Genomic DNA, 230,686 nt, shown 5'->3' on the forward strand with positions numbered 1-230,686 from the left:
AGTGAATTTACGTCGTGTCGTGCTCACAAGAACACCTTTCCGCAGAATCCAAGGATCCCGCTACTTCAGGTGTCCACCAACAGAGGTTAACCCCACCTGGTCATGACCGGTACTCGTTTCGGGGAGGCCACGGCGCTGACCGTCGCGGACGTTGATCTGCTGTCCAAGTCGCCCACCGCTCGGATAAACAAGGCATGGAAACGAGACGGCCAGAACCAGTACTACATCGGGGCGACGAAGACAGGTGCCGGGAAGCGCACCATCGGACTCGACCCTGCTCTTGTGGAGCTGCTGATCCCGCTGGTGGCAAGCAGGCCGGGCAAGGAACTGGTGTTCACGACGCCCAAGGGCGGGCGGATCATCCACAAGCTTTACTGGCACCACTACTGGGTTCCTGCCGTTCGCGCGGCCGAGGCAATCGGCCTGACCAAAACCCGCGCATTCACGACCTCCGCCACACTCACGCATCCTGGCTGATCCAGGACGAAGTGCCCTTGTTTACCATCTCGCGCCGGCTAGGGCACGCCTCTACGAGGACGACTGAACAGGTGTACGAGCACTTGAGGCCGGAGGCCCTGCAGTCTGGCGCTGCGCTACTGAGCGTTCCGTCACGGCTTTTCTGCGGTAGCGGTCTGACTAGTCGGCATGGCGGAATTTCTGTCCCCAGGGGTTTGCCTGCCCGGCGCGCAGCCCCGGTCATGTCGGTCGGGTTCCAAGCCGTCATGAAAGTGGAAAGCAACGCCTTACTTTTGGAGATCCCGTGGAGATCGCTTTGAACCCGCAGAAGCAGCCGCGCTGTTGCGCTGCACCGAATCATGGCTTCGCGATGGCGCCACCGGCGGACGCTTCCCGCACGCGTGCTGGCGGCCACCCGGCCGACGCATTCGACCCTAGAATACTTGCCGGTCTTCCAGGCTTGGACCAGTGCGGAGACGCCGGCGATGGCGTCTTCCCGGCTCATCAACGTCGTGCTGTCGGCCTCGAATAAGGCGCCTGCATCAAGTGTGGTGACGACTGGCTGGTTGGGCTGTGGTGGCGAGGGCGGGGCCCCAAAGCAACAATCCACGGTTCCCGTGGAAGCCCTCCGTGCCACGCTAGCTAACAGGCTTACAAACGGCACCAAGTACTGACCGGCGTCGACCGTGGCAGACACCTCCATGATCTGCCCGCCCGCACACGCTCTACCCACCAGAGACAAAAGTGACGCGAGGACAACTTTCTCCCACCACGGCGCGTCAGCGACGCTGGTTCGTTAGCTAGAGCCCTCGTCACCGCGCGCGGCGAAGGCCAAGAGCGTGTGCCAGCTCTCGATACGACTCGACGGTGGGCGCTCCATCCGCAAGGAGCTGGATTGCAACGTGGTCGGCCCCGGCGGCGTGGTGGCCGCCCTCCAGCCGTTCGGCTACCCGGGCGGCGGTGCCCTGTAAGACAAGGTCGTCGATCAGCCGGTCGCTTCCGCCATTGATCATCTCGTCCTCGCTGTAACCGAGGGACAGGAGGTTGTTGCGGTAGTTGACCCGCTGGAGGTAGGGGTCATCAACGAATGCGCGTCCGACCGCGCGGGTGATGCTGGGGTCGGAGCCCAGGACGACCTTCTGCTCGGGAGCGAGGAGGGGGAGCGGTCCCAGGAGATCCCGCGCCTTCTTCGTATGCTCCGGAATGGTGAGGTAGGGATGGGCTCCCAGTGACCGACGGCCGGATAGGCGCACCATGTCGGGGCCCAGTGCGGCAAGAACGCGTCGATCGCACGGCACGTCGCCAACGTCGAGACGGTCGAGGTAGTGCTTCACTGCCGTGTACGGCTTGTCGTAGACGCTCTGGTTGGACTCGCGATGGCCGGCACCAATGCCCAGAACGAACCTGCCAGGAAAGCGCTGCTCGATGCGATGGAACGCTGGGCCAACGATGTCTGCATCCGTGGACCACACGTTGATGATTCCCGTGGCAATGACGATGTTCTCTGTCGCCTGCAACAGTTGCTCTACGACGTGCAGTTCGCTGTCCTTCGAGCCGCCGATCCACAGAGCCCCGAAACCCAACGTCTCCAGCTCCTTTGCCAGGGCCGGTGTCCAGGTGTCTGCTACCTTCCACACCCCGTAGCGCTGAAGTTGATCCTTCATGAGTCTCCTTTGTTGATCACCAGGCGTGGGAATCCGAAACCGCGCAACAGCGCCTGAGCCTGACGCGCGGGCCTGCCGAGGGCTCGTTCAGAAAGCCATGAAGAGGATCTCTTCGCGCGAATACTCCCGCCCAGGGTGCTCGACGCGAAGGTGCTCATTCGCCTTGGCTACAAGGTCATCTTCATCCGTCCCGTGAATGGTCTGACCGCACGGGCACTCCAGGGTCTTCTTCACAGTGAATACTCCTTCTGATCCGTCATTCAGGTCAGGGCATTGGTTAGAGACCTCGGCCAAACGCTGCGAGCGCCTCGTAGGCGAGGCCCATCCCTTGTAGCTCGAGTGTCTGCTTCTTGATCGGCTGAACCATGAGGGAGCGCGTGAAGCGGAGCGTCGAATCCGATTTTTCGGCGATCCTGCGAGCGAGCTCCCAGGCACGCTCAAGGACGCGCTGCTGTGGCAGGACTTCCTTGACGAGCCCCCAGCGAAGCGCCTCCTCAGCGGTGATGACCTCCCCGGTGAGCATGTACGCGCGGGCGCGGTTTATACCCAGCAGCATGGTCATCCAGATGTGACTACCATCGCCCGGTACCAAATCCTGAAGATCGAAGTGGGCGGAATCCTCGAAGGAGGCGGTCTCGGATGCGAGCACGATGTCCGAATACAACGGCAGTTCGCAGTGGCGACGGACGGGACCGTTGACCGCCGCGATCACGGGCACGGGGATGTCAAGCAGCGCATTGTTCATCTCGCGCTGATTGGTCCAGGCAAGTTCTTCCCACACTGCGTACTCGTCGGCGAGGTTGCTCTGGCGGGTCAGGGTTCGGCCTCCGGGAGCGTCGGCTCGCGGGCCGATGAAGTCGGTACCGGTGCCGGTGATGATCACCACCCGATTCGCGCGGTCCAGAGCGATCTGCCGGAACGCGGCGGTGAGATCCCGGTGAGTCGTTTCTCCCATGCGAAGGAAGTCGTTGTCCGAATGTAGCTGCACCAGGAGGATTCCATCCTCACCCCTAGTCAGTTTTATGTGCCGATAACTGTGTTGGTAATCGACGAACTCCGTCACGGCGAGCGACTCCTTCGTTGCTGTATATGGCACAGAAAACTGTGACGCGGAAACAGTCCTTCGATTGTCCCCGAGTCCGTAGCGACGAACCCGGCTTACACAATAGCGTGACGAGACACCGCCCTGAATACGAATCTACCGTATCATGGATCCGATTCCACTCAATGGCCCCTCCTCGGGTGTTCGACCACATTGTCGTAGGCAGACCGGAGGGGGCCGCCCCTAGGATTGCAGAAGGCCAGGTTGTGCGCTGGTTGGCGTGACAATCGTGGTGGGATGCTGTTAGCATCCGTTGAATACGATTCTAGATTCGGGGCTCATCGGCGTTACTCACGGCATCCACGCGAACGACGGCAGAACGTTACCGCGATGAGCGCATCGAGAGGGGACCACTGATGCCATCCAGCCAACTCACGTTGAGCGATGTCGAGCAACTGCAGGCGATCGCGGCCATCACACGGATCAAGAGCAAGTATGCAAACAGCATCGATCACCGCCGCTGGGATGAGTTCGAGTCGCTCTTCGCTCCTGATGCGCAGCTGGATGAGAGCGACTTCCCGACTGCCCGCAAACCAGGTTCAAATGAACCAGCCTCTAAGGCTGCGTTCGAGTATCTTGAGGCGGTTGCGAGCCAGGGCGCTGTATGGCCGGTCGTGGGCCGAGCCGCCATCCGTGCCACGGTCTCATCGACCCGGGAGGACCACGGCATGGTCCATCACATTTTCAACCCTGACATCGAGCTCACGTCCGATACCACTGCCACCGCAGTTTTCCGCTACGAGAGCCACCACTGGCTCCCCACGGGCGAGCCGGTGGCCTACATGCACAACTTCGGCACGTATCACGAGAGCTACGTTCGACTTGCCGACGGACGCTGGTACATCAAAACACTTCGACTTGCCCGCCTGCGCGTGGAGTGCAGTTAGGCGCCAGCCGAAGGCTCTCTGGCGCGAACATCGCGTCGACCACTCACATGTGGTGCGCAAACATGCAACATCGCCTCGCCTCTTGTCGATGCGAAACACACGGGAAAAACTGGCTGAAAGGGTAGTGAAGTGGGTAACAGGCTGGATGGCAAGGTCGCCATCATCACGGGCGGAGCACGAGGACAGGGCGAGGCTGAAGCACGACTCTTCGTCGCTGAGGGAGCGAAGGTCGTCATCGCGGACGTGCTCGACGATCCTGGCCAGGCGCTGGCGTCAGACCTCGGCGAAAACGCCCTCTACGTCCACCTGGACGTCACCAGCGAGGACGACTGGAATGCTGCGGTCGCTACAACCATCGAGCGATTCGGACCTCCTACGGTTCTCGTGAACAACGCCGGGATAACGCAGCACCGAACGATCGATCAGATGGTGAAGGAAGATCTGCTCAACATTCTATCGGTCAACGTTGTGGGCCCCTGGCTTGGCACCAAGGCGGTGTTTGATCCGATGCGGCATGCAGGTGGCGGATCGATCATCAATATCGGGTCGACGAACAGTGGCCGTGGAGAAGCCGGAGGCACCGGGTACACCACCTCTAAGCACGCCCTGGCCGGTCTCACCAAGAGCAGCTCGATCGAGTTCGGGCCTTTCGGCATTCGCGTCAATCTTGTGCTTCCCGGTGGCATCAAGACTCCGATGTCGGCGACCTCCGGATCCTGGTACGGCGCTGGCGTGCTGGATACCAACCCCACAGAGTGGGCCTTGCCTTTGCGGCGTTGGGGCCGGCCGGAAGAGATCGCCTACTTGGTCCTTTTCCTCGCCTCCGACGAGTCCAGCTACTCCACCGGATCCGAGTTCACAGCTGACGGCGGAATGACCGTCGATCATCCGGGCAGGCCCGCCCGGGCGTGGGTTGAACACCGCGAAGCACTCTTGGCGGAGCAAAATGCCGCGGTCGCGCTTTCAGGACCGCCCTCAGAATAGATTCGGGACGAATCCTCGCCCTGCTTGAACACCACGTCCTCGATGGCCCTCTGCTCGCCAAGATTATCGAGGATGTGGTGTTTGCCGTTGGTTGCGATGACGACATGGACACTCCGCCGTCGACCGGGAGCACGACCCCCCTTATGTAGGCCGCCTCGTCTGAAGCGAGGAAGCCGACTCCGATGGCGATCTCGTGTGGATCGGCGAACCGCCGAAGGGGGATCGTCTCAGTGAGCTCGGCAAGCCTCGCTTCGGGAATGGAGGAGATCATCCTGGTCTGCGCGTTCGGCGAGACCGTCTTCACGGTGATGCCAAAGTTCGAGAGCTCCTTCGCCGCGGCCTGGGTGAATCCGATGATCCCTGCCTTTGCCGCGGCGTAGTTGGCCTGGAAGCCGACCTGAGGCATGACCAATAGTGCAGCGTCGGTTTGGCCTCCGCCATAAGTCTGGGTAAAGGAGTTCAGACCCGTGTCGAACCCCTCACGCATGATCTCCGTCCGCAACCCATCAGGAGATGTTCCCAATGATCAGCAGCCCCGACAATCCGTGGTCACGTGCAGCCCGTATACCGCAGTCGAAAGCGGCCCACATCATCACCCGGGAATGCGTGAAGTACTGTGCATCTCGGCGCATTTCCCAAAGGCCGAAGTCCCGGTCCTCGATGTGGTTCTCGACAAATGTCAGCAGAAGACGCTGGAGGGCCCACGAGAAGTGGTCTTCCTTGCCTCCTGCCAGACGTAGCCTTTCCATCGCCACCGTGACCTCACCCACGACGTCGGCCTGGAACTGAGCGATGGCGGCGTTTCCAACACGCACAGGCCTCGAATTCCAGTATCCGGGCAGATAACCAAGCACCCTCTCAGGCAAATCCCGTTCTCCGCCAACGCCCTACATGATCTGCAGACTTTCGGGATCGCCAGCGAGAGACCGAAGCAGCCAATTCCGCCACTGCAGCGCCTTCGTTTCATAGCCGTGGGTCAGCATGGATTCCAATGTCAGCGCGGCATCGCGCAACAGCGGTAACGGTAGTCCCAGTTCCGGGGGCCGCCGAAGTCCTCGGGCAAGGGTGTCGTCGGCGCCGCAACGATGACACCCGTTTCGTAATGCGTAAGGGCTCGGAGTACTAACAACGAACGCTTCACCGCATGCCCCGTCCTGGCGACAATGGCTACCCACAGGGTCCAGTACTGAACGGCTTGATCCAGTGCCTCGTCGACATCAAGGGCTGCCGGAACCTGGCGGTGGGAAGGGAACCGTGTCAATTCGAAATCGACGGTTTTCGCCTCCTCCTCCTCCTGAAATTGCGAAATTTCCCTCATGCCCGTGCGAATAAGCCAGTGGAATGTGCGGTCCCCTCAATGCGATCGCATCCGGACCCGCCGTGGCCACCAGGACCGTTGCCCCGGGATCTGCATGGTCGTGGCCACGACTAACCCATGGCATAACCAGGCCATAGCTGGGCCGGATAGTGAGTTCTGGGTGCATCTCGACGGTTCCATACAGCCCCATGATTCGGCGCAGGAGTGAGGAGCGGTCCAAGCCCACCGGCATGAAGTCTCTAATCAAGACCCGGACGGTGATGGTTTCCCAGGTTGTTTGAAGCACAAACGCCGAATCTAGGTAGCGCCGATCAACGACGGCTGCGCCTCCATGACTGGGAGCCAACAGCCACCGACCGTGATCGGCGGTTCCCACGAGTGCACAAAATAACCACGGAGAGTCAAAACGCGGGAAATAGAGCCAGTCGACGCTGCCGTTTCGTGAGACGAGCGGCCCGGTTTGGAGGTCCGCAAGCAGCGCATAATCCTCTATGGGAGCAGCCATGGCTTCACTCAATCACAACTCAACCATATGGGTTAGGCCTCGAGGAATAGAAATTGTCCAGCCTAAGCCCAAGGGCATGGATGGTAGAGGCAAGGGGAAATGGCCGCCCAGCGCCCCCAAGCTTGAAGAGGACGAGGCGAGAAAGAACCAATGCCTTAGCCAGGCATTCCGGCTTCATGTTTCAGGGTTGAGAGCGCGTTTTGAACCATCTTCACGCACTTGTCGGTGGATATGCCTTCCTCCGAGTTGTCGAACGACAACCACTGCAGCACCAGACCATTAGTCACTCCAACCAGGAGCCCCGAAAGATTCTCAATATCGACATCCAGTTCCTCCTCGGTTCTAACTTCACGAAGGAGCTGGGCGCAATTATCCAGGTACCGGCGGTAAACCCGCCTAGCCAAATGTTGGGAGTCTGAACTTCGCAAAGACCACATTGTGAGCTCGTAACTGGCGAGCTGCATGTCGCGACTGCTCTGAAACCACTTCATGAATGAACGCAATATATCTGCGACGCCCTGGTGAAGCCCCACTTCTTGCTGTATCCGTTCACCGACTCCAGCAAAACGGGCAGCTGTGATGGCTTCATAGACTGCATGGAAGAGATCTTCCTTCGTCGCGAAACAATAGTGGAGGCTGGCAGTTGGTAGCTCGGCCACTTCGGCGATGCGGCGAGTTGTCGCCCTGGCCACACCTTCCCGGCTGATCACAGTAATGGCGGCCTCCACAAACTGCCTACGGCGGAAACTGACAGGCTGATGATCCTGCGGCATGCTGCCTCCTCGCTCACGCTTCTCCGAATTGCGGGATTCTGGAAATGCTCTAATTTCTTCCCAGCTTACTTGGACGCTTGGCCAATTTGATATGGAGATCTCCCTCAACTGGCAACAGGACAAAGTTTGGACAGCCCGGCGGCGGTCTCCCTAGCTGTTCCCTTCTTCAGGAGAAACAACGGAGCGCCAGATGCTGCGGCCCAGCTTCGTCCCGGCCGCCCCGATCCGGCGGCTCCGAAATCTGGCCCGGTACCGGATCGATCTGATCGGGACACGGACGGCGGAGAAGAACCGGGTTAAGAAACTTCTGGAGGACGCAGGGAGCAAACTTTCCGTGGTCGCCTCGGACATTTTCGGCGTCTCCGGCCGGGCGATGATGGCAGCGCTCATCGGCGCTGAACGGAACCCGAAAGTCCTCGCGCAGCTGGCGCGGTCGAGCATGCGGAACAAGATCACCGAACTTGAGGAGGCCTTCACCGGCCGCTTTGACGAGCACCCCCGCTTCCTTCTAGCCAGGATGCTGGCGCGGATCGATGGGATCGACGCGGACATCACCGCGCTTGATGTCCAGGTTCCCGACCGCGGGGCACCTTGTTCCTGGGCGAAGTTTTCCCCGGGTATCAATTCCGCCGCGGGAAAGACCAAAGGCAACGGCTCGACCGGACGCGAACCGCTATATCGCCCGTACGTTGGGCGAAGCCGCCGTCGGTGCCGGCAGAACGGATACCTTCCTGGGTGAACGTTACCGAAGGATCGCCCGGCGGCAGGGCAAGAAACGCGCCATCGGCGCCGACCACTTCACCCGCCACACCGACCCGGACACCAAAAAGGCGGCCACGTCTGCGACCCGAAGGCCTCGGCTACACCGTCTCCCCGACCCCTGCCGCCTGACTCCCATTTTCAAGACCACCGGAAGCCCTGTTTCGCCTCCGGATGCCCACGCACCCACCGACCAGAGGCAGGTCATCTCATCTTCGGACTAGACGGCGGCTCGATGACAAACTCTTAATCGCTTGATCAACCGTGCAGTGCTGCCGGCGCTGGGGTGAGGAGCTGATTCCTGAGAAGCCGGTGACCTAGGGCATGAACCGCCGAAGAGTTTTTGGTAAGAGTTCTTGATCACATGACCGAGTTGGTACTAGACTTGGTGGTGTGATCAAGATTACAACCGGGGCTGAAAGAAATTCGTCAGCATGACACGAGAACAGGCCTATGCAGATTGTCCTTCGGACTCTTATGTGGAGTTCTATGGGGCGACTGGCTGGTCATCCCGTTTGCCCGGTTGAGCAAGCATCCTTTTTCACCTGCATGCCTGGCGGAACCCGGAATGCGCGTCGCTGACTTAGCCTTGATCCACCGATCCGCGGTTGGTCCTGATTGATTTTGGGCCGCCTTGAATGCGCTTCACAAACACGACCGATGCGGCACTCGCCGTCCGCGAACTTCCGTGAGAGGTGGTGCGCCGATGCGCATAAGGGCGGTTGATGGCGGCTGATCGACCCGCCGAACACAAAACTAGAGAAGGAGCGACCGGATGATCGACTGGAAAACGATCGATAATGGCCTACTAGACCCGAATTTCTATGTTGGAACCGACTATCATGCCGCGTTCACGCAGATGCGGGACGAGGACCCGGTCCGCTGGGTTCGGGACGAGCGCTACGGCAAGGATTACTGGGCGATCACGCGGCACGAAGATGTGAGCGAGGTCCTGAAAAATGCACACGACTTCAGCTCCCGCTGGAACAGCCGGATACCGCTCACCCCGAAGCGGGTTACCCCTGAAGAGCGACACAAACGGGGGGTCGACGTGCGGATCACCGAATTGGATTTTCCCATGCATGACCTTTACCGTCGGCCGATCAACAAGCATTTCACTGTGCCGCAGATCGAAAAGATGCGGCAAGGGATCGAGCAGATGGTCGATGACATTATCGACTCGATTGCAGCGAAGGGGGAGTGTGATCTCGTCGAGGACATTGCCGCGGCGCTCCCGACGAGGGTCACCCTTGAAATGGTGGGGGTGCCGAAGGAGGACTGGGATTACATTACCGAGGCGTCATGGCAGTTTATGTCATCTGGTCACCCGCGTTGGATGATCGACAATGACCCTGTAAAAACTTACGACCTCGGTCAGCAAAAGCTACTGGATTACTGCACGAAACTTGCTCTGGATCGCCGAGAGAATCCGAAGGACGATTTCGCAACCATAATCGGTGAGCTAGAGATTGATGGTGAAAAGCTCAGCATTCATGAGATGAAGAGCTGGTTTGTCGCACTCATTGGGGGTGGGCTGGAGACCACGCGTAACGCCGTAGCGGTTGGCATGTGGGAGCTCATGAGGCAGCCTGAGCAGCGTAAAATGCTCGCCGAAAATCCTAATCTGACTAGTAGTACCGTCGAGGAGATTCTTCGTTGGGTTACACCGACCAAGAACAAGTTGCGCATCGCGAGCCGAGACTTCGAGTTCCGGGGCAAGCGGATCAAGCGCGGGGATTGGGTTGGGTGTTTTTTGGTTTCGGCTAACAGGGACGATCGAGTGTTCGACAACGCCCAGGAGTTCGATATCCGAAGAGACCCGAACCCTCACCTGGCGTTTGGTCACGGGCCGCATGTGTGTCTTGGCCGTCCGCTGGCGCGCATGGAGCTCGCGACGCTCGTCCCACGCGTGCTGAAGGCGTTTCCCGACATGCATACCACTGTCACAGGGCCGGCTTGGTTGGCCGACACCAGCGTCACAGGGTTCACCGAACTGCCCGTAGCCTACACACCCGTGCGTGTTCCGGCGCGCACAAGAGCCTGAGGAGGCCAAGTGACCAGCATCATCCAGTTCCGTATTCCGACCGGTGAGGTTCGCAAGGTCGACGCGGCCGACGGGGAGACCGTCATGCGGGCCGCCCTGTCCCAGGACATCCCCGGCATCGTCGGTGAATGCGGAGGCGAGTTGACGTGCGCGACCTGTCACGTCCACGTCACCCCCGAATGGTTCGATCAACTGGAACCGGCCTCGGGAGATGAGGAGGACATGCTCGAGGTGCTGGACGACCGCACCGAACACAGCAGATTGTGCTGCCAGATCCGGATCACCCCTGACTTGGACGGAATTGAGGTCGCAGTGCCGGAGCACTGATCTCTGAAAGCCCATCCACACAGTCGTCAACGACGTGCCGGTTGCCTCCAACTGTTCGCGAGTCGTTGGTGAGGCTCCGGGCAGCCCCGGGAAGACAAGGGCTGCGAGAGTCTCTTAGCCTTGATCCACCGGAACGGGCTATCGGCCAGTGCCGAAGAGGCGCGACGGGGCCCTGTCCACCTCGGCACCCTGCACCGTCGCGACTGCGGCGACGGCGCCCTCGGCAGGAGTTTGCCTAACCTATTATTCTCCCACTTTTCGGAGGTTTTCCATGTCAGCACACCACGATGTCCTGGTTGTCGGGGCGGGCCCGGCGGGGACCCAGGTCGCGGTCGGGCTCGTCACCGCAGGCATCACTGGGTCGATCGCCGTCCTCGGGTCCGAGCCCGGGCTTCCCTACGAGCGCCCTCCGCTGTCGAAGGCGTACCTCGTCGGCGAGGTTCCGGAGGACACCCTGCCGCTGCGCTCGGCCGCTTACTGGCTCAAGTCACCGATTGAGTTGCATTCGTCGACGACCGTCGAGTGGCTCGACCCGGCCCTTCACGCCATCCGCACCACCGACGGCCGCGAGTTCACTTACGGGAGCTTAGTGTGGGCCGCGGGCTGTCGCCCGCGCGTGTTGCCTGTCCCTGGGGCGGACCTGAGCGGAGTGCTCGGGCTGCGCACCCTGGACGACGCCCGGTGGTTGCGCGGCAAGCTCGGTCCGGACAGCCAGGTGGTGGTGATCGGCGGCGGATACATAGGCCTGGAGGTCGCTGCCTCAGCCACAAAGCTCGGTGCCTCGGTCACCGTGCTGGAGGCCCAGGACCGCGTGCTCGCCCGGGTCGCCGGTGCCGAACTGTCGACATTCGTCACCGATCGGCATCGAGCCGCCGGCGTACGGATCGAGCTGAACGCCACCGTGACCGAGATCGTGGGGGATGGCAAGCGTTGCACGGGAGTGCGGCTGGCGAACGGCGAGACGCTACCTGCGGATGTCGTGGTCGTCGGAATCGGCGTGGTCCCCAATGTGGAGCCCGTCGCCGCGGCGGGGGCGGACGCCCCCAACGGTCTGCTCGTCGATGTCCACGGACGCACCACTCTGCCCGACGTGCTGGCAGCCGGCGACTGCGCTCTGATGGGCACGGACGGGCTGCGCCTCGAGTCGATCCCGAACGCCGCCGCCCATGCCAAAGCCGTCATCGCGACGCTCACCGGCGAACCTCGTCCCGGCGCCGAGGTACCGTGGTTCTGGTCCAATCAGTACGACCTTCGGCTGAAGACCGCGGGCGTCCTCGCGGGCTACGACGCCACCGTCGTCCGGGGGGACCCCGCGACGGGCCGGTTCGCGGTCGTGTACCTGGCAGGCAACGTGGTCGTCGCCGTCGACACCGTAAACTCCCCCAAGGATTTTACGCAGGCCAAGCAGTTGATCGGCCTGGACGTCCGAGGCATGATCGAGGCTCTGACAGATCCAACCGTCGACCTGAAGGAAGTGGCGCGGCAGGGGGTAACGGTCTAGATGTACCCGGCCAGGAGGTTGGCGGCAGTGGTTGGGTTGCGGAAGGGGAGAACCTCCGGGCTCAGTGGAGATATCTGACGTCTTCACAATCACGGAGGTTCTCGTGTCCCGTACTGCCGGCCTAACTGTTAATGGCCGTCGGTTGATTGTCGAGCGGGCCCGTCAAGGGTGACCGCAAGCACATATCGCTGCCGCGATGGGGATGTCCCGCCGGTGTGTGCAGCAGTGGATCCGCAGATACCGGCCCGAGGGCGATGCGGGATGCGCATTGGAGGTGGAAGTATTGTCTTGGGTCAGTCCCTCAGATCCTGATGCTCCAGCAATTCGTGCCTGTAGTGGAGCAGGAACTCATGCTTGAAAGGCCAATCCAAGGGGAACGCGATCAAGGCCGCGATTGGCCATGGGTAGACGCGCCGTGATCCGATCAGCAGGGCAACGACGATGGCAAGCTTCACGATCCCGTGCACTAGCAGGTAGGCCGCGACGAACGCCGAACCGATAGGAGGGCCATCAGGCGAGGATCGCTCTTAACCACCAGGCCCTTGAGTCCAGCCGACTCGCCCCACCCGTGACTATTTCAGCAGTCTCCTAGACCAGCCGTCCTTTCGTCGTCTGCCGTGGACGGAGCCTAGAGGTGTCCTCCCGGGTAAGCCCCTTTATGTGTGTGGTCAACAATGCAGATGTTAATGAAGTCCCCAGGTCTGTCGGACTTGCGATACCGGGACACGAATCGGCCTGAAAAATTTCCCTTCACCCTTGTGTTGCTGTGTTTTCTGTGGTCGTTGGTTGTGGGCGTCGTTCTGGTAGGGGACCACCCGCTGGGCTGAGGGGCGGGAGTGCAACTTGGAGAACCGGCGCCGGGACGAAAACTTCGTCCGAAGCGATACCACTCCGCTCTGGGAAGTTTTCGTTCCCGGGGTCGGCGCGGTAGCACCTGGTTGCGCGGAGGACCCGCCCAGCGATCATGGGACATATCAGAATGACAAGCAGTTCGTACTTCTGCTTGTCCACCGACGCCAAGGTATCGGCGGCATGATTTAGCACGATAAGGCCGGGGGAAAACTCGGCGCCATGAGTGGTTCGGCGTGAGAGTCGTTCCACAAGGTGGGTCGTTGGTAGATTCCAGTACCGCAAAAGCCTGTTGAGGTGCGAGCCACTGCTGTCAGGACAAAGAAGACCACAGCCCTTCGTTTGGGGTGCGGTCTTCGGTTGAACGCTTACGGCGGGGCCAAAACGGGGTGTGGACGTTGTCCACATTCTTGCCCTCGGATCAGGTAATACTGTCCTCGGACTGCTTCGAATTCCGCATGCTTCCTCGGGCTCCCTGTGTTTGCAAGGCTTTGAATGCAGTTCGAGTCCCACCCCCGGCACGGCATATCCCCTCGTCACAGGGGTTTTTGCTTTAACGTGTTGACATGGCTTGTGGTGGCGTCCCTCTGACGCTAGTTGCGCGGGCTATGGCCTGGCGGCCGCGGAGCCTATTCAGGTGTGTGGGGTGGCGGGTTCAAGTCCCTGGCTGGTGGGCCTTCCGCCTGCTGTGGTGGGGTCAGATGCTTCCTCCTTCCGGTGCTGTCGGGTCGGTACGTGGTGGCCGGCACCTATTCATGGTCATAGGGGGAGGAAACAACATGACGTCGCCGACTTTGGTACAAGGTTCTTCTTGGAGGGCTCCTCCAAGACGTTAAAGAGTTGCGGCTGGACGCTTTGTCCTGCCAAAGGGGGTGTGGACACTGTCCACACTTACGTCTGCTTTATGGAGTCCCTTTAGTGGGGTGGGCGTGGAAGAGAATCTCGGATTGCCAGTGGAATGTAGCCGTGTTGGCGCTCACCGAACCCGCCATGGACCGTGAAGTTCGATGTGCCTGTTAGCTAACTGCCTCTACTTCTGGTCTTTCCATCGATCCAGAGGCTTCTTAGCCTGATGTCAGAAAGGACCCCAGGTACCGGCTTGACGTCAGGTTTGGGTGTGCGCCCAACAAGACAGCTCCTGGTCGAATTGCGAATACAGAGGCACCCGCCCGCGTTACCCCGGGCGGGTGTTTCTGCTTCCCGCAGTAAGTGCAGTTCAGCTACAGGAGCTTTGTTCCGACTTCTTTGCCGATCTGTCGGAGCAGGGTGGCTGAGAGCCCCGGGATTCTTGGAGTAGTTCAGATCGGTGTAGTCGGCCAGTGTGTATACCCGGGTGAGGGACATTTCGAACCATCGCTCTTTGGGAAGCAGGGAGCGGCCGGCGACGGCGATGATGGGGCGGGTGCCTGACCGTCGCGCAACATCGGCGGGCAGTTTTCCTGCCAGGGTTTGTTCGGATGCTGCCTTCGCCGGTGATGACCACATCGCAGCTGTCCTTGGGGGTGTTGAAGTCCAGTAGGTCCAGAAAGTAGTCGGCTCCCGATACCTGTTTGGCGCCGAGCAGCAGGCAGGCGTAGCCGATGCCGCCGGCGCTTCCGGCGCCTTCATATGCTGCAAATGACTCCGCTTCGGTCAATCCGGCTTCTGCCATTTTGATCACGTGCCCCAGGCTCTCATCGTGGAAGGCGATGTCCTCCGCATTGGCGCGTTTTTGGGGTCCGAAGACCGCCGGTGCGCCATGGGGGCCGCGGAGGGGGTTGTGGACGTCGCTTGCGACGACGAGTTCGGTGTCCTGCAGTTCCGGGAGTGCAGTGCGGAGAACGGACTGGATCTGTCCCAACGGTCACCGCTTCCATAGAGCTGGCGCCCATGGGAGTCGTGGAAGCTGTAGCCGATGGCTGTCAGCAATCCCATTCCGCCGTCGGTGCTGGTGCTGCCGCGCAGTGCCAGGACGATCCTGGGTTGCGACCGGGAAGACGTTCTTCCTCGAAGCCCTCGGCCAGCAGGCCGTCGAAGCCGGCATGCGGGTCGCCTGGTTCAGGCTCGAGGACCTCGGCGTCCTCGTCCGCGCCCACCGGACCGATGACAGTGTCACCCGGGCCTTCGCCCGGATCCTCCGAGCCGAGCTCGTGGTCATTGACGACATTGGCCTGCTGCTCGTGGCCACCGACGCCGCCGAAGGCCTCTACCGAGTCGTGGACGCAGCCTATGAAAAACGCTCCGTCGCTATCAGTTCCAACCTCCACCCCGCCGGATTCGACGAGCTCATGCCCAAAACCCTCGCCACTGCCGCCGTCACAATGGCTCACTTTTCGACCGTCACCGACAAGCGGGAGGTTCTCACGACGCTCGGCCCGCAGCCAGATGAGTCCACCATGGCCCGCCTGATGGATCTCGACGCGAGTACTTGCCTTCAGTAGCCTCGACGAGAAGACACCGTTCATCGAAACCGAGGAGCGCGAGGAGCTATTCGCCGCACTCGACGAAGTTGTAACGGAGCAAGAGCAGGAACTGAGCGGTTCTCTCGCGGCCGAGCGATCGGCCCATCTCTCCGGAGTGACAGCGCGCGGAACTGGTGACGAGCATATGCCTACCCCAGGCGGTCGGCGCGCCCAGGGCTTAACTGCGGCTGATTTGGGGGGTCGACGCAAATTCCGCAAGCATGTCGTGAGTCAGCCGCGAAGCTAAGGGTGGCGTTGGAGATTGGCGTATCGCGCCCACGGCTCTGCTGCCGCGTTGGCATTGGCATTCATTGCCGTTGACTCGTACCCAGATCCGAAAGACTCTGGCCGGGAGCTGGTGTGGCACAAGCGTGTAGTGGACCAAACCGGTGCCGGCATTCTGGCACCATTCGACTTGCCGGCTGGGGACGCTCGGTGTCCGTGTGCGATCGTATTCAAAAAGCCGCCTTAACCGGTTGCGATCGTATTCAACATCCCTGTATGGTGGTCTAGATCACGCCAGAGGCCGCCTTTGGCGCGAAGCCCGATCCCCGAAGCCGTGGGTCCAATGTGAGGAATTGAGGAATTGCTGTGAGAAAGCGAAGGAGCATGATGGCGCGCGGATCCTTGGTTGTCGCATGCGGGTTGCTTGCGTTGACAGGATGCGCGTCCGGAGGAGCCGGTTCAGCAGTAAGCGAGCCGAGTGCGAACGCGAGTGACGCGTCCGCCGAGGTCATGGACCAGGCGGAATGGTCGAAGATTGAGGACGCCGCCAACAAGGAAGGCGAGGTGACCGTTTACGGAGTCGTGAACGCGAAGACCGTCGACGCGATAACTAGTGGGTTTGCGAAGGACTACCCGAACATCAAGCTGACGTACGTGCGTCTGAGCCCATCAGATATCAGGGCCAGGCTGGATGCCGAGATCGCGTCCGGGAACGCCGGTGCGGATGCCGTCGATAATCTGGATCACGCGTCGTTCGACGGCTATGCGGCCAAGGGTGCTTTGCTGCCGCTCACTGTTCCGTCGCTGGGCGATCCGGAATTCGACCGCACCAAGTACGAGCGCACTCCCTATGTAGCACAGTTCGTCGATGGGCCGTATGCGTGGGCTTGGAACACCAAGTTGCTGCCGCAGGGCATCAGCTCCTGGCAGGATTACTTGAACCTCGACGTGTCGCAGCTCGCAGCGACAGATCCCTCGATCGGTCCGAGCGTCGCCGCGATGTACGAAACGTTCGAGGGCTCTGACGCCGGGGGCTCTGGATTCCTCGACAAGTTGACGGCTAAGGGCAAGCCCCGCATCTATGCGGGTTCGAACCCCCAAGTCGCGGCGCTGGCTGCTGGGGAAGTGGCTGCCTCGCTGCCAGTTCCTGTTGCCGTCGCGGCGACCATCAAAGCGACCGGTGCGCCAATTGACTACAGACTTCCTCCGACTACGCAGAGCATCACCAGTGAGCTGGCGGTCGTGAAGTCGGCCAAGCACCTGAATGCGGCGCAGGTATTCGCAAACTGGCTGCTGGGTAAGGCAGGTCAGGGTGCGGTGGCTCAAGGTGGATTCGTCGCAGTACGCGGTGGCACACCCCAGACCATCGACACCAAGGGAGCCACACTTGTCGAGCTCCCGCAAATCACGACCGACCAGTTCAAAGCGTTCCTGCAGCGCTGGAACCAACTGCTGGCCCAATAATTATTTGCTGCCTCGGACGCCAGCTCGCCGCTGGCGTCTGAAGCGCTTAGTACTGAAGCTATTTAGGTGGGAGAGATTTGAGCAAGCTAGAGATTCAGGGATTGCGTAAGGAGTTCGCTGGTCGTCGCAATCACGTTGCGGTCAACGATCTGACCTTCACTGTGGACGAGGGTGAGCTGCTGGTCTTGCTCGGATCGAGCGGATGTGGCAAGACGACCACGCTGCGTATGGTCGCAGGGCTTGAACAAGCCTCCGCTGGCCGGATCAGTATCGGCAACAAAGTTGTCTGCGACACGACGCGGCGCGTTGATCTCAGTCCCAACCGCCGCGACGTGGGGATGGTTTTCCAGTCGTTCGCCTTATGGCCGCATATGACGGTTCGCCGTAATATCGGTTACCCCCTTCGAGCCCGCGGGTTGAAGCAGGGCTTCAAAGAGGGCTGGATTGACGAGGCCGCCCGGATGGTGGATTGTACCGAGCTCCTCGACCGGTATCCCGGCCAGTTGAGCGGTGGTCAGCAACAGCGGGTGGCTGTGGCGCGTGCGCTGGTTGCCCGCCCGTCCCTGCTGTTGTTCGATGAACCGTTGTCCAACCTCGATGCCCGTTTGCGTGATCAGCTGCGTAACGAGATCCACCAGTTGCACCAACGGGTCGGATTCACGGGACTCTATGTCACTCATGATCAGTCCGAGGCGCTGGCGTTGGGGGATCGGTTGGCGATCATGCGTGCGGGCCAGATTGAACAGCTGGGCCGCCCTCGTGAGGTGTATGAGAACCCGGCGACAGAGTTCGTCGCCGAGTTCATCGGCATGGGAAACTCCATCTCCTTGTACAAAACGCCCTCGGGATGGGCAAGCAAGAGTGGACAGCTTGTTGGCCGTGTTCCCGATGTGTCGGCGGAGACTGCGAACCTGCGCGTGCGCCAACAGGCCATCCGGTTGGGCACTATCGACTCACTTGCGCCTGGAGAGATGGGTGTTGAAGGAGGCACGATTGCCGATGTCGAGTATGGGGGCGCCTCCGTCGATGTCGTGGTCAAGTTCGTCGATGGTCGGTCTGTCTCGAGCCGTATCCCACTCACGGGGGAGGGTGAGCACCGTTTCGAACTTGGTTCTCGAACCACGGTGATCTTCTCGGCGCGGGATGCGAAGCTCTTCCCCACCAGTCCGGCCGGCTCGGCGGGAACCGGCCAGCCCGCGCACAACGATGTCGCGCCTGAGCAGAAAGCTGGGGTGAGCTGATGAGTGTTTCGGACATCCAGGTTCCAGATCGCGGAACGGCTGGGTCCCGTCCAGGCGTTCCGTCCGCGCCGGGTGCGTCGCAGAAGCCGCGGTTCCGGGTTCGACCCGTCCATCTTTGGACCCTCGGCGTGGTGTTGTTCATTGTCTTCGTCGGACTTCTGGTTCTGCGGCCGATCTACTTCATTATCGACCGATCGACGCTGAACAACGGTTTCACCACAGCGTTCACGGATCCGTTTATCTGGCAGGCGATCGGGACCACGATCGTGCTCACGGTCGGGGCCGTGGTGCTGGCGCTGGTCGTCGGCACTGCCCTGGCCTGGTTCTCTCTGCGTCTTCCGCGAGGCCTGGGCTGGATGTCGGCGTTGCCGGTCATGTCCATCCTGATGCCTTCCGTAGCGAGCATCACAGGCTGGATCTTCCTGTTCTCTCCACGGGTCGGGTTCGCCAACACGGTGCTTCGCACCCTGCCCTGGTGGTCGGACCAGACGTCCGGGCCGATCGATGTCTACACCACCCCGTGGATCATCTTGTGCACCGGCCTTCAAATCGCGGCCTTTGTGTACCTGTTCATGAGCTCCGGCTTCACCGGAGTCAACTCCGACCTGATCGAGGCGGCTGAGGTCGCCGGATCCTCAAAACTCGGAGTGTTCTTCCGCGTCACCCTCCCCCTTGTCCGGCCCTCGCTCGTCTACGCCACGGCGACCGCGATCCTGTTGGCTCTGGGACAGTTCACCGCACCGCTCCTGCTCGGACGCAACTCCAACATTCAGGTCCTCACGACCCGAATATTCACGTACCTGAACAGCTCGCCGGTCGACTTCAACGCGGCCGCCGCGCTAGGCGTTCCGCTGGTAGTCATCGGCATGATCATTGTCTTCGGACAACGGGCGCTACTGGGAAACCAGAGCCGGTTCGTCACCCACGGCGGCAAGGGCTTCAAAGCGGTCGGGCGGCCCTCATGGTCCGGCGTGGTCTGGATCGGTGCTTATGCCCTCTTGACGGCCGTGTTGCCTCTGCTTGCCATCATCATTGTCGCGGTCTCGCCGCGATGGTCAGCAGACATCGTGCCCTCGACATTCACGCTCGAGCATTTCACTTCGGCGTTGAACTCGCCAGAGATTCTGAGTTCAGTGAAAAACAGTGTGCTGTTCTCGCTCACCTCGATCCTGATCGTCATCCCCATCGGCTTCCTGTGCTCGGCGATCCTGGTCTACGGACGCCGATTCAAACTGTGCCAAATCATCCTGGACTTCGTGGTCGCCATGCCCCTGGGCATGCCCGCGCTCATCTTCGGTCTGGGCTTTCTTTTGGCCTACAGCGGACCCCCCATCAACCTCTACGGCACAAGCTCGGTGGTGATCGCTGTCTACGTGACACTGATGATCCCGTTCTCGGTCAGACTTCAATCAGCCGCAATGCTGTCCCTGGGAAAGCAGTACATCGAAGCATCTCAGGTGGCCGGTGCCAACCTCTGGCGAACCATGCTCAGCGTCCTGCTACCGCTCATGCGATCTGCCTTCGGAGCCGCCGCTGCACTGATCTTCCTCCTCCTCAGCCACGAATTCGCCGCGTCAATGCTCGTCCGCGCACCCACCACCCAAGTCATGGGAACAACCCTCTACGACCTACTCGAATTCGGATCATATTCCGCCGTTGCGGTGCTTGCCCTGATAATGGCCGCGGTTTCGCTGGTCGGGCTCGGTCTTGCCTTCCTGCTAGGCGGCCGGGGCGCCCTGAAGGGCCTCTAGACGGAGACTGAGTAGTAATTGGATGGAAATTCCAAAGAAAGGGGACTTCGCAACGGAGTGGAACGAGATAGACAACGGCCTCTTGGATCCGAACTTCTACCGCGGAACGGGGTATCACGCGGCGTTCACGAAACTTCGAGATGAGGATCCGGTCCGGCAGCGCGGCCGAGCCGGGCTCTGTACCGGGCGTCCGCAAAGGTCACGCAGGATGCCGGCGACGATGGGAAGGTCGGTTTCGTCGGCGACCAGCAGCGTCCAGTCCGACGGGACCGGCCGGAGGCCGCGGCCCTGGTCGATGAACGCAACTTAGGCACCGGGCTGGACGGACAGCATCCAGAGTGCCGCGACGCCACCAATGCCGTGTACGACGAAGTCGATATAAAGCTCGACCAGATCGGGGCGATAAGAGCGAACGGTGTAGTTGGGGATCACCGGACATGCCCTCGGGCAAGGTGACGTGTCGCAGTTATCCGCGGATACGGAACCGCTCGGGCAGATTGTCGAGCCGGTCTTCATCATGGGCGGGGGATGGCGAGACGTAACCACTGGTCGAACCCCTGGAACTCAAACGGCCAAGTCCTCGCCGCCGAGAGTGATCCACACCATATGCGGGATCGCCCGCTCCCGGCGCACCACGTTAGCGCGAATCAGACCGTAACCCGCGACCTCTCGCCCCTGGACGCGCTCGAGTTCGTCCGAGCCATCCTCAAGGCGGCGAACGTGGACCGGGCCCACGAGGCACAGCCGGTCATGCCGCTCGCGACCATCTCGGTCCCCGAGGACATGTCCACCTCAACGCGCCTGCACGCGTCCGGGTCGAAGATACACCCCCTCAGCCTGGACTTCTTCGCCCGGTTCGTGCCGTTTATGGCGCGGTCGCCTTGTCCAGGGTCTGGTGGGGGCGGAGGCGGTTGTAGGCATGGACCCACTCGCTGATCGCGGCCTGGGCCGCTGCGAGGGAGGCGAACGGTCCGCAGCCGTCCAGCAGCTCCCTGCGCAGGGTACGATGCCAGCGCTCGTTCTTCCCGGTGGTCGTGGGCGAGTACGTCTTGGTCAGCTTCGCCTCGATGCTGTTCTCCCAGACCCGCTCGAACAGGACCTCTGCCGGCATGGCCCGCACGTACGCGTCGGCCACCGCCCTGCCGGAGGGCGCGGCGAGCACCTCGGCGATGACGACGAAGCGGGAGTGGCCATCGATCCCTGTGAGCAACTTGCACTCGCGCCCGTCCGCGAGGTAGATTCCGCCGACCAGGTCCAGTTGCCATAGGCGCATCGGCGCCTCGCGCTGCCACCGCTTGTACTTACGCCGGTGCTGGTGCTCCTGGGCACGCAGGAGGCCGTTGGGGGTCAGGACGCGGTGGACTGTAGCCCGCGACGGGGCCGGCTCGGTCCTGGTCCGCCGGATCTCATAGGCGATCCGGCTGGCTCCCCATCGGGGATGGGCCCGCCGCATCTCACAGACCAATGCCTCCACCACGGCCGGGAGCCTGCCCGGACTCGTGCGCGGCCGCCGCGGTCCTTCCCGCAGTCCATCGAAGCCACCAACCGCATCTTGGCCTTCCAGCCGTAGACGGACTGCCGGGACACCCCGTGGCGCCGGGCCACCTCGGCCACCGGGGAGCCGTCCAGTCCCTCGAGCACCGCCCGCTACCTCTGCTCGACCAGCCAGTCGCCGCCCTGCTACTGATTCGAAATCCGTCGCGACACGACGCTCTTGCGGGCAGTCAGCGTGTCCGGCGCAACTTTCTTGACATCGTATTCAAGCGTGATAGCGTCAGTCGTTGTCACGCGAGTGAGTTGCAGCCGCGATTCCTCGCGCACTGGATGGGCGCCCGCTTCGACGTGCGTCAAACTCGGAGAGGGCGGCAATCGCATGGGGCGTCTGGCTAACAAGGTGGCGATCATCACCGGCGGCTCTGGTGGCATCGGGGAAGCCCTAGTGAAGCTCTTCGCCCAGGAGGGCGCGAGAGTCCTCGCGACCGGACGTAACGAAGCACGCCTCACTGAGTTGGTGTCGGACCTTAATCGACAGTTGAACAGCAAGCAAGTGTTCGGCGTCACGCATGACATTACAAGCGAAAGCGACTGGGCCAACGTAGTTGCCACGGCAGTTGAGGTCTTTGGCCAATTAGACATTCTCGTGAACAACGCGGCGATCCCTGGCCGCGCGAGCGAGGAGCCGTGGGACGTCGACGCTGAAAACGCCACGACGGTTCTGACGACCAACATCATGGGTGCAATTCTCGGCATCAAGGCGGCCATGCCCGAGCTGAAGAAGTCCGGGGCGGGATCGATAGTCAACGTGTCTTCTGCTGCCGCATTCGTGGGCGGGGTCAGTGGTGGATCGGCGGCCTATGCGTCGTCGAAAGCGGCGGTAGGTGCACTCTCTCGAGAGATTGCTCTTGGCGTTGCCAAGGACGGCGTTCGAGTCAACACCGTGTATCCCGGCCTCGTTCGCACGCCTATCCTCGAGAACTTCCCACAAGAGAGAATCGCTCGCACGTTGTCGAAGATCCCCATGGGATTCGCTGCGGATCCCATCGACATCGCGTATGGCGTGCTTTACCTTGCCTCGGACGAATCGCGGTTTATGACGGGCGCGGACCTCGTCATTGATGGTGGGCACACCGCTCAATAGCGGGGCGGTGACCGATCCCCGATCGGTCACCGAGCCGCCACTTCCGGTGCTGATCAAAGACGGTCAACGTGATCCGGATCCTCCGGGCGGTTCTGATGCGGCGCGTAAACCGCTCTCTCGACGCCGGCCCTCAGTAAACGGCCGGTAGATATGCGAAAGTTCTCCCCCTTAAATAACATGCGCTGCTTCTGGCTGGTCGTCGAAGTAAGTCTCGCCCGCGAACTCCAGTTCCATAATCGCCGGCTGCACCCGCTGCACGAAGGGTTTCATCTCCGGCTGACTGTCCCCGGCGAACACGAGCCAGCAGCCCTGCAATCTCGTCGAAGAGCCCTTCGCCTCAGACCTGGAAAGCCCGTCATGAGCGAACTGCTTCTCGCTGTCGGTGACGAACGTAACTTCGAGGACGACGGTGCCATCCGCGGCGAGGTAATCGACTCCGCCGTGGCTGTTCGCGTGCTCGAGCTGAATCCCCAGCACCCGCTCAACGATCTGCTTCGCAATCGCCTCGTTCGGACGTTCCTGGTTCATGGGTCTCTTTCGCTCGCAAATGCCGTACGTGTGTACTTGGATTAATTGTGCCCAAACTTCTTCATCGCCACGAGTATTAGGTGCCCGCTGAGGGGGTGTATTGGGCGTAGTTGTCGTGGTCAAACGGCATGCGCGGGTCTTCATAAGACTGGAGTAGCTGGTGTTCACCGAGAACTTCACTTCGTCGGTAGCGGCGCTGGGCTGGGCGATGGAGTTAAGCATTCTGGAGTCGGTGGTTTTCGTTGAAAACGTCGGATGCTTGCTTTTCTCTACAATTGTTGACTACGATTCCAACCAGGCAGGGATCGAAGCCCAAACGCAGTACAGTTCACAGGCGCCTTTTGGGCGCCGTGTTCCGTCAGCAAGGGCCGAGCATTCGCGTCACACCCCGAGTGAGCAAAATGGCAGCGTCGCCGGAGTTCGCTCCAGCGTTATCTCTCCAATGGAGGAGCAGAAATGAACAAGAAACTACTTGGCCAATGGCGATTTGGAGCAACAGCGGCGGTTGCCGCTTCGGCTCTATTGATGGCTGGATGCGCCAACGGTCCAGCGTCGAGCGACCAGACAGGCTCGGCGAGCGGCGGCGCGGGCGCTTTTGCGGCATCACAAGCCGTCTATGACGAGCTCCTGAGCAACCCTCCGCTCAAAGTCGAGCCGCTACCGAAGCCAGCCGAGAAGGGGGTTACGGTCGCCGTCGTCAACTGCACTCTGCCCGCCTGCCTGCCCGGTGGCGGTGCGGAGCCAGGGGCCGCGCTGGGATGGAATGTAAAAGACTTCCCGTATGACCTCGCAAAAGGTCCGTCGGATGTTGTTGCGGCCATGGACGCCGCCATCGGATCGAAGCCGGATGTACTGATCGTGGCTCAGAACAATGCGGCATCGCTAGTTCAAAATCAGATTGACGCAGCGGTAGCAACAGGCATCAAAGTGATCAATATCGGCTCGCTGGAGGACCCGCCTGGCTATTTGGCCTGCATTCAATGCGCGCCGGCCGCGGACGCGCAGGGTGCCGCACTTGCAGACGTCGCGTTGGCTGACGCAGGCTCCAAGACATCGATTGGATTCGTCACCGACAAGAACATTTCGGCGTTGGTCGCGATTGCAAAGGGGGGCCAGTCGACGGTCGAAAAGAACGGCGGAGGGAGCACGGCCAAGCTGCTCGAACTGAGTGTCGTCGACAATCCCGCGGCCAACGCCGCCCGCACGGTGAGTTTTCTGCAGCGCAACCCGGACGTGAAGTATCTCGTCTTCACGTCACCCGCCTTCTTGCCTGGCACCAGCAGCGCTTTGAAAGCTGCCGGGCTTGACGTCAAGAAGATTGTCCTCAACCCCTCAAACGATGGTGACGTCGAAATGGTCAAGACCGGCGACGTGGACTTGTGGGTGGCAGGCGAGAGCGGCGATAAGGCCTATATCTGGCGAGTATTCGATGCAGCGGCCCGAGCCGTCCAGGATGCTCCGATCGACCCGAAGCAGCCGATCACCGCGATGCGTCTCATCACACCGGACAACGCCAATCCTTCCCTGCAAGCGCCGGCGGACTTCAAGAAGGTCTACAAGACCGCCTGGGGTGTGAACTGACCGTTTACTGAAAGGGATTCAGAGATCGGGGGTGAGTTTTAACCCCCGATCTCTCGTGTAGCATCGCCTCACCCTCCCGATTCCAGCAATCGGTTGGGTGTTGGCGCAGATGGTATTCACTTCGGTCATCTCTCCAAGAGGAACAGGTATGGAAATAACCCAACAGACCGGCCGGATCATTGCGCGCAAAGGGGACGCCGGTGGTTTCTGACTTGAACCGCACGTCCGGTGCCCGGGACGCAAAATTGTCGCTGACGGGTCTGACCAAGATCTTTCAGGGTCAGCGTGCCCTTGATGATGTTTCTCTCGAGCTTCGAGCGGGAGAAATACACTGCCTTCTCGGCCAGAACGGTTCGGGTAAATCGACTCTGATTAAGACGTTGGCTGGCTATCACTCGCCGGAAGCCGGGGCGACCGCGTTCGTCGATGGTGAGGAATTGGAACTCGGATCGTCCGCGGCTGCTCATAGTCGAGGCATACGGTTCATTCACCAGGATCTAGCGTTGATCGACAGCCTTTCCGTTTATGAAAACCTTGCCCTGGGCAACCAGTACACAGGCCGTTTCTGGCTCTCGGAATCGCGGGAGCGGCGGCATGCAAAGGATGTCTTTACCAAGTACGGCATCGATATCGACGCCGGTGCTTCTCTCGGTGCGCTTGGAGCGGCCAGTCGTACGATGACCGCGATTGTTCGCGCGCTGCACCACGGCGACGCGGTCAACGGCATTCTCGTTCTCGACGAGCCCACCGCATCGCTCTCCGAGGTCGAGAAGGACCATCTCTTCGCGATGTTGCGTGATGTAAAGGCGCAGGGCGGAACGATGCTCTACGTTACGCATCGGTTGCACGAGGTGTTCGAGCTAGCTGATCGCGTGACTGTGCTTCGCGACGGACGCAGTGTTGCGACTCGCGATGTTGTGGACCTGAATCACGACAGTCTGGTGGAGTTGATTCTTGGTCGTCCGGTTGATGCGTTCTACCCGGAGCCTTCAGTTCCCGGAAAAGATGCCGTGCTTGAGATTGCTGGCCTGCAGGGCGGTGCCGTCAAAGACTTCTCCTGCACCGTAATGGCAAATGAGATCGTCGGAATCGTCGGACTCGACGGATCCGGAGCTGGGGATATTCCCCACCTGATCTTCGGGGCTACTAAAAGAGATGCCGGTGACATCAAGCTTGACGGCAAGTCCTGCAACCCGAGCTCGCCCTGGGATGCCATCCGAAAAGGATTTGCGTTTGTGCCGGGTGATCGCAAACGGCTCGGTGGCGTAGCCGACTGGACCCTGCGTGAGAACCTGACCTTACCGAAGATCATTGGCAGGGGCCCGCTCCGCTGGTTGTCCGAGCGGTGGGAGGGCAAGCAGGTGGCTTCGTTCCTAAGCGATCTCGAGGTCAAGCCGAACGATACCGAAGCGGGCTTTTCTTCGCTCAGCGGCGGAAATCAACAGAAGGTTATGATCGCGCGGTGGCTGCGATGCCAGGCTCGCGCCTACTTGCTGGATGAACCGACCGCCGGAGTGGATGTCGGGGCAAAGTCCGCCATCTACAACGCGCTGACTCAGTTGGCAGCGGACGGAGCGGCCGTGCTGATGACCACATCCGATCTGGAAGAGGCCTGCGCCGTCTGCGATCGCGTATACGTCGTTCACGAAGGCCGAATTACTGGCGAACTGCGAGGCGCCCGCCTCACAGTCGACAACCTGCTGGGGGAGATGCTTCGGCCCAACACTTCATCTAGGGAGAACCTGACTCATGCTTGACACTACTCGATCTTCGAAGACGCGAGAGCGCACTTCGGAAGCGCCCGGATTCGGCGCACGTCTGGCGCACGTGCAGCTTGGGAGGTACTCCGGAATTTTCATCCTCATTGCGATCATCGCCATCTTCGCGGCGTGGATGCCCCAGTCCTTTCTCACTGAAGCGACGTTTCGCACCATCCTTCAGGGCCAAGCGATCACCGCCATCTTGGCGATCATGTTGCTCTTCCCCCTCGCGACCGGTGGCTTCGACCTTTCTGCCGCACAGATCATGGGCTTCTGTGCCCTCGTCTGTGGGGCACTGATTACGCGCGAGCCACGTCTCGATCCCGGTACGGCGATCCTGCTGGTGATGGTTTTGGGCGCGTTGATTGGAGCGGTCAACGGTTTGCTGGTGACCCTGTTCAAGCTAGGGAGTTTCATCGCGACTCTCGGGACGACGTCGTTACTTGTCGGGGCCGCAGCGCTCGTCGGGAACGGCGAGTACCTTGGGCCATTTCCGGATTCCTTTCGAGGGCTGACGGCTGGCAACGTGTTCGGTATTCCAGTTCTGACCATCTATTTACTATTGATCGCCCTCGTGTTCTGGTACATCCTGGAGCACACTCCCTGGGGGCGTCGAGTGTATGCGACCGGCGCCAATCCTGATGCGTCTCGGCTAGCGGGAATCCGTACGGACCGATTCATCTTTTGGAGTTTCGTCATTAGTGGCACCGGTGCGAGTGTCGCAGGCGTACTCCTGGCGTCGAACTTGAACTCAGTGAACCAGTCGCTCGGTCCGCAGTATCTGCTTCCCGCTTTCGCCGCGGCCTTCCTCGGTATGACGCAGTTGAAACCCGGGCGATTCAATATTTGGGGAACGGTGCTTGCGATCTACCTGCTCGGAACCGGCGTCCAGGGACTCCGGCTGGCTGGCGCCGACCTCTGGGTGACCGACGTGTTCAACGGCCTCGCCCTGATTATTGCGGTTGCTATCACAGTCTTCATGCAGCAGCGTAGACGCCGGCGCGAGGTCAAGGCTAAGGCGGCGGAGGCGGAAGGGACTAATGCCACCTCACAAGCGAAGGATGCCACCTCCCCAGCAACCGCTGATGTGACTGCAGCGGAGCCGGCCAAGAGCTGAACAACGCAACGCGATATTAAAGTATCCCCTCGCTGACGGTGCAACCACGCTGACGGCGAGGGGATACTCGTCCGCGGTAAGGCGAGTTTTCGCGCGCAAACCCTTGACATGACTCGATCTCTTCAGGGATCTCGGCCAGCCGCTCGGCCTGCCAGGAAGCCGAACTGAGCCCGGCGCCGCAGGACCGGCCCGGCGACAATGGCCGCCCGGACGGACGGGAAACCTAACCGCCCCGTTCACCTCATATCGTCTAGTGGGCCAGTTGTACCGGCATTGTGTTTTCGCGCGCACAACTGGGCGCCACAGCGGAATCAAATTGTTAGCGGCTGAGGCTTTCCTTCAGGTACTCAAGCTGACGGACCCAGTGGTGTTCCTGTCCTCCCTCATGGCCGTTGAAATGGTAGACCTCAATGGACTTGGCGGGCCCTTGTCCCGACTGACGCGGGCTTCCGGTTCCGTAGCTGTTGTAGGACGCGAAGACGGTGGACGGCGGGCAGACGTCGTCGAGCAGTGCGACGGAAAACAGAGCCGGAATGGTTGCCCTTCGAGCCAGGTGGACTCCGTCGAAGTAGTTCAGGACCTCCAACGTGTGCTCATAGCGGTCCCGGTGGCGGGAGAGGAACCCGACGATTTCAGGGTATGGGCCCCGTTGTGCCAGATTCATTGCCCGGGGAAAGTCCTGAAGGAAGGGTACGTCCGCCAGGACACCTCGAATTCCGTCCAGTCTCCCGGCAGCAAGCCCAGCGGCTGCGAGGGCCAGGCCTCCACCCTGGCTTATCCCGGCAAGGACCACGTTGTCTGCGTCCACCTGAGGGAAGCTTTGGACGGTCTCCACCGCCCGGAACGCGTCCACATACAGCCTGCGGTAGTAGTAGTCCTCCTTCGAGGCCAGGCCGCGTGTCATGAGCCCCGGGTGTGCCACGCCTCCCGCTGAGGGGTGCGGATCTGGAGTGTCGCCGGTGATCCCGCCGTAGCCTTGGCCTCGGGTGTCCATGATGAAGTGCGCGTAGCCCGCCTGGGCCCATTTCGTGTCCTCTTGGACCAGGCCACGGCCGCCGGAGTATCCGATGTACTGCACCACTGCCGGCAGGCGGTGGCCGGGGGACCGGTGTGCTGGAAGGTGGAGCCAGCCCCGGATCCGGGCTCCGCCGTAACCCGCAAAGGAAACGTCGTAGCTGTCAATGAGTGGCAGAAGGTTTTCGACGGGAGTGTAGGCCGGTGCAAGCGGGATGGAAGTGACTTCGGCCAAAGTTGCTTCCCAAAACGCATCAAAATCGTGAGGCTCTTTTGTCACCGACGTGTAATTTCGCAACTCTTGCAGTGGCATGTCAACGCTAGGCATTCTCGTTCTCCATCATCTGGTGCTCGCGTGATCCCCCCACCCAGCCCTGCGGGTTGTAGGATTCTCGAAATTAGTGAACAGAAAGAAGACAGAGGACGTCCCATCTCCTGTATCATGAGTTTAGACGAATTGCCGCTCCCGAGTGCGGCTGAAGGAGATGACGTGACAGTAGCACCCGCCTCGGTGTCGCCGGCAAGGTTCAGCGCCCAAATCCGTTCCCAGGCCCTGCAGACACGGATCATGGAACTCATCCTGGAGCGGGGCCTGGATGTTGGTGATGCCCTTCCCACTGAGAGTGAGCTCTCCGCGGAGCTTGGCGTGGGGCGCAACACTGTCCGGGAATCCCTGAAGGTGCTCCAGGCCCTTGGCGTCATTGAGATCCGGCACGGGTTCGGCATGTTTGTCGCTCCGAACAACTTCAGCGCACTGGTGTCCGGGCTGACGTTCCGGGGCAGGCTTTCGCTCCGGCACAAAGGCGAGGAAGCGATGGAGCTTATCGACGTCCGGCAGGCTTTGGAATCGGGCCTTATTGGCTCGGCCATCGACCTCCTCACGGAGGATCATTTGGCTGATCTTCGTGCCACGATGGAAGCGATGCAGGACGCCGCCGGTAAGGGTGAACTCCTTGTTCAACACGATGCGGAATTTCACCGCCGTCTCTATGCGCCCCTGAACAACGAACTGCTCATTAACCTGATGGACGTGTTCTGGCAGGTCTACCGGCAGATCCATGAGGCGTTGGGCTCCGGGCCGGTCAACCTCGACGAACAGGTCCAGATGCATTGGGACATTTACGATGCAGTGGCAAACCGGGACAAAGCTCTGGCTTCTGAACGCCTGCAACGCCACTTTGACGGTATCCGCCGCAAATTGAAGGACGTCGCGTCAGCCTAACGCGCGCAGCCGAGGACCGGGACGAGGCACCGTACCCCGGCCGGATCGTCACTTAAAGCCCCCGCCTCCGTGCGTCCAGATGACCAGCGGAACACGCGGTGAGGCACCCATCTTATGAGAGAGCGCCCTTTTGCCATGGAGATTTTTGTTGTGCCCGACGCCTCGGGCACCGGAGCTGTTGCCGCCGGCATTCTTGCCGCCGTCATCCGAAGCAAGCCGGACGCTGTCCTTGGGGTCGCTACGGGCAGCTCCCCACTGCCCGTCTACGCGGCGCTGGCCGAGCACCAGCTGGACATGTCCCGCGTCCAGGCGTTCGCCCTCGATGAGTACGTGGGCCTGGCTGCAGGGCACCCGCAAAGCTACGCCGAAGTGGTCCGCAGTGAAGTGACCGAACGCCTGGGATTGGACCCGGCCCTTGTTTCAGTTCCCGACGGCGTCGCCGAAGATCCTCACCACGCAGCAGCCCTGTACGACGCCGCCATCCGCGCCGCCGGGGGCGTGGACGTGCAGATCCTGGGGATAGGCCACAACGGACACATCGCCTTCAATGAACCCGGCTCCGGGCTCGATTCCCGGACCCGGGTTGAATTCTTGGCCGGGCGGACCCGCCAGGCCAATGCGCGCTACTTCCGGTCTATTGACGACGTGCCGACCCAGTGCATCACCCAGGGCCTCGGTACCATTCGCGAGGCCAGGCACCTGCTGATGGTGGTCAACGGGGCGGATAAGGCTGAAATTCTAGCGGCAGCGCTGCACGGCCCGGTGTCACCTGAGTGTCCCGCTTCGGTGCTGCAGTTGCACCCGCACGTGACAGTAGTGGCAGATGAAGCGGCAGCGGGCCTCCTTGGTGTCAAGCTCGGCCAAGTGGCCGTCCGGGTCGCAACGCCGAGCGCCTGAACCGCCGTCTGAACCGAGAGCCTCAAATAGCGGGAGCCGTGGTCCTAGGACGCAGCCGTGATGGTCGCGGCCGGCCGGAGTAGTGGCATGCCGCGACGGAACACCCTGATCGGGCGGAAATCGGGGTCCACCGCCAGGATGTCCGCCCTTAACCCTGAGCGAAGGCTTCCTACCTCTTGCTGGAGGCCAAGGATCCCTGCCGGAACCGCCGTGGCTGACAAGACCGCGCTTGCCGCGTCCACCCCGGCCTCGACCGTCCGCCGTACAACGTCCAGCAGCGTCGCCGTTCCGCCCGCGAGGGCACCATCGCTTCGCAGCCTGGCCTCGCCGTCGCTAACGCGCACCCCTTGCGGGCCAAGGTCGTAGTCGCCGTCCGGCAGTCCCGTCGCGGCCATCGAGTCGGTCACCAGAATGACGTTGTCCCCGCCAACGAGCGCGAAGACCATTCGGACGGTGTCCGGGTGCAGGTGGACGCCGTCGGCAACAAGCTCCACCGCAATCGTGCCCGCTGCTGCAAGTCGCAGACAGGCCGCTACGGGCCCGGGATCGCGGTGATGCAGCGGCGGCATGCCGTTAAACAGGTGGGTGACCGTGGGCCGGGCGGTGCTGCCCTGCGCGGAGGCTAGCAGGGTCGCTGCTTGGGTGAGGGAGGCCGCCGTCGTTGGGGCATCGGCGTTGGTGTGTCCCAGGGACGGGGTCACGCCGAGATCAACCATCGCCTGCACCAAAGCTACGGCTCCGGGCAGTTCGGGAGCATAGGTCATGGTGCGCAGGTACGCGCCCGAGCTCTCCACGAGGTCTCTGAGCAGGTGCAGGTCAGGTTCCAGGAGGAACCGCGGATCCTGGGCTCCGCAGCGCGCGTGGGAAAGGAACGGTCCTTCGGCATGGATTCCCGCGATCAGCCCCTCCTTCGAAAGGGGGCCCAGGGCCTCGGCGCCGCGCAGCAGGTCCTCGCGGGAAGCAGTGACCAGGCTTGCCAGGAGTGTGGTGGTGCCGCTGGCGTGGAGGAAGTCCACCGCGGAGCGGGCTGACGGTAGATGCCCGCCGGGGAAGTCCCCGCCTGCCGCCCCATGGCAGTGCAGGTCCACCAGGCCGGGCAGGAGCAGGGTTCCTGGCGGCAGTCCCACTTCCTCCAGCCCTGGAAGGGAACGGGTATCGAAGCCTGTCCTGGGGCCGGCATACGTTATGCGTTCACCGGAAACGGCGACCACCGCGTCCTCAACGACAGTTCCGTCGGTGACGATGGTGCCGGGCAGCAGGAAGGCGGGCGGCATCCGGGTGGTCATTTCAGGGCGTCCGCAAACCAGCCCGTGATGGTGGCCGGGTGCGTGATGGCAGTTCCCACCACCACGGCGAAGGCCCCGGCATCAAGTGCCTGCCTCGCCTGGGCAGGGGTGTGCAGCCGGCCCTCTGCGATAAGGGGCACTCCAAATCCGGCCGCCGCGATCTGTTCCAGCAGTTCAAGGTCGGGGCCTTGGGTTTTGGGGCGTTCGCCGGAGTAGCCGGCAAGTGTTGTGCCGATCAGGTCTGCGCCGGCTTCGACGGCGGCCGCTGCGTCCTGGAGGGACCCGCAGTCGGCCATGACCAGCGCAGGGGATCCGGTGTGGATTCCGGTAATTGTCTGCGCGAGGGTCAGGTTGTCCGGGCGGGCGCGCCGGGTGCCGTCGACGGCCACGATGTGGGCGCCGGCGTTCGTTACCGCGAGGGCATGCCGAAGGGTGGGGGTGATGAAGACGCCGTCGCGCCCGTCTTTCCAGAGCCCGATGACTGGGACCTCAACGGCGGCCCGGGTGTGTTGGACGTCCGCCAGGCCCTGTACACGGACTGCTGCGGCGCCGCCGGCGACTGCTGACGCGGCGAATTGGGCGGTGGTGCGGGGATCGCGCATGGGCTCACCGGGATAGGCCTGGCAGGAGACGATGAGCCTGCCCCGCAAGGATTCAAGCCGGTCGGGGGACAGGATCATGGTCAGTTCCTTTGGAAAGTGAGCGAATCGGTGAACACCAGCTTCGCTGCACCAATGATGGCTGCAGCGTTGCCCAGCGAGGCGGGCAGCACGGGAATGTTTGCCAGGGCCGGGAGGAGTTCGGCCCGGACGGCCCGTTCCATCGGCCGCCACCACGGTGCTCCTGCATCCGAGAGCCCGCCTGAGACGACGACGACCTCCGGGTCCAGGATGTTGGCCAGCCCGCCCACGGCCTGCCCGGCCGCAGCGGCGGCGCCGCCGATGGTCTTGATGGCGATGGCATCACCATGCGCGGCGAGGGAGAAGACACCGCGGGCATCCGGTGAACCGGCCTTCCCACCCAGCCGCTGGTAGGCTTCGGCGATGGCAGGTCCGGAGGCAATGGCTTCAACATGGCCTGCTCCGCCGCAGACACAGGGCAGTGGCTGGCCGTCCTGGTAGGCGTAGGGGGAGGCGAAGTGGCCGACGTGTCCGCCCACGTAGCGATGCCCCAGGACCGGTGTGCCGTCAAGAACGTAACTGCCGCCGACGCCGGTGCCGAAGGCCACCAGGAGTGAACTGGCGGTCCCTGCGGCGGCACCGGTCCAGGCCTCGCCAAGGGCGTGGGCGTGGACATCGTTCACCACCCGGATGGAGGCTTGCGGCAGGTGCAGCCGCGCTGCCAGGCCGGCGCTGATGGCAGTACCGGCCCACCCGAGGATCGCATCGGTTGCTGAAACCACTTCGCCTTTACGGGCATCAATAGCACCGGCCGAACCGACGCCGACATGACCGACAATGATTCCATCAGCAGCGGCGCGTCCAATGAGCCCCGCGACCAGGCTGGCAGTGGCGTCGAGGATTGCCTCACCGCCATCACGGTTAAGGGTGGGAATGGTCTCGGAAAACAGCACTTCACCCGTGCCTGAGACCACCCCGGCAGCAGTTTTAGTGCCACCGAGGTCAACACCAACGGCGTACATCAGCTTCGGGACCCGTCCCTAGACCAGGCTGTTGCGTTCGAGGATGACCTTGATCGCAGTGGTTTCCTCTTCGTTCAGCGCGGGCATCGGGATGCTCATGGTGTTGGATTCGATGATGCCCATGATTTGCAGCGCCGTCTTGAAGGCGCCCAGGCCCGCTGCCCCGCCGGAGACGCGCCCGTTGGGGGTGTAGACGATCTCGAAGAGGTCGGCCAGCCGGTCCTGCTCGGCGGCGGCTTTAGCCCAGTCCCCGGCAACGGCGGCGTCGACGAGGTTGCGGTAGCCGCGGGGATCCACGTTGCCAAGGCCCGGCACTACGCCCTGCGCGCCGCCGAGCAGGGCGCCGTCGACCACTACTTCGTGGCCGGTGAAGATGTCGAAGTTCTCGATTTCCCGGGCCGCGAGCAGGAGCTGGCGGAAGGCGACGTCGTCGCCGGAGGAGTCTTTGACGCCGGCGATGACGCCGTCGCGGCCCAGCCGGACCAGCAGGTCCGTGGGGAGCTTGAAGTGGGTACGGACCGGGACGTCGTAGGCGAAGATCGGCGTGTCGACGGCGGCGTGGATGCTGCGGAAGTGGGTCTCTGTTTCGTCTGCGTTGCCGATGGCGTAGTACATGGAGGTGACCACGATGGCGTCAGCCCCGAGGTCGATGACGCGTTTGGCTTCTTCGATGACGCGGTTGGTGGTCTGTTCGTTGGCCCCCACGATCAGGGGCACGGCCCCCGCGTTGGCCGTGGCGATGGTGCTGACCACGAGTTCGCGCTCGGCGTTGGTCATGTACGGGACCTCCGCGGAGGAGCCCAGCACGAAAAGTCCGGAGACGCCGCCGTCGAGCAGGTGCTTGGTGAGGTTCTGCAAAGAGGCGGTGTCGATGCTGCCGTCAGCATGGCGGGGAGTGACGAGGGGCGGGATGACGCCGGAGAACTGGGAAGACACGGAAAAACTCCAATGGTGGTTGTAGAGGTGGGGTTTGAGGATCTAGGTGTGCAGCAGGCTGGGGGCTGCTCCGAGGAGCTTTTTGGTGTAGTCGTTCCGGGGGTTGTCGAAGACCTGGGCGGCGGGCCCTTCCTCGACGATTTCGCCGAAGTACATGACGCAGATCCGGTCGGAGACGTAGCGGACGGTCTGGATGTCGTGGGAGATGAAGACCATGCCCAGATTCAGCTGGGTCTTCAGGTCCGAGAGCAGGTTCAGGACCTGCGCCCGGACCGAGACGTCCAGGGCCGATGTTGGTTCGTCGGCGACGATGATGTCCGGGTCCAGTGCCAGTGCCCTGGCGATGGCTACGCGCTGGCGCTGGCCGCCGGAGACCTGCGATGGCGTGACTTCGGCCGCGGAGGCTGGCAGGCCTACCAGGGCGAGGAGTTCCTTGACCTTGGCCGCACGGGACGCGGCGTTGCCGATTCCGTGTATTTGGAGGGGGTCGGTGAGGATGTCCTGGATGGTCATGCGCGGATTCAGCGCCGTTGCCGGGTCCTGGAATACTACCGAGACGGCCCGGCCGAATTCCTTGCGCATGGCCGCGTTCCGTTTGATGGCGGGTTTGCCGTGGAAGAGGACCTGCCCGGATGTCGGTGTTTGGAGGCCCACCAGGACGGAGGCCAGGGTCGATTTGCCGCAGCCGGATTCTCCCACGATGCCCACTGTTTCGCCGCGGCTGATGGTGAAGTCCACGCCGTTGACGGCTTTGACGATGTTGGGGCGGAACAGGCCGCCGCTCCGTGCCCGGTGGTGGACCTTGACGTCTTTGAGTTCAATAACGGGTTTGCCGGTGGACAGGCTCATTTTGCGTCCTCCTTTCGGTGGCTGGCCCAGTAGTGGTCCGAATCCCCGCCCACGGCGGTGAGGACCAGCTGCTGGTTCGGATCGGCGTCACGGCGCAGGGAGCGGGGTGCGAAGCGGTCGCCGGGGGCGAAGTCCTGGGGTGAGGGCACGGTGCCGGGGATCTGGTGCAGGCGGGCGGCGTCGGCTTCGATGGAGAGCACGGCGCCCAGGAGCCCGCGGGTGTATTCGTGCCTGGGGTTTTGCAGCAGCTCGGACGCCTGGGCGGATTCAACCACCTGGCCGGCGTACATCACGGTGATCCGGTGGGCCAAGGAGGCGACCAGAGCAAGGTCGTGGCTGACGAACACCATGGCGAAACCAAGCTGTTCACGGAGCTCGTTGAGGAGGTCCACCACCTGTTTCTGGACGGTCACATCGAGGGCCGTGGTTGGCTCATCTGCCACCACGATCTTGGGGGAACGCGAGAGCGCCATGGCGATCAGCACGCGCTGGCGTTGCCCGCCGGAGAGCTCATGCGGGTAACTGGCAAGGGTCCGTACCGGGTCGAGTTTGACCATTTCCAGCAGCTCGGCCGGGGTCTTTCGCCCGCCGCGCCGGGTCAGCTGGCTCATCTGGTCCTTGATCTTCATGGACGGGTTCAGCGAGCTGAGCGCGTCCTGGTAAACCATGGCGATCTGTTCCCCCCGGAGTCCCTGGTAGGCCTTGGGGTCGCTGTGACTGGTCTGTGGGTCCAGCAGTTCCTTGCCGTCGAACTTTATGGAGCCGCTGATCCGTGCCGTCTTGGGCAACAGGCCCATCACGGCGAGGGAGGTGATGGACTTGCCGCAGCCGGATTCGCCCACCAGGCCCATGGTTTCGCCCTCGCGAACACTGAAGGAGACGTTGTCCACGATGGCGGTGTCACCGAACCTGCCGGGGAACCGAATGGAAAGGTTTTTCACCTCCAGGACCGTGCGGGCGTCTGCAGGGACCTGCGGCAAACGGTCCGTCCGCGTGGCTTCAACGGCAGCCAGCAGTTCCAGTTCGCGGTCGAGCAGGAGGTGCGGATTGGCCGCTGCCACCTTCACATCGGTGAGGACCGCTGACCTGTTGTAGATCTCCTCGTCGACGATTCCTCCGGAAGCGGTACGGACGCCGTCGAGCTCGTGCTCCTCCACGACGGATGGCTGCGCCACAGAGGTGGCAACCTCAGTGTCCACGGCAGCGCCGGCAACTACGGCTGCCGACCCGTCGTCGTCCTTTACAGCGGGCGCCTTGCGCAGCCTGGGGTTCACCATGGCGTCGGTCAGACCTTCGGCGAGGATATTCAGTGCCAGCACCGTGAGCAGGATGGTCACGCCGGCGAAGGTGGTGGCCCACCAGCCGCCGGACAGGACCAGGTTTCGGCCGTAGGAGATCACGTTGCCCCAGGACGGGGCGGGGTCCTGGACGCCGGCGCCCAGGAAGGACAGGGACGCTTCGAGGATGATGGCGTCGGCGACCATCACGGTGGCGAACACCAGCACCGGGGCCGCGGTATTGCGGACGATGTGCTTGAGGAGGATGTAGAAGCGGCCGGCGCCGATGACCCGCTCTGCCCGGACGTAGTCCTCACCGTACTGGGCCAGAACGTTGGCGCGGACCACCCTGGCCAGCTGCGGGGTGTAGATGATGGCGATGGCAACGATGATGGTTGGCACCGAATTGCCGAAGGCTGCCAGCAGCACCGCGGCCAAAGCGATGCCGGGGAAGGCCATCAGGATGTCCATGAGGCGCATGATGAGCTCGTTGACGGCCTTGCTGGACGTGGCAGCGAGCGAGCCCAGCAGGGCGCCCGCCAACACGGCCAGGCCCACCGCGCCGAGGCCGATCATCAGCGAGGACTGCGAGCCGTAGAGCAGGCGGGAGAAGATGTCGCGGCCCAGCCGGTCGGTGCCGAAGAAGTGCTCGGCGCCGGGTGGCGTTGCCGGGAAGAAGGTTTCCAGCGGGTCGTGCGGTGCCAGGACCGGGGCGAAGATGGCGGCGAGGACAATCACCACCAGGAAGGCCAGGGCCAGTCGGGAGCTCCAGGGCAGGGCCTTGAAGCGGAGTCCGGGGGCGCTCAGACGTTCAGCGAGTTTGCTGCGCATGGGTCACACGGTCCTGATTCGGGGGTTGATGAGCAGGTAGAGAAGGTCCACGGCGATGTTCACCAGGACGAAGGTGACGGAGATGGTAAGGACCACGCCCTGTACCAGGTTGACGTCCAGGTTGGTGATGCCGTTGAGGATCAGCTGGCCCATGCCGGGCAGCGCGAAGATCATTTCAATGACGACGGCGCCGCCCAGCAGGTAGCCGACCCGCAGTCCCAGCACGGTCACCGGCGTGACCAGTGCGTTGCGGAGCACGTTTTTGGACACGACTTCCCGGTAGGGGACTCCGTTGCCGATGGCGGTCCGGACGTAGTCCCGGTCCAGCTCCTCCACCATGGAGGTGCGCACGACCCTGATGAGGGAAGCCGATACCGGGATGCCCAGGGCCAGTGCGGGCAGGGCCATGGAGTTGAGCCAGCCGCCCAAGCCGGACTCCGGGGTGGCGATGCCGCCGGACGGGAACATCGGCGCCGGCCCCAGGGCGAACCACTGGATCAGCAGGATGCCCAGCCAGAACGACGGTGTTGCCACCGCGGCGATGGAGAAGACGCGTACCAGTTGGTCCTGCCACTTGTCCCGGTACAGGGCACCGATGATGCCGAAGACCAGGGAGACCACGACGGCGATGATCACGCCCAGGAAGGTCAGCTGCAGCGTCAGGGGGAACGCTGAGCCGATCATGCTCGCCACGGATTTCGCCGGGGGAGTGGTGACCCCCAGGTCGAACTGCAGGAGCTTGGCGAGGAAGTGGACGTACTGCAGCAGCAGTGGATCGTTCAGGCCGTTGGCCTGGCGGTACTGCTCTTTGGCTTCCTCGCTTGCCCCTTCGCCCAGGGCGCTGCTGGCCTGGTCGCCGGGCGCGGCCTGCAGGACGAGGAACACCAGCAGGGTGATGCCCAGGACCATCAGCGGCAGGGCCGCGAGCCTTCGGCCGAGCAGGCGCAATATCGTGGTCAATGTATTCTCCGGTTTGGGCTAGGCGGTGCGGCCCACACCAACGAAGGAAACTCCGGTGGTGGGAAGGGGCTTGAAGCCGCTGAGCTTTTTTGCATCCCAGGCGCTGGGAAGCTGGCGGTGGAACAGCGGGTAGAGCGGGACCTCATCGGAGACCAGGTCCACGATTTCGCCGGTGAGTTTCTTGGCGTCTTCCTTGGAGGCCTGGCCGGCCTTGGACATCAGGTTCACGAGCTGGGCGCGTTCGGGGGCATCGCCCCAGAAGGCACGGTTCTTCATCCAGGTATCGCCGGCGTAGAACCAGCTCAGCAGCAGGTCCGCGTCGTTGCCGAAAACTGAGGGGTCGCCGGGCGCTGCGACCACGGTGTAGTCACCCTTGGCAACGCGGTCCGTGTACAGGGCGCCGGACTGGAGGTTCTTCAGGGTGACCTTGACGCCCGGGATCTTATTCCAGGATTCCAGCATCAGCGGTGCCACGTCCTTGACCCAGGCGGTGTCTGTGGTGAGCAGTTCGAATTCGAGGCTGGTGACGCCGGCTTCCTTGAGCAGTTCCTCGGCCTTCTTCGCGTCGTAGCCGTAGACGTTCTTGGCCTTGACATAGTCCGGGTGGCCCTCCTGGAAGTAGGAACTGGCCGGTTTGGCGTTGCCGAAAAGTGCCTTCTTGATGATGGAGTCCTTGTCCAGGCCGTAGTGGAGGGCCTGGCGGACGAGCTTGTTGTTGAAGGGTGCTGCGTTGCAGTTGAACATCATGAAGAGCAGCCCGAAGGACTGGACGGATTCAACGGTGGCCTTGGACTTCAGGCCTTCCATGTCCAGGTAGGGGACGTCCTCGATGGCCTGGACGCGGCCGGACTGCATGGCGGTGACGCGGGCCGCGGCATCGGAGAGCAGCAGCCAGGTCATCCCCTTGGCCAGGGCGGGCATGGGGCCGTTGTAGGCCTGGTTGGCCTCGAAGACGATCTTGTCGTCCTTGGCCGCGGAGATGAGCTTGTAGGGTCCGGTACCCACAGGCTTGGCGTCGAAGGACTTCAGCTGCTCGGAGCCGGCGGGGAAGTTGGTGAGCGCCTTGGGGACGATCTTCACCACGGAAATACGGGGCCCGAAACCGGGGAACGCGTATTTGAGGCTGAATTGCACGGTCTTGGCATCGAGTGCCTTGACCTCCTGGATGAACGGTATGAACTGCGAGAACAGCGACTTGTTGGCCGGATCCATCACGCGGGTGAAGGAGAACACCACGTCTTCGGCGGTAACCGGCGTGCCGTCATGGAAGACCGCGCCGTCGCGGATGGCCACCTGGTAGGTGGTCTCGTTGACCATCTTGGGGTCGGCGGCGGCCAGCGCGTTGTACGGCTCCCGGGTTGCCGGGTGGAGCTCGATCAGGCCCTCGAAGATGTGCAGGTTCGCTGCCATCGGAGTGGCGCCGGAGGAGGAGATGGGGTCGAAGCCGGTGGAGAGGGCGTAGGAGATTCCGGCCTCAATGGTGAGGTCCTTGTTGATCGGCGAGGTGTTGGTGGTGGCGCCCGTAGTGGTGGTGGCCGGCCCGCCGCAGGCAGCAAGGGTGGTGGTGAAGGCTGCGGCGACACCCATGGCGCCGGTCAGTTTGAGGAAGTTCCGGCGGCTGGCGTCTTTGACCAGCGGCAGGTTCTTGGAGGAGATGTTCATAAAAGCCTCGCCATTCCAGAAGGTTTATCGGATGTAGGACATCCGAGCTCGTGATAAAACTGTAAGTGCCATCACAGCCGGGGGTCAAGTGCCGGTGCATCACATGCCGCGGCTATTGAAGAAAGCGCCCTCGCTTTTCTCCCGGCGCCGCCTTCGTGCGCCCGGTATCGCAGCCGGCCGTCTTCAAAGGAGTTCAACAATGTCCCTGATCGTGGGTGCGTATCCCGCCGTGCCGGAAGCGCCGCAGCAACAGCAGTTTTACGCAGGGCTCGGGCGCATCGCCTCCATCCGGGGCCTGGAACTCCCTTACGGGCAGTCCGGCGGCAGTGCCTGGCCCGCCGGCGCCCCGGAAGACTGGTCCGCGGTGGTGACCGCCATTCCTGGAACCATGCAGCGCCTCAACCAGGACAAGACGTTCGGCCTTGCTTCCACCGACAGCCAGGGCCGGTGGAGGGCGCTGAACTTTGTCTCAGGACTGCGCGATTACGTCCTTCAACTGGCGGGGGAGGGGCACCCTGTGGAGGCGGTGGAACTGCACTCCGCCCCGCACGGGAGCGCCTCCGCCAAGGCCCTCGAGGAGTCCTTCAAGGAACTGCTCGACTGGGATTGGGGCGGTACCCCTCTGCTGATCGAGCATTGCGATGCTCCCCGCCCGGGAAGCAAACCCGAGAAGGGATTCCTGACCTTCACCGAGGAAGTGGATGTTATCCGTTCCGTCCGGGAGCAGGGGTGGGAACAGACCGGAATCATTGTGAACTGGGCCCGGTCCGTCATTGAAACGCGGAACCCGGACACCGCGGTTGACCACCTGTGCCAGGCCCGGGACGCCGGCGTCCTGGCCGGATTGATGTTCTCCGGCTGCTCACCCACGGACACCGAGTTTGGGTACCCATGGATCGACGCCCACCTTCCCGCCACTGAGGTGGCCGGAGCCCCACCGAGCTCACTGCTGAACGTCGGCGAAATCCAACGCTGCCTCCACGCCGCTGGCCCGGTTTCCCTGACCGGCTTCAAGATTGGGCTATCCCGGCACGGGCTCTCTGCCGAGGAGCGTGTCGCCCGGCTGCAGCAGATGTGCGGCCTGATCGAGTAGGCACTGGCGCCCGGCCTGCCAAGGCTCTGTCGCAGCAGCCGGTTTCGGCCATCCCTCGGCCATTTATGGTGAGGACGCGTCCTGGACGCTGACCGCTCCCGTGGCGACGTCGAAGCTGAAGACCCGGGACCATTGGTGGAAGGACCCGTTCTGCCTTGCCTCGACGGTGTAGGTGACGTCGAATACGGTTCGCTCTGCGTCCTCTTCGGTAACTGTGTAGGCGGGCGTGAAGTAAAGGGCCTGCGCACCCGGGGAAAGGTCGGTTGCGGGGAAGGCGCCGGCGCCTGGGCCGGTAAGCCGTACCCCGGAAACAGGATTGGCCCCGTCGTTCCGTGCCCGTCCGGTGAAAGCAATGATGTCCCCGGCTTTGTAGCCTGCCAGGACTGGGCCGTAATTCAGGTCCTGGGCCTCGCGGGTGCCAAGGACCTGGACTTTGTCCGCTGAGTAGCCCTGGCCAATCTCCTTCCAGGTCCCGGCGCCCCAGCCGCTCCCGTCCGCGGCCAGGACATGGGACTCGCCGGCGTCCTGCCACACTTCGGGCAGGCCCGGCGTTATCGACCGGATCTCCATGTCAAAGGCAAGACCGTGCCCCGCCGGAGCCACCGGATGCGCCCCACCGTCACCTGCCGCCGGTGTCCGCACGGCAAGCTGATCGCTCAGCTGGCCAGCAGGGACGGAGACAAAAACGATCTCCCGGTATCCCTGCCGCTCGTAAAGGACGCCAATGTTGCCGTCCGGCAGGCGCGTGGCGGTCGAATACGCGGAACTGTCCGGGCACAGGACCAGCTTCGCCGGCCACGTCGCCCCATTGTCGGGGGAGAGGCTCAGCACCGTGTTCCGCCGCAGATTGGTGTCGTGGTTGTTCGTGGCCAGGAGCCACGTATCTGTGGCAGGCGTGGCCAGCTGCGGGACGGAGGGCAGTCCGTCGAACCGGGCAAGGGAGCCGTTGTCGCTGGGGTCCGGCAGGTCCTCGACGGGAACCAGTGAGCTCCAGCTGTGCCCGCCGTCGTTCGAGAAGGCGGCGAGCCGCCGCGGAGTGGCGCGGCTGTGCAGGAGCAGGCGCCCGTCAGCCAGCGCGGCCACTTTGTTCTCGTTGGGCGCGGCGCCGCCGGGCGCCGCATCAATAAGTTCTCCCAGGGTCCAGTTGTCCCCGTGGTCATGACTGTAGGCCGAAGCCGCCATGATCCTGCCGCCGCGGAGCACAACGAACTGCTGGACCAGGCGGCCCCGGTAGGGTCCCGTGTGGATCTGGATACCCTGCCCGGCGGCTGCGAAAATTCCGTAATCTCCCGGGCGGCCGACCTGCTGCCCTTCAATTGGGCCGTGATCCGCCGGTGCTGCCAGGTCGCGCCGTCGTCGTCGGAAAAGCTGAGGTCGCAGTGCTGGATGAAGTCGTCGTCCGGGTCCAGCCCGGTAGTTGATTCAAAGAAGCCGGCCCGTGTCCCCGCGGCGTGGAAGAGGAAGATCCGGCCCGTTTCTGCATCCACCAGCAGGCTTGGATCCCCGTAACCGTCCAACCCGGACCCAGTCCGCACCACTTGCTGCGCGCCCCAGGTCTTCCCGTTGTCGAGGCTCCGGCGCACCAGCAGATCGATGGGGCTGGGCAGGTCGTCGAGGTTCGGCCGGCCATCGTATGCCGCCAACAGCGTACCCCGACCGGTAACCGCCAGGGCCGGGATGCGGTACTGCCGGTACCCTGCATATCCCCGGACGGCCAGGACCCGCTCAATAGAAGGGTCGGCGGCTGCAATCGAAGCAGTTACGTAGGATGTCACATCTTCACTCTACCCAGCTCTGGCTTTGTAACAGCCGATGGTGCAAGCACAGTGTCGAAACCCAAGGGACAGATAGGCGCAGGGCTACTTGCAGTTTCCCGGCAGTAGTGTTCCTCGCTCTCCAGTATTGGTCCCATGACGAGGGAAAAACTCATCGGTACTGGGCCCAAAGTCAGATTGGCTACGGCGCGTTGAGTAAGCGTGGCGTTTCCCGTGAGGGCCATGGTTTGAACAGTGAGCAGCCAATGGCACCTACGCGGCCTTCCGCAGAGTACTAAAAGGACGCGGACGTGTGGCAGGCACCACGTACTGAGTTACCTATGGCAGGTGGTGGTCGAAGCTAGCGTGGAACAACGCCCTATAACCAGAAGGACCATGAAGACCACCTGTTCTCCCGCCAAATTCCTGACCGTTGCCACCGCGATGATGCTGGCGGGGTCATTAGTAGGTTGCGACGCCGCAGCTAACGCCCTTGAGGATATCGACCGTGCTCCAGGCATCGGCGCCTCGAGCACGGTAGATCCGGCAACTGCCGCCAACGCCCTCGGCCAGCTCAACAGCATTCCGGTTAAGGGTCGCGCGCCAAAGACCGGTTACACGCGCGATGAGTTTGGACCGGCTTGGGCAGACACGGACCGCAACGGCTGCGACACCCGCAACGACATCCTCACCCGAGACTTGACCGACGAGACGTTCAAGCCCGGCACCAACAACTGCGTAGTCATGACTGGAACCCTGGCCGATAAGTACACCGGCACCACGATTACCTTCACGCGCGGGCAGGACACCAGCTCAGACGTCCAGATCGACCACATCGTCGCCCTTAGCGATGCCTGGCAAAAGGGCGCCCAGCAGCTCAACACTGACCAGCGCAAGGAACTCGCCAACGACCCGCTGAATCTCATGGCCGCCGACGGCCCCACCAACAGCGCCAAAGGCGATAAAGACGCGGCAACGTGGCTTCCGCCGAACAAAGCATTCCGATGCGAATACGTCGCCCGCCAAACTGCCGTTAAGGCCAAATACGGTCTATGGGTCACTCAAGCCGAGCACGACGCCATCGCGACAATACTGCAGGGCTGCGATTGATTGCTGCCGGCACTCCCAGCCGCCTAAACCGGTTTATACGCACGGCGCTGGCCGCACTGTTGCAGCCAGTGCTCCACTGACCTCTCCCACAGTCCGGGGTCGGTGTTCCATTCCTGGGTGTGCCGGCCGGCAGGGAACCGGACAAGTGTCACGTTGTCCGGGTGGAGTGCGGCGTACTTGGCGCTGACGCTGATCGGTGTGCTCGTGTCGGCGTTGCTGTGCAGGACGAGAACCGGGACTTCGGGCTTCATGGAGGTGAAGTCGAGGTCATTGAGTTTCAGGGGTTGGTTCAGCCCGGCCAGCCAGTACAGGGGGCCGCGGAGGATCCACAATGCCGTTCCGGACAGAAATACGGGAAGTCGTGCCGCCGCCGTGTTGAAGGACAGAGTGCTGTTCCAGTCCAGGACGGGAGCGGTGAGGACAAGTCCGTCGATGCGATCCTTCTGCGGTGACGTGTGCGCCGCAGCCAGGGCCATGGCGGCCCCCATTGACCAGCCGGAAAGGATGATGGAGTCCGCTCCGTGACTGGCGGCGTAGTCGATGGCTGCATGGACGTCGTCGACCTCAGTGTGACCGAGGTGGTGTTTGCCGTCGGTAGTGGCCGGAGCATCACCGTCACCGGCAAAGGAGATCAGCAGTTGGGTGTATCCGAGTCGGTGGAATAGCGGGGCGGTCCGAACGCCGGTGGCGCGTCGGCCGCCCAGACCATGGATGTGGATGACCCATCGCCGCGAGTCATCGCCAGGGACAAGCCATGCCGGCGCCGGCCCCGGTAGCCAAACTTCACTGCTGGGCAATCCTGCCTCCTCAGGTGTCGGGTACGTGTACCCGGACCAGTAACCTGAGGTGCCTGGCTCCAGAACACCGGAGTAGACCTTCTCCAGAGCACGGGTGACCGTGCCTGCCGCCGGTTGACGGGAGAGGATGCGGCCGATCCTCGCATGGCCTGCCCGGTTCTCCCAGTAGAGGCTGAAAACGCCGGGGGAGAGGGTGTCCTCGTCTGCGTGCAAGGTCACTGTTGCGTCGTCTGCTGCCAGGATGCGGATCCGCTCGGGCCGTTCACCTGCAGGGGTGATGAGAGCGCGTGCGATATGGAGGGAAGCGCCCGCTGCAGCAGAAACGATGACTGCCGCGGCGGTGCCGGCCAGGAGAAGTGCAGCTTTGGTCACGCTGACACTGTAGCGGCGGGGCGGGCACGGGTGTGTGTAGTCAGCAGTATGCCGACCATGTAGCTTGCTCGTATGAAGCCGATCATCCTTCTCGACATCGACGGAGTGCTGAACCCGAAGGTCCGCCCCAGTGACAGCGACAGCCGGGGCCCGCAACTGTCGGATGGGAAAGTGGCGCTCGTGCGGCGGCTCGCTACCAAGGGCCGGCTCGCCTGGGTATCGACCTCACCCACTGATGTCGTGGCCGGGCTGGAGGAGCAGCTGCAGCTCGAAGTGGAGCCGCTGCGCGTGCCCCTGGCGATGAAGGAGAGTGACGTTGACGAGCCAACTCCGAAGCTCCGGTCCGTCGCACGGTGGCTGGACCGGATGGACGCCGCGGGGGAGGCCGACTGGGACGCGGTCGTATGGATTGACGACGTCCTCGGGCCGGACGTGCACGAATGGGCCCACAACTACGCCAAGCCAGTCCTTCTGGAGAAGCCGAGCCCTGACCAGGGGCTGGTGGAGGCGCATGTCGTGGCAGTCCAGGTCTTCATTGATGACCAAGGGGGTTGGAGGTCAGGACGCCGTGCGCTGACATAGGCGTGGGGCGAGGTACTCCGCCACCATTCGCCTGACAGCCGCCGCGGATCCGTCAGACCAGCCAGCGCCACCAGCGTGGCTGCTCCGGTTCCGGCGTCGGTTCTGGTTCCGGCTCCTCGCCCAAGGCCAGCGCCGCCTCGACAATGTCGTCGGCGGTGAGCGTCATGACGGCCTCACGATCGAGCGCATCGAGACTTTGGTCCTTGTCGAGGGACAGCCGCAGCGCCTGGCGGTTGAGCGCCTGCTCGAACAGCGTGCGCGCGAACCGTGCGTTGCCGGAGTCCTCGCCTGCGTGGAGACCGGTGAAGATGCGGCGCAGCACCTGGTCGGCACCCGGCTCCAGTATGTACTCGTGCTGAGCCAGCATCTGCTGGAAGATCGTCTGGAGTGCGTCGACGGAGTAGTCGGGGAATGTAATCTCGCGGGCGAACCGGGAGCGCAGCCCGGGGTTCGAAAGCAAGAAGGACTCCATCAGCCGCGGGTACCCGGCCACGATCACGACCAGGCGGTGACGGTGGTCCTCCATCCGCTTGAGCAGAACCTCGATCGCCTCGGGGCCGAAGTCCATCCGGCCGTCCTCCGGGGACAGCGCGTAGGCCTCGTCGATGAACAGGACGCCGTCCAGCGCTCGCCGGATCACCCGGTCCGTCTTGATGGCGGTCGCTCCGACGTACTGCCCCACCAGGCCCGAGCGGTCGACTTCGACCAGATGGCCTTTCTGCAGCAGACCAACCGCGCGGTACATCTCGGCCAGGAGCCGCGCCACGGTGGTCTTGCCCGTGCCCGGGTTTCCGAGGAACACCAGATGCTGTGATGTGGCCACCTCAGGCAGGCCGTGCGCCTTACGGCGGGCCTGGACCTGGAGCAGTGCAACGAGGGCCCGCACCTGTTCCTTCACGGTCTCCAGTCCGACCAGCGCATCGAGGTCGGCCTGCACTTCGGACAGCGGCCGGGCCGGCCCGGGCCGCGCGCCGATGAGATCGCCGACCAGGTCGTCGACACGCTCCGATGTGGGCAGCTTGAGCTGATCGGCCAGGTGTCCGATTGTTTCGCGCAGGTCATCGAGCGGATGACGGCTGGGAGCCATGCATCCACTGTAGTACTCGATTCCCAGCCCGGGGTGGGGTTGGCCTCACCAGTATCAACTCCCTCCTGGCCCTAGGCCAGGGCACGCACTCCCTCGCCGCGATCCTGTCAGCGCCCGGGAACGGCATGGAGGGATGACGGCTCCTGGATCTCGCCTGGAGTCTTCTATAGGTCCTGCTCGAGAAACGGGGCCTGCCCGATGATGACCAGGCCTGGACCAGATGGCACCCAGTTATGTCTAAGCCGCCCTTTCATCCGAGCTCTGGACCTCCACACTCTGGACTGCGCGTCTGACTTCGGCTGGCGGACGGCTTCGGGCTTTGACCAGAACAATCAGCATTGTCAGGATAGTAACCGTCCAGGCAATCGCGGCGAGGAACACCAGGCCGATTGCTACTAAGGGGTGCATGCCGAAAGTCTAGGACCGTGCCGCTTTGATTCCCGGACACAACTCGCATCATCAGAGCCGGAATTTGCCCAAGCAGGGACCAATGCTGGTGGAAAGGCGTGAGGGCACGAAAAAGGTGCGCCCCGTTCGCTGAGCGCACCCTTTTCGATTCCCCTCGCAGCCAAATCCCCATCCGACTGCATCCATAATAAGCATGCTTAGGATTGAATTGGCAAGCCCCGAGTACCCGGGTAAAAGCATGCCAGGGGACGTAGGCGACCGTCCCGTGGCCGAGAGTCAGCCGGGGAGATCGGCGAACGTCCACGGGGAGCAGTCCTGGCACATCGGGAGACCCCTACCCTGCGGCGTCGAGAGGCCGCCCGCCTTCATCAAGGGGTACGCCCCGCTCGTCGACCAGGAAGTCCTCGATGACCATGCCAGTCGTGGTGTCGATGATAACGATGGAGTTGGCTGGCCAACCCGGGTCGGGGACGAGGTTGTAGTCAGCATCCGAAATGAGCGTGCTGTTCTTCGCCCTGTTGAAAGCATCAACAATTTTGCCGGTACGGGTGTTCACGGTCACCGTTTCTTCCGGAAGGCCTTCTGCGCTTCCGTGAACAGGGGTGGAGTTCCACCAACCTTCGTAGCCGCCTATTGGACGATCTGCCACAGGCGTTCGAGCCACCGGCGTCTCATTGGAGTAGCCAGTTTGAAGGCCGACGACGGCGCCGCCGGCCAGGATCGCAGCCGCACCGGCCATGCCCAGTACTCGTTTCATGTTTTCCCCCTTTTTGATGTGCGACAGCAGCATGCCGCCGCGATGAAGCCACTCGTAGGTCCTTGCCGTTGCCGATGAGCACAGAGCTCCGAAAAGCAGCGAACCCGCGGAGATGCCAATGACCGGCCCGTCACGCAGGTCGGCCCGCCACTGTTCCTCGCGAACTTCTCTGAACCGAACCGGGGTCAAGGCCACGGACACAGCGAGGACCGTTTCAGTGAACCTCATGCCCCTTGCCACTTGCCCTCGAGCGTTGCGGGCGAGGGCTTGGCCGCAGTCGTCCGGACCTTGGCCCGATGCGTGTTCACGTAGACCTGTGCCAGTGGGCGGGCTTCAGCCAGCAGCCGGTAGTAGCGCCGGCGCGGCCCCTTGCGATCCTGGGTGGAGTCCCATTCACCCTGGATCCACCCGGCAACTTCGAGTCGATCCAAAATCGGGTAGACAGTGCCGGGTTTCTTGCCGACGTCCTTCACGATCTGCAGCCCCCACACAGTGTCGGCTGACAGCAGGGCATCCAGGACCAGCGCGGTGGCGGGCGTGACACGCCCTAAGTTCTCCATGTGCTAAATCTAGCTATATAGATTTAGAAGTCAGCTGATGTCTCACGGCGGGGAAGCGAGGATGTCGTGCGGCCACTCCAGGGTGAGCACGTCGTTCAGCTCCTGATCCGAGCTGGAGACGCAGTAGGGGGTGTGGTCCGGGTTTAGCACGGCGAGGTTCACGGGGACCTTGTAGAGGCCCCAGGGCTCAATTTTGTTCGCAAGGTAGCCGGTCAGCTTCAGGTCGCTGTACTCGGGCGCATTCCAAACCCTGCAAGCATTCTGGAGGTCTTCGGGGTGAATCGCGATCCAGACTCCGAAGCGTAGTTCGTGCCCGCCCTCAAGCTTGACGGGGAGCAGAGCCCGGACGAACGGGCTGATGTAGGGGATCTGCATAAGTGTGGCCTGGTTGGGGTCCGGGTCGCTCAGCCAGCTGTCCCCGGCGCGGTGTTGTTCGGGGCTATTCAGGACCGGGTCCGGGAGCTGGAAGCGGACGTCCCTGTCGTGCGCAGTTGTAGCCCGCCCGCACATGGCACACGTGTGCTTGTTCTCAATCATTAATCCCCCAAGTCCCAGTTTTAAAGGCGCGTCTACGTGGAGTCGGAACCGGGCGTCCCGCCGTCGGACAGGGAGCAGCGGCACGATAACCCAGCTTCCTCCGCGAGTGAATCTACGGTGACGTCGGCGCGGACTCGACCGCCGTCGTCGTTCGTTGCAGCACCCAAAGGTGGCTTGTAGATGTTTACAGCCCGGCCTGTTTGATCAGCTCTGTCAGCCAGGGGCGGTGGTCGCGATGGAATGCTATGCCTTCGGGCAGCCCCTGCACGGAGGGTTCGGACCCTTTGATATCGATGGTGATCCGGCCTCCGGCCATGGGCGCATTGGTGATGTGGAGGTCGCCGTATGATTCGGGAAGTGCCGGATCCATCCAGAGGCCGCCGCGGGAGATATGGGCGTCGTACCTCATCAGGCTCGTCACGAGCATGATCGGGGTGGTCGCTGCCCAGGCCTGTGGCGAGCAGGCAGTGGGATAGGGGACGGGCTCGGCGACCTGGTCACGGCTGAACCCGCAGAAGAGTTCGGGGAGGCGGCCATCGGTGTAGTCGGCCGCCTCGAACAGGGCGGTGGCGATCCGCTGCGCCTCCTCCACAAAGCCGTAGCGCATGAGCCCGGCGGCAATGATGGCGTTGTCGTGCGGCCAGACCGAGCCGTTGTGGTAGCTGGCGGGATTGTAGGCCCCCATGTCGCTGGAGAGGGTTCGAACGCCCCAGCCGCTGAACATCTCGGGGGACATCAGCCGTTCCGCTACCTGCGGTACCTTGTCCTCGTCCACGATGCCGTGCCACAGGCACTGTCCCATGTTCGATGCGCACGCGTCGACCTGCCGTTTTTCGCCGTCGAGGGCGATGGCGTAGTAGCCGCGCTCAGGCATCCAGAACTCTTCGTTGAACCTCTTCTTCAACTGGGCTGCTTCACCCGTGAGCTGGGCAGCCAAGGCCTCGTCCCCGGCGTCGAACGCCATCCAGGCCCGCGACAAAAAAGCGCTGTAGGCCAGTGCCTGGGCTTCGCAGAGGGCGATGGGGGGTTCGGCAAGCCGGCCGTCCGCGAAGTTGATGCCGTCCCAGGAGTCCTTCCAGCCCTGGTTGATAAGGCCGGAATCGTTGAGTCGCTTGTATTCGACGAACCCGTCGCCGTCTTTGTCGCCATATGACCTGATCCAGTCCAGTGCACGGTCTGCGTGGGGCAGCAGCGCGGCGATGGTGTCCTTGGCAAAGCCCCAACGGCTCACTGAGGCCACGGCCATCACGAACTGGGGAGTGGCGTCGACGCTGCCGTAATAGGCGGATTTTCCACCCAATGCCAGCCCGCCGGACACGCCGAGCCTGACCTCGTGCAGGATTTTCCCGGGTTCCTCCTCGCTCATCGGATCCACCACCGTGCCTTGGCGGTCGGCCAGCGTCTGCAAAGTGCCAAGAGCCAGGGAAGGGTCCACGGGCAGCGCCATTTCGGATGCCCACAGCGCGTCCCGGCCGAAAAGGGTCATGAACCACGGCGCTCCGGCGGCCACGACAATCCGCTCCGGATGTGCAGGATCCTCGATGCGAAGCGCGCCGAGGTCGTCGTAGCTGCGCCGGAGGGTCCGCTCGATGGAGCGGTTTCCGATATGCAGTTTGGGAATCTTTGCCACCCATTCCTGGCGGCGGCGGTCGCTGGGGGACAGCTCACCGCTCAGCGGACGGACGAACGACGCCGGTCGCGCGCCGTTCGTGGTCGGCACCACCGTCAGAAGGGTGCTCCACTGACCGTGCGCTGGGATGACCGCCCGGTACGTCACGCCCTCGGTGGTCACCTCGGCGCCGCCAGCGTTGACGACGACGGCCTTCCGGACGTCCTGCCACGCGCCCCTGATGGTCAGGGAGTCACCCTCCAGGCGGCGGGATTGTGCCCAGTGCCGTTCGACGCGCGCCTCTTTCACTTCAAAAAGATCCGCAAAGTCCGATTCGACAGTGAGCGAGACTCTGCAGTCAGCGGCCTCCGAAGAGTAGTTCCGGATGGTGATTTCCTCACGGATGCCGGCACCAACCTCCCTCAGTCTTTCCACAATCATGGGACTGTCCGCGTAACCGTCCGAACGGGGAACGCGGCCAATGAACAGGGCCCGGTAGGGTTCCTGAGTTGATGCTGTCAACGGCTCCAGGACCTGCCCGTTGACTGCCAGGTTCCAGCGCGACAGGATGCGGGTGTCCTCATGGAAAACGCCGTGCGGATGCTCCGGGTGGATGTCTCCATTCGCGGACGAAATGCAGAAGGAAGGCCCCTCCACCAAAGTGACCGTGCCGGCCCCCACCGGCCCGGCAGCCGTATCGGCATTCCATCCAGCCATCCCGGTCTCCTTTTTGACGGCCAAAGGCAGGGGCGGTGCCCTCCGACTCTGGGCCCGCCGTCGACCGCTGCCTTACTCCAATGCAAACGACGCTACGCCTGCAGGCCTTTGGACGGTAGGAGGCAATAGCGACAGCTGCCTACGGTTTTCGTGTTGGAGTGAGATTGGGATGGCGGTGTGCGTCGACGAGGTTCAGGGGTAGCGGGTGGCTACCGTGTCCTGTCTGAAGGGTCAGGCGTCAATCGAGGCCATGTTGGCGTCGTCGTGCCGGGCTCCGGCTGCGGGTTGGAGTGCGTTGAGGCGTTCGAGTTGGTCTGCGGTGAGTTCGACGCCGTCGGCTGCTGTATTTTCCTCCACACGGGAGACGCGGCGGGTGCCGGGGATGGGGGCGATGTCCTCGCCGCGGGTCAGTAGCCAGGCGAGGGCGGTTTGGGCTGGGGTGGCACCGATTTCCGCGCCGATGCTCTGGACTTCGTCGACGATGCGCAGGTTGCGGGCGAAGTTGTCACCGGTGAAGCGGGGGTTGGTTTTGCGCCAGTCGTCGTCGGCGAAGTCCTCCACTGTGCGGATCTGCCCGGTGAGCAGTCCGTGCCCGAGGGGGGAGTAGGGGACGAAGCCGATGCCCAGTTCGCGCAGCAGCGGCAGGATATCGTCTTCGACGTCGCGGGTCCACAGGGAGTACTCGGTTTGCAGGGCCGTGACGGGCTGCACGGCGTGGGCCCGGCGGATGGTGTCCGGGGAGGCTTCGGACAGGCCGAAGTGCAGTACCTTACCTTCGGTGATCAGGTCCGCGACGGCCCCGGCGGTCTCTTCGATGGGGGTGTTCCGGTCGACCCGGTGCTGGTAGTAGAGGTCGATATGGTCGGTGCCCAGTCGTTTCAGGGACCCCTCGACGGCGGTGCGGATGTTCGCTGCGCTGCTGTCGATCACGCCGGGTCCTCCGCCTGAGTGGGAGACGAGGCCGAACTTCGTGGCGATCTTCACGTGGTCACGGCGTCCCTTGATTGCCTGGCCCACGATTTCCTCGCTCAGGAATGGCCCATAGATCTCCGCTGTGTCGATGTGGGTGACACCGAGTTCGAGTGCACGGTGGATGGTGCGGATCGATTCGGTGTTATCCAGGGCGCCTTCGCTGGTATAAATTCCGGCCATGGTCATGGCGCCGAGGCCGATGCGGGAGACTTCCAGATCCCGGAGGCGTGCGTTTTTCATGCTGTATTTCCCTTCGGTAAATTCTCAGGCTTGGGAGGTGGGCATAGCCCACAGTTCGGCGATGGAGGAGCGGCGGTGACGGGTCACCATGTACGCGACGCTCTCGGCGATATCCTCGGGTTGCAGCTTCTCGGGGATGTTCTTCGCGTCGGAGACGGCGAGGTCGCTTTTGATGGTGTCGTTGTTGTGTGAGATCAGTTCTGTTTCGACGGCGCCGGGCTCGAGTAGGCCGACCCGGACGTGCTTCTTCGTGATCTCCTGGCGGAGCGCTTCGGTGAAGCCGTTCACCCCGAACTTCGTCATGTTGTACGTGGCGAAGTTCGCCCACGCCTGCCGGCCGGCGATCGAGGAGATGTTGACGATGTCCGCGACGCCGCGCAGTTCGTCGTCCGCTGCAGCGAGCAGGTGCGGCAGCGCCGCCTTCGTCATATAGAGCAGACCGTTCTGGTTGACGGCCATCATCCGCTCCCACTCGTCGACCTCCTGATCAACGACCGTTCCGAGCAGCATCAGCCCGGCGTTATTGATCAGGATGTCCAGCCGGCCGAACTGGTTTACCACCTCCGCAACGGCCTGTTCGGCCTGGCTTCGGTCCGTGATGTCGGCCGGAACGGCGTAGGCGGTGCCGCCGGCAGCCTCGATCTCGGCCACGAGTGTGTCCAGGCGGTCCTTCCGGCGGGCGACGACGGCGACCGACGCCCCCTGCTCGGCGAGGGCACGGGCCGTGGCGTCACCGATGCCGCTGCTCGCACCGGTTACCAGGGCAACAGTTCCGATCAGTTTTGCTGTCATTGGTTGCTCTCTTTTCATTGGGGTTTTGGCTGGATTTGGGCAGGCGTCAGCAGAGCCCGTACAACGTGGGTTGCCTGGCTTGCGGGGTTTGTAGTTGCTCTTATGGCGAAGGCGCTGGCATTTTTAGTCAGGTTCCTGTTCGGCCTTTTCCAAGGCCTGGATGGAGGGGCTGTGCCTGGGAGCGGGCGCTTTGGCGGCTTCCTCTTCTGCGTCCGTAGTGCTGGACGGTGCCGCCCAGCTGGCGAGGAATGCCAGCGCGGAGGCGGAGGCGGAGCCGGGCTCGGCGGTGAAGGTGAACAGGGTCTGGCCTTCATCGCCGAGCAGGTGGAGCGTCTCGAACTGCAGGGAAAGGTCCCCTGCCACCTTGTGGTGGAAGCGCTTGGTGCCCGTGGTGTGGATCCGGACGTCGTGACCGGCCCAGAGGGCGGCGAACTGTCCACTGCCGGTGGTGAGCTCGCCGATCAGTTCGTTCAGTGCCCGGTCGTGCGGGTTCCGGCCTGATTCCGAGCGGAGCATGGCTACCGTGGTGGCGGCCACCGCGTTCCAGTCGGGGTACAGGTCGCCGGCGCCCGGATCGAGGAAGAGGTAGCGCGCTTGGTTCGGCAGCCTGCCTGGAAGGCCCGGGCCGAAGGACACGGTGGAGGTGAAAACGTCCGCGTACAGTGCCCGGCCCAGCAGGTTGGTGCGAGCACGTCCGAGCGGCCGTTCTGCACCAGCGCTGCCACCCCGGTCATGCAGTCCAGCAGGCGCAGCACCCCGGAGCGTACCCGTTGCTGGGCTGGTTTCCGCGGGGTCCGGCGGGTGGGGGAGTTGGCGGTCCGGGCCAGGTCCATCAGGTGGGCGTGCTCGGCCTCGTCCAGCTGAAGGGCCGAGGACACGGCTTCGAGGACTGAGTCGGAGGCGCCGCGGAGGCTGCCGCGTTCCAGCCTGGTGTAGTAGTCGGTGCTCACCCCGGCCAGTTGCGCCACTTCCTCACGCCGCAGGCCCGGAACCCGGCGCAGTTCCCCATAGCTGGGGATGCCGGCCTGGTCCGGACTGATCTTCGCGCGGCGCGAGATCAGGAATTCACGGATGTCGTCTTTTCTGTCCACAACCATCACGCTACGCACCCAGGCCAGCCGGTGGCAGTGTCCATCAGACACCCCCACAAGAGGCCTATGTCTGCAGGCATACCGCCGCGGCTGACAAAGGAGCCGCCGTCCCGAAAAGATGTTGCGCTAAGCAGGGCGATTCTCGAAACTCGAGACCAGGCAGCTTTGGGCGCATCCAATATTGGGGGTTGAGTTATCAATGGATATTGAACCGGAAGCCGGCGAACCCGAGGCGGGACCTTGGCAAGCCGAGTCGCTGGAGGGCTTGGTGCGGAGACTGTTGCCGGCAGCACGGCACCGTCCGAACCGGCCCTGGATTGTGGCGGTAGATGGACGGAGCGGGTCAGGCAAGACCACCCTGGTTGAGCGCCTTCTGGCTCAAGTTCCGGATTCAGCCGCCGTCCACACGGACGATGTAGCGTGGCATCTCGCGTTTTTTGACTGGGCTGATGAACTCCGTGACGGCGTCCTCGAACCTCTGGTTAAAGGTGAGGCAGTCCATTATCGTCCGCCGGGCTGGGTGGCCCGAGAACGTCCGGGTGCCATAGCTGTGCCCGCCGGGCGTTCGGTGGTGTGGGTGGAGGGGAGCGGATCATCACGCCGAGCGCTGTCCCACCTCATCGACGCTTCTATCCGGGTGCAGTGTGACAATCTTGAAGCCCGACGGCGCCTCAGGGCTCGAGATGGGCAGGAAGAGGAAGAGCTGCACAGGGAGTGGGAAGAAGAAGAAATTCCCTTCCTACTTGAAGACCGGCCATGGGAGCGGGCTGCAGTGATCGTGGCCGGAAGGCCCGCTTTGCACCACGATCCGAAAACGCAGGTAGTAACCGCGAGGGGCCCGCTAAACCTGGTGTCAACGGTGGGGGTCGTTTGAATGGTTTGATTAGTCGGTGCTCGGTCTCAGACGCCTCGTGGTTCTTGTCCTGTTTGCGGTTTGTGTCACTAGCGCCGCCTTGTTCTGGTTGCTTGGGCAGCGTGGAGCGGACACACGCCATGTCATGTCTCCACCACCGCGAGCCGGCGCTGAGCTCGAAATGCTTTCCTCCGGCATGACCACGGCCGTGAACGTCACCAGAAATCCGGATGCCGGTTGGGTTGTCCGCGCTGCAGGGCAAACCGGGATCCCCGAACGCGCGCTGCGGGCGTACGTTGCCGCGGCGGAGACAGTAGATGCTGCTGCTCCGATGTGCGGGATCGGTTGGAACACCGTGGCGGCCCTCGGTTTCGTTGAGACAGCACATGGGACGTACGGTGGCGGCGGCCTGAACGCTGCGGGGCAGGTGAGTCGTCCGGTGGTGGGACCGGCTCTTGACGGTGCCGGATTCGCCGCGATCGCGGACACGGACGCGGGTGCCCTGGACGGGGATGCCAGCTGGGACCGTGCTGTGGGGCCGATGCAGTTCATTCCTTCCACCTGGCAGCTCGTAGGGCGGGACGGGAACGGGGACGGAACGGCGGATCCCTTTAATATCGACGATGCGGCCCTCAGCGCGGCGACCTATCTGTGTGCCCGCGGCGGTGACCTCACAACCGCGGAAGGGTGGACCGCGGCGATCTATGCCTACAACCAATCTGACGCCTACATTCAACAAGTTCGTGACCAGGCCACGGAATATGCTGCGATGACAGGCGAAATCACGGTGCGGTAAGCGCCGAGGCCACCGCTTTGCCCAGTTCTTCGGTGGTGGCGTTGCCTCCCATGTCGGGTGTGAGGGTTTCGGGTCCGCGGGCGAGCACTGCCTCCATGGCGGTGGTGATGGCGGCGGCTGCTTCGGCTTCGCCCAGGTGATCCAGCATCATCGCGGCGCACCAGATTTGCCCGATGGGGTTGGCGATTCCTTTGCCGGCGATATCGGGGGCGGAGCCGTGGACCGGTTCGAAAAGGCTGGGGAACTTTCGTTCGGGATTGATATTGCCGCTGGGGGCGATGCCGATGGTTCCGGTGCAAGCTGGTCCGAGGTCGGAGAGGATGTCACCAAAGAGGTTGCTGGCCACGACGACGTCGAACCAGTCCGGGTGCATAACGAAGTTCGCCGCGAGGATATCGATGTGGTACTTGTCCACATCGACCTCGGGGTAGGCAGCGGACATGGCCTGCACGCGTTCGTCCCAGTAGGGCATGGTGATGGAGATGCCGTTGCTCTTGGTGGCTGAGGTCAGGTGCTTCCTGGGGCGGCTTTGCGCCAGGTCGAAGGCGTATTTGAGGATGCGGTCCACGCCGGTGCGGGTCATGACGGTTTCCTGGACCACGGTTTCGCGGTCGGTGCCTTCGAAGATTTTCCCGCCAATGCTGGAGTATTCGCCTTCGGTGTTTTCGCGCACGACGTAGAAGTCGACGTCGCCCGGGGCACGGCCGGCCAGGGGGCTGGGCACGCCGGGGAGGAGTTTGACCGGGCGGAGGCTGACGTACTGGTCAAAGTGACGGCGGAACTGCAGGAGACTGCCCCACAACGAGATGTGGTCGGGGACGACGTCAGGCCACCCGACTGCGCCGAAGAAGATGGAGTCGAACTGGTTCAACTGGTCGAACCATCCGTCGGGGAGCATTTTGCCGTGCCGGGTGTAGTAGTCCGCGGAGGCGTAGTCGAAGTTCTCGTATTTGAGGTTGAGGTCAAAGGCTGAGGCTGCGGCGTCCAGGACGCGCAGTCCTTCGGGCACGACTTCGGTGCCGATTCCGTCGCCGGGAATGACTGCGATGCGGTGGGATTTCGACATCAGAGATCCTTCTTTATCTGTTCGCGGTTTTCGGGTCAGCGGTCGGCCGGATGTGCCGGTGCGCGGTTTTCGAGGACATCTATGACCGCCTGCGCGGCTGCCAGGCCGGCCCGGGTCCGAGCCTGAATGGTTTGTCCGGCGAGGTGGGAGGTGATGAGTATGTTGTCCAGGCCTCGAAGCGGGCTGTCGCTGGGGAGGGGTTCGCTTTGGAGCACGTCCAGCGCAGCCCCGGCGATGGTGCCGTCCCGAAGTGCCTTGGCCAAGGCACTCTCGTCCACGAGTGAGCCCCGGGCCGTGTTGATGAGGACGGCGGTGGGCTTCATCGCTTCCAGCCGGGTGGCGTCGATGAGCGGGCCGGTGTGCTGGCCTGCCCGCGTGTGCAAGGAGAGGTAGTCAGCGCCGCGGATGACGGTGTCGAGATCGGCGAACTGTATGGCGGTGTTGTCGGGGTCGGGGTGGCGGGTGCTGACCAGGACATTCATGCCCAGTGCGACACCCAGGTTTGCGGTAGCGCGCCCGCTCGGGCCGTAGCCGATGATGCCGAGGGTGGAGCCCCGCAGTTCGTGGCCGGCTTCGCGGGGCCAGTCCCCTTGGCGAACGGCGGTGGTGACCTCGGAGAGGCGGCGCGCCGCCATGATGATCAGTCCGATGGTGAATTCGGCGACTGAGTGGTGGTTGGTCCCGGGAGCGTTGCAGACCCGGATTTCCTGTGCGGTCGCGGCCTGGATGTCGATGGAGTCGTACCCGACCCCGCTGCGGGCGATGACTTTGAGCGTCGCGGCATGTGCGAGCATGTCGGCAGTGACCGGTTCGCTGGCGAGGATGGCGCCGGAGACGCCGTCGAACAGTGCGCGGCGTTCCTCCGGAGTCCGTGGCCCCTGCGAGGGTGAGTAGACCGGTTCCAGACCATGGTCGCGCAGTAACTGGTCCACGGCATCTCCTTCGTGGAGGTAATCAGTGGTGATCAGTATGCGGAGGGCCATGGTGTTGTTCCTCGTCAGGTGGGATGCGGGTAGTTTTTGCGGACGGTGGTCCACGCGGGTCAGGGCCGCCGCGGATTGCGCAGCGGCCCTGACGGTTGTTAGTGGGCGTCGACTTTGTCGGCTTCCACGGGTTCCGGAGTGCGGACCTGATTTTCGTTCTTCTTATTTCCTGCGGCATGCAGGGCCTTCCGGGCCTGCTCGGGGTCGAAGTCCTTTTCCCATTTACCGATGACGACGGCGGCCATCGCGTTTCCGAGGACGTTGATGAACACCCGGCCTTCGTTCAGGAGGCGGTCGATGCCGACGATGAGGGCGAGGGCTGCGAGCGGGATGCCGCCGACGGAGCTGAGGGTGCTGGCCAGGACAATGAACGCGCCGCCGGCGATACCGGCCGTGCCCTTGCTGGTGAGCATCATGACGCCGACCATGACCAGTTGCTGTTCCCAGGAGAGGTCCATGCCGACGGCCTGGGCCAGGAACACTGAGGCCATGGTGAGGTAGACGGCGGATCCATCAAGGTTAAAGGAGAACCCGGAGGGGATGACGATGCCGACGGTGGACTTGCCCACGCCCATGTTTTCGAGTTTCTTGATCAGCTGCGGCAGGACGGCCTCGCTGGAGCAGGTGCTCAGCGCGATCAGGAGTTCGGCCTTGAAGTAGCGCATGACCGTGAAAATGTTCATTCCGCAGGCACGGGCGATCGTGCCGAGGACAACGAGGACATAGACGATGCAGGTGGCGGTGAACAGCAGGACGAGGATGCCCAGTTGCTGCAGGCTTTGGGTGCCGTAGTTCGCCACGACGGCGGCCAGGGCACCGAAGGTGCCGATAGGGGCGAGGCGCATGACCCAGCCGACGATCTTGAAGATCACCACGGAGAGGGCCTGGATGCCTTTGGTGAGGAATTTACCGGATTCTCCGGAGACGTTCATCGCGGCGCCGAACAGGATGGAGACCATGAGGGCGGCGATGATGGTGTGGCCGGTCAGCGCACCGAACAGCGATTCGGGGATGATGTTGTTGACGAATTCGAGGCCGTCGAAACCCTTGCCGGCGGCAGCGGGGACCTTGCTGGCGTCCAGCTTGTCCGGGTCGATGTTCATGCCCGCGCCCGGTTTGAAGACGTTGGCGACCACCAGGCCGATGAGCATGGATACCAGTGACAGGACGATGAAGTAGCCCAGCGCCTTCACTCCGATGCGGCCGGCCTTGCGCAGGCTGTCCATGGATGCGATTCCCAGGGAAACGACGCAGAACACCACAGGGATGACGATCATCTTCACCAGGGCGATGAACCAGTCGCTGAGCGGTGTGAGCTGCTTGCCGACCGAGGGCAGGAGGAAGCCGACGGCGATGCCCAGGACGGCGCCCAGGACGACTTGGAACCAGAGTTCACGCAGCAGGCGCCCGAACCTGGAGCGCTGCCGCGGCGGGGAGGAATGCTGCGGGTTCTTAACAGTGTGGGACGACATCTAGGGTGCTCCTTTGCACGTCAGACTTGGGTGGGAAGAAGGGTGCGGTCCCGGGCAGTGGTGCTGCCCGGGACCGGGCACGAACAGCTGGTCTTACTCGTGCAGCCCGCGCAGGACCTTGTAGAACTCGGCCTTGCCTTCCAGGCCGATACCGGGAAGGTCGCCGGGGGCTACGCGGCTGTTGACGATGACAGCGTCGTCGGTGAAGCCGCCGGTGGGCTGGAACTCACCGGGGTAGGACTCGTTGCCGCCGAGTTTGAGGGCGGCGGCAATGTGCAGGGAGAACTGGTGTCCGCCGTGCGGGATGCAGCGGCGCGAGGACCAGCCGTGCTGGGCGAGCATGTCCTGGATCCGGCGGTATTCGGTAAGGCCGTAACTGAGGGCTGGGTCGACCTGAATGAAGTCGCGGTCCGGGCGCATGCCGCCGTAGCGGATCAGGTTCCGGGCGTCCTGGAGGGAGAACAGGTTCTCTCCGGTGGCGATCGGGTTCCGGTAGTGCTCGGAGAGGGTGGCGTTCAGGGCGTAGTCCAGCGGGTCGCCGACTTCCTCGTACCAGAACAGCCCGTACTGGTCGATCGCCTTGCCGTATTCAAGGGCTGTTTCCAGGTCGAACTTGCCGTTGACGTCGACCATGAGGCGGGAGCCGTCGCCGTCGAGGACCTCGAGGACAGCTTCGATGCGGCGGAGGTCTTCGGCGAGGTCGGCGCCGCCAATCTTCATCTTGACAACGTCATAGCCCTTGGCCAGGAAGCCCCGCATTTCGTTCTGCAGGTCCTCGAGGCTCTTGCCTGGCGCGTAGTAACCGCCGGCGGCGTAGACGAAGACGTCCTTGTCCGGGTTGCCGTCGCCGTAGTGGTCCGAAATCCAGCGGTAGAGCGGCACGCCGGCGATTTTGGCGGCGAGATCGTGCAGGGCCATGTCGGCAACGCCGACGGCGACCGAGCGTTCACCGTGGCCGCCGGGCTTTTCGTTGGACATCATCAGGTCCCACGCCTTCTCCGGCGAGAGGCCGCCGTCGTCATCAAGAAGGTCCTCCGACGGTGCGTCGAGCAGGCGGGGGAGAATGCGCTCTTCCAGGATGGCAGTCGCGTTGTAGCGGCCGTTGGAGTTGAATCCATAGCCGACCAGGGGCTTTCCGTCGACGAAAACATCGCTGACCAGCGCAATGATGGTGCAGTCCATCTTGGTGAAGTCGATGAAGGCATTGCGGATCGACGAGCTGATGGGAATGGTGCCTACATGGGCGGAAACGATTTTCATCTTTGAATCTCTCTTCACTGGGATCTTATTTCTTATAAGACTGAGGGCTAAACGTTGTTCCTCTTAAAGGAGGGAGTGGCGCTGAGCGAATATCTTATAAGACCTTGGCTCAAGCGTAGAGGATCAGTGACGGGCAGCACAAGCTGTCAGCCCGGATTTCTTATAAGATGTTGCACGCGAGGAAGTGGGACGCCACTTCCCCATGAGAGAAGCGGAGCAGCGATGGACACCACCAACGTCTTTTCGAGTAAAGGCAGTCTGGCGTACAGCGAACTTCGCCAACTGATCCTTTCCGGGAGCCTGGCCCCGGGGTCGCGCATCTCCCAATACGAACTCGCTGACAACATGCAAATGAGCATCACGCCCCTGCGCGAAGCGATCCGCCGGCTCTCCAGTGAGGGCCTGATCATCATGGACACCCACCGCGACTCCCGCGTGGCTGACATGAGCGCCGCCGAGGCCCGCGAACTGCTGGAGGTCCGTCTGTCGCTGGAGCCGTCAGCGACCGAACTGGCCGCGTACCGCCGGACCGACGCTGACATTGAGGCCATCCGGATAGCTGCGGAAAAGCTGTTGCCGGTCACCCGGGTCTGGGGCGAGGACGCCATCACGGCCCACCGCGACTTCCACCGCGCCGTCTACACCGCGTCCCACAACACCACGATGATCAAGCTCCTTGATGACCTGTGGGACAAGTCCGACCGCTACCGGCGGATCGGGCTCGAGCTGCCGTCCGGCGATGAGCCCCGGACGATTGACCTGAACCAGCACCACCAGATCCTTGAACTCATCGTTGCCCAGGACGGGGCGCGCGCAGCTGAACTTGCCAGGGTTCACATCGCCCACAGCCTCACAGCTGCAGCGACGGGAGCCTTGGAAGACCGTGAGAACGATCAGGCGCCGACCCTGAACAGGACCGCCTAGTCTCACGCCAACTTTTCCGTTCGCAGAACCTGATGCTGCCGCCTGACCCTTTCCTGCACCTCACGTTTGGAGGCGCACGGATTTCGAGTGTCACTTCGGCACCGCAATCCCGACGTCGGCACCCGGGGTGGGCGCCGACGTCGGGATTGGGAATTTACCCGCTCGCAGTGAAAGGCGGGCATGCCGGCACAGGCTGCGGGAGCGTCAGGCCAGCAAAGCGCGGGTGTGGTCGTTGAGGAACATGCCCCGCGGATCGAACTCGCGCCGGACCTGGATGAAGGTATCCAGCCCGGGGTAGAGGCGCTCCAGCCGGCTCCTGGTCATGAAGTGGATTTTCCCCCAGTGTGCCCGAGGTTCGAACTCCTGCAGGACAGCGTCGGCATCACGAAAGAACTGCCAGTAGTCGGTGCCGGGCTCGGTGGTCAGGGTGACCACTGTGCTGTCGCGTCCCTGGAACTGGGACATGTAGGCGTCGTCAGCTTTCACCCAGCGGACCTCCACGGGGTACTTCTGACTCGGATGTTTGGTCCGGATCAGGTCTTGAACGGCCTCGACGGCGGCCAGGCCGTCCTCGCTGCGGACGAAGTACTCAAGTTCGTGGAACTGGGTGGTGAAGCCGCCGGGATAGATCCGGTACGAGCGGTCCAGCCGGGCACCTTCAATGCCTGAAATCCGGCGTTCGTCCTGGACGTCCACGATGTTGTACTTCTTGGTGTAGCTCCGGCCTCCCATGCCGTAATCCGGCGAACCCGGCAGATCCAGAAGCCCGCACGAGTCATTATCCGGGCACCAGAGGAACGAATAGTGCCGGTTCGAGTCAATGTCGGACTGCCAGGTTCCGGCGGTCTCAGCCCAGGTGGGATAGGTGATCTCCTCCTGCAGGTAGTAGCTGTCCTCGACCGCCAGTTCGACCTCAAGGAAGATGCCCAGGGTGCCCAGGGACACCTGTGCGGCGCGAAGTTCGCGGAGTTGGCCTTCGCCGATTTCCACAATGTCGCCGTAACCGTTGATCAGCTTCACCCAGCGGAGACTGGACGAAAAGCTGCCGAGGTTCTTCCCCGAGCCGTGGGTACTGGTGGCCAGTGCTCCGGCGATCTGCTGCTTGTCGATGTCCCCCTGGTTACCCAAGGCCAGTCCCTGTTCCCACAGGGCGTCACCGAAGGCGTTGATGGTGGTTCCGGCCAAGGCCCTTGCACGACGCCCCGCCGGGTCGGTGCCGGTGATCGCCGACAGGCCGGACATGTCCATCAGCACTCCGCCCGTTTGGACCAGCGGAGAAGACGAGTGCCCCGACCCGACCGCCCGGACAGGCAGCCCCTCGCGGATGGCGAAGCGGACGGCGTCGAGCGCTTCTTGTTCATTCCGCGGCCGCACGGTGAAGGCCGGGGTGGCGCTTTGGTTACCGCCCCAGTTGGTCCAGGTGGCGTCCGTGCTGAAAGGTGCTGTGGGGGTGGCTGCGGCCGGTATTCCCGCTGCGGGGAGGTGCGTGGTCATGGTGATAGCTCCGTTGCTTATCCGGTGGTTATGCGCCGTGGTTGATCATGACGTGCTTGGTGCGCGAGTAATCATCCAGGGCATAGAGCGATAGGTCGCGGCCGTAACCGGATCCCTTGAATCCGCCCCACGGTACCTCGCAGGCCAGGACCAGGTGTGCATTGACCCAGACCGTGCCAAACTCGAGCTGCTTGGGTATCCGCAGAGAGCGGCTGGAATCGCGGGTCCACACCGAGGCGGAAAGGCCGTAGGGGCTTTCGTTGGCACGCCTCACTGCTTCTTCCGTGCTGGCGAACGTCTCCACGGTGACCACCGGCCCGAAAATCTCATGGGTAGCAATGGGTGCCCCGGATGGAACGTTGGTGATGACGGTCGGTTCAATGAAGTATCCCGTGCCTTGCAGTACGGAACCGCCAACGGCCATGGTCAGGCCGGCCGCTTTGGCCTCTTCGAGGGATTCCTTGACGCGCTCGAAGTGGGGGCGGGAGATCATGGGGCCGATTTCCACGTCGTCGCCGGCATCCGGTGCCCCGATGACCAGCGTGCTGACCTCACGCACCAGGTGCTCGGTAAATTCTTCGGCCACCGACTCGTGCACCAGCACGCGGCAGGCGGCACCGCAGTCCTGCCCGGCGTTCCAGAAGCCGGCGTTCCGCACACCGACGGCGGCGGCGCGGAGGTCGGCGTCGGGGAAGACCAGCACAGGGGCCTTGCCACCAAGCTCCAGGTGGACGCGCTTCACAGACCGTGCTGCAGTTTCGGCCACCGCCTGGCCGCTGACAACACTGCCGGTGAGGGCGATCAGGGCGATGTCAGGATGCTCGGAAAGCCGCTGCCCGACGGTCCGGCCACGGCCGGTGACCACATTGAGGATGCCGTCCGGAATGCGTCCGGCCAGAACTTCCGCCAGCTTCAGCGTGGACAACGGGGTTTGCTCGGAGGGCTTGATGACGATGCTGTTGCCGGCGGCGAGGATGGGGGCGATCTTCCACGCCGCCATCAGCAGCGGGTAGTTCCACGGAGTAATGACGCCGACAACCCCCACGGGTTCGCGGAGAATCACGGATGTGTGGTCCGTGGCGTAGTCACCGCCGGCCATGGAGGTCAGGGTGCGTGACGCGCCGGCCATGAAGCGGAAGGTGTCGATGGTGCTGGAGACATCGTCCTCGGACACGGCCTGCGGCTTGCCCGTGTTGGCGGACTCGATGGCCTCGAACGCTTCCCGGTTCTCCTCGATGATGTTCGCGATGAGGTTCAGGACATCCGCGCGTTCCTTCGGGGTGGTGGCACCCCAGGTCTTTTGGGCTGCGACGGCGGCGGCAACAGCGACGTCCACGTCATCGGCCGTGCCGGCCTGCACGGAAGTGATGATGGCTTCGGTGGTGGGATCCACGACCTCTATGGACTCTCCTGAGGAGCCCGGGACGAAGGATCCGTTGATGAAGTGCCCCGCCGGAGGCAGCGGCAGTTGCAGGGGCAGGGTGCGCGCGTCAGCGGGGGAGCGCCGGACGGTGAAGTGTTCAGTCTGGGTGGCAGTCATGATGATTCGCTTTCAGATAAGGTCTGGGGTGAGTGCAGCGGCGGGAAATGATGCGGCTTCGGTCTTCTTCCGGAAGACACGGGCCGCCACGTAGTAGAGCGGGGCAACAATCACGAGCCCGACAATCCAGGAGATGTCCACACCGCCCAGGGCAGCGGCCAGCGGGCCTGTGTAGAGTGCGGTTGCCGAGAAGGGAACCTGGATCAGGGCGCCTGCCAGGTAGGAGCCGATGGCGACCCAATTGAACCGCCCGTACACGCCGCCATCGCGCTTGAAGAAGTCTTCGACCCGGTACTCGCCGTGCCGCAGGAGGTAGTAGTCCACCAGGTTGATGGCCGTCCACGGGACCAGGACGTACATCAGGAAGGACAGGAAGTTCGTATAGAAGAGGATGAAGTTGTCGCGGGCAAAGAGGGCGATGGAGACGGCGACCACGAAGAGGATGACTGCCGCGATGCTGCGGGTCTTGGCGCGTGGCAGCCAGGAGGGCCTGAAGGTCTGGCCGATGGTGAGGGTGCACAGGACGCCGCAGTACAGGTTCATGGCGTTCGAGGCAGCCACGCCCAGGCAGAAGATGCCCACGATGATCAGGGTCCAGGGCTGGAGTAATGCGCCCAGGCTGCCGACGATTTCGACGTCGCCGGTGCTCACGGCGACGGCGAGCGTGCCCACGAGGGCGCCCAGGATCATGGGGAACAGAGTTCCCAGGACGCAGCCTGAGTAGGAAGCCCAGAACGCCGGAGCAGAACCCGTGCCCTGCGGCATGTAGCGCGAGTAATCGGAGACGTAGGGTGCGTAGGCCAGCTGCCACAGGGCCGAGACGGAGATGGTCCCCATGAAGCCGACCCAGTTGAAGTCACCCGTCTCCAGGAAATTGCCGGGCAGTCCGTGGACCACCAGGATCCAGCCGAATGCCAGGAGCAGCGCCAGGCCGGCCGCGACGCTGAGGACACGGGCATAAGCGTGAATGAGGCGGTAGCCAAAAATTGTCGCGATAACGCTGACCACGCCAATGATGATGATGCCTGCGTCCACACTGAGACCGGGGCTGACGGCGGCCATTGCTTCGCCGCCAAAGACCAGGTTTGCCGCGAAGAAGCCGACGTACATGACGACCACAATCACCACGATCAGTAGCGCCCCGAAGGAGCCGAACTGGCCGCGCGTCTGGATCATCTGTGCCACGCCCAGTTGCGGGCCCTGGGCAGAGTGCAGCGCCATGAAGATGCCGCCCACCACGTTGCCGATGATGATGCCCACGACCGAGGGTACAAAGCCCAGTCCGAACACCGTGGTGGCGAGGCCGCCGGTCACGATGGTCATGATCATGATGTTGGAGCCGAACCAGATGGTAAACAGGTCCCGTGCCTTGCCGTGGCGTTCGTTGGCCGGGATGGGCTGGATGGTCTTGTCTTCCAGCCGGGGAACTTCGGCAATCGGCGTGCTCATGACGCGCTCCGGGCAGCTGACTCGAGTTCGCGTACCCCGGTGGCCTTGCTGCGGTTAACCATCAATGCCAGCAGGTCGAAGACCAGGGTGGCCGCGGCCACCGTGGTGATATCCGCATGGTCGTAGGCCGGGGCTACCTCCACGACGTCGGCGCCCACAATGTTGATGCCGTCCAGTCCGCGGAGCAGGGCCAGGAGTTCGCGGGAGTGGAGCCCGCCCATCTCCGGCGTGCCGGTGCCTGGCGCGTAGGCGGGATCCAAAACGTCGATGTCGATGGAGACGTACACCGGGGTGTCGCCGAGCCGCTCCTTCACTTGGGCGATGGCCGCCGGAACACCTATGACGTCCAGGTCTGAGCAACGGATGATCTGGAACCCGAACTCGTGGTCCCGGAGGAAATCGTTGCGGTCGTACACCGGACCGCGGATACCCACGTGCACGGACTTGTCCTCCACCAGCAAGCCTTCCTCGAAGGCGCGGCGGAAGATGGTGCCGTGGGTGATGGGCTGGTCGAAGTACGTGTCCCATGTATCCAGGTGGGCGTCGAAGTGCAGCAAGGCCACCGGCCCGTGGACTTTGTTCAACGCCCGCAGCATGGGAAGGGCGATGGTGTGGTCGCCCCCGATCGAGATCAGCCGCTTGTCCGCGCTGATCAGGGGAAGTGCCTGTTCCTCAATTTCGCGGACGGCCCGGGCGATGTCGTACGGTGTGCAGGCGATGTCGCCGGCGTCCACTACCTGGGCCTCGTACACGGGCTCAACATCCAGTTCAGGGTGGTAGCCGGGGCGGAGCAGCCGGGAGGCTTCGCGGACTGCGGCAGGACCGAAACGGGCCCCTGGCCGGAAGGACGTTCCGCCGTCGAACGGCACGCCGACAATGGCGATGTCATAGTCCGGGACACGGTCGATTTGGGGGAGCCTGGCGAAGGTTCCCAAGCCCGCGTAGCGGGGTACTTTGGTTGCGTCCACGGGGCCAATGGGCTGGTGCGTAGTCATGGCTGGATCCTTCGGTAGCTGGGTGCTCGCCGTTGAGCGGGAAGTGCATACCTCAATTCTTGGTGACCCGGATCACCCCGGATAGCGGTACATTGACTACAAATGGCCGAGACGCTTAGACGAACGTCTAAAAGGTTCAGAAGCCCCCAAGGCAAGGAAACACAGGGATGGCTATCACCGTCGCCGAACTCGTGGCCGAACCGCAGCTCGGCCTGACACTCCTCGCCGGGGCTGACGGGACAAACAACCGGATCACGTGGGCCCACACCTCGGATCTGCCCAGGCTCTGGGAATGGGTCACGGGCGGTGAGCTCATGATGACCAACGGGCTCTCCATCCCAGCGGATGCAGCGGGCCAGGTTGCCCTCGCCGAAGCCCTGGTGGATTCCGGGGCAAGCGCCTTGGCGATCGGCGAGAAGATGCACGCGCCGCCGCTGAGGGCCGAATTCATCGAGGCGTGCAACAAACTTCCACTGCCCCTGATCAGCATTCCCTACCCCCTTCCGTTCATTGCCATTGCCCGGTCGGTAGCCGAGTCGTCGCTGCTGGAGGAATCGCGCCGGCTGCGCCAGACGGCGCGGGTCTACGACCTTCTCCGCACCGCGGGCGCGTCCGAGGACCACTGGCAGAGCCTCGTCCTGAGGCTTGCCACGGAGTTGGATGCGGAGCTGTTTGTGGTGGACCGCCGGTGCCTCCACTCCTGGCACCCTGACGGGAAGCCCCTCCCGGGATTCCTGGCGGAAGAGTGGTCCCCGCACCCTGGCCAGGTGTCTGTTGCGGGCAAGAATTTCCAGTGGCACAGGGTCAGGGGCAGGCATGTCCTGACCATGGACATTCCCACGCACGCCAATGCGCTCATGGTGGTGCTTCCCCTCAGCGAACCGCACCCTGACGCCGTCGTACTTCTTCACGCCGCAACCGTGGTGGGGCTTCAGCTGGCCCGCGTTGTCCTTTCGCTGGAGGGCAGGCACCGGCTGGCCGGTGAGTTCCTGCTGCAGGCCCTCGACGGCCGGCTGGGAAGCGCTGAAATGGAACGGCGGCTGGCGGCCTTCGAGGTTCCGGCTCAGGATTTTGTGGTCGCCTCACTGTCAGCGGACGACGGCGACGGGCTGGCGAACGTCCATATCGAACTGTGGCGGCACGGAGTTTCTGCGGCCTCCTTGCGCCGGAACAACCGCCTGCACGTGGTGGTCGCCGCCGATGTGGCGGACGATCTGCTGATGCACTGTGCCAGCCCGGAAACCACCATGGGGATCAGTTCGGCGGCAACGGTTGCAGGCCTGCATCATGCCCTGCAGGAGTCGCTGTGGGCCCTGGGGTCGGCCAGGGCGAACAAGCTCCGGCTGGCCCGGTACGCGGAAGGCCCAAGCTGGCTGGGTTTGACCGGAGTCGAGGAGGGAGCTGCTTTGGTGCGCCGCCTCCTGGGCCCAATTTTCGACTATGAGCAAAGCCAGGACGGCGACTTGATGGTCACATTGAAGGCCTATCTGGACCTGCAGCGCTCCTGGCAAAAAACGGCCGCCGCCTTGTTCACCCACCGCCAAACCATCATTTACCGGATCCGTAAAGTCGGCGACCTGACGGGCCTGGACATGAGTGAAACGTCCACGCTCGCGCAGCTGTGGCTGGCGCTCCAGATCCACGAAGCGATGCATTCCTGACTCTTCATTTCCCGCAATGGGAAAAGCGTGTGGGTTCGCCCTGCGCCCGCCTTATTCCCTATGCCTCGGCACGTCGGGCAGTTCGTCCACGTACACCGTCTGCGTGGGCTCGAAGTAGATTACCAGCACTTCATCACCCACGGCGAAGACACTCGCCTTGTCGAATGGGTGCGCGTGGAAAGCCATGGTGCCGCCGAGGTAGCGCAGCATTACTTCGGTGACGGTGCCAGACCCGATGCGTCCCGTTACCCGCCCGACCTTCCCGGTCATGCCCATCCTTGCTTAATACGTTAGTGACCACTAACGTATTAATTGTGTTGGACGCCTTGGAGATAGCAGCTGAGCCCAATCGGCGTCGGCTGCTGCATCTCCTGGCCGGCAAGGAGCAGGCGGTGAGCGACTTGGCTGCACATTTCGACGTCAGCCGCTCCGCCATCTCCCAGCACCTGCTTTTGCTGGAGAAGGCAGGCCTGGTAACGGCGCGCAGGGAAGGGAGGAACAGGTACTACAGGCTTAACCCCCAGGGGATGGGCCGCCTCCGATCACTTGTCGCCCAGTTCTGGACCGATGAACTGGACCTGCTGTCCTCCGACGCCGCAGCCCTCGCCGACCGGCGGGGTAATGCCCAACACGAACAGCCCGATCACTAACAATTTTTCTTAGGCGAGGACGCACATGAGTTTCGACAAAACCATCCACCTGCCGGTCACGGCCGATGAAGCGTTCGCGCTGGTGACGGAGCCGGAGCGGCTGAGGCGCTGGCAGACGGTTGCCGCCAGGGTGGATCTCCGGATCGCCGGTGATTTCCGCTGGACAGTCACCCCTGGACACAACGCAGCCGGAACGTTCAAGGAGATTGAGCCGGGCAAGCGGGTCGTCTTCACCTGGGGCTGGGAAGGCGGCGGCGATCTTCCGCCGGGGGCGTCCACGGTGACCATCACCCTGGAACCTGAGGCCAATGGAACATCCCTGCGGCTGGTGCACGAGGGACTCACCGAGGAGCAGGCCGCATCGCATGCCATGGGATGGAACCACTATCTGGACCGCCTCGTGGCTGAAACCACGTCCGACGGCGGGGCGGGGCCCGACGACTGGGCCTGGGCGCCGGACCCCATCGACTACCTGAGCTCTGCCGATGCAGCGTTGGCCATCCTCCTGGGCGTGCTGCGCAACGTCACCGCAGCCGACTCGGACAAGGCCACTCCCTGTGAGGACTTCAACGTCGCCCAGTTGCTGGACCACCTCGCTGGATCCTTGCAGAACATTGGCCGGGCGCTCGGCGCGGACCCGGTGGACCTCAAGGAGGCCGCCCCCGAAATCCGCATCGCCGAACTCGCGCAACCCACCGTGGAGGCCTTCACGCAGCGTGGCGTCGAAGGAAACGTGGATATGGGATTTGCGGAACTCCCCGCAACGATGGTTGCCGGGATCCTGAACCTGGAGCTTTTGGTTCATGCCTGGGACTTTGCGACGGCGACCGGACAGCACGTGGCGGTGTCCGACGTCGTCAGCGATTTCGTGACGGAACTGGCGCAGCAGACCATTTCCGAACAGGTGCGTTCGAGCGGCAGTTTCGCGCCGGCGCAGCCGACCGCCGAGACGGCAAGCAGCCTCGAGCGGCTGCTGGCGTTCACCGGCCGCAATGTCACCCTCTGAACCCAACAATCAAGAAAAGAAGGACCATCATGTCCAAGTATGTTTTTGTTTATCACGCACCCATGACCCCGGCGGAAGCAGCACCTCCGGCGCCTGAGGACATGGCAGCAGTGATGGGGGAGTGGAACGCCTGGGCAGGCAAGGTGGGCAATGGCCTGGTGGACTTTGGCACGCCGCTCGCCAATGGAGTCCGCGTGGCGGCTGACGGCTCCACGGCGCCAGGCCAGCGTGAAGTGGCCGGCTACAGCATCATCGAGGCGGACAACCTGGAAGCCGCCGTGCAGCTGGCCAAAGTCCACCCGCACCTTAACATGCCCGGAGGCTGTGAAATCGAAGTCCACGAGGCCCAGCAAATCCCGGGAATGTAGCAGCTGACGTAATCGATCCAGCCAGGGTGCCCGCCGTCCACTAGCGGCGGACGCCCTGTACAACACTAAGAAGGCCGACGTGAAAGCCGCGGCCGAAACCGCCAGCTGTGCCCTCCCGCAGGGGAAAAGCGTGCGGTTCGAGCCCCGCAGCGTTCATTCCCCATGCCTCAGCACGTCAGGCAGTTCGTCCACGTACACCGTCTGCGGCGGCTCGAAATAGATCACCAGCACCTCATCACCCACGGCGAAGACGCTGGTCTTGTCGAATGGGTGGGCGTGGAAAGCCATGGTGCCGCCCAGGTACGGCAACATGACTTCGCCGATGGTGCCGGGCCCGATGCGTCCGGTTACCCGCCCGACCTTCCCGGTCAGGCTCCGGTCAACCTCGCGGTGCATCCAGTGTCCCTAGGCGCCCGGAGCCGGCGGCGTCCGCTTGGGGTCCTTGCCGTTCTTGAGGGCGGAGGCCAGGGCGGGAAGGTAGTCGCCCGCCTGTGCGAGGATCCCGCCGAGCATTTTGTTGACGCCGTCGCCGCCGTTCAGGACGGTCATCTGGCCCACGTGGGAGAACGGCTCGGCGGCTGCGGCGATAATGGCCGGCATGTTCTCGGCGAGCTGCTGTGAAATCACGGCGTCCTGGTTGGTCCCCAAGGCCTCAGCCCGCGCCTTGATGCCGTCTGCCTCGGCCAGCGCCTTTGCTTTGATAGCAGAAGCCGCAGCATCACCTTTGGCCTTGGTTGCCGCGGCTTCCGCTTCGCCGGTGACCTTGGTGGCTCCGGCAGTGGCAGCCGCTGCGGTGGCGTTTGCCTGGGCCAGGAGTTCCGTCCGGCGGGCGTTTGCCTGGGCTTCAAGCTCGGTACGCCGTGCCAGTGCCTCCGCAGCGCTGATGTCCGCCGCCTTCTTGCCTTCCGCTTCGGTTCGCGTGGCATAGGCTTTCGCATCCGCCGGTTTCCTCACGATTGTCTGGAGCTTCTGCTCTTCGCGGTCCGCCTCGAGCTTGGCCACTTCGGTTTCCTGGACCACCACTTGTTGCCTCGCGGTGGCATCGGCCAGCGGGCCGGCCTGGGCGGCATTCGCCTTGGCGCGCTCCGCGTTGGCCTGGGCTACCGCCTGCCTGATGGCTGACACACTTTGCGCGTCCGCGATCAGGGCCGCCGCTTCCGCTTCCTTCTCTGCGGCCTCCCGGTTGCGGGTGGCCTCGGCAATGCGTGCCTCCATCTTCACCTGGGCAATATGCGGCTTTGCGATGTTCTCGATGTACCCGGTGGGATCCTGCAGGTCCTTGATCTGCAGCGAGTCCACCACAAGACCAAGTTTTTCCATCTCCACACCGCTGGCGCTCCGGACCTGGGAACCGAGCTTGTCCCGTTCCCGAATAATTTCCTCCATCGTCATGCTGCCAATGATGGAGCGCAGGTGGCCCTCAAACACGTTGTACACCTGGCTTTCCATCTTGGGCTGCTGGCCGAGGAACCGCCGGGCCGCATTGGCGATAAACGGCGGTGCGTCGCCAATCTTGTATATGACCACGCCCTCCACGATCACCTGGATGCCCTGTGAGGTAACACAGGAAACCTTTAGCTCAGTTTCATTCAGCGTGAGGGACAGGGCCCGCACCGTCTGAAGCCCCGGAAGCACCAGGGCACCCTTGCCCGTGACAATCTTGAAATCCATTCCCGCCCGGGTTTCAAGGGTTCCGCGGGTCAGCCCGGAAATGATCAGGGCTTCGTTGGGCTCAGCCACCTTCCACATCAGCTTTGTCGCCACCCAAATGACGGCGATGGCGAACAGCACCCCCAGAATCGTGGCGAGAAGCGGAAAGAACGCTGAGAAGTCCGGCATGACCAGATCCTTTCAAGGAATGGAACAGGCATCGCGTAAAGCGTCGAATAACCCAGCCGTCCAACGTTGGAGGTCAAAAGCCCTAACTCCGGCCCGCCGGGCCAGCTGTTGTAGACAGTCTGGTTGCGCCCGGCCAAAGAGTCCAGAGCAGGCGTGATATTTGCCTGCGGCAACGGAACCGGCAGGTACGTTGGCAATTGCAGGCCCTGCCGGACCGTTGGCGCGTGGACTAATGCGTTGCCTTGATTTCGCGAATGGTCAGGTTCCGGAAAGTCGCGGCCCCTTCATGGGAGTAAAGGCGGATTCCGTTGTCGCCCTCCAGCGGGAATACCCGGTGTGACTGCACTACCCGCCCGTCTCCGACAAACATTTCCACGCTCGTGAGGTCCACGAGGATGCGGAGGGTGAGCCGTCCTGCCGAAGGGTCGATCGGGGTCTGGGTTTCGCCGCCGGTGGGGTTGATCGTTGGCCGCCTGTTGAGGTAGGCGAAGGGGCCCCGCAGGAAAGCGCCGGCGGCGACGTGCCTGCCGCCGCCCTCTGCGCGGCACAGCTCCAAACCCAGGTTGGCTGGCGCGGAAGCAGGGTCCCACATGAGCTCGCAGGTCAGGTCGTAGGCGGCGGCGCGGACGTCGAGGTCGCGGGTGCCGCTGACAACTATGTCGCCCAACACGTGGGTGCGCTTCACATGATTTTCAAGCGCGGACGTGGGGGCGGAGACGAGGTGGTACCCGCCGTCCCCCTGTTTGAGGCGGAGATCGCGCACCATCATGTCATCGCCGTTGTAGGCATCCGTCTCAAGCGTCGGCGTGTTGTGGGGGTAGTCCCAGAAGTTCGCCCACCCGATAGCCCGGCGGAGGGTCTCATCTTCCGCACCCGACGCGTCGTGATGTGGATAGGTGACTGCCCCATAAAAGTCGAAGCCGTAGTCGAGCCACTCGGGCTCGGGCCGATCAGGCGTGAACGATGCCCCATCGAAAGCACCCGTCCAGTACGCGTACGTTGCGGGCAGGCCGCGTCCCTTGCCGTTGGCGCTCGTGCCGAGGATCCAGTGCGAGCTGCCGTCGTCAGCCGTCATGCGGAAGATATCGGGGCATTCCAGCACCCCGAGATCAGTACGCAAGAACTCGCCGACCCGACGCCAGGAGCGCAGGTCGGCGGAGGTGTAGAAGCCGAGTTTTTGCCCCTCGGCGTTCACCATGAACCATTGCTGGCGGTCAGCGTCCCAGATCACCTTGGGATCGCGGAAGTCCTGCACTCCGGGGTTCGGGAGTACCGGGGCTGAACCGCCGGCCTGGAACGAGCGTCCGCGGTCGGTCGAGTACCAGAGGTACTGGGCCTGGCGGCCTTCGGGGGCCTGCGTCACGAGGGCGATCACCGCGCCCTCGCCATATCCGGCGGTGTTCTGCTCGTCGACCACAAGGGACCCTGACCAGCAGTCGCCGTTGCCGTCGCTGAACTTAGGGATGGCTACGCCGCGGTCAGTGAACACCACGTGGTCGGTGGTCGTCGCGCGGCGCCATGACGTGCCTCCGCCGCCCTGCAGGTAGTCAGCGTTGTACAGGTAGTAGTAGTGATATTCCCCGTCCAGGTAGATAGGGCGCTGGGGGTCGTTCTTCCAGTTGTCGGGGACGCTGAAGTGATAGGCCGGGCGCATCCGGCGTGATCCTTTTGACATTGAGCCTGCTGATCCGGGGTCAGGTGTCCTTGCTGGTACGGCCGCGGCGGGTCCGGCGAACGCTGCTGACAGTGCGAGCGATCCGCCGAGTGCCGCCGCCCCGCTTCCGGCAAGGAGTGAACGACGAGAGACCGTGGGTGAATCTGCCATGAGTTCCTTCGTGTTTTTGGGCAGCCTCGATGCTGCTGTGTCGGTGGGTTTTGATGTGCTGGTCCCGCGCGTCAGGGGAAGAGGGTCCGCGTACCTTCATGGATGTTGGCCATGGTCCAGGCGTCGAGGGAGAGTATCTGTACCGTGCTTTCGGCGGCAAGGCTGACCTGATCCCCGCCCAAGGTGGGGTAGACGCGGGCTGTGAGCGGGACTCCGTTGGCAAAGATTTCGACGGCGGACCGGTCCAGGATGACCCGCAGGTGCACCCGTCCCTCGGGCATGGGAACGGGGCCGGACTTGTCTTCCACATCAACAGTTGGATCCAGGGTGCTTGCCTTGCGGTGCAGACGGAGCGTGCCACCGTTGTTTTCGTCAGCCGCCCTGCGCAGCTCGATGATTGTTTCCTCGCGGGGGCTGCCGAAGATGCCCGGCTCCGTGGAGCCCAGGACGCCAAGCCGCAGCAGAGCGCCCGGTGCCAGTTGGAAGCCCAGTTCGAGGTCGAGTTGCTTGCCGGACACGCCGGTTTCCAAGGGCCCTGACGTGCCGGTCAGCACCTGTCCGGGGAAACTGGTGTGCTCACGGCGCAGCTTTTTGATTTCAGGTACGGGCGCGAAGCGGAGAGTCCCGTCCTCCGCCGCCGTGACGATTCGCGGCAGGCTCATGACCCCTGACCAGCCGGCCTCCACCATCGCGGCGTCGGTTCGGCCTTCCTGCATCCAGCCGAACATGACCCGCCGGCCGGACTCATCCTGGAACGACTGCGGTGCGTAGAAGAAACGGCCTCCGTAGTCGAGGCGGTGCAGCGCCGCGGGCTCGAAGCTGTCCCCGGAGTACCGGCCGGTCCAGTACAGCGGGTGGCGGGTCTCGCCGTCGTCCCAGGCGGAGAAGACCAGTACGTCAGGCGCGCCGTCAGAAGGGGCAGACCCCAGCGAACCCTGCCCCGCCCGGAACAGGTCCACGCATTCCCACATGGTCCCCGTCCAGTCAGTATCTGCAGGATCGCCTTGTGAGGCATCGCCGATGAACAACGGCCCGATATAGTCCCATTGCCGCAGATCGGAGGACTCGTACAAAAACGCCGTACCGCCGTACTGACGAATGCCCGATCCCACCAACTGCCGCCACTTCGTTCCTTCACGCCAGACGCAGTGATCGCGGTAAGCCGTGATGTCTACTCCAGCCGGGGGCGCTGCGATCACGGGATTTCCCGGGTCCTTCGTCCAGCTCAAAAGGTCCGGGGATCCTACGGCGACGCAGGGCAGCTCCTTGCCCTCGAACCGCCCCGAATACACCAGGGTGGGCGTGCCGCCGTCGTCCACCAGTACCCCGGACCAGCAGCCCTCGGCGTCCGGTCCTTCGGACGGTTCCAAGGCAACGGGCTGGTCCGTCCAGGTGACGAGGTCAATGCTGGTGGCGTGGCCCCACTGGATGCGGTGGTGGAAAGCGCCCTCCGGGTTGTACTGGTAGAAGAGGTGGTACGTGCCGTTCCATTGGCTGACGCCGTTGGGATCGTTGAGCCAGCCGGCTGGCGACACGAAGTGGAAGCGTGGCCGGAGGGGATCGGCCTCGGCGCGGGCAACCAACTCATCCTGGGGAACGGTGGCGAGCGGGTGCGTCAGTTCAGTCATGCGGAGGCCTTTTCTTTGGCGTTCGACGCCGGGAGGTTGGGTTGCGCCGGTTCGCCCGCCAGGGCATGGCCGTCGGCACCAGCCCACGGCTGGTAGAGGTGGCAGCGCACCCAATGGCGGTTTTCGGGGTCTCCCACCTGATGGCGCACGGGTTCTTGGGCCGAACACGCCTGGTTCGGGTCGCCGTCGTAAGCGCATTGCGTCGAAGCCATCACCGCTTGCCGCAGTTCCGCGCGGCGCACGGGATCGTACGAGCCTGCCCGGGCTGGGTCCGGCACAGCCGAAACCAGCAGTTGGGTGTAGGGGTGCGCTGGGTTTGACAGCAGGTCCAGGGACTCGCCTTCCTCAACGAGTTCCCCGGCAAACATGACCGCCGTCCGGTCGGCCAGGTAGCGGGCGGAAGCGAGGTCGTGGGTGATGTAGAGCATGGAGATGCCCTGCTCGTCGCGGAGTTTGCGCATCAGGTTCAGCACGCCGATCCGGACGGAAACATCAAGCATGGAGGTGGGTTCGTCGGCCAGGATGACCTGCGGTTCAACAGCGAGGGCCCGGGCAATCGCAACGCGCTGGCGCTGGCCACCGGAGAGCTCGTGCGGATATGAATTCAGCATGTCAGCCTGCAGGCCAACAGTGGTCATCAGTTCTTCGAGCCGCCGCTGGGCCTCCTCCCCGGAACCGCCGCCCTTACCGTGGATCGCCAACGAACGACGCAGGAAGTGCTCGATCCTGTGGGCCGGGTTCAGGGAACCGAAGGGGTCCTGGAAGACCATCTGCAGTTGCGAGCGGAACGCCCGGGAGGCTTGGAAACGGTCGCGCTTGAGGATGTCGACGCCTTCGATCAGGATCGCGCCGGAGCTCGGCTTCTCGAGCCGGGCAACACAGCGGGCCAGGGTGCTCTTGCCGGAACCGGATTCGCCCACGAGCGCCACGATCTCGCCGCGGCCAAGAGTCAGGTCCACACCGTGCAGGGCGCGGACCGATCCGCGGGAGAACAGCCCGCCAATCGGGAAGGATTTGCCCAGGCCACGAATCTCAAGGGCGGGGGCGCTGGCGGTGGAGCCGGCCGCGGGGGACGTCAGGGAGTGGCTCATCGTGCGGCTCCTGCCAGGTTTGCGGAATCGATCACTGAAGCGTCGGCACCAACCGGAGCCACGAAGTGGCCGGGAGCCGCCTCGCTGAGGTCCGGGATATTGCGGAACTTCACGCCGTCGGGCAGCCCCGTGAGCGGAATACGCGGGCCGGTGAGCGGCGGGAACGCACCCATCAGTGCCTGGGTGTAGGGGTGGCGGGGAGTGGCGTATACGTCCTGTGCCTTCGCGGTCTCCACGATCCTGCCGCCGTACATCACGGCCATGCGGTGGGAGAGTTCCACCATGAGGGACATATCGTGCGTGATGAAGAGGACCGAGAACCCGAGCTCGCGCTGGAGTTCCTTGATCTGCGCCATGATCTCCTGCTGAACCACCACGTCCAGCGCGGTGGTGGGTTCGTCCAGGATCAGCAGGGACGGCTTCAGCGCCACGGCCATGGCTATGACAGCCCGTTGGCGCATCCCGCCCGAGAGCTGGTGCGGGTAGGACTTGAGGCGCGCGGGGTCGATCCTCACGAGTTCGAGCAGTTCGCCGGCCCGCCGCAGGGATTCCTTGCGCGAGTAGCCGGCGTGGGTGGTGAAGATGTCCACGATCTGTTCGCCGATGGTCAACACCGGGTTGAGCGAGTTCATTGCTGACTGGAACACCATGGCCACGTCCTGCCAGCGGAAGCGCCGCAGCTCCTCCGCGCTCATGGCCAGGACGTCCTTGCCGCCGAAGGAAATGCTGCCGCCTGCGATCTTCGCGGGATCCTTCAGGAGCCGCATGATCGAGTTGGCGATGGTGGACTTCCCGCAGCCGGACTCTCCCGCAAGGCCGAACACCTCGCCGGTGCCGATGCTGAAGGAAACGCGGTCGACGGCGGTGGTTGAGCGGGTGTCGCCGATGTACTTGACGGTGAGGTTCTTGACGTCCAGGACGGGCTCGTGGGAGCCGAAGGAGACTTGGGAGATGGTCATTAGGAGGCGCTCCTTTCGGTATTTTTCGGGGTTTTGATCTTCCGGAGCCGCGGGTTGGTGACCTCGTCCACGGCGTAGTTGATCAGCGCGAGCGCGAAGGCGACGAGCGCGATGCAGACACCTGAGGGGATGAAAACCCACCAGCTGCCGGTGAGCAGGGCGCCTTCGTTGCCGGCCCAGAAAAGGTTGTTGCCCCAGGAGACCGTGCTGACATCGCCCAGGCCCAGGAACTCCAGGCCAGCTTGTGCGCCGATGCCGTAGATGACGCAGGCCAGCAGGGTGCCCATCACGATCGAGGCCATGTTGGGCAGGATTTCGCGGAACATGATCCGGCCGGCCCGTTCGCCGGACACCACCGCGGCGGCCACAAAGTCTTTGGAGCGGATGGACAGGGCCTGTGAGCGCAGGACGCGTGCTGAGCCTGCCCAGCCGGTGACCACGAGGACCAGAATGACGGTGCCCAGGCCCGGAGGCAGGAATGCGGCCAGGATGACCAGCAGCGGCAGGCCCGGAAGGAGCAGGAAAACGTTGGTTGCCAGGGACAGTGCTTCGTCGATGAACCTGCCGAAGTACGCTGAGGCAAGGCCCACCAGGATGCCGATGAAGGTGGACGCGAAGCCCACTGTCAGCCCGACGAACAGGGAACTCCGGGAGCCGTGGACGGTCAGTGCGAGGACGTCCTGTCCCTTGGCCGTAGTTCCCAGCCAGTGCTCGGCTGATGGTTCCAGGGAGGCCATGGCGGTGATCCGCGACGGGTCGCCGGGGAAAAGCACCGGTGCCAGCAGGGCCAGTGCGATGAAGACGAGCATCACAGCCATGCCCGTCACGGCTTTTTTGTTGCTGAGGAGGCCGTGGACGAAGCTGCGGTTGGGCTTGCGGACAGCCGGGGTTTGAGTTGGCTGCTTCAGAAGTGCGGTTGTCATGATCGGTTCCTCTAGTTGCTGCGCACGCGCGGGTCGAGGCGGACGTAGAGGATGTCCACCAGGAAGTTGGCCAGCAGCACGGCGGCGGTAATGGTCAGGAACAGGCCCTGCATGAGGGGGTAGTCGAGGCCCTGGACGGCGTTGAGGAGTTGATAGCCCACGCCGGGGTAGGCGAACACCACCTCGGTGAGCAGCGCACCGCCCACTACGAATCCCAGGCCCATGCCGAAGCTCGTAACCGATGGCAGCATGGCGTTCCGTGCTGCGTAGCGGAGCATGATGCGGCCCGGGCGGAGTCCCTTGGCTTCGGCCATGGTGATGTAGTCCTCGGAGTTGGTGGCGATCATGGTGTTCCGCATGCCCAGCATCCAGCCGCCGACGGAAACCAGCACGATGGTCAGCGCCGGAAGCACCAGGTGGGCGCCGACGTCGCCGATGAACTCCCACGTAAACCCGGGCTCCAACCCATCAGTGAAGGCGTGGCGGATGGGGAACCAGTTCAATACCACGCCGAACAGGTACAGGGCACCCATCGCCAGCCAGAAGTACGGGAACGAGCCGATGAACACGAGCAGCGGGGGGAGTGCGGAGTCGACCGCGCCGCCTCGCCGCCAGGCGGCCAGGATGCCCAGCAGGTTACCTACGACGGCGGCAATCACCAGTGCGGTTCCACCGAGCAGGAGGGTCCAGCCGATCTGGGACGAAATGACCTCGGTCACCGGGGTGGGGAAACGTGAGATGGAGACGCCCATTTGCCCGGTGAAGATGTTGTGAAGGTAGTCAACGTATTGCTCCCAGAGAGGCCGGTCGTCAACGCCGAGCAACTTGCGCAGGGCCTCGATCTGTTCGGGCTGCATTCTGTCTTGGGAGCGGGCGAACATGCGGGAGACGGGGTCCCCGGGCATGAAGCGCGGGAGCAGGAAATTCAGGGTGATGGATGCCCAGAAGGCGATCAGGTAGAAACCCAGGCGGCGCAGGATGAAGCGCACGGTTTCCCTCCATTTCGGGAATTGCGGCGAATTTGGGGCACGCCCGGCGGGGGTTGGCCGCCCGCCGGGCGTGCAGTGTGGGGGTCCGCCCGGGGCGGCCCGCCGCGTTTACTTGCGCGGTTCCAGCGTGGTCAGCACCAGCACCGTGGTGGGCGACTTCACCGAGAGGGTGGCGTAAGGGTTGTCCTCGGTGGGCCAGCCGGTGAAGCGGGTGTCGTTGAAGGCGCCCCATTCCGGGCCGGAGAAGAGCGGCACCAGCGGTGCGGCGTCGTTGTACTCTTCCTGCAGCTTGTTGGCGATGTCCTTCTGCTTGGACTCGTCCGCCTCTGCGGCGAACTCTGCCAGCAGGGCGTCGGCTTGGGGATCGCCGAAGCGGTGGTAGTTGTCGAACGTCTTGGTGCCGACAGGCTTCACGGTGGCGGTGCCCATGGAGGTGCTGAAGTACTTGTACGGGCTGGGGTCGTTGGCGCTCCAGACGATTCCGGAGTCGAAGTCACCGGTTTCGTAGCCGGCAACCACAGCAGCCCAGTCCGGGGACTCCACCTTGACGGTGACGCCCACCTCTGCCAGGTTCTGCGCAACCACGTTGGCTACGGACAGCCAGTCAGAAGAAGTCGCGCCCACGGAGATCTTGAATTCGAAGGGCTTGCCGTCCTTGAGCGTGCGCTTGCCGTCAGCACCCTTCGGGTAGCCCGCCTTGTCCAGCAGCTCGTTGGCTTTTTGGACGTCCAGCTTGGTCCAGGTGCAGTTGCCCTTGACTGCGTTGTTCTTCCAGGTCTCGTAGTTGCCGGAGAGTCCGGTGCAGTCTGCGGGCTTGGCGTAGCCGCTCATGCCGATCTTGGTGACCTGCTCCCGGTCAACAGCCATGCTCAGGGCCTTGCGGACGTCAACATCGTTGAAGGGGGCCTTGGTGGTGTTGAGCTGCCAGTTGATCATGGAGCCCGTGGCCGGGAACCAATAGTGGCGGTGGTCCTTGTCCTTGGAGATGAACGTCTTTTCGATGTTCGGGATGTACTGCGGGGCCCAGTCCACGTCGCCGTTCGCGGCGGCGAGGTTGGCGCCGTCGTTCCCGGCAAACGCGAGCATCTTGATGCCTGCGATCTTTTGCTTTTCCGGCTGCCAGTAGTTGGGGTTCTTCTTCAGCACGAAGGACTGGGCCTGGAAACTGTCAACCTCGGTGTACGGGCCGGTGCCGACGGGCTTGGCGTTGGCGTCCTTTTCCGGATCGGCGAGGGCGGACCAGATGTGCTTGGGCAGGATGCTGACTTGTCCGACGTCGTGGAGGGCCGGGGACCATGGCTTGTTGAAGTTGAAGGTGACCTTGTTGGTCCCTTCGGCGGCAACGTTGTCCAGGTAGTCGTAACCACCCTTAATCTTCTTCTGGAGCTCGAAGGTGTAGGCGACATCCTCGGCCACGAGGGGCTGGCCGTCAGACCACTTCACGCCGTCCCGGAGGGTGAAGGTGATGGACTTGCCGTCGTCGGCGGCCTTCCACTCTGTGGCGAGCCACGGCACGGTGTCTCCCTTGGCCGGGTTGAAGACCAGCAGCGACTCGTAGATGGACTGCTGGACCATCGGGCTGACGGTGGGCGCGAACGGGTTGAAGTTCTGGACGAACGTGCCCATGTCCTCGCGCGGAATGGTGAGAAATGCGCTGGCGTTCGCTGCGGCGTCGGTGCCGGCAGGCTTGTTGGCTGCACAGCCGGTCAGCAGCAGTGCGCCAACCGCCAGTCCGGCTGCCGTCACGCGGGCAGCCCTCAGGAATCGGGGTTGTGTCATGATGGTTATCTCTTTCCTATCTTCATCAGCAAGGTGAAGGGGTGGGGGAGGGGTTGCTCTTCGCTATTGATTTCGCGGTCAGACCGAAGAGCGTTCTAGCAGCGGACAGCCGACTAATTGCTGGTCGGCAATTATCGGCTGTCCCGCTGTCAGAGCTGCGAGCGTCTGGACTCCCAGGGCGCCCATTTTTTCGAACGGCAACGCAACCGTGGTCAGCTTGGGCCTGAGGTAGGCCGCAATCAGTTCCTGGTTGTCGAAGCCAATCACGGCGATGTCTCCGGGGATGGTCAGGCCCCGTTCCTTGATGGCGTCGTAAGCGCCCATCGCCATGCGGTCGTTGAGGCAGAACAGCGCGGTTGGCCTGTCCTTTTCCGTGTAGCGGTCCAGGATTTGGCACGCGGCCTCGTACCCGCCGTCCGCGGTTGCATGCCCGGGCACCACGAGCTGCGGGTCCAGCTTCAGCCCGGCCTCGGCAAGTGCTTCGCGGGCACCCGCCAAACGGCCGACAGCTGCCGGAATATCCGGGTCCAGGTTGATCACTCCGATCCGGCGGTGGCCGGCCTGGAGCAGTCGTTCGACGGCGACGCGGCCGCCCGCACGCTCGTCGGGGACGATCGAGGGCAGCCTCCCGTCCGCATCGAAGCAGTTGATCAGGACGGTGGGTACTTCACTGGCGCTGTCGGGAACGTGCACGCCCCGGTGGTACGTGGCTGCGTAGAGCAGCCCTTCCACGCGTTGTTCCAGCAGCTTCTCAATGGCGGCATCTTCCAGGCCCTGGTTGGGTCCTACAGCATCGGCCTGGTCGGAGGGCGCGATGAGCAGGAACTTGCGGTCCAGCCAGGCCTGGTCCTGGGCGCCTTTGATGATGTCGACGGCGAACGGTGCCGTCACGATCTCGGTGACGATCCCGTACCAGTCACTGCGCTGGGATGCCAGCGCCCGTGCCCCGGCATTCGGGCGGTAGCCCAAGGCCTGGACAGCCTCGTTGATCCGGGCGCGGGTCTCCTCGGAGATGCTGGCATTTTCGCGGTTGCTCAGCACGAACGAGACGGCGGTCCGGGAAACGCCGGCGTGTTTGGCGACATCATTCATGGTGACACCCCGCTGCCGTGCAGCCCCGGCAGGGTTCGAGGTGGTGGTCTTCGCCATTGAATGCTCCGGTGGTGTGAGTGATGCTGCGGTGGAGGGTAACGCGCGTTACTTGTGATTTAGGTTACGCGCGTTACTCAATGGCTGTCAAGAGGAAAACTTGCCGGCTCCGAGACCGACGCGACGTTACCTCCACGCTGTCACGTGGAGGGCGCGTGCTACGCGTGTGCAGGCTGCTGGAGTTTTGCGCGGAGTTCGTCTTCAGTGGGGGGCCGGGCGCCGGCGCGGGATACGGTGATCGCGGCCGCAGCGGCCGCCGTGCGCCCCAGCTGGTCAAGGACAGAAGGCGCCAGGCCGCCGGCTCCGCGGGTAAGGAGTCCCAGTATCAGGGCGGACATGTAAGAATCGCCGGCGCCGATGGTGTCAGCAACTGAGGTCTTAGCGGCAGGAATGCTGAGGGAGGCGGAGGGGGTTGCGAGCAACGAGCCTGATGAGCCCCTGGTGATGACCGCCAGATCCGCGCCCAGATCCAGGAGGTGCGATGCGGTTTCCTCCAGGGTCTTTTCCGGGTAGAGCCATGCAGCGTCGTCGTCGCTGAGTTTTACGACGTTGGTGAGGTGCACCAGTTCCTCGAAAGTGCCCCGTGCTTGGGCGTGGGTTCCGAGCAGGGCCGGCCTGATGTTGGGGTCGTAGGTGATGGTGCATGCATCCTGGAGTTGCTGGAGGATGGCCTTGACCTTGCCGGCGCCCGGTGAGAGGAAACTTGCGATCGACCCGGTGTGAAGGACCTTGGGCGGGGTGTGCGCAAGGTCCGGCGGTTCCACATCCCAGGCGATGTCGAAGGCGTAGCCCGCCGAGCCGTCACTGGCGATGGTGGCGGTCGCCGTCGACGTTTTCTCCAGTGAGCGGGAGCCGGGCAAGAGCGTCACCCCGGCGCCGGTGAGGTGCTCCTCGAGTGCATCACCGCGGCGGTCGGCGCCCAGGGAAGTGAGCAGCCCGGTGCCAACGCCCAGCCGGCCCAGGCCGTAGGCCACATTGGCCGGCGACCCGCCCGGGTATTCGATGGTGCCCCTTGGTGTGGTGACGACGTCGATCAGGGCTTCCCCGATAACCACGACGTCCAACGACTGCTGCGGAGGTCTCGGCTTGCCGCTGGTATGCATGTCTTTTTCCTTGCCTTAAGTGCCGCCTAGGCGAGCTGCGTGACCTGGATGCTGCTGATGGTTGCCGTGCCGCCGACGGCGTAAACGGAGAGGTCGGTGCTACTCCCGGCAGGGAAGATCAGTTCGGTCATGGTCACCTGGCCGCCATGGGCAAAGACTTCAGCCGAGCAGCGGTCCACGAAGATGGTGAGGTCGTAGGTCCCGTGCTTGGCCGGGACGGGAGCGGTGTCGATGGAGGCGAACGCTGCGTGGAAATCAGTCCGCCCGGATTCCCGCCGGTCCACGAGCATGGTTCCGTCATCGGGGCGGATTCCCACTCGGGTTCCGTTGGCGCCGTCCCCGCGCAGGACGAGGCCGAATTCCTCTGCGCTTCCGGGGGTGAAGCTGACGTCAATGCGCTGGACCGTGCCGGCCGCGCCGGCCAGGACCTGCACGCCCTCGTGGATTGTGGCTCCAGAAAGGGAGAATGGCTCCTGACCGGCCAGCGTAGCCCAGTCACCCGCCGGCTGCTGGACCAGGCACAGTTTTCCGTCCCTTGTCTGCAGTGAAATTTCCCGGGCGAGGCTCATGGGACTGCGCCAGGGTGTGGTGGGGATGTGGTTGGCGTACTCCCAGTTGTTCATCCAGCCGATCATGAGGCGGCGGTTGTCCGGGGCGTCGCTGAAGGAGACAGCGGCGTAGTAGTCCCGGCCCCAGTCCAGCCACAGGTATTCGGCCAGTCGGTCGGGATCCTGGGTGCCTTCGGTTACCGTGCTGGCGGAGGCGAATGTGGTTCCGTCGAAGTCGCCGATGAAGTATTGGCCGGCTGAGCCGTTGTTGGGCCCGCCGGGATTGAGGTTGACGGTAAGGACCCACTTGAGGTTTTCCGGATCGCCGTCCACGGGCAGGGGGAAGAGGTCGGGGCATTCCCAGACCCCGCCGGTGGCGTTTGCGGGGCCAAAGGTGCTCAGCAGCTCCCAATCCTTCAGGTCCTCGGACTTGTAGAGGACCACCTGGAATTCTGTGGCTTCGACGGCGACCATCACCCAGTAACTGCCCGCGTCGCCGTCGTACCGGAAGACTTTGGGGTCGCGGAACTCGGCGGACCCGCGGTTCAGTACCGGGTTGCCGTTGTGTTTTGTCCAGGTGTAGCCCCCGTCCAGGCTGTAGGCCAGCGATTGGGCCTGGATGCCCTCATGCGCGGAGCCCGGTTTGAAGGCACTGGTGTAGATCGCCACGAGCGGGGCAACGGACCCGGTGCCAAATCCGCTGGTGTTGTGACGGTCGTAGACGATGCTGCCGGAAAAGATGTCTTCGTTCTCGTCGCAGGCGATGGCGACGGGGTGCTCGGTCCAGGTCAGCAGGTCGGTAGAGGTGGCGTGGCCCCAGGACATGTTTCCCCACACGTTACCCAGCGGGTTGTTCTGGTAGTAGAGGTGATAGACGCCTTCATGAAAAATCAGGCCGTTTGGATCGTTGAGCCACGTGTCTTGTGCGGTGTAGTGCAGGGCCGGGCGGTAGCTGCCTGCTGTGGCTGCCGTGTGAGTCGGAGTAAGTGTATCCACGAGGTTCCTTTTGAGGGTTTGTGCTATTTGCTCGCGCCGGCCGTGAGGCCTTCGCGGAGAGTGCGCTGGCCGAAGATAAAGACCACAAGTGCGGGCAGCATGGACAGGATCACGCCGGCGAGGACCACGGATATGCTCCCGGTGCCGAGGTTGCCCTGGAGTGTGACCAGGCCGAGGGGGAGGGTGAAGTTCTGTTCGCTGATGGTGAGGATCAGCGGCCGGAAGAATTCGTTCCAGTGGAAATTGAAGGCCAGGATGCCGACGATGGCCATGCCGGGGACCGCCAGCGGGACGTAGACAGAACGGAAGATCCGCCATGGTCCGGCGCCGTCCAGGGCGGCCGCTTCTGCGAAGTCGTTTGGCAGGCCCAGGAAGTATTGGCGCATCAGGAAGGTGCCGAAGGCTGTGGGGATGGCCGGCAGGATCAGGGCCAGCAGGGTGTCTGACAGACCCATCCCTCGAATGAGCATAAACACCGGGACGATTGTGACCTGCACCGGGACCATCATGGTGGCCAGGACCAGCGAGAAGATGGCCTTTTTGCCGCGGAAGTCCAGACGGGCGAAGGCGTAGCCGGCCAGGGTGGCCGACGCCATCTGGCCAAGTGCGATCAGTCCCGTCACCAGCGCGCTGTTCAGGACCAGGAGGCCCACGTTGATCTGCTTGAACACGTCTTGGTAAGCGGTGAAGTCCGGGTTGATGGGCAGGAAGGACGGTGGCAGGTTGAAGGATTCCGACGGCGTCCGCAGGGAAGTGGACAGGGTCCACAGGACTGGCCCAAGGGTCAGCGCGGCCGCTACGGCCAGAGCGGTGTACGTGCCGACGGTTCCGGCAGCCGACAGGCGGCGCTTGCGGTAGCCCTTGGGCGTGGTTGGTGTGCCGGTGGTGGAACCGGAATGCTTTTCGGTCCCGGTGTGCAGGGTCTGGCTGGACATGGGGGACCTCACTGGTAGAAGACGAAGCGGCGGCTGAGGCGGAATTGCAGTGCAGTGACGGCAAGGATGAGTACGGTGAGGATCAGGCCTATGGCCGATGCTTCGCCGAACTCCAGCTGCTGGAAGGCCGATTCGAAGATCACCATGACGGCGGTGCGGGTGGAATCGCCGGGTCCGCCGTTGGTCAGGACGTAGGGCTGGTCGAAGACCTGCAGGGCACTGATGATGGCCATGACGGAGGCAACGAGCACCGTGGGACTGATCAGCGGAAGGGTGACATTGCTGAATTGTTTCCAGCCTGTGGCGCCGTCCAGGTTCGCGGCCTCGTGCAGTTCCTTGGGGATGTTGGTCAAGGCGCCGAGGAAGAGCAGGAAGGAGAATCCGAAGTTCTGCCATACGTAGACCAGGACCACCACGGCTGCGGATGCCACGGGACTGGTCAGCCATGGCACTGCGGGAATGCCGATCAGGGACAGGAGCCAGTTCACTACGCCGAACTGTTCGTTGAACATGTACCGCATGAAGATGGATACCGACGCGGCGGAAAGGACCAAGGGGAAGAAGAAGGTGGAGCGAAGGAACACCCTCAGCCAGGAAGGCATCCTGGCTTGCAGCATGGAAGCCAGACCCAGGGCGATGCCCAGTTGAAGCAGCACTGCGACAATGACGAACACGATGGTGTTCAGGAAGGACACCCGGACAGTGGGATCCTCTGCCAGCGAGGCGAAGTTGGCGAAACCGACGAACTGGGGTGCCGAAATGATGTCCCAGCGGAAAAAGGCCAGCACCAGTGAGCCGATGATCGGCAGAAAGGTGAACAGGGCCATGCCGAGCACTGTTGGGGCAAGGAAGATCATGGCCAGCCACCGCTCGACGAACGAGCGGCGCGCGTCAGCTGGTTGCACGGTGTGGTGTGGAACGGTGGAAGTGGTGGTCATGAGTTCCTCCTCAGGGCCAGCTCGAGATCGCGCTGCAGGGTGCCCATTGCGGCCTTTACATCAGCGGAGCTGCCGCTGACGGCGGTGGAAACGTTTTTCATCAGGGCAGTTTCGACGGCGGCCTGCTGGGGCGGAGCGGGAATGGGGCCGGAGGTGGGGAACCTGTCCAGGGTGTCGTAGAAGACTTTCCAGTGCCTGGGGCCGGTGGCCGCATAAAAGGACTCGTTGACCATCGAACGGCGGGTGGGCGTAGTGTTCGGCTTGGGAATGGCCAACTGCATTGCTTCGCGGCTGGAGCAGAACTTAACCCATTCCCACGCGGCGTCCTTGTCTTTGGCAGTGCGCATGATCGCGTAGCCGGCGGCGCCGAATTGATGCCGCTGCGTCCGCCAACGCGGGAAGAACTGGACGTCGAACTGGCTGGCGGTCATTCCGGCGTCGTGCAGGCCCTGCGCCCAGTAGCCCCCTGCAGGCGTGGTGCCGATGCGGTTGTTGCCGAACAGGCCAACCAGGGCGTTGCCGCCCCCGGATTCGGGACGCACGCCAAGTCCTTCGGCGACGAGTTCGCGCAGGTAGTCAAAGGTTTCGATAACCCGCCCGTCTTCGGCATTCGGAGCCAGCCATTGGTAGCCGCCCCCGCGGGTGGCCCGGGCGGGATCGTTCGGGTAGAAACGGTCCCAAAGCCAGTCCCCGCCGGAGGCCTTGGTTTCGGTCAGGAAGCTGGTGTCGTTGGCGTAGAGCCACGGTACTACTCCGCCGAAAAGCCGGTTGGTCCAGTAGTACGGGGTGAAGTCGGCCGGGCGTGCTTTCCGCAGGGCGCGGAGCGTTGCGCTGAAGTCGTCCTGTGTCCAATCGTCCTTGGGCCGGTCCAGCCCGGCCTGGGCGAAGGTGGTGGTATTCAGGTACATGTTCGCCGCGTTCCAGTCCAGCGGAAGCTGGTACAGGTTGCCTTGGTACATGAAGGCTTCCAGCAGGCTCGGATGAACGTCATCGAAGTAGTCGCCCATGTCCGCAGCATCCCGGCGGACATAGTCATCCAGCGGCTCGGCAAGCTTGTCGGCGAACAGCTGGGCGCCCTCGGTGGCTACGTAGACAACGTCCGGCGGTGTGCCGGCGGCGGCCATGGTGAGGATCTTGGAAAAGAAATCCTTCCAGTCCGCGCCCTGAATGGCCTGCAAGCGGACCGGAATATCAGGGTGGGCGGCGGTAAAGGCGTTCACCAGACCCTGGCGGGCGAACGCATCCGCTGCCGTTCCGAGGATGGCGATGTTCAGGGCTTTGCTCCCGCGTCCGGGAATGTCACTTCCGGTCAGGCGGGGCCAGGCGCCCACCGTGGCTCCCGCAACAGCGAGCCCGGTAAGGCCCAGCATGGAACGCCGCGTGAGCTGCGAAAGTCCGCTGCCGGACCGCAGGCCATCCGGGGGACTTGCCTGCCCCGGTGTCTTTTCAGACGTCATTGTCGTCTCCTCCTAACACGTGTTAAGTACGTTAGTGAGCAGGCCTAACACGTGTCAAGTGGCGCTTGTTGGACGTTCGGCGGGCTGCAATTTGTTAGGCCTGTGGACGACGTGCGGGCAGCGGTCTTCCGCCGCAGCTGGGACACATCATCTGTGCCGTAGGTTTCCGCCGCCAGGTGGCCGGGGGCGCGTCCCGCCTGGTTTAGCCGGCCGGGACCCTTGCGGTGGAGGCCCGCGGGATGATCCGGCAGGGCATGTGGAGCGTTTCCGATTTCCCGGCTGCCGGGGCTTTTCCTTCTACCGCATCCAGCAGCAGGGACATGGCCGCTGCTCCGATTTCGGCGTGCGGAAGTGCCACCGTGGTCAGCGCGGGAACCAGGTTGGCGGCGAGGTTCTGCTGGTCGTCGTAGCCCACCACGGAGAGGTCCTGCGGTACGCGCAGTCCTGCGGCAGCGGCATACAGCAGAACCCCGGTGGCGACCCTGTCGTTGGAGCAAATGATCGCCGTCGGCCGGTCTTTGCCGGCCAGGACAGCGGAAGCGGCCCGGTAACCCTCGTCGATGTCCCATCCGGTCATGTGGACGTGCTGTTGTTCAAGGCCCAGCCCCGCCTCCTCCATCGCCGCGCGGTAACCCTGTTCGCGTTGCGGGGCGGCGGGCGAGCTGAGAGTTCCGGTCAAGAGGGTGATACGGCGGTGGCCCAGGTCAAGCAGCAGCTGTGCCGCTGATCGCCCGCCGTCCACCTCTGCCGGTATCACCGACTGGAGCTGGGAGCCGGCATCAGTGCAATTGGCCAGAATGGCCGGCAGGGTGAGCATCGCCGGCGGGGAGGTAATTTCGCGCAGGCTGCCGGTGGCGTACATGATCCCGTCCACCTGCCGGTGCACAAGTTGCTGTGCCGCGGCGCTCTCGCGGGACGTGTCATGTTCTGAATCGACCACCAGGACCATGTACCCGCGGGCCAGGGCGGTACGTGAGGCGCCGCTGATCAGCCGGCCGGCGAAGGGGCTGGTGACGATGTCATCGGTAATGATGCCGATCGTTGATGTCTGCTGGTTGCGCAGGCTGAGGGCAACGGAGTTGGGCGTGTAATCCAGTTCCGCCGCGGCGCGGAGCACGCGCTCCTGGCGTTCGGCGGTGACGTTGCCGTCCGCCCTGCCGTTCAGCACCAGCGAGACCGCACTGCGGGACACCCCCGCCCGTTGCGCCACGTCCAGTGCCGTCGCTTTACGTTTGCCCATCCCGATCCCCTTGCCTTTCGAATCAGCATACCTAACTCGTGTGAGGCCAGGAGGACCTGGCTCATCACGCGTTGCCGTTGGGAGCGGAACCGTCACTCCTGCTGTTCCACGGTGCGGTCACACGAGGCTGAGGTGATGCCCGGTGATTGATGACGAACGCGATGGCAGGCTCGATGAGCGCGACGCTGGCCCATTGGGCTACCTGGGCCAGTTCCTCCACGATGTCGGGCTTGCGCTGGTTCGCGGCTTGGTCATGCCGAACCACGTGCTGGGGCGGGCGCCGGAGATGGGCCGGGACACGGAGTCCTTCCGCCACCGCCCCGAGAGCCGGCCGCCGGCGAAGGTGCCCATGCCGTAGCGCTTCGACAGGCGCGGGGTGCCCCGCCACCGGCTACAGCGGGAGCTCAGGCTGGGGATCAATCTTCGCGCGAAATGCAGCAATCTCAATTCGAAGCATTTCCCCGTAGCCGTCATGGTGCAGGTGCGTCTGCGCCTGCTCTGCCTTGCTCAAGTGGCGGAGCGCCTCGGAGCGTCGGCCGAGCCGAAACAGCGTCTGGGCGGTGTTCAAATTGAGAGATGCAAGCAAGGGGCGTACGGCGTCTGCTTCTTCTTTGGACTGCGCTGCGTCGGCAGCTGCAAGTGCCCGTTCATTCCATAGCAGTTCTTCCGCCAGGTCGTTTTGCAAATCTGCGAGGTAGTGCGCGATGGTAACGCGGTGCAGCGGCAGGCCGTCGGTGCCGATCTGGTCCCACAAGCCAAGAAAGCCCGCCGTCGCTTGCTCCCTACCGCCCTGGAGTGCGACTTGCTGGACCTGGGCAATCCTGGCCATGGTTGAATCCATTGGCACTGCGGAGGAACCGCCCTCTTTGCCCGGTAGCCCCTGGACCCGCGGGCCGTTCCATGAACCGGGCATTTCCCGCCGCCTGGAGACTGTCAGGATACCGTTTCCGACTATGCGGTCAGCCGACCCGCCGATAGCGGATGTGGGTGGCCAGCGGTGAGTGAAGCACCTCGGTGGGCACGTAGTCGAAGGATTCCACCCCGTCGAATATGCGCTCGCCTGAACCGAGCAGGACCGGGGCGATGTCGAGGGTGAGTTCGTCCACGACGCCGGCGATCAGTGCCTGCCGGACGGTCGAGGCTCCACCGGCGATATCTACGCCGTTGTCCCCGGCAGCCTCGCACGCTGCTGCGTAGGCGGCATCGAACCCCTCGGTCACGAAGTGGAAGGTCGTCCCGCCGTTCATCTGGATGGGATCATGCGGGTGATTGGTCAGCACGAAAACCGGTGCATGATACGGCGGTTCGGCGCCCCACCAGCCGCTCCATTCCTCGTCCCAGTCCCCGCGGATGGGGCCGAACATATTCCGCCCCATCACGTACGCTCCACGTGGACGCATGAGCCACTCGTTCGCGACCCTGTCCGCATCGTTGGCCCGAGGGTCGCCGATGTGCCAGCCGTGCAGCTCCAGACCCCGCCTTCCCAAGGGGTTCTCGAGGCTCTGGTCCGGTCCGGCCACAAAGCCGTCCAGCGAGATTGACATATGGCAGGTAGTATCCGGCACCGCGAACCTCCTGGGTGGTTGCAGCCTATATACAGCCGCGTGGGGTTCCGGGCAGCCTAGCATGTGATGGCGTGCCCGCCGGCTAGGAAGAGACGCTGGTACGGCGACCGGGCATTTCTACACATTCTTTGCTGCGAGCTGTGGGTACATGGCCTCAATGGGGGCGCTGAGTCCGGCCTTGAGCTGGACGGATGTCTCGTCGGCGAGTACCTCGTACTCGCCGACTTCGACCGCATCCAAAACCCTGCGGACAAGATCGGCCGGTTCCATCTTGGGGTCGGTGGCTTTGGCAGCCATGGCCGTGTCGACATAACCGACGTGAACGCCCACCACGTGGACCCCTGCGGGAGCGAGTTCCAGGCGCAAGGAGTTGGTGGCCGACCAGAGTGCGGCTTTGGTGGCGCTGTAAATGCCACCCACGGCGTACCAGCTCATGGCCGAGTGGATGTCGATAATGACCGATTCGTCCTTCGCTGACAGGATCGGTGCGAACGCTCGGGCGAGGAACAGCGGGCCGAGGAAGTTTGTCTCGACGTTGGTCCGGATTTCGTCAGCGGTGTGGGTGAGGATCCCCGCGCTGGCCACAGACGCTCCTGCGTTGTTGATCAACACCGTGACGTCCCCGGCGGCCGCGGCTGCTGCCTGGATTGAGGCGGGATCTGTGACATCGAGGGTGAGCGGCACAATGCGCTCGTCATCCCAGGTCCGGGGATTTCGGGCTGTGGCGTAAACCTTGCTGGTGCCGCGGGCGAGCGCGTGGTGGACGAAGTTGGTTCCGATGCCGCCGTTTGCTCCGGTGACGAGGACGACTGCTCCAGTGAGTGAAGGCATTTTGAGTTCTTTCTTTGTTGTCAGGTGCGCGGCAGGATCGATGCGGAGGTTGTTCTGGTGATTATCCTCATAACTGACCACGCTCAGAATCTATTCCCTCAATAAAGCCATGGAAAATTCCCCGGCGACAGGACTACCTGCCGTCAGTGCCCTCCATAATGGGCCCATGGGACTCCTAACGGATGGGGCGGCCCAGATTTGTCAGAGGGCAACCCTGGTAGCGGCAACTGGTGTTTTTCTCGTTGCGGCTTCCTCCGCTTGCCGTTCTTCCTGGCAGGACGAGCCGCCGTGTTTGCCGCCCGACTACGCCGTAAGCCCGTTATCCGCAAAGCCCGGCGACAGCATCACGGTTCATGCCGAGGACGCGCGCTGCAATCCCCGCTACGGCCAGGATGCCCTCGTTCAGGTCACCGTGACCGATGCAGCCGGCCAGATTGTCATCAGGGAAACTGCCCCGATGAACGACGCCGGCGGATTCAGTTTCCGCTTCGTCCTCCCGCAACGGGCGTCCGCAGGGGAGGCATCGGTTGAAGCTGTTCCCTATGCCCTGGACTGGTGCGACGATACGGGCCGGAACAACCGGATGGCGCACCCGTCAGGTTTGCAACGGGCCTCGTGCGCGGCCAGGACCGAACCCCTGACTGTCAATCCGTAGGGGCAGCGCCCACACGGACACCACCAACCGCACCCGTCCATGGCGTATCGCCGGGGGCGGGCAGGGACAGATGTGCGAATACGTACCCCTGCTCAAGTGCAATGACCTGAGATGTGGCACCGGCGCAATCAAGGGCGAGCTCCAGCGGACGGAAGGGGGCGCCCGGGTGCTCCTGCCCCACGGACACCTTGGCCCCGGAAGCACCAACGCAGGCCGCGGTGACGGTGTACCGCCCGGTCGCCGGCACCTTTCCGGTATTGCCAAATCCCCTGAGTGGGCCGTCCGAGGGGCCCACCTCCGAAAGCAGGTCTGGCTCCGGCGATGCTCCCAGGAGCCGGTCCAGCTGGGCGTAGTTCACGGCCTCCTGCTCGAGTACGTGGGGATCGCTGTATGGTTTCGGGGCACCCGTGTCCGATGCAGGCTCGACTGTTGGCTCATGCACTCGCTCCGCGTCGGATGCCTGTGTCTGGGAGGGCTCGGGGTATTCATAGGTGCAGCCCGCCGTTCCGCCCAGGGGGATCAGCAGGCACACAGCGAACGCGAGCCGGTGCCGCCCGTACTTCATTCCCACCCTTTAATGGTGGGCAAGCCCGCGGAGTAAAAACAACCACTGGGGAGGCGAAAGGCAAAAGCAGCCTGCCGGTACTGGCAGGCTCCCTCAGGGCCGGACCTCCGCTGGGTCCCTACGTCCGTTCAGGGTCAGTTCTCTTTCCGCAGTCCTGCCTGTTGCACCAGCTCCGTCAGCCACGGCCGGTGTCCTTGATGGAACACCATCCCCTCCGGAAGTCCCTTTACGACGGGCACGGAATTGGCGATGTCGATGGTTACCCGGCCGCCCGCCATGGGCGCGTTGGTAATGTGCAGGTCGCCGTAGGAGGGCGGCAGGGCTGGATCCATCCAGAACCCGCCGCGCGACACATGGGCGTCGTACCTCATCAGGCTCGTGACAAGCTGAATGGGGGAGGCCGCGGCCCAGGCCTGTGGCGAGCAAGCGGTGGGATAGGGGACCGGCTCGCTGTACTGCTCCCGGCCGAAACCGCAGAACAGTTCGGGGAGCCGGCCTTCGGAGTAGTCGGCAGCCTCAAGAAGTGCCGTGGAAATCCTTTGGGCTTCCGCCACGAACCCGTACCGCATCAGGCCCGCTGCGATGACGGCATTATCGTGGGGCCAAACGGAACCGTTGTGGTAGCTGGCCGGGTTGTAGGCACCCATGTCAGTACCCAGGGTGCGGACGCCCCAGCCGCTGAACATCTCCGGGGACATCAGCCGCTCGGCTACCAGCGGCGCTTTGTCGTCGTCTACGAGCCCTACCCACAGGCAGTGGCCCATGTTGGAGGCGCATGCGTCCACCTGCCGTTTTTTGCCGTCCAGGGCAATGGCGTAATACCCCCGGTCGGGCATTCAGAACTGCTCGTTGAACCGGGCTTTTAACTGCGCCGCCCGGTCGGCGAGTTCGGACGCTAAAGGTGCGTCACCGGCGTCGTACGCCATCCAGGCTCGGGCCATGTAGGCGTCATAAACGTAGGCCTGTACCTCACAAAGCGCGATCGGCGGCTCTGCCAGCCTGCCGTCGGCAAAGTTAATCCCGTCCCACGAGTCCTTCCAGCCCTGGTTGATTAACCCGCGGTCGTTGAGGCGCTCATACTCGACGAACCCGTCACCGTCCCTGTCCCCATAGTCCCGGATCCAATCAAGCGCCCGGTCGGCGTTGGGCAGCAGGGCCGCGATGGTGTCCTGGGCAAAACCCCAGCGGCTGACCGAACCCAGGACCACCACGAACAGGGGAGTAGCGTCGATGCTCCCGTAGTAGACGGATTTGCCACCCAGAGCCAGGCCACTGGAGACGTCCAGCCTGACCTCATGAAGGATTTTTCCCGGTTCCTCCTCGCTCACCGGATCAACCACCCTGCCCTGCCGGTCGGCCAGCGTTTGCAGCGTGCCCAGGGCCAGTGACGGATCAACGGGCATAGCCATCTCTGATGCCCACAACGAGTCACGCCCGAACAACGCCATGAACCAGGGCGCGCCGGCTGCCACCACAACCCTGTCAGGGTGGGCGGGATCCTCGATGCGGAGCGCGCCAAGATCGTCATAGCTGCGCCGAAGCGTCTTTTCGATGGAGCGGTTGCCCATCTGCAGTACAGGAATCCTGGCCACCCATTCCTGGCGCCGGCGGTCGCTGCGGGACAATTCGCCGGCGGCGGGACGCACCACAGGCGCCGCCGCCTCACTGCCGGACGCCACGGTAAGGACCACACTCCACTGGCCACGTGCCGGGATGGTGGTCCGGCAGGCAAAGCCACGGGCAGTTGCTTCGGCAGCATCAGAACTTACGACGACGGACTTCCGGATATCCTGCCATCGGCCCCGGATGGTCAAGGCGTTCGGTGTCACTTCCCGGGACTCTTCCCATTGCCTTTGGACCCGTGCTTCCTTGACCTCAAAGACATCAGCGAAATCTGACCCGACATCCATGGCTACTGTGCATTCCACGGGTTCCATTGAGTAGTTGCGCACGGTGACGTGCTCCACCATTCCAATGCCTACTTCCCGCATCCGTTCCACGATCAGTGGAGTATCCGCGTATCCATCGGACCTCGTGATCCGGCCGGCGAAGACGGCCCGGTACGGCTCTTTCGTCTGCGCGGTCAAGGGCTCCACTGGTTGGCCGTTGACGGAGAGGGCCCAGTCGGACAGTATCCGGGTGTCCTGGAAGAACATTCCGTGCGGCTGGTCGGGATGAATATCCCCGTTGGGCAACGAGATGCAGAAGGAAGTTCCTTCCACCAGAGTGACTGTCCCGGCGCCGAGGGGACCGGCCGCCGTATCAGCGTTCCATCCAGCCATGTGACCACTCCCAAGACGAGCACGGCCGGCCCTGGACATGGTTCCGGGCCTGTGTCCCGCTGCATCGTCACACTGACGCTACTCTTGCAGGCCTGCCGGGACTAGCGGTTCGGGACTCGCCACCCTGCGATGCAACAAAGAAGCCGTCATCGATACGGAAAAGCCGCCGCTCCCCGATGCGGTCTGATACGTAGAAGGGCCCAGTTCGGATTGAACCGGGCCCTCCCTGCGCTGGCGATTCCCCATATTGGAGGAGCCGCCGTGTCTAGGCCGTAATCCCGGATGCTTCCGGTGGGGAAGTCAGGTCCTCTACGGCCTTTTGCATATGGCGTTTGATGGCCTGTTGGAGACCGCTCCGGTCGCGGGCCTCCAGCAAGTCCAGGAGCGTCTGGTGTTCCTGCACCAGCACATCAATGCGGGGATAGGCGACCTCAAGGCTCAAGATACACATTCTGGATTCCGCTGCAAGGGTCTGATAGATGCGGATCAGGCGGGTATTTCCGGTGCCTGAAACAAAGGCGGTATGGAATTGCATGTCGAGACGGGCAATCGCCTGCCAGTCCGATGCCGCAACCTGTTTAGCCATGTTTCTGATGATGCCCTTGAGCTCCCGGCAGGTATCCGTGACCTGCTCCGGCGCCGAGTCCAGGAGGGTATTGGCCGCGGCCAGTTCTACTGCCTCACGCACCGCATAGATCTCTTTGACATCTTCGCCGGAAAGCTCTAGTACAAAGACCCCGCGGTTGCGTTTGCTCACCAGGATGCCCTCCTGGCACAGCCGCTGCAGTGCCTCACGGAGTGGACCCCGTGACGTGCTGAGCTGGCTGGCCAACGCAGATTCGTTGACCTGCTGTCCAGGCCTGAACGCGCCTTGGACAATAAGCTCACGCAACTGATCAGCGATCAGCTGCGCCGTGGGCCGGCCCTCCAGTACGAACATTCCCTCCGGTGCCGCCATTGACATCCCCTCATTTCATGCTTCGGCAATTTGAAACTGTCAGACCGCCAGTGCGGTGTATTTATACTCCAGGAATTCTTCAATCCCTATTTTTCCGCCTTCGCGTCCGAGCCCGGATTGCTTGACGCCGCCAAACGGAGCTGCCGGGTTGGAAACCAGGCCGGTGTTCAGTCCGACCATTCCGACTTCCAGGTCCCGCGAGAACCGCATCGCTTTATCCAGGCTCTCGGTGAACACGTAGCCCACGAGGCCCCAGACGGTATCGTTGGCCAGGCGGAGGACTTCGTCCTCGCTGTCGAAGGCCGTGATGGCGGCCACCGGGCCGAAGATTTCGGTGCTCATCAGCTCGGATTCCGGTGCCACGTCCACCAGGACGGTGGGGGAGTAGAAGTAGCCGGGGCCTTCCGGACGGCTTCCGCCCGTCAGTACCCGTGCACCTTTGGAGACAGCATCGGCAACCAGGCTTTCGACCTTGTCCAGCCCCTTCTGCTCGATCAGTGGCCCAACGTCGGTGCCGGCCACGGCGCCATTGCCTGTCTGCAATTCTGACATCTTTTTGGCGAACTTCTCACCGAATTCAGCCACGACGGAACGGTGGACGAAGAAGCGGTTTGCGGCTGTGCAGGCTTCGCCCATGTTCCGCATTTTCGCTTTCATGGCCCCGTCCACGGCCTTCTCAACGTCCGCATCGGCAAGCACGATGAACGGCGCGTTCCCGCCAAGCTCCATCGAGGACCGCATGACGTTGTCGGCAGCCTGCCGAAGGAGGACTTTGCCCACTTCCGTGGAGCCGGTAAAGCTGATTTTGCGGGCGATGCCGCTGTCCGTCCACGTCCGCACCACGCTGGAAGCGCTCGACGTGGTCACAACGTTCAATACGCCGTCGGGAAGTCCGGCTTCCTTGAAAATTGCGACCAGGGCCAGGGACGTCAACGGCGTGAGTTCCGCCGGTTTGAACACCATGGTGCAGCCGGCTGCCACGGCCGGGGCGATTTTGCGGGCGCCCATGGCGAGCGGGAAGTTCCAGGGGGTGACCAGCACTGCGGGGCCCACCGGTTCCTTGGTGATGAGGATGCGGGTATTGCCGTCCACCGATGTTGTGCTGTCGCCGCCGACACGGACCGCTTCTTCGGCGAACCACCGGAGCATGTCGGCGCCGTAGGCCACCTCGCCTTTTGCTTCTGCAAGGGGCTTGCCCATTTCGGCGGTCATGATGGCCGCGAGCCGGTCGGTATTGGCGATCACCAGGTCGAAAGCGCGCCGCAGGATGTCGGCCCGTTCCCGGGGAGTGGACTTGCCCCATGCCGCCTGGGCACGGCCCGCGGCCTCGATGGCCCGTGCGGCGTCTTCGGGGCCCCCGTCCGCAACGTGGGCAATGATTTCGTGGGTAGCCGGGTTTTCGACCGGGAAAGTGGCTGAACTCGCGGCTTTTTGCCAGACGCCGTCGATGAACAAATCCGTCTGGAGAGTGCTGGGATCAAAGGTGGGGGTCATGGTCGCTCTTTCAAGAATCAGGGGGCTAGGAGGTTGCCGCTTTGAGTGCCTGGGTGAATCTGGTGATGCCTGACTGGATTTCGTCGGAGGTAACGTTCAGGGCGGGGATAAGGCGGATGACGTTGCCGTGCGGGCCGCAGGTAAGGAGCAGGAGTTCTTCCTTGACTGCAGCCTGTTGGACCGCCAGTGCCGTAGCCGCATCCGGGGTGTTGTCCGCCGCGGTGAATTCGACACCCTGCATGAGGCCCCGTCCGCGGACGTTGCCGATCCCGGCGAATTCTGCCTGCAGGGCATCGAGGCCGGTGCGCAGTTCGTCGCCGCGCAGCAGTGCGTTTTCTACGAGGTTTTCGCGCTCGATAACACCGAGGGTGGCGACTCCGGCTGCTGCGGCAACAGCGTTCCCGCCATAAGTGCCGCCTTGGGAACCGGGCCACGCCTTGCCCATCAGGTCGGCGGAGGCGGCGATCGCTGAGACTGGGAAGCCACTGGCAAGGCCCTTGGCCGTGATCAGCACGTCGGGACGGATCCCTGCCCAGTTGTGGCCCCAGAACTTGCCGGTGCGGCCAACGCCGGCCTGCACTTCATCGAGGATGAGTACGATTCCGTGCTTGTCTGCGCGCTCGCGCAGGCCCTGAAGGAAAGCGACAGGGGTGGGGATGTATCCGCCGTCGCCCAGGACGGGCTCGATGATGAACCCGGCGGTATCGGCCGGGGTGCTGATGGTGAGAAGGAGGTGATCGAGTTCTTTCAGGGCGAATTCGACGGCGGTTGCTTCATCCCAGCCGTAGCGGTACCAGTGCGGGTATGGGGCTACGTGCACCCCGCCCATCAGGGGGGAGAACCCGGAGCGGAACTTGCTGCCCGCGGTGGTTAATGAAGCCGCAGCGACGGTGCGGCCGTGGAATCCACCATGGAAGGAGATGATGTTCGGCCGGCCGGTGGCCATCCGGGCCAGCCGGATGGACGCCTCGACGGCTTCTGAGCCCGAAGTGGCGTAGAAGACACTGTCCAATCCTTGCGGCAGTACCCCGCCCAGGAGTTCGGTGAGTTCCAGCAACGGCTTGTGCATCACGGTGGTGTACTGGGCGTGGATAATCTTGCCCACCTGCTCACGGGCTGCGGCCACCACATCCGGGTGGCAGTGGCCGGTGCTGGTGACCCCAATCCCGGTGGTGAAATCCAGATACTTCTTGCCGTCGGTGCCGTGGATCCAGCTGCCGGACGCGTGATCGACCACCACGGGCGTCGCCTGCTTCAGGATGGGGCTGAGTGTTGCCATGGCTTTATACTTTCCTGATAACTGTAGATTGTCAACAATGTACTATTGGATGTTGGGTTGGAGAAGTTAGGAGCGCCTAGTCCTGAAACCTCTGGGGCCGGACGAAGTCCAAGCCGTCGATCCACCGTTTGCCGAGAGCTTCGTGTGCGGCGATTTCCCCATAGCCTGAGGCCATTTTGAATCCGCCGCCGGAGAATCCAGTGGCCGAGTAGATCCTGCGGGAGTGGTTAAGGAAGCCGAGCAGGGGTTGGGTGTCGGAGGTGAAGAGGTCCGGGAAGGCGTCCGAGCGGACGATGGATGGGTGGAGTCCGGGGAAGAACTCTGTGACGGTTTCGGTGGTTTCACTGATTTCCGCGTCGGTGAGTTCCCTGGGCACGTTGGCGGCGTCGGGGGTCGGTGCACCGCGTCCGTCGAGGGTTGCTTTGACGGTGGTTCCGTCGACGGCGGGGGCGCCGTACATGGATCTGTCCTCATAAATCCTGCTGAAGACGGGAAACCTGTCCGGGGTGAATTGTGCCGGGTCGCGGGCGAGGAACCAGGTGAGGAAGATACGCCGTGTGTGGACGTGGGTTTTGAGGCTGTCGGGCATAAGGCGTTGGGACCAGCCGCCCGAGGCGATGATGATGTTTTCGAAGGTCCAGGACTTGTCGCCGGAGGTGATGGTTACGCCATCGTTGGTTTCTTCGATGCTGGTGATGGGGGTGTTCGTGTGGACGGTTGCGCCGTTCCCTTGGGCCGCGGTGATGGCGGCTGTGACGGCGCGGTCAGTGCGCAGGGCGCCGGCATTGGGGTCGTAGACGGCGATGTCGTTGGCCCGGAGGTTGTGCTGGGGGTAGCGCTCGGTCATGTCTTTGTGGGTGAGGATGTGATGCTCGGCGTTGTTGGTTCGGGTGGTTTCGAGCAGGGCGCTGAGGTAGGCGCCGTCCTGGGTGCCGATGGACAGTCCGCCGCAGCGGGTGAGGATGTCCTGGCCGGTTTCGGCTTCGAGTTCGGCCCAGAGACCGGCGGAGCGTTCCAGGATGGGGTAGTAGCCGGGGTTGCCGCGGTAGATCATGCGGAACAGCCGGGTGTCGCCGCCGACGGCGCTCCTGGCGTGGGCGGGGGAGCAGGCTTCGAATCCGGTGACGGAGTCGGTCAGGCGCGAGCCTTGCCAGAGGGCCATGGATCCGATGCTGCCCAGCCCGATGACGGCGAGTTTTCCGTCCATGGTTTAGAGGACCTGTTTCAGGAAGGCCTGGGTGCGGGGTTCCTGCGGGTTGGCGAGGACTTCGCGGGCGTCCCCGCGTTCGACGACGTAGCCGTCGTCCATGAAGATCAGGGAGTCGGCTACTTCGCGGGCGAAGCCCATTTCGTGGGTGACCACCACCATGGTCATGCCCTTCTTGGCCAGGTCCTGCATGACGGCGAGGACTTCGCCAACTTTTTCGGGGTCCAGGGCGGAGGTGGGTTCGTCGAAGAGGATGATTTCGGGGTCCATGGCCAGGGAGCGGGCGATCGCGACGCGCTGTTGTTGTCCGCCGGAGAGCTGGGCGGGGTAGTAGTCCCCGAAGTTGCCAAGCCCGACGCTGGCGAGCAGTTCATCCGCGCGTTTAGTCGCTTGTTTTTTGTCCGCGCGTTTGACCAGGACGGGGCCGGCCATGACGTTTTCGCGCGCAGTCATGTTGGGGAAGAGGTTGAACTGCTGGAAGACCATGCCCACCTTGGTGCGCTGTTCGGCGAGCTTTTTGGGCGGCAGGGCGTGGTAGGCGTTGTCGGTTTCGTAGTAACCGAAATCATCGCCGTTGACTTTCAGGACCCCGGAGTCGACGGTTTCCAGGCCGTTGATGCAGCGCAGGACGGTGGATTTGCCGGAGCCGCTGGGGCCGATGATGCAGCAGATCTCGCCGCTGGCAATATCGAGGTCGATGTCGTGGAGAACGGTTTTGGGTCCGAAGGATTTCCGGATCCGCCGGGCATGGATGGTGCCGTCGTTGCTCATCGTGCGATTCCTTCCGGTGCGGTCAAGACAACCTTCCTGGCCTTGCGGGGGACCCGGGCGGATGTATGCGAATACTTCTTCTCAAGCTGGGACTGCGGGTAGCTCAGGACCAGGGTCATCACCAGGTACCAGAGACTGGCAACAATCAGCAGCGGGATGGTCTCGTAGGTGCGGGCATAGATCAGCTGGGCGCTTTGGAGCAGCTCGGCAACGCCCAGGACGGAGACCAGCGAGGTTTCCTTGAACATGCCGATGACCTGGTTGCCGGTGGCGGGAATGATCGAGGGCATCGCTTGGGGAATGATGACTTTGCGCATCTTCATCGCCCCGCTCATGCCCAGCGAGTCGGCTGCCTCGAGCTGGCCCTTGCCCACCGCGGAGAACCCGCCGCGGATGATCTCGGCCATATAGGCGGCCTCGTTCAGGGTCAACCCGATCAATGCCGCGGTGATCGGTGCCATCAGGGCGTTCACATCGATCGCGGTGCTGATGTCCGTGAAGGGGATCCCGATGGTCAGGTTCGGGTAGAGGGCGGCGATGTTGAACCAGAAGATCAACTGGACCAGGACCGGGGTGCCGCGGAACAACGTAATGTACACCCCGGCTGTCGCAGCGATCGGCTTGATGCTCGAGGCCCGCATGATGGCCATGACAAGACCCAGCAGCGTGCCCAGGAGCATGCTCGCAACCGTGAGGAAGAGCGTAAGCATCAGGCCACGGAGAATCGACTCGTGGGTGAAGTACTTCGCCACCACGCCCCACTTGAAGTTCGGATTCGTCGACACGGAAACCAGGATTCCCAAGCCAAGCAGGATGCATACCACCCACGCCACATACTCAAATGTGCTTCTCCGACGAAGCCGAGGCTTGAGCGCTGAATCGATCCCATTCATTGCCGGTTCGCTTCTTTCAATAATTGCTGGCTTCATTTGTGAACCCACTAGTTGAGCTTGGCGTCGGTGATGGCACCGGAATCAAGGCCCCAGGTCTCGAGGGACTCCTTGTATTCGGGGGACTCAAGAACGGACTGGACCGCTGCCTGAAGGGCAGGGGTCAGGGCCGAGCCCTTCTTCAGGCCGACGGCGGTCAGGTCGCTGGAGCCCACATTGACACGGCCCAGCAGGGTGAAGGAATCCGGCTGCTGCTTTGCCGCCCAGCCGAGTGCGGTGGTGTCATACAGGACCCCGTCGATCCGCTTGGAATGCAGCTGTGTCAGGGCCTCCTGGACATTCGGCAGCGTCACGGCGTTGATCTCCGGCTGGCCTTTGGAGGTGCAGGTCTGCTCACTCAGGGCCGGAAGGCGCTTGAGCTGTCCTGTTGAGCCCTGGGTGACGGCAATACTCTTCCCGCACAAGGTCTCAACGGTGAGCTTCAGCGGGTTTCCCGCCGCCACGGCCACGGAGTTGCCGGCCTTGAAGTAGTCGATCATGTCCAGAACCTGGAGCCGCTCGTCGGTCTTGGACATGGTGGTGGCGGTGAAGTCGAAGCGGCCGCCGTCGAGGCCGGGAATGATGGTGTCGAACTTCGTGTCCACGAACGTCACCTTCAGGCCCAGCTTCTTCGCAACCAGCCGGGCGATATCCGGGTTCAGTCCGATCGCGGTGGTGTTGTCCTCGGCGAGGAAGGTTGTGGGCGGGTAGTGAAGGTCCATAGCCACCGACAGCTCACCCTTGTCCTTAACGGACTGGGGCAGCAGCGCCACGGCGGCCTGGTCGGGCTGGACACCCTCAGAAATGTCGGCCGTGTTGGAGGTTTTGCCTGCATCCGTGGACGAGCTGCTGGCTGTTCCACCGCACGCACTGAGCGTGAGCAATACGGCAAGGCCTGCGGCGGCAGTCTGGGCCTTTTTCAAAGTCTTCATTGTGCTTCCCTTCGAGGGGTTGTCAACTGGCGAGTTCGCCGGGAGGGAGGAGTTTTTGGGTTGGAATGTGATCCGGATCTCTCCGTCATCTAAGGCAATGCAACCCCCAAAAGCGTAGATTGTCAACAATTGACGAAATCTTTTTTGTCGCCGGCTTTCACTCCGGATGCACGCGGAAACGCAACCTTGAAACTGTTGACAATTTACAATTTGGCCACCTAGAGTCGGTGTATTGACAGGCACCTACCCGCGTGCCGGCAGCGACTTCCAACTCACGGCGCGCTTGCCCGAATTTCCAAACGCAGGCGCAGCGACCATCCTCCATCCCCTGAAAAAGAACGGATACCCCATGGCAGAGAGCCACTTCCGTCCGAAGTACATCTCCTTCGATGTCTACGGCACGCTGATCAACTTCGACATCGATCCCACCACCCGGCGCCTGCTCGACGGGCGCCTGCCTGAAGAGCAGTGGCCTGCCTTCAAAAAGCAGTTCCGCGGGTACCGGTTCGACGAGGTCCTCGGCGACTACAAGCCCTACGAGCAGATCCTTCAGGATTCCTTTGACCGGGTATGCAAGCGGTGGGGCATCGGTCCGACCCCTGGTGCGGGCGCAGAGTTTGCTGACGCTGTGCGCGGCTGGGTTGCACACGACGACGTGCCGGCCCCACTGAAGCTCATGGGGGACAACTACAAGCTGGTGGCTCTGTCCAACGCTGACACCAGCTTCCTGGATATCAGCATTCCCAAGCTCGGTGCAGACTTCCACGCCGTCTACACCGCTGAGCAGGCCCAGGCCTACAAGCCGCGCTACCAGGCCTTCGAGTACATGCTGGACACCCTGAATGCCAAGCCGGAGGAGTTCCTGCACATTTCCTCGCACACCCGGTACGACATGCATCCGATGCACGACATGGGCTTCCGTAACCTTTGGCTGCTGGACCGCGGCTACGACCCCATTACCGGGGGCTATGACTACAACACTGTTAAGTCCCTGGACGAGATCAACAAGCACCTGGGTCTCTAGAAGACTTCGAGGCGAAAGGTCACACACCATGAAACTTGTCCCCTATTGGCTGGACACTGCCGAACCTTCCGGCGACTACCGGCGCACTCCAGTTCCGGAAAACGTCGATGTTGCGATTATCGGTGCCGGCTTTACCGGGCTCTCCGCAGCAGTAGAGTTCGCCAAGCAAGGTGCCAGCGTTGCCGTCTTCGAGCGTCACACCGTGGGCTGGGGTGCATCAGGTCGCAACGGGGGTATGGCAACCACCGGGCTGGCCATCGGCTTCAGCACCGCGGTCAAGCGGTACGGGGCGCCCCGCGCCGTCGAGATGTTCCGTGAATATAACGACGCCATCGAAACCATTGAGAAGCTGGTGCACGATAACGGCATCGACTGCGACTTCAAACGGTTCGGCAAGCTCTCGCTGGCTTTTCACTCGTCCCACTATGACGGTTTCCTGAAGTCCCAGGAGATGCTCGCGAACCTCGTGGATCACCACGTAAAAGTCATCCCCAAGTCCGAGATCCACTCTGAAATTGGAACGGACTTTTACCAGGGGGCAATGATGGATCCGCTGGGTGCCGGGCTCCACGTGGGGAAGTTCGTCCACGGGCTGGCCAAGGCGGCTGCAGACAACGGAGCCGATATCTGTGAGAACGCAGCGGTCACCGAGTTGAAGAAGGTCGCGGGGACCGTTCACGACGTGCACACCACACGCGGTATTACCCGTGCCAAGCAGGTCCTGGTGGCCACCAGCGGTTACACGGGCAACCTCACCCCGTGGCTCCAGCGCCGGGTGATCCCGGTGGGCAGCTTCATCATCTGCACCGAGCCTTTACCGGAGGAGGTTGTCAACCGCATCCTCCCCAACAGGCGCCAGGCCTCGGACAGCAAGATGCTGACCTACTACTTCCGGATCACCCCGGACAACAGGCTGCTGTTCGGTGGCCGGGCCCGATTCGCCTTGTCCAGCCCGGATTCGGACGTCAAGAGTGCAGAAATCCTGCATAAGGCAATGACTCAACTTTTCCCCTACCTTGCCAACGTGAAGGTGGACTATATCTGGGGCGGCCTGGTTGACCTCTCCATGGACCAAATGGTGCATGCAGGGCTGCATGATGGTTTGTTTTATTCCCTGTGTTACAGCGGCCACGGCGTCCAGATGGCAGCGCACATGGGCAAGAAGATGGCGCACTACATGGCCGGAGACAAGCAGGCGAACGTGTGGGAAGACCTCAAGAACCCGCCGGTGCCCGGCCACTTCGGCCCGCCATGGTTCCTGCCCTTCATCGGCGCGGCCGCAAAAATCATCGACCGGTTCAGCTGACCAAGGAAAAGGTTCCCATGAGCTCAGTAACAAACGTGGCTGGAGCCTGCCCGGATACCGGGCAGGAAACCGCGTTCAGGCGGGCAAAAGCTGCCAAACTCCCCGGGGGAGCGTTTTTTGAGGGCCGCTGGCAAACAACGGACAGGAACCTGGAAATCCGGGATCCCGAGGACGGTGTGCTCCTCGGTACGGTGTGCTCTTCCTCCGCACAGGATGTGCGCCGGGCCGTTGCCTACCTGCACCGCAGCCTCCAGGAGGAGGCCTGGCCGCTTCGGGAGCGCCGGGAAGCCCTGGAACGGGCTGCGGGTCTCCTTTCGGAACAGTCCGTACGGTTTTCGGAAATCATCGCCGCGGAAAGCAGCAAAACCATCAGGGAGGCCGAACGCGAGGTACTCCGGTGCATTGAAACCCTCCGTCTTTCCGCCGCTGCCTCAAGCGAACTTGCCGGTGAGACCCTCTCCTTTGAGGACAGCATGGCAGGAGCGGACAAGATCGGCTGGTACACCCGCAAACCGGTGGGAATCATCGCGGCCATCACGCCCTTCAACGATCCGCTCAATCTCGTGGCGCACAAGCTGGGCCCGGCACTCATTGGAGGCAACGGCGTCGTCCTTAAACCGTCAGGCCGGACGCCGCTGACCGGGCTTGCGTTCATTGAGCTGCTGCTGGAAGCAGGCGTCCCTGCCGGCCGCCTGGCCGCCATAGTCTCGGGCCCGGGGGTATCCGGGGCGATCGTATCGGACCCGCAGGTGGACCTCATCTCGTTCACTGGGGGACCCCGGACCGCGGACCGTATCGCTGCCGCCGCCGGAGCCAAGAAGGTCCTCTCGGAGCTGGGCGGCAACAACGCAACGATCGTGTGCGCCGACGCCGAACCTGGCAAGGCGGCTGCGGCGATCGTGGCGGGGGCATTCGGAGTGGCCGGCCAAAACTGCCTCTCAGTCCAACGTGTCTACGTCCACATTTCCCTGTTCGAACACGTTCTCGAAAAGGTGGTGTCGGGGACCCGGGCGCTCCGCACCGGCGCGAAGTTCGACCGTTCCACCGACGTGGGTCCCCTCATCAGCGAAGCTGAGGCGCGCCGGGTGGAGGAGTGGGTGGACGAGGCCTGGAAAGCCGGGGCCAGGGTCCATGTGGGCGGGCAGCGCCGGAACGCGTACTACCAGCCCACCGTCCTCACGGACGTGCCGGCAGACGCCCGGATCATCCGCGAAGAAGTGTTTGGGCCAGTGGTCAGCATCACGCCTTTCATTCAGGTCTCCGACGCAATACATGCCGCCAACGACTCTGAGTACGGACTCCAGGCCGGCGTCTTCACCGAATCCATCGACACGGCGTTGGCAATAGCCGACAAACTGCACGTGGGGGCCGTGGTGATCAACGAAACCAGCGACGTCCGGATCGACTCGATGCCCTTTGGCGGCTTTAAGAAGTCCGGGGTGGGGCGTGAGGGCGTGAAGCACGCCGTTCGTGAGATGACCGAACCGAAAAGCACCATCATCAAACTGGCCGCGCCGGCCACCGGCTGGCAGCGACTGACGCGCACTTCAGAACGGAATACATCATGACCACCCACAAGATCGCGGTGATCGCGGGCGACGGCATTGGACAGGAAGTAGTCCCGGCCGCCATCGAATGCCTTGAGCGGATCGCTGAAATCCACTCCTTGAGCCTGGAGTTCACCTATTTCGGCTGGGGATCGGACTACTACTCCCGCCATGGGCGGATGATGCCCCTGGACGGGTTGGAGCAGCTGGCGCTGCACGACGCCATCTTCCTCGGCGCCGTAGGCTCGCCGGATGTGCCCGATGCTGAATCTCTTTGGGGCCTCCTGATCCCCATCCGGCGTGAATTCCGGCAGTACATCAACCTCCGTCCTGTAAAAACGCTCGACGGCGTGAAGTCGCCCCTGCTGTCGACGGAGCCGATCGACATCCTCATTGTTCGTGAGAACAACGAAGGTGAATACTCGGAGGTGGGTGGCCGGGTGTACCGCGGCCTGCCGCACGAAGCTGCGGTCCAGGAAACCATCTTCACCCGCCTGGGAGTGTCCCGGGCCGCCCATTTTGCCGCCTCGCTGGCAGCCAACCGGAAGGGCCGCCTGACCTCCGCCACCAAGAGCAACGGCATCATCCATACCATGCCGTTTTGGGACGAGGTGATGGAGAAGACTACCCGGCTCTACCCTGGGGTGACGCTTAGCAGTGAACTCGTGGACGCATTAGCTGCGCACCTCGTCCTCAAGCCCTGGACCTTCGATGTCATTGTGGCCTCCAACCTGCTCGGTGACATCCTTTCGGACCTGGGCAGCGCCGTCACCGGCTCCATCGGTGTGGCTCCCAGCGCGAACTTGAATCCGGAAGGAGATTATCCCTCCCTCTTCGAACCGGTCCATGGATCCGCCCCGGACATTGCGGGTAAAGGACTGGCAAACCCGGTGGGCCAGATGTGGTCCGGAGCGATGATGCTCGAGCACCTGGGCTTCCCGGGGGCTGCCAACCACCTCCAGGCGGCCTTCGAGTCCGCCCTCCGGGAGGGCCGTGGCACCCGTGATGTGGGAGGACCATCATCGACCTCGGAGTTCACCGCCGCGGTTCTGGCCGCGATAGACGCCATCGAGCCATCCTCCGAGGCTGTCCAGTTCGTCTCCGGCACGCCAGCTGCGCCGGCGGCGGCAGCAGCGCCGTAGTGACTATGCCCGGTCAAACCCGACGGCCCGTCGTCGTCGTCCTGTACCGTGAGGCGCTGCCGCCCCGCCTGGCAGAGATCGAGGAGCTGGCGGAGGTCCGCCTGACCAAGGCAGACGGGCTGGCCAGGGTCCTGGACGGGGCGGATGTCCTCTACCAGTGGCATTCGTTTTCCCCGGCGTTGCGGGAGAGCTGGGCTGCAGCGGGGTCGCTGAAGTGGGTTCACGTTTCAGCAGCCGGCATCAGCCAGTTGTTGTTCGATGAGCTGATCCGCAGCGACGTGCTCTATACAAATTCGCGGGGTGTCCTCAGCCGCGCTATCGCTGAATTTGCGCTGGGCTTTGTCCTGGACATCGCCAAGGACTCGCGGGGCTCACTGACACTTCAACAACAGCGGCGGTGGCAGCACCGGGTAACCCGGAAAATCCAGGGCCAGCGCGCCCTGGTGGTGGGTACGGGTTCCATTGGCCGTGAAATAGCAGCCCTGTTCCGCGCCGCGGGCCTGCAGGTCAGCGGCGCCGGCCGCAGCAGCCGTCCGGGAGACGGGCATTTCGACGAAATCAGTTCGTCAAAGGATCTGGCCACCATCGTTCATCCCTTTGACTACCTGGTGCTGGCGGCTCCGCTGACGGAAGACACCAGGGGGCTGGTGGGCGCTGATGTCCTGGCATCAATGAAACCCGGCGCGCACCTCATCAACGTTGGACGCGGTGAACTGGTCCAGACGGACGCGCTGGTGGAAGCTCTGACCTCCGGATCCATTGCCGGCGCGGCCCTCGATGTGGTCCACCCCGAACCGTTGCCCGGGGAACACCCGTTGTGGCGCATGGAGAACGTCATCCTGACCCCTCACATGAGCGGCGACACAGAAAATTACCTCGATGATCTGGGGGAGCTGTTCGTGGCAAACCTGAAGCGCTACCGCAACGGCGATCCGCTGCACAACGTCGTGGACAAAAGCCTCGGGTTCGTCCCGGTTCCCTGAATAATCCGAAAGGTGCGGTCCAAGGTCACTGGGCACTCGATGGCGGACCCTGATTTTCCTGGCTCAGCGGGAAATCAGCAGACTGACTTGGGCGCGGATGTCCTGGACGATCTCCTCGACGCTTAGACCGGCGTTCACAGTCGCCGCCATGCTGAGGAACATGACCGCGCTGACGATGTGCGCCAGCTTTACGGCGTCGCCGTCACTGACCACATGGCGCTTGGTCAGGACGGCGGCGATGGCTTCCTCGGTTTGGACCACGATGGACAGGGCCTGGCCGTGGTGCGGCTCGGAGGGGTCGCCGAACACCATCTCGCGGAGGTAGATCCGCCCGTTGCCCACCTGGACGCGGTTGCATTCCACGATCGGCCGCACGATGGCCATGACTGCGTCCAGTGCCTCCGGGATGGGTTCAGCATCGGCCCTGCCGCGCTCAAGGGCCTCGGCGTAGTGGGCGTTCTGCACGAGCAGGAGGAGTTCTCCTTTGGTTTTGGCGTAGAGAAACAAAGTCCCGGTGCCAATGTCAGCCTTGTCGGCGATCTGTTGCGTCGTGACATCCTCGACGCCATGCTCGGCGAACAACTCGCTGGCGGCTGCTGTGATGCGCTCAAGTTTTTGCTGCTTGTTCCGCTCACGCCGTCCGAGTGGCTGGGACGCAACAGGCATGAGGGCTTCCTTCCGGATACTGACTGGGCTCAATTATGAGTATAACGCCCCCTCGTCAGTCAACCGGCCCGTCTCCGCAGCCAGGAACTCAGCTGCCACCGGGCCGAACTGGGCATGGTACTGGAAGATGCCGCCATGGCCGGAATCGGGGTACATCACCAGTTCGGATCCTTTGATCCGCCGGTGCAGATCCTCCGAGAGGACCGAAGGCACCATGCGGTCATGGTCTCCGTTGGCGATGAGGGTGGGGACGGTGAGCTTCGACAGGTCCGAGGGAACGGCCCGGCCAAACTTCTGGATTGCCTTTAGTTGCGTTTGGAATGCTTTGGTGCTGATTGGCTTGTCCCGGTGGTTCGCCCGTTCCTGGAGGCGCTTGATGAATGCCTTGGCGGCGGGCTTTCCCGCAGCGTTGCGGTTAAAGAACAGGAACTCCTTGGGGTCGGAACGTGTTATGGCGGCGCGGAAAATGTCCCAGTAAGTAACGCCGACCACCTTGTCCATGTCCTTGCCTCCACGCGGCCCGGTTCCGGTCAGGACAAGCCTGCGGATTAGTCCGGGGTGCTTGAGGGCGAGGTCCTGGGCGATCATGCCGCCCATGGAGAAGGAGAAGACGTCGATCTTGTCGAATCCCAGGGCCTTGATGAAGGTGTAAGCGTCATCGGCCATCTCCTCGATGGTGCCGGGAACTTTCCCGGTGGAGGCGCCTACGCCACGTTGGTTGAAAGTGATGACGTGCCGGTTTTTCGCGATGGGGTCGACGATGCGGGGGTCCCAGTTGTCCAAGGTAGCGGCGAGGTGCACGAAGAAGACAACGGGGATGCCGCCTTTGGGCCCCAGCTCGCGGTAGGCGTAGGTGACACCTCCTGCGGTGATAGTGCGGGTAGGTGCTTCCGCGTACGAGGTGACTGCAGATTCACTTGCTGGATCGGTGGTGCTCATGAACGATTTTTCTCCTATGTGGTCTGGCAACATGTCCTGGTGAATCAGTGGCGGTTCAGTGGTTGAGGGTGAGCACCGCTTTGCCGCGGATGCCGCCGTCGGCCAGTGACTGCAACGCCTCTGGAGTTTGGGCGAAATCGAAGACCTTTCCGACGACGGGGCGCAGCGTCCCGTCGTCGACCAATGCGGCGATCTTGCTCAGTTGGTCCACGCTGGCACGCATAAACAGAAACTCATAGCTGACTCCGAGCTTCCTGGCCTGCCGCCTGACTTTGCGGCTCAGTGCTGTGATCGCCAGGCGCAGGACAGGATTCAGGCCGGCATTGCGGGCGAACTCCGGATCCGGCGGACCGGAGATCCCAATTGCCTTCCCGCCTGGCTTGAGGACGCGCAGGGACTTTTCGAGGTTTTCCCCGCCGAGGCTGTCGAGAACCAGGTCATACCCGCTGAGGTGTTCCTCAAAATCCTCGCTGCGGTAGTCAATAACAACGTCGGCCCCGAGCTCCCGGAGGAAGGCAGCGTTCGAGCCGCTGCCCGTGGTGGCAACAATCGCGCCCAGGTGCTTGGCGAGCTGGATAGCGATCGAGCCAACCCCGCCTGCACCGGCGTGGATGAGGACCTTCTGCCCGGGCAGCACATTGCCCTGCTCAATGAGGGCCTGCCATGCGGTGAGCGCCACCAGCGGCAGCGAGCCGGCCTCCGCCATGCTTGCCGATACGGGCTTGAGGGCCAGGTCCTCCTCGGCCACGGCGATGCGCTCCGCGAACGTGCCGATGCGGTCCTTGTCGGGCCGGCCGTAAACCTCATCACCCGGTTTGAACCCGGTGACCTGTGCCCCGACGCGGATGACCGTGCCGGCCACGTCATTGCCGAGGATCAGCTGGAGCTTGTAGGGGAGGATCTGCTTGAACTCACCCAGGCGGATCTTCTCATCCAGCTGGTTCAAGCCCGCGGCCTGCACCTGGACGAGCACGTCCCGTTCCCCCGTAGCCGGCTCGGGGACGTCCGCTTCGCGCAGCGGCTCTCCGTACTTGGTAACGACAAAAGCTTTCATGACTGGCCTTTCTATTTTTGATCCTGCTCAATTATGAGTCCACTCAGTAATGCCTGTCAAGGGCAGGGGCGGGCACGCAGGGATGAGCAGACCATAGTTCTGGTTGTGCCGTGCCGTCAGCCGCGGAAGAGCCGCGGTCAGGAGGCATCTTGGATCAGCGCGTCGGTACCGGCGGCCGATGGGTTCCTGGCTGGCTTCGCTGGTGCTGCCGGAGTGCCAGCAGGGGAAACAGGAGGACCGACAGCATGCCTGCCCCCACCAGGGCGGAGGCGGTTCCGCTGGTGATCAGCCCTTCGTCCCGGCCAATGCCGGTCACGGCAACAATGATCGGCAGGCCTGTTGCCGCGAACAGGACGATGGCCCGTTTGTCGCCGGGACTGGATTTCGGGGGAGCGGCCAGCAGGGACGGGAGCCCGCGGATGATGAGCAGGAGTACAAGGAACAGGGGGACCAGGGCAAGGGTTGCCGGGCTGCTGGTCAGCGCGTTCAGCTCGAAGTCGATGCCGGTATCGATGAAGAAGATCGGCACCAGGAATCCGAAGGCAATGGCGTCGATCTTCATCTCGATGATGTGCCGGTCGTGTTCGGGAGCCCGGGCGATCGCAACCTTCCACAGGACGCCCGCGGCGAAGGCACCCAGCAGCATGTCCAGCCCCAGAACCATACTGAGGACAACCAGCACACTCAGAATGAACATGATGGACCGGACGGCGAACTGGCCGCTGGTGTGCAGCGTCCTGGTGACCTGGGAGTGGAGCAGGGAATGCCGTGCGCGGGAGGCCAGGAATATCGCCAGGCCGGTCAACAGGACGAATCCGAGCAGAACTGCTGTGGCCGGTCCCAGTTCCCGCCCGCTGAAAAACAGCGAGACTGCCACCAGAGGACCGAATTCGCCGACTGCACCCAACGCCGCCACCGTGACACCCATCGGGGACTTTGACTCGCCGGCGTCGCGCAGGATCGGCAGAAGCGTGCCGAGGGCGGTGGAACACAACGCCACGCCGATGATCACGGCAGCCTCCGGGCCGGGCGCCAGGACAAGGCCGGCACCGATGCCGGCCGCCAATGAGATGGTCCAGCCCGCCGCCGCACGGTTGGCGGGCCGGCCACGGATTGCGGTGAAATCGATCTCGTTGCCCGCGACGAAGAAGAGCATGGCTAGCCCGAAATCCGCCAGGGTGTCAGTGAACTGCGTGGACTGTATCCAACCCAGCAGACTGGGGCCCAGCACGATTCCGAGGATAATTTCGAACACTACGACGGGCACTTTGAGCACCCGGTCCAGGAAACGGGCGGCAAGGGGCGCCGCAACAGCCAGCAACGCGATCAGAACCAATGACGTGGACAGCGGCTGCATCAGCGGTACCTCGCCGGACCCTCCGATGAGGGCCCGGCGGCCGCTTCGTTCATGCGGTCGGTGCTGCTTCAGGCGGCGTGGCCTCCGGCAGTGCCGCTTCGGCCGGACGCGGTTCCGCTGGTGCTGCCTGAAGTGCCGCAGGCGGCTGGGACGGGACCGCGTTGGCGGCCTGGGCCGGCTTGATGTTCTGGTTGACGTGGAAGAAATTGTCCGGATCGTACTTCGCTTTGAGCTCTGCGAGCCGTGCATAATTCGACCCGAGGGTGTCCTCGATCCTGGACTGGTCATCGGCGTCCTGGAAGTTGATGTAGCCGCCTGGCTCCGAATACTCGTGCAGCGCATTCCAATAGGCCCGGACCCAGGCGATGTTCGCCGCGTTGTCAGCTGCGTCAGGCCATTGCCCAGCGATAACCGGAGCGAACTTCACATCACGGTAGGCGAAAGCGGTGGCCTCAGGCGCGACCCGATTCACGGCCCCGTCGATGGGATAGAAGTGGTTGGCCGAGTGGACCGTGGGGATCCCGGGGGAGAATTCGACGGCGGTGCGCAGCGCATCGTCGCTGAGGGTCCGAAGGAAATCTGCCTTCCAGTAACCCTGGAGCCCAGGGACGGCGCTGAGCCCGTCGAACATGATGTTCAGTGCCGGGTAAGGCATCGGCGCAAAGAAGCTGCCCAGTGCGGGCCCCGCGTCCAGCATGGTCTGCCAGTGTGCAGGTCCGGCGTCAAGATCCCCCGTCCACATGCCGGCAACAACAACAACCGGCCGCCCGTGCCATTCCTCAGGAAGGAAGGGAACCGGCGGGCCCTGGTGGAATCCCAGGAAAGCGCCCATCTCCTCCGGTTCGGCGGCAATCCATTCGCGGTATGCCGCGCCGATGTCAGCTCCTGTGGCAGCATCAAAAAACATGATCCCCACATGGACCATGTCTACTGGGTGCAGGCGGAACTCCATGGACGTGACTACACCGAAGTTGCCGCTGCCGCCACGCAGGGCCCAGAACAGATCCACGTTTTCCGCTTCGCTGGCCGTCACGAACGTTCCGTCCGCAAGCACCACGTCCGCCGAGGACAGGTTGTCGCAGGCAAGGCCGTACTTGCGGGAAAGATATCCTATGCCGCCGCCCAGCGTGAGACCTGCTACGCCGGTTGAGCCGACGATGCCGCCCGTACTGGCGAGGCCAAACGCATGAGTCGCGTGGTTGTAATCAGCCCACGTGGCGCCCGGCTCCACTCTCGCAGTCCTCGCGGCAGGGTCCACCCGGACCCCGCGGTGGGCCGAGAAATCGAGGACCAGGCCGCCGTCGACCGTTCCAAAGCCGGGCGCGCTGTGTCCGCCGCCGCGCAAGGCAACCTCAATATCAAGACCGCGCGCAAAGCGGACGGCGGCCATCACGTCCGCCACCTGGGACACCCGCAGCACCGCCGAGGGGCGGCGGTCGATCATGCCGTTGTACACGAGACGGGCCGACTCGTAGTCGGCATCGCCCTCTTCAATGACCTGCCCGCGGACCTGTTCGCGGAGTACGTCAAATCGATCGCTACCCATGGCAATTCCAGATTCTCTCAGAGACCACAGGGCAGCCAGCTCCGTCTCGAGTCCCAGCGAGGGCCAGCGCTATGACCCTCTCGGTATACGCCTGGGCCCCATGCGGGTCAAGAGCCGCAGGCACTCTTCAGCTACCTAATCCGCACCGGTAGCGGATGTGCGTCACGAGGGGTGTGCCGCTGACTTCCGTTGGCTCAAGCTTGAGGTTCCGGACGCCGTCCAGGAGCCGCTCGCCGGCTCCGAGGAGGAGCGGTGAGATATGGAGCCGCAACTCGTCGATCAGCCCGGCCTGCAGATATTGGCGGGCGGTTTGCGCGCCGCCGGCTATGGCCGCGTCCTTGCCTGCCGCGGCGTCCCGTGCCTGTGCCAGTGCCGGTTCGATCCCGTCCTCCACGAAATAGAACGTTGTGCCGCCCTCCATTTTCAGGGGCGCCCGCGGATGATGCGTGAGCACAAAAACCGGCGCGTGATAGGGCGGTTCTTCGCCCCACCAGCCGCGCCAGTCCGTATCCCACGGACCGGTCCCGGGGCCGGCGAACATGTTGCGGCCCATGATGTAGGCCCCCGCGGAGAGGATGCCCTCCAGCTCTTTGGCGTTGGCAGCGGGCTCCTCGAACTGCCACCGGTGCAACTCCTCTCCACCCTCGCCCAGAGGATTCTCCGGAGTCTGGTTGGGGCCGGCGAGGAAGCCGTCGACGGATACGGTGAGATCGCAGGTGACGGTACTCATTACTTCCCTTGGATAGTGGCTGTGGTGGTCAGGACGGGGAGGGGCTAACGGCCATGCTAGTGGCGTCCGACGGCGGCTGGAAGGGATTGCTCCCGGCGCCCCTTGGGCAAGCGGCGGGTAGGATCTGCGGCATGGAATCCATCGTTATTTACAGCCTCAGTGATGGCACCGACCGGGCACGCGTCCTCGAAACATACCCCCGCCACCAGGCGTACTTCGAAGCGTTCCGCGCCAATGGTGGCGGCCTGCTGGCTCTGGGCCCGTTCCTGACACCGGATCCGGCCGGCTCTTCCATGGGGCTTTTCACCTCGCGCGGGGATGCCGAGCGGTTCATCGCCGACGATCCGTTCGTTCTGGAAGGCCTCGCCGTTCCGCGGATCCTGGAGTGGGACCCCGTTCGCTTCGAGTAGGCGCAGCCATTTCTTCAGACCAGGTTCCCCGCCCTGCTAGGGCGCCGTGTCCGGGAGCACGGCAGCGACGGCGCTGATCTCCACCAGTGCGCCGGGAACACCCAGCCCGGCCACGAGGGCAGCGGTCACCAGTGCCGGCTCGTCAGACGCCAGTTCTGCTGCGATGGCCCGGTATCCCACGGCGATGTCGGCGCCGTTGACGAACAGCACGGTCCACTGCACAACATCGCCGATGCTTGCGCCGGCGGCAGCGAGGGCGGTCTTCGCGTTCTCGAGCGCGCGGGCGGACTGTGCTGCGACGTCGCTCCCGCCAACGAGCGCCCCCTGGGCGTCCACGGAGTTCTGGCCGCCCACATAAATGGTGGTGGCGCCCGGCGGGACGACAGCAACATGGCTGAAGGCAGGGCTTGCAACGAGCCCTTCGGGACGGATGCGCTGGATGGCTGGCATGCCCGTATGCTCTCACGCAGGCCGGCGGACGGGTAGACCCGGCGGCATCCCGGGGATAGCATGACCCGCACCGGAACCTGCTGCCCGGAAGGCGCGGCTGCCGCTCCGGGATCCGCCGATTCGACGAGGAGACGGCTATGAGCCAGGAAACGACAAAAACGCCGGCAGCAAACCTGATGGTGGACCTGATCATTTCACTGGACGGTTATGCCTCTGCCGAGGGATGGCCCGGCTGGTGGGGCCTGGAGGGCCCGGAATACCTGGCTTGGCTCAAGGAGGAAGGGAAAAAGAACTACACCTTCCTGATGGGCGCCAACACCTACCGTCTGATGTCCGGCATGTCTGAGGAAGCCGCGGCGGGGGACTCCGGATTTTCCGAGAACGAGGGGGCCAGCCTCAGCGGCCTGGCTGCCGTCCCCAAGGTCATCTTCTCCTCCACGTTGAAGGCCCCGTTAACCTGGCCGAACTCGCAGTTGCTGGCTGGAGACGCGGTGGAGGCAGTCGCGGAGATGAAACGGACTGGGACCGGGCCGATGAGCACCCTCGGCAGCCTGAGCCTGTGCCGCTCCCTGCTGGCGGCCGGCCTCGTGGACAGGTTCCGGCTGGTGGTCTTCCCGGTGATTACGGGCCGGACAGGCAGCGAACGGATTTACGACGGCTACCCCGACGTCTTGTTGGAGATGGTGCAGAGCCGGACCTTCGACGGCCGGCTTCAACTGCTCGAATACGTCCCCACCGTGCTCACGGGGCCGCCGGGCGGCCGTCCTGCCGGAGCGGAACCGGAAAAACCAGCTTCGGTTTGACTTCTGCTGGGATTCGACAGGCTGGAGCACAGCCAGAGCACCCCCGTTGTGGCTGGTTCAACGACGTACCCGGGATTGCCGCGCAGTCACTCCAACGCGTACAGCGGAAGCGGTGTCCGCTTCCTCCAGGAAAAACGCCAGGCGCGAGCCCTGCATCCAGTACAGCTCTACACAGTGTCCGCTTCGCAACAGCTCTCCGCACCCAGGGCACGCCCCTGCTGTAAACGATCGTCCATGTATGCGCGTGGATATGCCATGGGAAAGGCCACGCGAAGTCCATAGGCTTTGATTCGTGATGGATCAGAACAAAAGCCGCATCATCCTGCCTGCCGCGCCGCCTGACCAACAGGCCGTCCTGGATGCAGGCGGTGTTGCCTGCTGGTCCGAGCCGGTCACCATCGACACGTACGCTCCCGGCGAGCCGGACCGCTACCCGCTGTTCCTGGACCGGCGCGTGTACCAGGGGTCCAGCGGCAAGGTGTACCCCCTGCCGTTCATCGACAGCATCTCGGCCACCAAGGAGCCCCGGCTCTGGCAGGCTATCCACCTGGAAAACGAATATGTGCGCCTGATGCTGCTCCCGGAGGTTGGGGGCCGCATCCACATCGGCTTCGACAAAACGGCCGGCTACGACTTCTTCTACCGGAACAACGTGATCAAGCCCGGCCTGGTGGGGCTGGCAGGGCCGTGGATCTCCGGCGGTGTCGAGTTCAACTGGCCACAGCACCACCGCCCCGGGACGTTCCTCCCCGTAGAAACCTCGGTGGAGCGGGGAGACGAGGGCCAGGTCACCGTGTGGCACAGCGACCTCGACCCGCTGCAACGGATGCGGGGCAGCCACGGTGTCCGGCTGCGCCCCGGCAGCTCCCTGATCGAGGTCGAGGCGCGGCTATACAACAGGACCGATGAACCCCAGACCTTCCTCTGGTGGGCAAACGCTGCGGCCCGCGTCCACGATGAATACCAGTCCTTCTTCCCCACCGATGTCCGGTACGTCGCCGACCACGCCCGGCGCGCGGTGACCGCCTTCCCGCGCGCCGACCGGCCCTACTACGGCGTGGACTACCCCGCGCTGGCCGGACAGCACGGCCGGGAGGACGCGGACCGCATCGATTTCTACACCAACATCCCGGTCCCCACCTCCTACATGATCACGGACACCAAGGACAGCTTCTTCGGCGGCTACGACCATGACGCCGGTGCCGGCTTTGTCCACTGGGCCGACCGCAGCATTTCCCCGGGCAAAAAGCAGTGGACGTGGGGGAACGGCGCCGTGGGCGCGGCATGGGATGCCCACTTGACGGACGACGACGGGCCTTACGTTGAGCTGATGTCCGGCGTGTTTACAGACAACCAGCCCGACTTCAGCTACCTGGTTCCGGGCGAGACCCGCACCTTCAGCGAGTTCTGGTATCCGATCCGGAAGCTGGGCCCGGCGCACCAGGCGAACCTGGACGTGGCCGTGGCACTCCGGGTGAATGAGGACGGCCGCACGGTTACCGCCGGCGTGTCCGCCACGGCCCACCGGGAAAATGCCACCGTGGTGCTCAAACACCGCGATGTTGCTGTCCACGCATGGACTGCCCCGATCTCACCGGCCCACCCTTTCACCGGGACAGCCGAACTGCCCGGGCCCGTATGCGAAACCGACCTTTCCCTGCTGGTCCTGGACGGGGACCGGGAACTGATCTCATGGACCCCGCGCCAGCACGAGGACACTCCTGTTGAACCCTGGATAGCGGCTGAGCCGCCACCGCCGTCGGACGTCGATTGCCCGGACGAGCTCTTCGTGACAGCAACGCACCTGGCGCAGAACCGGCATCCCACGCGCTCGCCCCTGCCGTACCTGGAGGAGATGCTCCGCCGGGACCCGCAGGACTCCCGCGCGTCGACAGCCCTGGCAGCCGCCAAGTACCGGGCCGGCCACTACGCACAGGCCCGGAAGCTACTGGAAAGTGCGCTGGTGCGGCTGACCCGGCGCAACCTGAACCCGCCCAGCGGGGAGGCCAGCTACCGGCTCGGCCTCGTCCTGGAGCGTGCGGGCCACCTGGATGAAGCGCAGGAGCGGTTCGGGAAGGCAGCGTGGGACAGGGCCTGGGCCCATCCGGCACACCTGGCACTTGCCCGCCTGGCCCTGAGGTCAGGACAGCCCGCTGAAGCACACCGGCGCGCGGACGCCGCACTGCGGCTGGATCCGGCCAGCCCGGAGGCGAAGCACCTGCTGTTCCTTGCCCTGGCAGGCTCCGGACGCCTGGACGAAAGCGCCCGCCTGCTGCAGGACATCCTCGTGTCGGATCCGCTGGACCCCGTGGCACTGGCACTGGATGGCTCCCTGGACGCCGAGGATCCCAAGACCTCCCTGACAGTGGCCTGCTGGCTGGCGCGGGCAGGGCAGTGGCAGCGTGCACTGGACCTCACCGGACAGGCGCAAGCCGCTGGTGCCAACAAAGTCTTCGGCAACCCCGAGCCCCTGCGGCACTACCTCCGTGCCGCCTGGTTCGAGGATCTGTTGGACCCGGAGGCGGCTGCGGCAGAACGTATGGCGGCAAGGCGCAGCGATACCGCCTATGCCTTCCCCTATGGACTGGACGAATACGACGCGCTGCACCGGGCCCTTGAGGCGGATCCCAGGGACGAGGTGGCACACGGACTCCTGGGATGCTGGCTGCTGGACGCCGGGCGCACCGGCGACGCCCTGGCCCACCTGGAAAAGTCCATGCTGCTCGGTTCTGCGGATCCGGTGGTCTGGCGGAATGCGGCCATTGCCACCGTCAATACCGGCGGTGATCCCGACGCCGCCGACCGGTACTTCGACCATGCTCTTAAACTGAGCCCCGATGATGCACGGCTGGTTTTTGAACGCTCCGTCCTGGCCGGGCTCCGCGCGGCGCCGATCGAGGAACGGATCGCCGCCATCGAACAGCACTCCCGTTCGGTCCTGGACCGCGATGACCTGGTGCTGCTCCACGTCAACCTGCTGATTGATGCAGGACGCGTCGAGGAGGCCCTGGAGATCATGTCCACCCGCACCTTCCAGCCCTTCGAAGGCGGTGAAGGGAAGGCGCTCGCAGCCTACGACCGCGCGGCGGTCCGGCAGGCCAGGGCGCTGATGGAGCAGGACCCGACGGCGGCAATCGCCTTGCTGCGCGCCGGCGTCGAGGCCCCGGCGAACCTGGGCGAGGGACGGCATCCGGCGGACACCATGGCCGAACGCCTGGTGGCGCTGGGGGACGCGCTCGAACTGGCCGGAGATTCAGGGGCAGCAACCGGCGGGTGGAATCTGGCCTGCCGGAAAAGCAGCCCGTTAGCTGTGGACCCCGCACCCGCCGGCCCCACCGACTACTGGCGGGGCGTCGCCCTCACCCGGCTGGGCCGGGAGGCGGAAGCGGAAGCTGCCTGGCAGTGCCTCGAAGACCGGGCTGATGAGCTGGCGGCCGCCCCGGCCGCGCCCGACTATTTTGCGACGTCCCTGCCCGAACTGCTGCTGTTCAATACTGATACAGCCGCCGCCCGGACCACAACGGCCCAATCACTCCGCCTGCTCGCCGCGGAGGGCCGGGCCTTATCGGGAAGCCCGCACCAAGGCCCGCACCACAAGGAAGGGGCAAGCCTGTGACCGAAGCGTCTCGGTACCTCGGCTCCGGAACGCTCGAAGCCGGCCCGAGCGCCCTGACGGGAACACCGCCGTCGCACCTTCCATCCCGCCTGACCATCACCCTTTGGGACTTCTCCTGGTACACCCGCGCCGAGGACGGCGGCCCGTACGCGGACCTGGACGCTGCCTGCGCTCAAGCAGCAAAGCTGGGCTACAACACCATCCGCATCTGCTCCGCCCCGCTGCTGCTCTTCGGCGGCCTGGGGCTGGATCACCTGGCCACTGACCTTGAGATCGAGGGCCTTGGACAGGCTCCGGACGGCGGCATCTACGGACGGGGCACGCGCTGGTATGACGTGCCGGGTGGGTACCGCCTGAACCTCCGGGAGCGCCTGCTGGAACTTTTCGACGCCGCAGCCCGGCATGGACTCGTGGTCATCCTGGCCAGCTGGGAGTACCAGCAGTCCACGGTGTTCGCCCGGTCCCCGGAGTGGTTCGACGCCATCGATTCCGTCCCCCTCGCTGACAGGTACCGCATGCTGGCGGACGCCTGGGACCGGCTCATCAACGCGCTCACCGCGGCCGGGCACCGGAACCGCATCGCCATGGTGGAACTGCATAACGAGGTGGATTTCTCCATCCTGCCCGCGCTGGCCGACGGCGGCAGCGGGCAGCTGCACCGGCTGCGGTCACTGCATCCGGACCTCCTGGTCACCGCCAGCTACGGCAAACCACCGCACCTGGCCATGCACACCGTCCCTGACGGGCTCGGCGCGGCGCAATTCCATGTCTACAGCTACGGTGTGCTGGATGCGCTGCAGCAGCAGATCGACATCCGTTCCGAAGGCACGGCGGACTTTCCCAACCCGGCCCTGCGTGCCCTGCTGCGCCCCGATGCGCCGTCGATTGAAGAGTACGGACGCCTGGCCGACTGGAAGTACCGCGCCACCGTGGTGACAGACCAGATGTTCTACGGCTACGACTGGATTGATCCGGAGGCGTGGGACACCTGGCTCTGCAACGAGTACGGGCCCTACCGCGAGGTGATGCGGCGGGAAATCGAGTCGCGGGTCATCGCCGTCGCAGCGTGGGCACGCTGGAAGGACGTGCCGGCCGTGGTGGGCGAGGGCTGGATCGGCTACACACCGCTCCACGGCACCTTCGAGGAAGGCCCCATCGGCAAGGACCTGGCCGAACGCGGCATCCGCACGGCACTGCAGCACGGAATCTGGGGCATGGTCCTGTGCTCAAACGCTGCCCCGCACCACCCCTTGTGGGCCGACGACGGGTGGCAGCGCCGCATGAACAACGTTATCCTGACCGCCCCGTGAGCAGAAAGAGCCCCATGCCTCCTGAACAAACCACCCTCGAACTCCTCACGGCCACTCACCGGCCGCACGGACGTGCCCTGCAGCTGCCGCCCATGAGCAACACCCAGGACCGCCACAGCAGATGGCGGCTCACCACCCAGTACATCGAATGCGGCGGCAGTCCAGCCGTACCAGTGTCGGGCGAAATCCATTTCAGCAGGCTGCCCCGCGGCCGTTGGGAAGACCGGCTGCGGCTGATGAAAGCGGGCGGCATCACCGTAGTGGCCTGCTACATTTTCTGGATCCACCATGAGCAGACCGAAGGTAGGGCCCGTTTCGACGGCAACCTGGATGTTGCCGCCTTCGTCCGGCTGTGCGCGGACCTGGAGCTGGACGTGGTCCTGCGCATTGGGCCCTGGGCGCACGGCGAGGCCCGCAACGGCGGCTTCCCGGACTGGGTCCAGGGAGCCGCCGTCGAACACCGCACGAACGATCCCGCCTACCTGGCCCTGGTGGAACGCTGGTTCAACCGCCTCGGCACGGAGCTGGCGGGGCTGACCGGGCCGGAGAGCAACGTCATCGGTATCCAGCTGGAGAATGAACTGTACGACCAGGCCGGACACATTATTGAGCTGAAGAAACTGGCCCGGGCAGCTGGATTGAGCGCGCCAATCTGGACCGCCACAGCCTGGGGTGGGGCGGACATCCCGGAGGAGGAGGTCCTGCCGGTCTTTGGCGGCTACGGCGACGGCTTCTGGGTGGACGCCGACGCGCCCTGGGATCCCACCTTCCGGCAGCACTACTTCTTCAGCCACCAGTGGGATGACCCCGGCATCGGCGCCGACCTCCGCGAGCATTTCTCCGGCAGTGGGGCAGAGCCGCCCCGGTCGCCGTCGGCCCTCTACCCGCCCGCCACCTGCGAGCTGACCGGCGGCATGGCCACCGCCTACCAGCGCCGGCCGTGGCCCACGGGCAAGGACGTGGCCGCCGTAGCCAACAACAAAATCGGCAGCGGCTCCGGCTGGCAGGGATACTACATGTTCACGGGCGGAACCAACCCTCCCGGCGGCCTGCAGGAATCCCAGGCCACCGGCTACCCGAACGATCTTCCGGTGTTCGACTACGATTTCCACGCACCGATTGGCGCCGCCGGCAGGCTCGCACCCAGCTTTGCACTGCTGCGCAGGCAGCACGCGTTCCTGGCTGCGTTCGGCCACCGGCTCGCCCCTATGGCGTCCACACTGCCCGACCAGGTGCCCACCGGTGTGGAGGACTCCGAGACGCTCCGCTGGGCGCTGCGCTCGGATGGGGCGGCCGGGTTCGTGTTCATCACCTGGCACCAGCCCCACGTCCCGCTGCCGGATCACGGCGGCGCGCAGTTCAGCCTGTCACTGGAGGCGGTAAGGGTGACTTTTCCCCAACAGCCTGTCACCATCCCCGCCGGCACCATCGCCGCGTGGCCGGTCAACCTCGACACTGCCGGAGTCCGCCTAAGCTGGGCCACGGCATCGCCGCTCACCCTGCTCGGGCCCGAATCGGCACCGACATTGGTCCTGGCAGCCGAAGCAGGCATCGAACCGCAGCTTTGTTTCCCTGAAGGAACAGTCCTTGAGGGGCCGGCTGCCGCCCTGGGCGGCAACGCCTACGCCACCGATCCCACGAGGCCAGCCACGCTCACTGCCCGGTCCTCGGGCAGTGAGCTAAAGATCCTGGTCCTGCCGGCTGAACTGGCGGATCAGGCCTGGGTCCTGGATACAAGGCGCGGAAGGCAGCTGGTCCTGTCGGCCGATCCGCTCTGGACCGGCGGGGACGGACTCCTGGCCGGAAGGTCGCCGGGATCACCGTCGGTCCGGCGGTACTCCGCAGAGTCCCGCCGGTTCGAGGATGTGCGGACCTCCGCGGCCGACCCGGAAACAACGCGCCAAACCCTTACTGCCGAACGCATCCGGGCCGCGGCGCCCGTCCCCGTTTCCTTCGGCTCCCTTGCCGGCCGGGCGGCCGCTCCCACTGACAGGGACATGGACGAACGTGCAGAGGTCTACCGGCTTGAGTCGACGGCGCCCTTCCCGGCGGGCGAGGGGCACGCGGAGCTGGAGATCGCCTGGGCAGGAGACGTCGCCAGACTGCTCGTTGACGGCACAGTGGTTGCCGACCGCTTCTGGGACGGTTCCCCCTGGATCATTGAAACGCACGACGCCGGAATCGGCCCCGGCGCTGAGGTCCTGCTTCAGGTCCTTCCCCTGCCGAAGGGCGCGAAGGTGTGGTTGCCTCAGGCGGCCCAGCGCAGGCGCGATGATGCCGACGGCGACCTGGCGGCCCTGGACAGCGTGGAACTGATCCACTGGGCCGCGTGGCAGGAGGAGCCTGCCTGAGTGATCCTGTCCGCCATAGTATGGACGTTTGGTGACGGAAGGAGCGGGTGTGGAACGGGCAACGGGGTTCCGGAACCAGCGGCTGGTGGTGGTGCCGCGGCCGCTGGTCCGCGAAGCACTCGCCCGTCCCGTCACGCGCCGGCTGCTGGTCACCGACGCCGGAGTCTTCCCCGTCGCTGAGGCCCATGGCCGGTACCGTCCCGAGGGCGCGCAGGAAACCATCGTCATCCTCTGCGTCGCGGGAACCGGTTGGGTGGAAACACAAGGTGCCCGGTTCGACGTCGGGAAGGGCACCGCCGTCGTGCTTCCCGGCGGTACGGGGGAGGCACATGCATACGGTGCCTCCAGGGACGACCCCTGGACTATCTGGTGGTGCCACGTCCGCGGCTCCGACGCTGCCGAACTCGTCGCCGAGTCGGGCGTCCGTCCGGACCGTCCCGTTATTCCGCTGGTGGCCGTGGACAGGCTGACGGCCATGCTGGACGAGATCATCTCGGCCCTGGAGCAGGACCAGTCGCCGGCCCGGCTGGTGGCCACGGCCGGGATGGCGTGGAAGCTGCTGGCCACCCTGGCCGTGGATCGCCGCGTCCCCGGGCAGGGCACACCGCTGCAGCAAGCCATGAAGTTCCTTGAGGACAGGGTGGACGGCACAGTCCGGCTGTCCGATCTGGCGGCGCTGGTGGGTGTATCGTCCTCACAGCTGAGCAAGATTTTCCGGGAAGCGACGGGCGGGGGAGTGCTGGCCCACCATACAGCGCTGAAGATGGCGCGGGCACGGCTCCTGCTGGACACCACGGACCTGACGGTTGCGGCGGTGGGGCGAGAGGTGGGCGTGGCTGACCAGTTCTACTTCTCCCGGCAGTTCCGGCGGCTGCATGGCATCAGCCCGCGGGCCTACCGGGCCGAACGGAAGGGTTGAGCGGGTTGCCCGGGATCGGCCAGACATGTGGGGACAATAGGTTCCATGGCTGAAACTGAAGCGGTGACAACCCACGATTCGACCGTTGAAGCATGGACCCAGGCCCTTGCGGAGTCGAAGGGCTCGCCGGGAGGAGGGGCCGGGACCGGGGTGATGCTTGCCATCGCCGCGTCGCTGACCTCCATGGTGGCTGGCTACACCGAACCCGGCGAAGAGCAGCGGAAGGAATTGGCGGACATCCACGCGCGGGCGTGCACGTTGCGCCGGACCGCGCTTGAACTTGCCGACGGCGATGCTGCCGCTTCCGAAGCGTTTGGCGCCGCGTTCCGCCTCGAACCGGGGCCGCAACGTGACGATGCCATCCGGCAGGCGTCGGTGAACGCCGCCCAGGCATCGGCAGTGCTGGGCGACCACGCCGTCAAAGCCATTGAAGACCTCGGCTGGCTTGCCGCCAACGGGAACCCGGCCCTCATTGCCGATGTAGTGGTCGCGTTCGGCGCCCTGCGGGCAGCAGTGACGGGGGCCCGCACCAACGTCAGTTTCGACCTCGCCACCCTGCGGTCCGCCGGCGCCACACTCGAAGAGATCCGTGACGGGCAGCCCGTTCTGTGGGCAACGGTCCAGCAGCTCAACTCGGCAGTCGAACGCATAGACGAACTGACGGCGAGCGTGGACCACCGCGCCGCGCCCACCGACACGGACGCCGTTCAGGACGCTGTGTAGCGTACCCGCGGCACGCTGGGTTAGTGCTGATTAACCGGTTTCCGTGCTGATCCGCACTAAGCTCCCTCGGGTAACAACGTGGCACTCGATGGAGAGGTAGTTCCTGTGGGAAACACAGTCTTGACGGAAGGCGCAACTGAAGAACAGGCCCTGGCCCGGGTTGCCCAGCGGATGGCGGCCTGGACCGAAAAGTGGTTCCCGGATGCCTACATCTTCGCCCTGGCCGGCGTGGTGATCATTGCCGTCGCGGCCCTGGCCATTGGGGCCTCACCGCAGTCCATCGCCGATTCCTTCGGCAACGGCTTCTGGGACCTGACCGCCTTCACATTGCAGATGGCCATGGTGGTCCTCACCGGTTACGTGGTGGCGACGTCCCCTCCGGTGGCGAGGCTCATCAACCGGCTGGCACTGATCCCGGTTACGGCCCGCACGGCAGTGAGCTTCGTGGCACTGATGTCCATGTCCGTATCGTTCCTGAACTGGGGCCTGAGCCTGATCTTCGGCGGGCTGCTGGCCAGGGCGATTGCACGGCGCAAGGACCTTACGGTGGACTACCGGGCGCTCGGCGCGGCCGCGTTTATGGGCCTTGGCGCCGTCTGGGCACTGGGCCTGTCTTCTTCAGCCGCCCAGCTGCAGGCCACCGCCGCCTCGCTGCCTCCGGCCCTGCTGAAGATCACTGGAATCCTCGACTTCGGCACAACCATCTTCACCTGGCAGTCCCTGCTCACCCTCGTCATCCTGATGGCACTGACCACGGTGATCGCCCATTTCTCGGCACCCCGCGGCGGCGCCATCCGCACGGCGGAGGATCTCGGCGTCGACCTCGACGACGAACCCAGCGAACCTGCTCCGCGCTCCCGCCCCGGCGAATGGCTCGAATACAGCCGGATCCTGCCCATCCTTGCCGGCATCCTGACTCTCGGCTGGCTGGTCTCCCAGTTCCTGACCAAACCGTTCCTCACCGTGGTGAGCAGCCTGAACGGCTACCTGCTGGTGTTCCTGATCCTGGGCCTGGTGTTGCACGGGACGCCGCGGAACTTCCTGCAGGCCGTCACCAAGGCTGTCCCGGCCACAGCCGGGATCCTGGTCCAGTTCCCGCTGTACGCGGCCATGGCAGCAATCCTGACCAAGGCCACGGGCCACGGCGGCATGACCATCTCCTCCCACCTGGCCGGGTTCTTCTCGGACATCGGCGGAAACGGTGCGTTCGCCGTCGTGATTGCCCTCTACACGGCCGTCCTGGGGCTGCTGGTACCGTCCGGCGGCGGAAAATGGCTGGTGGAGGCGCCGTACGTGATGCAGTCCGCCACCGACGTGCAGATGAACCTTGGCTGGACGGTGCAGATCTACAACATCGCCGAGGCGCTGCCGAACCTCATCAACCCGTTCTTTATGCTGCCGCTGCTGGCGGTCCTCAGGCTGCGGGCCCGCGACCTGGTGGGCTTCACGTTCCTGCAGTTTGTGTTCCACCTGCCGGTGGTGCTCCTGCTGGTCTGGCTCCTGGGGATGACGTTCGAATTCGTCCCGCCGGTGATGCCTCCGGGGCAGTAGGGAACCACCCTAGCGGCGGAGGGCCGCGACGGCGTCCGCCAAAGGCATGTGCAGTGCCGGACCGTGGCCGGGAAGGATCACGGACGCGTCGACGCGGGCCAGGCGGTGCGTAGATTCGAGGGCCGCCGCCGGGTCCGAGTGGTACATGGGGTGGAGCATCTGCGGTCCGGTCTCCCGGCTCAGCGGATGGCCACTGACGAAGCAGTCCCCGACGGCCACGGCGCCCGCCATCGTGAGGTGGATCGCGGAGTTCCCGGGTGTGTGTCCCGGCACCGGGATGGCTTCGGGCCGGCCTGGCAGGTTCCGGAGCGTCTCCCCGTCCCAGGCACTGGCCTGCGTTGCCGGCTGTGCCTTCAGGGCCCCGGACCGGATGACGTGGAGCAGCCAGCGGAAAACGCGCGGGCGCCAGGCACGGACCATAACCTGGCCGAACGTGACCTGGTGCTTTTCCTTGCCCTGGACATGGGCCAGCTCTTCCGCTGCACAGAGGACCGGCGTCCCGTAGGTGCTGGCGAAGTAGGCTGCGGAGCCGGTGTGGTCCACGTGCCCGTGGGTGATGAGTACGGCCCGGGCGTCGCCGGGCTCCAGTCCCAGGTGGCGGATGGACGCCAGGACCAGTTCCCGGTCCGAGGGGTAGCCGGTGTCGATGAGCATAAATCCCGTCAGGTCGCGGACCACCACCCAGTTCGACGCAGGGCCCTGGACGTGATGGACACCGGGGGCCGGCTCGGACAGATGATCTGCGGGCTGCCAGTTCCTGGCTGTGGAGTGCATGGCTGAACCGACCTACACCAGCGGCCACGGGTAGCGCATGCCGGTGGGGTCAGCCGGCAGGACGCCACTGCTCAATATGCGCTGAACCCGGCGCCGCAGCGCACGGACTTCGGCAGGGTAAAGCAGTTCCTCCACGTTGGACGGAACTTCCTCAGCGAGCGGCGCGATGTCCACCAGCAGGGCGTCCGGGACCGGGTTCCCGGCAAAGTCCCAGATGACGGTGCGCAGTTTGAAGTCCGCCGAAAAGCACAGCCCGTGGTCGATGCCCCACACGCGGCCGTCGTGGCCCCGCAGCACATGTCCGCTTTTGCGGTCGGTGTTGTTGCTGATGACATCAAACAGCGCAATCCGGGCCAGGTCGCCGTGGGTTTGCGGCTCATCCCCGTACAACGTGAAATAGTGCTCCCGGTAGTCACAGGCCACAAACCACTGCAGCGAGCCGACGCCCAGGGGCGGGTCATCGCGGATCACCGTGGGTGGCACCAGGCCCCACTGCAGGTATTCGCTCAGGAGGTACGCCGCGCGCTCGCGCCGGTACAGCCCGGGCTCGAAGTCGGACAAAGGCCGTTCCCCGGACTCCGGTTTGTACACCGCATGGGCGGACTCCCCGTTCCAGGAAACCCGGACCAGGAAGGTGGCGTTGCTGCTGCGGGGGATGCGTGCGATGAGGTCAACCCGCCCTTCCGCCAGCAGCATCAGTTCCCGCCCGGACACCGGCCGTCCCCTCGCTTTGTACCCCCGGTGATCACGGCGCCCTCAGCCCGCTCAGCGGCTCCGACGTTGAATTCACCATCAGCACTGCCGGCGGGGCGGCCGTCCTCATACTCGATGGCAGACACCGATCCCGGGCTGATCATGATCCGCTGGAACAGGTCCAGGTGTGTGCCCATTGCGTGCGCCACGGCCGCTTTGATGGGATCGGCATGGGAGAAACATACGACGACGGCGCCCGGGTGGGCCGCCCGCAGCGCCTCGAGTGCGCCAACCATCCGCGCCTGCATCTGGGTGAAGCTTTCCCCGTTGGGAAAACGGAACGTTGAGGGACTGTGCTGCACTCCCTGCCACTGTGGCAGGGCAGCGAGTTCGGCGAGCGGCGCGCCCGTCCAGTCCCCGAAATCGCATTCGATCAGCCCGTCGTCGTGATTCAGCGGCAAGCCGGCGCTGGTGGCGGAGGGAGCCGCCGTCTCGCTGGTCCGTTCCAGGGGCGAGGAGTAGATGGCGGCGACGGGCAAGCCCGCGAGCCGCTCCGACACCCGTTGGGCCTGGGCCCGGCCCCGCTCGGACAGGTGCAGTCCCGGCGCGCGGCCCGGCAGCACCTTCCCGGTGCTTGGCGTCTCCCCATGCCGGATCAGGAGAATCAGGGTGCGCTGGGCAGTCATCACCACAAGAGTAGATGGGCCGGCGGGACCGCGTGCGATGATTCCCGGAATTTCCTCGATTCCCGGCAGGCCTGGGGCTACCGTGGAGTGGTGACTGATCGACCCGAAATCTTCACTGTTGGTGAATTGCGTGCAGCCGGGCATGTCCAGAAAGACCTGCGCCACGAAATCCGCGACAACCTGCTCGCCGCGCTCGCCGAAGGCCGCGATCCGTGGCCCGGGCTGTACGGCTTCAGCCGCACGGTCATTCCCCAGCTGGAGCGCGCCCTGATCGCCGGCCACGATGTGGTCCTGCTCGGAGAGCGCGGGCAGGGCAAGACGCGGCTCCTGCGCACGCTCGCGGGGTTGCTGGACGAATGGTCTCCTGTGATCGAGGATTCGGAGCTGAACGAGCATCCCTACGAGCCGATCACCGTGCAGTCCCGGGCCCGCGCCCTCACCGAAGGGGACCGGATGCGGGTGGCATGGCGACACCGCTCGGAGCGGTACGTGGAGAAGCTGGCCACCCCGGACACCTCAGTCGCGGACCTGATCGGAGACGTGGACCCGATGCGCGTCGCCGAAGGCCGCCGCCTGGGCGATCCTGAAACCATCCACTACGGCCTGGTGCCGCGCTCCAACCGGGGGATCATCGCTATCAACGAACTGCCGGACCTCGCCGAGCGGATCCAGGTGTCGATGCTCAACGTGATGGAGGAACGTGACATCCAGATCCGCGGCTACGTGCTGCGGCTGCCACTGGATGTCCTGGTTGTCGCCTCCGCCAACCCCGAGGACTACACCAACCGCGGCCGGATCATCACCCCGTTGAAGGACCGCTTCGGCGCCGAAATCCGCACGCACTACCCCCTTGAGCTGGACGACGAGGTCTCGGTGATCCGGCAGGAGGGGCAACTGGTGGCCGACGTGCCGCCGGTCATCCTCGAAATCCTGGCCCGCTACACCCGGGCGCTGCGGCAGTCACCGGCGATCAACCAGACCTCCGGCGTTTCAGCGCGGTTCGCGATCGCCGGCGCTGAAACGGTGGCGGCGGCTGCACTGCGCCGTGCAAGCGTGCGCGGGGAAGGCGAAGCCGTGGCGAGGATCGTGGACCTCGGCACCGCGGTGGACGTCCTCACGGGCAAGATCGAATTTGAATCAGGAGAGGAGGGCCGGGAACAGGCAGTCCTCGATCACCTCCTGCGCACGGCCACTGCCGAAGCGGTGCGGGCGCACTTCCAGGGCATCGACATGGGCCCGCTGGTGGCCGCGCTGGACGGCCACCGGACAGTCACCACCGGGGACCATGTCACGGCGGATGAGTTCCTGGCCAACCTGCCGTCCCTGAACGGCTCGGGACTATACGACCAGATCAGCGGACGCCTGGGAGCGAAGAACCAGGGACAGCGCGCCGCCGCCATCGAACTTGCCCTGGAAGGCTTGTACCTCGCCCGCCGGATCTCCAAGGAATCCGACGACGAGGAAACCATCTACGGCTAGCCGGGCTGGAAGCCGTACAGCCGGGAGCACAGCAGAGGAGGCGTCATGGCCAGCCACAACCACTCCGCCAGGTACGGCCGGTACACGGGCGGGCCCGATCCGCTCGCGCCGCCGGTTGACCTTGCCGAGGCGCTCGACGCCGTCGCCGAGGACGTGATGGCCGGGTACTCGCCGCGGCATGCGCTGGAGGAGTTCCTGCGCCGCGGCGGGCGGGACCGGGAAGGCCTGGATGACCTCGCCCGGCGTGTGCAGCAGCGCCGCAGCGAACTGCTGGGCCGGCACCGGCTGGACGGAACACTCAACGAGGTCCAGAAGCTCCTTGAGACGGCGGTGCTGGAGGAACGCAAGCAGCTCGCCCGCGACGCGATGATGGATGACACCGACCGGGCCTTCCGTGAGATGCAGTTGCAGAACCTGCCGCAGTCCACGGCGGCGGCGGTGAACGAACTGGCCTCCTATGACTGGCAGTCCGGGACCGCCCGGGAAGCCTACGAGCGGATCAAGGACCTGCTGGGCCGCGAGGTCCTCGACCAGCGGTTCGCCGGCATGAAGCAGGCACTCGAAAACGCCACGGACGAGGACAAGGCAGCCGTGGCAGAGATGCTGCGGGACCTCAACGGGCTGCTGGACAAACACCGGCGCGGCGAGGACACGGACCAGGACTTCCAGGACTTTATGGCAAAGCACGGCGACTTCTTCCCGGAGAACCCGCAATCGGTCGAGGAACTGATCGACGCCCTCGCCAGGCGCGCCGCCGCCGCCCAGCGCCTCCTGCAGTCGATGTCTCCCGAGCAGCGCGAGGAGCTGATGCGGCTTTCGGCCCAGGCTTTCGGCTCGCCGGAACTGATGGCGCAGCTGGACCAGCTCGATGACAGCCTCCGCGCCCTGCGGCCGGGTGAGGACTGGAACGGATCCGAGCGGTTCGAGGGCCAGGAGGGCCTGGGACTGGGCGACGGCACAGGAGTACTCCAGGACATCGCCGAACTGGACGGACTCGCCGACCAGCTGTCCCAGTCCTACAACGGATCCAACCTGGACGACCTGGACCTCGATGCCCTGGCCCGCCAGCTCGGGCAGAACGCTGCCGTCACGGCCCGCACCCTGGCCGGGATTGAACGGGCCATGCAGGACGGCGGCTACCTGCGCAAGGGAAGTGACGGCGACCTGCGGCTCTCCCCGCAGGCCATGCGGCAACTGGGCAGGTCCCTGTTGCGGGACACCGCGAAGCAGCTGTCCGGCCGGCAGGGGCGCCGGGACACGCGCACAGCCGGCGCAGCCGGAGAGCAGACCGGTTCCAGCCGGCCCTGGGAGTTCGGGGACGCCGAGCCCTGGGACGTCACCCGCACCATGACCAACGCGATCCACCGCACGGTGGCCGACGGCGGCACGCCGGCCCAGGGACTGCGGCTCACCGCCGCCGACATCGAAGTCAGCGAAACCGAGGCACGCACCCAGGCCGCCGTCGTCCTGCTGGTTGACGTCTCCTTCTCCATGGCTGCCGAGGGGCGCTGGGTGCCGATGAAGCGCACCGCCCTGGCCCTGCACCACCTCATCTCCACGCGCTTCCGCGGCGACCGGCTGGAGCTGATCACGTTCGGGCGCTATGCCCGGTCCATGGACATCGCCGAGCTGACGGCACTGCCGTCGCGGCGGGAACAGGGCACCAACCTGCACCACGGCCTGCTGCTGGCCGGCCGTTTCTTCCGCCGGCACCCGTCAATGCAGCACGTCCTGCTGCTGGTGACCGACGGCGAACCCACCGCCCACCTGCTGCCCGATGGCGAGCCGTGGTTCTGCTGGCCCTCGGATCCGGAAACCATCCGGGTCACGGTGGCGGAGCTCGACCGGCTGGGCCGCGGCGGCACCCAAACCACGTTCTTCCGGCTCGGCAATGATCCCAGCCTGGAGCGGTTCGTGCAGCGCATGGCCCGGCGGGTGGGGGCCAGGGTGGTGGCGCCCGACGTCGGCGGGCTGGGGGCTGCGGTGGTGGGGGAGTACCTGCGGGCGCACTTCCGCGGACAGGCGTTCGACGACGCCGACTGGACGTCCTGGGACCGCTGACCGTCCTACTGTTGCGCCGGCGTGGGCAGGGTGAGGATCTCGGCACCGTCCCCGGTGATCGCGATGGTGTGCTCGCTGTGCGCTGTCAGGCAGCCGGTGGCGCTGCGGAGGGTCCACCCGTCAGCGTCGGTGACGAGTTCGGCGGTGTCCGCCATCACCCAGGGCTCCAGCGCCAGCAGCAGGCCTGGTCGCAGCGTGTACCCGCGGCCCGGCCGCCCGGTGTTGGGGACGTGGGGGTCCTGGTGCATGGTTGAGCCGATGCCGTGGCCGCCGAACTGCGTGTTGATCGGGTAGCCGGCCTCGCTGAGGACCGAACCGATGGCATGGGAGATATCGCCGATGCGCGCGCCGGGACCGGCAGCGGCGATGCCGGCATATAAAGCGCGTTCAGTGGCATCGATCATGGCGATGCTTTCCATCGGCTGTGAGCTGCCGACGATGAAACTGATGGCGGAGTCCGCTGCCACCCCGCCCTTGACGACGGCGAGGTCAAGGGTGAGCAGGTCGCCGTCGGCCAGGGTGTAGTTGTAGGGCTTTCCGTGCAGCACGGCATCGTTGACCGCTGTGCAGATGTAGTGGCCGAACGGCCCGCGGCCAAAGGACGGCTCGTAGTCGATGTAGCAGGATGACGCCCCGGCGCCGATGATCATTTCCCCGGCCCACCGGTTGATGTCCAGGAGGTTGGTACCCACCGTGGCGCGGCTCTTGATGGCCTGCAGGATGTCGGCGACGAGGGCTCCTGTTTCCCTTGCCCGGATCACTTCGGCGGGGGTCAGGATCTCGATCATGCGGCGGCCTTCCTCGTCTGGAGACCAACAACTATACCCACCGGGTCAGGCGCGGGAGTCCTGGGCCGGCCCCTGGTCTGAGGGCGCTGCCGGTGCATTGGCCCGGTCCGCCGGAGCACCCTGCCGCCTGCTGGCCACCAGGAAGGGAACTGCAAGGCTCTGGAAGATTCCGGCCAGGGCCAGTGACGCCGGATAGCCGTAGAGGTCTGCGCTCCGGCCAAGCAGCGGCTGCACCACCACGCCGCCGCTGGACCCCATCAGGGAGGCGAAGCTGAGCACCGTGGCCCGCTGCTTCGACGGGATCATGTCGTTCACGTACGCCTGCCGCACGGGCATGGCGGCCGAGTCGACGACTGCCCAGAGGGTCAGCAGGACCAGGGCCGGCCAGAAGACCCGGGTGAAGCCGAGCACCAGCAGGAGCACCGCACTGATGCTGCCGCTCAGGATCAGCACCGACGTCCGTTTGTGGAACAGCCTCCTGGCGTAGGGCGCCAGCCAGCCGCCCACCACTTGGGCACCGGCCACGATGGCCGCCGCGAGGCCAGCCACTGAGTAGGCGCGCGGGTCGCCGTAGAGTTCCAGCAGGAACGGCTGCAGCGCATAGAAGACATAGATCCCGACGCCGGCACTGAACGGGGAGGCCAGCATTACGTAACGCACGGGCGGGATTTTCAGGCCGTTATCGATGGAGGCCGTCAGGACAGCGCGCGTCGCCTTGAGGGGGTGCGTGGAGCGCTCGGGTGTGAATCCGACGTCGTGCATCAGGCCGAAGGCCACAGCGAACATGGCCAGCAGCACGCCCACCCGCACCAGGAACGGCACGCCGAGGCTGGTGGCCTGGGCGATCACGCCGCCGGCTACCGAACCGGCGAGCATCGCCATACCCGAGACCATCTGCCCCCGCCCGAACACCGGCTCCAGGCCGCCCTCGTAACCGGAGTAGCGCAGCGCGTCGACGAGCCACGCCTCAACGGCGCCCGAGAAGAAGGTGAAGCCCAGCCCCAACAGCACCGACACCACGGCCCACAGCGGAAACGGGGCGGAAAACTGCCACAGCAGGTAGTAGAGGTAGGTGGAGCCGGCCAGGGTTACGGTGCCCAGCAGGAACGACGCCCGGCGGCCCCAGCCGTCAGCGACAACCCCCGTGGGAACCTCGAAAATCACCATCCCTGCGGTGAAGAATGCGTTGGCGGCGAAAGCCTCGAAGTTGCTGAGGCCCGCGTCCAGCAGGAACAGCGTGTTGACGCCCCAGATGAAGGAGGCGGCAAGGGTATTGCCCAGCGTCAACGTCAGGTAGATGCGCTGGATCTTTCGGGCGGCAGCGTTCATGGGTTCGCTGTCCCGGCTGCGGATAGCACGGAACACGAGGCCATTCTCGTCCCGATCCGCCCGCTATGCCAGAGCTGGTGCCAGGACCCGGCCCTGGCGGTGCTGTGGTGCCACAGGCGGTCATCAGGGAGGCTCTCCGAAAGTCACGGTTCGTGCGTCGCGGGGATGTCGTGCGATGTAGCCCATTCACCCACATCCCGCCGTTCGATGGCCGCTGCCATCAGGTCGGGGAACAGGTCGGGGGTGCAGGCGAAGGCCGGGACCCCGATTCCGGCGAGGGCTGCCGCGTGGTTGGCATCGAAGGACGGGTGGCCGCTGTCACTGAGGGCCAGCAGCGCGATCATGGTGGTGCCGGACCCGACGATGCTGGCGGCCCGGCGCAGCATCTCCTCGGCGATGCCGCCTTCGTAGAGGTCGCTGATGAGCACCAGGATGGTCTCGGTGGGCTGGGTGATCCGGTCCTGGCAATACGCCAGGGCACGGTTGATGTCCGTACCGCCGCCCAGCTGCACCCCGAACAGCACATCCACCGGATCGTCCAGTTCATCGGTCAGGTCCACCACTTCGGTGTCGAAGGCCACCAGCCGGGTGCGCACCGAGCGCAGGGAGCTGAGCACTGCCCCGAACACACTGGAGTACACCACCGACTCGGCCATGGAGCCGGACTGGTCGATGCACAGGATGATCTCACGCTGGATCTGGGTGCTGCGCCGGGCATGCCCCACCAGCCGCTCGGGCACGATGGTCCTGTATTCGGGCTGGTAGTGCTTGAGGTTGGCCGCGATGGTCCTGTTCCAGTCGATGTCCTGGTGCCGCGGCCGCCTGGTCCGTGCGGCCCGGTTCAGCGCACCGGTGACCGCCTGGATGGTCCTGGCACGCAGCCGCTCCTCCAACTCATTGGTCACCTGGCGGACCACCGCCCTGGCCGTCTCGCGGGAATGCTCGGGAATCACCCGGCCCAGGCTGATCAGCGTACTGACAAGGCCGACGTCGGGCTGTACAGTCCGGAGCATCTCCGGCTCGAGGAGCAGCTGCCGCAGGCCCAGCCGTTCCATGGCGTCCGCCTGCATCACCTGCACCACGCTGGACGGGAAGTACCCGCGGATGTCGCCCAGCCAGCGCGACACGCGGGGGCTGGAGGCCCCGAGGCCGCCGCGGCGGCGCTGGTCCTCCCCGTATAACTCCTCCAGGGCGTGGTCGCGCCGGGCATCGGCGGCCGAAAGCTCCACCTTGTCGCCTTGGCCGTCCCTGATGCCATCGGCCCCGTGCCCGCCAAGCACCAGCCGCCAGCGGGCCAGGCGTCCGCGGCTGCTGTCATCGCGCTCCGTCACGCCACCACCTCCCATCCGAGGTACCGGGCCATTGTCCGGACCGCGGGGCCCGCCGCCGCCAGGTCCGGCAGATCTTCGTTTCCGGCCTGGACGCTGCCGCCAATCCGTGTCACTTGCTCGCCGATCTCCCGCCGTTCAGGCTCGCTGAACGCCGAAAACGTCCTGCGCAGGAGCGGCAGGACGTCGTCGAAGGTCTCGTCCTCCACGCCGGCCACCCAGCGGTCCACCAGCTGCAGGAGCCGCGGATCGTAGATCAGCAGCGTTGCGTCGCCGGAGACCACGCCATCAAGCCAGGCCGCGGCTTCCCTCGCGGGGGTGGCAACGGAGAGCCGGCGGCTGAGCCGTGCGGCAACCTGGTCCGGTTCAACCAGTCCCGCATCCAGCAGCAGCCGGGTGGCCCGTCCCGCCACCGCTCCATGGATCAGGTCCGAGCCCGCGACGGCGGACAGGGCCCTGTGCCAGTCATCCAGGGGAAGGTCCGGCACCAGGGACAGCCCGTGCTGTGCGGAGTCGATGGCGCGCCGCATCACGTCCGCGGCTTCATCATCCAGGCCGGCGCACGCCGTCGGCAGGCCTACGCAGGCGCGCACCACTGTAGTGTCCAGGATCTTCCGCACCCCCGTCACGTCCACACCGCGCACATTGCCGTACCGGCAGGTGCGGGCCAGGGGCGCGACTGTTTCCAGAAGCGGGGCGACGTCCTGCTGCAGGGCAGTCCGCTCGGCGAGGACCGAGACCACGGCACCGATTCCCTCCGGGAGGTCGGCGAGGAGGCAGTTCGCGAGTAATCCGCTCAGGCTTCCCAAGTTGGCGTCTTCCCGGGCGCGCTCAGCAACATAGGCCGAGGCGGCCGCGGCCACGGTGGTGCCGTACCGGCCGGCCTCCACCACGGCGATGGCCAGCTCCGGCCTCCACTGCAGGGTCCACGCTTCCTTGAATGTGCCCAGGGTCCGGCCCGTTTCGGCCGGAATTCCCCAGGCCACCCCGAGCAGCGCCAGCCGGTGCAGCAGCACGGAGCGGGCCAGCTGTGCGGGCTTGCGCAGGTCCAGGGCCAGGACCTCCTCCATGGCGCTTGGCTTCCACCGCAGCCTGCGCTGGGTGGCGGCAAGATCTGCGGCGAGGGGGACGGTGGGTGCGGAATCAGGCACGGTTCCCAGCTCGAGTCCCACGGTCAGCTCCCGGTGCACCTGGGCCAGCGGCAGCGGCGATCCGTCGCACAGCACCGCCTGGGCGGCATCGTCAAGTTCTGCCAGTCCCGGACTGGGCCGTCCGCGGACAGCGGCGAGCGCGTCCGCCATCCTTGTTGCCTCCACCACTGATGCCGTTGACGCGTCCAGGCTCTCGCCGCGCAACGCGCGCGCCACCCGGACCAGCCAGGTGGTGGAGACGTCCGCGCCCGGGTCTTTCCCCATCGAGTGGGTGAACAGATGCTGGTACCAGCCGGGTGCGGTGACGCCGGCGCCGTACCCGCTGGCCAGGCTGAGCCGGCCCGAGGTCCAGGGCACCCACGTCACGGCGATCTTCGTTTTGGGCAGGCCGGCCAGGACCTTATGGTCGGCGGCGGCCGGCGGAAAGTGGGCGGGCACCAGTGCCGGTGCATGGTAGGCGCCGCACACCACGGCAATGCGGGCGTGCCCCTCGCGGAGGGCGGCCCGGAGCAGCCGCCGCATCGACGCTTCCCGCCTGTTGTTTTCCAGCACATCAGCATGGTGGGCCGGCCTGTCATCGGCAGCCCGGATCTCGGCAATCGCTTCAGTCAGCGCCTCGAACCGCTCCACCGGGTCGCTGTGGCGGTGCTCCACGGCGTCCTCCCACCAGCGCTCGGCATCGCTGTACCCGGCCGCGCGGGCGAGGATCCCGATGGCGTCCGGCCGGTAGGGGCGGGAACCCGCGGAGGAGGAGCCGCCGTCGTCCGCCACTAGCGGTTCCGCCTCTGCCGGCGCCTCCTCCGAAGGCGCCTCGTCCGACGGCGGGACGTCACCCGCCTCCCGCAGCGCGAACGTATGCGCCGCGGGCAGGTCGATGGCGCGCACCTGCGCGCCCGTGGACAGCGCCCAGCGGATGGCCACCCACTCCGGGGAAAAGCTGGCCATCGGGTAGAACGAAGCCAGCCGCGGCTCATCCGGAACATAAATCAGTCCGGCTACCGGCGGGACCATCTCCGAGTCGCTGAGAAGGGGAATCACCTGGTCCAGTTCCGGCGGTCCCTCCACCAGCACAAGGTCCGGCCGGAGGGCGGCGAGCGCCTCGGCAACGGAGTGCGCCGAGCCGGGTCCGTGGTGCCGGATTCCGAGGACGTGGACTTCTGTCATGGTTGCAGGAGCCGGGTTCAGTTGGAGGCTTCGAGGTCGCGGCAGGCCCGGTAAAGGTCCTTCCACTCCGGCCGGTTCCGGACCACGGTCTCCAGGTATTCCTGCCAGATCACCCGGTCCTGCACGGGGTCCTTGACCACGGCGCCCACCAGGCTGGCGGCCACGTCCTGCGCCCGGACGGTCCCGTCGCCGAAGTGGGCGGCCAGGGAGAGGCCGTTGGTCATCACCGAGATGGCTTCAGCGGTGGACAGCGTTGCCGAGGGCGACTTGATGGTGGTGCGCTGGTCCTGGGTGACGCCGGCCCGGAGCTCGCGCATCACCGTCACCACGCGCCGGACTTCGGAGAGCGCTGCCAGATCGGCCGGCAGTTCCAAGGACGCCCCCAGGCTGCGGACGCGGGTGGTGACGATCTCCACCTCCTGCTCCATGCTGTCCGGGAGTGGCAGCACCACGGTGTTGAAGCGCCGCCGCAGCGCGGAGGAGAGGTCGTTGACGCCTTTGTCCCTGTTGTTTGCCGTGGCGATGACGTTGAACCCCTTGCGGGCCTGCACCTCTTCATTGAGTTCCGGAATGGGCAGGCTCTTTTCGCTGAGGATGGTGATGAGTGAGTCCTGGACGTCGGACGGGATCCTGGTCAGTTCCTCCACCCGGACCAGGCTTCCGGTTTCCATGGCCCGCATCACCGGCCCCGGGACCAGTGCCGCCCGGGACGGCCCGTCGGCGAGCAGCCGGGCATAGTTCCAGCCATAGCGCAGTGCCTCTTCCGGCGTGCCCGCCGTCCCCTGCACCACCAGGGTGGAAGTTCCCGAGATGGCCGCCGCCAGATGTTCGCCCAGCCAGGTCTTGGCCGTGCCCGGCACCCCGAGCAGGAGCAGGGCCCGGTCCGTGGCCAGGGACGCCACTGCGATTTCCACGAGCCGCTCCGACCCCAGGTACTTGGGCGTGACCACCACGCCGTTGGGCAGGGTTCCACCCAGGATGTAGGTGGTGACGGCCCAGGGGGACAGCCGCCAGCTGGGCGGCCGGGGCCGGTCGTCGGCGGCGGCCAAGGCCGCGAGTTCCTCCGCGTAGGCGGTTTCGGCGTGGGCGCGGAGAACGTCCTGGGCGGGCTGGGTATCGGTCATGAAAAAGCCTCCGTCAGGGATTGTCGGAACGATTGGTATTGCACGGCGTCGCGAAGCACGCGGCGCCGTGCGGCGTCGTCGTCGGAACGCTCCAGGAGTTGCCGGCACTGCCCGGCGGCTTCGGGCGGGAGTGCTGCGGGCAGGATCCCTGCCAGCATGACCGCCAGCTGGCCGCCGTTTTTGGCCGTGATCTGCTCCAACACTTCGGCAGCGAGTGCGGGTCCCCAGGGCCGGGGCAGGTCCCGCAGGGGTTCGACCAATGCGAAGGGCGGTGCCGCGCTGCTCCGGAGCTGCCGCACCAGCCTCTCCTCGCGTTCAACCGCTGGCAGGCAGGCCAGCAGGCGCGGCTCAAAGCGGTCCTCCAGCAATGCACGCACCCACTCTAGGTCGGCCCGCCGGGCAGCGGTGGACGCGATGGCTTCCAGCACCCGCGTCTCGCCCTTAAGCAAGGCAATGGCCGGCGCCGGGCCGCGGCCGGTTGCCGAGGTCCAGGTATCGAGCGGGGCACCCCGGATAATAGTGTCGAGCCGGGCCAGCCGGTCCGGTTCGCCGCTGCGCGGCTGCGCAGGAACTCCGTCCCGGAGTGCGGCAGCGTCAGGTTCCGGCGGCAGCCCGATCTCGAGGCGCTTGCGCAGCACGCCGTTGAGCCGGAGCAGGGGGCGGAGCCGGTCGGCCATGCGCGCTGCGCGGGCGCTGTCCGGCAGCCGGTCGAGCAGCGCCGCCGCGGTGTCGCGTACGCTTTTGGCTTTGTCATCCAGGGCCCGCTCCAGCAGTTCCTCATCGTCCGGTCCGAGGTTGGCGGTGAATGTGGCGAGGTGGGCAGCACGTTCCCGGGCGGCGAGGTTGTCCCAGTGCCCGCCAAGCAGCGTGCGGGCGGCGGCCGGATCAGTGCGGCGGAGCCGTTCCACTTCTGCGGTGGCGTCCGTACCCGCCAGCTCTGCCCAGTCACGCGCTGCAGCGCCTTGCTGATGTCCGGCCCCGGAATCGCTGGTCCCGTGGTCGCTCTCAAGCAGGCCCTGCAGCCACCGGCCGCGCGTTCCGATGGCCGGGTGCAAGTGCTCCGCAACCGATGCTCTGGTGCCGGCCGCGGCGAGGAGGGGCGGCAGGAGCTTGTGTGGAACCCGCACTCCTGAAGCTGCGGCCAGCCGCAGCCAGTCCGCCACCAGCAGGGTGCGCAGCTCCGGCCCCACCGGCGGCTGCGTGAGCAGGAGGTCCAGCAGCCGGGCGGCCTCACCGCTCGCCTGCGGACAGTGGTCCGGTGGCGCTGGCCTGGCCAGGCCGGCATCATCCAGGCGGCGGGGTTGCCGGGCGGCGCGGATGACGGCGTCGGCGAGCGCGGCCTGGTCCAGGAGCGATTCTTCGGCGGTGTGAACTTCCGGCGGGCGGGCGCCCAGCTCTGCGGGCGGGGAAGGCGCAGGGTGCCGGGCTGTTCCCACCAGGGCGGCAGCACGGAGTTCGGCCAGCCAGGTCATGGCGTCACCACCGCGTTGCCGATGACGGCGGACAGCGGCCGCAGGCGGCCCTCCTCCAGCTCACCAAAAATGTCCACCGGGTGGCCGCCGGTGAGGGCGAGCAGGGAGTCCAGGGGCGCATCGACCAGCGGAAGCGCATCACCGGCTTCATCCCGAAGCCACCCGGAGCCGCCAGTGGAGAGGCGCACTCCGGCCAGCAGCACCGGATGGCGCTCCCGCCACGGGGACGAGGCGACAGCGGCTGATTCGGCATCGAGTGCCTGGCGGATACTGCTTCCCCCGCCCAGAGTCCGGGCCGTCCCTGCCGTGCCCACACCACCGGTGAACAGCGCCCGCCGGGGCGCTGATCCCGGGTACCGGGCCACTGTGGCCTCCAACAGTGCGCCGGCGAGTTGGGGTGTTGCGAGTGGCTCGCTCCGGGCAGCGAAATCCAGGAGGACCACTACCGTTCCGTCCGGGCCGCGCAGCCACGTACGCTGCTGCTGGAGCCGTCCGTCGTCGCTGCGGTGGTCGCCGAGGACCAGCCAGGGGCCCGGCAAGGCCTCCACGCCCTCGACCTCCGAGGCAGGAACGGACCAGCCGACGGCAACCCGGAGGTCGGCAAGTTCGTCGGGGGTCAGGTGGTCCCGGATCCGCCAGGCTTTGGTGAGCGCCCACCACCTGCCTGCCCGGTGGAGGAGGTGATCGGTCCAATCGCTGCGGGCGTGGATGTCCGAACCCATGGTGCGTACCTGTTCGGCCAGGCCCGGGAGCTGGGCATCCACCAGGCGGGCGGCCACGCCGTCCCACCACGAATAGGGTTGGGACCTGGCGGAGGCCATGCCCGTCCGTACCAGGTCTGCCAGCCACCGGGAGAAGTCCGCGATGCCGGCGTCCATGAGTGCCAGCCGGTCGGCAAGCCGTTTTGCCTGTGCCGCCGGATCGGCCGGCTGTTCGGACTGGCGCCGTTCCCGCACGGTTGCCCGGCCGGCGCGCTGTTCCGCCCACTCCCGGGCGAAATCCGCAGCCTCTGTTCCGGCGTCGGCCGCTTCACCCCGGGACCACAGCAGGAGGAGGGCGAGCGCATGCTTGCACGGAAACTTCCGGCTGGGGCAGGAGCACCGGTAGGCCGGGGCGGCGAGGTCAACGCTCACCTGGTAGGGGGTCTTTCCGCTGCCCTGGCATTTGCCCCACACCAGCACGTCGTTGCTGCCCGTCTCGGACCAGGGCCCCGGGCGGGCGAGTTTGCGGGCGGCGGCCAGGGAAGCTGCATCGGGCGCGGCGCCGGCCACCCTGTCCTCGCTCCAACGCCCCATGAAGCACATTGTGCCCGATGTTCCCAGCCGCGCAAGGGCGGGCCGGCGGCGTGGCGGCCGGCGCATGCTGCCCCGGGAGGCCGTTTTCCGTGTCAGGATCAGGGTATGCCTGACCGCCTGATGCTGCTGGACACCGCCTCGCTGTACTTCCGTGCCTTCTACGGCCTGCCCGATTCCATCCGCCGCCCGGACGGGACACCCGTCAACGCGGTCCGGGGCCTGCTGGACATGATTGCCCGGCTCACCACGGACTACGGCGCCACCCACCTCATCGCCTGCTGGGATGACGACTGGCGGCCGCAATGGCGGGTGGACCTGCTCCCCACCTATAAGGCCCACCGGGTGGCAGAAGTGAACGCCGGCGCTCCGGACATTGAGGTGGTGCCGGACGCGCTTGAGGCCCAGCTGCCCATGATCCGCAGGGTACTGGGCCTGGCCGGCATCGCGATTGTCGGGGCGCCGGACCACGAGGCCGACGACGTGGTGGGCACCTACGCCAGCCATGCCGGCATCCCGGTGGACGTGGTCACGGGGGACCGCGACCTTTTCCAGGTCTGCGACGACGGCCGGCAGGTGCGGGTCATCTACACCGCCCGCGGGATGCGCAACCTGGATGTGATGACCGAACAGGTGGTGGTGGGGAAGTACCGCGTGCTGCCCCAGCAATATGCCGACTACGCCACCCTCCGCGGTGACGCCTCCGACGGACTGCCCGGGGTCGCGGGGATCGGTGAAAAGACGGCGGCGTCGCTGTTGTTGACGTACGGAACCCTTGAAAACCTGCTCGAGGCGGCTGCGGACGCCGGCAGCGGCCTCTCGTCACCGGTCCGGGCCAAGCTGGAAGCCGCCGAGGACTACTTGAAGGCAGCGCCCGCCGTCGTACGCCTTGTCCGTGACCTCGAGCTGCCCAGCCTGGAAGAGGCAGGCGCCCGGCTGCACCCCGCTACCGGCGAAGCCCGCGCCGAGCTGGAACGCCTCGCCGTGGACTGGAACCTGGGCGGCTCTGTCCGGCGCCTCCTCGACGCACTGGACCGCACCCACCCGTCCTGAATCCCTCCCCGCGGCCCTGGATGCCTGCCTGGCTGGAGTGCGGAAAACTGCCTATTTCTTGAGCAAAAGTGACATCCCAGGGTGGATACCCTGCCGCTAGGGTGGCTTCAATGGTTCAAGCAGCCGGACCTCTTCAACGGGGGATTGGAGTGGCTATGGCTGACAGCCCGCACAGGCGCGGTACTGGCAGAAATGACGGCGGGAAGAAACGCGGCCCGGACGAGGCAGGGGATGCCGAGGCGCCGCAGCAGGAGGAATCCGAAGCTGCCGGCCGGGAGGAAGCACCTGCTGACCCCGGGCAGGTACCCCGCCCGCCGCGGCTTTACGGTTATGACCCGGACCAATGGCCGGAGCCCCGTTGACGGACTTTTCCCGGTCACAGGTTGCGGGCGGACCGGGCAGCAGACAAGCAAAGCAGGGCGTGGCTAAGCTGGGTGTGTTCCGCATGATCAGTCCTGCTGACGAAAGTTAGGTGAGTGCCATGCCGAAGACCGGGAAGAACGATCACGCCCGCAAGGATGAGCTTCCCTCGACCCTGCAACGATCGGACCAGAAGGCGCAGGATACATTCGCGAAAACCTACGATTCCGCCATGGAGTCCTATGACAACGACGAAAGCCGCGCAGCGCGTGCCGCCTACGCTTCCCTGAAGCACAGCTACGAAAAGGTCGGCGACCATTGGGAGCCCAAGGAGAAGCGCGGGCCTTCGGACGAGCGGGCGGAAAAGGGACTTGGCTCGAAAGAGCCCACTGCGGGCGGCGTGGACGCCAATGCCTCCAAGAAGCACCTGATGGAGCGGGCCCGGGAACTGGACATCAGCGGCCGCTCCAGCATGGACAAAGAAGAACTCGTCAAAGCGCTGCAAAAGGCGAATGACGCCGCAACCCGCAAGGCGCGCGGCAAGTAAGAGCAGCAGCCAGTACAACCAGGCAAGGACGCCAGGAGGTTCCGATGTCGGTGAAGGGCAAGGACGCAGCAGGCCGGGGCGGGCCGGAAGGACGCCAGGGCAACGGCTCCGCCGGCATCACGCCCAGGGATCCTGCCCTGGTCCGGAACGTGGCGCTCGTGGGCCGGTCCGGCGCCGGCAAAACCACCCTCATCGAGGCGCTGCTGGAAGCCAACGGGATGATCACCCGGAAAGGCTCTGTGGTCGACGGGACCACCGTGAGCGACTCCGATCCCGCCGCCATCCACCAGCAGCGCTCCGTGGCGCTGTCAGTGGTGCCGCTGCCCGTCGCGGGCATCAAGGTCAACCTCCTCGACACGCCCGGTTATCCGGACTTCATCGGCGAACTCCGCGCGGGCCTGCGCGCCGCGGACGCCGTCCTGTTCGCCGTCTCCGCCGTGGACGGGGTGGATGCAGGCACCACCGCAATCTGGCAGGAGTGCCAGTACCTGGGCATGCCCCGCGCGGTGGTCATCACCCGGCTGGACCATCCCCGCGCTGATTACGACGGCGTCCTGGCCGCCTGCCGCGAAGCGTTCGGCGACACTGTGCTGCCGTTGTACGTTCCGGTCCGGGCCGGCGGGGAAGTCACTGGCCTGCATGGCCTGCTGACCGGGACGGTCTTCGAGTATCCAGCGGAGGGTTCCGGCCCGGCGCCGCGGGCGGCGGACCCCCGGGAACTGGCGGACGCGGAGTCTTCCCGGGCTGAGCTGATCGAGGGAATCATCGCCGAAAGCGAAGACGAGACACTGATGGACCGCTACCTTGGCGGGGAGGACATCGATGCCGGCGTCCTTATCCCTGACCTGGAAACCGCCGTCGCCCGCGGGTCCTTCTTCCCGGCCGTGCCCGCCTCGGCGATGACCGGGCTGGGAACCGCCGAACTGCTGGAGCTCCTCACGAAAGCGTTCCCATCTCCACCGGAGCGCAGCCTGCCCCGGGCCACCGACCTGTCAGGTTCCCCGGTGCGCGCCCTCGCCTGCGACCCTGCCGGGCCGCTCGCGGCAGAGGTTGTCCGCACCACGGTTGATGCTTTCCTGGGCCGCGTCTGCCTGGTCCGGGTCTTCTCCGGCACCCTGAGCGGGGACACGCCCGTGCATGTCAGCGGGCACGGGCTGGGGGACCGGGGCCACCAGGACCATGACACCGACGAACGGCTCACGCACCTTTACTCACCGCTGGGATCCACCCTCCGGCCCGTCCCTTTTTGCATCGCCGGTGACATCGCGGCCGTGGCCAAGCTGGGCACCGCGGAGACCGGGGACACCATCTCCGCGAAGGACCAGCCGCTGCTGCTGGCCACATGGGAGATGCCGGAGCCGCTGATGCCGGTGGCCGTCGAAGCCGATTCGCACAGTGACGAGGACGCCCTCGCCCGCAGCCTGGGGAAGGTGGCCGCCGGAGACCCGACGCTGAGGGTGGAACGGAACGCCGAAACCCACCAGCTGATCCTTTGGTGCATGGGGGAGGCGCACGCCGAAGTGGTGCTGGACAGGCTCCGCGACCAGGGCGTGAAGCTGCACACTGTGGACGTGGTGACGCCGTTGCGGGAAACCTTTTCGGCCCCGGCAGCCGGGCACGGCCGGCACGTCAAGCAGTCCGGCGGCCACGGCCAGTACGCCGTGTGCGACATCGAGGTGGAACCGCTGGCCAGGGGCGCAGGTTTCGAGTTCGTTGACAAGACTGTGGGCGGGGTCATCCCCGGGACGTTCATTTCGTCAGTGGAAAAGGGTGTCCGGGCGCAGATGCAACGAGGCGTTGCCTCCGGGTTTCCTGTGGTGGACCTTCGGGTGACCCTGGTAGGCGGCAAGGCGCACAGTGTTGATTCCTCGGACGCAGCGTTCCAGGCGGCCGGCGCCCTGGCCTTGAGGGAGGCCGCCGCCGCGGGAAGCATCCAGCTGCTCGAGCCTGTCTCGTCAGTGGTGCTCAGCGTTCCAGACGAGCATGTCGGGACAGTCATGAGCGATCTCTCCGGCCGTCGGGGCAGGCTCACCGGGACGTCGTCATCCGGCGGGGACCGGACCGAGATCACGGCGGAAGTGCCGGACCAGGAACTGCTGAAATACGCGGTGGAGCTGCGTGCTTTGACTGCGGGCACCGGAACGTTCAGCCGGCACTACCTCCGGCATGATCCCCTGCCGGGCAACCTGGCCGCGGCGGGCCGCTGATCGGGGGATCGGCAGCAGAAGAAAAGCCCCATGGACGGGTCCGGACCCGAGGCGCTGCAGCGTTCAGCGGAAACGCTGCAGCGCACCCTCGCCAGCCTGGGCATCTGACCCGGCGCCCGGAGCCGTTTCGGGTACTGCTCCTGCAACGCCGGTCCTGCAACGCCGGAATCAATAGGAAATGAATGCCACCAGTTCGCCCACCCGGTCCTCCGGGTAGTTTTTCGCAATGTCGCCCTGGCTGAGGACGCCCACCAGGTCATGGCCGTCAATGACCGGCAACCTCCGGACCTGGTGGTCCTGCATGGTCCTGATGGCCTCCTCGATGGAGTCGTCGGCTCCGATGGTCACGGGTTTGCCTTCACCGAACTGACCCGCAGTCGCGGTCCGCGGATCCCCGCCCTCCGCCAGGCACTTAACCACGATGTCCCGGTCCGTCAGCATGCCCTTGAGCCGGTTGTCCTCACCGCAGATGGGCAGTGAGCCCACATCAAGTTCCTTCATCTTCCGTGCGGCCGCTTCCAGGGTTTCGTTTTCACCCACGCACTCCGCGCCCCCGGTCATGATCTCCCGTGCCGTTGCCATGATCGCTCCTTCCTGATGTGGTGCCGCGTCGACGGCCTCTTCGGGTGGCCCTTCGGGACCTTGCTCTTGATGGGCGGCCCGCTGAACCAGCTGATGACAAAAATGCTAAGCCTGCTGATTATTAGTGTCCAGAGGTGGAGTATGACTGCCCAGGGCCGGAGTTTGGACCGTTCGGCGGGCTCCGGTCTCCTCGAGATCAATGCTTGCTTCGCCGCAATCAGGTAGTAAGCTTGCTGACCAATACTAGTAAGCCTGCTGATTAATTGAGACAGGAAGAGGCCATGGGTACAGTTTTCGCCGCCGCTTCGGCATTGGTGGTTGCCGCAGCCGGTGCAGCCGCGGCCCTCAGCGCTCCCTTTGGTGCTGCCGGCCACGGGGGCCAGTATCTTGCAGGACACGTGCTCCTCGGGCTGGGCCTCGGGCAGTCGATCGCCATCCTGCTGCGCGTGGCGGTCAAGCGGCTGCTCGCACGGCGGGCCGCCGCCAGTGTTGCTGAGGCTCCTGTATACACGGCGCCGGTCAGTGTCCTGCCGGCCCGGCCGGCGGCGCTGGCCCCGGCAGCAATCGCCCACACATCCGCTTTCCCAACACCGGATTCCCATGCAACCGCTGCCCGTGAATCGATGGCTCCAGTAAGTGTGCTTCCGGCGCGGCCTGCGGCGATGGTTCCGCTGCGGGGCCGGCATGCCGCCTGAGGCTCCGGTATTGGCCACGGGCAGTGATGGCCGTTCCGGCCGAAAAAACTCCTGGCTGTGGCGTGCAGCCGCTGCACTGGCTGGTGCCGCCTGCCTTGCCGTGGTTCTGTATAACGCCGCACCGCTCCTGCGGCCCCGGGATTCTGATGCCGGGACACTTCGGGGCCTGCAGGTCAGGGTCCTGAACATCAGCCAGGCGGCGGCAGAGAACAGGATGGACGGCGCCCTCGCCGCACTTGAGGCCCTGGAGAAGGACTTGAACGATGCCGCCGGCCAGGGCCTGATTTCCTTGTCCCGTTACCGCGGAATCGAAGCCGCCGTGGAGGACGTGCGGGCGGACATCAATGGCCAGCTTGCGGCAGCGTCGGCTTCCGCACCAGTAGTCCCGGCTCCGGCATTATCCGAGCCGACTACACCGGCTGAGCCTGCGGAACCGGCACCCCAAACCCAGCCCGAACAGCCGGCCTTGGTTCCGGCACCGGCTCCGGTCCAGCCGCAACCGGTGGTGCCGGGTCCGGCCAAGGAGTCAAAGGGCAAAGGCAAGGGGAAACCCTAGCCCCGGTTCCGGGCACAATGGACGAATGACTTCTTCGGGCAGGCAGCAGCAGCCGTTGGCGGCCAAACCCTTTGATCTTGGGACCATTGGTGTCGGTTTGGCCTTTGCGGAATCGTTGCCTGCCCTCACCCGGGCGCTCGGTGGCGGGGCAGGACCGGCGGCAGTTGTACAGGCGCCGCCCGGGACCGGCAAGACCACGCTCGTCCCGCCGCTCCTGGCAAACCTCGTGGCACACGGCAGCGGACGCATTGTGGTCACCCAGCCCCGCCGCGTTGCTGCCCGGGCGGCCGCCAGGCGCCTCACTGTGCTGGACGGCAGCGCTCTGGGCGGCCGCGTTGGCTACTCCGTGCGCGGCGAGCGGAAGGCAAGCCAGGGAACCATCGTCGAATTCGTCACGCCCGGAATCCTGTTGCGCCGCTTGCTGGCCGACCCCGGCCTCGAAGGCACGGCAGCGGTGGTCCTCGACGAGGTCCACGAACGCGGGATGGAAACGGACCTGCTGGTGGGCATGCTCGCCGAGGTCCGGGAGCTGCGGGGCGACCTGACCGTCGTCGCCATGTCCGCGACCCTGGACGCTCCGCGGTTTGCTGCACTTTTTTCCAACAGCGGCGGCAGTGCTGACGACGACGGGGCGCCGGCTCCCGTAGTGGACTGCGCCTCAGTGCTTCACACCCTTCACAACGACTGGCGGCCCGCGCCCGGGCCACGGCTGGACGGCAGGGGAGTGACGCCCGCCTTCCTGGAGCACGTGGCCCGGACGGCCGCGGAGGAGTTCACCCGGGTTCTTAGGGGCGACACCTCCAGTGACGCGCTCGTTTTCCTCCCCGGCGCGAGGGAGGTTTCGCGGGTCGCGGCCGACCTTCGGCGGCAGCTGGGCAGCACCGTTGACGTCCTGGAACTCCATGGCCAAGTGACAGCCGCTGAACAGGATCTGGCGGTTTCCGGGCGGTTGCCCGGCGGCAAGGCACGGATGATTGTCTCAACCGACCTGGCCGAGTCCTCCCTTACGGTTCCCGGTGTCCGGCTGGTCATTGACTCCGGCCTGACCCGCGAGCAGCGCCGCGACGCCGGGCGGGGCATGAGCGGGCTGGTCACGGTTTCCTGCTCCCGGGCCTCGGCCGATCAACGGGCTGGACGTGCTGCCCGCCAGGGACCGGGGCGCGTGGTGCGCTGCTACGACCAGCAGGCCTATGGCGCAGCCCCTGCCCACGTCACGCCGGAAATCAGGGTGGCGGACCTCACCGGCGCCGCGCTGCTGCTCTCTGCCTGGGGTTCTCCCCGCGGCGAAGGCCTCGCGCTGCCGGACCAGCCGCCGGGGCAGGCCATGGACGACGCGATGGAGGTGCTCCGCGAACTGGGCGCCGTGGCGCCTGACGGCTCCATCACCGGCGCGGGTCGGCTTCTTGCCAGCATCCCTGCCGATCCGCGGCTGGGACGGGCGCTGCTGGACGGAGCGGCCGCCGTCGGGCAGCTGGCCGCCGCGGAGGCAGTGGCTCTGGTCTCGGCTGACCACCGGGCTCCGGGCGCAGACCTCACCCGCCTCCTGTCCCAGCTCCGTGATGAAAAGGGCGCAGCTGCCCGGCGCTGGGCGGAGGACACCCGCCGGCTTGCCGCCCTGGCGCAGCGCGGTGCGCTCTCCGCTTCGCCCGTCCTGCCATCGCCGGTGACCGGCAGCGCAGTGGTGGGAGCCGTCGTCGCCCTTGCCTTCCCCGACCGGGTGGCACGCCGCGTGGACGGCGACCCGCCCAACCGCTACCTCCTGTCCTCCGGAACCCGCGCCGGGCTGCCCGCCGGCAGTTCCCCGTCCGGCCACGAATGGCTTGCCGTGGCGGAAGTAACCCGTGCCGACGGCAGGGATGCCGCCGGCACGGGCGCCGTGATCCGCTCCGCCGCACCGCTGACCCCTGACCTCGCCGAAGCCGCGGCCGGGCACCTCCTGACGGACGCCGTCGAAGCGCAATTTGTGGGCGGCCGCGTGTCCGCCCGGAAAGTCTGGCGCCTCGGGGCGATCGTCCTGTCGTCCACCCCTGTCCGGCCGTCACGGGCCGAGGGGAGCGCCGCCGTCGCGAGGGCCTTGAAAAAGGAAGGACTCGGCGCCCTGGAATGGTCGACGGCGGCAGAGGCGCTCCGCCGCCGGCTCGCCTTCCTGCACCACGGACTGGATGGTTCCTGGCCGGATGTCTCGGACCAGGCCCTGTTGGTGCGGCTCGAGGAGTGGCTGGGCCCGGAGCTGGAAGCCCTCGCCGGCGGAGCAGCCGCACGTTCGGTTGACCTGGCCGGCCCGCTCCGGCGGCTGCTGCCCTGGCCGGAGGCCGCACGACTGGATGACCTCGCGCCGGAATGGCTCGAGGTGCCCAGCGGGTCGCGGATCAGGATCGGGTACCCGGAGGCTGCGGATCACACGGGCCGCCCGGTGGTGGCCGTCAAGCTGCAGGAATGCTTCGGGTGGGCAGAGACACCCCGGCTCCTGGGCGGCCGCGTGCCGGTCCTGTTCCACCTGCTGTCGCCCGCGCGGCGCCCCCTGGCCGTGACCGACGATCTCACGTCCTTCTGGTCGGGCCCCTACGCCCAGGTCCGGGCTGAAATGCGCGGGCGCTACCCCAGGCACCCCTGGCCCGAGGATCCCTGGGCGGCCACCGCCACCGCACGCGTCAAACCCCGTCATTAGCTGCATTCCGGGCACGCCTTGCAGCCTGGTCCTGGCCCTGTGAGAACTAAGATACACACCCGAAACGTCCCGTCGATGGGCTGAAACATGCTCCGGTTAGGCTCGTTCCTACCTGGACAGAGTGGTCCACATCAGACATGGAAGGACGTAAAGATGTTTCTCTTGAACAGCCTTAACCTTTTGCTCGACGGCCGCCGCTTCGAGGACGGCCGGTCCCAAAACGGCGCCGGCGGAACCAGCGAGTTCCCCGAAGGCCGCCTCACCTCCGCCGCCTGGGAAGGCTGGTGGCACGAGGACGCAGCCGCGTAGCACCTCTGCGGCGGCCTGAGGGCAGTTTCACCACTGCTAAATCAGGACAGCATTATGGGGACTTGTCCTTGATGAACGCTGCCACCGGCCCGGCCAGGGAGGCGCCCACCTCAGCGGCGGGGCGCCTGGTGCCGGCGACAGCGAACGAGTGGTCGCCGCCCTCCACCCACTGAAGGACAGCATTGGGGCCGATGCGCGACACCACGTCGGCCAGGAGTTCCGGAGTGGCGAATGTGTCCCGGCTGCCCTGCAGGAACAGCATGGGAGCGGACAGCCCGTACAGATGTTCGTCCCGCAGCTTCTCGGGCTTGCCCGGCGGATGCAGGGGATACCCCAGGTAGACGAGCCCGGCAGCGTCCATACCATCCGCCACAGCCATGGACGCCATCCGGCCGCCAAAGGATTTACCGGCCGCCCAGAGCGGGCCCGTGTCCTGATGCTTCCCTGCCTGCTCGGCAGCGATAGCCATGGCAGCACGCCATGCCGCGATGGCCACAGGCGGGCGGTCCGGAAACTTCCTTCCGGCTTCGCGGTAGGGAAAATTGAAGCGCAGCGTCGCCACGCCCAGCCCGTTCAGTGCCGCCGTGAACCCCGTGAGGAACGGATGCTCCATCCCGGCGCCGGCGCCGTGGGCAACCACCAACGTGGCGGAAGGATTGTCAGGGCGGGCATAAGCTGCGGTGACGGTCACGTCGCCCACCGTGATGGTCAGGGGAACTTCCGGGGATGGCATCCCTCCATCATGCCGGACCGGGAGGCGGAAATCTGTCCGGTTTCCGGAGCCGGGGTGTACGTTGTCCCCATGGCGAGCGAACAGACCACCATTATGGTTCCGGGCCCCGACGGCGGCCGTGAGATGCGCATTTCCAGCCCCAACCGCGTCCTTTGGCCGGACCTGGGGCTCACCAAACTGGACCTGGCACGTTACATCTGCGACGTGGGAGAAGCCTTCATCGCGGCCAACGGGGACCGGCCGGTGGCCCTTCAAAGGTACTCGGACAACGTCAATGGCGAGATGTTCTTCTCAAAGAACCCGCCCAAGGGGACGCCGGACTTCATCCGGACGCAGAAGGTGGTTTTTCCCAGCGCCCGCACGCATCCGATGCTGATCCTGGATGAGCCCGCTGCTGCCGTGTGGGCTGTCCAGATGAACACGGTGGTCTTCCATCCGTGGCCCTCACGCAGCGCTGACACCGACAACCCGGACCAGCTGCGCATCGACCTGGATCCGCAGCCGGGCACCGACTTTGGGGATGCCGTCCCCGCGGCGCTGGTGATGAAGGAGGTCCTGGCCGAGGCCGGGCTGACCTGCTTCATCAAGACCTCCGGCAACCGCGGGCTGCACGTCTACGCCCCCATCGAGCCCACGCGGGAGTTCCTCGACGTGCGGCATGCCGTCATTGCCGCCGCCCGTGAAGTGGAGCGGCGGATGCCGGAGCAGGTCACTACCGCGTGGTGGAAGGAAGAACGGGGGAAGCGGGTATTCCTGGACTTCAACCAGGCCAACCGCGACCGGACCATCGCCGGCGCCTACAGCCCGCGTGCGCTGCCGCATGCTTCGGTCTCCTGCCCGATCACCTGGGACGAGCTGGAGACTGCCGACCCGAAGGACTTCACCATCCTGACCGTGCCGGACCGGCTCAAAACAGTGGGCGACCCGTGGGCGGACATGCACAGCACATCGGGCACCATCGACACGCTTCTAAAGTGGTGGGAGCGGGACCTTAAGGCCGGCCTCGAGGAGATGCCATTCCCGCCGGACTACCCCAAAATGCCCGGCGAGTCGCCCCGGGTGCAGCCCAGCCGCGCACGAAAGCAGGACTGACGGACTATTCGAAGCGTGCCGGGTCTCCGGTACCGCGCCGGACCACCTCAGCCACTCCGCTGGAGAAATCCACTACGGTGGTGGGCTCCGCCCCGCAGTCGCCGGCATCGATCACCGCGTCCACCAGGTGGTCCAGGCGCTCCTTGATCTCCCAGCCCTGGGTCAGCGGGTCATCCTCGTCCGGCAGCAGCAGCGTGCTGGAGAGCAGGGGCTCACCGAGTTCTGCCAGCAGCGCCTGCACCACCCTGTTGTCGGGGATCCTGACCCCTACCGTCTTCTTTTTGGGGTGCAGGAGCCGCCGCGGAACCTCTTTTGTGGCAGGCAGGATAAAGGTGTAGCTTCCGGGGGTCACGGATTTGATGCTGCGGAAGACGTCGTTGCCTATGTTCACGAACTGCCCCAGCTGGGCGAAATCCTTGCAGACCAGGGTGAAATGGTGCTTGTCGTCCAGGCTGCGGATGCTCCTGATCCGGTCCAGGGCGTCCTTGTTGCCCAGCTGGGCGCCCAACGCATAGCAGGAGTCTGTGGGATAGGCGATCAGTCCGCCGTCGAGCACCATGCGTACTGCCTGGGCAATGGCACGGGGCTGCGGATCCTGCGGATGAACGTCAAAGTATCTGGCCATGTACCCGAGCCTACGTTCCCGCGCCGCGCCGCCGCACCATTGAAGCGCCCGCCGCATGTGATGCGGGCGGAGCGCACGGCAGGCGGGGGCCGGACTGGGTGGCAGAATGTGGCTCATGGCTATGGAACGGATCGTCGTGGGCCTCCAGGGCGACGACGACGGGGAACTCCTGGTGCGCCGCGCCGCGAGGCTTCTCCACCGGGGCGTTGGCGGCGAACTGCTCGCCGTCCATGTGCGCACCCCGGCCGGGACCCGGGCGGAGTCCCCGCAGGCACTCGAAGCCCAGCGCCGCCTGGTCGCAGACGTCGGCGGCAGCTATCACACGGTATCGGCCTCCGACGCCGCCGCCGCCCTCGTGGAGTTCGCCCGCTCGGCAGCGGCCTCCCACATCCTGGTAGGCCAGTCCCGCCGCCGCAGGATCACGGCCCCCTTCAGCCTGGGCGTGGACACCAAAGTGGTGCGGGAGGCGGCGGACATTGACGTCCAGGTGGTGCCACTGGTCCGGTACTCCGGCGGCCGGGGGAGGCGGCCGGAACTGGGCCGGGCGCGGACGGGGTTCGGGTTTGCCCTCGCCGCGGTTCTTCCGCCTTTGTTGCAGCTCCTCCTGGCCATGTTCGATCACAGTGTGGCCACCGCGGTGCTGATTCAGCTCACCGGCGCCGTGGCCGTAGCACTGGTGGGCGGATTGTGGCCGGCGGTTTCGGGTGCCCTCTGGAGCAGCCTGCTGGTGAACTACTTTTCCACTCCGCCCCTCGGCGACCTCGCCATTCACGACCCCCAGGACCTGCTCTCACTGGCGGTATTTGTCGGCGTTTCGGTGGCGGTGGCCGGCGTGGTGGATGGATCTGCCCGGCGTTCCAAGGAAGCGTCCCGGGCACAGGCCGAAGCCGCCACCCTGGGTGATCTTGCCTTGGGCGCGTCCCGGTCCGAGGACACCCTCCACGGCCTGCTCGCTGAAGCCCTCGATGCCTTCGGTGCCTCCGGGGCCGCCGTCGTCAGCAACCTCCCGGCCGCCGGGCATCGGGATCCGAAGGGTCAGGGAACAGGGCGCACGCCGCTCCTGCTGGCGGGAGCCGGTGATATTTCCGGCTGGCAGGACGGAGCCCGGGACCTCCGCGGCCTTCCGGGCGCCACTACCGTCCAGGTGGACCCGGTGACGTGGCTGGTCCTGTTCGGCAGGGAGGTGCCGCCGGCGGGGCGGAGGCTGCTCGGCGCCTTCGCGGTGCATGTCAAAGCCCAACTGGAGCGCCGGCAGTTGGAGTCCAGCCGGCACGAGATCCTGCGCCTTGCAGAAGGCAACACCATGCGCACGGCCATCCTGCAGGCCGTCTCCCACGACCTGCGTACCCCGCTGGCCGGAATCAAGCTCGCGGCCGGCGGGCTCCTGCAAAATGGTGTTGCCTATACGCCGGCTGAGCAGCGGGAGCTGCTGGAGACCATTGACGCGTGCAGTGACCGGCTCGATTCTCTGGTGGGGAACCTGCTGGACATGTCCCGGATCACCGCCCGTTCGGTGGAGCCGCTGCTGGGCCCGGTGAGGTGGAGCGAGGCAATTGATGCGGCGTTGCGCGGGCTTCCGGACGGTGCCGTTGCGGTGGCGCTGCCGGCCAACCTGCCGCCGGTGGAAGCGGACCGCGGGCTGCTGGAACGGGTCATTGCCAACATCCTTGAGAACGCACTCAAACATGCCCCGGGCTCGGGAGTGTCGGTGACCACGACGGCGGACGGGCTGGGCGGTGTGACTCCTGAGGGACACCCGTGCGGCGAACTGCGCATCGTCGATCATGGTCCCGGCGTCCCCGAGCGGAAGGTGCTGGACATGTTCAGGCCGTTCCAGCGGGTTGATGACCTGCCCCAGGCCAGCGGCCTGGGCCTGGGACTGGCCGTCGCCCAGGGCTTCGTCCAGGCCATGCGGGGAACCCTGAGCGCCGAGGGGACCCCAGGGGGAGGGCTGACGATGATCATCCGGTTGCCGCTCTCCACTGGAAGCCCCGGTGGCGCCGGCAGTATTGCCGCGAATGCGGACATTGTTCCGGGCAGCGGGACGGTGCTGACGTGACCGGACAATCCCAGGCAGGACCAGGACACCAGAAGGAAGGGCCGCAAAAGGCCGGACTCCAGAAGGCCGTCCGGCATGAGCCCATCGTTCAGGAGGCCGCGCCGCAGGGTGCGAAAATCCTCGTGGTGGATGACGACCCCCACCTGCTGAAGGCGCTGCGCATCACCCTGGCGGCGCATGGCTATGACGTTGCTGTCGCGGAGGACGGCGCGTCTGCCCTCGCCGCTGCCGGCCGGAACGTTCCGGATGTTGTGGTCCTGGACCTCGGACTGCCGGACATGGACGGCGCAGAGGTCCTAGGCAATCTTCGCCGGTGGAGTTCCGTCCCGGTGCTGGTCCTGTCGGCGCGGCACGGCTCATCGGACAAGGTGGGAGCCCTGGACGCCGGTGCCGACGACTACATCACCAAGCCGTTCGGACTGGACGAGCTCCTGGCACGGCTTCGGGCCCTCATGCGGCGGATTCCGGGTCCGGAGTCAGCCCCCGTGGTGGCATCGTCCGGATTTTCAGTGGACCTCGTCCACCGGCAGGTGCTTCGCGACGGAACCGCTGTGCGGCTCACGCCCACTGAGTGGAACATCCTCGAAATCCTGGTGCGGAATCCGAAAAGCCTCGTCACGCAGCAGCAACTGCTGGCGCACGCCTGGGGGCCTGCCTACCAGAAGGAAGCCAACTATCTGCGGGTTTACATGGCGCAGCTGCGCAGGAAACTCGAAGCCGACCCCGGCAATCCCCGCCACCTGCTGACCGAACCCGGAATCGGATACCGCTTCGTTCCCTAGAATTCGGCCAAACGGCGCTGTCCTGCCCCTACCCAGAGGCCTGCCTGGTGGGGCAGGATGTTGTCTGGTTCCATTCCTTTCAGTTCAAACTCAAGGAGATCCAGCTATGCCCACCACACTCAACCCCTACCTCAGCTTCCGCGACAACGCACGGGAGGCCATGAACTTCTACCAGTCGGTTTTCGGCGGTGAGCTGACACTCAGCACCTTTGGAGAGTTTCAAGCCAGCGAGGACCCGGCTGAGGCCGAAAAGATCATGCACGGGATGCTGACCACCACCCAGGGCCTGGTGCTGATGGGTGCCGACACCCCGAACAGCATGCAGTTCAGTTCGGGCTCGTCCATCTCCATCTCCCTCAGCGGTGAAGATGAGACCGAACTGCGTGGTTACTACGACAAGCTCAGCGGCGGGGGCGGCACCGTGACAGTTCCCATGGAGCAGGCTCCCTGGGGTGACATTTTCGGCATGTGCACCGACAAGTACGGGGTGTCCTGGCTGGTGAACGTCAACAACCAGCAGGCAGCTGGGGCCTCGTAACCTGGCGGCCGGGCAGGGCCCGGCCGTGTTTCCTTGAGGAGGGACGCCACGCAGTGCGACGATGGACGCGTGGAGTTCCTCCTTGATTTTCTTTCGGATAAGTGGTGGCTTGTTTTCCCCATGAGCGCCCTCGCCGGCCACTGGGCAAATACGTGGCGGAAGGCCGGTGACCGGCGCCACCAGCGGAAAGTGGAGCTGTATAAGCTCCGGAACCAGGCGTATGCGGCGGAGAAAGCCTCCGTGGCTGACGTCGAATCGCTGATGGCCGCCCATGATGCCACCAACAAACGCTGGCTGGAGTACGAGCTCGATGTGGGCAAGCTCATCGATTTTCCACTGATGACCGATGTCCGTGAGCCGCTGACCGTGGCGTTCCTGCGCGCCAAACGGGAAGCCGACGGCCTCAGGCCCTCATCCCCGACGGAAATGACTGCTCCTTCCCGCGTGGAGGCGTACCGGAAGGCCGTTGACGGTTTCAGTGTGGCCCTGGACGTCGCCGAGCGGGAGGCCAGGCGCCTCAGGGACAGCAAGTTCACGGGGCCGGAACGTGAGCGGCTGGCCACTGCCCGGCAGCTGCTGAAGATCGCCGGGGACCAGGCGGCAACCCCGGCTGAACGGCAGGCCGCATACAAGCGGGCGCGCCGTGAACTGGACGGGCTCATTGTGCTGCCGGACGTCACCCTGGCGGCGCTGGAGGAAAAGATCTCGCCCATGCTCGAGCCCGGCGTGCAGCCCTCGGACCCGCAGCACCGCTGAGATCCCGGAGAGGAACAATGGCCCTCCGCACGTTGTACCTCGACGTCGACGGCGTCCTCTGTCCGTTTGGTGCGGCAGGGAGCAACGGGTGGGGAACGGCGTGGCGGTATGCAGATGCGGGCCTCCTGCCGGTGGCCTTCGCGCCCGAACTCGTGGCCGGACTGAACAGCTTGGCGGCGACGGCGGAACTCCGGTGCGTCTGGCTGACCAGCTGGGAGGAGCTCGCGCCCCAATACCTCTGTCCGGCGATTGGCCTGGACGGCGCCCGGTGGCCGCACCTGACGGCCGAGGGAGCGGGAAGCGGTCCCGGCTGGTGGAAGCTCGATGCCATCCAGGACGATGTGGAACGGACATCGCCCGACGCCGTCGCCTGGGTGGACGACCAGCTCGCCTACGAGGCCGAAGCCCAGGCCTGGGCCCGGATTATGGGCCATCGGCTGCTGGTTGTCTCGCCGGATCCCAGGCAGGGGATTTCGCCGTCGGAACTGGAAGCGGTGCGCTCCTTCCTCAGGCAACCGTTGTTTTGACCTCCTGCCCCGGACGCGTACGATCGATAAGGTTTCACGCCGGCTGAGTTAACGCCGCAGGTCATTCCAAGCGAACAGCTGGTGAATTATGCTGTGCAAGGCAGCCGGGGAAAGAAACTGCTGAACGTCGACTCTGCAGATTGGGCAACAGGTGGATATCACCTTCATGGTGGCGCTGGTCATCGCACTGGCACTATTTTTCGACTTCACGAACGGTTTCCACGACACCGCGAATGCCATGGCCACCCCCATCGCAACCGGTGCGATCAAGCCGAAGACAGCCGTGACCCTCGCAGCGATCCTGAACCTGGTGGGAGCCTTCCTGTCCACAGAGGTAGCGAAAACGGTCTCCGGCGGAATCATCCGTGAAGGCTCCGATGGCGTGCAGATCACGCCGGACATCATCTTCGCGGGCCTGATGGGGGCCATCCTGTGGAACATGATCACCTGGCTGAAGGGCCTGCCGTCCAGTTCATCCCATGCGCTGTTTGGCGGCCTGATCGGCGCGGCCATCGCCGGCATCGGGTTCAACTCCATCAATCTTGAGACCCTGCTGCAGAAAGTGATCCTGCCGGCAATCTTTGCTCCGGTCATCGCAGGAGTTGTTGCCTACGTCTGCACCCGCCTGGCCTACGCATTGACGGCCCGCCAGGATCCCGAAACGGGGTCCAAGCTGACGCAGAAGCGCGGTGGCTTCCGGACGGGCCAGATCTTCACCTCCAGCCTGGTGGCCCTGGCCCATGGCACGAATGATGCCCAGAAGACGATGGGTATCATCACGCTGGTGCTCATTGCCGCCGGCACCCAGACTCCCGGCTCGGGCCCCCAGGTCTGGGTGATCGCAGCCTGCGCCCTTGCCATCGCCATCGGCACCTACGCCGGCGGTTGGCGCATCATCCGGACCATGGGTTCGGGCCTCACTGAGGTCAAGCCCGCGCAGGGCTTCGCCGCAGAAACCAGCACCGCTTCGGCCATCCTCGCGTCCTCGCACCTCGGTTTCGCCCTTTCCACCACGCAGGTTGCGTCCGGCTCCGTGATCGGCTCCGGCATGGGCCGCCGGGGAACCACGGTGCGCTGGAACATGGTAGGCAAGATCGCCCTGGGCTGGCTGTTTACCCTTCCTGCTGCCGGGATCGTGGGCGCGCTCACAGCGCTGCTCGTCAAGACCGGGGTGGTGGGCGTCCTGATTGCCGCCATCGCCGGCACGGCAGCGGTGCTCTTTATGTTCTTCTACTCACGGAAGTCCGCTGTGGGCCACCACAACGCCGTCGAGGTTGAGGAAGCCGGCCAGGCCGTCCGCTTCGCGAAGAAGAAGGCAATGGCCCGTGCCCGTGCAGATGCCAAGGCGAAGGCCAAAGCGAAGGCCAAGTTGAAGGCCGAGGCGGAAGCTTCGACCCCTACAGAATCTCCGGCTGAGGCAGAGGCCGAAGCCACCACAACGAAGGATGCCCAGCGATGAAGTGGTTGGAACTGCTGACGGTGGCCGGTGCCACCCTGGCGGCCGCAGTAACTGTGGTGGTGCTCTACTCGCTCGGCGTTCGGCTCACCGCCATTGCCGGCGACGCCCAGCAGGCCTCGCCGGGCTTCAAAAGGTCCCTTGCCTACGCGTGCTTTGGCCTGTGCGGGCTTGCTGTGCTCTTCGGGCTCTACCTGATCATTCCCTACTTCTCCCGGTAGCGTCAGGGACCCGCCCGCCAGCCATTGGCCAGTACGGGGCCGCTCGCTAGGCTTGTGGCATGTCACGGATCCAGTATTTTGTAGCCGCGTCCCTTGATGGATTCATTGCCACTCCCGCCGACGACCTTGGCTGGCTCCTGCAGTTCGACGGCTTCGAAGGCGGCATGGAAAGCTACGAGGCCTTTATGGCGGGCGTGGGCTGCATCGTTATGGGCGGCGGCACCTACGCCTGGCTCATGAAGCACGAGTCGGGCAACTGGCCGTACCCGGGCACACCCTGCTACGTCTTCACCCGGCATGAGCACACAGCACCTGCGGGCGCGGACATCACGTTCGTTCGCGGGGACGTCAGCGAGTTCATGGCGGATTTCACGGCGGACGCCGGAAGCCGGAACATCTGGCTGGTGGGCGGCGGAGACCTCGCTGCCCAGTTTGCCGAGGCCGGCCTGCTGGATGAACTCATCCTCTCGGTGATCCCTGTAGTGCTGGGTAATGGCAAGCGCCTCTTGCCGTTGGCAGGCCCCACGGCGCCGCTTGAATTGACTGGATCCCGCGCCATGGGGAGCGGCATCATTGAGCTGCGGTACCTGCTCAACGGCAACGGCAAGGCAGACGGCCGCTAGGACGCGCCGCCCCTTACGTCCGTCTTGCGTCACGCAGGGCATGGTTTTCGGGCCTGCCCGACGGCGGGACCGCACCGTTTAGCGTTAGTGGCACCGGAGGCCGGCCAAAGGCTGCCCTGCGTGACGCCGTCGTGCCTCCCGGCGCCAGGCCTAACCCTGCGCGGGGCCGGCGTTGTCCCGGATCATGTTGGTGATACGGGCCGTGGACACCCGCCGGCCCTGCTCATCCGTCATAACGATCTCGTGCGTGGCAAGCGTCCGGCCCAGGTGGATCGCTGTACAGGTACCGGTCACCGTGCCGCCCGAGATGGAACGGTGGTGGGTGGCACTGACCTCGATGCCAACCGCATGGCGGCCGGGGCCTGCGTGCATAGCAGCCGAAAACGATCCGAGGGTCTCCGCCAACACCACGTGCGCGCCGCCGTGAAGTATTCCGGCCACCTGGGTGTTGCCCTCCACCGGCATGGTGGCCACTGTCCGCTCAGGGCCCATCTCGAGAAAATGGATGCCCATTTTCACCACCAGTGCGCCAATCCCGAATTGGCCAAGCCAGCGGTGCAGGTGCTCCGGGACTCCAGCGGCAGCAAGCTCCCCCGCGTAGGGGCCGGGCGTGAAATTGTCCATCATGGCAACTAGGCTGGCACCTGTGAGTGAAACAACCAAACCGGCCCCCTTCCCGTCCAACGTCCGCCAGGACCACAACGCCCCGCAGGGCTCAACCGCCCTCCAGGACATTGCCATTAAGGACGATGCAGTTCAGGAGAAGGACCCGGCAGAGGCCGGCGGATCGGTGTCAGCAACTGCCGTCCCCGTGGTTCCCATGACGGGCCAGCCGCGGCTGCTGGTGCTGGACGGGCACTCCATGGCTTTCCGCGCCTTCTTTGCCCTGCCCGCGGACAAGTTCTCCACCGCCAACGGGCAGCACACCAACGCTATCCACGGCTTCACGTCCATGCTGATCAACCTGATCAAGGAACAGCAGCCCACGCACATCGCCGTTGCCTTCGACGTCTCGGATGAGACCACCCACCGCAAGGCCGACTACAGCGACTACAAGGGCGGCCGCAACGAGACGCCCCGCGAGATGAACAACCAGATCGACCTCATCGGCCAGGTCATGGAGGCCTGGGGCATCAAGACGATCAAGATGCCCGGCTACGAGGCAGACGACATCCTGGCAACCCTTGCCGCCATGGGCGACCAGGCCGGCTTCGAAGTCCTGCTGGTTACCGGCGACCGGGACGCCTTCCAGCTGATCACGGACAACGTGTTCGTCCTCTATCCGAAGAAGGGCGTCAGCGACATCCCCAAAATGGATGCCGCCGCCATTGAGGCGAAGTACTTCGTCAGCCCGGCCCGCTACTCCGATCTAGCGGCGCTGGTGGGGGAGACGGCGGACAACCTTCCGGGCGTGCCCGGCGTGGGACCCAAGACCGCCGCCAAGTGGATCAACCTCTACGGCGGGCTCGAAGGCGTACTGGAAAACCTCGATTCCATCGGCGGGAAGGTGGGAGACGCCCTGCGCGAGAACGTTGAGTCCGTCAAGCGCAACCGCCGGCTGAACCGGCTCCACGATGATCTGGAACTTCCCGTCACCCTGGATGACCTGTACCAGCCGCGCCCCGACCAGGCAGCCCTTGAGGATCTGTTCGACCAGCTCGAATTCAAAGCGATCCGCGGCCGCCTCTTCGCCCTCTATGGCGACGACGACACCCCCGCCCCCGAGCGCGCCAGCATCGAAACGCCTGACTTCATCACGCCGTCGGGCGCTGCGGAACTGACCGCTTTCCTGGCGGCGGGCGCCGGCCAGCGGTCCGCCCTCGCCGTGGACCTGGTTCCCGGAAGGATCGGCGAGGACGCCGCCGGGCTGGCCATCGTCCGCGACGGCGGCGCCGCCTACATCGACCTCGCCGGCCAGGACGCCGACGCCGAAAACGTCCTTGCCGGCTGGCTGCGCGACCCCGAAGCGCCCAAAGTGATGCACGGGTTCAAGGCCGCGCTCAAAGCACTGTCCTCACGGGGCCTCGAGCTCGAAGGCGTCGTGGACGATACCTCCATCTCCGGCTACCTCATCGAGCCGGACCGGCGCACCTACGAGCTCGCCGAACTCGCCCAGCACCACCTCAACGTCGGCATCCCGGCCGCCACCGCCAAGGCGGGCCAGCTGGAGCTGTCCTTCGACGGCGACGACGAGGCCGCCGCCGGTGCGCTGGTGCAGGCCGCCGCCGTCGTCCTTGAACTGAGCAGATTCTTTGAGGCAGAACTGAAGGAGCGCCGCGCGGAGGAACTGCTTTCCACGCTCGAACTCCCGGTCAGCCGTGTGCTGGCCGATATGGAGCTGGCGGGCATCGGGATCGATATGGCCCGGATGGACGAGCAGATTGCAGACCTTGCCAGGGTCATCGACAACGCCCAGGAGCAGGCGTTCGCGGCGATCGGCCACGAGGTAAACCTCGGCTCGCCCAAGCAGCTGCAGACCGTGCTGTTCGAGGAACTCCAGCTGCCCAAGACCAAAAAGATCAAGTCCGGCTACACCACCGATGCCGCCTCCCTGAAAAACCTCCTGGAGAAAACCGGCCACGAGTTCCTGGTCCAGCTCATGGCCCACCGGGAGGCCGCCAAGCTGCGGCAGATGCTGGAGTCGTTGAAGAAGTCGGTGGCCGAGGACGGCCGGATCCACACCACCTACGCCCAAAACGTCGCGGCAACGGGGCGGATCTCGTCCAACAACCCCAACCTTCAGAACATCCCCATCCGCAGCGAGGAAGGCCGCCGTGTCCGCGGGATCTTTGTGGTCAGCGACGGCTACGAGTGCCTGCTCTCCGCGGATTACTCCCAGATCGAGATGCGCATCATGGCCCATCTCTCCGGCGATGCGGGCCTGATCCAGGCGTACAAGGACGGTGAGGACCTGCACCGGTTCGTGGGCTCGAACATCTTCCACGTGCCCACGGAGGAAGTCACCAGCGCCATGCGCTCCAAGGTCAAGGCCATGTCCTACGGCCTGGCCTATGGGCTGACCTCGTTCGGCCTGTCCAAGCAGCTGGAGATTTCGGTGGACGAGGCCCGCACCCTGATGAAGGACTACTTCGACCGGTTCGGTGCGGTCCGCGACTACCTGCGGGGCGTGGTGGACCAGGCCCGCGTGGACGGCTACACGGCAACCATCGAGGGGCGCCGCCGGTACCTGCCCGACCTCACCAGCACTGACCGCCAGCTCCGCGAAAATGCCGAACGGATCGCGCTGAACAGCCCCATCCAGGGCTCGGCCGCGGACATCATCAAACGGGCCATGCTTGGCGTGCATGCGGAACTCCAGTCGCAGGGCCTGAAGTCCAGGATGCTGCTGCAGGTCCACGACGAACTGGTCCTGGAAGTGGCCGCGGGGGAGCGGGAAGCGGTGGAGAAGCTGGTCACCGATCAGATGGCCGCCGCCGCGGACCTCAGCGTTCCGCTCGAGGTCCAGATCGGTGTTGGCCCCAGCTGGTACGACGCCGGGCACTAGAAGTCCCGCCGACCGGTGGCGCAGGAATACCGCGGATCTTCCTGCGCCACCGGCGGCCGCCAGCGCAACTGCCTGCGGACGCGTGTCGCTGCTGGCGGCCCCGGGGCGTTATTGGCTAGGCTCGGGCGGGTGGCTGAACTGAGCGGTAACTACGAGATCCGGCGCTTCCCTGCGGTATCCGAGGGCAAGGACGGCTATGCGGAAGCATCCACCTGGCTCCGGGCCGTGGCCTTCGGGTTCCACGAATCCACCCGTACACCGGAACACGTGGCGAGGTCCCTGGCCACCTACGAAGCCGACGGCCGGGTCCTGACCGGGGCCTACCAGACCGGAGAAGTGGCGCAATCGTCGCTGCCGGCGGACGTTCCGGTGGCCACCTTTGCCACCTTTCGGAAAAGCCTCAACATCGGCTTCGGCCGCATGCTCGAAAGCCAGCTCGTCACGGCAGTGACCGTCCGTACCTCGCACCGGCGGCGCGGCCTGCTGCGCCGGATGATGAGTGAGGACCTGCGCCTGGCCAAGGAGGACGGCGTTGCGATGGCCGCCCTGACCGCCTCGGAAGGAACCATCTACGGCCGCTTCGGGTACGGCGTGGCCAGCTTCGAACGCAACGTCCACGTGGACACCACGGCCCGGTTCAGCGTGCGGCACCAGCCGGTGGGCAGTGTTGAGATCGCAGATCCCAAGGTACTGCTGGAACTTGCGCCGGAAATCTTCACTCGCGTCCATCGGCTCACGCCCGGCTCCATCAGCCGCCAGGACTGGTACCGGCAGCTGGCATCGGGGTCCCTCGGCAGGGATGGCAAGGAGGATCCTGCCATTAAGGTGGCCCTGCACTATTCAGCTGACGGAATTCCCGACGGCTACGTGTCCTACAAATTCCTGGGCTGGGAGACCGAGCCCTACACTGTGGAAGTGGTGGACCTCGTGGCCGCCGGAAACAGTGCCTACCTCGAACTCTGGCAGTTCCTCGGCGCCATCGACCTCGTGGAACGGGTCTCCTGGGCCGAAGCGCCCATGGATGACCCGCTGGCCTGGGCACTGACCGACCCCCGTTGCATCGATTCCCCGGACAGCCGGGACATGCTGTGGCTTCGCATCCTGGACACCGTCCAGGCGCTGGAAGCCAGGCACTACCCGGCAGACGGCCGCCTGGTCCTCGAAGTCAACGACCCCCTCGGCCTCACGGCGGGAACGTTCGCCTTCGACGCCGCCGGCGGCCAGGCCGCCGTCGAACGCCTCCCGGAAGGTGCCGCGGCCGACCTGTCCCTGGACATCTCCGCCCTGTCCTCGATCTACCTGGGCGCCGTCTGTCCGGTCACCCTGACGGCGGCGGGACGGATAGGGGAGAACACGCCCGGCTCGGCGCTGAAGGCCCGGCAGATGTTCGCCGTTGAGCGGTCCATGCACTGCCTGACACACTTCTGACTCCACTCTGGACACAGAAACGGCCGCTTTTGACCCGTGTTGCGGGCAGCGACTAGAATAAACGGGCGTGTGTTACGTGTGCATCGCTTAGGTTCGCATTTGAACGCCACGCAATCAGGATGACCCGGCAATCCGCCGCGCTCCGCCTCCAGGTCAGTACCCGGAAGTGGTGGTCACCTGACCGACTAACTATCCACAACGGAGCCCCTACTACATGACCATCACCTCCACCGAGAAGCCCGGTACCCCCGTAGTCGCCATTAACGACATCGGTACCGCTGAGGACTTCCTCGCAGCAGTCGACGCGACCATCAAGTACTTCAACGACGGAGATCTCGTCGAAGGTACCGTCGTCAAGGTCGACCGCGACGAAGTTCTGCTCGACATCGGTTACAAGACCGAAGGTGTCATCCCCTCCCGCGAGCTTTCCATCAAGCACGACGTTGATCCCGGAGACGTTGTCTCCGTTGGCGATCAGGTCGAAGCCCTGGTGCTCACCAAGGAAGACAAAGAAGGCCGCCTGATCCTCTCCAAGAAGCGCGCTCAGTACGAGCGTGCCTGGGGCGACATCGAGAAGGTCAAGGAAGAAGACGGTGTTGTCACCGGTACCGTCATCGAGGTCGTCAAGGGTGGTCTTATCCTCGACATCGGCCTGCGCGGCTTCCTGCCCGCATCCCTCGTCGAGATGCGCCGTGTGCGCGACCTGGCTCCGTACATCGGCCAGCAGATCGAAGCCAAGATCATCGAGCTGGACAAGAACCGCAACAACGTGGTCCTGTCCCGCCGTGCATGGCTCGAGCAGACCCAGTCCGAGGTCCGCTCCACGTTCCTCAACAAGCTGGAAAAGGGCCAGGTCCGTCCCGGCGTCGTTTCCTCCATCGTCAACTTCGGTGCCTTCGTGGACCTGGGCGGCGTAGACGGTCTCGTCCACGTTTCCGAGCTGTCCTGGAAGCACATCGACCACCCGTCCGAGGTTGTCGAAGTTGGCCAGGAAGTCACCGTCGAGGTTCTCGAAGTCGACCTGGACCGCGAGCGTGTTTCCCTGTCGCTCAAGGCTACGCAGGAAGACCCGTGGCAGACCTTCGCCCGCACCCACGCCCTTGGCCAGGTTGTTCCGGGTAAGGTCACCAAGCTCGTTCCGTTCGGTGCGTTCGTTCGCGTCGAAGACGGCATCGAAGGCCTGGTCCACATCTCCGAGCTGGCTGTCCGCCACGTGGAGCTGGCAGAGCAGGTTGTCTCCGTTGGCGATGAACTGTTCGTCAAGGTCATCGACATCGACCTCGAGCGCCGCCGCATCTCGCTGTCCCTCAAGCAGGCCAACGAGGGCGTCGACGCCGACAGCACCGAATTCGATCCGGCTCTGTACGGCATGGCCGCAGAGTACGACGAAGAGGGCAACTACAAGTACCCCGAGGGCTTCGACCCCGAGTCCAACGAATGGCTCGAGGGCTACGAAGCACAGCGCGCCGCCTGGGAGCAGCAGTACGCTGACGCCCAGACCCGCTGGGAAGCACACAAGAAGCAGGTTGCCCAGCATGCTGCCGACGACGCTGCAGCTGCAACGTCCGGTGACAGCGATTCCGGCACCACCAGCTACTCCTCCGAGCCTGCTGCCACCGACACCGGTGCCGGCACCCTGGCTTCGGACGAGGCTCTTGCTGCTCTCCGCGAGAAGCTGACCGGCAACTAATTGCCACCGGCCCTTTCCGGGCTGTAAACAACAGACCCCCTGCCTTCGGGCAGGGGGTCTGTTGTTTTAACCAGTTTCTTCGCCGGCATATGCAACCCAAATGCGTAACTTTTGCTTGTCGCGGCTGTGGTGGCACCTGCCGTTATGGGGTTCGCCGCCAGGCCGGGCGAATAAATTCGGTCGGCCCGTTTCCCTAGAGCACGACGACGGCGCGTACTGTTCCGTCGTCGTCCGGAGTCAGCGTTGCCCCCGCCGCCGCCAGGAGACGCTGCGCGCCAACGTTTCCGGCCAGGGTGCGGGCGGTCACTTCCGCCAAACCCGCCCGGCGCGCTTCGGCCAGGACCAGGCGGAGTGCTGCACTTCCGATGCCACGGGACCGGAAGCTCCTGCCGAGCCAGATCCCCGTTTCCGCGCTTTTGCGGCCGTTGCCGGTATCCAAGCGTTTAAGCCGGATGGAACCGGCGGGGCTGCCGCCGGCGAGGATTGCCCAGGTCTTTTCGCCGGCTTCCCCGTCCAGGCCCTGTGTGGCGGCCCGGTGGTAGCTGAAGAACCATGCTGTCCTTTCCAGGTTCCAGCCCGGTCCGCCCAGCGGGGGAGCCACCTCGTCCGGGGAGGCGTCGCGCTTGGCCAGGTCCAAGAGTTGGTCCAAGACCACTTCGTCCACGTCCGCCAGGGACACGTCAGGAGAGCGGGACATCCACCCACTCCGTTCCCTCCGGGATGAGGATGGCGCTGCCGGCGGTCAACAATTGCAGGCGTTCCGCGGCGCCGGCGATGGTTCCTGCGTCATCCGGAACGGCCACGCGCAGGACCGTGTGCCGGGCCGCGTAGCTTGTTTCGGCCATCACAAAGCCGGCGGCGCGGAGGTCGTTTTCCAGCCGGCCGGCAGCAGTGTGCGGCACCTCGGCTGCGCAGATCCGCAGCCGGCTCCGGCGCACCATGGGCACCAGCGACAGCGCCGAGGAAACCGACTCCGAGTATGCGCGGACCAGGCCGCCCGCCCCCAGCAGCACTCCGCCGAAGTAGCGTACGACGACGGCACTGACGTCGCTGAGGTCGGCCACCCCGGGTGCCGTTTCCCTTTTGGCCAGCGCCTCAAGCATGGGGATGCCTGCCGTCCCCGACGGCTCTCCGTCGTCATTGGAACGTTGGATATCCCGGTCCGGGCCAATAATGAAGGCCGAGCAGTGGTGCCGGGCATCGTGGAATTCGCGGCGGAGGCCGGCCACCAGGTCCCGTGCTGCTTCTTCTGTGGCGGCCCGGCGCAGGACAGTGATGAACCGGGACCGTTTGATCTCGATCTCGTGGCGGAAATCCGGGCCCGGAGCCAGTGTGGTGTAGGCCGCAGCCCTGCTCAGCCCGGTATCCACTGCTTCTGCCACCGCCCCAGTCTAGTCCCGGGCGCGGGCCGGTCAGCCGGGGTTACGAGCCAGCCATTTCACGGCGGCCGCGCCGGAGCGTCTTCGTCAGGGACAGCTTGCCGGTGTACTGGATGGAGCCGTAACGGAACAGGTGGACGGAAAAACGCAGCATCAGGATTCCGACGATGAACAGTTCGGCGATGACTATGACCGACTCGACTGGACCCAAGGTGCCAAAACCGTTGCGGAGCATCGCGGTGACCGGAGCCGACAACGGAAAGTATGTGAAGGCCTGGACGATGGGGGAGGTGGGGTCGCTCAGGATCAGGCTGATCGCGTAGAACGGCACAAAGATCAGGGCCATCAGCGGGCCGAAGACCACGCCGGCTTCCTTGGCGTTGGGCATCACAGCGCCGATGGCGCCCAGCACGGCCGTGAACAGCAGGAAGCCGCCCAACAGCAGCAGGGCTCCCACCAGCAGCGGTCCGGGTTCGAAGACCACATCGGAGAGGTCCACATCGGGCAGGGAGAGCCGGTCCCGGAAGAACACAAAGCCGATGATGATGGGCGCCAGGAACACCGAAATCTGCACGAGCCCCACCAGGAGCAGGGAGATGATCTTGCCCATGATGAGTGTGGTCGGGTTCAGGGTGGTGAGGATCATCTCCGTGACCCGGTTTTCCTTCTCCTCAAGGGTGCTGTTCAGCATCTGGTTGGAGAGCAGGATGACCATGACATAGAAGAGGACCAGGAACATCAGCGGCGGGACGGCAGCGCCAAAGCCTCCCGACGCCGCGCCGCCCCGGTAGGTCTCGGTATCCACCCGGACGTTCCCGCTTGCGGCCGCTGTGAGCTGTGGCGAGCCGATGTCCGCCTGCGCGGCGACCATCAGCAGTTGCTTTGCCACGGCTTCGTACGTTCCGTTGGCGAACACGCCGCGATCCGCGCCGTAGACCTTTACCGACTCCGCGGCAGGGTCGGCGGGATAGGCGAAGTACGCGTCAACCCGGCCTGACTTCACGTCCGCCACGGCCTGGGCCGGATCTGCCGCCCTGGCTCCACCTGCCGCCTGCGCCGCCGCTTCGGGGATGATGCCCGAGCCGTCCGTGTACACAAACGCCAGGGCGGCGTTCTTCTGGGCGTCGGCGCTGGCGCTGGTGGAGCTGTTGCTGACGAAAATCAGGGCGAAGACGATGGCCGTGACCAGGGGAATGGCGAGTGTGGCGATCCAGAAGCGCGGTTTCTTGGTGGTCCGGAAGAACTCAAAGCCCACCACGGTGCCAAGGTTGTGCCAGCGGAGCGGGGAACGTTGTGCAGGTGCTGTGCCCATGGTCAGGCCTCCACGGTCTGGTGCTGTTCACCGTAAACCCGGATGAAGATCTCTTCCAGGGAAACGCGGGCAGTGGTGAAGCTGGTGATGGCGGTGCCGCTGGTGACGAGCTCCCGCAGTACGGCGGCCTGGTCTGCGCCCGGGCGCGGAGCGAGTTCAGCGTACCCGCCGGTGTTCCGCACCACGTCGTACAGGGCCGACCGCGGCAGGACGCCGTCGTACCCCACGCGGTAGACCGTGCCGCCGAACTGTTCCTGCACATCGGTCACCGTGCCGTAGGCGCGCGACGTTCCGTCCTTAAGCAGGATCACCCGGTCGCAGAGCCGTTCCACTTCCTCCATTTGGTGCGTCACCATAATGACGGTGGCGCCGGCGAGCTTCTGTTCTTCGATGATGTCCATCAGCAGCCGCCGGTTCACGGGGTCGAAACCCTTGGTGGGCTCATCCAGGATGAGCAGCTCGGGATCGTTCATGATGGTGACGCCGAGCTGGATCTTCTGCTGCTGCCCGCCGGAGAGTTTATCCAGGTTCGATGTTGCCTTGTCAGCGAGCTGGACGCGTTCCAGGTAGTCGAGCGACCACGCCCGCGCCTGTGCCTTGCCCAGGCCCTTGAGCCGGCCGAAGTAGACCATCACGTCCAGGACCGGTTCCTTTTTATAGAGGCCGCGTTCCTCCGGCAGGTAGCCCAGCCGTGCGCCGTCCGTCGGTTCAAAGGACTTCCCGCCAATGTGCAGGGTCCCGGCGGTGGGCTGGTAAATCCCCAGCAGAGCCCGCAGTGTGGTGGTCTTCCCCGACCCGTTGCTGCCAAGGAACCCGAAGGTCTCACCGGCGCGGACATCGAAGGACAGGTCCTTGATGACAGTATGGTCACCAAAATCCATCCGGAAATCTTCGATATGAACCAGCGGCTCCCTGGCCGCACCCCCTGCAGTCATGACTTCACCCTACCGTCCATTGCGGTGCAGTCCGTCTAGGGTGGGAGGGTGCTGAAAATCGGGTTGACAGGCGGAATCGCATCCGGGAAGTCAGTGGCCGCATCGCGTCTTAGGGAGCGGGGGGCAGTGCTGGTGGATGCTGATGCGCTGGCGAGGGAAGTCGTGGAGCCCGGCACCGAAGGCCTCGAACGCATTGTCGCCGAGTTCGGCGTCGGGATGCTCGACGGCGGCGGGCGGCTCAACCGGGCCAGGCTCGGCGAGGCGGTGTTCGGCAACCCGGAGCGCCTGGCTCTCCTGAACGGAATCGTGCACCCGCTGGTCCGGTCACGTGCGGCGGCCATCGTGGCCGCGGCGGAGGAGGGCTCAGTGGTGGTGCAGGACATTCCGCTCCTAGTGGAGACCGGGCAGGGCAGCGACTTCCACCTCGTGGTGGTGGTGGACGCACCCGAGGACGTCAGGCTGCAGCGGATGCTTGAACACCGGGGCATGACCACGGAGGCCGCCCGGTCGCGCATTGCAGCCCAGGCAACCCGGGAGGACAGGTTGGCCGCTGCCGACGTGGTCCTGCATAACTCCGGCAGCGTGCAGGGCCTCCTGGATCAGGTGGACCGGCTCTGGGACTCCCGGCTGGAGCCGTTCGCCCGGAACCTTGCCGAAGGAGTGCGCGCGAAACGGCACGGAGGACCAGTCCTGGTGCCCGCGGACCCGCTGTGGCCGCAGCAGGCGCAGCGGCTGATGGACAGGATCGCCAAGGCCCTTCCCGTGGAGCAGCGGGACGCGGCGCGGCTGGATCACATCGGGTCCACCTCGGTTCCCGGCCTGGACGCCAAGGACGTCATCGATCTGCAACTGACCGTGCCGGACATTCATGCCGCCGACGCCCTTGCTTCTGAGCTGGCGGCCGCAGGGTTCCCCGTGGTTCGCGGCATCAATGCCGACACCCCGAAAGCCAGCCACCCGCACCGGGAAGACTGGCAAAAGCGCTTCCACGCCAATGCCGACCCCGGGCGGGACGTGAACCTCCACATTCGGGCCGAAGGCTCCGCCGGCTGGCGCTTTGCCCTGTGCTTCCGGGACTGGCTCCGCGCCGAGCCGGCAGCCGCCGCGGAATACCTGGCGGTGAAGCGTACGCTGGCGGCCGCCCACTCCGGTGACCGGTCCACAGCAGGCTACGCCGAGGCAAAGGAAGAGTGGTTCAACTCGGTCGAAGAAACCCTGGAACGGTGGGCCGAAAGCTCCCGCTGGCAGCCGCCGTCGTCCGGCTCCTAGCCTGCCTGGAACCGTACCCGCCCGCCGTCGTACACGTCCTGAGGCCGGCCTGCAAACCGGCGCTTGTTCGCCCGTAACGGACTGGCCCTTCCAGTGTCGGTGCCCGGTTGTAGATTAGATCCATGAGCCTTGCGCAGGAGATCAACCGAGTTGTAGCGCCCTTTGAAGTCATCAGCGAATTCAAGCCTGCCGGCGACCAGCCCGCCGCCATCGCGGAGCTGACGGAGCGCATCAATAACGGTGAGAAGGACGTGGTGCTGCTTGGCGCCACCGGTACCGGCAAGAGCGCCACCACAGCCTGGCTGATCGAGCAGGTCCAGCGGCCCACCCTGGTGATGGTGCAGAACAAGACCCTCGCCGCTCAGCTGGCCAACGAGTTCCGGGAGCTGCTGCCCAACAACGCGGTGGAGTATTTCGTCTCCTACTACGACTACTACCAGCCCGAAGCCTACGTTCCGCAGACGGACACCTTCATCGAGAAGGACTCCTCCATCAATGAGGAAGTGGAGCGGCTTCGCCACTCAGCGACGAACGCCCTCCTGACCCGCCGCGATGTCATTGTGGTGGCCACGGTGTCCTGCATCTATGGCCTCGGCACGCCCGAAGAGTACATCGCGGGGATGGTGACCCTCCGCAGGGGGCAGGAAATGAACCGGGACGCGCTGCTGCGCAAGTTCGTGTCCATGCAATACGCCCGCAACGACATGGACTTCCACCGCGGTACGTTCCGGGTGCGCGGGGACACCGTCGAGATCATCCCCATGTACGAGGAACTGGCCCTGCGGATAGAGTTCTTCGGCGACGAAGTGGAGAACATCTACACCCTGCACCCCGTCACGGGCGAGGTCATCCGCGAAGAGACCGAGATGTACGTCTTCCCCGCCTCGCACTATGTGGCCGGACCCGAGCGGATGACCCGCGCCATCAAGTCCATCGAGGACGAACTGGCCAGCCGGCTGGCAGTGCTGGAGGGGCAGAACAAGCTCGTGGAGGCGCAGCGCCTGCGTATGCGCACCACGTATGACCTGGAAATGATGCAGCAGATGGGCTTCTGCAACGGCATCGAGAACTACTCCCGGCACATCGACGGGCGGGCCGGCGGCACGGCCCCCCACTGCCTCATCGACTATTTCCCGGACGACTTCCTGCTGGTGGTGGACGAATCCCACGTGACCATCCCGCAGATCGGGGCCATGTACGAAGGGGATATGTCCCGCAAGCGCACCCTGGTGGACCACGGCTTCCGGCTGCCTTCAGCCATGGACAACCGGCCGCTGAAATGGGACGAGTTCCTGGAGCGCATCGGCCAGACGGTCTACCTTTCCGCCACTCCGGGCAAGTACGAACTGGGCAAGGCCGACGGCTACGTCCAGCAGATCATCCGCCCCACAGGCCTGATCGATCCCGAGGTCATCGTCAAACCCACCAAGGGCCAGATCGACGATCTTCTGGGCGAAATCAGGACCAGGGTGGACAAGGACGAACGGGTCCTGGTCACCACGCTGACCAAGCGCATGGCCGAGGACCTCACGGATTACCTCCTGGGCCACGGCATCAAGGTGGAATACCTGCACTCCGACGTCGATACGCTGCGGCGGGTGGAGCTGCTGCGTGAACTGCGGCTGGGCAGCTTCGACGTGCTCGTGGGCATCAACCTGCTCCGTGAAGGCCTTGACCTGCCTGAAGTCTCGCTGGTCAGCATCCTGGACGCGGACAAGGAAGGGTTCCTCCGGTCCTCCACGTCCCTGATCCAGACCATCGGCCGCGCGGCCCGCAACGTGTCCGGCCAGGTCCACATGTACGCCGACCGGATCACCGATTCCATGGCCAACGCCATTGACGAAACCAACCGGCGCCGCGCCATCCAGGTGGCCTACAACAAAGAGAACGGCGTGGACCCGCAGCCGCTGCGGAAAAAGATCGCCGACATCACCGACCAGCTGGCCCGGGAGGACGCGGACACCCAGGAACTGCTCAACAACAACCGCCTGGCCAAGGGCGGCAAGCGCAAGGCCGCAGCCAAGGGTGCCGCCCAGGTGCGTTCCGACGGCCTCGCCGCGGCTCCCGCCGAGGACCTCGTGGGCCTCATCGAGCAACTCACCGAGCAGATGCACGGGGCGGCAGCAGAGCTGCAGTTTGAGGTGGCCGCACGGATCCGGGACGAAGTCAGCGAGCTGAAGAAGGAACTGCGCCAGATGCAGGCCGCCGGACACGCCTGACGCAAACACGGGCGCGGGAGCGGCCGGCAGCGGCCTGGGGTACAGTTAACGTCACGTAGGGGAGTATCCCAGGCGCTACGATCGTCAACACGCAGGGCATGGTTGCCCCGCCGGGCGTAGCGGGCCGCCACTTCAGCACCAAGTGCACAGGCAGGCCGGAGAGACTTACAACGCATCTCTGTACCCTGCGAAAGGCTACCCTGTGCTCGATTTGCCCATTTGGTTTGAGGTCGGCTCCTTTGTCGTCCTCGGCCTGATCCTCCTGACCGACCTCCTCCTGGTGGTCCGCCGCCCGCACGAACCCTCCATGAAGGAAGCCGGTTTGTGGGTAGCGTTCTACGTCACGCTGGCCCTGGTGTTCGCCGGCGCCATGTTCGCGTTCACCGGCCCGGAATACGGCGGCCAGTTCGTCGCCGGCTGGGTCACTGAATACAGCCTCAGCATCGACAACCTGTTTGTCTTCATCATCATCATGGCCAGGTTCTCGGTGCCCCGGAAGTACCAGCAGGAAGTGCTGATGGTGGGCATCATCATCGCCCTGATCCTGCGCGGCATCTTCATCCTGCTCGGCGCCATCGTGATCGAACAGTTCAGCTGGGTGTTCTACATCTTCGGCGCCTTCCTCCTCTGGACCGCCTGGAAGCAGGCCCAGGATGAAGGCGAAGACGAAGAGGACCGGGAAAACCCGCTCATCGCGAAGATCCGCAAGATCATTCCGATGTCGGAGAAGTACGACGGCGGCAAGCTCCGCAGCGTGGTGAACGGCAAGAAGGTCTTCACCCCCATGCTTATCGTGTTCATCACGATCGGCATGACCGACCTGCTCTTCGCCGTCGACTCCATCCCTGCCATCTTCGGACTTACCCAGAGCCCCTTCATTGTGTTCACGGCAAACCTCTTCGCGCTGATGGGCCTGCGTCAGCTGTACTTCCTGCTGGGCGGCCTCATGAACCGCCTGATCTACCTGAAGCACGCGCTGTCCTTCATCCTGGCGTTCATTGGCGTCAAGCTGGTGCTGCACGCGATGCACGTGAACGAGCTTCCGTTCATCAACGGTGGCAAGCACATCGAGTGGGCTCCTGAGATCCCCACTTTCGTGTCCCTGGCAGTCATCGTTGGTACCATCCTGATCGCCGTGGTGGCCAGCCTCCTCAGCTCCAAGGCCAAGGAAGCCCACATGGATCCGCGGCTCGAGGAAGACGCCCGGAAGAGCCACAGCGACGTCGACTAGTTCCACTCTGCAACTGCAAGGACACGTAATCCCGGCCGCCCCGCGGCCGGGATTACGTGCTTAAAAAACACTCCAAGACGCACGCGCCGAGGTCTATGCTCGGATCATGGCCGGCACTTTGATGACCGAAAGCGGAGTGCGCCAGGTGCAGCGGCGCACCGTGGTGCTGCTGAGTGCAGCCCAGGTGTTTGGCGGGATCGGGACTGGGGCCACTGTGTCCATCGGGTCCATCCTTGCCGTCGAACTCTCCGGATCCAGTGCGTGGGCTGGCGCCGTCGCTACCGTCATGACCCTCGGCGCCGCACTGGCTGCCTTGCCGCTGGCCGCGCTGGCTGACCGGCGGGGACGCCGCATCGGCCAGGTGGCGGGACTGTCGGCCGCCATGGCCGGCGCGCTGCTGATGGTCCTGTCGGTGGTCACTGGCCTCTTCGTCCTGCTCATCCTGGGGGCAGCCGGGATCGGGATAGGCACCGCTGCGAGCCTGCAGGCGCGCTTCGCCGCCGTCGACCTCGCGGACGCCGAACACCGCGGCCGGGCACTGTCCGCCGTCGTGTGGGCCGTAACCGTCGGAGCCGTCACCGGACCCAACCTGATCCAGCCCGGGGCCGTGGTGGGCCAGGCCCTTGGCCTCCCGCCCGTCGCGGGTCCCTTTGTGATCTCGGCCGCCGGACTCCTGCTCGCCGTCGTCCTGCTCTTTTTTGGCCTTCGGCCTGACCCCCTGCTGCTGGCCCGGGAACTCGCCGCCGTGCCATCACTGAACCAGTCCGCCGGCCAGCCGGCAGCCAACCCCGCCGGCCGCCCCGTCAACCAGCCGGCAGCCCTGCAGGCCCGGGCACCCGGGTCACTGGTCCGCGGGATGCGGGCCATCCGCGCATCCCGGGCAGCCCTGCTGGCGCTGGCCGCCCTGGTGGGAGCGCACGGGGTGATGGTGGGCGTGATGTCCATGACGCCGCTTCATCTGCAGGAACTCCTGGCCGGCCCTGGCCACTCCGGCCATGCTGCCACGGGCGACGTCCTGGTGATCATCGGCTTCACCATTTCCCTGCATATTGCCGGGATGTTCGCGCTGTCGCCCGTGATGGGGTGGCTGACAGACAAGGCCGGCAGGCCTGAGACCATCATGATCGGCTTCGCGACAATGATCACGGCCGTCGCCGTTGCTGGATTCGGCCAGGACTCCACCACGGCGGTGGCGGTGGGGCTGGTCCTGTTGGGCGTGGGTTGGTCCGCGTCCACCATTTCCGGGTCAACCCTGCTTGCCGAGAGCGTTGGCCAGGAGTCACGTGTGGTGGTACAGGGTGTTTCCGACATGCTGATGGGGGCCGCAGGTGCGGTGGGCGGTGCCGCGTCAGGCCTGGTCCTCAGCCAGGCCGGCTACCTGGGGCTGAACATGGCAGGTGCGGCAATAGGAGCCATGGTGCTCGGCGCGGCCATCCTGACACGGGCGGCGCGGCAGCGGGGGTCAGCGACTCCCTAACGCGCTCACCGGCCCGCGGCGGCTCAGCCCCGGACTCCGCGCACCATTCCCACCAATCGGTTGAAGATGCCCTCACCGTCGTCGGCTATCCCATCATGGTGGAAGTCCGGCGTTTCCCAGACGTGCAGCCCGCGGACCGCCGCGGCAGTATTTAGGGAGAGGTTGCGGTCCACATAGATGTCGTCCGAGTAGACGGCGGCCGCGACAGGCACGGTATTGGCTGCAAGCCGGCGGGCATCGTACAGCGGCTTCCAGTCCGGCTTCGCTGCCAGCAGTTCAGCGACTTCGCGCAGCGGGCGCAGGGCAGGATCCTGCTCGAAGTACCACGGATAGACCATTTCGCCGGTGAGCAGCAGCGGGTCCGCATCCGGCCGGAATTCCGGGAACTCGCGCAGTATCCGCCACGCCGACCAGTGCGTGGCTTCGCCCTGCCCGTAGATGGACTCGTGCATGAGGGCATAGAGCGGGTTGGAGCGGCGCGAGACGATGCCCTGTACCTGCTCCAGGAAAGAATCCGTTAGCCGGGCTCCGCCGGAAGAGCCTGCGAACGCATCCTCCAGCAGGTAGTGGAGGCTGTCCACCCGGGTGTTGCCGCCCAGGAAGGCGCCCACCATCTGGAAGCGCTCTACGGTGAGCGTGCTGCCGTCGGGCAGGAGTTCCTGGACGGTCCGCAAGTGCTGCGCAATCCTGTCAACCGTGGCCCGGTCCTCCGGGTACCACGTGAAGTACTCCGCGTTCCGGGCCGCCACCCGCTTGAACGTCGCCCGGTACACATCGTCAGCCGGACCCGCGAGCGGCGCGAGCCCGCCGGTGATCAATGCCTGCTGCAGCCCCTCCGGGGCAAAGGAGAGGTAGGTGAGCGCGCAAAAGCCGCCGTAGCTCTGCCCATAGACGGTCCAGGGCGGTGAGCCCAGGGCAGCGCGGATCAGTTCGGCGTCGGCAACAATCGAGTCCGCGCGGAAATGTTCCAGGTAGGCGGCCTGTTCCAGCGCGGAGCCCCGGAGCGGCAGCGTGTTCCGGTCCAGGGGAGTGGACAGCCCGGTGCCCCGCTGGTCCAGCATCAGGATGCGGAAGTCCTTGCCGGCGGCCTTGCTCCAGCCGCCCAGGGAACCGAACCTGTTGCCGCGGCCGCCCGGACCGCCCTGCAGGAACAACAGCCACGGCAGGCGCGCTGCTTCTTCCACGGTGTGGGCAGCCGAAACGTACTCACGGGCGAAGACGGTAATCGTTTCCGAGCTGCCGGAGGAGCCGAAATGGTCCAGGGGCACGGTGAAGTAGTGCTCGACGGTGCGCAGGCCGCGGAACTCGTGCCGGGCCCTGATCTCGTGCCGGACGTTACTGGTCCCGGAGCTCAAATGTCCGAAGGCGAGGCGTCCTGCCACGCGTGCCTCAGTCATGGCCGCTAGCCGTTGGCGGTGGCGGGAACAGCGCTGCCGAACTGTTCCAGCGCCTCGCCGGTGAGCCGGAAGGTGGACCAGCCATCCATGGGTCGGGCACCCAACCGCCGGTAGAAGTTGATGGAGGGCTCGTTCCAGTCCAGGACGCTCCACTCCACCCTTGCGTAGCCGTTCTCGACGGCGATGCCGGCCAGGTGCTGCAGCAGCGCCTTGCCGTGCCCCTCGCCGCGGGCCTCCGGGCTGACGTAGAGGTCCTCCAGGTAGATCCCGTGCACACCTTCCCAGGTGGAGTAGTTCAGGAACCACAGGGCGAAACCGCGCACGTCCCCGTTGTCATTTTCCGCCATCGCGGCGAAGACCCTCGGGTTGTCGCCGAAGAGAACCTCTTGCAGCATCTCCGGAGTGTTCCGGACTGCGTCCGGTTCCTTCTCGTAGTGCGCCAGTTCGTGGATCATGCGGAGGATCGCGGGGACGTCGTGCGGGGTTGCAGGGCGGATTACACTCATTGTTCGAGCTTACCGCCGCCCCCGTGCCGGTGCAGTCAGGAGCAGTGCCGGCCGCACACCATGGGCGGTCAGAGCCGGTTGACGTCCGTCACCCGGATCACCGCTGTCCCGGTACCGTTCGATTCGTCCAGGTCCACTTCCGCGGAAATGCCCCAGTCGTGGTTGCCCGCCGGATCATCGAAGATCTGCCGGACCTTCCAGACGCCGGGCTCCTCGGTGATGATGAGCAGCCCGGGCCCGCGGGCGTCAGGGCCGGTGCCGATGTCGTTGTGCTCGTCGAAGTAGTCGTCCAGGACGTCCTCCCAGCGGTCCGCATCCCAGCCGGCAGCGCCGTCGAGCTCGCCCAGCGCCGCGGCCTCTTCGTCCGCGAAGAGCTCCACCCGACGGAACATTTCGTTGCGCACCATGACCCGGAAGGCGCGGATATTGGACGTGAGCGACGGCGGGGGAGGCGGCGGTGCATCGTGCGGGGTGGGAGCTGCGCCAGAGGTCAGTTCCTCCCACTCGTCCAGCAGGCTCGAATCGACTTGCCGGACCAGCTCGCCGAGCCAGGCAATGAGATCTTCCAGGTCATCGCGCAGCATGTCCTGCGGGACCGTCTGCCGCAGCGCCTTGAAGGCGTCCGCGAGATACCGCAGCACAATCCCTTCCGAACGGGCCAGCCCGTAGAACTGTACGAACTCGCCAAAGTTCATGGCACGTTCATACATGTCCCGCACCACGGACTTGGGCGCCAGTTCGAAGTCACCCACCCACGGGGCCGCTTTGCGGTACACCTCGAACGCTTCGCCCAAAATTTCAGCCAGCGGCTGCGGATACGTTACCTCGTCGAGCATCGCCATCCGCTGGTCGTACTCGATGCCGTCTGCCTTCATGGCCGCGATGGCCTCGCCGCGGGCTTTCTTCTGCTGCGCCGAGAGGATCTGCCGCGGCTTTTCGAGGGTTGCCTCGATCACGGACACCACGTCCAGGGCGTACGACGGCGACTCCGGATCAAGGAGCTCCAGCGCGGCGAGTGCGAAGGGGGACAGGGGCTGGTTGAGGGCAAAGTTGGGTTGCAGGTGGACGGTGAGGCGGACGGTGCGGCCGTCCGGCCCCTGCTGCCCGGCCGGAATCCGCTCCACCACTTCGGCGGCCAGCAGCTCGCGGTAGATCCCCAGGGCCTTCTTCATCAGCTGCAGCTGGGAGGACCTGGTTTCGTGGTTTTCTGTCAGGAGCCGCCGGGCCGCGGCGAACGGGTCACCGGGCCGTTCCATCAGGTTCATCAGCATGGCATGTGTCACGGTGAAGCTGGAGGTCAACGGATCCGGTACCGATTCAACCAGCCGCTTGAACGTGGGTTCGCCCCAGGAAACAAAACCTTCCGGCGGCTTCTTTTTCACCACCTGACGCAGCTTCCGCTGGTCGTCGCCGAACTTGGCGGTGGCCTTGGCCATCGCTTTTACGTTCTCGATGACGTGTTCGGGAGCCTGCACTACCACGGTGCCAGCGGTGTCGTAGCCCGCCCGCCCGGCCCGGCCGGCGATCTGGTGGAACTCACGGGGGTTCAGCAGCCGGGTGCGGACGCCGTCGTACTTGCTCAGGGCGGTCAGGACCACGGTGCGGATGGGCACATTAATGCCCACGCCCAGGGTGTCCGTGCCGCAGATGACTTTCAGCAGTCCGGCCTGGGCCAGCTGCTCCACCAGGCGGCGGTACTTGGGAAGCATTCCGGCGTGGTGCACGCCAATCCCATGGCGGACCAGCCGGTTGAGGGTCTTGCCGAAACCGGCGGCGAAGCGGAAGTTGGCGATCAGCTCAGCGATTTTGTCCTTCTCTTCGCGCGTGCACACGTTGATGCTCATCAGCGTCTGTGCGCGGTCTATCGCCTCGATCTGGCTGAAGTGCACTACGTAAACGGGAACCTGCCGGGTGGAGAGCAGCTCTTCCAGCGTCTCGTGCACGGGAGTCTCGTGGTAGTAGTAATGCAGCGGGATGGGCCGTTCCGCCGAGCTCACCGTGGTGGTGGGACGCCCGGTCAGGTCCGTCAGGCCTTTTTCGAACCGGCTGACGTCGCCCAGCGTGGCGGACATCAGGAGGAACTGGGCTTGGGGGAGCTCCAGCAGGGGTACCTGCCAGGCCCAGCCGCGCTGCGGGTCCGAGTAGAAGTGGAACTCGTCCATGACCACGGATCCCAGTTCCGCGGCCGCGCCTTCCCGGAGGGCGGTGTTGGCCAGGATCTCGGCAGTGCAGCAGATGATGGGCGCGTCCTGGTTGACACCCGAATCGCCGGTAATCATCCCCACATTTTCGGCCCCGAAAATCTCGCACAGCGCAAAGAACTTTTCCGAGACAAGCGCCTTGATGGGCGCGGTGTAGTAGCTGCGCCGGCCCTGGGCCATCGCCTGGAAGTGTGCGGCGATGGCCACCAGCGACTTTCCGGAGCCTGTTGGGGTAGCAAGGATTACGTTCGCGCCGGTAGCCAGCTCCATAATGGCCTCGTCCTGCGCGGGGTAGAGGTCCAGCCCCCGGCTCTGCGTCCATTCCAGGAACAGGGAGTACAGGGCATCAGGGTCGACGGCGGACCCGGGCAGGTCCCGGGCGGAGACTTCGGGCAGCTGGTCAACGAGTTTCATTGTTTTCAAGCTTAGTGCCCCGGCGCGCCCGGAAATCCGTCCCGATCGGGTTAGGCTTCCCGGTACCTGCGGCACCCGAAAGTGGAGGAAAGCATGAAATGGGATCCGGCAAAGTACGTGCAGTTCGGCGACTACCGGGACCGCCCATTCTTTGACCTGACCGGCAGGGTCCACGCAGACCGGCCGGTGCAGGTGGTGGATCTGGGATGCGGACCGGGAAACCTCACCGCCACACTCGCCGAGCGCTGGCCCGCGGCCGACGTCGTAGGCCTGGACTCCTCGGCCGAGATGCTGGCCAAAGCCGCGGCGGTTGCCGACAGCACCCCGTCCCTGCGCTTTGAGCTGATGGATATCGCCGACTGGATTCCATCGGACCAAGCGGACGTGGTGGTGAGCAACGCTGCCCTGCAATGGGTACCCGGCCACCAGGACATGATGCGGAAGTGGCTGGCCGCCCTTCATCCGGGTTCCTGGTTTGCCATGCAGGTTCCCGGCAACTTCAACGCCCCTTCACATGCATTGATGCGCGGGCTGGCCGGCTCACCCCGCTGGGAACCAAAGCTGCGGGGAGTGCTGCGGGGAGGCGAGTCCGTGGCAGAGCCTGCGGAGTACCTGGGGATCCTGCTCGACGCCGGGTTCACGGCCGATGCGTGGGAGACCACCTACCAGCAGGTCCTTGCGGGCCCGGATCCTGTGCTGGAGTGGGCGCGGGGCACCGCGCTTCGGCCTGTCCTGGCAGTCCTGCCACCCGAAGACGGCGCAGAATTCGAAGCAGAATACGCCGCACTGCTACGCGAAGCCTATCCGCCTGGTGTCCACGGCACAGTGTTTCCCTTCCGCCGGATCTTCGCGGTAGGGCGCAAGGTATAGCGGGTGAAAGTCCATTCGCTGGACGTTCTCCACAGGCTAGTCACGTGGCATGACAGAGAAAGTAAGTGATATGCCTTACAATTGCGGGGTTGGCTGAATTGGGGTGGCCGCCAGCCGCCCTGGCAGGCATCCCGATCACCGTGGAGGCGTGGTGCTGATCGCTCTGATGAGGCGGCTGCTGGACGGGTATAGAGCCCGGATCGCGGCTATCGTTCTCCTGCAACTGGTCCAGGCCGCGGCCAACCTCCTGCTGCCAACAGTAAATGCGGCAATCGTCGATGACGGCATCGTGGCAGGCAACACCGCAGTCATTTCGCGCCTGGGAATGGTGATGGCGGTGATCGCCGTCCTGCAGGCGGCGGCGGCCATAGCAGCCGGCTACCTGGCTGCTCTTGTCGCCATGAAGATGGGCCAACAGCTCCGCGGCGAGATTTTTGCCAAAATCCAGTCGCTGTCCTCCCAGGATGTTGCCGTCTTCGGAACCCAGAGCCTGACTACCCGCGCCACCAACGACACCCAGCAGATCCAGGCCTTCGCTGTACTGGTGTTCACCATGCTGGTGGCCGGGCCGGCGATGGGGGTTGGCGGAGTGGCCATGGCGCTGCAACAGGATGTGGCGTTGTCATCAGTGGTGATCGTTATCGTGCCCCTGCTCCTGCTGATCATGTATCTCGTTGTCCGGCGGCTGATCCCGCTGTACCGCGACGGCCAGGAACTGCTGGACCGCGCGGGCGGCATCCTTCGGGAGCAGATCATCGGCGCCGCCGTGATCCGCTCCTTTGTCCGCCAGGACCATGAAATCCGGCGCTTCGCCCGGGTCAACAGCAGCCTCACCGCCAACAACCTCTCATCTGCGCTGCTGGTTGCAGGCATGCTCCCGCTGGTCATGCTCGTGGTGAATATCTCTTCAGTGGCCGTGGTGTGGTTCGGCGGGCACAGAATCCAGGCGGGCGAGATGAATATCGGCGCCCTTACTGCCTTCATCGCCTACATCCTGCAGATCCTGCTCGCCATCATGATGTCCATGTACGTCCTGATGACTGCCCCCCGCGCGTCTGTCAGTGCCGAGCGGATCAGTGCGGTCCTGGATACGGAGCCATCAGTACGCCAACCAGAGAACCCCGAGTCCCTTTCCCCGCAGCCGCTTCCCATGTCGAGGGACCCGCTGCGGCCGGCCACACTGGAGTTCAGCCAGGTTGGCTTCTCCTACCCGGGAGCCGAGGCTCCCGTCCTGACCGACATCAGCTTTGCCGCCCGTCCGGGCACCATAACGGCGATCGTGGGTTCAACCGGCAGCGGAAAGTCCACCCTCCTCAACCTCATTCCGCGCTTCCTTGATTCCACTGCGGGACGCATCAGCCTGGGCGGGGTGGACATCAAGGCGATGTCGCTGGACAGCCTGCGGGAATCCATGGCGGTTGTTCCACAGCGGTCCCACCTCTTCACGGGCACTATCGGCGACAACCTTCGAATGGCGAAACCGGACGCCACGGACGCGGAACTCTGGGAAGTCCTGGAGACCGCCCAGACCATGCGTTTTATGCGGGACCTGCCGCTGGGGCTTGCAACTCCGTTGGGCCAGGGCGGCACCAACCTTTCCGGCGGCCAGAGGCAGCGGTTGTGCATTGCCCGTGCGCTCCTGCGCAAAGCTCCGCTGTACCTGTTCGATGACAGCTTCTCAGCACTGGACTACGACACCGATACCCGGCTCAGGCAGGCACTCCAGTCAACGTTGGCATCGGCCACAGTGATTGTTGTAGCGGAAAGGATTTCCGCTGTGGAAGGCGCCGGGCTCATCCTGGTGCTCGACGGCGGGCGGGTGGTAGCGCAGGGAACGCACCAGGAGTTGCTGGAGACATCCGAAACTTACCGGGAAATAGCGGAGTCTCAGCTTGCCCTGGATGGCCGGCAGTGACTGCGGAAGCCGGGGCACCGGCGGTGAGGTTCTGGCCCACCGCCCGCAGGCTCCTGCGGCTGCTCCGGCCTTTCCGGCGCCACATGCTGGGCGCTGTGGCTGCCACCTGCGCATTCGCCGGGCTGAACGTGGCTGCTCCGAAATACCTGGGCGACGCCACCGACCTTGTAGTGGACGGCGTACTCCAAGCGAACCTGGACCAGGAGGCGCTGGCGCTCATCCTGGGAACCGTGGCACTTATGTACGTCGGCGCCTCGCTGTTCAACTGGATCCAGGGGGCACTCTCCGCCCGCTCGGTACAGGGCTTGATGTATGGACTCCGGGAGGCGGTGGAGGGAAAACTGCATCGGCTCCCGGCCACTTACTTCGGGGAGCGGTCCAGGGGCGATGTCCTCAGCCGCGCCACCAACGACATCGACAACATCACCCAGGCCTTGAACCAGCTCCTCACCCAGCTCATCATGTCCGTCCTGATGCTGTGCGGCTCGCTGGCCATGATGCTGTGGATCTCGCCACTGCTGGCCGCCATTGCGATTGCCACCGTACCGCTGTCCGCCCTGATCACTGTGCAAGTGGCCCGGAAATCCCAGGCCCAGTTCGAGAAGCAATGGATGGAAACGGGCCAGCTGAATGCGCACATGGAGGAATTTATTACGGGCCATGAGGTCATCAAAGCCTTCGGGCGGCAGGCGCAGGCGGCAGACGTGGTGGCCCGGAGCAATGAACGGCTGGCCCGGGCAGCTACCCGGGCGCAGTATTCGGCGGGGGTTGTTCAGCCCCTGATGGCCTTGATGTCCAACCTCAGCTACATCGCTGTTGCGGTGGTGGGTGCCCTCCAGGTGATCGCCGGCGCCATGACCATCGGCGGCATCCAGGCTTTTATCCAGTTCAGCAGGCTCTTCACCCAGCCCGTTGGCCAGATAGGCGGAATGCTCAACCTCATGCAATCCTGCGCTGCTTCCGCAGCCCGGGTCTTCGCCCTGCTCGATACCTCCGAGGAGCCGCGGGACGCGCCGTCCCCGGCCGCAGGTGCGCCTGTTGCTCCAGATGTCCGGGATCATGAAGGCCGCATCGTCTTTGACAATGTGACGTTCGGGTACCCCGGAGCAGCACCGGCGGTGCGTAATCTGTCCTTCAGCGTGGACCCGGGCCGGACGGTAGCGATTGTTGGGCACACGGGGGCGGGCAAAAGCACCGTGATCAACCTCCTCCTGCGTTTTTGTGAACCGGATTCCGGCCGGATCACCATCGACGGAACGGATATCGCCGCTGTTCCCCGAGACCGCCTGCGGGAGCGTTTCGGCGTGGTACTCCAGGATGCGTGGCTCTTTGCCGGGACCATCCGGGAAAACCTCGCCTACGGCAGGCCTGGGGCTACGGAGGCGGACATCCTGGCCGCCGCCGAGGCCAGCTATGTGGACCGCTTCGTCAGGTCGCTGCCTCAGGGGTATGACACCGTCCTGGAAAACGGCGGTGACGGGCTCAGCCAGGGCCAGCGGCAGCTGATCACCATCGCCCGGGCACAGCTGGCGGGCCGTTCCATCCAAATCCTCGATGAGGCAACAAGTTCGGTGGACTCCCGGACGGAGTTGCTGATCCGCCAGGCGATGAACCGGCTGCGCCGTGGCCGCACCAGCTTCGTGATAGCCCACCGTTTGTCCACAGTGCGGGACGCTGATCTAATTCTGGTCATGGACCACGGACGGATCGTCGAGCAAGGCACCCACCAGGAGCTGCTCGTTGCGAACAGCTACTACACACGCCTCTACAACGCACAGTTCGCCCTGCAGGCGGGACGCAGCAGCGCGCTCGAGGCCGGACTTTGACAGCCGCGGGCTTCCCGGGGACGTGGAAGCCGAATGCAGCCAGTTCGGTGCCGCTGTTCGAGCAGTTGCGGCTCCAGGTGATCCATCTGGCCGACGGCGGGAAGCTGCCGCCCGGAACCCGGCTGCCTGCGGTCAGGGCGCTGGCGGAGCAGCTCGATGTGGCACCCCATACGGTGGCGAGGGCGTATAAGGAACTGGAGGCGGCCGGCGTCGTGGCCACCCGGGGGAGGAACGGCACCGTTGTGTGCGCCAGGGACGAACGGCTCGGCGGCCTGTCGGCCGCGGCTGCCACGTATGCTGCAGCCGCGAAAGCCCAAGGCGCCTCCTTTGCGGAAGCCGTGCAGCTGCTCGCTGCAGCCTACGACGGCACGTGAGGATCACCGCGTGGGTGTTCGAAGAAGTTTTCGATTAGCATTAGTGGGTGCCTAAAGCCGTAGCTGAAGAATCTGACCTCCAATCCGTTGAAGTTTCGCTCGCCCCATCCGCAGCGCCCAAGCGTCCGGACCTGTCCCGCCTTGTGGTGAAGGGGGCGCGGGAGCACAACCTGCGCAACGTTGACCTGGACCTGCCGCGCGACGCCATGATCGTCTTCACCGGGCTGTCCGGCTCCGGCAAATCATCCCTCGCCTTCGACACCATCTTCGCCGAAGGCCAGCGCCGCTACGTGGAATCGCTCTCCGCGTACGCCCGCCAGTTCCTGGGGCAGGTGGACAAGCCGGATGTCGACTTCATCGAGGGACTCTCCCCGGCCGTCTCCATCGACCAGAAGTCCACCAGCAAGAACCCCCGCTCCACAGTGGGAACCATCACCGAGATCTACGACTACATGCGCCTGCTGTGGGCCCGCGTAGGCCGGCCGCACTGCCCTGTCTGCGGTGAGCCGGTAGCCAAGCAGACGCCGCAGCAGATTGTGGACCAGTTGCTGGAACTGGACGAGGGCACCCGTTTCCAGGTCCTGGCCCCCGTGGTGCGCGGCCGGAAGGGGGAGTTTGTTGACCTCTTCAAGGAACTCACCGCCAAGGGCTACTCCCGTGCCCGGGTGGACGGCAACCTGGTCCAGCTCAACGATCCACCCAAGCTGGGAAAGCAGTTCAAGCACACCATCGAGGTGGTGGTGGACCGGCTGGTGGTCAAGGAGGGCATCAGCCAGCGGCTCACCGACTCCATCGAAACAGCCCTGGGCCTGGCCGAGGGCAGGGTCCTCGCCGAATTCGTGGACCTGGAAGCCGACGATCCCCACCGGCTCCGGGCCTTCTCCGAGAACCTGGCGTGCCCCAATGAACATCCGTTGGCCATTGACGAAATCGAGCCCAGGTCCTTTTCCTTCAATAACCCCTTCGGCGCCTGCGCGGCCTGCAGCGGCATTGGCACCAAGCTTGAGGTGGACGAAGAACTGATTGTCCCCAACCCCGAGCTTTCGCTGTCGGAGGGCGCCATCGCTCCTTGGTCCCTGGGCACGGCCACCACGGAATACTGGAACCGGCTCCTCGAAGGCCTGGCGAAGGAACTCGGGTTCTCCATGGATACGCCGTGGGAAAAGCTGGGCAGTGATGTCCGGCAGACAGTGCTGCACGGCAAGGACCACAAAGTGGTGGTGCAGTACAAGAACCGGTTCGGCCGCGAACGGAAATACAGCACCGGCTTCGAAGGTGCCATCCAATACGTCCACCGCAAGCACGGCGAGACCGACTCCGAGTGGGCCCGCGACCGCTACGAAGAGTACATGCGGCAGATCCCCTGCCCTGCCTGCAACGGCGCCCGCCTCAACCCGGCCTCCCTGTCGGTGCTCATCAACGGGAAGTCAATTGCCGACGTCGCCGCCCTCCCCATGCGGGACTGTGCCGACTTCCTGAACAACCTGGTGCTCACGGGCCGCGAAGCGCAGATCGCGCACCAGGTGCTGAAGGAGATCCAGGCGCGGCTGACCTTCCTCCTGGACGTCGGGCTGGAATACCTGAACCTCGAGCGGCCGTCCGCCACGCTGTCCGGCGGCGAGGCCCAGCGTATCCGGCTGGCCACCCAGATCGGTTCCGGGCTGGTAGGTGTCCTGTACGTGCTGGATGAACCGTCCATCGGACTGCACCAGCGGGACAACCGCCGCCTGATCGACACCCTGACCAGGCTGCGCGACATGGGCAACACGCTCATTGTGGTGGAACACGACGAAGACACCATCCACGTGGCCGACTGGGTGGTGGACATCGGACCAGGCGCCGGCGAACACGGCGGCCAGGTGGTCCACTCCGGGTCCTACAAAGAGCTGCTCGAGAACACCGCTTCACTGACCGGGGATTACCTGTCCGGCCGCAAGAAGATCGAGGTCCCCAAGAAACGCCGGAAATACGACAAGAAACGTGAACTGAAGGTCATCGGCGCCCGGGAAAACAACCTCGTGAACGTCGACGCCGCCTTCCCGCTCGGTCTCTTCACCGCCGTCACCGGCGTCAGCGGGTCAGGGAAGTCCACCCTGGTCAACGAAATCCTCTACAAGGTGCTGGCCAACAAGCTCAATGGCGCCAAGCAGGTTGCCGGCCGGCACAAAACGGTCCAGGGCCTGGAACACCTGGACAAGGTGGTGCACGTTGACCAGAGCCCCATCGGCCGTACTCCGCGCTCAAACCCGGCCACCTATACCGGCGTCTTTGACAACATCCGCAAGCTCTTCGCAGAAACCACCGAAGCGAAGGTCCGCGGATACCTTCCCGGACGCTTCTCCTTCAACGTCAAGGGCGGGCGGTGCGAGGCATGTTCCGGTGACGGCACGCTGAAGATCGAAATGAACTTCCTGCCGGACGTTTACGTGCCCTGCGAGGTGTGCCACGGAGCGCGCTACAACCGCGAAACGCTGGAAGTCCACTACAAGGGCAAAACCATCGCGGATGTCCTGAACATGCCCATCGAGGAGGGCGCCGAGTTCTTTGCGGCGTTCTCTCCGATCGCCCGCCACCTGAACACCCTCGTGGACGTGGGACTTGGGTATGTTCGGCTGGGCCAACCCGCCACCACGTTGTCCGGTGGCGAGGCCCAGCGCGTCAAACTGGCCGCCGAACTGCAAAAGCGGTCCAACGGCCGCAGCGTCTACGTCCTGGATGAGCCCACCACGGGCCTGCACTTCGAGGACATCCGCAAGCTGCTGATGGTGCTGCAGGGCCTGGTGGACAAGGGCAACACCGTGATCACCATCGAGCACAACCTGGATGTCATCAAGAGTGCCGACTGGATTGTGGATCTCGGGCCGGACGGCGGTTCGGGCGGCGGCCAGATTGTTGCAGCCGGCACGCCGGAGCAGATCTCCAAGTCGACCACCAGCCACACGGCGGCCTTCCTCGCAGAGATCCTGCCGTAGGCAGCCACCCTGGCAGCGGAAATATTCCGTGTCGGGAATGCGAGTTTCAGGCATCAGTGCTGTCGTGAGAAACTAACCCGGTGACTCAAACAACAGTGCCCGTGATCTTTGACCTGGACGGCACTCTTGTCGATCCGGCCGGCGGAATAACCGATGGAATTGCTTCAGCCCTTCAGGCGCTGGGGCTTCCGGTTCCCGGCCAGGACCTGCTCAAAGCGATGATCGGCCCGAAGCTGAGCGACTCGCTGCTGAACGTGGCCAAGGTCCCCGCGGATCTGCTCGACGAAGTAATCCGCCGCTACCGCGAGTACTACGTGGCCACCGGCATCGGCCAGAGCCGCCTGTACCCGGGTATCCGCGAAGTCCTCGAGTCATTTGCGGCGGCGGGCCGGCCTGTGGCCGTTGCCACGCAGAAACCCCAGGGCCTGGCCCGGACGGTCCTGGGGCACCACGGAATCGATGGACTTTTCCAGGCCATCCACGGCTCAGCGGACGACGAGTCCGCAGTTGACGAGGTTCCGGTCGGCAAGACCGGGATCATCGCCGCCGCGCTGAAGGACCTTGGCACGCAGCATGCCTTGATGGTGGGGGACCGGGCACAGGATGTTGCGGGTGCCGTTGCCAACGGCCTGGACTGCATTGGCGTGGTCTGGGGTTTTGCCCCGGACAACGAACTGGAAAATGCCGGAGCCGTTGCAGTGGTGGCCACCACGGACGAGCTGGTGACCACTATCGACCGTCTTGAGTCCGTCCACGCGGCCGCCATGAGCGAGGTGACCAACGATGGAAATGTTTGAAGCAGTCCGCTGGACCACGCGGAGCCTGATTGCCGGCACCTGCCGGCCCACCGTCGTCGGCATCGAGAACGTGCCCGCCGACGGGCCCTTCATCGTGGCTCCCAACCACCTGTCGTTCTTTGACAGCGTCATCGTCCAGGCGCTGATGCCCCGTCCCGTGGCATTCTTCGCCAAAGCCGAGTACTTCACCACTGGCGGCGTCAAAGGCAAGGTCATGAAGGCCTTCTTCGAATCCGTGGGTTCAATCCCGGTGGAGCGCGGTGAACAGGCCGCCAGCGTCCAGGCACTCAAAACCCTGATGGACATCCTCGAATCCGGCCGGGGAATCGGAATCTACCCCGAAGGCACCCGATCCCGGGACGGCATCCTTTACCGCGGCCGCACTGGCGTGGGCTGGCTGGCACTGACCACCGGAGCCCCTGTGATCCCGGTGGGCCTGATCGGGACTGAAAACCTGCAGCGCGCCGGTGAGAAGGGGGTCAGGCCGCAGCATTTCACCATGAAGGTGGGGGAGCCCCTGTACTTCGACAAGACCGGACCGGACCATTCGCTTCCTGCCCGGAGGGAAGTCACGGACCGCATCATGGACGCCATCGCCGAACTCAGCGGCCAGGAACGCTCCGGCAGCTACAACCAAAGCAAAATCGCCGAGTAGCGGGCCTCCGGAGGTGCTGGCCCGCAGATCCTCCCGTCCCTGAGGACCATTGCACCCTGTGCGCCTCAGTAGACTGGATAGGTGGCAAATCCAGCAAGTTACCGGCCCCAGACGGGCGAAATCCCGACCAATCCGGGGGTGTACCGGTTCCGTGACCCGAACGGACGGGTCATCTACGTGGGCAAGGCCAAAAGCCTCCGGTCCCGGTTGAACTCGTACTTCGCCAACCCCGCCGGGCTCCTGCCCAAGACCTATGCCATGGTCCATGCGGCGAGCAGCGTGGAGTGGACAGTGGTGGGCAGCGAGCTGGAGTCGCTGCAGCTCGAATATACGTGGATCAAGGAATTCAAGCCCCGGTTCAACGTTGTCTTCCGGGACGACAAGACCTACCCCTACCTTGCCGTGACTATGGGCGAAAAGTATCCGCGGGTGCAGGTGATGCGCGGAGATAAGAAAAAGGGCACGCGCTACTTCGGCCCGTACACCGCGGGGGCCATCCGGGAAACCATGGACACCCTCCTCCGCGTCTTTCCGGTCCGCAGCTGCAGTGCCGGCGTGTTCAAGCGCGCCGAGGCCAGCGGCCGGCCCTGCCTGCTGGGCTACATCGACAAGTGCGCCGCGCCCTGCGTCAGCAGGATTTCGCCCGATGACCACCGGGCTCTCGCGGAGGATTTCTGCGCCTTTATGGGCGGCGAAGCCAAACGCTTTATCAGCAAACTGGAAAAGCAGATGGCCGAAGCCGTGTCCGAGCTGAACTACGAGCGGGCGGCACGGCTGCGTGATGACATCACCGCACTTCGCAAGGTTTTCGAACGCAACGCGGTGGTCCTCGCCGAAGACACCGACGCCGACGTCTTTGCCCTCCACGAGGACGAACTGGAAGCCGCAGTCCAGGTATTCCATGTCCGGGGCGGCCGGATCCGCGGCCAGCGTGGCTGGGTGGTGGAGAAGGTGGAGGATTCCACCACTCCTGACCTGGTGGAGCACCTCCTGCAGCAGGTGTACGGCGATGAGGACCAGAGCCATGGGAGGCTGCCACGGGAAGTGCTGGTGCCAGTAGCGCCCAGCAATGAGGCGGAGCTCACGGTATGGCTCAGCGGAATGCGCGGCGCCAAGGTGGACATCCGGGTGCCGCAACGCGGGGACAAAGCCGCGCTGATGTCCACAGTCCGTGAAAACGCCGAACATGCCCTCAAGCTCCACAAGACCCGCCGCGCCGGTGACCTCACTGTCAGGTCCCAGGCGCTGCAGGAACTCCAGGAGGCCCTGGACCTGCCCGTGCCGTTGCTGCGCATCGAATGCTTTGACGTTTCGCACGTGCAGGGCACCAACGTGGTGGCCTCCATGGTGGTGGTGGAGGACGGGCTGCCCAAGAAGTCCGACTACCGGAAGTTTTCCATCACCGGTCCCGCGGCGTCCGATGACACCGCAGCCATGCATGACGTCCTGACCCGGCGGTTCCGGCACTACCTGAAGGACAAGTCGGCGCAGGTGGACGAATCCGTACTCAACGCGGGCGAGGCAACTGACGACGCAGACGCGGCAGGGGCGGAACTGGTCCAGGCAGAGCCCGGCCACACAGAACGGGCCAAGGCAGAACCCCGCCTGGCAGCCGTCCCCGAGGACAGCGCCCTGCTGGACACCACCACGCCGGCGCCCCGGGCCAAGTTCGCTTATCCGCCCAACCTCGTGGTGGTGGACGGCGGCAAGCCCCAGGTCAATGCAGCGGCACGCGCACTCGAAGACCTCGGCATTGATGACGTGTACGTGGTGGGCCTGGCCAAACGGCTGGAGGAAGTCTGGCTGCCGGACAGCGACTTTCCGGTGATCCTGCCCCGGACGTCCCAGGGGCTGTACCTGCTGCAGCGGATCCGCGACGAGGCCCACCGGTTCGCCATTTCCTTCCACCGGCAAAAGCGTGGAAAGGCCATGACGGTTTCCGCACTGGACGGCGTTCCGGGACTGGGCGCCTCCAAACGCAAGGCCCTCCTCGCGCACTTCGGCTCGGTCAAAGGCGTCAAGGCAGCGTCGGCGGCCGAACTGTCGGAAGCGAAGGGCATCGGCCCTGCCCTGGCCAGCGCCATCGTGAACCACTTCTCGGGGAGCGGACCGGAAGCGTCGCCGGTGCCGGCCATCAACATGACCACCGGTGAAGTCCTCGAAGGCTGACGGAGGACACCGGCACGCCGGAATGCGCAAAACTCACGAGGATCAACCAAAATCCGGCCGCGTCTGCGGAAACTTGGCGGACTCCACCGATTCTTAGCTAGGGTTGGGGAGGGGTGCGGGCCAACGCGGGCCGTCCCCACCAGGCAACTGAAGAAACGGGGCGGACTTAATGGCAGACACAACGGCGGAATCCGGAGCAGGCGAAGACGGGATGCAGCCCGTCAAGCCGCTCGAAGCGGAACTGCTGGTGGTCACCGGGATGTCCGGAGCGGGGCGGAGCACGGCTGCTGACGCGCTGGAGGACCACGGCTGGTATGTCGTGGAAAACCTGCCGCCCCAGATGCTGGGCACGCTCGCCGAACTCGTCTCGCACGCCCCGCAGTCCATCCCGCGGCTGGCCGTGGTCATCGACGTCCGCAGCAAGGGTCTTTTCGCAGACATCCGGGCGGCGCTGGGAGCACTGGCGGCCAGCGGGGTCACCTTCCGCGTCCTCTTCCTCGACGCCAGCGACAACGTGCTGGTCCGCCGCTTCGAGCAGGGCCGCCGGCCCCATCCGCTCCAGGGCGGCGGCCGGATCCTCGACGGCATTGCTGCCGAACGGGAGCTGTTGCAGGAACTCCGCGACATCTCCGACGTCGTGCTGGACACGTCGGGCTACAACGTCCACGGCCTGGCCACCGCCATCACCGAGCTCTTCAGCGAGACCGGCCCCGTGGCCCTGCGGCTGAACATCATGAGCTTCGGCTTCAAGTACGGGCTGCCCGTCGACGCCAACTATGTGGCGGACGTCAGGTTCATTCCCAACCCGCACTGGGTGCCCCAGCTTCGCCCGCACACCGGCCTGGACAAGGACGTCAGCGACTACGTCCTCGAAGCTGAAGGTGTCAAGAACTTCGTGGACCGCTACGTGATGGCGCTGGAACCGGTCCTGGACGGCTACCGCCGCGAGAACAAGCACTACGCCACCATCGCCGTAGGCTGCACCGGCGGCAAACACCGCTCGGTGGCTGTCGCCGTCGAACTGTCCAAGAAGCTGGCCCAGTTCCCGCGCGTCACCGTGACCACCACACACCGGGACCTGGGCCGGGAGTAATGTCGCTGTTCACCGGGGCCCTGCCGCTGGTTCCGCCTGCCGGAACGGCGGCCAACCAGCAGGACAAAGGGCGCAATGTTGTTGCACTCGGCGGCGGCCACGGGCTGTCGGCCTCGCTCTCGGCGCTGCGCCTGCTCACCAGCGAGCTCACCGCCATCGTCACGGTAGCGGACGACGGCGGATCTTCCGGGCGTCTGCGCGACGAGTACGGCGTCCTCCCGCCCGGGGATCTGCGCATGGCCTTGTCCGCCCTGTGTGATGACACGGACTGGGGCCGCACGTGGCGGGACGTGATGCAGCACCGCTTCCGTCCCGGCAAGGGACCGGGCGGCTCCCTGGACGACCACGCAACCGGCAACCTGCTGATTGTCACCCTGTGGGAACTGCTCGGCGACGCAGTTGCGGGGCTGCGGTGGGCGGGGGCGCTGCTCGGTGCCCGCGGCCAGGTCCTGCCCATGTCCACCGAGCCGTTGACCATCGAAGGCGATGTCCGGGTCACCGCGGCGGACGGCACCTCGCAGCTCCAGACGATCCACGGCCAGGCGCGCTGCGCCGTTGCCGGGTCCCTGGAAGCGGTGCGGCTGCTGCCCGAAGCGGCCCCCGCCTGCGTTGAAGCACTTTCGGCCATCGAACTGGCGGACTGGGTGATCCTTGGCCCCGGCTCCTGGTACACGTCGGTCCTGCCGCACCTGCTGCTCCCCGAGATGCGCCAGGCGCTGTGCCACACCCCGGCCAAACGCCTCCTGACCATGAACCTGGCCACGGACACTAAGGAAACCTCCGGCATGACGGCCGCCGACCACCTCCACGTCCTGCGGCGCTACGCTCCCGATTTCAGCATTGATGTTGTCCTGGCCGACCCCGCCTCGGTTCCCGACCTGCCGGAGTTCGAGAAGGCCGCCGCGATGATCGGAGCCGAGGTGGTCTTGGGTAAAGTAGGGGCGTCGGGCCGCCGACCCGTCCATGACCCCCTCCGTCTGGCAACGGCGTACCACGACATTTTCGGGAACAGTTAGGAAGGTGCCATGGCACTGACAGCATCAGTCAAGGAAGAACTTTCCCGTCTGGACATCAAAAAGTCATCAGTCCGGAAGGCGGAAGTCTCAGCCATGCTGCGCTTCGCAGGCGGACTCCACATCATCTCCGGCCGGATCGTGATCGAAGCCGAAGTGGACCTGGCCTCCACAGCCCGCCGCCTTCGCGCGGCCATCGCCGAAGTCTACGGACACCAAAGCGAAATTATCGTTGTCTCAGCCGGGGGTCTGCGGCGCGCCAGCCGCTACGTGGTCCGGGTGGTGCGCGACGGCGAGGCGCTGGCCCGGCAGACGGGCCTCCTCGACGGCCGCGGCCGGCCGGTGCGGGGGCTGCCCTCCGCCGTCGTCAACGGCTCCGCAGCCGATGCCGAAGCGGTGTGGCGCGGCGCGTTCCTGGCCCACGGCTCGCTCACGGAGCCCGGGCGGTCCTCTTCGCTGGAGGTCACCTGCCCCGGCCCGGAGTCGGCGCTGGCACTGGTGGGCGCGGCCCGCCGGCTGGACATCCAGGCGAAGGCGCGCGAGGTCAGGGGAGTGGACCGCGTGGTCATCCGGGACGGCGACACCATCGCAGCCCTCCTTACCCGCATGGGCGCCCACGACGCCCTGATGGTGTGGGAGGAGCGCCGGATGCGCAAGGAAGTCCGGGCAACGGCCAACCGGCTCGCCAACTTCGACGACGCCAACCTGCGCCGCTCAGCCCAGGCTGCCGTGGCCGCCGGCGCGCGGGTGGACAGGGCGCTGGAAATCCTCGGCGACGACGTCCCCGAGCACCTGAAGTACGCCGGCGAACTGCGGGTCGCCCATAAGCAGGCCAGCCTCGACGAACTGGGCCGCCTGGCGGATCCGGTGATGACCAAGGACGCCATCGCGGGCAGGATCCGCCGGCTGCTTGCCATGGCGGACAAACGTGCCCTTGACCTGGGCATCCCTGGAACGGACGCCAATGTGACGCCTGAAATGCTGGACGAGTAACAGGCCCATAGAATCAAAAAGATTCCGGGTGCCAGATGCCCGGATGCACAATCCGAGATGTACCAACCGGACCGAGTGTCCACGATGATGGAGGATTTTGTGACCGAGTACGTACTGCCTGAACTCAGCTACGACTACGCCGCCCTGGAGCCGCACATTTCTGCGCGGATCATGGAGCTGCACCACAGCAAGCACCACGCCGCTTACGTGGCCGGCGCCAACAACGCCCTGGCCCAGCTGGCCGAAGCCCGCGAGAAGGGCGACTTCGCGAACATCAACCGGCTCTCGAAGGACCTCGCGTTCCACACCGGCGGACACGTCAACCACTCCGTCTTCTGGAACAACCTCTCCCCGGACGGCGGCGACAAGCCCGAAGGTGAGCTCGCTGCGGCCATCGACGACGCTTTCGGTTCCTTCGACGCATTCCGTGCCCAGTTCTCCGCGGCCGCCCTCGGCCTGCAGGGTTCCGGCTGGGGCTTCCTGGCCTACGAGCCCATCGGTGGAAACCTGGTCATCGAGCAGCTGTACGACCAGCAGGGCAACACGGCACTGGGCACCATCCCGCTGCTGATGCTGGACATGTGGGAGCACGCCTTCTACCTGGACTACGTCAACGTCAAGGCCGACTACGTCAAGGCGTTCTGGAACATCGTGAACTGGGCCGACGTCGCCAAGCGCTTCGAGGCTGCACGCACCAACGCCACGGGACTCATCACCCTCCCGTAGTGATCAGCGCTACACGCGCCTGTAACAAACTTCACATTCGGACTTAAACCAACCGCAATGTGGACCGTCCGCCCCCGCACTTGCGGGGGCGGACCCAGTTAAACGTAAGATAGGTCACGGAAGGCGGTTAGCCTTCAGCAATGAGGCTGGTCGCCCTCCGTCTGTAAATCATCTCTGCCCAATGGCGTGCGGGATCTGTTAGTTGGCTTGAACGCCCGCTCAACTAGTTGTGCTTCTCAAAGCACCAAGGAGACTGAAAAAGTGACGACCCGTATTGGTATCAACGGCTTTGGCCGTATTGGCCGCAACTACTTCCGCGCAGCCCTGGCACAGGGCGCGGACCTGGAGATCGTTGCAGTCAACGACCTCACCAGCCCCGAGGCCCTCGCCCACCTGTTCAAGTACGACTCCGTGGGCGGCCGCCTGAAGGAAACCATCGAGGTCAAGGACGGCAACATCGTCGTCAACGGCAACGTCGTCAAGGTCCTGGCAGAGCGCGATCCGGCCAACCTCCCGTGGGGCGAGCTGGGCGTGGACATCGTGATCGAATCCACCGGCTTCTTCACCAAGGCCGCCGATGCGCAGAAGCACATCGACGCCGGCGCCAAGAAGGTCCTGATCTCCGCCCCGGCATCGGATGAGGACATCACCATCGTGATGGGTGTCAACCACAACCTGTACGACAACGCGACGCACCACATCATCTCCAACGCGTCCTGCACCACCAACTGCCTTGGCCCGCTGGCCAAGGTGGTCAACGACGAGTTCGGCATCGAGCGTGGCCTGATGACCACCGTCCACGCCTACACCGCAGACCAGAACCTGCAGGACGGCCCGCACAAGGACCTGCGCCGTGCACGCGCCGCAGCCGTCAACATGGTGCCCACGTCCACCGGTGCAGCCAAGGCCATCGGCCTGGTCCTCCCCGAGCTCAAGGGCAAGCTGGACGGCTACGCCATCCGCGTTCCCGTCCCCACCGGCTCCGCCACCGACCTCACCGTCACCGTCTCCCGCGAGACCACCGTGGAGGAAGTCAACGCCGCCCTCAAGCGTGCCGCTGAATCCGAGGAACTGCAGGGCTTCCTGACCTACACGGACGAGCCCATCGTCTCCTCCGACATTGTCGGCGACCCCGCCTCGTCCATCTTCGACTCCGGCCTCACCAAGGTGATCGGCAACCAGGTCAAGGTTGTTTCCTGGTACGACAACGAATGGGGCTACTCCAACCGGCTCGTTGACCTTACGGAGCTTGTCGCGTCCAAGCTGGGCTAGGGTTAGACACATGACATCTCACACCCTCAACGAACTGATCGCTGAAGGTGTCCGCGGGCGGTACATTCTGGTTCGAAGTGACCTGAATGTGCCGCTCGACGGCTCTACAGTGACTGACGACGGCCGGATCAAGGCCTCACTGCCAGTCCTGCGAAAGCTCACGGACGCCGGTGCCCGCGTGCTGGTAACAGCCCACCTCGGCCGCCCCAAGGGCGCCCCGGAGGAAAAGTACTCCCTCAAGCCTGCGGCCTCCCGCCTGGCCGAACTGGCCGGCTTCAAGGTCACGCTGGCCGGGGATACCGTGGGCAGCTCCGCCAAGGAAGCTGCCGCCTCCCTCCAGGACGGTGAAGTGCTGGTCCTGGAGAACGTGCGCTTCGATGCCCGCGAAACCAGCAAGGACGACGCCGAGCGCGGCGCCTTCGCTGACGAGCTGGTGGCCCTGACGGGCGATAACGGAGCCTACGTGGACGACGCCTTCGGGGCCGTGCACCGCAAGCACGCCAGCGTCTACGACGTCGCCACCCGGCTGCCGTCCTACCTCGGCGACCTCGTGCACACCGAGGTGGAGGTTCTGCGCAAGCTCACCGCGGACACCCAGCGCCCCTACGTGGTGGTGCTCGGCGGGTCCAAGGTCTCGGACAAGCTGGCTGTCATCGACAACCTGCTCGGCAAGGCAGACACCATCCTGGTGGGCGGCGGCATGCTGTTCACGTTCCTTGCCGCGGCCGGGCACAAGGTTGGCTCCAGCCTCCTCGAAGAAGACCAGATCCCCGTGGTCCAGGACTACCTGAAGCGGGCAGCGGATGCCGGCACCGAATTTGTGGTGCCCACGGACGTGGTGGTGGCGGAGAAGTTCGCCGCCAACGCCGCCCACGAGACCGTCGCCGCCGACGCCATCGAGGGCAGCAGCTTCGGTGAGCAGGGCATCGGCCTGGACATCGGACCCGACTCGGCAGCCGCTTTCGCCGACCGGATCAAGGGTGCCAAGACCGTCTTCTGGAACGGCCCCATGGGTGTGTTCGAATTCGAGGCGTTCTCCGCCGGTACCCGCGCCATCGCGCAGGCCCTCACCGAAACCGGAGCTTTCACGGTTGTGGGCGGTGGCGACTCAGCCGCCGCAGTCCGCACCCTCGGGTTCGCCGATGACCAGTTCGGCCACATTTCCACCGGTGGCGGCGCCAGCCTGGAATACCTCGAAGGCAAGGAACTCCCGGGGCTCAGCGTCCTGGATCGGTAGAGCGTCACTGCTCTTTCGTCCTCCGGCCGGCAGGTTGCCCCGCGGCAGCCTGCCGGCCGCACACTTATTCTGACTTTTTTGGAGAACACGTGACATCGTCAACGAACGGCGCTTTTGACCGCAAGCCCTTCATCGCGGGCAACTGGAAAATGAACATGGACCACGTCCAGGGCATCACCCTCCTGCAGAAGCTTGCCTGGACCCTCTCGGATGCCAAGCACGACTACAGCCGGGTGGAGGTTGCCGTCTTCCCCCCGTTCACCGATCTCCGCGGCGTGCAGACCCTGGTCCAGGGCGACGACCTGGATGTCGCCTACGGCGGCCAGGACCTTTCCCAGTTCGACACGGGCGCCTACACCGGCGACATCTCCGGCCAGTTCCTGAACAAGCTGGGCTGCAAGTACGTCCTGGTGGGCCACAGTGAGCGGCGGACCATCCACGAAGAATCTGACGACGTCCTCAATGCCAAGGTCAAGGCTGCCTTCAAGCACAACCTCGTTCCCGTGCTCTGCGTGGGCGAAGGCCTGGAGATCCGACAGGCAGGCACGCACGTCGAGCACACCCTTGCCCAGCTCCGCGCCGGCGTCGCCGGGCTGAGCCCCGAGCAGGCCGCCGAGCTTGTGGTGGCCTACGAGCCCGTCTGGGCCATCGGAACGGGCGAAGTTGCCGGGCCGGCAGATGCACAGGAAATGTGTGCCGCCATCCGCGCCGAGCTTGAGTCCCTGTTCGATGCCGCAACTGCTGCCAAGACGCGTCTCCTGTACGGCGGTTCGGTCAAGGCCAACAACGCCGCCGCCATCCTGAAGGAACGCGACGTGGACGGCCTGCTGGTGGGTGGCGCGAGCCTCGATCCGGCCGAGTTTGCTAATATTGTCAGGTTCGAGAGTCACCTGGTGACGGACTAGTCCGTCCCAGCGCGCACACTCCCGTCATTCCAACTTTCTGAAAGGCCGTCGTGGACGTTCTTCATGTCATTCTGCAGATCCTCCTTGGCATCACCAGCCTCCTGCTGACGTTGCTGATCCTCCTCCACAAGGGACGGGGCGGCGGACTGTCCGACATGTTCGGTGGCGGCATGAGCTCTGGCTTGAGCTCCTCAGGCGTGGCAGAGCGCAACCTGAACCGGTTCACCATCATCCTCGGCGTCACGTGGGGCATCGTGATCATCGCCCTGGGACTGATCATGCGCTTCACCGGCAGCGGCGACTCCTGATTCCCGCCTAAAAGGTTCGGCGCGGGCACTGCCGCGGCGCCGGTCCGCGAACTAAACTGTGGCTGTCGGTTCTCCGGCAGCCACAGTTCTGTTTAACACAGGCAGGAGTCTCGATGATTCATCCAACATCAGGTTTCCGGGGCACCCGGGCGGGCGCAACGGCGGGAACAGGGACCAGCCTGGAGACCGGAGCCCACGGGAACGACCTTCCCCGAATCCGGATCTCGTACCTGTGCGCCAAAGGACACGAAACGCAGCTCGTCTTCCTCAAACTCCCCGAGGACCAGATCCCGGCCGTGTGGGACTGCCGGCACTGCGGGACGGCTGCAGCCCGGGACGGCGTGGCTCTTGCTGACACGGACATCCTGGAGGACGGCTACAAGAGCCACCTGGAATACGTTAAAGAGCGGCGCTCCAGCCAGGACGCCGAAGACCTCCTGGCTGGAGCGCTGGAAAAGCTACGCGCCCGCAGCGTCCTTCCGGACGAGCTGATGCGGGACGCGTGAGGCGGCGTTTTCGTCGATCAGCCACAGGGTTCGTGATGTGCCACGCGGACCGGCAGCGGGAACCTGGACGGGATTGGCGCCGGCCAGGGCCAGCCCCACAGCGCCGGCCTTGTCCTCACCGGCCACCACCATCCATACTTCGGCAGCCGTATTGATGGCCGGCAGTGTCAGGGACACACGCAGCGGAGGGGGTTTGGGCGAATTGCGGACGCCCACCACAGTGCGGGTTTTCTCCCGGATGCCGCCCTGCTCGGGGAAGAGTGACGCGATGTGCGCGTCCGGTCCCACGCCCAGCAGGACAACGTCCAGGCGGGGGAGCGCGGAAGGCTCCTCCGGCCGGTCATCAGACATGTCGGCCGCGTGCTCTTCAGCCGCGGCCTCGCGCAAACGGCGCGCATAGTCCTCCGCTGCCTCCTCCGCGCTGCCGAACTGGTCGGCTGAACCGGGCTCGTGGACACGGTCAGGGTCCACCGGGATGTGCGAGAGCAGCGCGTCGTACGCCTGTTTGGTGTTCCGGTCCGCATCATCCGAGGCGACGAACCGCTCATCTCCCCACCAGAAATTGACCTTCGACCAGTTGACTGCGGGAGCAGCCGGAGAGTCAGCAACAGCCTTCAGCGTGCCGATGCCCACCGTGCCGCCGGTCAGCACCACGGTGGCTTCACCGTACTTGTCCTGAACATCAACAAGCTTGGTAATCAGGCGGGCCGCAATGGCCGCCATCAGCACCGACGAATCAGGATGGATGCTTACTCTTGGCTCAACGCTCACTGGGTCGGACGCTCCTTAGATTGGTTCGTGGCAGTCCCATAGTAATCACTTCGCCGAAGACTTCGTCCGGGTCCAGGCGTCGCAGCTCCTCGGCCAGGCAGTCGCGGAGGCTGCGGCGCGGCAGCGAGATCCGCTGGGCGGGCTGGCCAGGCTGGGTCAGCTCGGCCACGGACAGTCCCGGTCGGAAGAGCTGGACGTCGCCGCCGGGGCGGGAGAGCCGGACCCGGCGGATACCGGTTCCGGCGGGGTCCGCCACGATGGTCACCGGCGCCTCCAGGGCAAGGGTGAGCCACGCCGCGAGGAGGATGGTGGACGGGGAGTCCGAAGCACCCTCGACGGCGACCGCGGTCACCGGCGAGGAGTCCACTTCATCCAGGGCCGCCGCGAGCTGGATGCGCCAGTTGGTCAGGCGGGTCCAGGCCAGGTCCGTATCACCGGCGCGGTAGGTTTTGTGGATCCGGGCGAGTGCCGCCTGCGGGTCGGGTTCGTTGGCGGAGTCGGTGATCCGGCGGTGCGCGATCCGCCCGATGGAGGTTTCGCAGGCGTTTTCCGGGGCGCCGTGCGGCCACCAGGCCACGATCGGCGCGTCCGGGAGCAGCAGTGCCGCCACCAGGGACTCGGACTCGTGGGAGAGCTGGCCGTAGCCGCGCAGCACGATCACCTCGGACGCGCCGGCGTCACCGCCCACCCGGATCTGGGCGTCCAGCCGGTCCTCGGCGTCGGTTCCGGCGTCGGCCAGAACGATGATCCGGCAGGGGTGTTCCCGGCTGGCATCGTTGGCCGCCTCGATGGCTTCTTCCTCAAGGCCGGACTTGGTGACCACCACAAGGGTGAGCACCCGGCCCAGGGCGATCACGCCGCCCTGCTCGCGCAGCGCCATCAGCTTCTTGGAAACGTTGGAGGTGGTGGTGTCCGGCAGGTCTACAATCATGGCCTTCTCCAGGTTCGTCCGTCACGAGCCAGCAGCTCATCAGCGCTGGCCGGGCCCCAGGAACCGGGGGCGTAGGGTTCGGGCTGTTCGTCCAGGGTGGCCCAGTAGTCCTCGAACGGGTCAAGGATCTTCCAGGACAGCTCCACTTCCTCATGCCGCGGGAACAACGGCGGCTCGCCCAGGAGCACGTCCAGGATCAACCGCTCATAGGCCTCCGGGGACGATTCGGTGAACGAGTGGCCGTAGCCGAAGTCCATGGTCACGTCGCGGACTTCCATCTGCGTGCCCGGCACCTTGGAGCCGAAGCGGATGGTCACACCTTCATCGGGCTGGACCCGGATCACTACGGCGTTCTGGCCGAAGTCATCCTCCCCGTGGTCACGGAACAACAGGTTGGGTGCGCGCTTGAAGACCACCGCGATCTCGGTCACGCGCCGGCCCAGGCGCTTGCCCGCCCGCAGGTAGAACGGCACCCCGGACCAGCGGCGGGTGTGGATGTCCACCCTGATCGCGGCGAACGTTTCGGTGCTGGAATCGGCAGGGATGCCCTCTTCCTCCAGGTAGCCCTGGACCTGCTCGCCGCCCTGCCAGCCGCCGGTGAACTGCCCCCGCGCCGAGTGCGTGGACAGGTCATCGGGAAGCTTGACCGCCGCGAGGACCTTTTCCTTCTCCGCGCGCAGGTCATCGGCGTTGAAGGAGATGGGCTCCTCCATCGCGGTCAGCGCCAGCAGCTGGAGCAGGTGGTTCTGGATCACGTCCCGGGCCGCACCCACGCCGTCGTAATACCCTGCCCGGCCGCCGGTGCCGATGTCCTCGGCCATGGTGATCTGGACGTGGTCCACGTAGTTCGCGTTCCACAAAGGCTCGAACAGCTGGTTCGCGAACCGCAGCGCCAGGATGTTCTGGACCGTTTCCTTACCCAGGTAGTGGTCGATCCTGAATACGGCATCCGCGGGGAACACTGACTCCACGATGTCGTTCAGCTTCCGGGCCGACTCAAGGTCGTGCCCGAAGGGCTTCTCGATCACCACACGCCGCCACTTGTCACCCTCGGCCTGCGCCAGGCCGTGCTTGGACAGCTGGCGGCAGACCTGCTCGAACGCCTTCGGCGGGATCGACAAATAGAACGCGTGGTTCCCGCGGGTACCGCGGACGTCGTCGAGTTCCTTGATGGTCTCACCGAGACGCTCAAAGGCTCCGTCGTCGTCGAACTCGCCCTGGACAAAACGGATGCCTTCGGACAGCTGGTTCCATACCGCCTCATCAAAAGGCGTGCGTGCGTAGGACTGGACGGAGGCCTTCACCTGGCTGGCGAAATCCTCATCAGTCCACTCACGGCGCCCAAAACCCACCAGCGCAAAGCTCGGCGGCAGCAGCCCGCGGTTGGCCAGGTCGTACACGGCCGGCATGAGCTTCTTGCGGGCAAGGTCACCGGTAACTCCGAAGAGCACCAGCGAGGACGGGCCGGCAATCCGGTTCAAACGGCGGTCACGGGGATCCCGGAGCGGATTACGCAGCGTTTTGCCGGGACGCGTCCCGGGCGACCTGCCGTATTCAGTTTCTGGCATGTTGCTTTGTGCCTTAGCTTTCGGTGACGGAGGCTGACCTGGCGGACAGCGCAGAAATGATGTCCTGCAACTGTGCCACACCGGCTGCCCGGTTCGTCAGGTGCAGGCGAAGCACGGGGCGCCCGTGCTCGCTGAGGACCTGCGCATCGCCCGCGGCCTGCGCGGCAATCAGTTCCCCGAAGGTAAAGGGACGTTCCGGGATGGCAAGGTCCTCCGCCGCAGCAGCGGTGACCTGCAGGAATACACCGATCGCCGGGCCGCCTTTGTGGAACTGGCCGGTGGAGTGCAGGAACCGGGGGCCCCAGCCGAACGTCACGGGACGTCCAGTGACGGCAGCGAGTTCGTCGCGTACACCTTCCAGCTCCGCGAATGCCAGACGGTCAAAGTAGGCCTGGACACTGAGGTAGCTGTCCGCCTCGAGTGTATCCAGCAGCGCCTTGACGGCACCCTCCGCAGTGGAAGCATTGCCGAGCCACTCGCCGCCACGAACCTCGATGGCACCGTCAACGAAAGCTGCCGGCGTGGGCTCCGGCTGCGCGTCCAGCAGGCCGCGGGCGGCTACCTTGGCGGCCTCCACGTCCGGCTGGTCGAACGGGTTGATCCCCAGCAGGCGCCCGGCCACGGCCGTGGCAAACTCCCAGACCATCATCTGGGCGGCGAGCCCGCCGGCGATGGCAACCTGGTTCTCACCGAGTTCGACGTCGGCATCCGCGGCCACCAGGCGCACCACCAGCACGTCGTCGGCGCCGGTGGTCACCTCCGGCGAGTTGGGACCAGCCACCACCGGCAGGACACCGGTGCCAAGCTTGCCCGTGGACTCGGCGATCAGCTGCTCGGCCCAGTCGGCGAAGCCCACTATGCCCGAACCGTCCTCGGCGATGACGATCTTGTTGCGCAGCGGGCTGGTCCCGCCCAGTGCGGTCCCCAGTGCCAGGCCGATGTTCTCAGGAGCATCCTCGTTGAGGACCTCTGCTGCTTCCTCGGCCTCGTCCAGGAAAGCCTGGATGTCCACGCCGGCCAGGCCCGAAGGCACCAGGCCGAACGCGGTCAGTGCGGAAAAGCGCCCGCCCACGTTGGGGTCGGCGTTGAAGACGGCCCGGTAGCCGGCCTCGCGGGAGGCCTTGTCCAGCGGGGAGCCCGGATCGGTGACGATGATGATCCGGCTCGCGGCATCGATGCCGGCGTCGCTGAACGCCTTCTCGAAGACCCTCCGCTGGGAATCAGTCTCGACGGTGGAACCGGACTTGGAGGAGACCACTATGGCGGTCTCTTCCAGCCGGTCCGCCAGGGCAGCACGGACCTGGTCCGGGTCCGTGCTGTCCAGCACAGTCAGCTCCACGCCGGCGGTGCCGGCGATGACCTCCGGAGCCAGCGACGATCCGCCCATGCCGCAAAGCACAATGCGGGTCACCCCCTCGGCCCGGAGGGCGTCACGCAGTTCCAGGATCTCGTTCACCAGCGGCTGCGAGACGCTGGCCGCCTCAACCCAGCCGAGGCGGATGGCCGACTCGGATTCGGCGTCGGGCCCCCACAGGGTATGGTCCTTCGCGAAAATCCGGGTGGCGATCCGGTCCTCCACCAGGGCGGGAAGGTGCTGTTCGAGTGCCTGCTGTGCGGCACCGGTGGCTTCGTAGCTGAGTGTGCTCATTGTTGGTTAGGAGGCCTTCCGTGCAGAGGCGAGGGCGCCCTCGACGTCGCCGAGCAGTTCCTTCCAGCTGGCCACGAACTTGTCCAGGCCTTCGGATTCGAGGATTGCGACGACGTCGTTGTAGGAGATGCCGAGCTTCTCGAGCGCGTCGAGGGTTGCGTTGGCTTCGTCGTAGGTGCCAGTGACGGTATCACCGGTGACCACGCCGTGGTCGAAGGTGGCGTCCAGCGTCTTCTCGGGCATGGTGTTCACCACGCCGGGAGCAACGAGCTCGGTGACGTAGAGGGTGTCCGGGTAGGCCGGGTCCTTGACACCGGTGGAGGCCCATAGCGGGCGCTGGGGGAGCGCGCCGGCTTCGGCCAGCAGGGCCCAGCGTTCGGTGGAGAAGAGTTCTTCGTAGACCTGGTAGGCGAGGCGGGCGTTGGCCACGCCGGCCTTGCCCTTGAGGGCCTTGGCTTCATCGGTGCCGATGGCGTCAAGGCGCTTGTCGATCTCGGTGTCCACGCGGGAGACGAAGAAGGACGCCACGGAGTGGATCTTCGAGAGATCGTGGCCGTTTTCCTTGGCCTGCTCCAGGCCGGCCTGGAAGGCGTTGATGACGGCGCGGTAGCGCTCCAGCGAGAAGATCAGTGTCACGTTGACGCTGATGCCTTCGGCCAGGGTTGCGGTGATTGCCTCAAGGCCCTCCAGCGTGGCCGGGATCTTGATGTGGACGTTGTCCTTGTTGACCTTCTTGTACAGGTGCTTGGCTTCGGCGATGGTGCCGGCGGTGTCCCAGGCCAGGCGCGGGTCAACTTCGATGGACACGCGGCCGTCAACACCCTTGGTGGCTGCTGCCACGGGGGCGAACAGGTCGCAGGCGTCGGCGACGTCGGTCGTGGTGATCTCGAAGATGGTGTCCTCGACGCTGGCCCCGGCTGCTGCCTGGGCGGCGATGGTGGCGTCGTAGTCCGTGCCGGCGGTGATGGCGGCGTGGAAGATGGACGGGTTGGTGGTCACGCCAACCACGTTCTTCTCTTCGATGAGCTTGCGCAGGGTGCCGGTTTCGAGGCGTCCGCGGGAAAGGTCATCGAGCCAGATGGAAACTCCGGCTTCGGAGAGCTGCTGTGTGGGAGTAGTCATGATGTTTTTCTCCTCAGAAATTGGTTGTTAGGCCTGCAGGCCTGCGAGGGAGTCCTTGGCAGCGGCGGCAACTGCCTCCGCGGTGATGCCGAACTCCTGGAAGAGGCGCTTGTAGTCGGCGGAAGCGCCGTAGTGCTCGAGGCTAACGGAACGGCCGGCGTCACCGACGAATTCCTTCCAGCCCAGGGCCAGTCCTGCTTCAACGGACACGCGGGCCTTGACGGCGGCGGGCAGCACGGACTCGCGGTAGGCGGCGTCCTGCTTGTTGAACCATTCCACGCACGGCATGGACACGACGCGGGCGGCGATCCCCTCGGCCTGCAGGGCTTCGCGGGCCCGGACGGCCAGCTGGACCTCGGAGCCGGTGGCGATCAGGATCACGTCGGCCGGGACGGTGGCGCCGTCCTTGGCCGCTTCGGCCAGGACGTAACCGCCCTTGGCGACGCCGGCAACGGAACCGAACGTGTCGCCGTCGGCTGCGCCTTCGCCGCGCTCCCAGGTGGGGATGTTCTGGCGGGTCAGCACGATGCCGGCGGGGTTGCTGTGGTTTTCCAGCATGGTCTTCCAGGCAACAGCCACTTCGTTGGCGTCGCCGGGGCGGACCACGTCCAGGCCCACGATGGCGCGCAGCGAGGCGAGCTGTTCCACCGGCTGGTGGGTGGGGCCGTCTTCGCCCAGGCCGATGGAGTCGTGCGTCCAGACATACAGGGACGGAACACCCATCAGGGCGCCAAGGCGGATGGCCGGGCGCTGGTAGTCACTGAAGATCAGGAACGTGCCCGAGAAGGCGCGGGTGCGGCCATGCAGGCTGATGCCGTTCACGATCGACGCCGCGGCGTGCTCACGGATGCCGAAGTGAAGGACCCGGCCGTAGGGGTTGCCCTTCCAGGCGTCCGTCTGCTTCGAGGCGGGAACGAACGACGGCGAACCCTCGATCGTGGTGTTGTTCGACTCCGCGAGGTCCGCGGAACCGCCCCACAGTTCGGGCAGGACCGGGCCCAGTGCGTTCAGGACCTTGCCTGACGCGGCGCGGGTGGAGACGTCCTTGCCGGCGGGGAACACCGGCAGGGCGGCGTCCAGTTCTTCGGGAAGTTCCTTGGCCTCGATGCGCTGCAGCAGGGCAGCGCCTTCGGGGTTGGCTGCCTGCCAGGCGTTGAAGGACTCTTCCCATTCCTTGCGGGCGGCGGCACCGCGGTCCACCACGGCGCGGGCGTGGGCCAGGACGTCCTGGTCCACGTCGAAGGACTTGGCCGGATCGAAGCCCAGGACATCTTTGAGCGCTGCGACTTCCTCCGCACCGAGGGCAGAGCCGTGGATCTTGCCGGTGTTCTGCTTCTTGGGGGCCGGGTAGCCGATGATGGTGCGCAGCGAGACGATGGAGGGCTTGGAGGTTTCAGCCTTGGCGGCCAGGAGCGCGGAGTAGAGCTCCTGCACGTCTTCCTTGTATTCGCCGGTCTTGGTCCAGTCCACGCGCTGGACGTGCCAGCCGTAGGCCTCGTAGCGCTTCAGGACATCTTCGGTGAAGGCGATGTCGGTATCGTCCTCGATGGAGATGTGGTTCTCGTCGTAGACAACAACGAGGTTGCCCAGTTCCTGGTGGCCGGCCAGCGAGGACGCCTCGGACGTGACGCCTTCCTGCAGGTCGCCGTCGGAAGCGATCACCCAGATGGTGTGGTCGAACGGGCTGGTCCCCGGGGCGGCGTCGGCGTCGAACAGGCCGCGCTGGCGGCGCTGGGAGTAAGCGAAGCCAACAGAGGACGCAAGGCCCTGGCCCAGCGGGCCGGTGGTGATTTCCACACCGGCGGTGTGCTTGTACTCCGGGTGGCCCGGGGTCAGTGAACCCCAGGTACGGAGCGCCTCAAGGTCCTTCAGTTCCAGGCCGTAACCGGAAAGGAACAGCTGGATGTAAAGGGTGAGTGAGGTGTGGCCGGGTGACAGGACGAAACGGTCACGGCCCAGCCACTCGGGGTTGCGGGGATCGTGGCGCATCAGCTTCTGGAAGAGAAGGTATGCGGCCGGCGCCAGGCTCATGGCCGTTCCGGGGTGTCCGTTGCCCACCTTCTCCACCGCATCCGCAGCCAGGACGCGGATGGTGTCCACCGCGCGCTGGTCCAGGTTGGTCCAAGACAGTTCTTGCTCTTCCAAATGTGGCACGAAAACCGGGCCCCTCTCTGTGCTGATGGCAGGCGGCACACCGGGTCCGTTTGAACGCGCGCCGCGTGGCGCCCGCTGCGGTGTGTACCAGCCGTTCACCATCGAAACGTTGATCTTTCACTCAGCCACTGGCCAGCCGGGAATGCGTTTTCCACCGCTTCCTGCTGCGTGCTGATCTGTTTGACAGCTTAGCTCCATTCCATTCTCCGGGCGGCCCAAATCTCACGTTGTGGACGCAATTTCCGCTTATTTGAACCCCCCTGAAGTGAGGTTGAGTTAATCTGCTCGAATCGGTGCGCGCGCAATCACCAGCACCAATTCCGGGACGATTGCCGCGGCTGCATGACGGACCGTTGGGAGGGGAGCGGCACGGTATGATATTTGGAGGCCAGCGCCGGGTTGCAGACCTTTGTGGCCGCCCGGGGACTCCCGGCCCCGGCGCGCGGATCACCTGATGATGGTTCCGCCGGCGCCCGGACGGGCAGGGCCGCATGACACAGCTGGACAGCCAGACAGAACTGCCAACAGAACGGGTGACTGCCACCGTGAGCACAACAGATACGCCGCTGAACGCATCCCGGACAAGCGCCGGGATTGCCCGTAAAGCAAAGGCGTATCTCGCCCTCACCAAGCCCCGCGTGATTGAGCTGCTGCTTGTCAGCACGCTGCCCACCATGATCTACGCCGAACGCGGCTTTCCCTCCATCGGGCTGATACTGGCCACCCTGGTGGGCGGTGCTTTCGCCGCAGGCAGCGCCGGAGCCTTCAACTGCTACATTGACCGCGACATCGACAAACTGATGCACCGCACCGAGAACCGGCCGCTGGTTACTGGTGAAGTCACTCCCCGTGAAGCCTTGGTCTTCTCGTGGCTCCTCGGCGCGGCCGCCATCGCCATCCTGTGGTTCGGGGCCAACCCGCTGTCCGCCTGGCTCGGACTGGGCGCCATCTTCTTCTACGTGGTGATCTACACGATCATCCTCAAGCGGCGCACCGCGCAGAACATCGTGTGGGGCGGCGCCGCCGGCTGCTTCCCCGTCCTGATCGCCTGGGCCGCTGTCACCAACTCGGTGGAATGGCCCGCCGTGATCCTCTTTATGGTGATCTTCCTCTGGACACCGCCGCATTACTGGCCGCTGTCCATGCGTTACGGCGAGGACTACCGCAACGCCAACGTCCCCATGCTTGGCGCCATCGCCGGCGCCAAGGTGGTCTCGGTCCAGGTGGTCCTCTACGCATGGGCCATGGTTGCATGCTCGCTGCTCATGGTTCCCGCCGGCGGGGCGGGCTGGGTCTACACCGTCACGGCTGTCCTGGCCGGCGCCTGGTTCCTGTACGAATCACACTCCCTCTATAACCGGGCCCAGCGCGAGGACATCTCGGATAAGCGCGCCATGAAGGTCTTCCACGGTTCCATCAGCTACCTCACCCTGCTCTTCATCGCCTTGGCGGTCGACCCGTTTATCGGCCAGGCGGTCATGGCCGGCTAGTCCGCGTCACTCGGCACTGCCGCTGTCCCCCTGCACACCGGCCGCGTTGCCGCTGGTGGGCCGGCGTGCCAGGTGCAATAGTGGCGGGGTGATCAACCAACAAGAACTTTGGGATGCCGACGCTGCCGCCCGGTACGATACGCCCGGAGTGGGAATGTTCTCCCCGGAGGTACTGGGCCCCACGGTGGAGGTCCTGTCACAGCTTGCCGGTTCCGGTCCTGCCCTCGAATTCGCCATCGGCACGGGTCGGGTTGCCATCCCCCTGTCCGAGGCAGGGGTCCAGGTCACCGGCATCGAACTGTCGCATGCAATGATCGCCGGCCTCCGCGGGAAGGCGGATGAGCGCCGCATTCCGGTGGTTCAGGGTGACATGACCGACGCATCGGCCGGGAACAACTTTTCGCTGGTGTTCCTGGTGTTCAACACCATCTCCAACCTCCTGACCCAGGACGAGCAGGTCCAGTGTTTCCGCAACGCCGCACTTCACCTCGCACCTGGCGGACGCTTTGTCATTGAGCTCTGGGTGCCCCAACTGCGGTCGCTTCCGCCCGGGCACGGCGGGACTGTCGAGGTGAGCCAGCCAGGCTATTTGCTGGTGGACACCTATGACGTGCTCCGGCAGCACGTGACATCCCACCACGTGCAGTTCGGCCCTGAACTGGAGGCCGGGCGTATTGCGCGAATCGACCGGACACCCCACCGCTATATCTGGCCCGCAGAGCTCGACCTGATGGCACGGCTGGCGGGACTCGAGCTGGAATCCCGGTGGGCCGACTGGGACCGGAGCGAATTCACAGCCGACTCCCGCAGCCATGTGTCCGTCTACCGGCTGGCGGGCTAATAACGGGCGCGGCCGAGAAAAGGTTCCGCAGCTAAGACCATGATGTGACTGACTTGTCATATCCGTCACGTTTCCTGTCAGTCAGCGTGACTCCGTGCTTACCCTTGGATGGATCCTGCCCGCGAGCAAAGGAAAATCCATGGCACAGGCGCCCGATCCATCCACCGTCCCCACTGCGGTCCACAGCCCGCCAGCCGCAGGAAGGGGCACCAGCAGATTCCGGCGGCCCGGCTTCCTCAAGCATCTCGGCAACGATATCCCGGCCTCTTTGGTGGTGTTCCTTGTTGCCCTTCCACTTTCCCTCGGCATAGCCGCAGCATCCGGGGCGCCCATCATGGCGGGGCTGATCGCAGCCGCCATCGGCGGCATCATTGCCGGCAGCCTGGGCGGATCCCCGCTCCAGGTCAGCGGACCCGCCGCCGGGCTCACCGTCGTTGTGGCCGGACTGGTCCAGGAGTTCGGCTGGCAGGTGACCTGCGCCATCACCGCTGCAGCCGGCGTCGTCCAGCTGCTGCTGGGCATCAGCCGCGTGGGACGTGCAGCGCTGGCCGTCTCGCCCGTGGTGGTGAAGGCGATGCTCGCCGGCATCGGCATCACCATCATCCTGCAGCAGATCCAGGTCCTGCTGGGCGCCGAACCGGCCGGCTCAGCGCTGGAAAACCTGGCCGCGCTGCCTGCGGCCATTACCAATGTCGAACTGCACGCAGCCCTGCTGGGGCTCACCGTTGTGGGCATCCTGCTGGGCTGGAAGTACCTTCCCGCCGCAGTCCGCCGCGTTCCCGGGCCACTGGCCGCCGTCGCTGCCGGCACCGCGCTTTCCGTTGCTTTCGCCCCGGCGGTCCAGCGCATCTCCTTTGAAGGCTCCATTTTCGACGCCGTTGCGTTGCCGCAGCTGCCCGAGGGCAACTGGCGTGCCGTCGCCTTCGCCGTCATCTCCATGGCCCTGATCGCCAGCATCGAATCGCTGCTTTCCGCGGTTGCCGTCGACAAGATGCACACCGGGGCGCGCACCAACCTCAACCGCGAGCTCGTGGGCCAGGGAGCGGCCAATATCGTTTCCGGTTCCCTGGGCGGCCTGCCGGTGACCGGCGTGATTGTCCGAAGTGCCACAAACGTCGAGGCCGGCGCCGCCACCCGTGCGTCTGCCGTCCTCCACGGCATCTGGGTCCTCGCGTTCTCAGCCATCTTCGCCGGACTGATCCAGCTGATCCCACTGTCTGTCCTGGCCGGCCTGCTGGTGGTCATTGGTGCCCGCCTCATCAAGGTTGCCGACATCCGCACCAGCCTGCGCACGGGCGACCTCCTGATCTATGTGGTGACCCTCCTTTGCGTGGTGTTCCTGAACCTCCTCGAAGGCGTCATGATCGGGCTGGCGCTGGCCGCGGCCAGCGTGCTGTGGCGCGTGCTCCGGGCGGCAATCCACGCACACCAGCCCGTCTCGCCGTCGGACCCCTGGCGGGTCACCATCGCCGGGTCCTGCAGCTTCTTCGCCTTGCCGCGGCTGAACCGCGTGCTCCACTCAGTGCCCGCGGGAACGGCCGTTGTCGTGGAGCTGAACGCAGACTACGTAGACCACGCCTTCCGCGAAGCCCTGATCGCGTGGCAGAAGCAACACGAAGCGGCCGGCGGCACCGTCCGCCTTGAAGAACACGGAAACACCCTCTTCCAGGACGCGGCACACCGGACCCCGCAGCGGCAGGAAGCCCGGGAACTCCCGCTTCCGCCCAGGACCTCATGGCAGTCCGCCGGGCCCTCAGGGAATGGAGCCGGCGATGCAGCCGGCGGACAGCACAGCCAGCTCGGATCCCTCCTGGCGGGGATCAACAAGTACCACCGGCGCTTCGCCGACCAGGTCAAGCCCCTGGTCCAGGACCTGGCGGACGGCCAGGACCCGGACACGTTGTTCGTTGCCTGCGTCGATTCCCGGGTGAACCCCAACCTGATCACCAGCAGCGGCCCGGGCGATCTCCTGACCCTGCGGAACATCGGCAACGTGGTGTGCCACGAAGGCCAGGATGCCTCGATCGACTCGGCCCTGTCCTTCGCCGTCAAGGGCCTCAACGTGCATTCGATCGTCATCGGCGGGCATTCCAACTGCGGTGCGATGAAAGCAGTGATCGAGGACGCCACGGGGAACGGCAACGCTCCGCTCGGCGCAGGCTTCGATGCCTGGCTCAACCACGCGCGGCCCAGCTACCGCGAACTCGCCCACCATCCGGTGGCGCTGGCCGCGGAGGCTGCCGGCTACAACCAGGTGGACCAGTTGGCCATGGTGAACGTCGCCGTCCAGTTGCACAAGCTGGAGTGCCATCCTGTGGTTGGCCCTGAACTCGCCGCCGGCAGGGTGCAGGCGACCGGCCTGTTCTATGACATCGCCACAGCCCGTGTGCTGCTGGTGGAGCGGGGCGGCATCCGGTTCCTCGATCCCGCCCAGGCCGCAAAAGCTGCTGCCCCGACGCTTATGCGGTGACAGGCAAGGTTTACATCTGCGGTTAGCGCAGCAGTGCCCCCGGTTTGAACCGAACCGGGGGCACTGCTTTTGCGGCGCGAAGCTACTTCACGGGGCTCGCTTTAGCGAGATCCCAGGCGTTGGTTGAGGCCACCATCAGCAGCGCGGCGCCGAGCATGTGGGCGGCCACCAGGGGGGCCGGGATGCCGTTGTAGTACTGGGTGAAGCCGATGATGGCCTGGAGGATGGTCACACCGAGGAGCCCGATCACGGCGGTGCGGAAGGGGCCCCGGATCCGGCGCAGGAACACGAGCGCAAGTGCCACAACGGTTCCCGCTGTCACCAGGTACGCGGGCACGGCATGGATGTGGGAGAACAGGTCCCAGTCCAGGCCGTTGCGGGGAGCATCGGCGTCGCCGGCGTGCGGGCCCGCTCCGGTGACCACCACGCCAAGCATCACGGCCATGGCGGAAAAAAGTGCGACGGCGGCCGTCACCGGCCGCATGATCCCGGGCAGGGCCGGGTGCCGGGCAGCCACAAAACGTCCGGTCCGGCCGAAAGCGCGGTTGACCAGCAGCGTGGCGAACACCACCAGCGCCATGGACACCAGGAAGTGCAGGCCCACCACCCAGGGATTGAGGTTCGTGAGCACCGTGATGCCGCCGATGATGGCCTGCGCCGGGATACTGGCCAGGAGGCCCAGGGCCAGCAGGAAGAGGTCGCGCCGCTCCTTGCGGAGGTTCCACAGGTACACCAGCATCAGGGCCGCCACTGCCGCCAGGGCGAAGGTCAGGAGCCGGTTACCGAATTCGATGAACCCGTGGATCCCCATTTCCGGAGTGTTCAGCAGGGAGTTATCGGTACAGCGCGGCCACGTGGGGCAGCCCAGGCCGGACGCCGTCAAGCGGACCGCGCCGCCGGTTACCACCAGGAGGGTCTGCCCAATGAGCGAGGCAACGGCAAGGCGCCGCACCCTGACGTCCACGGTGCGCGGCAGCCGGGATGACAGGCGGTTAACGAACTGGGGGAGGCGTGACGCCGTGCTCACGGATATCTCAATTCCACTTGAACCAACGGATGGCAGCTGCCCCGGCGATGACCGTCCAAAGCAGCAGGATAAGGGCGGCGGCGCCGTTGAGCGTGCCACCGAGGAAAGCTTCACGCAGGGACTCACCCAGGGCGCCAGAGGGCAGGAAGTGCACCACTGACTGCGGGCCGGCGGGCAGCCGTTCGGCCGGGATGACAATTCCGCCCAAGGCGCCCAGGAGGATCCACAGCAGGTTGGTGATGGCCAGTGTCGCTTCGGGCCGGACCGTCCCGGCCACCAGCAGGCCGAGCGCGGTGAAAGCAGCGGCACCCAGGGCCAGGAGAAGCAGGCCGGGCAGCCACCCGGCTGCCTCGGGCCGCCAGCCCAGCGCAAAAGCCACTGCACTGACGACGGCGACCTGGAGGCAGAGCACAGCCAGGACTGAAAGTGCCTTGCCGGCGATCAGTCCACCGCGGCCCAATGGCGTGGTGGACAGGAAACGGAGGACGCCGTAGCGGCGGTCGAACCCGGTGGCGATGCCCTGGCCGGTAAAGGCGGTGGACATGGCGCACAGCGCCAGGATGCCCGGTACGGCAACATCTATGCGGCTGCCGCCCATCCCGTCGAGGAACGGCGTCACCGTCAGGCCAACCAATGCAAGGAGCGGCAACACTACCGCCAGGATCAGTTGCTCGCCGTTGCGGAGCATGGCAAGGGCCTCGTATTTGCCCTGCAGCAGCACCCGCCGCAGCAACGATGCAGGCCGCTGGGATCCTGCCACTCCGCCCAAAGCGGCGATGGGTGCATTGCTTGCACCGGCGCCGGCACCGGCAGCGCCGGACGCGGTCCCATTCATCGGATGTCCTTTCCCGAGATATCCAGAAAGACGTCTTCAAGGCTACGCGCCTGCAGGCTCATCGAAGCAGGCATGATGTTATGCGCTTCCCACCATCGGGCCAGGGCTGCGAGGTGGGCCGGGGTAAGGCTTCCTGTGACGGAGTAGCTTCCTGCACGGGCCTCGGACACGGCAATGCCGGCCGGGAGGACGCCGTCGAAATCCAAACCCGGGGCTGCCTCGAACTCCAGGGTACGGATGTGTTCCGCGCCGGCCTCCACTCCGGGATTGCGCTGGAGCAGTTCCTGGACGGTCCCCTCGGCGACGTTCCGGCCGCCATCAATGATGTAGACGTAGTCGGCCAGGCGCTGGGCGTCGTCCATGAGGTGGGTGGTAAGGATGATCCCCATCCCCGCGTCCCGGAGTTCACCGATCAGGTCAAACACCAGCTGGCGGGACTGCGGGTCCAGGCCTGCGCTCGGTTCGTCAAGGAACAGTACTTCCGGCCTGCCGATCAGTGCGGCGGCCAGGGCGAGGCGCTGCTTCTGCCCCCCGGACAGGCGCCGGACGGTGGTGCGGCTGAAGCTATCGATGGCCAGACGCCGGATGAGGTCGTCCACGGGCCACGGTGTTTCGTAGAGTCCCGCGATATGCCGCAGCAGCGGAATGGGCCTGGACGACGGCGGCAGCCCGCCGTCCTGGAGCATCACACCTACGCGGGAGCGAAGCTCAGCCCCGGCCGAGGCAGGGTCCTGCCCCAGGAGCGAAATGGTGCCGCCGCTGCGCTTCTGGAGGCCCTGGGCACACTCGAGCGTGGTGGTTTTTCCGGCGCCGTTGGCGCCAAGCAGTGCTGTCACCTGGCCGCGCTCGGCGACGAGGGAGACCTCGCTGACCACCCGGAGCATTTTTCCGTCCAGGCTGGCAAGCGGGCCAACATCCTTAATGAGCCCGCTGATGGACAGAACGGGGGATTGGGGGGATCGCACCCGAGTATTCTACGGGATGTAGTATTTACCGTCGGCCTCCGGTGCCCCACTCAGGTCAGCCTGTCCTTACTGGATTGCGGGACTAAATTACGACAACATTGTGTTGTGTATTCCATGAGCAATGCTACTGCTGTGCCCTTTGCCGGGCAGGGGGCTTCCGAGGCTCCCGCAGACCGTGGCCGGCCGGCCACCGGTCCGGTGGCTGACGCCGATGAGCGCACCAGGGACCGGGTCCTGTCCGCCGTCCTGGAGCACGGACCTGTCAGCGCCGCCGAGCTCGGGGACCTGCTGGGCTTCACGCCTGCGGCCGTGCGGCGGCACCTGGACCATTTGTCCCGTGCTGGTGTGATCGAAGTCAAGCGTGTGGCCAGGGCCGGCGCAGGGGCAGGCCGTCCCGCACGCCGTTATGTCCTCAGCTCGCAAGGTCAGTCGAGCCTGGGCAACGACTACCTCGATATCGCCGCACTTGCCCTCCAGCAGCTCCAGAAAATGGCGGGCCCGGACGCCGTGCGGGCCTTCGCCGTCGAGCGCTTCGCTGACATGGAGCGCCGCTACGCGCCGGAGATCGACAAAGCCGGACCGGACATTGCAGACCGCGCGAAAGCGCTGGCCGAGGCCCTGAGCCGCGATAATTTCGTTGCCTCCGCAGCCTCCATCGAAGCCAAGGCGCCGCTCCCGGCCGCCCTTTCCAGTGTTCAGCTGTGCCAGGGGCACTGCCCCATCCAGCAGCTCGCTGCCCGGTTCCCGGTGTTTTGCGACGTGGAGACCGAGGTCTTTTCCAGGCTCGTGGGCGTGGACGTCCGCCGGCTCTCCACGCTGGCCCGCGGCGGGCACGTCTGCACCACCCATATTCCTACAGGCAGGCTGTCTGCCCGGGTGCCCACAAGGCTCCCGGCAGCCCCCGCCAGCCTGAATGAAGTAAACAACCATCAGCAAGAAAGGCCGTGATGACGGACCAACTATCAGAGAAAGCAGTCGCCGAAAACACTGTGATCTCGGAGATTCTGGAAAAGAATCCCGAGCTCCACGGCATCGGCACCTACGAGTACGGATGGGCCGACAAGAACGACGCCGGCGCCAACGCACGCCGTGGGCTCAACGAAGAGGTAGTCCGGGACATTTCGGCGAAGAAGAGCGAACCGGAATGGATGCTCGACCTTCGCCTCAAGGGCCTGAAGTACTTCGACCGCAAGCCCATGCCCACCTGGGGCGCGGACCTGTCCGGCATCGACTTCGACAACATCAAGTACTTTGTCCGCTCCACCGAGAAGCAGGCAGCCACGTGGGAGGACCTCCCCGAGGACATCAAGAACACCTACGACAAGCTGGGCATCCCCGAAGCCGAAAAGCAGCGCCTGGTTTCCGGTGTCGCCGCCCAGTACGAGTCCGAGGTTGTCTACCACCAGCTGCGTGAGGACCTTGAGAGGCAGGGTGTCATCTTCCTGGACACCGACACCGCCCTGAAGGAACACCCGGAGATCTTCCAGGAGTACTTCGGCACCATCATCCCGGTGGGCGACAACAAGTTCGCCTCGCTGAACACGGCCGTATGGTCCGGCGGATCGTTCGTGTACGTGCCCAAGGGCGTCCACGTGGATATCCCGCTGCAGGCATACTTCCGCATCAACACGGAAAACATGGGCCAGTTCGAGCGCACGCTGATCATCGCCGACGAGGACTCCTACGTCCACTACATCGAAGGCTGCACCGCGCCCATCTACACCTCGGACTCCCTGCACTCGGCAGTTGTGGAAATCATCGTGAAGAAGGGCGCCCGCGTCCGCTACACCACCATCCAGAACTGGTCCAACAACGTGTACAACCTGGTGACCAAGCGTGCCATCTGCGAAGAGGGCGCCACCATGGAATGGGTCGATGGCAACATCGGTTCCAAGGTCACCATGAAGTACCCGGCCGTGTACCTCGTGGGTGAGCACGCCAAGGGCGAGACCCTGTCCATCGCGTTCGCCGGCGAAGGCCAGCACCAGGACACCGGCTCCAAGATGGTCCACATCGCGCCGAACACCAAGAGCTCCATCATTTCCAAGTCGGTGGCCCGCGGCGGCGGCCGTGCAGCCTACCGCGGCCTGGTCCAGGTCCGCGAAGGCGCCAAGCACTCCGCCAACACGGTCCGTTGCGACGCGCTGCTGGTGGACACCATCAGCCGTTCGGATACCTACCCCTACATCGACATCCGCGAGGACGACGTCGTGATGGGCCACGAGGCAACTGTTTCCCGGGTCAGCGAAGAGCAGCTCTTCTACTTGATGTCCCGCGGCATGCGCGAAGACGAAGCCATGGCGATGATCGTCCGCGGCTTCATCGAACCGATTGCCCGCGAGCTCCCCATGGAGTACGCACTTGAGCTGAACCGCCTGATTGAACTGCAGATGGAAGGGTCCGTCGGATAACGATGACTGAAATCACTACTGAAAAGGCACGTATCGGCGCGCCCTCAGCCCAGCCGTTTATTAACGGCTTCACCGAAGAAGGCGAGAGCCTCTCACCCATCAACGCGGGCACCAAGGCACCGCTTGCCGGGGATTCAGCCAAGAGCCACTCCCACGGCGGCGGCGTCGGTATCCCGGACAGCTCCCGCGCCGGACGCCTCACGTCCTACAAGCTGGCCGACTTCAAGCCGCTCACCGGCCTGGAGGAAGACTGGCGCTTCACCCCGCTCAAGCGTCTCCGCGGGCTGCACTCCGAGGTCCTCTCCGGCGCCGCACCCACCGTGGTGGTTAACGGCCCCGAGCAGGTCACCGTTGAAAGCGTCGGCCGCGATGACAAGCGCATCGGTACCGCCGGCATCCCCGAGGACCGCGTGTCCGCCAATGCGTGGGAGAACTTCGCCGGGGCCACCGTGGTGACCATCCCGTCCGAGTTTGAGGCGACGACGGAGATCAGCGTCGACATCGAAGGCACCTCCCTGGAGGCCGCCGCCCAGCACCTGGTGATTGTCGCCGAGAAGTTCTCCAAGGCAGTTGTGGTCCTGAACCACAAGGGTTCCGCCGTGGTCTCGGAGAACGTGGAGATCATCGTCGAGGACGGCGCCAGCCTGACGGTCATCACGCTCCAGGAATGGAACGACGACGCCGTCCACGCCTCCTCCCAGCAGGCAAAGATCGGCCGCGACGCCAAGCTCAAGCACGTTATGGTGAGCCTGGGCGGCGACCTGGTCCGCGTCACGCCGTCGGCCCGCTTCACCGCCCCCGGCGGCGAGGCTGAAATGTTCGGCCTGTACTTCGCCGACGCCGGCCAGCACCTTGAGCAGCGCCTCTTCGTGGACCACGCAGTAGCCAACTGCAAGTCCAACGTGCTCTATAAGGGCGCACTGCAGGGGCGCAACGCCCATGCAGTCTGGGTTGGCGACGTCCTGATCCGCAAGGAAGCCGAAGGCACCGATACGTACGAGGCCAACCGCAACCTGCTGCTCACCGACGGCGCCCGCGCCGACTCCGTGCCCAACCTCGAAATCGAGACCGGCCTGATCGAGGGCGCAGGCCACGCCAGCGCCACCGGCCGCATGGACGACGAGCACCTGTTCTACCTGATGGCCCGCGGCATCCCCGAGGACGTTGCCCGCCGCCTGGTGGTCCGCGGCTTCCTGAACGAGATCATCCAGCAGATCAAGGTCCCCTCCATTGAGGAGCGGCTGACCGACGCTGTTGAACACGAACTCGCACTGACGGACAACTAGAAGGCACGGAGCACGGGTTTACAGATGACTGACCAGCCAAAGGGCGAGCTTGTCTGCAAGGTGGATGAAATCCAGCTGAAGCAGGCGTTGCGGATCCTGATCGACGACTACCCTGTGGCCATCGTCAAGGACTCCATGGGGGAGATCCACGCCATCGGCGACACCTGCTCGCACGCGGACATTTCACTGTCCGAGGGCGAAGTGGAGGGATGTGCCATCGAGTGCTGGGGCCACGGCTCCCAGTTCGACCTGCGCACCGGCGAACCGCTGCAGCTGCCGGCCTATGATCCCGTGCCCGTCTTCGCCGTCGAGATCAGGGGCGATGAGGTCTACGTGGACTTCACCAGCGTCCTCAACGGCGCCGAAGCACCCAACTTCAGCTAGCACCACAGAATTACGAACCAACTTCCAGACAGAGACCGCACCGCCGCCGCCAGGCACGGTGCAGAGGAGAACAAGACATATGTCTACTCTTGAGATCAAGGACCTGCACGTCAGCATTGAGACGGAACAGGGCACCAAGGAAATCCTGAAGGGCGTCAGCCTGACCATCCGGACCGGCGAAACCCACGCCATCATGGGCCCCAACGGCTCCGGCAAGTCCACGCTGGCCTCCACCATCGCAGGCCACCCGCGCTACAACGTCACCAGCGGTTCCATCACCCTGGACGGCGAAGACGTCCTGGAAATGAGCGTCGACGAGCGCGCCCGCGCCGGCGTCTTCCTGGCCATGCAGTACCCGGTGGAGGTCCCCGGCGTGAGCATGACCAACTTCCTGCGCACCGCCAAGACGGCCATCGACGGCGAAGCCCCCAAGCTGCGCACCTGGACCAAGGACGTCAAGGCAGCCATGGAGCAGCTGCGGATCGACGCTGACTTCGCCCAGCGCAACGTCAACGAAGGCTTCTCCGGCGGCGAGAAGAAGCGTGTGGAGATCCTCCAGCTCGAACTCTTCAAGCCCAAGTTCGCCGTCCTGGACGAGACCGACTCCGGCCTGGACGTTGACGCGCTGAAGGTTGTCTCCGAAGGTGTCAACCGCGCCCACGCCGATGGCAACATGGGTACGCTGCTCATCACCCACTACACACGCATCCTGCGCTACATCAAGCCTGACTTCGTGCACGTGTTCGTGGACGGCCAGGTTGTTGAGGAAGGCGGCCCCGAGCTCGCCGACCGCCTGGAAGAAGAAGGCTACGACCGCTACGCCAAGGGTGCCGGCGCCGCCGCCGCACCTGCCGCTGCACAGGCCTAGTTAGGACTTCGCCATGACCGAAATCAACGCGTCCCGCACCAGCCTGGAGGACGTTGAAGAAGCGCTCAAGGATGTGATCGATCCTGAGCTCGGCGTCAACGTGGTGGACCTCGGCCTGCTGTACGGGCTGAAGTACTCCGATGACGACGGCGCGCTGCTGATCGACATGACCCTGACCACGGCCGCCTGCCCGCTCACCGATGTCCTCGAGGAGCAGGTGGGCAAGGCCCTGGACGGCGTGGTTGATGACTGGCGCCTGAACTGGGTCTGGATGCCGCCATGGGGTCCGGAACGGATCACCGACGACGGCAAGGACCAGATGCGGGCCCTCGGCTTCAACATCTAGTCCCCACCGCCTCCCTGGCCTCGCTTCGCTTCGGCCAGGGAACCCTCGGCGGCGTGGGCCCAAGTACGACGACGGCGGGTCACCTTTCGCAGGAAAGGTGACCCGCCGTCGTCGTTCCCGAATTAGAGGCTGGGAGCCGAGAAAGTATCGCACTGGTTGATGTCGCCCGTTTGGTAGCCCTGCGCAAACCACCGCTGCCGCTGTTCGCTGGACCCGTGCGTCCAGCCTTCCGGCGAGACACGACCCGTGGCGGCTTGCTGGATCCGGTCATCGCCCACGGCTGACGCTGCCGAGAGGGCGTCGTTGATGTCCTGCTGGGTCAGCGGTTCGAGGTAGGGCTGGCCGGTCTTGGGATTCGGGGTGGTTGACGCGTATTTGGCCCAGAGCCCGGCGTAGCAGTCAGCCTGCAGCTCGGTGCGGACAGCGCCGGATTCCGGTCCCTGCGGATCCTGTTGTGCGCGGTCCAGGTTGCCGAGGACGTTCTGGATGTGGTGCCCGAACTCGTGGGCCACCACGTACTCCTGCGCCAGCGGGCCGCCGGAGGAACCAAACCGGTCTACCAGTTCCTGGAAAAAGCCGGGATCGAAGTAGGCCGTGGTGTCGGTGGGGCAGTAGAAGGGGCCCACTTCGGAGGTGGCAGCACCGCAACCGGTGTTGGTGCCCCCGGTAAAGATCACGGCCTCCGGCCGCGGGTACTGCACGTTGTACTGCTGCAGGTAGCCGGGCCAGAACGCGTTCAGGCTGTTCACGGTTCCCGTGATACGGCAGTCCACCCGGGCGTCGGCGTCGGCTCCGGTTTCGCATGCAGGAGCCGTACCTTGGCTTTGCGGCTCCTGCCCCGCCCCGGTCAGGCCCTCAAGCAGCTGGGGATTTACGCCCAGGAGCGTGGCGATGAGCAGGAGGAGCCCGCCGCCGATGCCACCGCCAACCAACACCCCACGGCCACCGCCGCGCCGGTCCTGGACTTGTGATGGATCCAGCTGCACATTGTCGTTGAAGCTCATAAAGTCACAATACCCGCGGGCCCCGACTTCAACCGGTGACCGCCGGTAAAGTTGATCTGATGCCTTTCCTCAACCACATCCAGCGCTGGGCCGAAGAGCGGCCGCACCACACCGCCGTCGTCGTCGCCGGTCAGCGCCTCACCTGGGCGGAGCTCCGCGATGCCGCCGCCGCCCTGGTTCCGGAGACCAAAGCGGTCACGTCACTGTGCGAGGCGAACTCGGCCGGATTCGTCGCCAGGTTCGCCGCCGCGGTTGCCGGCGGGCGCCAGTGCGCCGTCCTTGATCCCGCCTGGCCGGCACCGCTGCAGGAGGATATTGTCCGCCGGGTAGAATCGTCTGCCCGGCCGGCGGCCGTGTCCGCGGAGGATGAGCTGGCCGACGGCGGGCCGGAGGCCACCTTCCTGATTGGCCTCACGTCCGGCACCACTTCTGTCCCCAAAGCCTTCACGAGGTCACGGCGGTCCTGGCAGGAGTCCTTCAAAGCGTCCATTGAGTTCTTCGGGCTGGTACAGGACGATGTAACGCTTGCGCCGGGCCCGCTGGCGGCGAGCCTGAACCTGTACGCACTGTCAGAATGCCTCTACGCAGGTTCCGAATTCCAGACACTGGAGACGTTCGACGTCGGAGACGTCCATGCGGCCATCACCTACGACCGTGTCACCCGGCTGGTGCTGGTGCCCACCATGCTGAGGATGCTCAGCGAACGTGGATTGACCGGATGCGTGGACGCTTCCGGGCTGCGCACCATCATCTGTGCCGGGTCCAAGCTCGACGCCCGGACCCTGGAAGCTGCCCGCCGCTGGGCGCCCAACGCCACTATTTACGAGTACTACGGCGCCTCCGAGCTGAGCTTTGTCTCGGGCGCGGGCCTGCCCGCCGGGGAAACGGCCGCCATGGGCGGGACGGGCATTGGGCGGCCTTTCCCGGGGGTGGACGTCAGGATCCTCAACGATTCGGGCGAACCGGTTCCGGACGGAGCCGCGGGCAACATCAGCGTGCGCAGCGGGATGGTCAGCAACGGCTACCTGTGGGGCGATGACGGGCAGGCCCTCAGATCCTTAGGCGGCTGGTTCACGGTGGGGGACCAGGGCTACCTCGAAGCGGGAGAACTGCATATCCTGGGCCGCCGGGCGGACATGATCCTCACGGCTGGCAAGAACGTGTACCCGCATGAAGTGGAACTGGCGCTGGCGGCCGTGCCCGGCGTGGCTGCAGCGATGGCCGCCGGCATGCCGGACGACCTGCGGGGCCAGCGGGTGGTGGCCGCAATTGTTCCGTCTGCGGGTGCTGTTACCGCCACCCAGTTGAAGGCGGGGCTGGAAACCATCCTGGCCCGCGACAAGTGGCCCCTCCAGTACTATGCGGTCACCGAATTGCCCACCACGGACCGCGGCAAAGTCAGCCGAAACGTCCTGCTGGACTGGATCAATGCCGGTGACTCCCGGATCCGCACCCTTGGCGCCTGAACTCCTGCCGCCCAATCGGCAGCCCGTCATCATCGCGGCGCGGCGCACTCCCGTCTGCCGGACCAACGGTGCGTTGCGGACGCTTCGCGCCCACGAGCTGCTGGCCCCGGTCCTGCGCGAGCTGGCGGCTTTCCCCGGGATCGAGCCGGGTGATGTTAGCGACGTGGTGATCGGCAACGCCGTGGGTGGCGGCGGAAATGTGGCGCGGCTTGCCCTCCTGGAAGCAGGTTTGCCGGTCAGCGTGCCCGGGCTTACGGTGGACCGGCAGTGCGGTTCCGGCCTGGACGCGATCGTCCTTGCTTCCGGGCTGGTGGCGGCCGGCGGCAATCCCCTGTACCTGGCCGGTGGAGTGGAGAGCACCAGCACCGCGCCGCTGCGGGCGCATCGAAGGGACGACGGCGGCCCGGAGTTCTACCCGCGGGCCCAGTTTGTGCCGGAGGCCTTTGGCGACCCGGACATGGGTGTCGCAGCAGAAACTGTGGCCCATAGGTTCGGCATCAGCCGGGACCGGCAGGATAGGTTTGCGCTGCTGAGCCACCAAAAGGCCCTCGCGGCAGCTGCGGCAGGATTCTTCGACGACGAACTGGTCCCGCTGGTGAATGGTGCGGGAACCGTTGCTGTGGATGATGGCCCGCGCCGGGGGCTGGGCGCGGCGGTGATGGCGCGGTTCCCGGCCGCATTCGTGGACGGGGGAACAGTCACCGCCGGAAACTCCTGCTTCGACGCCGATGCCGCCTCCGCCGTCGTCATCACTTCCCTGCAGCGGGCCCGGGACTTGGGGGTGCCCGACGGTCTGCTGGTGCTCGGCACCGGCACCGCCGGGGTGGAACCAGACGTGCTCGGCATTGGTGCGGCCGCTGCGGCACGGGAAGTGCTGGCTGCTGCAGGAGTGACTGCGGATGAGCTGGAGCTGGTGGAGTTCAATGAGGCGTTCGCGTCGCAGACGCTGGCCTGCCTCGACGAACTGGGGATTGATCCTGCCCGGGTGAACCGCGACGGCGGCGCCTTGGCTTTGGGCCACGCGTACGGTGCATCGGGCGCTGTCCTCGTGACGCGGTTGTTGGCCCAGGCGCGCAGGCAGGGAACACCGGGAAGCCTTGCACTCGCCATGATCAGCATCGCGGGCGGCATGGGGACCGCCGCATTGCTGCGGTACGAGCGCTTCTAGCCGCGTCTTCCGGCGCTTCAGTCCTCCGCTTCGCCCAAACCGCGGGCGGCGAGTGCTTCGCCAGTCTGCCGGGCGAAGGCCACGGAAGTGATGAACACGGGCAGGATCAGTGCCCGGGGGTTGCGCTCCAGTCCCCGTGCCCGGGCGGAATCGCGGACGTCAGCGAAGGTGCCCGCGATGTAGGGGATGCTGCGCAGCATGATCCCGATGGTCAGGGCAAACCGCTCGGGGTCCGCGCCGAATCTTTTGAAGGGGCTTGCTGCTTTGACCACACCGTCCAGGAGCTTTTGGACGGGGGTGGTGGCGGTGAGCAGCGATGCCGCCACCACGCACACCAGGATGTTAAGGACGATCCGCGCCGCAGTGGGCGCGCCGAGCTGCCACCACTGGAAGAGCCCGATCACCAGCAACACCGCGGCCAGCGGGCGGACGGCGCGCCAGAGCCGTTTCAGGCCGGCGCCGGTGAGCAGGAAAAGGCCGCAGAGTACGGCGAGTACCGCCGTCGAGATGCGCCAGTCCTGGATGATGAACGACGCGAGGCCGCAAGCGAAGACCAGGAGGAACTTCAGGGCCAGCGGTGTACGGTGGATCAGCGAGTTCCCGGGCACGTAGTTGGCCAGGAGGAAGCCATGTCCTCTCACCGCGGGCTCGGTTCCGTGGTGTGCAGCCCGTCCATGCAGAGGGTGCGGTAGGTAGCCACGGCCTCCGCGGGAGCGCCGTCGAAGGCGACCCTGCCTTGTTCGATGACCAGCACACGGTCCATTTCCAGGGCCAGGTCAAGGTCGTGGGTGGACATGATGATCTGCTGGTCCAGCCCGGCCAATGTCCTGCGAAGGAGTTCGCGGTTGCGGAGGTCCAGGAGGGTGGAGGGCTCGTCGAGTACCAGGACCTTGGGGCTGACCGCCAGCACGGCGGCGAGGGCCATCAGCTGCCGTTCGCCGCCGGAAAGCTCGTAGATACTCTGGTCCGCCAGGTGCAGGAGCCCCAGGCGCCGCAGCGCCGCTTCAGCCTGGCTCCGCCGTTCGGTGCCGTTCTTCACCGAGCGGCGGAGGGACAGTTCCACGTCCTCCCGGCCGGTGGGCATCACCAGCTGGGACAGGGGATCGGTGAATACGAAGCCCACGTTCCTGCGGACCCTGCGGACGGCACCGACTGTATCGTCGCCGTCGACCGCTACAGTGCCCGAGGTTGGCTGGACGAGGCCGTTGACCAGCCGCAGGAGGGTGGATTTTCCGGAGCCGTTGGCGCCGATGACGCCGACCCGCCTTTCCGTCAGGCGGAGGTCGACGGCGTCAAGGAGCACTTTGGGCTCCGGCGAGTCATCAGTTTCGACGGCGACCGTTACCTGGTCAAAGGTCACTGCGGGCATGGGGGAGATCCTAGGCCTTGGTGGTCTGGCTGGTAGCGGCTTTGGCGGCGGTGCGGCGGACGCGGCGGACCAGGATGTCCGGGAAGGCGCGGTGGAGGGCGACGGCGATGACCGCGGCGAGGATGTTCTTGATGATGTCGCCCGGGTAGAACACCAGGTCGCTGAGGAAAGCCTGGCCCAGGGTGGCCTTGGTGTTCAGGGCGATGCCGGCGACGCCGAGCGAGTGCACCACCACCACGCTGGTGACTGTTGCGGCCAGGAAGAGCCACAGGGCGCGGGTTTTGGTGGTCCGGCGGATCACCACGGTGGCGAGCCAGCCGACCACCAGTGCGGCGATGGGGAAGGCAATGATGTAGCCGGCGGACGGTCCGGCGAGGATACCCAGGCCGCTGCGGCCCTGGCTGAAGATGGGAAGGCCCGCGAGGCCCAGGAGGGTGTACAGCCCGACGGCGGCGAAACCCCTTCCCGGGCCAAGGACCAAGCCGGTGAGCATCACGGCGAGGGTCTGGAACGTGATGGGGACGCCGAAGCCGTTAACGGCGAGGCCTGGGACGAGCGCTGCGCCGGCGACGAGGGCGGCGAAGACGGCAATCAGGCCGAGGTCGGTGGCGTTCCAGCGGCGCCTGGCCTTGGGGGCGTTTGAGACGGCTGTGTTGGTGTTGCTCATGGGAAGGTCCTGTCGGGGTTGTACAAGCGGAATCTAATGTACCGCTGACGTTACCGGGGTGCTATGGACCCCATTTTGTAGGGGGCCTACTAAAGCTGGGGGTGGCCGCTGACGGCAGGGCACAACCGGCCGGCATTGCCGCCCCTGCGGCGGGTTCCCCCACCGCCTGGTAGGTCTTGGATCTGACGTAGGCTTGCAGCGTCGTTCTTGGACGAGAGCATGTGGGGAAAAGAAATATGAATATCGTCCTGGCTTTGGTGTTTGCCGCCATCTTCTTTTACATCCTTTACGGGGTCATCAGGGCGGCGACACGGGATGGCATCCTGGCAGCACAGCAACAGCTGGCGCCCGACGTCGCCGAGGATGACCAGGAAGTGAGACGTGACGGGTCTCCAGCGTGACCCGTGGCCTCAACGACGTGCACCTCACTAGTCGCTCGTTTCGGTGCGTCACGCTGTTACTGCCCGGGAATCGGCTCACCCGCAAGATGCTGATTGCGCGTCTCGATTAAGTTCTGAAGGTATCGGGCCAACACCAGTTTCTCCACCAGTCGTCCCAGGAGTCCGAATGGGGCCGAGAATTCAATCCGGTCCACCATCAGCGTTCCTTCTGAATCCTGCCGGAACTCATGAACGTGCCGGAACCGGCGAAACGGGCCTCTGACCTGTTCATCGACAAAATATTCGGGTGGGTGCATCTCGGTAATCCTGCTGGTCATCTGCAGCGGCAGGCCAAAATGCCAGGCCCGCCACGTCACTTCCTCATCCAAAGAGATCAGGCCGCTCGTCACG

The 230,686-nt window shown here is 64.9% G+C and carries 205 protein-coding genes and 5 pseudogenes (1 of these 210 cut by a window edge); 99 read left to right on the forward strand and 111 right to left on the reverse strand.

Annotated features, from left to right (window positions below; genetic code table 11):
- Positions 1-102 precede the first annotated feature (102 nt).
- Together BMX78_RS08195 and BMX78_RS23380 are read left to right on the forward strand one after the other, a co-directional pair.
- On the forward strand, positions 103-477 hold the full coding sequence (locus tag BMX78_RS08195; RefSeq protein ID WP_286138860.1) for a site-specific integrase: 375 nt from the start codon (positions 103-105) through the stop codon (positions 475-477).
- Positions 478-488: 11 nt separating this feature from the next.
- A complete protein-coding gene (locus BMX78_RS23380; RefSeq protein WP_286138861.1) occupies positions 489-776 on the forward strand; it encodes a hypothetical protein in 288 nt (95 codons plus the stop codon).
- Positions 777-1,268: 492 nt separating this feature from the next.
- Here the strand turns inward: BMX78_RS23380 and BMX78_RS08200 are convergent, their stop codons facing one another.
- The 3 genes from BMX78_RS08200 to BMX78_RS08210 form a co-directional block, all read right to left on the reverse strand.
- The gene (locus BMX78_RS08200) at positions 1,269-2,120 is read right to left on the reverse strand and encodes a TIGR03620 family F420-dependent LLM class oxidoreductase (protein ID WP_091418546.1); all 852 of its coding nucleotides are present in this window, start codon (positions 2,118-2,120) and stop codon (positions 1,269-1,271) included.
- An 87-nt stretch (positions 2,121-2,207) separates the two neighbouring features.
- On the reverse strand, positions 2,208-2,354 hold the full coding sequence (locus tag BMX78_RS08205; protein ID WP_091418548.1) for a DUF1059 domain-containing protein: 147 nt from the start codon (positions 2,352-2,354) through the stop codon (positions 2,208-2,210).
- A gap of 43 nt (positions 2,355-2,397) precedes the next feature.
- Positions 2,398-3,183 carry an enoyl-CoA hydratase/isomerase family protein gene (locus BMX78_RS08210; protein ID WP_170850739.1) on the reverse strand — a complete coding sequence of 262 codons (786 nt, stop codon included), beginning with the start codon at positions 3,181-3,183 and terminating at the stop codon, positions 2,398-2,400.
- Positions 3,184-3,578: 395 nt separating this feature from the next.
- Here BMX78_RS08210 and BMX78_RS08215 point away from each other — a divergent pair, with 395 nt between their 5' ends.
- Together BMX78_RS08215 and BMX78_RS08220 are read left to right on the forward strand one after the other, a co-directional pair.
- Positions 3,579-4,109 carry a nuclear transport factor 2 family protein gene (locus tag BMX78_RS08215; RefSeq protein ID WP_091418551.1) on the forward strand — a complete coding sequence of 177 codons (531 nt, stop codon included), beginning with the start codon at positions 3,579-3,581 and terminating at the stop codon, positions 4,107-4,109.
- A 129-nt stretch (positions 4,110-4,238) separates the two neighbouring features.
- Complete coding sequence (locus BMX78_RS08220) at positions 4,239-5,093, forward strand: SDR family NAD(P)-dependent oxidoreductase (RefSeq protein ID WP_091418553.1); 855 nt, start codon at positions 4,239-4,241, stop codon at positions 5,091-5,093.
- Positions 5,094-5,259: 166 nt separating this feature from the next.
- Here BMX78_RS08220 and BMX78_RS23635 read toward each other — a convergent pair.
- The 5 genes and pseudogenes from BMX78_RS23635 to BMX78_RS08240 form a co-directional block, all read right to left on the reverse strand.
- Positions 5,260-5,580: pseudogene (locus BMX78_RS23635) on the reverse strand (SDR family oxidoreductase); the annotation flags it as partial.
- 19 nt (positions 5,581-5,599) lie between these two features.
- Entirely contained in the window at positions 5,600-5,908 is a 309-nt protein-coding gene (locus BMX78_RS23385) for a glycoside hydrolase family 15 protein (protein WP_091418557.1), read from the reverse strand.
- 179 nt (positions 5,909-6,087) lie between these two features.
- The gene (locus tag BMX78_RS23390; protein WP_091418558.1) at positions 6,088-6,411 is read right to left on the reverse strand and encodes a hypothetical protein; all 324 of its coding nucleotides are present in this window, start codon (positions 6,409-6,411) and stop codon (positions 6,088-6,090) included.
- Positions 6,311-6,916 (reverse strand): trehalase-like domain-containing protein, encoded by a 606-nt coding sequence (locus tag BMX78_RS23395; RefSeq protein WP_286138862.1) that lies wholly within the window; start codon positions 6,914-6,916, stop codon positions 6,311-6,313. Before BMX78_RS23395 ends, BMX78_RS23390 begins: the two co-directional genes overlap by 101 nt.
- A gap of 155 nt (positions 6,917-7,071) precedes the next feature.
- Positions 7,072-7,689, reverse strand: a complete 618-nt coding sequence (locus BMX78_RS08240) for a TetR/AcrR family transcriptional regulator (protein ID WP_091418560.1) — start codon at positions 7,687-7,689, stop codon at positions 7,072-7,074.
- A 190-nt stretch (positions 7,690-7,879) separates the two neighbouring features.
- Between BMX78_RS08240 and BMX78_RS08245 the strand changes: the two genes are divergently transcribed.
- The 5 genes from BMX78_RS08245 to BMX78_RS23640 all read left to right on the forward strand — a co-directional run bounded on the left by BMX78_RS08245 (position 7,880) and on the right by BMX78_RS23640 (position 12,678).
- Positions 7,880-8,428 carry a hypothetical protein gene (locus tag BMX78_RS08245; RefSeq protein WP_211482559.1) on the forward strand — a complete coding sequence of 183 codons (549 nt, stop codon included), beginning with the start codon at positions 7,880-7,882 and terminating at the stop codon, positions 8,426-8,428.
- Positions 8,429-9,223: 795 nt separating this feature from the next.
- Positions 9,224-10,492 (forward strand): cytochrome P450, encoded by a 1,269-nt coding sequence (locus BMX78_RS08250; protein WP_091418561.1) that lies wholly within the window; start codon positions 9,224-9,226, stop codon positions 10,490-10,492.
- Positions 10,493-10,501: 9 nt separating this feature from the next.
- Positions 10,502-10,819 carry a 2Fe-2S iron-sulfur cluster-binding protein gene (locus BMX78_RS08255; protein ID WP_286138863.1) on the forward strand — a complete coding sequence of 106 codons (318 nt, stop codon included), beginning with the start codon at positions 10,502-10,504 and terminating at the stop codon, positions 10,817-10,819.
- Positions 10,820-11,090: 271 nt separating this feature from the next.
- Entirely contained in the window at positions 11,091-12,320 is a 1,230-nt protein-coding gene (locus tag BMX78_RS08260) for an NAD(P)/FAD-dependent oxidoreductase (protein WP_091418563.1), read from the forward strand.
- 184 nt (positions 12,321-12,504) lie between these two features.
- Positions 12,505-12,678 carry a helix-turn-helix domain-containing protein gene (locus BMX78_RS23640; protein ID WP_353615436.1) on the forward strand — a complete coding sequence of 58 codons (174 nt, stop codon included), beginning with the start codon at positions 12,505-12,507 and terminating at the stop codon, positions 12,676-12,678.
- Positions 12,679-14,385: 1,707 nt separating this feature from the next.
- Here the strand turns inward: BMX78_RS23640 and BMX78_RS08275 are convergent.
- Complete coding sequence (locus BMX78_RS08275; RefSeq protein ID WP_286138864.1) at positions 14,386-15,009, reverse strand: glycerate kinase; 624 nt, start codon at positions 15,007-15,009, stop codon at positions 14,386-14,388.
- Positions 15,010-15,112: 103 nt separating this feature from the next.
- On the opposite strand from BMX78_RS08275, the gene BMX78_RS08280 reads away from it, so the two are divergent.
- The 4 genes from BMX78_RS08280 (at position 15,113) to BMX78_RS08295 (ending at position 20,291) form a co-directional block, all read left to right on the forward strand.
- A complete protein-coding gene (locus tag BMX78_RS08280; protein WP_286138865.1) occupies positions 15,113-15,589 on the forward strand; it encodes an ATP-binding protein in 477 nt (158 codons plus the stop codon).
- Between the two features lie 756 nt (positions 15,590-16,345).
- On the forward strand, positions 16,346-17,299 hold the full coding sequence (locus BMX78_RS08285; protein ID WP_170850741.1) for an ABC transporter substrate-binding protein: 954 nt from the start codon (positions 16,346-16,348) through the stop codon (positions 17,297-17,299).
- 77 nt (positions 17,300-17,376) lie between these two features.
- Positions 17,377-18,540 (forward strand): ABC transporter ATP-binding protein, encoded by a 1,164-nt coding sequence (locus BMX78_RS08290; RefSeq protein ID WP_091418567.1) that lies wholly within the window; start codon positions 17,377-17,379, stop codon positions 18,538-18,540.
- Between the two features lie 128 nt (positions 18,541-18,668).
- Positions 18,669-20,291 carry an ABC transporter permease gene (locus tag BMX78_RS08295; RefSeq protein WP_211482560.1) on the forward strand — a complete coding sequence of 541 codons (1,623 nt, stop codon included), beginning with the start codon at positions 18,669-18,671 and terminating at the stop codon, positions 20,289-20,291.
- Positions 20,292-20,597: 306 nt separating this feature from the next.
- Here the strand turns inward: BMX78_RS08295 and BMX78_RS23850 are convergent, their stop codons facing one another.
- From BMX78_RS23850 to BMX78_RS23645, 3 genes and pseudogenes are all read right to left on the reverse strand, one after another.
- Positions 20,598-20,810, reverse strand: coding sequence for a siderophore-interacting protein (locus tag BMX78_RS23850; protein ID WP_502686281.1), 213 nt, complete (start codon positions 20,808-20,810; stop codon positions 20,598-20,600).
- 346 nt (positions 20,811-21,156) lie between these two features.
- Positions 21,157-21,855 carry an integrase core domain-containing protein gene (locus BMX78_RS23405; protein WP_286138892.1) on the reverse strand — a complete coding sequence of 233 codons (699 nt, stop codon included), beginning with the start codon at positions 21,853-21,855 and terminating at the stop codon, positions 21,157-21,159.
- Positions 21,849-21,932: pseudogene (locus BMX78_RS23645) on the reverse strand (helix-turn-helix domain-containing protein); the annotation flags it as partial. The gene BMX78_RS23405 and the pseudogene BMX78_RS23645, both read right to left, overlap by 7 nt.
- A gap of 232 nt (positions 21,933-22,164) precedes the next feature.
- On the opposite strand from BMX78_RS23645, the gene BMX78_RS08310 reads away from it, so the two are divergent.
- Positions 22,165-22,929 (forward strand): SDR family NAD(P)-dependent oxidoreductase, encoded by a 765-nt coding sequence (locus BMX78_RS08310; protein WP_091418571.1) that lies wholly within the window; start codon positions 22,165-22,167, stop codon positions 22,927-22,929.
- Between the two features lie 168 nt (positions 22,930-23,097).
- Here BMX78_RS08310 and BMX78_RS08315 read toward each other — a convergent pair whose 3' ends face one another.
- Entirely contained in the window at positions 23,098-23,457 is a 360-nt protein-coding gene (locus tag BMX78_RS08315) for a hypothetical protein (RefSeq protein WP_091418573.1), read from the reverse strand.
- Between the two features lie 160 nt (positions 23,458-23,617).
- On the opposite strand from BMX78_RS08315, the gene BMX78_RS08320 reads away from it, so the two are divergent.
- From BMX78_RS08320 to BMX78_RS08335, 4 genes are all read left to right on the forward strand, one after another.
- Positions 23,618-23,917, forward strand: coding sequence for a hypothetical protein (locus tag BMX78_RS08320; RefSeq protein ID WP_091418574.1), 300 nt, complete (start codon positions 23,618-23,620; stop codon positions 23,915-23,917).
- Positions 23,914-25,038: a sugar ABC transporter substrate-binding protein gene (locus BMX78_RS08325; RefSeq protein ID WP_139204905.1), complete on the forward strand. Its 1,125-nt coding sequence runs from the start codon at positions 23,914-23,916 to the stop codon at positions 25,036-25,038. Before BMX78_RS08320 ends, BMX78_RS08325 begins: the two co-directional genes overlap by 4 nt.
- Before the next feature lie 200 nt (positions 25,039-25,238).
- Entirely contained in the window at positions 25,239-26,795 is a 1,557-nt protein-coding gene (locus BMX78_RS08330) for a sugar ABC transporter ATP-binding protein (protein ID WP_170850744.1), read from the forward strand.
- The gene (locus tag BMX78_RS08335; RefSeq protein WP_091418579.1) at positions 26,788-27,915 is read left to right on the forward strand and encodes an ABC transporter permease; all 1,128 of its coding nucleotides are present in this window, start codon (positions 26,788-26,790) and stop codon (positions 27,913-27,915) included. Before BMX78_RS08330 ends, BMX78_RS08335 begins: the two co-directional genes overlap by 8 nt.
- A 319-nt stretch (positions 27,916-28,234) precedes the next feature.
- Here BMX78_RS08335 and BMX78_RS08340 read toward each other — a convergent pair whose 3' ends face one another.
- Positions 28,235-29,257, reverse strand: coding sequence for an acetylxylan esterase (locus BMX78_RS08340; protein WP_091418581.1), 1,023 nt, complete (start codon positions 29,255-29,257; stop codon positions 28,235-28,237).
- 162 nt (positions 29,258-29,419) lie between these two features.
- Here BMX78_RS08340 and BMX78_RS08345 point away from each other — a divergent pair, with 162 nt between their 5' ends.
- A complete protein-coding gene (locus BMX78_RS08345) occupies positions 29,420-30,151 on the forward strand; it encodes a FadR/GntR family transcriptional regulator (RefSeq protein WP_286138867.1) in 732 nt (243 codons plus the stop codon).
- Positions 30,152-30,286: 135 nt separating this feature from the next.
- Positions 30,287-31,048 carry a glucosamine-6-phosphate deaminase gene (locus BMX78_RS08350; protein WP_091418584.1) on the forward strand — a complete coding sequence of 254 codons (762 nt, stop codon included), beginning with the start codon at positions 30,287-30,289 and terminating at the stop codon, positions 31,046-31,048.
- Between the two features lie 44 nt (positions 31,049-31,092).
- Here BMX78_RS08350 and BMX78_RS08355 read toward each other — a convergent pair whose 3' ends face one another.
- Genes BMX78_RS08355 through BMX78_RS08390 form a run of 8 tightly spaced genes read right to left on the reverse strand, consistent with a single transcriptional unit; the run spans position 31,093 to position 40,491 of the window.
- Positions 31,093-32,334, reverse strand: a complete 1,242-nt coding sequence (locus BMX78_RS08355) for an N-acetylglucosamine-6-phosphate deacetylase (protein ID WP_286138869.1) — start codon at positions 32,332-32,334, stop codon at positions 31,093-31,095.
- Positions 32,331-33,014, reverse strand: coding sequence for an N-acetylmannosamine-6-phosphate 2-epimerase (locus BMX78_RS08360; protein ID WP_091418586.1), 684 nt, complete (start codon positions 33,012-33,014; stop codon positions 32,331-32,333). Before BMX78_RS08360 ends, BMX78_RS08355 begins: the two co-directional genes overlap by 4 nt.
- A 2-nt stretch (positions 33,015-33,016) precedes the next feature.
- Positions 33,017-33,976: an ROK family protein gene (locus tag BMX78_RS08365; RefSeq protein WP_170850745.1), complete on the reverse strand. Its 960-nt coding sequence runs from the start codon at positions 33,974-33,976 to the stop codon at positions 33,017-33,019.
- 18 nt (positions 33,977-33,994) lie between these two features.
- The gene (locus tag BMX78_RS08370; protein WP_091418589.1) at positions 33,995-34,912 is read right to left on the reverse strand and encodes a dihydrodipicolinate synthase family protein; all 918 of its coding nucleotides are present in this window, start codon (positions 34,910-34,912) and stop codon (positions 33,995-33,997) included.
- A gap of 42 nt (positions 34,913-34,954) precedes the next feature.
- A complete protein-coding gene (locus tag BMX78_RS08375; RefSeq protein ID WP_091418591.1) occupies positions 34,955-35,761 on the reverse strand; it encodes an ATP-binding cassette domain-containing protein in 807 nt (268 codons plus the stop codon).
- Positions 35,758-37,869 (reverse strand): dipeptide/oligopeptide/nickel ABC transporter permease/ATP-binding protein, encoded by a 2,112-nt coding sequence (locus BMX78_RS08380; RefSeq protein ID WP_091418592.1) that lies wholly within the window; start codon positions 37,867-37,869, stop codon positions 35,758-35,760. The genes BMX78_RS08375 and BMX78_RS08380 overlap by 4 nt, the downstream gene beginning before the upstream one ends.
- Before the next feature lie 3 nt (positions 37,870-37,872).
- Positions 37,873-38,829 carry an ABC transporter permease gene (locus tag BMX78_RS08385; protein ID WP_091418594.1) on the reverse strand — a complete coding sequence of 319 codons (957 nt, stop codon included), beginning with the start codon at positions 38,827-38,829 and terminating at the stop codon, positions 37,873-37,875.
- Between the two features lie 18 nt (positions 38,830-38,847).
- Positions 38,848-40,491: an ABC transporter substrate-binding protein gene (locus BMX78_RS08390; RefSeq protein WP_091418595.1), complete on the reverse strand. Its 1,644-nt coding sequence runs from the start codon at positions 40,489-40,491 to the stop codon at positions 38,848-38,850.
- A gap of 199 nt (positions 40,492-40,690) precedes the next feature.
- Here BMX78_RS08390 and BMX78_RS08395 point away from each other — a divergent pair, with 199 nt between their 5' ends.
- A complete protein-coding gene (locus BMX78_RS08395; RefSeq protein WP_091418597.1) occupies positions 40,691-41,584 on the forward strand; it encodes a DUF4862 family protein in 894 nt (297 codons plus the stop codon).
- A gap of 63 nt (positions 41,585-41,647) precedes the next feature.
- Here the strand turns inward: BMX78_RS08395 and BMX78_RS08400 are convergent, their stop codons facing one another.
- Positions 41,648-42,766 (reverse strand): exo-alpha-sialidase, encoded by a 1,119-nt coding sequence (locus BMX78_RS08400; RefSeq protein ID WP_286138870.1) that lies wholly within the window; start codon positions 42,764-42,766, stop codon positions 41,648-41,650.
- 968 nt (positions 42,767-43,734) lie between these two features.
- Between BMX78_RS08400 and BMX78_RS08405 the strand changes: the two genes are divergently transcribed.
- Positions 43,735-44,448 carry an HNH endonuclease family protein gene (locus BMX78_RS08405; protein WP_286138871.1) on the forward strand — a complete coding sequence of 238 codons (714 nt, stop codon included), beginning with the start codon at positions 43,735-43,737 and terminating at the stop codon, positions 44,446-44,448.
- Positions 44,449-44,471: 23 nt separating this feature from the next.
- On the opposite strand, the gene BMX78_RS08410 is transcribed toward BMX78_RS08405, so the two are convergent.
- Entirely contained in the window at positions 44,472-45,617 is a 1,146-nt protein-coding gene (locus BMX78_RS08410; RefSeq protein WP_170850746.1) for an alpha/beta hydrolase family protein, read from the reverse strand.
- A 72-nt stretch (positions 45,618-45,689) separates the two neighbouring features.
- Between BMX78_RS08410 and BMX78_RS08415 the strand changes: the two genes are divergently transcribed.
- Entirely contained in the window at positions 45,690-46,199 is a 510-nt protein-coding gene (locus BMX78_RS08415) for an HAD domain-containing protein (RefSeq protein WP_139204907.1), read from the forward strand.
- Positions 46,200-46,251: 52 nt separating this feature from the next.
- Here the strand turns inward: BMX78_RS08415 and BMX78_RS08420 are convergent, their stop codons facing one another.
- The 8 genes and pseudogenes from BMX78_RS08420 to BMX78_RS23855 all read right to left on the reverse strand — a co-directional run bounded on the left by BMX78_RS08420 (position 46,252) and on the right by BMX78_RS23855 (position 54,969).
- A complete protein-coding gene (locus BMX78_RS08420; protein WP_091418602.1) occupies positions 46,252-47,286 on the reverse strand; it encodes an AAA family ATPase in 1,035 nt (344 codons plus the stop codon).
- Between the two features lie 742 nt (positions 47,287-48,028).
- Positions 48,029-48,652 (reverse strand): hypothetical protein, encoded by a 624-nt coding sequence (locus BMX78_RS08425; protein ID WP_139204908.1) that lies wholly within the window; start codon positions 48,650-48,652, stop codon positions 48,029-48,031.
- Positions 48,653-48,675: 23 nt separating this feature from the next.
- On the reverse strand, positions 48,676-49,011 hold the full coding sequence (locus tag BMX78_RS08430) for a PadR family transcriptional regulator (RefSeq protein ID WP_091418606.1): 336 nt from the start codon (positions 49,009-49,011) through the stop codon (positions 48,676-48,678).
- 42 nt (positions 49,012-49,053) lie between these two features.
- The gene (locus tag BMX78_RS08435) at positions 49,054-49,548 is read right to left on the reverse strand and encodes a DUF2199 domain-containing protein (protein WP_139204909.1); all 495 of its coding nucleotides are present in this window, start codon (positions 49,546-49,548) and stop codon (positions 49,054-49,056) included.
- A 184-nt stretch (positions 49,549-49,732) separates the two neighbouring features.
- Positions 49,733-51,874 carry an amylo-alpha-1,6-glucosidase gene (locus BMX78_RS08440; RefSeq protein ID WP_091418609.1) on the reverse strand — a complete coding sequence of 714 codons (2,142 nt, stop codon included), beginning with the start codon at positions 51,872-51,874 and terminating at the stop codon, positions 49,733-49,735.
- A gap of 231 nt (positions 51,875-52,105) precedes the next feature.
- Positions 52,106-53,086, reverse strand: coding sequence for an aldo/keto reductase (locus BMX78_RS08445; protein WP_091418611.1), 981 nt, complete (start codon positions 53,084-53,086; stop codon positions 52,106-52,108).
- A gap of 24 nt (positions 53,087-53,110) precedes the next feature.
- The gene (locus BMX78_RS08450; protein ID WP_091418613.1) at positions 53,111-53,878 is read right to left on the reverse strand and encodes an SDR family NAD(P)-dependent oxidoreductase; all 768 of its coding nucleotides are present in this window, start codon (positions 53,876-53,878) and stop codon (positions 53,111-53,113) included.
- A gap of 123 nt (positions 53,879-54,001) precedes the next feature.
- A pseudogene (locus tag BMX78_RS23855) lies at positions 54,002-54,969 on the reverse strand (helix-turn-helix transcriptional regulator).
- Between the two features lie 998 nt (positions 54,970-55,967).
- Between BMX78_RS23855 and BMX78_RS08465 the strand changes: the two are divergent.
- On the forward strand, positions 55,968-56,618 hold the full coding sequence (locus BMX78_RS08465; protein ID WP_502686282.1) for a lytic transglycosylase domain-containing protein: 651 nt from the start codon (positions 55,968-55,970) through the stop codon (positions 56,616-56,618).
- Here the strand turns inward: BMX78_RS08465 and BMX78_RS08470 are convergent.
- From BMX78_RS08470 to BMX78_RS08485, 4 genes are all read right to left on the reverse strand, one after another.
- Positions 56,605-57,684 (reverse strand): tartrate dehydrogenase, encoded by a 1,080-nt coding sequence (locus tag BMX78_RS08470; RefSeq protein ID WP_091418614.1) that lies wholly within the window; start codon positions 57,682-57,684, stop codon positions 56,605-56,607. The genes BMX78_RS08465 and BMX78_RS08470 overlap by 14 nt on opposite strands.
- Before the next feature lie 35 nt (positions 57,685-57,719).
- On the reverse strand, positions 57,720-58,667 hold the full coding sequence (locus BMX78_RS08475) for a phosphoglycerate dehydrogenase (protein ID WP_091418616.1): 948 nt from the start codon (positions 58,665-58,667) through the stop codon (positions 57,720-57,722).
- Positions 58,668-58,765: 98 nt separating this feature from the next.
- Positions 58,766-60,139 carry a cation:dicarboxylate symporter family transporter gene (locus BMX78_RS08480; protein WP_211482561.1) on the reverse strand — a complete coding sequence of 458 codons (1,374 nt, stop codon included), beginning with the start codon at positions 60,137-60,139 and terminating at the stop codon, positions 58,766-58,768.
- A gap of 93 nt (positions 60,140-60,232) precedes the next feature.
- On the reverse strand, positions 60,233-61,399 hold the full coding sequence (locus tag BMX78_RS08485; RefSeq protein WP_050055404.1) for a mandelate racemase/muconate lactonizing enzyme family protein: 1,167 nt from the start codon (positions 61,397-61,399) through the stop codon (positions 60,233-60,235).
- 222 nt (positions 61,400-61,621) lie between these two features.
- Here BMX78_RS08485 and BMX78_RS08490 point away from each other — a divergent pair, with 222 nt between their 5' ends.
- Entirely contained in the window at positions 61,622-62,323 is a 702-nt protein-coding gene (locus BMX78_RS08490; RefSeq protein WP_091418618.1) for a GntR family transcriptional regulator, read from the forward strand.
- A gap of 204 nt (positions 62,324-62,527) precedes the next feature.
- On the opposite strand, the gene BMX78_RS08495 is transcribed toward BMX78_RS08490, so the two are convergent.
- Genes BMX78_RS08495 through speB form a run of 4 tightly spaced genes read right to left on the reverse strand, consistent with a single transcriptional unit; the run spans position 62,528 to position 67,801 of the window.
- Positions 62,528-63,817, reverse strand: coding sequence for a D-arabinono-1,4-lactone oxidase (locus BMX78_RS08495; RefSeq protein ID WP_091418620.1), 1,290 nt, complete (start codon positions 63,815-63,817; stop codon positions 62,528-62,530).
- Positions 63,818-63,845: 28 nt separating this feature from the next.
- Positions 63,846-65,357, reverse strand: a complete 1,512-nt coding sequence (locus tag BMX78_RS08500; RefSeq protein ID WP_286138872.1) for an aminobutyraldehyde dehydrogenase — start codon at positions 65,355-65,357, stop codon at positions 63,846-63,848.
- A 12-nt stretch (positions 65,358-65,369) separates the two neighbouring features.
- Positions 65,370-66,806: a purine-cytosine permease family protein gene (locus BMX78_RS08505; protein WP_091418621.1), complete on the reverse strand. Its 1,437-nt coding sequence runs from the start codon at positions 66,804-66,806 to the stop codon at positions 65,370-65,372.
- Positions 66,803-67,801, reverse strand: a complete 999-nt coding sequence (gene speB, locus BMX78_RS08510) for an agmatinase (protein WP_170850748.1) — start codon at positions 67,799-67,801, stop codon at positions 66,803-66,805. Before speB ends, BMX78_RS08505 begins: the two co-directional genes overlap by 4 nt.
- A gap of 167 nt (positions 67,802-67,968) precedes the next feature.
- Here speB and BMX78_RS08515 point away from each other — a divergent pair, with 167 nt between their 5' ends.
- On the forward strand, positions 67,969-69,462 hold the full coding sequence (locus tag BMX78_RS08515) for a PucR family transcriptional regulator (RefSeq protein ID WP_091418624.1): 1,494 nt from the start codon (positions 67,969-67,971) through the stop codon (positions 69,460-69,462).
- Positions 69,463-69,513: 51 nt separating this feature from the next.
- On the opposite strand, the gene BMX78_RS08520 is transcribed toward BMX78_RS08515, so the two are convergent.
- Entirely contained in the window at positions 69,514-69,732 is a 219-nt protein-coding gene (locus BMX78_RS08520) for an NfeD C-terminal domain-containing protein (protein ID WP_091418627.1), read from the reverse strand.
- A 44-nt stretch (positions 69,733-69,776) separates the two neighbouring features.
- Between BMX78_RS08520 and BMX78_RS08525 the strand changes: the two genes are divergently transcribed.
- From BMX78_RS08525 to BMX78_RS08535, 3 genes are read left to right on the forward strand one after another with little or no spacing between them, the layout of a single operon-like run.
- Positions 69,777-70,112 (forward strand): ArsR/SmtB family transcription factor, encoded by a 336-nt coding sequence (locus BMX78_RS08525; RefSeq protein WP_255470857.1) that lies wholly within the window; start codon positions 69,777-69,779, stop codon positions 70,110-70,112.
- Between the two features lie 25 nt (positions 70,113-70,137).
- Positions 70,138-71,118, forward strand: a complete 981-nt coding sequence (locus BMX78_RS08530) for a TIGR03086 family metal-binding protein (RefSeq protein ID WP_091418628.1) — start codon at positions 70,138-70,140, stop codon at positions 71,116-71,118.
- Positions 71,119-71,147: 29 nt separating this feature from the next.
- Entirely contained in the window at positions 71,148-71,486 is a 339-nt protein-coding gene (locus BMX78_RS08535) for a YciI family protein (protein WP_091418630.1), read from the forward strand.
- Positions 71,487-71,639: 153 nt separating this feature from the next.
- On the opposite strand, the gene BMX78_RS08540 is transcribed toward BMX78_RS08535, so the two are convergent.
- From BMX78_RS08540 to BMX78_RS08615, 16 genes are all read right to left on the reverse strand, one after another.
- On the reverse strand, positions 71,640-71,882 hold the full coding sequence (locus tag BMX78_RS08540) for an NfeD C-terminal domain-containing protein (protein WP_091418631.1): 243 nt from the start codon (positions 71,880-71,882) through the stop codon (positions 71,640-71,642).
- Between the two features lie 9 nt (positions 71,883-71,891).
- The gene (locus BMX78_RS08545; RefSeq protein ID WP_091418633.1) at positions 71,892-73,325 is read right to left on the reverse strand and encodes a flotillin family protein; all 1,434 of its coding nucleotides are present in this window, start codon (positions 73,323-73,325) and stop codon (positions 71,892-71,894) included.
- Positions 73,326-73,554: 229 nt separating this feature from the next.
- Positions 73,555-74,979, reverse strand: coding sequence for a glycoside hydrolase family 32 protein (locus BMX78_RS08550; protein ID WP_091418634.1), 1,425 nt, complete (start codon positions 74,977-74,979; stop codon positions 73,555-73,557).
- 242 nt (positions 74,980-75,221) lie between these two features.
- Positions 75,222-76,778, reverse strand: a complete 1,557-nt coding sequence (locus tag BMX78_RS08555) for a glycoside hydrolase family 32 protein (RefSeq protein WP_091418636.1) — start codon at positions 76,776-76,778, stop codon at positions 75,222-75,224.
- Entirely contained in the window at positions 76,775-77,869 is a 1,095-nt protein-coding gene (locus tag BMX78_RS08560) for an ATP-binding cassette domain-containing protein (RefSeq protein WP_091418637.1), read from the reverse strand. The genes BMX78_RS08555 and BMX78_RS08560 overlap by 4 nt, the downstream gene beginning before the upstream one ends.
- The gene (locus BMX78_RS08565) at positions 77,866-78,828 is read right to left on the reverse strand and encodes an ABC transporter ATP-binding protein (RefSeq protein ID WP_091418639.1); all 963 of its coding nucleotides are present in this window, start codon (positions 78,826-78,828) and stop codon (positions 77,866-77,868) included. Before BMX78_RS08565 ends, BMX78_RS08560 begins: the two co-directional genes overlap by 4 nt.
- Positions 78,828-79,751 (reverse strand): ABC transporter permease, encoded by a 924-nt coding sequence (locus tag BMX78_RS08570; protein WP_091418640.1) that lies wholly within the window; start codon positions 79,749-79,751, stop codon positions 78,828-78,830. Before BMX78_RS08570 ends, BMX78_RS08565 begins: the two co-directional genes overlap by 1 nt.
- An 11-nt stretch (positions 79,752-79,762) precedes the next feature.
- Positions 79,763-80,740: an ABC transporter permease gene (locus tag BMX78_RS08575; protein ID WP_091418642.1), complete on the reverse strand. Its 978-nt coding sequence runs from the start codon at positions 80,738-80,740 to the stop codon at positions 79,763-79,765.
- A gap of 108 nt (positions 80,741-80,848) precedes the next feature.
- Complete coding sequence (locus BMX78_RS08580) at positions 80,849-82,519, reverse strand: ABC transporter substrate-binding protein (protein WP_091418643.1); 1,671 nt, start codon at positions 82,517-82,519, stop codon at positions 80,849-80,851.
- A 78-nt stretch (positions 82,520-82,597) separates the two neighbouring features.
- Positions 82,598-83,668: a LacI family DNA-binding transcriptional regulator gene (locus tag BMX78_RS08585; RefSeq protein ID WP_091418645.1), complete on the reverse strand. Its 1,071-nt coding sequence runs from the start codon at positions 83,666-83,668 to the stop codon at positions 82,598-82,600.
- Positions 83,669-83,826: 158 nt separating this feature from the next.
- Positions 83,827-84,771 (reverse strand): carbohydrate kinase family protein, encoded by a 945-nt coding sequence (locus BMX78_RS08590; protein WP_091418646.1) that lies wholly within the window; start codon positions 84,769-84,771, stop codon positions 83,827-83,829.
- Between the two features lie 26 nt (positions 84,772-84,797).
- Positions 84,798-86,315 carry a glycoside hydrolase family 32 protein gene (locus BMX78_RS08595; RefSeq protein WP_091418648.1) on the reverse strand — a complete coding sequence of 506 codons (1,518 nt, stop codon included), beginning with the start codon at positions 86,313-86,315 and terminating at the stop codon, positions 84,798-84,800.
- A 23-nt stretch (positions 86,316-86,338) separates the two neighbouring features.
- Positions 86,339-87,250 carry a carbohydrate ABC transporter permease gene (locus BMX78_RS08600; protein WP_091418649.1) on the reverse strand — a complete coding sequence of 304 codons (912 nt, stop codon included), beginning with the start codon at positions 87,248-87,250 and terminating at the stop codon, positions 86,339-86,341.
- A gap of 8 nt (positions 87,251-87,258) precedes the next feature.
- Positions 87,259-88,188, reverse strand: coding sequence for a carbohydrate ABC transporter permease (locus BMX78_RS08605; protein ID WP_091418651.1), 930 nt, complete (start codon positions 88,186-88,188; stop codon positions 87,259-87,261).
- Positions 88,185-89,645, reverse strand: coding sequence for an extracellular solute-binding protein (locus BMX78_RS08610; RefSeq protein ID WP_091418653.1), 1,461 nt, complete (start codon positions 89,643-89,645; stop codon positions 88,185-88,187). The genes BMX78_RS08605 and BMX78_RS08610 overlap by 4 nt, the downstream gene beginning before the upstream one ends.
- A gap of 202 nt (positions 89,646-89,847) precedes the next feature.
- Positions 89,848-90,885 carry a LacI family DNA-binding transcriptional regulator gene (locus BMX78_RS08615; RefSeq protein WP_091418655.1) on the reverse strand — a complete coding sequence of 346 codons (1,038 nt, stop codon included), beginning with the start codon at positions 90,883-90,885 and terminating at the stop codon, positions 89,848-89,850.
- A 142-nt stretch (positions 90,886-91,027) separates the two neighbouring features.
- Between BMX78_RS08615 and BMX78_RS23070 the strand changes: the two genes are divergently transcribed.
- Positions 91,028-91,243, forward strand: a complete 216-nt coding sequence (locus BMX78_RS23070) for a hypothetical protein (RefSeq protein ID WP_170850749.1) — start codon at positions 91,028-91,030, stop codon at positions 91,241-91,243.
- A gap of 33 nt (positions 91,244-91,276) precedes the next feature.
- On the opposite strand, the gene BMX78_RS08625 is transcribed toward BMX78_RS23070, so the two are convergent.
- From BMX78_RS08625 to BMX78_RS08635, 3 genes are all read right to left on the reverse strand, one after another.
- A complete protein-coding gene (locus tag BMX78_RS08625; protein ID WP_091418656.1) occupies positions 91,277-91,714 on the reverse strand; it encodes a hypothetical protein in 438 nt (145 codons plus the stop codon).
- Between the two features lie 130 nt (positions 91,715-91,844).
- Entirely contained in the window at positions 91,845-92,429 is a 585-nt protein-coding gene (locus BMX78_RS08630; protein ID WP_211482563.1) for a dihydrofolate reductase family protein, read from the reverse strand.
- A 138-nt stretch (positions 92,430-92,567) separates the two neighbouring features.
- The gene (locus tag BMX78_RS08635) at positions 92,568-93,281 is read right to left on the reverse strand and encodes an SDR family oxidoreductase (protein ID WP_091418915.1); all 714 of its coding nucleotides are present in this window, start codon (positions 93,279-93,281) and stop codon (positions 92,568-92,570) included.
- Between the two features lie 292 nt (positions 93,282-93,573).
- On the opposite strand from BMX78_RS08635, the gene BMX78_RS08640 reads away from it, so the two are divergent.
- Complete coding sequence (locus tag BMX78_RS08640) at positions 93,574-93,936, forward strand: hypothetical protein (RefSeq protein WP_286138876.1); 363 nt, start codon at positions 93,574-93,576, stop codon at positions 93,934-93,936.
- Here BMX78_RS08640 and BMX78_RS08645 read toward each other — a convergent pair.
- The 9 genes and pseudogenes from BMX78_RS08645 to BMX78_RS08685 form a co-directional block, all read right to left on the reverse strand.
- Positions 93,926-94,501: a hypothetical protein gene (locus BMX78_RS08645; RefSeq protein ID WP_091418660.1), complete on the reverse strand. Its 576-nt coding sequence runs from the start codon at positions 94,499-94,501 to the stop codon at positions 93,926-93,928. The two genes, BMX78_RS08640 and BMX78_RS08645, sit on opposite strands and share 11 nt — an antisense overlap.
- Before the next feature lie 134 nt (positions 94,502-94,635).
- A pseudogene (locus BMX78_RS08650) lies at positions 94,636-96,783 on the reverse strand (amylo-alpha-1,6-glucosidase).
- Between the two features lie 265 nt (positions 96,784-97,048).
- On the reverse strand, positions 97,049-97,741 hold the full coding sequence (locus BMX78_RS08655; protein WP_170850750.1) for a GntR family transcriptional regulator: 693 nt from the start codon (positions 97,739-97,741) through the stop codon (positions 97,049-97,051).
- Between the two features lie 39 nt (positions 97,742-97,780).
- On the reverse strand, positions 97,781-99,235 hold the full coding sequence (locus tag BMX78_RS08660; protein ID WP_091418663.1) for an NAD-dependent succinate-semialdehyde dehydrogenase: 1,455 nt from the start codon (positions 99,233-99,235) through the stop codon (positions 97,781-97,783).
- Positions 99,236-99,260: 25 nt separating this feature from the next.
- Complete coding sequence (locus BMX78_RS08665; RefSeq protein WP_091418665.1) at positions 99,261-100,514, reverse strand: aspartate aminotransferase family protein; 1,254 nt, start codon at positions 100,512-100,514, stop codon at positions 99,261-99,263.
- Positions 100,515-100,590: 76 nt separating this feature from the next.
- Positions 100,591-101,721, reverse strand: coding sequence for an N-methyl-L-tryptophan oxidase (gene solA / locus BMX78_RS08670; protein ID WP_091418666.1), 1,131 nt, complete (start codon positions 101,719-101,721; stop codon positions 100,591-100,593).
- A 3-nt stretch (positions 101,722-101,724) separates the two neighbouring features.
- Positions 101,725-102,492, reverse strand: a complete 768-nt coding sequence (locus BMX78_RS08675; RefSeq protein ID WP_091418668.1) for an amino acid ABC transporter ATP-binding protein — start codon at positions 102,490-102,492, stop codon at positions 101,725-101,727.
- On the reverse strand, positions 102,489-103,277 hold the full coding sequence (locus tag BMX78_RS08680) for an amino acid ABC transporter permease (protein WP_286138877.1): 789 nt from the start codon (positions 103,275-103,277) through the stop codon (positions 102,489-102,491). The genes BMX78_RS08675 and BMX78_RS08680 overlap by 4 nt, the downstream gene beginning before the upstream one ends.
- A 155-nt stretch (positions 103,278-103,432) precedes the next feature.
- Positions 103,433-104,353 (reverse strand): ABC transporter substrate-binding protein, encoded by a 921-nt coding sequence (locus tag BMX78_RS08685; protein WP_091418671.1) that lies wholly within the window; start codon positions 104,351-104,353, stop codon positions 103,433-103,435.
- A 349-nt stretch (positions 104,354-104,702) separates the two neighbouring features.
- Between BMX78_RS08685 and BMX78_RS08690 the strand changes: the two genes are divergently transcribed.
- The 5 genes from BMX78_RS08690 to BMX78_RS08710 are packed head-to-tail and all read left to right on the forward strand — an operon-like array spanning position 104,703 to position 110,355.
- Entirely contained in the window at positions 104,703-105,377 is a 675-nt protein-coding gene (locus BMX78_RS08690) for a haloacid dehalogenase type II (RefSeq protein WP_091418918.1), read from the forward strand.
- 28 nt (positions 105,378-105,405) lie between these two features.
- Positions 105,406-106,683 carry an NAD(P)/FAD-dependent oxidoreductase gene (locus BMX78_RS08695; protein ID WP_091418672.1) on the forward strand — a complete coding sequence of 426 codons (1,278 nt, stop codon included), beginning with the start codon at positions 105,406-105,408 and terminating at the stop codon, positions 106,681-106,683.
- Positions 106,684-106,700: 17 nt separating this feature from the next.
- Entirely contained in the window at positions 106,701-108,251 is a 1,551-nt protein-coding gene (locus tag BMX78_RS08700) for an aldehyde dehydrogenase family protein (protein WP_091418674.1), read from the forward strand.
- Positions 108,248-109,372, forward strand: coding sequence for a tartrate dehydrogenase (locus tag BMX78_RS08705; RefSeq protein ID WP_091418676.1), 1,125 nt, complete (start codon positions 108,248-108,250; stop codon positions 109,370-109,372). Before BMX78_RS08700 ends, BMX78_RS08705 begins: the two co-directional genes overlap by 4 nt.
- A gap of 5 nt (positions 109,373-109,377) precedes the next feature.
- On the forward strand, positions 109,378-110,355 hold the full coding sequence (locus tag BMX78_RS08710) for a D-2-hydroxyacid dehydrogenase (RefSeq protein ID WP_091418919.1): 978 nt from the start codon (positions 109,378-109,380) through the stop codon (positions 110,353-110,355).
- A gap of 63 nt (positions 110,356-110,418) precedes the next feature.
- On the opposite strand, the gene BMX78_RS08715 is transcribed toward BMX78_RS08710, so the two are convergent.
- From BMX78_RS08715 to BMX78_RS08740, 6 genes are all read right to left on the reverse strand, one after another.
- The gene (locus BMX78_RS08715; RefSeq protein ID WP_091418677.1) at positions 110,419-111,021 is read right to left on the reverse strand and encodes a TetR/AcrR family transcriptional regulator; all 603 of its coding nucleotides are present in this window, start codon (positions 111,019-111,021) and stop codon (positions 110,419-110,421) included.
- Between the two features lie 33 nt (positions 111,022-111,054).
- Positions 111,055-111,960: an alpha/beta fold hydrolase gene (locus tag BMX78_RS08720; protein ID WP_091418679.1), complete on the reverse strand. Its 906-nt coding sequence runs from the start codon at positions 111,958-111,960 to the stop codon at positions 111,055-111,057.
- 55 nt (positions 111,961-112,015) lie between these two features.
- Positions 112,016-113,014 carry an NADP-dependent oxidoreductase gene (locus BMX78_RS08725; protein WP_091418680.1) on the reverse strand — a complete coding sequence of 333 codons (999 nt, stop codon included), beginning with the start codon at positions 113,012-113,014 and terminating at the stop codon, positions 112,016-112,018.
- A gap of 154 nt (positions 113,015-113,168) precedes the next feature.
- Positions 113,169-114,371 (reverse strand): cation:proton antiporter, encoded by a 1,203-nt coding sequence (locus BMX78_RS08730; protein WP_091418682.1) that lies wholly within the window; start codon positions 114,369-114,371, stop codon positions 113,169-113,171.
- 49 nt (positions 114,372-114,420) lie between these two features.
- Entirely contained in the window at positions 114,421-115,917 is a 1,497-nt protein-coding gene (locus BMX78_RS08735) for an FAD-binding oxidoreductase (RefSeq protein ID WP_286138878.1), read from the reverse strand.
- A 127-nt stretch (positions 115,918-116,044) separates the two neighbouring features.
- Positions 116,045-116,647 (reverse strand): dihydrofolate reductase family protein, encoded by a 603-nt coding sequence (locus BMX78_RS08740; protein WP_091418683.1) that lies wholly within the window; start codon positions 116,645-116,647, stop codon positions 116,045-116,047.
- Between the two features lie 131 nt (positions 116,648-116,778).
- Here BMX78_RS08740 and BMX78_RS08745 point away from each other — a divergent pair, with 131 nt between their 5' ends.
- A complete protein-coding gene (locus BMX78_RS08745) occupies positions 116,779-117,057 on the forward strand; it encodes a YciI family protein (protein WP_091418685.1) in 279 nt (92 codons plus the stop codon).
- A 36-nt stretch (positions 117,058-117,093) separates the two neighbouring features.
- Here the strand turns inward: BMX78_RS08745 and BMX78_RS08750 are convergent, their stop codons facing one another.
- Positions 117,094-117,507 (reverse strand): RidA family protein, encoded by a 414-nt coding sequence (locus tag BMX78_RS08750; RefSeq protein WP_091418687.1) that lies wholly within the window; start codon positions 117,505-117,507, stop codon positions 117,094-117,096.
- 137 nt (positions 117,508-117,644) lie between these two features.
- Here BMX78_RS08750 and BMX78_RS08755 point away from each other — a divergent pair, with 137 nt between their 5' ends.
- The 7 genes from BMX78_RS08755 to BMX78_RS08785 all read left to right on the forward strand — a co-directional run bounded on the left by BMX78_RS08755 (position 117,645) and on the right by BMX78_RS08785 (position 128,780).
- The gene (locus BMX78_RS08755; RefSeq protein WP_091418689.1) at positions 117,645-118,310 is read left to right on the forward strand and encodes a dihydrofolate reductase family protein; all 666 of its coding nucleotides are present in this window, start codon (positions 117,645-117,647) and stop codon (positions 118,308-118,310) included.
- Positions 118,311-118,605: 295 nt separating this feature from the next.
- Positions 118,606-121,926, forward strand: coding sequence for a DUF5107 domain-containing protein (locus BMX78_RS08760; RefSeq protein WP_091418691.1), 3,321 nt, complete (start codon positions 118,606-118,608; stop codon positions 121,924-121,926).
- Positions 121,923-123,236: a cellulase-like family protein gene (locus BMX78_RS08765; RefSeq protein WP_091418692.1), complete on the forward strand. Its 1,314-nt coding sequence runs from the start codon at positions 121,923-121,925 to the stop codon at positions 123,234-123,236. The genes BMX78_RS08760 and BMX78_RS08765 overlap by 4 nt, the downstream gene beginning before the upstream one ends.
- Before the next feature lie 14 nt (positions 123,237-123,250).
- Positions 123,251-125,587, forward strand: coding sequence for a beta-galactosidase (locus tag BMX78_RS08770; protein WP_091418694.1), 2,337 nt, complete (start codon positions 123,251-123,253; stop codon positions 125,585-125,587).
- A gap of 49 nt (positions 125,588-125,636) precedes the next feature.
- Positions 125,637-126,506 (forward strand): helix-turn-helix domain-containing protein, encoded by an 870-nt coding sequence (locus tag BMX78_RS08775; RefSeq protein ID WP_091418696.1) that lies wholly within the window; start codon positions 125,637-125,639, stop codon positions 126,504-126,506.
- A 45-nt stretch (positions 126,507-126,551) separates the two neighbouring features.
- Entirely contained in the window at positions 126,552-127,229 is a 678-nt protein-coding gene (locus BMX78_RS08780; protein ID WP_091418698.1) for a cyclodeaminase/cyclohydrolase family protein, read from the forward strand.
- 105 nt (positions 127,230-127,334) lie between these two features.
- Complete coding sequence (locus tag BMX78_RS08785; protein ID WP_091418700.1) at positions 127,335-128,780, forward strand: short-chain fatty acid transporter; 1,446 nt, start codon at positions 127,335-127,337, stop codon at positions 128,778-128,780.
- A gap of 9 nt (positions 128,781-128,789) precedes the next feature.
- On the opposite strand, the gene BMX78_RS08790 is transcribed toward BMX78_RS08785, so the two are convergent.
- The 3 genes and pseudogenes from BMX78_RS08790 to BMX78_RS08800 all read right to left on the reverse strand — a co-directional run bounded on the left by BMX78_RS08790 (position 128,790) and on the right by BMX78_RS08800 (position 130,933).
- Positions 128,790-129,554, reverse strand: a complete 765-nt coding sequence (locus BMX78_RS08790) for an MBL fold metallo-hydrolase (RefSeq protein ID WP_091418701.1) — start codon at positions 129,552-129,554, stop codon at positions 128,790-128,792.
- A gap of 12 nt (positions 129,555-129,566) precedes the next feature.
- Complete coding sequence (locus tag BMX78_RS08795) at positions 129,567-130,268, reverse strand: SCO1664 family protein (protein ID WP_091418703.1); 702 nt, start codon at positions 130,266-130,268, stop codon at positions 129,567-129,569.
- A gap of 31 nt (positions 130,269-130,299) precedes the next feature.
- Positions 130,300-130,933: pseudogene (locus BMX78_RS08800) on the reverse strand (MSMEG_4193 family putative phosphomutase).
- A 90-nt stretch (positions 130,934-131,023) separates the two neighbouring features.
- Between BMX78_RS08800 and BMX78_RS08805 the strand changes: the two are divergent.
- Both BMX78_RS08805 and BMX78_RS08810 read left to right on the forward strand, forming a co-directional pair.
- Positions 131,024-132,412, forward strand: a complete 1,389-nt coding sequence (locus tag BMX78_RS08805) for a sigma 54-interacting transcriptional regulator (RefSeq protein WP_091418706.1) — start codon at positions 131,024-131,026, stop codon at positions 132,410-132,412.
- Between the two features lie 45 nt (positions 132,413-132,457).
- Positions 132,458-134,473, forward strand: coding sequence for a vWA domain-containing protein (locus tag BMX78_RS08810; RefSeq protein WP_091418707.1), 2,016 nt, complete (start codon positions 132,458-132,460; stop codon positions 134,471-134,473).
- Between the two features lie 5 nt (positions 134,474-134,478).
- On the opposite strand, the gene map is transcribed toward BMX78_RS08810, so the two are convergent.
- The 7 genes from map to BMX78_RS08845 form a co-directional block, all read right to left on the reverse strand.
- Positions 134,479-135,261, reverse strand: coding sequence for a type I methionyl aminopeptidase (gene map, locus BMX78_RS08815; protein ID WP_091418709.1), 783 nt, complete (start codon positions 135,259-135,261; stop codon positions 134,479-134,481).
- Between the two features lie 45 nt (positions 135,262-135,306).
- Entirely contained in the window at positions 135,307-136,590 is a 1,284-nt protein-coding gene (locus tag BMX78_RS08820) for an MFS transporter (protein WP_091418921.1), read from the reverse strand.
- 143 nt (positions 136,591-136,733) lie between these two features.
- Positions 136,734-137,921, reverse strand: a complete 1,188-nt coding sequence (locus tag BMX78_RS08825) for a VWA domain-containing protein (protein ID WP_286138880.1) — start codon at positions 137,919-137,921, stop codon at positions 136,734-136,736.
- On the reverse strand, positions 137,918-140,233 hold the full coding sequence (locus BMX78_RS08830) for a DUF5682 family protein (RefSeq protein WP_091418713.1): 2,316 nt from the start codon (positions 140,231-140,233) through the stop codon (positions 137,918-137,920). Before BMX78_RS08830 ends, BMX78_RS08825 begins: the two co-directional genes overlap by 4 nt.
- A gap of 17 nt (positions 140,234-140,250) precedes the next feature.
- Complete coding sequence (locus BMX78_RS08835) at positions 140,251-141,357, reverse strand: ATP-binding protein (RefSeq protein WP_091418714.1); 1,107 nt, start codon at positions 141,355-141,357, stop codon at positions 140,251-140,253.
- On the reverse strand, positions 141,354-142,829 hold the full coding sequence (locus tag BMX78_RS08840; protein WP_091418717.1) for a DUF5691 domain-containing protein: 1,476 nt from the start codon (positions 142,827-142,829) through the stop codon (positions 141,354-141,356). The genes BMX78_RS08835 and BMX78_RS08840 overlap by 4 nt, the downstream gene beginning before the upstream one ends.
- Positions 142,826-144,124, reverse strand: coding sequence for an SWIM zinc finger family protein (locus tag BMX78_RS08845; RefSeq protein ID WP_091418922.1), 1,299 nt, complete (start codon positions 144,122-144,124; stop codon positions 142,826-142,828). The genes BMX78_RS08840 and BMX78_RS08845 overlap by 4 nt, the downstream gene beginning before the upstream one ends.
- A gap of 105 nt (positions 144,125-144,229) precedes the next feature.
- Here BMX78_RS08845 and BMX78_RS08850 point away from each other — a divergent pair, with 105 nt between their 5' ends.
- The 4 genes from BMX78_RS08850 (at position 144,230) to BMX78_RS08865 (ending at position 148,288) form a co-directional block, all read left to right on the forward strand.
- A complete protein-coding gene (locus BMX78_RS08850) occupies positions 144,230-145,174 on the forward strand; it encodes a 5'-3' exonuclease (protein ID WP_091418718.1) in 945 nt (314 codons plus the stop codon).
- A 155-nt stretch (positions 145,175-145,329) separates the two neighbouring features.
- Positions 145,330-145,536: a hypothetical protein gene (locus BMX78_RS08855; RefSeq protein ID WP_091418720.1), complete on the forward strand. Its 207-nt coding sequence runs from the start codon at positions 145,330-145,332 to the stop codon at positions 145,534-145,536.
- Positions 145,537-145,655: 119 nt separating this feature from the next.
- Positions 145,656-146,081, forward strand: a complete 426-nt coding sequence (locus tag BMX78_RS08860) for a ChaB family protein (protein ID WP_091418722.1) — start codon at positions 145,656-145,658, stop codon at positions 146,079-146,081.
- A 44-nt stretch (positions 146,082-146,125) separates the two neighbouring features.
- Positions 146,126-148,288: an elongation factor G-like protein EF-G2 gene (locus BMX78_RS08865; protein WP_091418724.1), complete on the forward strand. Its 2,163-nt coding sequence runs from the start codon at positions 146,126-146,128 to the stop codon at positions 148,286-148,288.
- A 168-nt stretch (positions 148,289-148,456) separates the two neighbouring features.
- Here the strand turns inward: BMX78_RS08865 and BMX78_RS08870 are convergent, their stop codons facing one another.
- Positions 148,457-148,870: a CBS domain-containing protein gene (locus BMX78_RS08870; RefSeq protein WP_091418725.1), complete on the reverse strand. Its 414-nt coding sequence runs from the start codon at positions 148,868-148,870 to the stop codon at positions 148,457-148,459.
- Between the two features lie 281 nt (positions 148,871-149,151).
- Between BMX78_RS08870 and BMX78_RS08880 the strand changes: the two genes are divergently transcribed.
- From BMX78_RS08880 to BMX78_RS23075, 4 genes are all read left to right on the forward strand, one after another.
- Positions 149,152-149,565 (forward strand): hypothetical protein, encoded by a 414-nt coding sequence (locus tag BMX78_RS08880; RefSeq protein ID WP_091418729.1) that lies wholly within the window; start codon positions 149,152-149,154, stop codon positions 149,563-149,565.
- A gap of 10 nt (positions 149,566-149,575) precedes the next feature.
- The gene (locus BMX78_RS08885; protein WP_091418730.1) at positions 149,576-150,121 is read left to right on the forward strand and encodes a hypothetical protein; all 546 of its coding nucleotides are present in this window, start codon (positions 149,576-149,578) and stop codon (positions 150,119-150,121) included.
- A 25-nt stretch (positions 150,122-150,146) separates the two neighbouring features.
- Positions 150,147-152,789, forward strand: a complete 2,643-nt coding sequence (gene hrpB, locus BMX78_RS08890) for an ATP-dependent helicase HrpB (protein WP_091418732.1) — start codon at positions 150,147-150,149, stop codon at positions 152,787-152,789.
- A 153-nt stretch (positions 152,790-152,942) separates the two neighbouring features.
- Positions 152,943-153,098: a hypothetical protein gene (locus BMX78_RS23075; RefSeq protein ID WP_170850751.1), complete on the forward strand. Its 156-nt coding sequence runs from the start codon at positions 152,943-152,945 to the stop codon at positions 153,096-153,098.
- 52 nt (positions 153,099-153,150) lie between these two features.
- On the opposite strand, the gene BMX78_RS08895 is transcribed toward BMX78_RS23075, so the two are convergent.
- A complete protein-coding gene (locus tag BMX78_RS08895) occupies positions 153,151-153,831 on the reverse strand; it encodes an alpha/beta hydrolase family protein (RefSeq protein ID WP_091418734.1) in 681 nt (226 codons plus the stop codon).
- Positions 153,832-153,900: 69 nt separating this feature from the next.
- On the opposite strand from BMX78_RS08895, the gene ligD reads away from it, so the two are divergent.
- Positions 153,901-154,923: a non-homologous end-joining DNA ligase gene (gene ligD / locus BMX78_RS08900; protein WP_091418923.1), complete on the forward strand. Its 1,023-nt coding sequence runs from the start codon at positions 153,901-153,903 to the stop codon at positions 154,921-154,923.
- Positions 154,924-154,927: 4 nt separating this feature from the next.
- On the opposite strand, the gene BMX78_RS08905 is transcribed toward ligD, so the two are convergent.
- On the reverse strand, positions 154,928-155,548 hold the full coding sequence (locus tag BMX78_RS08905; RefSeq protein WP_091418736.1) for an L-threonylcarbamoyladenylate synthase: 621 nt from the start codon (positions 155,546-155,548) through the stop codon (positions 154,928-154,930).
- A gap of 115 nt (positions 155,549-155,663) precedes the next feature.
- On the opposite strand from BMX78_RS08905, the gene BMX78_RS08910 reads away from it, so the two are divergent.
- The 8 genes from BMX78_RS08910 (at position 155,664) to BMX78_RS08945 (ending at position 162,510) form a co-directional block, all read left to right on the forward strand.
- Positions 155,664-157,607 (forward strand): DUF4118 domain-containing protein, encoded by a 1,944-nt coding sequence (locus BMX78_RS08910; protein WP_286138881.1) that lies wholly within the window; start codon positions 155,664-155,666, stop codon positions 157,605-157,607.
- Positions 157,608-157,690: 83 nt separating this feature from the next.
- Entirely contained in the window at positions 157,691-158,389 is a 699-nt protein-coding gene (locus BMX78_RS08915) for a response regulator (protein ID WP_091418925.1), read from the forward strand.
- Positions 158,390-158,495: 106 nt separating this feature from the next.
- Positions 158,496-158,927, forward strand: a complete 432-nt coding sequence (locus BMX78_RS08920) for a VOC family protein (RefSeq protein ID WP_091418740.1) — start codon at positions 158,496-158,498, stop codon at positions 158,925-158,927.
- Positions 158,928-158,996: 69 nt separating this feature from the next.
- The gene (locus BMX78_RS08925; protein ID WP_091418741.1) at positions 158,997-159,683 is read left to right on the forward strand and encodes a hypothetical protein; all 687 of its coding nucleotides are present in this window, start codon (positions 158,997-158,999) and stop codon (positions 159,681-159,683) included.
- Positions 159,684-159,700: 17 nt separating this feature from the next.
- On the forward strand, positions 159,701-160,210 hold the full coding sequence (locus tag BMX78_RS08930; RefSeq protein WP_091418743.1) for an HAD domain-containing protein: 510 nt from the start codon (positions 159,701-159,703) through the stop codon (positions 160,208-160,210).
- 151 nt (positions 160,211-160,361) lie between these two features.
- Positions 160,362-161,669: an inorganic phosphate transporter gene (locus BMX78_RS08935; protein WP_091418745.1), complete on the forward strand. Its 1,308-nt coding sequence runs from the start codon at positions 160,362-160,364 to the stop codon at positions 161,667-161,669.
- Complete coding sequence (locus BMX78_RS08940) at positions 161,666-161,887, forward strand: hypothetical protein (protein WP_091418747.1); 222 nt, start codon at positions 161,666-161,668, stop codon at positions 161,885-161,887. Before BMX78_RS08935 ends, BMX78_RS08940 begins: the two co-directional genes overlap by 4 nt.
- Before the next feature lie 59 nt (positions 161,888-161,946).
- Positions 161,947-162,510 carry a dihydrofolate reductase family protein gene (locus BMX78_RS08945; RefSeq protein ID WP_091418749.1) on the forward strand — a complete coding sequence of 188 codons (564 nt, stop codon included), beginning with the start codon at positions 161,947-161,949 and terminating at the stop codon, positions 162,508-162,510.
- 150 nt (positions 162,511-162,660) lie between these two features.
- On the opposite strand, the gene BMX78_RS08950 is transcribed toward BMX78_RS08945, so the two are convergent.
- Positions 162,661-163,137, reverse strand: coding sequence for a hotdog fold thioesterase (locus BMX78_RS08950; protein WP_091418751.1), 477 nt, complete (start codon positions 163,135-163,137; stop codon positions 162,661-162,663).
- Positions 163,138-163,330: 193 nt separating this feature from the next.
- Here BMX78_RS08950 and polA point away from each other — a divergent pair, with 193 nt between their 5' ends.
- The 3 genes from polA to rpsA all read left to right on the forward strand — a co-directional run bounded on the left by polA (position 163,331) and on the right by rpsA (position 169,133).
- Positions 163,331-166,015 (forward strand): DNA polymerase I, encoded by a 2,685-nt coding sequence (gene polA, locus BMX78_RS08955; RefSeq protein ID WP_091418927.1) that lies wholly within the window; start codon positions 163,331-163,333, stop codon positions 166,013-166,015.
- A 138-nt stretch (positions 166,016-166,153) separates the two neighbouring features.
- Positions 166,154-167,443 (forward strand): GNAT family N-acetyltransferase, encoded by a 1,290-nt coding sequence (locus tag BMX78_RS08960; protein ID WP_091418929.1) that lies wholly within the window; start codon positions 166,154-166,156, stop codon positions 167,441-167,443.
- Positions 167,444-167,657: 214 nt separating this feature from the next.
- Positions 167,658-169,133, forward strand: coding sequence for a 30S ribosomal protein S1 (gene rpsA / locus BMX78_RS08965; RefSeq protein ID WP_050055365.1), 1,476 nt, complete (start codon positions 167,658-167,660; stop codon positions 169,131-169,133).
- 193 nt (positions 169,134-169,326) lie between these two features.
- Here rpsA and BMX78_RS08970 read toward each other — a convergent pair whose 3' ends face one another.
- The 4 genes from BMX78_RS08970 to BMX78_RS08985 are packed head-to-tail and all read right to left on the reverse strand — an operon-like array spanning position 169,327 to position 172,759.
- Complete coding sequence (locus tag BMX78_RS08970) at positions 169,327-169,830, reverse strand: GNAT family N-acetyltransferase (protein ID WP_091418752.1); 504 nt, start codon at positions 169,828-169,830, stop codon at positions 169,327-169,329.
- On the reverse strand, positions 169,814-170,515 hold the full coding sequence (locus BMX78_RS08975) for an IMPACT family protein (protein WP_091418754.1): 702 nt from the start codon (positions 170,513-170,515) through the stop codon (positions 169,814-169,816). Before BMX78_RS08975 ends, BMX78_RS08970 begins: the two co-directional genes overlap by 17 nt.
- Before the next feature lie 40 nt (positions 170,516-170,555).
- Complete coding sequence (locus tag BMX78_RS08980; RefSeq protein ID WP_091418755.1) at positions 170,556-171,824, reverse strand: ABC transporter permease; 1,269 nt, start codon at positions 171,822-171,824, stop codon at positions 170,556-170,558.
- Positions 171,825-171,826: 2 nt separating this feature from the next.
- The gene (locus BMX78_RS08985) at positions 171,827-172,759 is read right to left on the reverse strand and encodes an ABC transporter ATP-binding protein (protein ID WP_091418756.1); all 933 of its coding nucleotides are present in this window, start codon (positions 172,757-172,759) and stop codon (positions 171,827-171,829) included.
- Positions 172,760-172,807: 48 nt separating this feature from the next.
- On the opposite strand from BMX78_RS08985, the gene coaE reads away from it, so the two are divergent.
- From coaE to BMX78_RS09005, 4 genes are all read left to right on the forward strand, one after another.
- Positions 172,808-174,028, forward strand: a complete 1,221-nt coding sequence (gene coaE / locus BMX78_RS08990) for a dephospho-CoA kinase (protein WP_091418757.1) — start codon at positions 172,808-172,810, stop codon at positions 174,026-174,028.
- A gap of 122 nt (positions 174,029-174,150) precedes the next feature.
- Positions 174,151-176,247, forward strand: a complete 2,097-nt coding sequence (gene uvrB / locus BMX78_RS08995; RefSeq protein WP_091418758.1) for an excinuclease ABC subunit UvrB — start codon at positions 174,151-174,153, stop codon at positions 176,245-176,247.
- Positions 176,248-176,449: 202 nt separating this feature from the next.
- Positions 176,450-177,478, forward strand: coding sequence for a TerC family protein (locus BMX78_RS09000; RefSeq protein WP_091418759.1), 1,029 nt, complete (start codon positions 176,450-176,452; stop codon positions 177,476-177,478).
- 106 nt (positions 177,479-177,584) lie between these two features.
- Positions 177,585-178,955: an MFS transporter gene (locus BMX78_RS09005; protein ID WP_091418760.1), complete on the forward strand. Its 1,371-nt coding sequence runs from the start codon at positions 177,585-177,587 to the stop codon at positions 178,953-178,955.
- Positions 178,956-178,978: 23 nt separating this feature from the next.
- Here the strand turns inward: BMX78_RS09005 and BMX78_RS09010 are convergent, their stop codons facing one another.
- The 3 genes from BMX78_RS09010 to BMX78_RS09020 form a co-directional block, all read right to left on the reverse strand.
- Positions 178,979-180,352 carry an alpha/beta fold hydrolase gene (locus BMX78_RS09010; protein ID WP_091418761.1) on the reverse strand — a complete coding sequence of 458 codons (1,374 nt, stop codon included), beginning with the start codon at positions 180,350-180,352 and terminating at the stop codon, positions 178,979-178,981.
- 5 nt (positions 180,353-180,357) lie between these two features.
- Positions 180,358-180,858 (reverse strand): GNAT family N-acetyltransferase, encoded by a 501-nt coding sequence (locus BMX78_RS09015; protein WP_091418762.1) that lies wholly within the window; start codon positions 180,856-180,858, stop codon positions 180,358-180,360.
- 68 nt (positions 180,859-180,926) lie between these two features.
- Positions 180,927-183,473 carry a DEAD/DEAH box helicase gene (locus tag BMX78_RS09020; protein WP_091418763.1) on the reverse strand — a complete coding sequence of 849 codons (2,547 nt, stop codon included), beginning with the start codon at positions 183,471-183,473 and terminating at the stop codon, positions 180,927-180,929.
- Positions 183,474-183,566: 93 nt separating this feature from the next.
- On the opposite strand from BMX78_RS09020, the gene BMX78_RS09025 reads away from it, so the two are divergent.
- From BMX78_RS09025 to BMX78_RS09105, 17 genes are all read left to right on the forward strand, one after another.
- Positions 183,567-184,343 carry a trans-aconitate 2-methyltransferase gene (locus tag BMX78_RS09025; protein WP_091418764.1) on the forward strand — a complete coding sequence of 259 codons (777 nt, stop codon included), beginning with the start codon at positions 183,567-183,569 and terminating at the stop codon, positions 184,341-184,343.
- Positions 184,344-184,509: 166 nt separating this feature from the next.
- Entirely contained in the window at positions 184,510-186,258 is a 1,749-nt protein-coding gene (locus BMX78_RS09030) for an ABC transporter ATP-binding protein (RefSeq protein ID WP_170850762.1), read from the forward strand.
- A gap of 83 nt (positions 186,259-186,341) precedes the next feature.
- Positions 186,342-188,084, forward strand: a complete 1,743-nt coding sequence (locus tag BMX78_RS09035) for an ABC transporter ATP-binding protein (RefSeq protein WP_370455815.1) — start codon at positions 186,342-186,344, stop codon at positions 188,082-188,084.
- Positions 188,081-188,458, forward strand: coding sequence for a GntR family transcriptional regulator (locus BMX78_RS09040; protein WP_091418766.1), 378 nt, complete (start codon positions 188,081-188,083; stop codon positions 188,456-188,458). Before BMX78_RS09035 ends, BMX78_RS09040 begins: the two co-directional genes overlap by 4 nt.
- 47 nt (positions 188,459-188,505) lie before the next feature.
- Positions 188,506-191,430, forward strand: a complete 2,925-nt coding sequence (gene uvrA, locus BMX78_RS09045) for an excinuclease ABC subunit UvrA (protein WP_091418767.1) — start codon at positions 188,506-188,508, stop codon at positions 191,428-191,430.
- Between the two features lie 80 nt (positions 191,431-191,510).
- Positions 191,511-192,227, forward strand: coding sequence for an HAD hydrolase-like protein (locus BMX78_RS09050; protein WP_091418768.1), 717 nt, complete (start codon positions 191,511-191,513; stop codon positions 192,225-192,227).
- On the forward strand, positions 192,214-192,882 hold the full coding sequence (locus BMX78_RS09055; RefSeq protein WP_091418769.1) for a lysophospholipid acyltransferase family protein: 669 nt from the start codon (positions 192,214-192,216) through the stop codon (positions 192,880-192,882). Before BMX78_RS09050 ends, BMX78_RS09055 begins: the two co-directional genes overlap by 14 nt.
- A gap of 81 nt (positions 192,883-192,963) precedes the next feature.
- Positions 192,964-195,051 carry an excinuclease ABC subunit UvrC gene (gene uvrC / locus BMX78_RS09060; RefSeq protein WP_091418770.1) on the forward strand — a complete coding sequence of 696 codons (2,088 nt, stop codon included), beginning with the start codon at positions 192,964-192,966 and terminating at the stop codon, positions 195,049-195,051.
- A gap of 169 nt (positions 195,052-195,220) precedes the next feature.
- Positions 195,221-196,144, forward strand: a complete 924-nt coding sequence (gene rapZ, locus BMX78_RS09065; protein ID WP_091418771.1) for an RNase adapter RapZ — start codon at positions 195,221-195,223, stop codon at positions 196,142-196,144.
- Positions 196,144-197,160: a gluconeogenesis factor YvcK family protein gene (locus BMX78_RS09070; protein WP_091418772.1), complete on the forward strand. Its 1,017-nt coding sequence runs from the start codon at positions 196,144-196,146 to the stop codon at positions 197,158-197,160. The genes rapZ and BMX78_RS09070 overlap by 1 nt, the downstream gene beginning before the upstream one ends.
- Positions 197,161-197,169: 9 nt before the next feature.
- On the forward strand, positions 197,170-198,150 hold the full coding sequence (gene whiA / locus BMX78_RS09075; protein ID WP_050055346.1) for a DNA-binding protein WhiA: 981 nt from the start codon (positions 197,170-197,172) through the stop codon (positions 198,148-198,150).
- Between the two features lie 99 nt (positions 198,151-198,249).
- Positions 198,250-198,876, forward strand: a complete 627-nt coding sequence (locus BMX78_RS09080; RefSeq protein ID WP_091418932.1) for a superoxide dismutase — start codon at positions 198,250-198,252, stop codon at positions 198,874-198,876.
- Between the two features lie 261 nt (positions 198,877-199,137).
- Positions 199,138-200,148, forward strand: a complete 1,011-nt coding sequence (gene gap, locus BMX78_RS09085) for a type I glyceraldehyde-3-phosphate dehydrogenase (RefSeq protein WP_050055344.1) — start codon at positions 199,138-199,140, stop codon at positions 200,146-200,148.
- A gap of 10 nt (positions 200,149-200,158) precedes the next feature.
- On the forward strand, positions 200,159-201,385 hold the full coding sequence (locus tag BMX78_RS09090; RefSeq protein WP_091418773.1) for a phosphoglycerate kinase: 1,227 nt from the start codon (positions 200,159-200,161) through the stop codon (positions 201,383-201,385).
- Positions 201,386-201,474: 89 nt separating this feature from the next.
- On the forward strand, positions 201,475-202,290 hold the full coding sequence (gene tpiA / locus BMX78_RS09095; protein WP_091418774.1) for a triose-phosphate isomerase: 816 nt from the start codon (positions 201,475-201,477) through the stop codon (positions 202,288-202,290).
- Positions 202,291-202,340: 50 nt separating this feature from the next.
- Positions 202,341-202,598: a preprotein translocase subunit SecG gene (gene secG / locus BMX78_RS09100; RefSeq protein WP_050055341.1), complete on the forward strand. Its 258-nt coding sequence runs from the start codon at positions 202,341-202,343 to the stop codon at positions 202,596-202,598.
- Positions 202,599-202,711: 113 nt separating this feature from the next.
- Positions 202,712-203,104 (forward strand): RNA polymerase-binding protein RbpA, encoded by a 393-nt coding sequence (locus tag BMX78_RS09105; protein WP_091418775.1) that lies wholly within the window; start codon positions 202,712-202,714, stop codon positions 203,102-203,104.
- On the opposite strand, the gene pgl is transcribed toward BMX78_RS09105, so the two are convergent.
- Genes pgl through tkt form a run of 6 tightly spaced genes read right to left on the reverse strand, consistent with a single transcriptional unit; the run spans position 203,057 to position 211,289 of the window.
- Complete coding sequence (gene pgl / locus BMX78_RS09110; RefSeq protein WP_091418776.1) at positions 203,057-203,875, reverse strand: 6-phosphogluconolactonase; 819 nt, start codon at positions 203,873-203,875, stop codon at positions 203,057-203,059. The two genes, BMX78_RS09105 and pgl, sit on opposite strands and share 48 nt — an antisense overlap.
- Complete coding sequence (locus BMX78_RS09115; RefSeq protein WP_091418777.1) at positions 203,865-204,806, reverse strand: glucose-6-phosphate dehydrogenase assembly protein OpcA; 942 nt, start codon at positions 204,804-204,806, stop codon at positions 203,865-203,867. Before BMX78_RS09115 ends, pgl begins: the two co-directional genes overlap by 11 nt.
- Positions 204,803-206,374 carry a glucose-6-phosphate dehydrogenase gene (zwf, locus tag BMX78_RS09120; protein ID WP_091418778.1) on the reverse strand — a complete coding sequence of 524 codons (1,572 nt, stop codon included), beginning with the start codon at positions 206,372-206,374 and terminating at the stop codon, positions 204,803-204,805. Before zwf ends, BMX78_RS09115 begins: the two co-directional genes overlap by 4 nt.
- Before the next feature lie 13 nt (positions 206,375-206,387).
- Entirely contained in the window at positions 206,388-208,022 is a 1,635-nt protein-coding gene (locus BMX78_RS09125; protein WP_091418779.1) for a phosphoglucose isomerase-related protein, read from the reverse strand.
- 6 nt (positions 208,023-208,028) lie between these two features.
- Entirely contained in the window at positions 208,029-209,144 is a 1,116-nt protein-coding gene (gene tal, locus BMX78_RS09130; protein ID WP_091418780.1) for a transaldolase, read from the reverse strand.
- A gap of 27 nt (positions 209,145-209,171) precedes the next feature.
- Entirely contained in the window at positions 209,172-211,289 is a 2,118-nt protein-coding gene (tkt, locus tag BMX78_RS09135) for a transketolase (protein WP_091418934.1), read from the reverse strand.
- Between the two features lie 542 nt (positions 211,290-211,831).
- Between tkt and BMX78_RS09140 the strand changes: the two genes are divergently transcribed.
- From BMX78_RS09140 to BMX78_RS09150, 3 genes are all read left to right on the forward strand, one after another.
- On the forward strand, positions 211,832-212,788 hold the full coding sequence (locus BMX78_RS09140) for a heme o synthase (RefSeq protein WP_091418936.1): 957 nt from the start codon (positions 211,832-211,834) through the stop codon (positions 212,786-212,788).
- Positions 212,789-212,876: 88 nt separating this feature from the next.
- Positions 212,877-213,629: a class I SAM-dependent methyltransferase gene (locus BMX78_RS09145; protein ID WP_091418781.1), complete on the forward strand. Its 753-nt coding sequence runs from the start codon at positions 212,877-212,879 to the stop codon at positions 213,627-213,629.
- A gap of 139 nt (positions 213,630-213,768) precedes the next feature.
- Positions 213,769-216,099, forward strand: a complete 2,331-nt coding sequence (locus BMX78_RS09150; RefSeq protein WP_091418782.1) for a SulP family inorganic anion transporter — start codon at positions 213,769-213,771, stop codon at positions 216,097-216,099.
- Positions 216,100-216,181: 82 nt separating this feature from the next.
- Here the strand turns inward: BMX78_RS09150 and BMX78_RS09155 are convergent, their stop codons facing one another.
- From BMX78_RS09155 to BMX78_RS09165, 3 genes are read right to left on the reverse strand one after another with little or no spacing between them, the layout of a single operon-like run.
- Positions 216,182-217,126 carry a COX15/CtaA family protein gene (locus tag BMX78_RS09155; protein WP_091418783.1) on the reverse strand — a complete coding sequence of 315 codons (945 nt, stop codon included), beginning with the start codon at positions 217,124-217,126 and terminating at the stop codon, positions 216,182-216,184.
- Positions 217,127-217,133: 7 nt separating this feature from the next.
- Positions 217,134-217,961: an ABC transporter permease gene (locus tag BMX78_RS09160; RefSeq protein ID WP_370455814.1), complete on the reverse strand. Its 828-nt coding sequence runs from the start codon at positions 217,959-217,961 to the stop codon at positions 217,134-217,136.
- Entirely contained in the window at positions 217,958-218,926 is a 969-nt protein-coding gene (locus BMX78_RS09165) for an ABC transporter ATP-binding protein (RefSeq protein WP_091418784.1), read from the reverse strand. Before BMX78_RS09165 ends, BMX78_RS09160 begins: the two co-directional genes overlap by 4 nt.
- 114 nt (positions 218,927-219,040) lie before the next feature.
- Between BMX78_RS09165 and BMX78_RS09170 the strand changes: the two genes are divergently transcribed.
- The 6 genes from BMX78_RS09170 to BMX78_RS09195 all read left to right on the forward strand — a co-directional run bounded on the left by BMX78_RS09170 (position 219,041) and on the right by BMX78_RS09195 (position 224,221).
- Positions 219,041-219,874 (forward strand): helix-turn-helix transcriptional regulator, encoded by an 834-nt coding sequence (locus tag BMX78_RS09170; protein ID WP_091418939.1) that lies wholly within the window; start codon positions 219,041-219,043, stop codon positions 219,872-219,874.
- Complete coding sequence (sufB, locus tag BMX78_RS09175) at positions 219,874-221,337, forward strand: Fe-S cluster assembly protein SufB (protein ID WP_091418785.1); 1,464 nt, start codon at positions 219,874-219,876, stop codon at positions 221,335-221,337. Before BMX78_RS09170 ends, sufB begins: the two co-directional genes overlap by 1 nt.
- Before the next feature lie 2 nt (positions 221,338-221,339).
- Positions 221,340-222,623, forward strand: a complete 1,284-nt coding sequence (gene sufD / locus BMX78_RS09180; RefSeq protein WP_091418786.1) for a Fe-S cluster assembly protein SufD — start codon at positions 221,340-221,342, stop codon at positions 222,621-222,623.
- 24 nt (positions 222,624-222,647) lie between these two features.
- Entirely contained in the window at positions 222,648-223,007 is a 360-nt protein-coding gene (locus tag BMX78_RS09185) for a non-heme iron oxygenase ferredoxin subunit (protein ID WP_091418787.1), read from the forward strand.
- A gap of 79 nt (positions 223,008-223,086) precedes the next feature.
- Positions 223,087-223,875, forward strand: a complete 789-nt coding sequence (sufC, locus tag BMX78_RS09190) for a Fe-S cluster assembly ATPase SufC (protein ID WP_091418788.1) — start codon at positions 223,087-223,089, stop codon at positions 223,873-223,875.
- A 13-nt stretch (positions 223,876-223,888) separates the two neighbouring features.
- Positions 223,889-224,221 carry a metal-sulfur cluster assembly factor gene (locus BMX78_RS09195; protein WP_091418789.1) on the forward strand — a complete coding sequence of 111 codons (333 nt, stop codon included), beginning with the start codon at positions 223,889-223,891 and terminating at the stop codon, positions 224,219-224,221.
- A 122-nt stretch (positions 224,222-224,343) separates the two neighbouring features.
- Here BMX78_RS09195 and ypfJ read toward each other — a convergent pair whose 3' ends face one another.
- Positions 224,344-225,225, reverse strand: a complete 882-nt coding sequence (gene ypfJ, locus BMX78_RS09200) for a KPN_02809 family neutral zinc metallopeptidase (RefSeq protein WP_091418790.1) — start codon at positions 225,223-225,225, stop codon at positions 224,344-224,346.
- Positions 225,226-225,284: 59 nt separating this feature from the next.
- Here ypfJ and BMX78_RS09205 point away from each other — a divergent pair, with 59 nt between their 5' ends.
- Positions 225,285-226,691 carry a class I adenylate-forming enzyme family protein gene (locus BMX78_RS09205; protein ID WP_091418942.1) on the forward strand — a complete coding sequence of 469 codons (1,407 nt, stop codon included), beginning with the start codon at positions 225,285-225,287 and terminating at the stop codon, positions 226,689-226,691.
- Entirely contained in the window at positions 226,654-227,859 is a 1,206-nt protein-coding gene (locus tag BMX78_RS09210; RefSeq protein WP_091418940.1) for a thiolase family protein, read from the forward strand. Before BMX78_RS09205 ends, BMX78_RS09210 begins: the two co-directional genes overlap by 38 nt.
- A 17-nt stretch (positions 227,860-227,876) precedes the next feature.
- Here the strand turns inward: BMX78_RS09210 and BMX78_RS09215 are convergent, their stop codons facing one another.
- The 3 genes from BMX78_RS09215 to BMX78_RS09225 are packed head-to-tail and all read right to left on the reverse strand — an operon-like array spanning position 227,877 to position 229,895.
- A complete protein-coding gene (locus tag BMX78_RS09215; protein ID WP_091418791.1) occupies positions 227,877-228,500 on the reverse strand; it encodes an energy-coupling factor transporter transmembrane component T family protein in 624 nt (207 codons plus the stop codon).
- The gene (locus tag BMX78_RS09220; RefSeq protein WP_091418792.1) at positions 228,497-229,228 is read right to left on the reverse strand and encodes an energy-coupling factor ABC transporter ATP-binding protein; all 732 of its coding nucleotides are present in this window, start codon (positions 229,226-229,228) and stop codon (positions 228,497-228,499) included. The genes BMX78_RS09215 and BMX78_RS09220 overlap by 4 nt, the downstream gene beginning before the upstream one ends.
- A gap of 10 nt (positions 229,229-229,238) precedes the next feature.
- Positions 229,239-229,895, reverse strand: coding sequence for a biotin transporter BioY (locus BMX78_RS09225; RefSeq protein WP_091418793.1), 657 nt, complete (start codon positions 229,893-229,895; stop codon positions 229,239-229,241).
- A gap of 236 nt (positions 229,896-230,131) precedes the next feature.
- Between BMX78_RS09225 and BMX78_RS23080 the strand changes: the two genes are divergently transcribed.
- Positions 230,132-230,296, forward strand: coding sequence for a hypothetical protein (locus tag BMX78_RS23080; protein WP_170850753.1), 165 nt, complete (start codon positions 230,132-230,134; stop codon positions 230,294-230,296).
- A gap of 56 nt (positions 230,297-230,352) precedes the next feature.
- Here BMX78_RS23080 and BMX78_RS09230 read toward each other — a convergent pair whose 3' ends face one another.
- Positions 230,353-230,686, reverse strand: the 3' portion of a protein-coding gene (locus BMX78_RS09230) for an SRPBCC family protein (protein WP_091418794.1). The gene runs 125 nt beyond the window's last position; 334 of the gene's 459 nt are visible here — the last part of the coding sequence; the start codon falls outside the window, past its right edge — the gene reads right to left on this strand; its stop codon occupies positions 230,353-230,355.

This window comes from Arthrobacter sp. OV608 (assembly GCA_900110595.1).
Lineage (GTDB): Bacteria > Actinomycetota > Actinomycetes > Actinomycetales > Micrococcaceae > Arthrobacter.

Excerpts from the sequence above, each read along its gene's own strand:
- BMX78_RS08770 (WP_091418694.1), top strand. The coding sequence starts at position 123,251 with ATGCCTCCTGAACAAACCACCCTCGAACTCCTCACGGCCACTCACCGG.
- rpsA (WP_050055365.1), top strand. The coding sequence starts at position 167,658 with ATGACCATCACCTCCACCGAGAAGCCCGGTACCCCCGTAGTCGCCATT.
- BMX78_RS09005 (WP_091418760.1), top strand. The coding sequence starts at position 177,585 with ATGGCCGGCACTTTGATGACCGAAAGCGGAGTGCGCCAGGTGCAGCGG.
- BMX78_RS09205 (WP_091418942.1), top strand. The coding sequence starts at position 225,285 with ATGCCTTTCCTCAACCACATCCAGCGCTGGGCCGAAGAGCGGCCGCAC.
- solA (WP_091418666.1), bottom strand. The coding sequence starts at position 101,721 with ATGGACGGAAAACTCGCCGTCATCGGGCTGGGCAGCATCGGATCCATG.
- BMX78_RS08835 (WP_091418714.1), bottom strand. The coding sequence starts at position 141,357 with ATGACCGATACCCAGCCCGCCCAGGACGTTCTCCGCGCCCACGCCGAA.
- sufB (WP_091418785.1), top strand. The coding sequence starts at position 219,874 with ATGACGGACCAACTATCAGAGAAAGCAGTCGCCGAAAACACTGTGATC.
- BMX78_RS08445 (WP_091418611.1), bottom strand. The coding sequence starts at position 53,086 with ATGAAAAACGCACGCCTCCGGGATCTGGAAGTCTCCCGCATCGGCCTC.
- BMX78_RS08485 (WP_050055404.1), bottom strand. The coding sequence starts at position 61,399 with ATGAAAATCGTTTCCGCCCATGTAGGCACCATTCCCATCAGCTCGTCG.
- BMX78_RS08930 (WP_091418743.1), top strand. The coding sequence starts at position 159,701 with ATGGCCCTCCGCACGTTGTACCTCGACGTCGACGGCGTCCTCTGTCCG.
- BMX78_RS08260 (WP_091418563.1), top strand. The coding sequence starts at position 11,091 with ATGTCAGCACACCACGATGTCCTGGTTGTCGGGGCGGGCCCGGCGGGG.
- BMX78_RS08905 (WP_091418736.1), bottom strand. The coding sequence starts at position 155,548 with ATGGCCAGATACTTTGACGTTCATCCGCAGGATCCGCAGCCCCGTGCC.
- BMX78_RS08375 (WP_091418591.1), bottom strand. The coding sequence starts at position 35,761 with ATGAGCCTGTCCACCGGCAAACCCGTTATTGAACTCAAAGACGTCAAG.
- BMX78_RS08475 (WP_091418616.1), bottom strand. The coding sequence starts at position 58,667 with ATGGCCCTCCGCATACTGATCACCACTGATTACCTCCACGAAGGAGAT.
- ypfJ (WP_091418790.1), bottom strand. The coding sequence starts at position 225,225 with ATGAGCTTCAACGACAATGTGCAGCTGGATCCATCACAAGTCCAGGAC.
- BMX78_RS09225 (WP_091418793.1), bottom strand. The coding sequence starts at position 229,895 with ATGAGCAACACCAACACAGCCGTCTCAAACGCCCCCAAGGCCAGGCGC.
- BMX78_RS23080 (WP_170850753.1), top strand. The coding sequence starts at position 230,132 with ATGAATATCGTCCTGGCTTTGGTGTTTGCCGCCATCTTCTTTTACATC.
- BMX78_RS08730 (WP_091418682.1), bottom strand. The coding sequence starts at position 114,371 with ATGCAGCCGCTGTCCACGTCATTGGTTCTGATCGCGTTGCTGGCTGTT.
- BMX78_RS09020 (WP_091418763.1), bottom strand. The coding sequence starts at position 183,473 with ATGAAACTCGTTGACCAGCTGCCCGAAGTCTCCGCCCGGGACCTGCCC.
- BMX78_RS08725 (WP_091418680.1), bottom strand. The coding sequence starts at position 113,014 with ATGAAAGCTTTTGTCGTTACCAAGTACGGAGAGCCGCTGCGCGAAGCG.
- BMX78_RS08555 (WP_091418636.1), bottom strand. The coding sequence starts at position 76,778 with ATGACTGAACTGACGCACCCGCTCGCCACCGTTCCCCAGGATGAGTTG.
- BMX78_RS08440 (WP_091418609.1), bottom strand. The coding sequence starts at position 51,874 with ATGGCTGGATGGAATGCCGATACGGCTGCCGGGCCGGTGGGGGCCGGC.
- BMX78_RS08755 (WP_091418689.1), top strand. The coding sequence starts at position 117,645 with ATGAGCCAGGAAACGACAAAAACGCCGGCAGCAAACCTGATGGTGGAC.
- BMX78_RS08940 (WP_091418747.1), top strand. The coding sequence starts at position 161,666 with ATGAAGTGGTTGGAACTGCTGACGGTGGCCGGTGCCACCCTGGCGGCC.
- BMX78_RS08400 (WP_286138870.1), bottom strand. The coding sequence starts at position 42,766 with ATGGCGGCTTCGGCCTACAGTCATGACCACGGGGACAACTGGACCCTG.
- BMX78_RS08920 (WP_091418740.1), top strand. The coding sequence starts at position 158,496 with ATGCCCACCACACTCAACCCCTACCTCAGCTTCCGCGACAACGCACGG.
- BMX78_RS08240 (WP_091418560.1), bottom strand. The coding sequence starts at position 7,689 with ATGCCGCAGGATCATCAGCCTGTCAGTTTCCGCCGTAGGCAGTTTGTG.
- BMX78_RS09055 (WP_091418769.1), top strand. The coding sequence starts at position 192,214 with ATGGAAATGTTTGAAGCAGTCCGCTGGACCACGCGGAGCCTGATTGCC.
- BMX78_RS08505 (WP_091418621.1), bottom strand. The coding sequence starts at position 66,806 with ATGAGCACGCCGATTGCCGAAGTTCCCCGGCTGGAAGACAAGACCATC.
- tal (WP_091418780.1), bottom strand. The coding sequence starts at position 209,144 with ATGACTACTCCCACACAGCAGCTCTCCGAAGCCGGAGTTTCCATCTGG.
- BMX78_RS08605 (WP_091418651.1), bottom strand. The coding sequence starts at position 88,188 with ATGACCACCACTTCCACCGTTCCACACCACACCGTGCAACCAGCTGAC.
- BMX78_RS23850 (WP_502686281.1), bottom strand. The coding sequence starts at position 20,810 with ATGATGAAGACCGGCTCGACAATCTGCCCGAGCGGTTCCGTATCCGCG.
- BMX78_RS09070 (WP_091418772.1), top strand. The coding sequence starts at position 196,144 with ATGTCGCTGTTCACCGGGGCCCTGCCGCTGGTTCCGCCTGCCGGAACG.
- BMX78_RS08660 (WP_091418663.1), bottom strand. The coding sequence starts at position 99,235 with ATGACCCCCACCTTTGATCCCAGCACTCTCCAGACGGATTTGTTCATC.
- whiA (WP_050055346.1), top strand. The coding sequence starts at position 197,170 with ATGGCACTGACAGCATCAGTCAAGGAAGAACTTTCCCGTCTGGACATC.
- BMX78_RS08495 (WP_091418620.1), bottom strand. The coding sequence starts at position 63,817 with ATGACCACGCACCTCCCCGCAGCGGGAATACCGGCCGCAGCCACCCCC.
- zwf (WP_091418778.1), bottom strand. The coding sequence starts at position 206,374 with ATGCCAGAAACTGAATACGGCAGGTCGCCCGGGACGCGTCCCGGCAAA.
- BMX78_RS08535 (WP_091418630.1), top strand. The coding sequence starts at position 71,148 with ATGTCCAAGTATGTTTTTGTTTATCACGCACCCATGACCCCGGCGGAA.
- BMX78_RS08480 (WP_211482561.1), bottom strand. The coding sequence starts at position 60,139 with ATGTCGTCCCACACTGTTAAGAACCCGCAGCATTCCTCCCCGCCGCGG.
- BMX78_RS08655 (WP_170850750.1), bottom strand. The coding sequence starts at position 97,741 with ATGGCGGCACCGGAGGGAATGTTCGTACTGGAGGGCCGGCCCACGGCG.
- BMX78_RS08695 (WP_091418672.1), top strand. The coding sequence starts at position 105,406 with ATGAAACTTGTCCCCTATTGGCTGGACACTGCCGAACCTTCCGGCGAC.
- BMX78_RS09115 (WP_091418777.1), bottom strand. The coding sequence starts at position 204,806 with ATGATTGTAGACCTGCCGGACACCACCACCTCCAACGTTTCCAAGAAG.
- BMX78_RS08855 (WP_091418720.1), top strand. The coding sequence starts at position 145,330 with ATGGCTGACAGCCCGCACAGGCGCGGTACTGGCAGAAATGACGGCGGG.
- BMX78_RS08200 (WP_091418546.1), bottom strand. The coding sequence starts at position 2,120 with ATGAAGGATCAACTTCAGCGCTACGGGGTGTGGAAGGTAGCAGACACC.
- BMX78_RS09125 (WP_091418779.1), bottom strand. The coding sequence starts at position 208,022 with ATGAGCACACTCAGCTACGAAGCCACCGGTGCCGCACAGCAGGCACTC.
- BMX78_RS08390 (WP_091418595.1), bottom strand. The coding sequence starts at position 40,491 with ATGAACATCTCCTCCAAGAACCTGCCGCTGGTCAAAGACGCCAGCCGC.
- BMX78_RS08195 (WP_286138860.1), top strand. The coding sequence starts at position 103 with ATGACCGGTACTCGTTTCGGGGAGGCCACGGCGCTGACCGTCGCGGAC.
- BMX78_RS09030 (WP_170850762.1), top strand. The coding sequence starts at position 184,510 with ATGAGGCGGCTGCTGGACGGGTATAGAGCCCGGATCGCGGCTATCGTT.
- BMX78_RS09015 (WP_091418762.1), bottom strand. The coding sequence starts at position 180,858 with ATGAGTGTAATCCGCCCTGCAACCCCGCACGACGTCCCCGCGATCCTC.
- map (WP_091418709.1), bottom strand. The coding sequence starts at position 135,261 with ATGATCGAGATCCTGACCCCCGCCGAAGTGATCCGGGCAAGGGAAACA.
- BMX78_RS08845 (WP_091418922.1), bottom strand. The coding sequence starts at position 144,124 with ATGGGGCGTTGGAGCGAGGACAGGGTGGCCGGCGCCGCGCCCGATGCA.
- BMX78_RS08360 (WP_091418586.1), bottom strand. The coding sequence starts at position 33,014 with ATGATCCTGTCCCCCGACCGGCTTGAATCCTTGCGGGGCAGGCTCATC.
- BMX78_RS08645 (WP_091418660.1), bottom strand. The coding sequence starts at position 94,501 with ATGAAGTACGGGCGGCACCGGCTCGCGTTCGCTGTGTGCCTGCTGATC.
- BMX78_RS08310 (WP_091418571.1), top strand. The coding sequence starts at position 22,165 with ATGGGGCGTCTGGCTAACAAGGTGGCGATCATCACCGGCGGCTCTGGT.
- BMX78_RS08565 (WP_091418639.1), bottom strand. The coding sequence starts at position 78,828 with ATGACCATCTCCCAAGTCTCCTTCGGCTCCCACGAGCCCGTCCTGGAC.
- BMX78_RS08560 (WP_091418637.1), bottom strand. The coding sequence starts at position 77,869 with ATGAGCCACTCCCTGACGTCCCCCGCGGCCGGCTCCACCGCCAGCGCC.
- BMX78_RS09160 (WP_370455814.1), bottom strand. The coding sequence starts at position 217,961 with ATGAATGGGACCGCGTCCGGCGCTGCCGGTGCCGGCGCCGGTGCAAGC.
- BMX78_RS09170 (WP_091418939.1), top strand. The coding sequence starts at position 219,041 with ATGAGCAATGCTACTGCTGTGCCCTTTGCCGGGCAGGGGGCTTCCGAG.
- BMX78_RS08520 (WP_091418627.1), bottom strand. The coding sequence starts at position 69,732 with ATGACCGGGAAGGTCGGGCGGGTAACGGGACGCATCGGGTCTGGCACC.
- BMX78_RS08285 (WP_170850741.1), top strand. The coding sequence starts at position 16,346 with ATGGACCAGGCGGAATGGTCGAAGATTGAGGACGCCGCCAACAAGGAA.
- BMX78_RS08745 (WP_091418685.1), top strand. The coding sequence starts at position 116,779 with ATGGAATCCATCGTTATTTACAGCCTCAGTGATGGCACCGACCGGGCA.
- BMX78_RS08820 (WP_091418921.1), bottom strand. The coding sequence starts at position 136,590 with ATGAACGCTGCCGCCCGAAAGATCCAGCGCATCTACCTGACGTTGACG.
- BMX78_RS08450 (WP_091418613.1), bottom strand. The coding sequence starts at position 53,878 with ATGACAGCAAAACTGATCGGAACTGTTGCCCTGGTAACCGGTGCGAGC.
- BMX78_RS08895 (WP_091418734.1), bottom strand. The coding sequence starts at position 153,831 with ATGCCATCCCCGGAAGTTCCCCTGACCATCACGGTGGGCGACGTGACC.
- BMX78_RS08515 (WP_091418624.1), top strand. The coding sequence starts at position 67,969 with ATGGCTATCACCGTCGCCGAACTCGTGGCCGAACCGCAGCTCGGCCTG.
- BMX78_RS08590 (WP_091418646.1), bottom strand. The coding sequence starts at position 84,771 with ATGCATACCAGCGGCAAGCCGAGACCTCCGCAGCAGTCGTTGGACGTC.
- BMX78_RS08610 (WP_091418653.1), bottom strand. The coding sequence starts at position 89,645 with ATGACGTCTGAAAAGACACCGGGGCAGGCAAGTCCCCCGGATGGCCTG.
- BMX78_RS08405 (WP_286138871.1), top strand. The coding sequence starts at position 43,735 with ATGAAGACCACCTGTTCTCCCGCCAAATTCCTGACCGTTGCCACCGCG.
- uvrB (WP_091418758.1), top strand. The coding sequence starts at position 174,151 with ATGAGCCTTGCGCAGGAGATCAACCGAGTTGTAGCGCCCTTTGAAGTC.
- BMX78_RS08540 (WP_091418631.1), bottom strand. The coding sequence starts at position 71,882 with ATGCACCGCGAGGTTGACCGGAGCCTGACCGGGAAGGTCGGGCGGGTA.
- BMX78_RS08550 (WP_091418634.1), bottom strand. The coding sequence starts at position 74,979 with ATGCGCCCGGCCTATCACTTCAGCGTCCCCGACAACTGGAAGAACGAC.
- BMX78_RS08465 (WP_502686282.1), top strand. The coding sequence starts at position 55,968 with ATGTCTCCACCACCGCGAGCCGGCGCTGAGCTCGAAATGCTTTCCTCC.
- rapZ (WP_091418771.1), top strand. The coding sequence starts at position 195,221 with ATGGCAGACACAACGGCGGAATCCGGAGCAGGCGAAGACGGGATGCAG.
- BMX78_RS08365 (WP_170850745.1), bottom strand. The coding sequence starts at position 33,976 with ATGTACGCCGTTGGTGTTGACCTCGGTGGCACTAAAACTGCTGCCGGG.
- BMX78_RS08685 (WP_091418671.1), bottom strand. The coding sequence starts at position 104,353 with ATGAAGACTTTGAAAAAGGCCCAGACTGCCGCCGCAGGCCTTGCCGTA.
- BMX78_RS08790 (WP_091418701.1), bottom strand. The coding sequence starts at position 129,554 with ATGCACTCCACAGCCAGGAACTGGCAGCCCGCAGATCATCTGTCCGAG.
- speB (WP_170850748.1), bottom strand. The coding sequence starts at position 67,801 with ATGACTACGCACCAGCCCATTGGCCCCGTGGACGCAACCAAAGTACCC.
- BMX78_RS08585 (WP_091418645.1), bottom strand. The coding sequence starts at position 83,668 with ATGGCGAAGACCACCACCTCGAACCCTGCCGGGGCTGCACGGCAGCGG.
- BMX78_RS23390 (WP_091418558.1), bottom strand. The coding sequence starts at position 6,411 with ATGAGGGAAATTTCGCAATTTCAGGAGGAGGAGGAGGCGAAAACCGTC.
- BMX78_RS08530 (WP_091418628.1), top strand. The coding sequence starts at position 70,138 with ATGAGTTTCGACAAAACCATCCACCTGCCGGTCACGGCCGATGAAGCG.
- BMX78_RS08315 (WP_091418573.1), bottom strand. The coding sequence starts at position 23,457 with ATGAACCAGGAACGTCCGAACGAGGCGATTGCGAAGCAGATCGTTGAG.
- BMX78_RS09220 (WP_091418792.1), bottom strand. The coding sequence starts at position 229,228 with ATGCCCGCAGTGACCTTTGACCAGGTAACGGTCGCCGTCGAAACTGAT.
- BMX78_RS09090 (WP_091418773.1), top strand. The coding sequence starts at position 200,159 with ATGACATCTCACACCCTCAACGAACTGATCGCTGAAGGTGTCCGCGGG.
- BMX78_RS08810 (WP_091418707.1), top strand. The coding sequence starts at position 132,458 with ATGGCCAGCCACAACCACTCCGCCAGGTACGGCCGGTACACGGGCGGG.
- sufD (WP_091418786.1), top strand. The coding sequence starts at position 221,340 with ATGACTGAAATCACTACTGAAAAGGCACGTATCGGCGCGCCCTCAGCC.
- sufC (WP_091418788.1), top strand. The coding sequence starts at position 223,087 with ATGTCTACTCTTGAGATCAAGGACCTGCACGTCAGCATTGAGACGGAA.
- BMX78_RS08625 (WP_091418656.1), bottom strand. The coding sequence starts at position 91,714 with ATGGCCAGGATTGCCCAGGTCCAGCAAGTCGCACTCCAGGGCGGTAGG.
- BMX78_RS09035 (WP_370455815.1), top strand. The coding sequence starts at position 186,342 with ATGCTGGGCGCTGTGGCTGCCACCTGCGCATTCGCCGGGCTGAACGTG.
- BMX78_RS08340 (WP_091418581.1), bottom strand. The coding sequence starts at position 29,257 with ATGCCTAGCGTTGACATGCCACTGCAAGAGTTGCGAAATTACACGTCG.
- BMX78_RS08470 (WP_091418614.1), bottom strand. The coding sequence starts at position 57,684 with ATGTCGAAATCCCACCGCATCGCAGTCATTCCCGGCGACGGAATCGGC.
- BMX78_RS09010 (WP_091418761.1), bottom strand. The coding sequence starts at position 180,352 with ATGACTGAGGCACGCGTGGCAGGACGCCTCGCCTTCGGACATTTGAGC.
- BMX78_RS08750 (WP_091418687.1), bottom strand. The coding sequence starts at position 117,507 with ATGCCAGCCATCCAGCGCATCCGTCCCGAAGGGCTCGTTGCAAGCCCT.
- BMX78_RS08435 (WP_139204909.1), bottom strand. The coding sequence starts at position 49,548 with ATGATTGAGAACAAGCACACGTGTGCCATGTGCGGGCGGGCTACAACT.
- BMX78_RS08870 (WP_091418725.1), bottom strand. The coding sequence starts at position 148,870 with ATGGCAACGGCACGGGAGATCATGACCGGGGGCGCGGAGTGCGTGGGT.
- BMX78_RS08325 (WP_139204905.1), top strand. The coding sequence starts at position 23,914 with ATGAACAAGAAACTACTTGGCCAATGGCGATTTGGAGCAACAGCGGCG.
- BMX78_RS08860 (WP_091418722.1), top strand. The coding sequence starts at position 145,656 with ATGCCGAAGACCGGGAAGAACGATCACGCCCGCAAGGATGAGCTTCCC.
- BMX78_RS08580 (WP_091418643.1), bottom strand. The coding sequence starts at position 82,519 with ATGACACAACCCCGATTCCTGAGGGCTGCCCGCGTGACGGCAGCCGGA.
- BMX78_RS08970 (WP_091418752.1), bottom strand. The coding sequence starts at position 169,830 with ATGTCCCGCTCTCCTGACGTGTCCCTGGCGGACGTGGACGAAGTGGTC.
- BMX78_RS08720 (WP_091418679.1), bottom strand. The coding sequence starts at position 111,960 with ATGAGCACCACCGATCCAGCAAGTGAATCTGCAGTCACCTCGTACGCG.
- BMX78_RS08715 (WP_091418677.1), bottom strand. The coding sequence starts at position 111,021 with ATGCCTGTTGCGTCCCAGCCACTCGGACGGCGTGAGCGGAACAAGCAG.
- BMX78_RS08335 (WP_091418579.1), top strand. The coding sequence starts at position 26,788 with ATGCTTGACACTACTCGATCTTCGAAGACGCGAGAGCGCACTTCGGAA.
- BMX78_RS09105 (WP_091418775.1), top strand. The coding sequence starts at position 202,712 with ATGATTCATCCAACATCAGGTTTCCGGGGCACCCGGGCGGGCGCAACG.
- BMX78_RS08635 (WP_091418915.1), bottom strand. The coding sequence starts at position 93,281 with ATGCCTTCACTCACTGGAGCAGTCGTCCTCGTCACCGGAGCAAACGGC.
- BMX78_RS08700 (WP_091418674.1), top strand. The coding sequence starts at position 106,701 with ATGAGCTCAGTAACAAACGTGGCTGGAGCCTGCCCGGATACCGGGCAG.
- BMX78_RS08950 (WP_091418751.1), bottom strand. The coding sequence starts at position 163,137 with ATGATGGACAATTTCACGCCCGGCCCCTACGCGGGGGAGCTTGCTGCC.
- BMX78_RS08980 (WP_091418755.1), bottom strand. The coding sequence starts at position 171,824 with ATGGGCACAGCACCTGCACAACGTTCCCCGCTCCGCTGGCACAACCTT.
- BMX78_RS08250 (WP_091418561.1), top strand. The coding sequence starts at position 9,224 with ATGATCGACTGGAAAACGATCGATAATGGCCTACTAGACCCGAATTTC.
- BMX78_RS08415 (WP_139204907.1), top strand. The coding sequence starts at position 45,690 with ATGAAGCCGATCATCCTTCTCGACATCGACGGAGTGCTGAACCCGAAG.
- BMX78_RS23075 (WP_170850751.1), top strand. The coding sequence starts at position 152,943 with ATGTTTCTCTTGAACAGCCTTAACCTTTTGCTCGACGGCCGCCGCTTC.
- BMX78_RS09210 (WP_091418940.1), top strand. The coding sequence starts at position 226,654 with ATGCCGGTGACTCCCGGATCCGCACCCTTGGCGCCTGAACTCCTGCCG.
- BMX78_RS08985 (WP_091418756.1), bottom strand. The coding sequence starts at position 172,759 with ATGACTGCAGGGGGTGCGGCCAGGGAGCCGCTGGTTCATATCGAAGAT.
- BMX78_RS08690 (WP_091418918.1), top strand. The coding sequence starts at position 104,703 with ATGGCAGAGAGCCACTTCCGTCCGAAGTACATCTCCTTCGATGTCTAC.
- BMX78_RS08350 (WP_091418584.1), top strand. The coding sequence starts at position 30,287 with ATGGAGATTTTTGTTGTGCCCGACGCCTCGGGCACCGGAGCTGTTGCC.
- BMX78_RS08380 (WP_091418592.1), bottom strand. The coding sequence starts at position 37,869 with ATGCGCAGCAAACTCGCTGAACGTCTGAGCGCCCCCGGACTCCGCTTC.
- ligD (WP_091418923.1), top strand. The coding sequence starts at position 153,901 with ATGGCGAGCGAACAGACCACCATTATGGTTCCGGGCCCCGACGGCGGC.
- BMX78_RS08740 (WP_091418683.1), bottom strand. The coding sequence starts at position 116,647 with ATGAGTACCGTCACCTGCGATCTCACCGTATCCGTCGACGGCTTCCTC.
- BMX78_RS08420 (WP_091418602.1), bottom strand. The coding sequence starts at position 47,286 with ATGGCTCCCAGCCGTCATCCGCTCGATGACCTGCGCGAAACAATCGGA.
- BMX78_RS08215 (WP_091418551.1), top strand. The coding sequence starts at position 3,579 with ATGCCATCCAGCCAACTCACGTTGAGCGATGTCGAGCAACTGCAGGCG.
- BMX78_RS08675 (WP_091418668.1), bottom strand. The coding sequence starts at position 102,492 with ATGAGCAACGACGGCACCATCCATGCCCGGCGGATCCGGAAATCCTTC.
- BMX78_RS08840 (WP_091418717.1), bottom strand. The coding sequence starts at position 142,829 with ATGACCTGGCTGGCCGAACTCCGTGCTGCCGCCCTGGTGGGAACAGCC.
- BMX78_RS08615 (WP_091418655.1), bottom strand. The coding sequence starts at position 90,885 with ATGGGCAAACGTAAAGCGACGGCACTGGACGTGGCGCAACGGGCGGGG.
- BMX78_RS08865 (WP_091418724.1), top strand. The coding sequence starts at position 146,126 with ATGTCGGTGAAGGGCAAGGACGCAGCAGGCCGGGGCGGGCCGGAAGGA.
- BMX78_RS08600 (WP_091418649.1), bottom strand. The coding sequence starts at position 87,250 with ATGTCCAGCCAGACCCTGCACACCGGGACCGAAAAGCATTCCGGTTCC.
- BMX78_RS08760 (WP_091418691.1), top strand. The coding sequence starts at position 118,606 with ATGGATCAGAACAAAAGCCGCATCATCCTGCCTGCCGCGCCGCCTGAC.
- BMX78_RS08830 (WP_091418713.1), bottom strand. The coding sequence starts at position 140,233 with ATGACAGAAGTCCACGTCCTCGGAATCCGGCACCACGGACCCGGCTCG.
- BMX78_RS08490 (WP_091418618.1), top strand. The coding sequence starts at position 61,622 with ATGGACACCACCAACGTCTTTTCGAGTAAAGGCAGTCTGGCGTACAGC.
- BMX78_RS09185 (WP_091418787.1), top strand. The coding sequence starts at position 222,648 with ATGACTGACCAGCCAAAGGGCGAGCTTGTCTGCAAGGTGGATGAAATC.
- BMX78_RS08500 (WP_286138872.1), bottom strand. The coding sequence starts at position 65,357 with ATGACTGCCACCCAGACTGAACACTTCACCGTCCGGCGCTCCCCCGCT.
- BMX78_RS08880 (WP_091418729.1), top strand. The coding sequence starts at position 149,152 with ATGGGTACAGTTTTCGCCGCCGCTTCGGCATTGGTGGTTGCCGCAGCC.
- BMX78_RS08780 (WP_091418698.1), top strand. The coding sequence starts at position 126,552 with ATGGCTGAAACTGAAGCGGTGACAACCCACGATTCGACCGTTGAAGCA.
- polA (WP_091418927.1), top strand. The coding sequence starts at position 163,331 with ATGACGGGCCAGCCGCGGCTGCTGGTGCTGGACGGGCACTCCATGGCT.
- BMX78_RS08630 (WP_211482563.1), bottom strand. The coding sequence starts at position 92,429 with ATGTCAATCTCGCTGGACGGCTTTGTGGCCGGACCGGACCAGAGCCTC.
- BMX78_RS08545 (WP_091418633.1), bottom strand. The coding sequence starts at position 73,325 with ATGCCGGACTTCTCAGCGTTCTTTCCGCTTCTCGCCACGATTCTGGGG.
- BMX78_RS23395 (WP_286138862.1), bottom strand. The coding sequence starts at position 6,916 with ATGGCTGCTCCCATAGAGGATTATGCGCTGCTTGCGGACCTCCAAACC.
- hrpB (WP_091418732.1), top strand. The coding sequence starts at position 150,147 with ATGACTTCTTCGGGCAGGCAGCAGCAGCCGTTGGCGGCCAAACCCTTT.
- BMX78_RS08705 (WP_091418676.1), top strand. The coding sequence starts at position 108,248 with ATGACCACCCACAAGATCGCGGTGATCGCGGGCGACGGCATTGGACAG.
- BMX78_RS08945 (WP_091418749.1), top strand. The coding sequence starts at position 161,947 with ATGTCACGGATCCAGTATTTTGTAGCCGCGTCCCTTGATGGATTCATT.
- BMX78_RS08735 (WP_286138878.1), bottom strand. The coding sequence starts at position 115,917 with ATGGGTAGCGATCGATTTGACGTACTCCGCGAACAGGTCCGCGGGCAG.
- BMX78_RS08910 (WP_286138881.1), top strand. The coding sequence starts at position 155,664 with ATGGCTATGGAACGGATCGTCGTGGGCCTCCAGGGCGACGACGACGGG.
- BMX78_RS08395 (WP_091418597.1), top strand. The coding sequence starts at position 40,691 with ATGTCCCTGATCGTGGGTGCGTATCCCGCCGTGCCGGAAGCGCCGCAG.
- BMX78_RS08245 (WP_211482559.1), top strand. The coding sequence starts at position 7,880 with ATGCTGCGGCCCAGCTTCGTCCCGGCCGCCCCGATCCGGCGGCTCCGA.
- BMX78_RS08355 (WP_286138869.1), bottom strand. The coding sequence starts at position 32,334 with ATGACCACCCGGATGCCGCCCGCCTTCCTGCTGCCCGGCACCATCGTC.
- BMX78_RS09025 (WP_091418764.1), top strand. The coding sequence starts at position 183,567 with ATGAAATGGGATCCGGCAAAGTACGTGCAGTTCGGCGACTACCGGGAC.
- BMX78_RS08710 (WP_091418919.1), top strand. The coding sequence starts at position 109,378 with ATGCCCGGTCAAACCCGACGGCCCGTCGTCGTCGTCCTGTACCGTGAG.
- BMX78_RS08430 (WP_091418606.1), bottom strand. The coding sequence starts at position 49,011 with ATGGAGAACTTAGGGCGTGTCACGCCCGCCACCGCGCTGGTCCTGGAT.
- BMX78_RS08665 (WP_091418665.1), bottom strand. The coding sequence starts at position 100,514 with ATGGCAACACTCAGCCCCATCCTGAAGCAGGCGACGCCCGTGGTGGTC.
- BMX78_RS08850 (WP_091418718.1), top strand. The coding sequence starts at position 144,230 with ATGCCTGACCGCCTGATGCTGCTGGACACCGCCTCGCTGTACTTCCGT.
- BMX78_RS09195 (WP_091418789.1), top strand. The coding sequence starts at position 223,889 with ATGACCGAAATCAACGCGTCCCGCACCAGCCTGGAGGACGTTGAAGAA.
- BMX78_RS08570 (WP_091418640.1), bottom strand. The coding sequence starts at position 79,751 with ATGACAACCGCACTTCTGAAGCAGCCAACTCAAACCCCGGCTGTCCGC.
- BMX78_RS09150 (WP_091418782.1), top strand. The coding sequence starts at position 213,769 with ATGGCACAGGCGCCCGATCCATCCACCGTCCCCACTGCGGTCCACAGC.